Genomic DNA, 226907 nt, shown 5'->3' with positions numbered 1-226907 from the left:
ATCCAGGCGCCGAAGCGGGCCCGGTCGGCGACGGCCCCGGAGATCAGAGCGACCGTGAGGATCGCGAACGCGGCCTGGAAGGCGACGAAGGCCATCGAGGGGATCGTGAAGACGAGGCTCGTGGCCGCGAAGCCGCCCTCGAGGCCCTCGGTGCCCATCAGGCCGCGCAGCCCGAAGAACTCGAACGGGTCGCCCAGCAGCCCGGCGCCGACGTCGTTCCCGAACGCCGTCGAGTAGCCGTACAGGACCCACAGGACCCCGACCACGGCCATCGCGCCGAAGCTCATCATCATCATGTTGAGGACGCTCTTCGCGCGGACCATGCCGCCGTAGAAGAGCGCGAGGCCGGGGGTCATCAGCAGCACCAGGGCGGCGCTGGCGAGGACCCAGGCGGTGTCGCCGGTGTCCATCGGCTTCCTCCTGCGGGACGCGGCCTGCGGCCGGTGGCCGCCCGGGAGGCGACCCGTCCCGACGGTGCCGACGACGTGTTACCGGACGCCGCGCGCCGTGTTACCGCGGGATGTCCGCGACCCCGCCGCGGTGAATCCTGCGTGTCGCGCCACCCCGCCCACCCGACCGCTCACCCGACGAGGGCGTCGACGAAGGCCTCGGGGTCGAAGGGCGCCAGGTCGTCCGGCCCCTCCCCCAGGCCGACGAGCTTGACCGGCACGCCCAGCTCCCGCTGCACCGCGACGACGATGCCGCCCTTGGCGGTGCCGTCGAGCTTGGTCAGCACGATGCCGGTCACCTGCACCACCTCGGCGAAGACGGCGGCCTGGCGCAGCCCGTTCTGGCCCGTGGTGGCGTCGAGGACGAGCAGCACCTCGTCGACGGGCCCGCTGCGCTCGAGCACGCGCTTGATCTTGCCGAGCTCGTCCATGAGGCCGGCCTTGTTCTGCAGGCGCCCGGCGGTGTCGACGAGGACGACGTCGGCCTCCAGCTCGGTGCCGGCGCGCACGGCGTCGAAGGCGACCGAGGCGGGGTCGGCGCCGTCGCGGTCGGAGCGCACCGTGGGCACGCCGACGCGCTCGCCCCAGGTGGCCAGCTGGTCGGCGGCGGCGGCGCGGAAGGTGTCCGCGGCGGCGAGGACGACGTCGCGCTGCTCGGCGACGAGCACCCGGGCCAGCTTGCCGACGGTGGTGGTCTTGCCGGTGCCGTTGACGCCGACGACGAGCACGACGGCCGGGCGGGTCGCTGAGCGGGAGGTGCGCAGCGAGCGGTCCGTGCTCGGGTCGACGGCGGTGAGCAGCTCCTCGCGCAGCAGCTCGCGCACCCGCTCGGGGCTGCGCTCGCCGAGCACCGCCACGCGGGTGCGCAGGCGCTCGACGATCTCGGTGGCCGGCCCGACGCCCAGGTCGGCCATGATCAGGGTGTCCTCGACCTCCTCCCACGTGCCCTCGTCGACGGTGTCGCGCGAGAGCAGCTGGAACAGGTTGCGGCCGAGGGCGGTGTTGGAGCGCGAGAGCCGGTCGCGCAGCCGCACCAGCCGGCCGGTGGCGGGCGCCGGCACCTCCACGGTGCGGGCGGGCGCCACCTCCACGGGCGGCTCGGCCAGCGCGTCCGGCGCCGGCAGGGTCGCCACCGTGCGGGTGGGGGTGTCGCGCGGGTCCTCGGCGTCGTCCCCCACGCCCGGCAGGTGGCCGGGGGCGCGCGTCGTCGGCGGCGCCGGCGGCGGGGTGCGCGGGGCGGACCGGCCCAGGCGCCCGCGGCTGAGCAGGCCCGTGACCGTGCCGATCGCGCCGATGGCGAGCAGGGCGACGTAACCGACGACCGGGTCGAGGAGCTCCACGGCCCCGATCCTCGCAGAAGCGGCGGGACCCCTCCCGCCGCGGCGTCAGAGCAGCTGCGCCACCGGGACGCCGTCGCGCAGCTCCACGGCCACCTCGTGGCGCACGCCGTCGACGGTCAGCGCGCACGTGCCCCCTCCGGCGACGAGGGCCGTGGCGGGGCAGGAGGCGCTGAGCCCGGCGGCCCGCCCGGACGCCCCCGTGCCGGTGCAGTCGACGACGACGCTCGCGCCCTGCGGCGACGGCGTGGCGCAGTCCACGGAGGACGGGTCGACCCCGACCTGCTCCAGCACGTGCGCGGCCTCGGTCAGGCCGGCCTCGACGTGGGCGCGGTCGGCGGCGGGCAGCTGCCCGGAGCGGGCGGCGCGCACCGCCTGCGCGGTGGACCACAGGGGCGCCAGCTGGCTGACGGCGAGCACGAGCACGGCGACCGAGGCGAGGCCGAGGAGCAGGCCGGTGGCGGCGCGCCCGCCCCCCGTGCCGCGCGAGCGCGAGCGCACCAGGCCGACCAGGCCCGCGAGGACGGCGGGGACGCCGGCGAGCACCGACAGCGGCACGGCCAGCAGGCCGAGCACCAGGGCCGCGGTCGCCGCGCCGTTGCGCGGGCGCCCTCGGCGGGCGGGGTCGGCGGACGTCTCCAGCAGCGCGCGGTCGGCCATGGCGCCAGTCGACCAGACGCGGCGCCCCCGCGAGGGCGGAACCGGACAGGTCGCGTCAGGCGGTGGGCTCGCGCAGGCGCTGGCTGACCACGGCCGTGACGCCGTCCCCGCGCATGGTCACGCCGTAGAGGGCGTCGGCGATCTCCATCGTGCGCTCCTGGTGCGTGATGACGATCAGCTGGCTGCTCCCGCGCAGCTCCTCCAGGACGCCGAGCAGGCGGCGCAGGTTCGTGTCGTCGAGGGCCGCCTCGACCTCGTCGAGGACGTAGAAGGGGCTCGGGCGGGCCTTGAACAGGGCGATCAGGAGCGCGACGGCGGTCAGGGAGCGCTCGCCGCCGGAGAGCAGGCTCAGCCGCTTCACGCGCTTGCCGGCCGGTCGGGCCTCGACCTCCACGCCCGTGCCCAGCAGGTCCTGCGGGTCGGTGAGCACCAGGCGCCCCTGCCCGCCGGGGAACAGGCGGGCGAAGACCTGCTCGAAGGCCGCGGCGGTGTCCGCGAACGCCTCGGCGAAGACCTGCTCCACGCGCTCGTCGACCTGGCGCACGATGTCGAGCAGGTCGGCGCGGGTGGTGCGCAGGTCCTCCAGCTGCCGGGTGAGGAACGCCGAGCGCTCCTCGAGGGCGGCGTACTCCTCCAGCGCCAGGGGGTTGACCCGCCCGAGCCGGGCCAGGTCGCGCTCGGCGCGGCGCAGGCGCTGCTCCTGCTCGGCGCGCACGTACGGGACGGCGGCCGCCTCGCCGTCCGCACCGCCGTCCGCGCCGCCGTCCGCGCCGCCTCCCACGGGCACGTCCCGGGTGGGCCCGAAGTCCTCGACGAGGACGCGCGGGTCGAGGGCCAGCTCGTCGAGCGCGCGGGCGCGCAGCGCCTCCACACGCAGCCGCTGCTCGGCGCGGGCGACCTCGTCGCGGTGCACGGAGTCGGTCAGCTCCGCGAGCGCCGCGGCGAGCCGGTCGACCTCGGCGCGCCCGGCGGCGACCTCGTGAGCGCGCAGCGCCCGCTCGCGCTCGGCGGCGTCCCGGCGGGCCGCCGCGGCGGCCAGGGAGCGCTCGAGGACGACGAGGGCGGCCTCCGCGCCCACCCGCACGGCGGTGGCCACGGCCAGCTGCTCGCGGCGGCGGGCGGCCTGCGCGGCGGCGCGCTCGCGGGCCTCCCGCTCGGCGCGCGCGGTGCGCTCCAGGGCCTCGGCGCGCCCGGCCATCGCCCGCAGCCGCTCCTCGCCGGTGCGCAGCGCCAGGCGCGCCTCGACCTCGGCGGCGCGCGCGGCGGAGGCGGCGGCGGCCGGCTCGGGCGCGGGGACCTCCGGCTCGTCCCCGCCCGCGGCGCCGGGGTCGGGCTGCGCCTGCGCCTCGGCCAGGCGCGCGGCGGCCTCGTCCAGGCGCGACCGCTCCTCGGCGAGGGCGCGGCCGGCCCGCTCGCAGGCGGCCGCCAGGCGCAGCGCCTCCTCGCGCGCCGAGCGCAGCGCGCCGCTGCTCTCCCCGAGGCGGCGGGCGCGGGCGGCGGCCTCGGCGTCGGCGGCCTGCAGGCGGGCGAGGGCGGCGTCGCGGCGCTCGCGCGCGGCCTCGCGGGCGGCGGTGGCGCCGGCCAGGCCCGCGCGCGCGTCCCGGCTGCGCTCGAGGGCCTCGGCGAGCGCCGCGCCCGCCTCGTCGACCGCCGCCTGCACGTGCAGCAGGCTGGGAGCCCCGCCGCCCGCGCCGCCGCGGGCGGCGTCGGAGCGCAGGACGTCGCCCGCCTCGGTGACCGCGACGAGGTCGGGCCGCCGCGCGAGCAGGGCGCGGGCCTCGGCCAGGCCCGGCACGGCCACGTGCGCGCCGAGCAGGCGCCGCACCACCGGGGCCAGGTGCGGCGGCGCGGCGAGCAGCGCGGCCACGGCCCGGGCGCCGGGCGGCAGGTCCGGCGGCTCCGGCGACCCGCCGTCCGGCTCCCCGGCCGGGTCGCCGGACGGCGGGTCGCCGGCCGGCGCGCCGGGGACGCCGGCGACGAGCAGGTCGGCGCGCCCGGCGTCGGCGTCGCGCAGCAGCCGCAGGGCGTCGACCGCGGCGTTGAGGGACTCCACCACCACGGCGTCCGCGGCGTCGCCCAGCGCGGCGGCCACGACGTCCTCGGCGCCCGCCTCGACGTCGAGCAGCGCGGCGAGCGAGCCCAGCACCCCGGGCAGGCGCCCGCCGGAGGCGAGCAGCGCGCCGGCGCCGTCCCGGCGCTCGCGCAGGCCGAGCTCGAGCGCCTCCCTGCGGGCGGCGGCGCCGGCGCGGTCGCGCTCGGCGGCGCGCTCGTCGTCGCGCCAGCGCGCCAGCTGCGCCTCCGCGGTCGACAGCGCCTGCGCGGCGTCCTCGTGCTCGGCGGCGTCTCGCGCCCGCTCGGGCGCCGCCGCCTCCGCGGGGCCCAGCGCGTCGGCAGCGTCCTGGGCGGCCGCGACGCGCTCCTGCGCGGCCGCCAGGGAGTGCGCCAGGCGCTCCTGCTCGGCCTGCGTGGTCTCCACCCGGCTGCGCCGCGCGGCGACCTGGCCGGTGAGGCGGGCGAGCCGCTCGCGCCGGTCCGCGAGCGCGCGGTGGCGGTCGGCGGTGCGCCGCTCCTGGGCGGCGAGGGCGGCCTCCGCGCCCGCGCGTGCCGTCGCGGCGGCCTCCAGGGCCGAGCCGGCGCGGGCGACCTGCGCGGCCAGCGCCTTCTCCTGCTCGCGCAGCCGGGCGGCGGAGGCGAGCAGCTCGTCGGGGTCGCGGCCGTCGGGGCCGCGCACGGCGGCACCGGCGAGCGGGCCGAGGCCGCGCTCGCGCTCCCCGGCGAGCGCGGCCGTGCCCCGCAGCCGCTCGCGCAGCGCCTGCAGGACGTACGAGGCGTCGGAGGCGGCGGACAGGCGCGGCGCGGCGGCCTCGGCGGCCAGCTCGGCGGCGGCCAGCGCGGCGCGGGCGTCCCGCAGCGAGGACTCCACGGCCGCGCGCCGCGCGCGGTGCGCGGCCTCGTCGGCGAGGTCGGCCGCCAGCTCCGCCTCCGCCTGCACGAGGTCGTCGGCGAGCAGGCGCGCCCGGGCGTCGCGCACCTGCGCCTGCACCGTCTGGGCCCGCCGCGCGACGTCGGCCTGGCGGGCCAGGGGACCGAGCTGGCGGCGCACCTCGGCGGCGAGGTCGGTCAGGCGCAGGAGGTTGGCCTGCATCGCGTCGAGCTTGCGCAGCGCCTTCTCCTTGCGCCGGCGGTGCTTGAGGACGCCGGCGGCCTCCTCCACGAAGCCGCGGCGCTCCTCGGGGGTGGCGCGCAGGACGGCGTCCAGCTGGCCCTGGCCGACGATGACGTGCATCTCCCGGCCGATGCCGGAGTCCGAGAGCAGCTCCTGGACGTCGAGCAGGCGCGCCGGGGTGCCGTTGATGGCGTACTCGGAGCCGCCGGTGCGGAACATCGTGCGGCTGATCGTCACCTCGGCGTAGCCGATCGGCAGGGCACCGTCGCTGTTGTCGATGGTCAGGGCCACCTCGGCGCGGCCCAGCGGAGGGCGCCCGCCGGGGCCGGTGGTGCCGGCGAAGACGACGTCCTCCATCGTGCCGCCGCGCAGCGTCTTGGCGCCCTGCTCCCCCATCACCCACGCCAGGGCGTCCACGACGTTGGACTTGCCCGAGCCGTTGGGGCCCACCACGCACGTGATCCCCGGCTCCAGCTGCAGGGTCGTCGCCGAGGCGAACGACTTGAAGCCCCGCAGCGTCAGGGTCTTGAGGTGCACCGCGGGCAGACTAGCCGCAGGTGCGCTCAGCGGGTGGCGAAGCCGGCCTCGGCGTCCGGGTCGGGCGCGCCCCGGGCGACCTCGACGCCGTCGACGCGCCCGGGCCGACCGCCGGTGCCCTCGCGCAGCGCGGCGAGCAGCTCCTCGAGGCGCTCGCGCGGGCCCTGGGCGACGACCTCCACCCGCCCGTCGGGCAGGTTCGCCGCCCAGCCGGTCAGGCCCAGCTCCCGGGCCCGTCGCGCCGTCCAGAACCGGAACCCGACGCCCTGCACCCGCCCGGAGACCGTGGCGAGCAGCCGCTCGGGGCCTCCCCCGGTCATCCGGCGCCTCCCAGGACGGCGGGGGCCGGGCGCGGGCGCGAGGCCGGCTGGCACGCCGGGCACCAGTGCGAGGAGCGGTTCATGAAGGCCGCCCGGCGCACCGGCGTCCCGCACCGCGGGCAGGGGCGCCCCTCGCGCCCGTAGACGGCCAGGCCCCGCTCGAAGTACCCGCTGGAGCCGTTGACGTCGACGTAGAGGCTGTCGAAGCTCGTGCCGCCGGCACCCAGCGCGTCGGTCATCACCGCGCGCACGTCGTCCAGCAGTCGGCGCACCGCCGGGCGGGTCAGCCCCGACGCCGGCCGCTCGCCGTGCAGCCGCGAGCGCCACAGCGCCTCGTCGGCGTAGATGTTGCCGATCCCGGAGACGAGGGTCTGGTCGAGCAGCGCCCGCTTGACGCCGGTGCGCCGGGCGCGGAAGCGCTCCACCAGCGCCGGGACGCGCAGGTGCGGGTCGAGGGGGTCGCGGGCGATGTGGCCGACCCCGGCGGGCAGCAGCGGCGCGGACGGCCCCCCGGTGCCGGCCTCGTCGAGCGCGCCGCCGACGCCGCCCGGGCCGCCGTCGGGCGTCGGGTGCAGGGCCACCACGGCGAGGCCCCCGAACATGCGCTGGTCGACGAAGCGCAGCTCGCGCCCGCCTCGGGGCGCGTCGTCGAAGCGCACCCGCACCCGCAGGTGCCGCTCGTCGGGGGCGTCGGCGGGCTGCAGCAGCAGCTGGCCGCTCATGCCGAGGTGGGCCAGCAGCGCCTCCCCGGAGTCCAGCTCGGCCCACAGGAACTTCCCGCGCCGCACGACGTCCGTCACGGTCGTGCCCGCGAGGCGGGCGGCGAGGTCCTCGGGGCCGGCCAGGTGGCGCCGCACGGGCCGCGGGTGGTGCACCGCGACGTCGGCCACGCGCCGTCCGGTCACCCAGCGGGCCAGGCCGCGGCGCACGACCTCCACCTCGGGCAGCTCAGGCACCGCTCACGCCCCGCCGGCGCCCGCCAGCGCACGCCAGGCGTCGGCGGCGGCGGCCTGCTCGGCCTCCTTCTTCGAGCGCCCGCCGCCGGTGCCGGTGGGCGCACCGGCGCCGGAGCCTGCGAAGCGCGCCACCGCCGTGAAGGTCTTGGCGTGGTCGGGCCCCTGCGCCGAGACGACGTACTCGACGGCGCCCAGGCCGCGCTCGGCGCCGAGCTCCTGCAGGCTCGTCTTCCAGTCCAGGCCGGCGCCGAGGTCGGCGGAGGCCTCCAGCTGGGGGCCGACGAGGCGCAGCACCAGCTCCCGGGCGGCCTCCACGCCGGCCGACAGGTACGCGGCGCCGATGAGGGCCTCGGTGGTGTCGGCGAGGATGGAGTCCTTCTCCCGCCCGGCGGTGGCCTCCTCTCCGCGGCCCAGCCGCACGCAGGAGCCCAGGTCGAGGCCGCGGGCGACGCCGGCGAGGGCGCGCATGTTCACCACGGCGGCGCGCAGCTTGGCCAGGCGGCCCTCGGGCAGGTCGGGGTGGCGCCGGAAGAGGGCCTCCGTGACGACGAGGCCCAGAACGGCGTCACCGAGGAACTCCAGGCGCTCGTTGGTGGGCGCGCCGCCGTTCTCGTACGCCCACGAGCGGTGCACGAGCGCCTGCTCGAGCAGCTCGGGGTCGACGTCGATGGCCAGGCGCGCGCGCAGCGCGGCGAGCGCCTCCTCGCGGGAGGGCGCGCCGCGCTGCGGCTGCGGCCGGTGCCGCGGAGGGCTCAGAGGTCCTTGACCTTGCGGCCCTTGTACTCGAGGTACAGCGGCGTGCCGTCGGAGCCGGTCACCACGCGCGCCTGGTGCGGCCGGGCGTAGGTGGTGGCGCCGTTCTCGACCGCGGTGGTCAGGGTCTGCTCCTGCGCCTTCCACTGCGAGCGGCGGTGCCGCGTGTTGGAGCGGGACATCTTCCGCTTGGGGACCGCCACGGGTCACTCCTCGTCGTCCGCGGGCCGGTCCTCCGGCCGCTGGGTCTGCTCGGTCGTCAGGGTCGTCAGCGCCGCCCACCGGGGGTCGACGCTCTCGTGCGCGTGGCCGGGGTCCTCCTCCAGCCGCGCTCCGCACTCGGAGCACAGGCCGGGGCAGTCCGCCCGGCACACGGGTTGGAACGGCAGTGCCGGCACCACGGCGTCCCGCAGCACGGGCTCCAGGTCGATGTGGTCGCCCTGCAGCTCGTGGGTGTCCTCGTCCTCCGTGGAGGACTTGCCGGGGTAGGCGAACAGCTCCTGCAGCCGCACGTCCAGCTCGCGCTGGACGTCGTCGAGGCACCGCACGCACTCCCCGGCCGTCCGCCCTCGCACCGCGCCGGAGACGAGGACCCCCTCGACCACCGACTCCAGCAGCAGGTCGAGCTGGAGGTCGGAGCCCTCGGGGACGCGGACCACCTCGGTGCCGAGGTCGGCCGGCGCCGGCACCGTGCGCGTGAGCCGCTGCGAGGCTCCCGCACGACGGCCCAGGTCGTGGGTGTCGAGGACGAGCGGGGAGCGCAGGTCGAGGTGCTTCATGGTTCCTCACGTCGCGGTGCGGGGCCGCGCGCGGCCCCGCCGGGGCCCTGCACGACCTCGGCCCCGGCGCGAGCGCGACGAGACCGACTTCCCAGTCTAGCCGGTCGCCGGTCGGGTCGAGGACGCGCTCGAGGACGCGCTCGAGGGCGCGGGGGGTGCCGCCCGCAGGGCCTGCAGGCGGGCGAGGACGGCGTCCGGCACGAGCCCGGAGACGTCCCCGCCGTGGCCGGCGACCTCCTTGACGAGGCTGGAGGACACGTGCGCCCACCGCGGGTCGGCGGTCAGCAGCACCGTCTCCAGGCCGGACAGGTGGCGGTTCATCAGCGCCATGGGCGTCTCGTGGTCGACGTCCGCGGCGGTGCGCACGCCCTTGACCACCGCGAGCGCCCCCGCCCGGCGGCAGAAGTCGACGAGCAGCCCGCCGGTCACGGCCTCCACGCGCACGCGCTGCGGCGCGGGGCGGGTCGGGGCGGGCAGCGCCGCGAGCGCCTCGGTGACCATCGCGACGCGCTCGGCGAGCTCGAACGCGGGCCGCTTGGCCGGGTTGGGCAGCACCGCCACCACGACCTCGTCGAACAGCACCGCGGCGCGGGCGACGACGTCGAGGTGCCCGAGGGTGACCGGATCGAAGGACCCGGGGCAGACGGCGCGGCGCACGGACGACGACCCTAGCCGCGGGCGGGCGCGCCGGCGCCCTCCCCGGCGCCCTCCCCGGCGCCCTCCCCGGCGTGCTCCCCGGCGTGCTCGGCCCACCACAGCACCGTCTCCCCGTAGCGGCGGTCCCCGGTGGGGCGCAGGCCCGCGGGCCAGGCCGGCTCGGGGCTGCGGGAGCTGCGCTCGACGACGACCACGGCCCCCGGCGCGAGCCAGCCGCCCTCGACGAGGCGGGCGAGCGCGCCGGCGAGCGCCGTCCCGGACAGGTCGTAGGGCGGGTCGGCGAGGACGACGTCGTAGGGCTCGCCGGGCTCGCCGGCCAGAGCGGCCGCGACGGAGGAGGCCCGCACGGACGCCGCGGACAGGCCCAGGGCGGCGGCGTTGCGCCGACAGGCGGCCGCGGCGGGCGCCGCCTGCTCGACGAGGAGGACGGAGGCCGCGCCGCGGCTGGCCGCCTCCAGGCCCAGGGCGCCGGAGCCCGCGTACAGGTCCAGCACGCGGGCGCCCCGCAGCCCCACCGCGTGCTCCAGGCGCGAGAACAGGGCCTCGCGCACCCGGTCGGAGGTGGGCCGGGTGGCCCCGCCGCGGGGCACCTGCAGGGTGCGCCCGCCCGCCGTGCCGGAGATGATCCGCGTCACGACGGCGAGCATGCCCCACGGGCCCGGGCCGCAGGGCCGGCCCTGCGCCGTCCCGGGCACGCCCGCCGCTCGGCTATCCTGGGGATCCCGCCCGGTGCGCACCGGGCCCTCCAGCGCCGCCCCCGCGCCCCGCGCGAGCCGGGCGGCGCACCCGAGACCGACCCGAGCACGACGAGACCCTGGAGATCACTGTGGCTGCCACCTGCGACGTCTGCGGCAAGGGGCCGGGCTTCGGCCACAACATCTCCCACTCCCACCGGCGCACCAAGCGCCGCTGGAACCCCAACATCCAGCGCGTGCGCACGATGGTCGGCGGCGTGACGCCGAAGCGCGTCAACGTGTGCACCTCCTGCCTGAAGGCCGGCAAGGTCGCCCGCTGACCCCGTACTGACCCTGCGCTGACACCGCCCTGCGCAGGTCAGCGCTGAGCGTCCCGACGCCCGCCCGGCCCCGGCCCGGCGGGCGTCGCGCTGTCAGGCGAAGTGGTCCCAGCCGCCCAGGACGGCGTCCGCGGCGCCGCCGACGGTGAGCGCGGGCCGGTCGGTGCGCGCGGGCACGACGCGGCCGAGGCGCCGGAACGGCGCGGGCGGGGACGCGGAGGCGGGGAAGGCGGCGACGAGCGCGTGGTCCTCCCCGCCGGCCAGCACCCACCGCCGCGCCAGGCCCGGGCCTCCCCGCTCCCCGGCCAGGCCCCCGGCGGCCGGGAGCAGGTCGGCGGCCAGCTGCCGCACGGCCGCGTCGTCGACGTCGACGTGCACCCCGGACGCCGCGGCGAGGCGGCCCAGGTCCTGGCCGAGGCCGTCGCTGACGTCGAGCATCGCGCTCGCGCCCGCCCGCGCGGCCGCCGGCCCGGCCTCCAGCGGCGGGGTGGGACGGCGGTGGGCGGCCACCAGGTCCGGCGCCAGGTCCTCCCGGCCGGCCAGCAGCAGGTCCAGCCCCGCCGCCGAGCGGCCGACCGGCCCCGCGAGCGCGAGCACGTCCCCCGCCCGCGCGCCGTCGCGGCGCACGGGAGGGCGCCCCTGCAGGTCCCCCAGGGCCGTCACGGCGACGACGACCTCCGACGCCGCCGACAGGTCCCCGCCCACCACGCCCGTGCCCGCCCGCGCGCAGCAGGCCGCCAGCCCGCGCGCGAGGTCCTCGGCCCACGCGGCCGGCAGGTCCTGCGGCACCGCCAGCGCGACGAGCAGGCCCGTGGGCACCGCGCCCATGGCCGCGACGTCGGCGAGGTTCTGCGCGGCGGCCTTCCAGCCGACGTCGGCGCCGCCGGACCAGTCGCGGCGGAAGTCGCGGCCCTCGACGAGCACGTCGGTGGTGGCGACCACGCGGGCGTCGGGCGCGGCGACGAGCGCGGCGTCGTCACCGGGCCCCAGCAGGGCCGCGGGGCCGGCCGGCAGCAGCGGCAGGAGGCGGGCCAGCAGCCCGGCCTCCCCCAGCCCCGCGACGCGCGGACCGTGCGCGTCGGGCGCGGGAGGGGGCACCTCGGCACGGTAGCGTGGCGCCTCCGCAGGCCGGCCGACGCCGTCGGGTGCCGGGGCTCCCGGTGCGGCGCAGCGACGAGGAGCGGTCGACGTGGTCGAGGCGTACGTGCTGGTGCAGACCGAGGTGGGGCGCGCCGCGGACGTCGCGGCGCAGGTCGTGCAGCTGCCCGGCGTCGTGCTCGCGGAGAGCGTGATGGGCCCCTACGACGTCGTCGTGCGCGTGCGGGCGGCGGGCGTCGACGAGCTCGGCCCGCTCGTCATGGGCACGCTCTCGCGGGTGCCCGGCATCACGAGGACGGTCACGTGCACCGTCGTCCACGAGTGACGGCCCGGTGAGGCGGCCCGCCGCGCTCGCCGGGGCCGCCGCAGCGGCGCTGGCGAGCGCGGCGCTGGGCGGGTGCGCGGCCGCCGTCACGGCGCGGGCGGCGCCGGACGCGACGGACCCGATCTGCTCGCAGGTGCTCGTCGCCCTGCCGGAGGAGGTCGGCGACGAGGCGCGCCGGGAGACCACCGCGCAGGCGACCGCCGCCTGGGGTGACCCGCCGGTCGTGCTGCGCTGCGGCGTGACCTCCCCCGGGCCGACGACGTGGGAGTGCGTCTTCGTCGAGGGGCCCGAGGGGGCCGGCGTGGACTGGGTCGTGGTGCCGCCGGAGGAGACCGGCGGGGACCGCGTGGTGTGGGTCAGCTTCGGGCGCGCGCCCGCGGTGGAGCTGTCGGCGCCGGCGGAGGCCGCCGGCGAGCTGGCGGCGGTGGCCTCGGCCGTCAGCGGCGCCGTCTCGGTCCTGCCCAGCGAGCGCAGCTGCACCTGAGCCCGCCGCCCCGAGCGCGGCACCGGTGCGGTGCCCCGCGCGGGCGCGGTGTCAGCGCAGGCCGGTCGGGCGCGCCAGGGCGTGGCGCAGCAGGCGGTCCACCAGCTCCGGGTAGCCGACCCCGGTGGCGGCCCACATGCGGGGGAACATCGACAGCTGCGTGAACCCCGGCATGGTGTTGATCTCGTTGACCAGCAGCTGCCCGTCGCCGGTGAGGAACAGGTCGACGCGGGCGAGCCCCTCGGCGCCCACCGCCTCGAACGCGCGCACCGCGATCTGGCGCACCCGGGCGGTGGTCTCCTCGTCCAGCGGCGCCGGGCACAGCAGCTGCACGGAGGCCTCGTCGAGGTACTTGGCCTCGAAGTCGTAGAACTCGTGCTCCCCGCCGACGACGACCTCCCCGGGCAGCGAGGTGCTCACCGCGCGCCGCCCGTCGGGCCCGACGTCCTGCAGCACGCCGCACTCGACCTCCCGCACGCCCGGCACGCCGGCCTCCACGACGACCTTGGGGTCGTGCCGCAGCGCCAGCTCCACGGCGGCGTCGAGGCCGTGCGGGCCGGTGACCCGGCTGATGCCGATGCTGGAGCCGGCGCGCGCGGGCTTGACGAACACCGGCCACCCCAGCTCCCCGACGCGGCGGCGGCAGTCCTCGGGGTCGTGCTCCCACTGCCCCGGCAGCAGCGCCGTCCAGGGGCCGACCGGCAGCCCCGCGCCGGCCAGCACGGTGCGGGCGACGTGCTTGTCCATGCTCAGGGCGGAGGCGAGCACCCCGGAGCCGGCGTAGCGCACGCTGCCCATCTCCAGCAGCCCCTGCAGCGTGCCGTCCTCGCCGTACGGGCCGTGCAGCAGCGGCAGGACGACGTCCACGGCGCCCAGCGCGCGCGGCACCCGGTCGGGCTCGAGGACGACGAGGTCGCGCTCGTCCGCGGCCGTGGGCACCAGCACCTGCGGCCCGTCACCCGCGGTGACCTCGGGCAGCGCGCCCCCGGCGGCGATGCGCCACCGGCCGGGGTCGTCCGCGGCCAGCACCCAGCGGCCCTCGCGGGTGACGCCGACCGGGACGACGTCCCAGGCGTCGCGGTCCAGCGCCCCCAGCACCCCGGCCGCCGTGGCGCAGCTGATGGCGTGCTCGCTCGAGCGGCCGCCGAAGACCACGGCGACGCGCGGGCGGGCGGGGGGTCGGCCGTGCTCGTCCATGGCCCGCGACCCTAGCCGGGCGCGCGAGCCCGGGCGGGCGCCTCGACGGCTCCTGGCCTCCCCTAGCCTTCCCGGGTGAGCTCCCGCGAGCACGGCGCCGCCTGGTCCCCCGCCACCCGGGCCGTGGCCGCCGGCCGCCCTGCGCGCACACCGGACGCGCCGGTCAACCCCGAGCTGGTGCTGACCTCGACGTACCACTCCTCGCAGGAGCCGACGGCGCGCATGTACGCGCGGTTCGCCAACCCCACCTGGGAGGCGCTGGAGGAGGTGCTCGAGGCGCTCGAGGGCGCTCCGGCGCGGGTGTTCGCCTCCGGCATGGCGGCCGTCTCGGCCGTCCTGGACCGCGTGCCGCCCGGCGGGCTCGTGCTCACCCCGCGCGGCGCCTACAACACCACCCTGGCCCTGCTCGACGAGCTGGCCGCCGCCGGACGGCTGCGGGTGCGGCGCCTGGACACCACGGACACCGCGGCCGTCGAGGCAGCCCTGGACGGCGCGGCGCTGCTGTGGCTGGAGTCCCCCACCAACCCGCTGCTGGAGGTCGCCGACCTGCGCGCCCTGTGCGCCGCGGCGCGCGCCGCCGGGGCCCTGGCCGTGGTGGACAACACCTTCGCCACACCGCTGGTGCAGCGCCCGCTCGACCTCGGCGCCGACGTCGTCGTGCACTCGGTGACCAAGTTCCTCGCCGGCCACTCCGACGTCGTCCTCGGCGCGGTGGTCACGGCGGACGCCGACCTGCTGGGGGCCCTGCACCGCTCCCGCACCCTGCACGGCGCCGTGCCGGGGCCCTTCGAGGTGTGGCTGGCGCTGCGCGGGGTGCGCACCCTGTCGGTGCGCCTCGAGCGCTCGCAGGCCTCGGCGGCCGAGCTGGCGCGGCGGCTGCGCGAGCACCCGGCGGTCTCCCGCGTGCGCCACCCCTCGCTGCCCGACGACCCCGGGCACGCGCTCGCGCTCGCGCAGATGCGCGGCTTCGGCGCCGTGGTCTCCCTGGAGGTGCGCGGCGGTGCCGCGGCCGCCGACGCCGTGTGCGCCGCCGTGCGGCTGTGGCTGCCCGCCACGAGCCTCGGCGGGGTGGAGTCGACGCTGGAGCGGCGCCGGCGCCACGCCAGCGAGCCCGACGTCGTCCCCGAGGCGCTGCTGCGGCTCTCGGTCGGCGTCGAGGACGTCGAGGACCTGTGGAGCGACCTGGCGCAGGCGCTCGACGCGGTGTGGAGCCCGGGCGGCCCCTGAGCGCCGTCAGCCGGCGGGCGCGCCGTCCGCCAGGAGCAGGACGACGTCGTCGTGCTCCTGGCCGCCGACGACGAACGTCCGGCTCCCGACCTGCTCGAAGCCGAGCCGGCGGTAGAACGCCTGCGCGCGTGCGTTCTGCCGGTTCGTCCCCAGCCACACCGGGCGCGCGCCGAAGCGCTCCCGGGCGGCACCGAGAGCGGCCACCACGAGCACCCGCGCCAGCCCCGACCCCTGCTCGTCGGCCGCCACGTACGCCTTGGACAGCAGCACGGCCGGGCCCGCCACGGGCGCTGGCGGTGCGGGGTCCGCGACCAGGAGGACGTACCCGGCGGGCCCGGCGGCGCCCTCCCGGCGGGCCAGCAGCAGGACGCGGTCGCGGTCTCGCGCCCAGGCGGCGAACCGCTCGGGGGCGAGCTCCTCGGCGACGTGCCGCGCCACGGCGGCGGGGTCCGTCCCGGGCGGGCAGGCGAGGGGGAAGGTGCGCGCCGCCAGCTCCGCGAGCGCCAGGGCGTCGTCGGGGGTCGCTGCCGCCACGTCCACCCGGCGCACCTCGGCGGTCCGCAGGCCGCTCGGCTCGGCGCCCAGCCCGAGGACGACCTCGTCGCCGTCGGCGGCGTCGGCCCCCACGGCTAGGCCGCCTCGGGGCCCACGGGCCGGGAGAGCAGCAGCGCGGCCGCCTCGCGCGGGTGGCGCCCGCGGTGCAGCACGGCCGTGACCTGCTCCACCACCGGCATCGCGACGCCGACGCCCGCGGCCAGCTCGGTGACCGACCGGGACGTCGCCACCGCCTCGGCCGTTCCGCCGAGGCCGGCGAGGACGTCCTCGAGGCGCTCGCCCCGGCTGAGGCCGACGCCCAGGCGGTGGTTGCGCGACAGGTTCGAGGCGCACGTGGCGAAGGCGTCCCCCGCGCCGGCCAGGCCGGCGACCGTGGCCGCCGAGCCGCCGAGCGCCATGACCAGCCGCGTGGTCTCGGCGAGGCCGCGGGCCATCACCGAGGCCTTGGCGTTGTCCCCCAGGCCCAGGCCCTCGGACAGGCCCACGGCCACGGCGAGCAGGTTCTTCACCGCTCCGGCGACCTCCACGCCCACGACGTCCTGCGACGTGAAGGGGCGGAAGTAGCTCGTGGAGCACGCCCGGGCGACGGCGGCGGCGACGGCGGCGTCCGCGGCGGCCACCACGGTCGCGGTCGGGCGCCGCTCGGCGATCTCCCGCGCGAGGTTGGGGCCGGAGACCACCGCGACGGGCGGCGGCCCGTGCGGCTGCGCGCGCAGCACCTCCTCGACGACCTGCGTGACCCGCAGGTGCGTCTGCGCCTCCAGGCCCTTGAGGAGGCTGACGACCACCGCGCCGGGCGGCACCGCGGCCGCGTGGCGCGCCAGGGTGGCGCGCAGCTGCTGGACGGGCACGGCGAGGACGACGAGGTCGGCGCCCTCCAGCGCCTCGCCTGCGTCCCGGGTCGCGGTCACGCCGGCCGGCAGCCGCACCCCGGGCAGGTACGCGGGGTTCTCGGAGCGCTCCGCGATGCCGGAGACGACCTCCGCGCGCCGCCCCCAGACGACGACGCGGGCGTGCGCGGAGGCGTCGGCGAGGACCTGGGCGAAGGTGGTGCCCCAGCTGCCCGCCCCGAGGACGGCGACGCGGCGCGCGGCGGCCGCCCTCACGCGGCGTCCAGCGGGCCCGCGTCCGAGCCCGCGGGGCGCCGGGCCCCCGTGCGCGGGTCCCACCGCGGCGGCGCGCTCTCCCCGCGCAGCTGCTCCAGCAGCGCGGTGACGGCCCCGACGACCACCTCGGTGGCCTCGCGCAGCACCTCGCTCGTCAGCGGCCGGCCGGCGAAGGCGGACAGGTCCACCGGCTCGCCGACGAGCACCCGCAGGCGCGGGCGCGGCCACAGCTGCGGGCGGCCGACGCGGGGCAGCAGCTGGTGCGGGCCCCACTGGGCGAGCGGCACCACGGGGCAGCCGGTGGCCAGCGCGATGCGGGCCGCGCCCGTCTTGCCGGCCATGGGCCACTGCTGCGGGTCCTTGGTCAGGGTGCCGTCGGGGTAGACGACGACGCACTCACCGGCCAGCACCGCCTCCTGCGCCGCGGACAGGGCGGTGGTGACGTCGCTGGTGCCGCGCAGCACGGGCACCTGGCGGGTCGCGCGCAGCACCGCGCCGACCACGGGGACCTCGAACAGGCTCTGCTTGGCGAGGAAGCGGGGCCGCACCCCGTGGGTGAGCAGGAAGTCGGCGAGGGTGACCGGATCGGACCACGAGACGTGGTTGGAGACGACGACGAAGCCGCGGTCGCGCGGCAGGTGCTGCGCGCCCTGCCACGAGCGGGTGGTCAGCAGCCGCAGGGGTGGCCGCAGCAGCAGGGCCGCCGCGTTGAAGGCCGGACCGATCCCGCGCTGGAGCACCGCCACGGACCAGGAGGCTAGCGGCTGCCCCGCGCCGGTCCGCCGCGGCGGCTGGCAGGATCGCCCGGTGCCCCCTCGAGCCCCGCACGCGCCCGCCGGGAGCTCCCCGGGCGCGCCGCGGCCGGGCGGGTGGCAGGTGGTGCTGCCGGTCAAGGGCGGGCCCGGCGCGAAGAGCCGCCTGGGCGGCCCCGCGGCCCCCCGCGCGGCGCTGGCCACGGCGGTGGCGCTCGACTGCCTCGACGCCGTCCTCGCCGCCTCCCGCACGGCGGCGGCCCACGTCGTGACGGCGGACCCGCAGGTGGCCGCCCGCGCCCGCGACGCCGGCGGCCGGGTGGTGGCGGAGTCCTGCCCCGGCGCGGGGCTGCTGGCCGCGGTCGGCGACGGCGTGCGCGCCGCCGCGCAGGCGGGCGGGCCGGTCGCCGTCCTGCTCGCCGACCTGCCGTGCCTGCGCCCGCGGGTGCTCGACGACGCCCTCGCCGCCGTCGAGGGCGCGCTGGCGCGCGGCGCCGCGTCGGTGCTGGTCCCCGACGCCGAGGGCACCGGCACGGTGCTGCTCGCGGCCGCCGACGCGGAGCGCCTGCACCCGCGCTTCGGGGCCGGCTCGGCCGCCGCGCACGCGGCGGCCGGCGCGCTGCGGCTGGACCTGGACGCCCCGCGCCTGCGCCGCGACGTCGACACGCCGGGGGAGCTGGCGCAGGCCCAGCGCCTCGGCGTCGGCCCGCGCACCGCCGCCGCGCTGGCCGGGAGCCCGCCGCTGGCCGGGAGCCCGGGGCCGGCCGGTGGCGCGGGCCTCAGGCCACGGCCGGGACCGGCGCGGTGTCCCGGCTGACCTGCGCCCCGAGACCGGCCAGCTTGTCGGCGAAGTGCTCGTAGCCGCGGTCGATGAGGTCGATGCCGTGCACCCGGGAGGTGCCCTCGGCGGCCAGGGCGGCGATCAGGTGGCTGAACCCGCCGCGCAGGTCGGGCACCTCGATGTCCGCGCCGTGCAGCGGGGTGGGCCCGCTGATGACGGCCGAGTGCTTGAAGTCCTGCGCCCCGAAGCGGCACGGGGTCGAGCCCAGGCACTCGCGGTAGGTCTGGATCGTCGCGCCCATGCGCACCAGGGCGTCGGTGAAGCCCATGCGGTTCTCGTAGACCGTCTCGTGGACGATCGAGAGGCCCTGCGCCTGGGTGAGGGCGACGACCAGGGGCTGCTGCCAGTCGGTCATGAAGCCCGGGTGGACGTCGGTCTCCAGCGGGATCGAGCGCAGCGGCCCGCCGGGGTGGAAGAAGCGGATGCCGTCGTCGTCGATGTCGAAGGCGCCGCCGATCTTCCGGAAGGTGTTGAGGAAGGTCGTCATGTCGGGCTGGCGGGCGCCGGCGACGTAGACGTCGCCCTGCGTCGCCAGCGCGGCGGAGGCCCACGAGGCCGCCTCGATCCGGTCGGGCAGCGCGCGGTGGTCGTAGCCGGTCAGGGAGTCGACGCCCTCGACGCGGATCACGCGGTCGGTGTCGACGCTGATGATCGCGCCCATCTTCTGCAGCACGGCGATCAGGTCGCCGATCTCCGGCTCGATGGCGGCGTTGCGCAGCTCGGTGACGCCCTCGGCGCGCACGGCGGTCAGGAGCACCTGCTCGGTCGTGCCGACGCTCGGGTACGGCAGCTCCAGGCGGGTGCCGCGCAGCCGGCGGGGCGCGGAGATCGCGATGCCGCTGGGCAGCTTCTCGACGACGGCGCCGAACTGGCGCAGCACGTCGAGGTGGTAGTTGATGGGGCGGTCCCCGATGCGGCAGCCGCCGAGGTCGGGGATGAACGCGGCCCCGAGGCGGTGCACCAGCGGGCCGCAGAGCAGCACGGGGATGCGGCTGGCGCCGGCGTGCGCGTCGATGTCGGCGACGTTGGCGCGCTCGACGTTGACCGGGTCCATCAGCAGCTCGCCGTCGGCGCCGTCCGGGCCGCCGCAGACCTGCACGCCGTGCAGCTCCAGCAGCCCCCGCACCACGCCGACGTCGCGGATGTCTGGGACGTTGCGCAGGCGGCTGGTGGTCTCTCCCAGCAGCGCCGCGACCATCGCCTTGGACACGAAGTTCTTGGCTCCGCGGACGGCCACGGTGCCCCGCAGGGGCACACCGCCCGAGACCGTGAGGACGCTGCTCATAGGGGACCCAGTCTGCACCAGGCCCGCGCGCGCCGGGCGCGGACGGCGCGGCCGCGTCCCGCGGGCGCCCGATCCGCCGGCGGGACGTGCGTGATCCGCGCGAGCGCGGGTATGCGGCCCCTCGTGCGGGTCCCGCGGTCGCGGGGCCCGGTCGTGCGGTCGAGGACGGGCCGGGAACGGGCCGGGGACGGAGGGCGCTGTGGACCTGGGAGTGCTGGTCATCCGAGGCGGGGTCGGGGCGCTGTTCGCCGGGCACGGCGCCGGCAAGCTGTTCGGCGCCTTCGGCGCCGGCTACGGCGTCGAGGGCACGGCCGGGTTCATGGAGAGCCTCGGCTTCCGCCCCGGCAGGCCCTACGCGGTGCTGTCGGGCGCCACCGAGCTGGTCGCCGGCCTCGGGCTCGCGGCGGGCCTGGCGACGCCGCTGTCCGCGGCCGGGGTGATCGGGCAGATGGTCGGCGCCGCGCGCACCGCCCACCGCGGCAAGGGGGTGTGGGTGACCGGCGGCGGCTGGGAGCTGCCGCTGATCAACGGCGTCGTCGCCGCCGGGATCGCCGCCACCGGGCCGGGGCGGTACTCCCTGGACCGGGTCCTGGGCGTCGAGCGCAGCGGCCCGGGCGCCCTGCTCACCGCGGTCGGGGTCGGCCTCGGCACGGCCGCCCTCGTGCTCAGCCGGCGCCAGGAGGCGCCCTCCGGCGACGACGCCCCGGGGGCCAACACCACCGCGGACCCGACGGCCGACCCCACCTGAGGGGTGCGGCGCCCTCCCCGCCCGCGAGGACGGCCTCAGCGGACGGGGAGGGTGGCCGGCTTCCAGCTCGGGCGGGCGGCCTCGTAGGCGTCGATCTCGGCCTCGCTGCGCAGGGTCAGGCCGATGTCGTCCAAGCCCTCCATCAGCCGCCAGCGGGTGTAGTCGTCGATCGAGAACGGCGCGACGAACGCGCCGCACGTCACCGTGCGCTGCGCGAGGTCGACCGTCACCTGCGCTCCGGGGTCGTTCTCGAGCAGCTTCCACAGCTGCTCGACGTCGTCCTGGCTCATCTGGCCCGCGAGCAGGCCCTGCTTGCCGGAGTTGCCGCGGAAGATGTCGGCGAACCGCGAGGAGAGCACGACCCGGAACCCGTAGTCCTTCAGCGCCCACACCGCGTGCTCGCGGGAGGAGCCGGTGCCGAAGTCCGGGCCGGCGACGAGCACACTTCCGGCGCGGAACGGCTCCTGGTTGAGGACGAAGGACGGGTCGCCGCGCCAGGCGGCGAACAGGCCGTCCTCGAAGCCGGTCTTGGAGACCCGCTTGAGGTAGACGGCCGGGATGATCTGGTCGGTGTCGACGTTGCTGCGGCGCAGCGGCACGCCGACGCCGGTGTGCGTGGTGAACGGCTCCATCGGGCTCTCCAGTCCTCGGGCGGGCTCGGGCGGGCTCGGGCGGGCTCAGACCAGGGCGGGGGCGTCGAGGTCGGCGGGCGAGCTGAGGGTGCCGCGCACCGCCGTGGCGGCGGCGACGGGGACGCTGACGAGGTGGGTGCGCCCGCCCTTGCCCTGGCGGCCCTCGAAGTTGCGGTTGGACGTCGAGGCGGCGCGCTCGCCCGGCGCGAGCTGGTCGGGGTTCATGCCCAGGCACATCGAGCAGCCGGCGCTGCGCCACTCGGCGCCGAAGTCGGTGAACACCCTGTCGAGGCCCTCGGCCTCGGCCTGCAGGCGCACGCGCGCGGAGCCGGGGACGACGAGCACGCGCACCCCCGGGGCGACCCTGCGCCCCTGGACGACCTCGGCGGCCGCCCGCAGGTCCTCGATGCGGCCGTTGGTGCACGAGCCGATGAAGACGGTGTCCACCGCGATGTCGCGCAGCCTCGTGCCGGGCTGCAGGTCCATGTACGCCAGGGCGCGCTCGGCGGCGGAGCGGGCGCCCTCGTCGGCCATCGTCGCCGGGTCGGGCACGGCCCCGGACAGCGGCAGGCCCTGCCCGGGGTTGGTGCCCCAGGTGACGAACGGCTCGAGGTCGGCGGCCTCGAGAACGACCTCGGCGTCGAAGACCGCGTCGTCGTCGGTGTGCAGCATCGACCACTCCCGCACGGCGGCGTCCCAGTCGGCGCCCGCGGGGGCGTGGGGGCGCCCGCGCAGGTACTCGAACGTCGTCTCGTCGGGGGCGATCATGCCCGCGCGGGCGCCGGCCTCGATCGACATGTTGCAGATCGTCATCCGGGCCTCCATGGACAGCGCCCGGATCGCCTCGCCGCGGTACTCGAGCACGTAGCCCTGGCCGCCGCCCGTGCCGATCTCGGCGATGACGGCGAGGATGACGTCCTTGGAGGTGGTGCCCTCGGGCAGCGCGCCGTCCACGGTGATCGCCATCGTCTTGAACGGCGCCAGCGGCAGGGTCTGCGTGGCGAGGACGTGCTCGACCTCGGAGGTGCCGATGCCGAAGGCCAGCGCGCCGAAGGCGCCGTGGGTGGAGGTGTGCGAGTCGCCGCACACGATCGTCATGCCGGGCTGGGTGAGGCCGGTCTGCGGCCCCACGACGTGGACGATGCCCTGCTCGGCGTCGCCGAGGCTGTGCAGCCGGACGCCGAACTCGGCGCAGTTGCGGCGCAGGGTCTCCACCTGCGTGCGGCTGACCGGGTCGGCGATCGGCCGGTCGATCGCCAGGGTGGGGACGTTGTGGTCCTCCGTGGCGATCGTCAGGTCGGGACGGCGCACGGGGCGCCCGGCCTCGCGCAGGCCGTCGAAGGCCTGCGGGCTGGTGACCTCGTGGAGCAGGTGGAGGTCGATGTAGAGCAGGTCCGGCTCCCCCGGGCCGCCCTTGCGGACGACGTGCGCGTCCCACACCTTCTCGGCCAGCGTCCGGCCCATGCTCGCCCCTCCACCCGTTCACGCGTCGGTCGGCGTCGCTTGCCTTCTCAACATGCGAGACGCCAATATCGGTCCATGGACAACTCTAGCGGAGTCGGCGTGCTGGACAAGGCCGTGCTCGTCCTCTCCGCCCTCGAGGCGGGCCCGGCGACCCTGGCGCAGCTCGTCAGCGCCACGTCGCTGTCCCGCCCCACGGCGCACCGGCTGGCCGTGGCGCTGGAGCACCACCGCCTCGTCGACCGCGACCTGCAGGGCCGCTTCGTGCTCGGCGCCCGCCTCGGCGAGCTGGCCGCGGCGGCCGGCGAGGACCGCCTGCTGGCGGCCGCCGGCACCGTGCTGGCGCAGGCGCGCGACACGAGCGGGGAGAGCGTGCAGCTGTACCGCCGCCAGGGCGAGGCGCGGGTGTGCGTCGCGGCCGTCGAGCGACCCGGCGTGGGGCTGCGCGACTCGGTGCCGGTCGGCGCGTCGCTGACGATGCTGGCCGGGTCGGCGGCGCAGGTGCTGCTGGCCTGGGAGGACCCGGAGCGCCTGCACCGCGGGCTGGCCAGCGCCTCCTTCACCGCCACGACGCTGGCGGGCGTGCGCCGGCGCGGGTGGGCGCAGAGCGTGGGAGAGCGCGAGGAGGGCGTGGGGTCGGTCTCGGCACCCGTGCGCGGGCCCTCGGGGCGCGTCGTCGCGGCCGTGTCGATCTCGGGGCCGCTGCAGCGCCTGGGCCGCCAGCCCGGGCGCCTGCACGCCGAGACGGTGGTGGCTGCCGGCGAGCGGCTGACCGAGGCGCTCGCGAGCGGCGGCTCGTGACCGCGCCGGGGCCGAGCCGGGGCCGGGCAGCCGGGTGGGACGGCTGAGGGCCCGGTGCACCTTGTGGTGCACCGGGCCCTCGACGTAGCCCCGACGGGATTCGAACCCGCGCTACCGCCTTGAGAGGGCGGCGTGCTAGGCCGCTACACAACGGGGCCGCTGGGGTACCAGGACTCGAACCTAGACTAACTGAACCAGAATCAGTCGTGCTGCCAATTACACCATACCCCATGGTGATCACGGCTGCCGGGGCAGTGCCCCGCGGCCGCGCCGACAGGAGACTCTACCCGAGCCCGCAGGGCCCGACGACCGCCGGGGAGGGGTGTGCCGGCTCCCCGCCCAGCACCGGGGCGGGCGGGACGAAGAGCCGCTCGACGCGGCGCCACCGGGCGAGCAGCAGGAGCAGCAGCCCGGTCCCAGCGAGCAGAGCGACGTCCCAGACCACGGCCGCCAGCGGCGCCTCCGTGACCTGCAGCGCCGCCTCCAGCTCGCCCGCGAGGATAGTGGGGACGAAGACGGCGACGTTGTTCACGGCGTGCAGCGCGATGGCGGCCTCGAGGCCGCCGGTGCGCCACACGAGGTAGGACGCGAGGACGCCGAAGGCGAAGCGGTCGAGGAACAGCCACGGGTTCTGGCCGCCGTGGGCGGCGGCGAAGAGCAGCGCGGAGACGGCGCCGGCCACCACGGCCCCCACGGCGGCGCGCGCGAACAGCGAGCCGACGGCCTGGGAGAGCCAGCCGCGGAAGAGGTACTCCTCCCCCGCCGCCTGGAACGGGGTGGTCAGCAGGACCACGAGCAGCAGCGGGACGAGGTCGTCGACCTGCGCGGGCCGCCAGCCCTCGGCGATCATGAACCCGCCCTGCACGAGCGCGAAGACCGCGGTCGTGGCGGCCGCCGCGAGGGCCAGCCAGCGCCACCGCAGCCCGCCCCGCACGGAGGAGACCCAGCGCGGGCGCCACAGGTGCCCGGCCTGCACGGCGAGGAACGACAGCGGGATGAGGGCGGCGAGCGAGAGGTTGGTCAGCAGCAGGGACGGCCAGGAGGCGAGGAACGCCGCGCTCGCGAACTCCGGGGACCCGGGGTCGATCCCCCGGGCCAGCGCCGCCGCGACCAGGGCGATCGCCGTCGCCACGAGGACGACGGCGATCCCCGCCACCACGACGGCGAGGCCCACCAGCGGGCGCCACCAGCGGTGGCGCGGCCCCCGCAGCAGCTGCGGGTGGGGTCGCGGCTGCCACGCCTCGCGCGGGGACGGGGGCGGCGCGGGCCAGGCCTGCGCGGGCCGGACCTGGGAGCTCCAGGCCTGCGCGGGCTCGGCCTGCGCGGGCCGTCCCGGCGCCGGGGGGTGCGGGTGCGTCACCCGTCCAGCGTCGCACGCAGGGCGGAGAGCCGGCGCAGGCTGGAGTCCCGGCCCAGCAGCTCCATCGACTCGAACAGCGGCGGCGAGACGCGCCGTCCGGTGACCGCCGCGCGCAGCGGGCCGAAGGCGAACTTCGGCTTGACGCCCAGCCCGTCCACCACGGCCGCGCGCAGCGCGGCCTCGATCCCGGCGGCCGACCAGTCCTGCAGGCCGGGCAGGACCGCGAGCGCGGCGTCCAGCACCTGCGCCGCCTCCGGGCGCAGGGAGGCGCGGGCGTCCTCCTCCACCACCAGGGCGTCGTCGGGCACGAGGAGGAAGCCGAGCATCCCGGGCGCCTCCCCGAGCAGGGTCATGCGCTCCTGCACGAGGGGGACCGCGGCGTCCAGCAGCGCCAGCTGCTCGGCGCCGGGGTGCTCGGGCAGCAGCCCGGCGGACCGCAGGTGCGGGAGGAGGCGGTCGCGCAGGTCCTCGGGCGCCAGCATCCGCACGTGCGCGCCGTTGATGGCCTCGGCCTTGCGCAGGTCGAAGCGGGAGGGGCTGGGGACGACGTCCGCGACGTCGAAGGCGGCCACGAGCTCGGCGGGGGTGAACACGTCGCGGTCGGGGCCGATCGACCACCCCAGCAGCGCCAGGTAGTTCAGCAGGCCCTCGGGCAGGAACCCGCGCTGGCGGTGCAGGAACAGGTTCGACTCGGGGTCGCGCTTGGACAGCTTGCGGTTGCCCTCCCCCATCACGTACGGCAGGTGGCCGAAGCGGGGCACCGTCGAGGTGACGCCGATCGCGACGAGCGCCTGGTAGAGGGCGACCTGGCGCGGCGTGGAGGCGAGCAGGTCCTCCCCGCGCAGCACGTGCGTGATGCCCATGAGGGCGTCGTCGACGGGGTTGGTCAGGGTGTACAGCGGCGCCCCGTCGGCGCGCGCGACGACGAAGTCGGGAACGCTGCCGGCCGGGAACGTGATGGTGCCCCGCACCAGGTCCTCGACGACGACGTCGGAGTCGGGCATCCGCACGCGCCAGACCGGCGAGCGGCCCTGCGCCCGCAGCGCCTCCGCCTGCTCGGGCGACGTGTCGCGGTCGGCGTTGTCGTAGCCGAGCTTGGGGTCCAGCCCGGCCCGCGTGCGGCGCGCCTCGACCTCCTCGTGGGTGGAGAAGGACTCGTAGACGCGCCCGGCCTGCGCGAGGCGGTGCAGGACGTCGGCGTAGACCGGGCCGCGCTGGGACTGCCGGTACGGCGCGTGCGGGCCGCCGACCTCCACGCCCTCGTCCCAGTCGAGGCCGAGCCAGCGCAGCGCGTCCAGCAGCTGCGCGTAGGACTCCTCGCTGTCGCGGGCGGCGTCGGTGTCCTCGATCCGGAAGACCAGCGTGCCCCCGGTGCGCCGGGCGTAGGCCCAGTTGAACAGCGCCGTGCGCACCAGCCCCACGTGCGGGACGCCGGTGGGGGACGGGCAGAAGCGCACCCGCACGGGCCGGTCCCCGGCGCTGGCGGGCAGCCCGGCCGGGGCCGTGCCCGTCGCGCCCGTGGTGCTGGCCGCGCTCACCGGCGCACCACCGGGTTCGCCAGGACGCCGACGCCCTCGACCTCGACCTCCACGCGCTGCCCCTCGGCCAGCGGCCCCACGCCGGCGGGGGTGCCGGTGAGGATCACGTCGCCGGGCAGCAGCGTGAAGGCGGCGCTGACGGCGGCCACGAGGTCCGGGACGTCGAAGACCATGTCGGCGGTGGTGCCGTCCTGCACCGTGCGCCCGTCGAGGCGGGTGGTGACGCGCAGGTCCGCCACGTCGAGGTCCGGCACGATCCACGGCCCCAGCGGGCAGGAGGTGTCGAAGCCCTTGGCCCGCGCCCACTGCCCGTCGCTGCGCTGCCAGTCGCGGGCGGTGACGTCGTTGGCGCACGTGTAGCCGAGGACGACCTCGCGGGCGCGCTCGCGCGGCACGTCCTTGCACACGCGGCCGATGACGACGGCCAGCTCGCCCTCGTAGTGCACCTCCTGCGAGCCCTCGGGCAGGACCACGGGGTCGCCCGGGCCGACGACCGCGGTGTTGGGGGTGAGGAAGACCAGCGGTCGCTGCGGCACGTCGTTGCCCAGCTCCTCGGCGTGCTCGGCGTAGTTGCGGCCGATCCCGACGACCTTGCTGCGGGGGATCACGGGGGCGAGCAGGCGGGCGTCGGCGAGCGGGACCCGCTCGCCCGTGGGCTGCAGCGGCGCGTAGAGGGGGTCCCCGACGACGACGTGCAGGACCTCCTCCCCCGCCTCGCCCTCGACCAGCCCGAAGCGGGGGTCCTCGCCCGTCGTGAACCTCGCGATGCGCACACTGCGAGCCTAGTGAGAGGTGCGGGCCAGGGACGACTAGCCTGCGCCGAGGACGCCGGAGGCGCGCACCAGGCCCGTGAGCACGGTGAGCAGCAGAGCCAGCAGGGCGATGGCCGGTCCCGCGAGACCGGCCACGATCGCGGGCGTCAGCCAGGACCACCTCATCACCTGCGCTGGCTCGACGAGGCGCGTGCCTCCGGCGAGCAGCGCGAAGAGCCAGTAGTACAGCGCGGCGTAGAGGATAGCAAGGACGACGGCCCGCAATGTGATCGCACTGAAGAATGGCGGCCCCGACGGATACGTGCGCCACTGCGTGAAGGACAGGCTGAAGCCGACGACCAAGACGATCACGAACAGGGGAGTGGTTCCCAAAAGGCGGTCCTTCGTGAAGGCCACCGCGGGCCGGCGCGCCACCAGGTACGTCGAACACGCGTTGAGGCCGACCCTGGCCCACCCACCGTGCTCGACGGTCAGGCGGCCGCGACGCCAGGGCCCCAGCACCCAAGCCGAAACTCCACGTCGTCGCTCCACGAGCGTGCCCGAGACTCGGCCCGGGAGCGTGCGGCCTCCTGCAGGAGGCGGGGAGTCTGCGGGTACGACTGATGCGAAGCTCCAACTCACGTCGATCCTGGTGACCTGCTCCGGATCTGCGAGAAGGGCGAGCTGACCGACCTCCACCGAACGGAGTTCACCGTGCTTCCAGGTGACCAACACATCCTCTGCTTGGTCACACTCGAGGTGGGTGGCCAACAGCCGCAGCGCTCGAGTGAGTTCTGCGCCGGTGAAGCTGTTGCGCGGAAGGAGTCTCGTCAGTCGGTCCGCAGAGCCAACCAAGGGCGGGGGGCGTGAAGGCGACGCGGCAGGCACCTGTTCAGGATGTCAGCCCGTGTTCGGAGAGACGCGTGAACGCCCGATCCGGGCAGGAAGGACCGCTCAGCGGCTGGACGGGAGCGGCGCGTCAACCGGCGTGGACGAGAGATACCTCGTACGCCGCGAAGCGCCGGTCAGCACTGACGATCGTCAGGTGCTCGGCCCGGGCTTGGGCGATGAGCAGTCGGTCGAACGGGTCACGGTGGTGCACGGGTAGGTCAGCCACACCGAGGCCGTGGCCGGACGTGAGGGCGAGGGTGCGCAGACCGCTGCGCGCCACGTGGTCTTGCAGGTCGTCCGGTACCGACAGCTTACCGATCGCGACTTTGACGCCGATCTGGGCGAACGACACGACGCTGAACAGCAGCTCGGTGGCCTGCTCGATCGCCTCCCGCGCCGCTCCGGACAACGCCCGGCTCCCCTCCAGCTGCCAGAGCACCACATGCGTGTCCAGGAGCACCCTCATGCGGGCCCGTCGAACATCTCGTCGAGCTCCGCGTCGTCGAACTCGAAGTCGTCGGGGATCGTGATCCTCCCGCTGAGCGCGCCCCGCATCGCGAGGAACCGCGCTCCAGGAGCACTCGATGGTTCGACGGGCACGAGCCTCACCACGGGGACGCCGCTGCGAGCGATCTCCACGTCCTCCCCTGCTTCGGCGCGTGCGATCAGCTTCGACAGGTCCGTCTTCGCCTGGCCGACGTCGACGATCACCATGCCAGTGTAGCGACCTTGGCCAACCATGGCCAACACCCATGCCGCTCCGGTACCCTGCAGGCGGCCTCACAAGGTCCTTTCGGCCCTGTCGAGCCTCAGCGCGGCTGGACGCCCGCGCGCAGCAGGCCGTAGCCCAGGCTGTCGACGAGCGCCTGCCAGGAGGCCTCGACGAGGTTGGGCGCCACCCCGACCGTCGTCCACGTGGACTGGCCGTCGGTGGTGTCGATGAGCACGCGCGTGGTCGCGTCGGTGCCCTGGTCGGCGTCGAGGATGCGCACCCGGAAGTCGGTCAGCTCCAGCTCCGCCAGCTCGGGGTAGATCGGCAGCAGCGCCTGGCGCAGCGCGGCGTCCAGGGCGTTGACGGGGCCGTTGCCCTCCCCGGTGCAGACCACCCGCGCCCCGCCGGCCACGAGCTTGACCGTCGCCTCCGAGGTGGGCCCGCTGCCGCGGCCGTGCTCGGTGAGGGCGCGCCAGCTCTCCACCTCGAACCAGGAGGGCCGGGCACCCTCCAGCTCCTCGCGCAGCAGCAGCTCGAAGGAGGCGTCGGCGGCCTCGAAGGTCCAGCCCTGCTGCTCCAGCTCCTTGACGCGGGCGGTGGTGCGGGCCAGCACGTCGTCGCGGCCGGCCAGGTCGACGCCCAGCTCGCGGCCCTTGAGCTCGATGCTGGCGCGCCCGGCCATGTCGGAGACGAGCATGCGCATGTCGTTGCCGACGGCCGTGGGGTCGGTGTGCTGGTACAGGTCGGGGTCGACGCGGATCGCGGAGGCGTGCAGGCCCGCCTTGTGCGCGAAGGCGCTGGCCCCGACGTAGGGCGCCCGGGCGTAGGGCGCGACGTTGGTGATCTCGCTGATCTGGTGCGCGACGCGCGTGGCCTCCCGCAGGTGCCGGCGGTCGAGCACGGGCTGGTCGAGCTTGAGCACCAGGTCGGCGACGACCGTGACGAGGTCGGCGTTGCCGGTGCGCTCGCCGTAGCCGTTGACGCACCCCTGCACGTGGCTGGCGCCCGCCTGCACCGCGGCGAGGCTGTTCGCGACGGCGCAGCCGCTGTCGTTGTGGGCGTGGATGCCGAGGCGGGCCCCGGTGGCGGCCAGGACGTCGGCGACGGCCGCGGAGACCTGGTGCGGGAGCATCCCGCCGTTGGTGTCGCACAGGACGACGACCTCGGCGCCGGCGCCGGCGGCCGCCAGGACGACCTCGCGGGCGTACGCCGGGTCGGCGCGGTGGCCGTCGAAGAAGTGCTCGGCGTCGACGAAGACCCGCCGGCCCTCGGCGACGAGGAGGGCGACCGTGTCGGTGACCATGGCGAGGTTCTCGGCGCACGTGGTGCGCAGGGCCAGCTCCACGTGCCGCGAGTGGCTCTTCGCCACGAGGGTGACCACGGGCGTGGCGGCGTCGAGCAGGGCGCGCACCTGCGGGTCGTCGGCGGCGCGGACACCGGGGCGCCGGGTGGCGCCGAAGGCGGCCAGCTGGGCGGAGCGCCAGGTCAGCTCCGCGGCGGCGCGCGCGAAGAACTCGGTGTCCTTCGGGTTCGCCCCGGGCCAGCCGCCCTCGACGAAGTGCACGCCGAGCTCGTCGAGGTGGCGGGCGATGGCCAGCTTGTCCGCGACCGACAGCGACAGGCCCTCCTGCTGGGCGCCGTCGCGCAGGGTGGTGTCGTAGACGTGGACCGCCGGGTCCCCGGGGGCGGGCGCGCTCATCTCGTCCTGCTCTCGCGCGGTGCTCGCCTCAGAGGAGGCGGTGCATCCAGCCGTGGCGGTCCTGCGCGCGGCCGTGCTGGACGTCGAGCAGGGCCGCGCGGATCCGCTCGGTGACCTCGCCGGCCTCGGCGCCGCCGCGCGGGACGACCTCCTCCTCGCCGTCCACGAGGCGCCCGATCGGGGTGACGACGGCCGCGGTGCCGCACGCGAAGACCTCGGTGATCTCCCCGGAGGCGGCGCCGTCCTTCCACTCCTGCACCGAGACGCGGCGCTCGACCGGGCGCAGGCCCACCTCGCCCGCCAGCTGCAGGATCGCGTCGCGCGTGACGCCCTCGAGGATGGTGCCGGTCAGCGCGGGCGTGACGAGGGTGCCGTCGGCGTGGACGAAGTAGACGTTCATGCCGCCCAGCTCCTCCACCCACGTGCGCTCGGCGGCGTCGAGGAAGCACACCTGCTCGCAGCCGTGCTCGGCGGCCTGCTGCTGGGGGAGCAGGCTGGCCGCGTAGTTGCCGCCGGTCTTGGCCGCGCCGAGGCCGCCCGGGGCCGCGCGCGCGTGGTCGCGCGAGAGCCAGATCGAGACCGGCTTCAGCCCGCCGGTGAAGTACGAGCCCGCCGGGGAGGCGATGACGAGGTAGTCCACGCGCGCGGCGGCCCGCACGCCGAGGAAGGCCTCGGAGGCGAACATGAAGGGGCGCAGGTACAGGCTCGTCTCCCCGCCGCTGGGCACCCACGCGGCGTCCGCCTCGACGAGGGCGTGCAGGGAGGCGAGGAAGTCGGCCTCGGACAGCTCGGGCAGGGCCAGGCGCCGCGCCGAGCGCGCGAGGCGGGCGGCGTTGGCCCGGGGGCGGAAGGACCAGACCGACCCGTCCTCCCAGCGGTAGGCCTTCAGGCCCTCGAAGACCTCCTGCGCGTAGTGCAGGACGGCGGCGCTCGGGTCCAGCTGCAGGGGGCCGTAGGCCTCCACCCGGGCGTCGTGCCAGCCGTCCTCCGCCGTCCAGGTGGCGCGCACCATGTGGTCGGTGAAGTGCCGGCCGAAGCCGGGCGCCGCGAGCACCCGCGCCCGCTCCTCGGCGGGCAGCGGGGCCGGGTTGGCCCGGTGCTCGAAGACCAGCGGGGCGCTCATGCGCGGAACCGTAGCCGACCGGGGCGTCAGGCCAGGCGCGAGGCGATGGCGTCCCCGACCTCGCCGGTGCGGCGGCGCGCGCCGCCGCGCTCGGCCAGGTCGGCGGCGACGGCGGCCTCCACGCGCCGGGCCGCGGCGCTCAGGCCCACGTGCTCCAGCAGCAGCGCCACGGAGAGCACGGTGGCGGTGGGGTCGGCGACGCCCTGCCCGGCGATGTCGGGGGCCGAGCCGTGCACCGGCTCGAACATGCTCGGCGCGGTGCGGTCGGGGTTGATGCTGCCGGAGGCCGCGAGCCCGATGCCCCCGCACACGGCGGCGGCCAGGTCGGTGACGATGTCGCCGAAGAGGTTGTCGGTGACGACCACGTCGAAGCGCGCCGGGTCCGTGACCAGGAAGATCGTCGCGGCGTCCACGTGCAGGTAGTCGACGGTCACGTCCGGGTGCTCGGCGCCCACCGCCTCCACGGTGCGCCGCCACAGGTGCCCGGCGTGGGTGAGGACGTTGTGCTTGTGCACCAGGGTGAGCTTCCTGCGCGGGCGCGCGGCGGCGCGGGCGAAGGCGTCGCGGACGACGCGCTCGACGCCGAAGGCGGTGTTGAGGCTGACCTCGGTGGCGATCTCGTGGGGCGTGCCGGTGCGGATCGACCCGCCGTTGCCGGTGTAGGGGCCCTCGGTGCCCTCGCGCACGACGACGAAGTCGACGTCGCCGGGGTCGGCCAGCGGCGAGCGCACGCCCGGGTAGAGGCGGCCGGGGCGCAGGTTGACGTAGTGGTCGAGCTCGAAGCGCAGCCGCAGCAGCAGGCCGCGCTCGAGGACGCCGCTCGGCACGCCCGGGTCCCCGATCGCGCCGAGCAGGATCGCGTCGCAGGCGCGCACCTCCTCCAGCACGCCGTCCGGCAGGGTCTCGCCGGTGGCGCGCCAGCGGCGCGCGCCGAGGTCGTAGTCGGTGGTCTCCACGCGGGTGCCCTCCGGCGCCGTCGCGGCCGCGAGCACCTTCAGGCCCTCCGCCACCACCTCCGGTCCGATCCCGTCCCCCGCCACGACGGCGAGGCGCAGGGCGTCGGGGGCACTGGCGGGGGTCGTCATGGGCGGCGAGCCTAGCCAGGGCGGGGCGGGCGGGGGCCGGCGGTGCGTGCCAGGCTGGCGCGATGGCCGTCGTGAAGATCAACGCCATCGACGTCCCGCCCGGCGGCGGCGAGGAGCTGGAGCGGCGCTTCGCCGCCCGGCTCGGCGCCGTCGAGGGGACGCCGGGGTTCCTGGGCTTCGAGCTGCTGCGCCCGGTGGCGGGCGAGTCCCGCTACTTCGTCTACACCCGGTGGGAGTCGGACGAGGCGTTCCGGGCGTGGTCGGGCGGCGGGGCCCGCGAGGCCCACGCCGGGGAGCGGGCGCGCCCGGTCGCCACCGGCGCGAGCCTGCTGGAGTTCGAGGTCGTCCACCAGGCCGGCCCGACCGCGTCGTAGCCCGGCGCGCGCGGCGCTCCGCCCGTGGGAGCGTGTGCGCCGTGACCAGCACCTCCGGCCCGGCCCGGGGCCACGTCGTCCTGCCGCAGGCCGACCCCAGCGCCTACGGCTCGCTGCGCGAGCGCCCCGTGCCCCGCGCGCAGCGGTACGCGCTCGGCAAGGCGCTGCGGGAGCGGGTGCCGCGCGCCTCCCTGGCGCGCTGGGAGCCGCCGGCCGACCGGCGCGACGTCGTGGCCCAGGTGCGCGCAGCGCACGAGGGCCGCCTGGAGCGGCTGGTGCCGGTGCGGGTGGGGCGCATGGCGGCCTCCCCGTACGGGTTCCTGCGCGGCGCCGCCGGCGTCATGGCCGAGGACTCCTCCTCCCTGTCCGCCACCGGCATCACGCCCGTCATCTGCGGCGACGCGCACGTGGGCAACATCGGCTTCTACGGCTCCCCCTCGCGCGACCTCGTGCTCGACCTCAACGACTTCGACGAGGCCCACCCGGGGCCCTGGGAGTGGGACCTGCGCCGGCTCGCGGCCAGCATCTGGGTCGCCGGCCGGGGCGCCTCGATGGGCGAGGACGCGTGCGAGGCGGCGACGGCGTCCGCGGTGGGGGCCTACCGCCGCCACCTGCGGGACCTGTCCGCCCGGCCGCTGCTGGAGCGCTCCTTCGAGGGCCTGGACCTGGACCGCCTGACCGCCACCGCCTCCGACCCGGGCCTGCGCCGGGAGATCGAGCGCTCGGCCGCCCGCGCCCAGCGGCGCACGAGCGACCGGGCGCTCCCCCGCTTCACCGAGCGGCGCGACGGCGCGCGCCGCATCGTCGAGGAACCCCCGCTGATCACCCGCCCCGAGCCGGACGACGCCGACCTGCTCGCCGACGCCCTCGACGACTACCTGCGCACCCTGTCGCCGCACTGGGCCCGCGTGCTCGGCGGGTACACGCTCGTGGACGTCGCCCACAAGGTCGTCGGCGTGGGCAGCGTGGGCCTGCGCGCCTACGTGGCGCTGCTGGAGGGCAGCAGCGAGGACGACGTCGTCTTCCTCCAGCTCAAGCAGGCGCGGCGCTCGGTGGTCGCGCCGTTCGTGCACGGCGACTCCGCCTGGCACGCCCACCAGGGCCAGCGGGTGGTGGAGTACCAGCAGGACCTGCAGACCGCCTCCGACCCGCTGCTGGGCTGGACGAGCGTCGGGGAGCGCCAGTACTACGTGCGCCAGTTCCGGAACATGAAGGGCAGCGTCGTCCTCGACGGCATCGACGCCGCGGCCCTGGCCGACTACGCCGGCATCTGCGGGCGCCTGCTCGCCAAGGGCCACGCGCGCACCTCCGGAGCGTCCATGATCGCCGGGTACCTCGGCCGCTCCGAGGCCGCCGACGCGGCCCTGTGCGCCTTCGCGCGCGCCTACGCCGACCAGACCGAGCGCGACCACGCCGCCCTCGTCGCGGCCGTCGCCCGCGGCGAGCTGCCCGTCGAGCACGGGGTCTGAGCCGGGTCCGAGGCGGGGTCCGAGGCCGGGTCCGGAGCCGGGCTCGTCCACACCTGTCACACCTCTGCAGCGGCGCGGGCGCCCCGAGAGGAGTAGGAAGGGGCCGTGGCCACTGCCGAGGACACCGGACGCGCCGACCCGCCCGAGCTCAAGCGGTCGATCACCGGCCGCCTGCTGTTCTTCTACGTGCTGGGCGACGTGCTCGGCTCGGGCATCTACGTGCTCATCGGCCTCGTCGCCGGGGCCGTGGGCGGGGCCTTCTGGATCGCGTTCGCCGTGGGGGTGGCGGTCGCGGCGATCACCGGGCTCGCGTACGCGGAGCTGGTGACGAAGTACCCGCAGGCCGCCGGGGCCTCCCTCTACGTCAACAAGGCGTTCCGCAACCCCGTGCTGACGTTCTTCATCACCATCTGCACGCTGTCGGCCCTCTTCGCCGCCTCCGGCTCCCTGGCCAGCGGCTTCGCCCGCTACTTCGGGTCCGTCTTCGAGCTGCCGCCCCCGCTGCTGGTCACGCTGGTCTTCGTCACGCTCCTGACGATCGTCAACTACATCGGCATCACCGAGTCGGTCATCGCCAACATGGTCATGACGTTCGTCGAGGTCACCGGCCTGGCGATCGTCCTGCTCATCGGCATCGTCCACGTGGCCCGCGGCGACGCGGACTTCGGCGTCCTGACGCAGTTCAACACCGGCGACCAGAACACGATCTTCGCGATCATCGCCGGCGTCGCCCTCTCCTTCTTCGCCATGACGGGCTTCGAGAACGCCGCCAACGTCGCCGAGGAGACCGTCGACCCGGCGCGGACGTTCCCGCGGGCGCTGGTCGGGGGCATGCTCGCGGCGGGCGCCATCTACGTCCTCGTCGCCATGACCGCCGCCCTGGTCGTGCCGGTGGACGTCCTCGCGGGCGCGGACGCGGCCCTGCTGGAGGTCGTGCGCGCCGGCGTCCTCCCGGTGCCGGTCGGCATCATGATCATCGTCTTCTCGCTCATCGCCATGGTCGCGATCACCAACACCACCCTGGTCTCGCTCGTGGCGCAGTCGCGCATCCTCTACGGCATGGGGCGCGTGGACGTCGTCCCGCGCGTCTTCGCCCGCGTGCACCCCACGCGCCGCAGCCCGACCGCCGCGCTGGCGTTCGGCCTCCTCGTCGTGGCCGGGCTGCTGGTCATCGGCTCGGTCATCAACGCCGCCAGCGGTGAGGACGTCGTCGGCCGCCTGGCCACCGTGACCGTGGTCTTCCTCGTGTTCATCTATGCGCTGGTGATCGTCTCCGCGCTGAAGCTGCGCGGGCAGGACGAGGGCCCGGACACGTTCCGCGCCAGCACGCCCCTGCTCTACCTCGGGATCCTCGGCAACGCGGTGCTGCTCGTCTACATCGTCGTCGACGACCCCGCGGCGCTGCTGTGGGTGGCCGGGCTGCTCGCCGTGGGCCTGGTGCTCTTCCTGGTCCAGTACTTCAGCCGCGGGCGGCGCCCCGGGCGCATCGACCGCGACCCGACCACCGCGGCCGAGGAGCTGTGAGCGTGCACGTCGTCATCGCCACCGACGGCTCGCACGCCTCGCTGGAGGCCGCCCGCCAGCTGAAGTCCTTCGCCGGACCCGAGAAGATCGACGACGTCACCGTCGTCGCGGTGGTCAGCCCGCTGGCCGCCGTGCCCTTCATCAACGAGCTGAGGCCGCCGGACCAGGCGGTGCAGGACCCCACGAGCCTGAGCTTCCGCGAGGAGGCCGAGGTCGCCACCCGGGTCGTCGGTGGCGAGTTCGAGGAGTGGGGCGCGAGCGTGCACCGGCAGGTGCGCAGCGGCTCCGCGGCCGCCGAGATCGTGCGGGCGGCCGAGGAGCTGTCGGCCGACCTCATCGTCGTGGCCAGCGGCAGCGCCGGGCTGACCCAGACCGTGCTGCTCGGGTCCACCGCCCAGCGCGTGCAGCACTCCGCCCCCTGCCCCGTGCTCGTCTGGCGCCCGAAGGCGCAGTAGCGCCCCCTCCGTCCCCACCGCCACGGGGACCGGTGCGCGGTCCTGGGCCCGGGCGCGGGAACCCGCTGGCGTGGCGCCCCCTCGGAGGGGAGCGCCATGGACACCGTCCTGTGGGTGCCGATCGGTCTGGTCCTGCTGCTCGCGGTCGTCGGGGTGTGGGCCGCGCTCCACTACGGCGAGGTCAGGCGGAAGCGGTAGGCGCTCGGCCGCCGGTGGTGCGGCGGCGGGTCAGGCGCGGGCGCTCCACCCCGCAGGCCGGCGCACCCGCACCGGCCCGCGGGCGGTGCTCGGGTCCACCACCGCGCCGCGCTGGGTGATCTCGGCGCGCCCGGCGGCGACCATCCGCCGTGCCGCGGCCCGCGCCGGCTCCATCAGCTCGCGCCAGCCCTCGCCGCCCACGGCGCGCGCGGCCTCGCTCGGGCACGCCGACGACGTGACCGCGCGCGCGTCGAGCAGCGCCTCCAGCGCGGACTCCAGCTCGGCGTCCACCGACCGCGCCCGCGCGCTGCCGGCCCGGCGGCGGCAGGCGGCGGAGCAGTACCGGACGGCGTCCCAGTCGCGCTCCCACCTCTTGCGCCACGTGATCGTGCGGCCGCAGACGGCGCAGTCCTTGGTCGGCAGGCTCACGGCACCGATCATCCAGCACCGATGATTCCGCGTCGCCGCGGCGGTCTGCACCCTCACACCCACTGGAGGAGGAACCGCCGTGTCCGTCGCTCTCAACCCCTACCTCAGCTTCCGCGACGACGCCCGGCAGGCGATGGAGTTCTACCGGTCCGTCTTCGGCGGGGAGCTGGTGGTGTCGACGTTCGGCGACTTCCACGCCAGCGAGGACCCGACCGAGCAGGACAAGATCATGCACAGCCAGCTCGACGCCGGCGACGGCCTGGTCTTCATGGGCGCCGACACCCCGAACAGCACGGAGCACACCGGCCAGAAGGGGGTCTCGATCTCGCTGTCGGGCGACAGCGCGGACGACGCGCCCCGGCTGCGCGGCTACTGGGACGGGCTGTCCGAGGGCGGCGCGGTGCACGTGCCGCTGGAGGCGGCGCCCTGGGGGGACGTCTTCGGTCTGCTCACCGACCGCTTCGGCACCACCTGGATGGTCAACATCCCCGCCGAGGTCCCCGCCGATGTCCCGCCGAGCGGTCCTAGGCGCTCACCGGCCTGCTGCACCCGCGCCCGCACGCGCGTGCGGGCGCGGGTGCAGCAGCTCGAAGCGCTCGAGGACCACGTCGAGGTCGTCCACGGAGGCCAGCCCCGCGGCGCTCACCGCGTCGGCCCAGAACGCCGCGTGGTCGGCGCGCCAGGAGGCCGGCGTCGCCGGCCCCTCCCCCTCGGCCGCCGCGTGCGCGGCGTCCACGTCGGCGAAGCGGACGACGCGCACGTCGGTGGTGCGGACGAGGGCCCGGGGCTCGCCCGCGCCGTCCAGCACGATCGACAGGTCACCCGTCCGCGGGAGCGGCTCGTCCTCGGCGGCGTGCTCGACCAGCGCCGACGCCGTGGCGGTCTTGCGCCCGGCGAGGACGAGCGCGAGCAGCTCGTCCGCCTGCTCGGCGTCCCGCCCGAACGCCCACGCCGGCGGCGGCACCGCCGAGGACGGCGTCTCGCCCGCCACCGCGGCGAGCCGGCCGAGGCCGGCGCGCGCACGGGCGAGCTGCCAGAACTCGGGAACGTCCACGGGGTGCCTCCTGCTCCTGTCCGGCGACCACGGCTGGGGGCGGTGCGGCGCAGGACGACCACGGCCCCGCCGTCCGCGCGCGGCGGACGACGGGGCCGCGGCGACGTCGGGGGTCAGCGGGCGGCGGAGCCCTCGACGTAGTCGGTGTCGGAGCGCTCCACCCAGCTCATGAGCTTGCGCAGCTCGCGGCCGGTGGCCTCGATCGGGTGGCCCTCCTGCTCCTGGCGCAGGCGCGAGAACTCCGGGGCGCCGGCGTCCTGGTCCTCGATGAACCGGCGGGCGAAGGTGCCGTCCTGGATGTCGGAGAGCACGTCCTTCATCCGCGCCTTGACGGAGGCGTCGATGACGCGCGGGCCGGAGACGTAGTCGCCGTACTCCGCGGTGTCCGAGACGCTCCACCGCATCTTCGACAGGCCGCCCTCGTACATGAGGTCGACGATGAGCTTCAGCTCGTGCAGGCACTCGAAGTAGGCGACCTCCGGCTGGTAGCCGGCCTCGGTCAGGGTCTCGAACCCGGCCTGCACCAGCGCCGAGGCGCCGCCGCACAGCACCGCCTGCTCCCCGAAGAGGTCGGTCTCGGTCTCCTCGGTGAACGTGGTGCGGATCCCGCCGGCGCGCAGGCCGCCGATCGCCTTCGCGTAGGAGAGGGTCAGCGGCCACGCGTCCCCGCTCGCGTCCTGCTCGACCGCGACGATGACCGGCACGCCGCGGCCCTCGGAGTACTCGCGGCGCACGAGGTGGCCGGGGCCCTTGGGGGCGACCATGGCGACGTCCACGCCCGCCGGGGGCTTCACGTAGCCGAAGCGGATGTTGAAGCCGTGCCCGAAGAGCAGGGCCTTGCCGTCGCTGAGGTTCGGCTCGACCGCCTCCGCGTACACGTGCCGGGCCACGTGGTCCGGCACGAGCACCATGATCACGTCCGCCTCGGCCGAGGCCTCCGCGGGGGTCACCACGCGCAGGCCCTCGGACTCGGCCTTCTGCCGGCTGCGGCTGCCCTCGGCCAGGCCGACGCGGACGTCGACGCCGGAGTCGCGCAGGCTCAGCGCGTGCGCGTGCCCCTGGCTGCCGTAGCCGAGGACGGCGACCTTGCGCCCCTGGATGATCGACAGGTCGGCGTCGTCGTCGTAGTACATCTGGGCCACGGTCGGGCTCTCCTTCACCTGGTCGGGACGTGCATGATCACGAGGTCGCGCGGGTGGGGCGGGTCAGGCGCTGCGCAGCGCCCGGTCGGCGATCGAGCGGCTCCCCCGGCCCAGCGCGACCACGCCGGACTGGACGATCTCACGGATGCCGAAGGGCTCCAGCACCCGCAGCAGCGCCTCGTTCTTCTCGGGCACCCCGATCGCCTCGATCGTGAGGGCCTCCGGCGCGACGTCGACGACGTGCGCCCGGAAGAGGGAGACCACGTCGACCACCTGCCCGCGCGCGGCCGCGTCGGCGCGCACCTTGACCAGCAGCAGCTCGCGCTGGACCGAGGAGGCCTCCTCCAGCTCGACGACCTTGAGCACGTTGACGAGCTTGTTCAGCTGCTTCGTCACCTGCTCCAGCGGCAGCGCCTCGACGTCGACGACGACCGTGATGCGCGAGAGGTCCGCGTGCTCGGTCGGGCCCACCGCCAGGGAGTGGATGTTGAAGCCGCGGCGGGCGAACAGGGCCGCCACGCGCGTGAGGACCGCGGGCTTGTTCTCGACGAGGACCGACAGCGTGTGCCGGCTCACCAGCTCTGCCCCGTCGGGACGCTCGGGTCGGCGTCGCGCTCGCGCTCGACGTCGTTCTCCAGGCTGGTGGACTCGTCGCGGTCCCACACCGGGGTCAGCCCGCGCGCGTACTGGATCGCGTCGTTGCTCACCCCGGCGGCGACCATCGGCCACACCATCGCGTCGCGGTGGACGACGAAGTCGACGACCACGGGGCGGTCGTCCACCGACATCGCCTTGTCGATGACGGCGTCGAGGTCCGCCGGGTCCTCGCAGCGCAGCCCGACGCAGCCGTAGGCGTCGGCGAGCTTGACGAAGTCCGGGATCCGCCGGCCCAGCTCGACCGCGGCGCCGGTGTGCAGGTCGGTGTTGGAGTAGCGGCCCTCGTAGAAGAGGGTCTGCCACTGGCGGACCATCCCGAGGCTGGAGTTGTTGATCACCGCGACCTTGATCGGGATGTCGTTCAGGGCGCAGGTGGCCAGCTCCTGGTTCGTCATCTGGAAGCAGCCGTCGCCGTCGATCGCCCACACGGTCGCGTCGGGCACGCCCACCTTGGCGCCCATGGCCGCCGGGACGGCGTAGCCCATGGTGCCCAGGCCGCCGGAGTTCAGCCACGTGCCGGGCTTCTCGTACCTGACGAACTGCGCCGCCCACATCTGGTGCTGGCCGACGCCGGAGGCGTAGATGGCGTCCGGCCCGGCGATCTCGCCCAGGCGCTGGATCACCCGCTGCGGGGCCAGCGTGCCGTCGTCCGGCTCGTCGAAGCCGAGCGGGTAGGTGCGCCGCAGGGCGTCGAGCTGGCGCCACCACTCCGTCAGGTCGGCCTGGACGCCGGCGGCGTGCTCGGCCCGCAGCGCGACGACGAGGTCGGCGATCACCTCGCGGGCGTCCCCGACGATCGGAACGTCCGCCCGCCGGTTCTTGCCGATCTCCGCGGGGTCGATGTCCGCGTGCACGATCGCCGCGTTCGGGGCGAAGGTGGACAGCTGACCGGTGACGCGGTCGTCGAAGCGGGCGCCGAGGCTGACGATGAGGTCGGCCTTCTGCAGCGCCGTCACCGCCGCGACCGTGCCGTGCATGCCGGGCATGCCGAGGTTGGCCGGGTGGGAGTCGGGCAGGGCCCCGCGGGCCATGAGCGTCGTCACGGCCGGGGCGCCGGAGAGGTCGACGAGCTGGCGCAGCTGCGGGCTGGCGCCGGCCCGGACCACGCCGCCGCCGACGTAGAGCACGGGGCGGCGCGCGCCGGCGAGCAGCTTGGCGGCCTCGCGCACCTGCTTGCCGTGCGGGCGGGTCACGGGCCGGTAGCCCGGCAGGTCGAGCGCGGGCGGCCACGAGAACGTCGTCATCGCCTGCTGGGCGTCCTTGGTGACGTCGACCAGCACCGGGCCCGGCCGGCCCGTGGAGGCGATGTGGAACGCCTCGGCGACCACGCGCGGGATGTCCGCCGGGTCCGTCACGAGGTAGTTGTGCTTCGTGATCGGCATGGTGACGCCGAGGATGTCCGCCTCCTGGAAGGCGTCCGTGCCGATCGCGCTGCTGGAGACCTGGCCCGTGACGGCCACCATCGGCACCGAGTCCATGTGCGCGTCGGCGATGGCCGTGACCAGGTTCGTCGCGCCCGGCCCCGAGGTGGCCATGCACACCCCCACGCGCCCGGTGGCGGCGGCGTAGCCCTGCGCGGCGTGCCCGGCGCCCTGCTCGTGGCGCACCAGCACGTGGCGCAGGGACGGGCTGTCGAGCAGCGGGTCGTAGGTGGGCAGGATCGCCCCGCCCGGGAGGCCGAACACGACCTCGGCGCCGGCGTGCTCGAGGGAGCGGACGAGGCTGCTCGCCCCGGTCATCCGCTCGCCCTCGGCTCCGGACGGCTTCTCAGCTCCTGCGCTGCTCATCGGCTCCTCCTGAGGGGCCACGGGGTGCGGTGGGGTGTGGTGCGTGCTGCGGTGGGGGCGTCCGGCTCCGGACATGCGAAGACCCTCCGGCCGGGAGGCGCTGGAGGGTCGGGCGCGGGGCGGGCTCGTCGGACGACGGCGTCAGCCTGCGCGCCGCGCCGCTACTACCTGGAGGGTGCCCACGCCTGCAGGGTAGACCCGGCCCGCGCCGGTGTCAGCCCCGCGGACGCCGCGTCTCACGGCGTGAGACGGCGTCCGCGGGGCCGGGCACCGGCGCGGCGCCGTCAGTCGCAGACCGCGCCGCCGGAGGCGGGGCCGACGAGCTTGGCGTACTTGGCGAGCACCCCGCGGGTGTAGCGCGGCGGCAGCGGCGCGAAGTCCGCCGCGCGCAGGGCCAGCTCGGCCTCGTCGACGAGCACGTCGAGGCGCTTGGTCGCCACGTCGAGGCGGATCCGGTCCCCGTCGCGCACGAGCGCGATCGGGCCGCCGTCCACCGCCTCGGGGGCCACGTGCCCCACGCACAGGCCCGTGGTCCCGCCCGAGAAGCGTCCGTCGGTGAGCAGCAGGACGTCCCTGCCCAGGCCCGCGCCCTTGATGGCGCCGGTGATGGCGAGCATCTCGCGCATGCCGGGGCCGCCCTTGGGGCCCTCGTAGCGGATGACGACGACGTCCCCGGGGGCGATCGTGCCGTCCTCGAGGGCGTCCATCGCGGCGCGCTCGCGCTCGAAGACGCGCGCGGTGCCCTCGAAGACGTCCGTCTCGAAGCCGGCGCTCTTGACCACCGCGCCGCCGGGGGCGAGCGAGCCGTGCAGGATCGTGATGCCGCCGGTGCGGTGGATGGGGTCGGCCAGGGCCCGCAGCACGGCGCCGTCCGGGTCCGGCGGCGCGATCCGCTCCAGGTTCTCGGCCACCGTGCGGCCGGTGACGGTCAGGCAGTCCCCGTGCAGGAGCCCGGCGTCGAGGAGGGCCTTCATCACCACGGGGATGCCGCCGACGCGGTGCACGTCGGCCATCACGTGGCGCCCGAACGGCTTGACGTCGGCCAGGTGCGGCACCCGGCTGCCGATGCGGTCGAAGTCGGCGAGGGCGAGGTCGACCTCCGCCTCGTGGGCGATGGCGAGCAGGTGCAGGACGGCGTTGGTGGAGCCGCCGAGGGCCATGACCACGGACACGGCGTTCTCGAACGCCTCCTTGGTCATGATGTCGCGCGCGGTGGTGCCCTTGGCGAGCAGGTCGACCACGGCCTGCCCGGACCGACGCGCGTAGCCGTCGCGCACGCGGTCGGTGGCCGGCGGCGCGGCCGAGCCGGGCAGCGACATGCCCAGCGCCTCCGCGGCGCTGGCCATGGTGTTGGCCGTGTACATGCCGCCGCAGGCGCCCTCGCTCGGGCACACGGCGCGCTCGATGGCGTCGACGTCCTCGCGGCTCATCAGCCCGCGCGCGCAGGCGCCGACGGCCTCGAAGGCGTCGATGAGGGTGACCTCGCGCTCGGTGCCGTCGGACATCGTCGCGACCCCCGGCAGGATCGACCCGGCGTAGAGGAAGACGCTCGCGAGGTCCAGGCGGGCGGCCGCCATGAGCATGCCGGGCAGGGACTTGTCGCACCCGGCCAGCAGCACCGACCCGTCCAGGCGCTCGGCCTGCATCACGGTCTCGACGCTGTCGGCGATGACCTCGCGCGAGACGAGGGAGAAGTGCATGCCCTCGTGGCCCATGGAGATGCCGTCGGAGACGGAGATGGTCCCGAACTCCATCGGGAAGCCCCTCGCCGCGTGCACGCCCTCCTTGACCGCCTTGGCGAGGCGGTCCAGCGGCAGGTTGCAGGGGGTGATCTCGTTCCAGGACGACGCCACGCCGATCTGGGGCTTCTCCCAGTCCTCGTCGCCCATGCCGACGGCGCGCAGCATGCCGCGGGCCGCGGTGCTCTCCAGGCCGTCGGTGACGGCGCGGCTGCGGGGCTTCAGGTCGGGGGTGGTTCCTCCGGCGCCGGCGCCGGCAGCGGTGCCGGCCCCGGGACCGGGCAGGACGGTCGTCATGGCCCCGATCCTACGGTCGGGCGGCCAGCGCCCCCGCGGCGCGCCCCTTCCCCGGAGGGCCCCGGCTCACCCGACGAGGTTGACCGGCTCCTCCCCCGCGCCGAGGCGCTGCAGCTGGCGGCGCAGCAGCGCCACGGCCCGCGGGCGCATGGCGCTGGTCGTGCCACCCAGGTGCGGGGTGAGGACCAGGCCGGGCGCGCCCCACAGCGGGTGGTCGCCCGGCAGGGGCTCGGGGTCGACGACGTCCAGGGCCGCCCGCAGCCGGTGCCGGCGCAGCTCCGCGAGCAGGGCCGCGGTGTCCACGAGGGGGCCGCGGCCGACGTTGACCAGCAGCGCGCCGTCCGGCATCGCGGCGAGGAAGGCGGCGTCGACGAGACCGCGCGTGCTCGGCGTCAGCGGCAGGACGACCACGACGACCTCCGCGCCGGGCAGCAGCTGCGGCAGCTCCTCGACGCCGTGGACGACGCCGCGCTCGTCGGTGCGCGCGCGGCTGGCCACGCGCACGAGGTCGACCTCGAACGGGGCCAGGCGGTCCGCGACGGCCGTGCCGATGCGCCCGGCGCCGAGCACCAGCACCCGCCGGTCCGCCAGCGACCGGTGCCACCCGGGCCGCCAGCTCGCCTGCTCCGCGTCGCGCACGGCGTCGTCGATGCCGCGCAGGGAGGCGAGGGCCAGGCCGACGGCGAGCTCCGCCGTCGAGGCGTCGTGCACGCCCGCCGCGTTGGCGAGCGCGACGCCGCCGGGCAGCCGCTCGGCGAGGTCGTCGACCCCCGCGCTCAGCGACTGCACGAGCGAGAGCGCGGGCAGGTCCGCCAGGCTCCCCAGGGCGCCGGCGGGCCGCGAGTAGGGCAGGACGACGGCGCGCACCCGCCCCGCGTCCTCCCCCAGCGCCTCGCGCGGCGGGGAGTCGACGTCCCACACGCGGGCGCTCACGCCCGGCGGCAGGGGGTGGACGGCCTCCAGCCAGTCCTGGTCGGGCAGCGTCACGAGGACGGTCACCCGCTCATCGTGCCCGCCGCGGCGCTCGCGTGCGCCCTCGCGGTGCTCGCCGGCTGCGGCTGGCCGCTCGTGGAGGGCCTCCTCGGCTCGGCGGAGGACCGCGCGCGCTCGACCGACCCGGTGCTGGTGCGGTCGTCGCGCGAGGCGTCCCCGAGCGGGCTGGCCGAAACCGGGGACGCCGTCTGCGTCGCCGCGCTGCGCGGGCCGGTCGGCTGAGCGGCCTGGTCAGCGCAGGGCGGGTCCGCCGACGCGGCCGCCGGCGCGGCCGTCGAGCAGCCGCCCGGCCTCCCCGGCCGGCACGCCGGGCGACCACAGCCACCCCTGCCCCAGGCCGACGCCGAGGTCGAGCAGCGCCTCGGCCTGCCAGCGCTCCTCCACGCCCTCGGCGACGACGACGAGGTCGAGGGCCCGGCTGAGGCGCACGAGCGCCTCGACCACGGCGCGGGTGCGGGTCTGCGCGAGCTGCTCCGTCAGGGAGCGGTCGACCTTGACCAGGTGCACCGGCAGGCGCCCGAGGTAGGACAGCGAGGAGTACCCGGTGCCGAAGTCGTCCACCGCGATCCGCACGCCCTCGGCGGCCAGCGCCTCCAGCGTCGCGACGGCCGGGTCCTCGCGCGTGACGTAGACGGCCTCGGTGACCTCGACGACGAGCAGGTGGCAGGGCACGCCGGCCTCGTGCAGGGCGCCGAGGACGGCCGCGACGTAGCCGGGGTTGCGCAGCTCCAGGGGCGAGGCGTTGACGGACAGCCGCAGCCCCCGCTCGACCCCGCCGGCGCCGCACAGGCCGGCCAGGCCGCGGCGCAGCACGGCGCCGCCCAGCTGCACGACGAGGCCGTTCTGCTCGGCGACCGGGACGAACTCGTCCGGGGGGACGACGCCCAGCTCGGCGTCGGTCCACCGCGAGAGCACCTCGAAGCCGACGACGCCGCCGGTGCGGATGTCCACCACCGGCTGCAGGAGGGCGTCCAGGGAGTCCTCGGCCAGCGCCTCGCGCAGCCGGCGGCCCACCAGGGCGCGCCGGCGGGCGGTGGCGGCGACCTCGTCGGAGTGCACCACCACGCGGTCGCGCCCGCCGCGCTTGGCCTCCTGCAGGGCGGTGCTCGCCTCCGACAGCGCGGCCAGGGGCTCCCCGGCGCCCTCGGCGGGCAGCGCGGCGACGCCCGCGCTGGCGGAGACGACGACCTGCGCGACGCCGTCCACGGCGACGGCGGCGCTGCGCAGGGCGGTGAGCAGGCCCGCGGCGACGTCGGCCGCGGCGACGACGCAGCCGGGCCCGGTGGCGGCGAACTCGTCACCGCCGAGCCGGTAGCAGCGCCAGCCGGCCGGCAGGTGGTCGCGCATCGCCGCGGCGGCCTCGACGAGGAGCTGGTCCCCCGCCGCGTGGCCGACGCGGTCGTTGACGTCCTTGAAGCCGTCGAGGTCGATCACCACGACGCTGGAGCGCTCGGGACGGCGCGCCAGGGCCTCCATCCGCGCGCTCAGCGCCCGCCGGTTGCCCAGCCCGGTGAGGAAGTCGCGCTCGGCCTGGTCGGTCAGCGAGCGCACCAGCGCCAGGCGCTGGCGCTGCAGCAGCGCCTCGCGGACGCCGAAGAGGACGATGAGCACGACGACGAGGGCGGCTCCCGTCCTGTCGAGGCCGTCCTCGTCGGCGCTCGCGGACACCCACAGGGCCGCGCCCAGGCCCAGCACCACGACGGTGGCGGGGATGCCGGTGCGCGCCTCGGGCGAGATCCGGCGCAGCGCCGCGGGGCCCGCGGGCCCCGCCCCCGCCAGGAGCAGTCCCGCCGCGACGAGGGGCCAGGCGAGGCAGGCGGCGGCAGCGGCCTGCCACGGCCACGTGCCGCCGGGCTGGACGACGGCCCGCGTGGCGTCCAGGTCGCCGACGGCGAAGAGGCTGAGGCCCACCGCGGCCAGCAGGACCCCCCTGTCCAGCCCCGCGAGGGAGACCTGCAGGCCGAGGGCCAGGATGGACAGGTCCGCCAGCAGCACGGCGACCACCAGCCACGGCGAGGCGGTCATCTCGATCTGCCGGTACACGGTCTGCCAGAGCAGGGCCGCACCGGCGGCGGCGATCACGAGGGCGTCCAGCGCCAGCCGCCAGCGCCGGCCGGCGGGTCCGGCGGGCCGGGGGAAGGACAGGAGGCTGGCCAGGGCCAGCGGGCCCGCGGCGGTGCACACGACCTCCCCGAGCCCGGCCACGACCGGTGCGCCGGGCGCCGCCAGGGCCCTCAGGCCCACGAGCGCCTGGCCCGCGCCCCACACGAGCCCCGCGGCCCCCATGGCGGCGCGCACCGCGGAGCGCTGCCCCCCGTAGCCGGAGCGCCGGACCAGGACGAGCCCGCCGCCGACCGCCAGCACCGCCGAGAGCAGGGCCCCGACCCAGAACGCGTGGACGGACCCGTTCACGCCGAGCACCACGGTCACGGACGCGCCGGAGATCCCGGACAGCGTCGTGGCGACGGACATGGCGCGCAGCGAGCGCACGGCGACGACGGGAGGCACCTCGGGACCATCGGTCCCCGAGCTGCCCGCCTTGACGTCCGGCGCGGCACGCGGCTCCCCCATCAGCGCAGGGCGGGGGCCCGCTCGTCGGGGAGCACCGCGACGCGACGCTCCCTCGCCGCCCGCACGCCGTCCGCGACCGCTGCCACGGCCCGCTCGACGAGCCGCTCGTCGTGGGTGGCCATCACGGACAGCCGCAGCAGCCCCTCGCCCCGGGGCACGGCGGGGTGGATGACCGCGTTGACGTACACGCCGCGCGCGAAGACGGCGCGCCAGGCCGCCAGCGTGTCCTGCGTCGAGCCTCCGGGGACGGCCACGACGGCGGCCTCCCCGGGCAGGGTCGGCACGCCCGCGAGCTCCAGCTCGCGCCGCAGCAGGCCCGCCAGCGCCCGGACGCGCCGCGGGCGCTCCGGGTCGGCGCGCAGCACGCGCAGCGCGGCGAGCGAGGCGCCCAGGGAGGCCGGCACGTTCGAGGTGGCGAACACGTACGGCCTGGCCGCCCCCCGCAGGCCCTCGGCCACGGCGGCACCGGTCAGCACCGCGCCCCCGCACGAGCCGAGCGCCTTGCTCAGCGTCACCGTCACGGCGTCCACGGAGTCCAGCACGCCCGCGGCCTCCGCGGCGCCCCGGCCGCGCTCCCCCAGCACGCCGATGCCGTGCGCCTCGTCGACGACCAGCCGCGCGCCGGCGTCCCGGCACAGCGCGGCGATCCGCGGCAGCGGCGCGGTCCCGCCGTGCATGGAGTAGACGCCGTCCACGACGACGACCACCCCCGCCGCGGGGTCGACGGCCTCGAGCTCGGCGCGCAGGGCGTCCAGGTCGTTGTGGCGCCAGCGCACGAGCGCCGCCCGGGACGCCCCGGCACCCATCTGCAGGGACGCGTGGGCCTGGGAGTCCACCAGGAGGGCGTCCCCCGGACGGCCCACCGAGGAGAGCAGCGCGAGGTTGGCCGTGAAGCCGCTGGTGGTCACCACCGCCGCCTCGACGCCGTAGAAGTCCGCGAGCTCGGCCTCGAGGGCCAGGTGCAGGTCCGTCGTGCCGTTGAGCATCCGCGAGCCGCAGGCGCCCGTGCCGTAGCGGTCCAGGGCGGCCTGCGCGCCCGCCACCACCTGCGGGTCGGTGGTCAGGCCGAGGTAGTTGTTCGACCCCAGGTTGACGCGCTCGACCCCGTCGGAGAACCGGGTCACCGGCGCCGAGGCGGAGGAGACCGGCACGGCCGCGGGGGACGGCCCCGGGTCGGCCATGGCGCGCAGCTGCCGCGCGAAGCGGTCGTTCACGACGGGGGCGAAGGGGTCGCGACGGGCCACGACGGGGTCGTCCTTCCAAGCCGGCGCAGCGGCGCGCTGCGAGATCACGCGGTGGACGAAGGGTGCCACGGCCGCGCAGCGGCGCAGCCCGGTGCGGCACCGCGGACGCGACCCCTCACGGAGCGGGACCGGCCGGGAGGCCGGTGCGCGTCACGAGCGGCTCACGCGCCGGCGCCCACGCGCTCCAGCACGATCTCGCGCACCCGGGCGGCGTCCGCCTGCCCGCGCGTGGCCCTCATCACGGCCCCGACGACGGCGCCGGCCGCGGCGACCTTGCCGCCGCGGATCTTCTCCGCGACGTCCGGGGACGCCGCGAGCGCCTCGTCGACGGCCGCCACGAGCGCTCCCTCGTCGCTGACGACGCCGAGGCCGCGCGCCTCGACGACGGCGGCCGGGTCGCCCTGCCCGGCGAGCACGTGCTCGAGGACCTGGCGCGCGAGCTTGTCGGACAGGCGCCCGCCGTCGACGAGGGCCTGCAGCTCGGCGACCTGGTGCGGGGTGACGGGCAGGTCGGCGAGGCCGGTGCCGCGGGCCTTGGCGTGCCGGGCCAGCTCCCCGGTCCACCACTTGCGGGCGCTCGCCGCGGAGGCGCCGGCGGCCGTGGTGGCCTCCACGAGGTCCAGCGCGCCGGCGTTGAGCACGTCGCGCAGGTCCAGGTCGCTCAGGCCCCACGCCTCCTGCAGCCGGCGCCGGCGCGCCGCGGGCGGCTCGGGCAGCGCGGCGCGCAGCCGCTCCACCCACGCCGGGTCGGGCGCGACCAGCACGAGGTCCGGCTCGGGGAAGTAGCGGTAGTCCTCCGCGTCGGACTTCTCCCGCCCGGAGGTGGTCAGGCCGGTGTCCTCGTGCCAGTGGCGCGTCTCCTGCACCACCCGCGCGCCGGCGTCCAGCAGCGCCGCCTGGCGGGAGACCTCGTGGCGCACCGCGCGCTCCACCGAGCGCAGGGAGTTGACGTTCTTCGTCTCGGTGCGGGTGCCCAGCGGGGCGTGCGGGGAGGGGCGCAGGGAGAGGTTGACGTCGCAGCGCAGCGACCCCTGCTCCATCTTCACGTCGGAGACGTCCAGGGCCCGCAGCAGGTCGCGCAGCGTCGCCACGTACGCGCGCGCCACCTCCGGGGCGCGGTCCCCGGCGCCGGTGATCGGGCGGGTGACGATCTCGACGAGCGGGATGCCGGCGCGGTTGTAGTCCACGAGGGAGTGCTCGGCGCCGTGGATGCGCCCGGTGGAGCCGCCGACGTGCAGCGACTTGCCGGTGTCCTCCTCCATGTGCGCCCGCTCGACCTCCACGCGGTGGACGAACGCGGGCCGGCTGCCGTCCTCGCAGGCCGGCACCTCGACGTCCAGCCAGCCGTCGAAGGCGATCGGCTCGTCGTACTGGCTGGTCTGGAAGTTCTTCGGCATGTCCGGGTAGAAGTAGTTCTTGCGCGCGAACCGGCACCGCGCGGCGATCGTGCAGTTCAGCGCCAGCCCGATCCGGACGGCGGACTCCAGCGCCTTCTCGTTGAGCACCGGCAGCGCGCCGGGCAGGCCGAGGCTGACCGGGTCCACCTGGGTGTTCGGCGCGGCGCCGAAGGCGGTGGGGGCGCCGCTGAACATCTTGGTCACCGTGGACAGCTCCACGTGCACCTCGAGGCCGACGACGGGGTCGTAGCGGGCCACGGCATCCTTGTAAGGGACTAAGCCATGCCGGCGAGCATCAGTCGTGGCGCCCTCATGCATAGCTAGTCCACCCCAGCTCAGTCAGTGCGTGCACGAGCGACTCCTCGAAGGCTTGGAAAGAGGGTAGGCGCCGCAAGGAACTCAGCGGCAAGTTCTCTGCGATGTACGGCAAATAGTCCGCTGCTCGAGGAGCGCGTCTGCGGGGTCGGACGGCTTGGGCCACCAACTCTGCAAGAGTGCGCTTCGGCTCGCTCAGTTGTTCAGCCGAGCCGAGAAGGTGACCCTCGAAGACCGTCGAGGTATCGAGTCGCACACCGACTACCCCCCGCAAAGTATCGAGGTCGGCAAGCGCCCACGCCTCCATCTCCCGGCGGGGAGCGAGCGGCACGAGGACCGGTGTACCAGGGCCTGCCGGCCACTCTGCCTCGACCGGGTCGAAGACCTGGCGACGCTGCCGATTCGGGTTAGCAGTGGCGTCAAAATGCAAGGCGACGATGACAGCATCGGGGTGGTCCTTCTGCACAGCGGCGGCAATGCGCGCTCCCCGCGGCTCTTGCCCGTTAGGCACCAGATTGACTCGTAGGTCCATCGATGACGACGCTTGAACATGATCGAACAGGAGCGCCTCGAGGCTTCGGCTCAGGACTGGAGGGAAGAAGTCCGGGTCGGACGGGCCCTCGCCGTAGACGACCATCACACCTGTCCTCATCCGGCGTCGACGATCCGCTCGCCATCCTCCGGTGTAATACCCGAGAGCCTCTCTCGCTGGTGCGGAGGCAGCGGGGACCAGTCTGCGCCGTCGCCCAACTCCATCTGCTCCCTGTTACGGACGATGCGGCGAGCACGGGTGATCCTGCTCGCACCAACCCCGTCCTCCACGAGGCTCACTGTGTCAACCACGAGCAGCTCGTCCGGTTCCATCCTCAACGGCAGCAGCGGTGAGTGGCTCGAGACGATGAGCTGGACTAGTCCTCCCGAGCCACCTTCTGCCTCGTGGGGGTCGGTGACCAACTGCCGCAGTACCGCCAGCATCGCGGTGAGGCGGCGCGGGTTGATGCCGTTCTCCGGCTCTTCTAAACAGAGGACACCTGGACGGTCCGGCTCATACAGCGCCGTGAGTAGCGCAAGTAGCCGCAGTGTCCCGTCTGAGGCGACCCGTGCGCTGAATGCACCTTCCTCGCGGCTGTGGAGCTCCAGCTCCCACTGACCGCGCGCTTCATTGGGCCTGACCGCGATGGAGCGAAAGCCGGTGATCACTCGGGCGAGGTCGGCGGCCAACGTGTCGAGACCGGCTCCACCGGCCGCCTCCTGCGCTTGACGGACCGTCTCCAGCACCCAGGCAAGGTTGCGCCCGCTGGTGTCGAGATGGTCGACGGGGGCACCCGCCACGGACGGCTGACGCAAGGCGGACGGCTCAAGCTGCAGGAAGCGCCAACTGAGAATCTCGCGTCTTACGGCATACAGAAAGGGAAACTCAATAGCGGTCGTCACACTGGTCAGTACAGAGGAGACGGCTTGCTGCGCGGGGATCTCGCGGTTTCGCCCCGGACCGCCGCCAGGCCGGGCTCCCTTGAGGCTGAAGACGCGCCTGCCGTCCTCCCTCGTCTCCGTCTCAAGAATCTTCCACTGACTGGCACGGTAGAGGAGGTGTTCGTCTGCGAATGAACGGGTAACGCCCTGCATAGCGACGTCCTCACCCTTGGGGATGGGCCGGATGCTCTCCTCAGCGATGAACGGGCGTTCCACGCCACGCTCATCTAATCTTTGCTCGATGTCGATTCGATACCGGAGCCGAGTGTGGGTGACTTCCGCCGAGGTGCCGAAGTCATCGTCCACGCGCTTTTCGACTAATAGGTCCACCGAGAAGCGCATCGCCCGGACACGCGAGCCATCGCCCCGAAGCCGGAACTGCTCCACCGGCTCCCCCCTGCCCCGTGCGAGCGCCTCGGCCACCGGAGAACTAACGACGCGCTCCAAAAAGGCCATGGCATCGAAGATGTTCGACTTGCCGCTGGCGTTCGGCCCGACAATAGCCACGAAGGGAGGGAGATCTACCGAGAAGTCCGCAAACGACTTGAAGCCGTCAATCTCGAGACGTGTAATCACCAGAGTCCCTCAGGCCATTGTCACGGCGAGGCGCCACTGGGGGACGCGGTCGAGCAGCGGACCGCCCCACTGCGCGACGAGGCGGGCCTCCAGCGCCGCGCCGACGCGGTAGAGCCGCTCGTCGGCCCCGGCGGGCGCGAGCACCTGCAGGCCGACGGGCAGGCCGTCCTCCGGGGCCAGGCCGACCGGCACGGACATGCCGGGGATGCCGGCGAGGTTCGCCGGGATGGTGGCGACGTCGTTGAGGTACATCGCCAGCGGGTCGTCCAGCTTCTCCCCCAGCGGGAACGCCGTGGTCGGCGCCGTCGGGGAGACCAGGACGTCGACCTGCTCGAAGGCGGCGGCGAAGTCGCGCTGGACGAGGGTGCGCACCTTCTGCGCGCTGCCGTAGTAGGCGTCGTAGTACCCGGCGGACAGCGCGTAGGTGCCGAGGATCACGCGCCGCTTGACCTCGTCGCCGAAGCCCGCGGCGCGGGTCGCGGACATCACCTGCTCGGCCGTGACGCCCTCGCCGTCGGGCACGACGCGCAGGCCGTAGCGCATGCCGTCGAAGCGGGCCAGGTTGCTGCTGGCCTCGCTGGGCAGGATCAGGTAGTACGCGGCCAGGGCGTGCTCGACGTCGGGGCAGGAGACCTCGACGACGTCGGCGCCGGCGGCCTGCAGGTGCGCGAGGGCCTCGGCGAAGCGCGTGCGCACCCCGGCCTGGTAGCCCTCGCCGTCCAGCTCGCGCACCACGCCGACGCGCACCCCGCGCAGGTCCCCGCGGGCGCCCTCGCGGGCGGCGGCGACCACGGGCGGCACGGGGGCGTCGATCGAGGTGGAGTCCAGCGGGTCGTGCCCGCCCATCACCTCGTGCAGCAGGGCGGTGTCGAGCACGGTGCGCGCGCACGGGCCGGCCTGGTCGAGGCTGCTCGCCAGCGCGATCAGGCCGTAGCGGGAGACCCCGCCGTAGGTGGGCTTGACGCCGACCGTGCCGGTGACGGCGGCCGGCTGGCGGATCGAGCCGCCGGTGTCGGTGCCGGTGGTCAGGGGCGCCTCGAAGGCGGCCAGCGCCGCGGAGGAGCCGCCGCCGGAGCCGCCGGGGATGCGCGTGGCGTCCCAGGGGTTGCGCGTGGGCCCGAACGCGGAGTGCTCGGTGGAGGAGCCCATGGCGAACTCGTCCATGTTCGTCTTGCCCAGGGTCACCAGCCCCGCCTCGCGCAGCCGGCGCACGACCGTGGCGTCGTAGGGGGGCACCCAGCCGGCCAGGATCCGCGAGCCCGCCGTGGTCGGCAGGCCCTTCGTGACCATGACATCCTTGACGCCGATCGGCACCCCGGCCAGCGGGCCGAGCGGCTCGCCGGCGGCGCGGGCGGCGTCGACGGCGCGCGCCTGCTCGACCGCCTGCTCGGCCGCCACGTGCAGGAAGGCGTGCACGCCGGTGTCGGCGGGCCCGTCGACCTCGGCGATGCGCTCCAGGTGGGCCCTGGTGACCTCCTCGGAGCTGACCTCGCCGCCGGCGACCGCCGCGGCCATCGCCGCGGCGTCCCAGCGCAGGAGCTCGTCCACTGCTGCTCCTCTCAGCTCTCGTCGTCGAGGATGCGCGGCACGCGGAAGCGGCCGTCCTCGGCCTCGGGCGCGCCGGCCAGCGCCTCCTCGGCGCTCAGCACGCCGGAGACGACGTCGGGCCGGGTCACGTTGCGCAGCGGGATCGGGTGGGAGGTGGCCGGGACGTCGTCGCCCACGGCGCCGGAGACCCTCGCGACCGCGTGCACGATCTGGTCCAGCTGGCCGGCGAGGCGGTCCAGCTCGTCCCCGGACAGGTCGATCCGCGCCAGCCGGGCGAGGCGGGCGACCTCGTCGCGGGTGATGTCGGGCATGGCCCGGCAGTCTAGGCGGCGCGCGCGGGGGGTAGGGGCGGGCATGGCGCGAACCGACGGGGCCGCCGGGCCCGCCTCCCTGCTGTGGATCGGCACCGCGACGACGCTCGTGCGCGCGTGCGGCTTCACGCTCCTGACCGACCCGAACTTCCTGCACGCCGGGCAGCGGGTGCACCTGGGCTGGGGCCTGCTGTCGAAGCGGCTGCACGACCCCGCGCTGCAGGTCGGCGACCTGCCGCCGCTGGACGCCGTGGTCCTGTCCCACTTCCACGGCGACCACTGGGACCGCGTGGCCACCCGCTCCCTGGACCGCGACGTGCCGGTGATCACCACCCGGCACGCGGCGCGGCGGCTGCGCCCGCGCGGCTTCCGCCGCGCCGTGGGGCTGCGCATCTGGGAGGCGGCCCACCTGAGCCGCGACGGGGTCGACCTGAGCGTCACGGCGCTGCCGGGCCGGCACGCCCCCGGCCCCGCGCAGGCCCTGCTGCCCCCCGTGATGGGCACCATGCTCGAGTTCTCCGAGGGCGGGCGGCTGCTGCTGCGCCTGTACCAGACCGGGGACACGCTGCTGTTCGAGGGGCTCGACGAGATCCCCCGCCGCTACCCCGACATCGACGTCGGCGTGCTGCACCTGGGCGGCACCACCCTGCCCGGCGGCCTGGTCGTCACGATGGACGGCGCGATGGGCGCCGAGCTGGTGCAGCGGGTGCGGCCCGGGATCGCCGTGCCGGTGCACCACGGCGACTACACCGTCTTCCGCTCCCCGCTGCAGGACTTCCTCACCGCGGCGCAGGAGCGCGGCCTCGCGGACCGCGTGCGCGCCGTCGAGCGCGGCGGAGCGGTGGAGCTGCCCCTGCGCGGGCCCGCCTGAGGAGGGCCCGTGGGGTTCTCGGTGAGGATCGCGCCGGGCGTGCGCGTGCGGGTGACCCCGAGCGGCGTGCGCGTGCGGGTGACGCCGAGCGGCGTGCGCGTCGGCGCCGCAGCGGCGAGCACCCGCGTGCGGGTCGGCGCGGGTGGGGCCGGCGCGGGTGGGGTCACCGCGTCCACCACGGTGCCCACCCTCTTCGGCCCGCTCACGGTCTCGTCCGGCCCCCTGGCTCCCGCGCCGACCACCCGTGCCGGGCGCCGGCGCGGCGGCGGGCGGCGCGCCCCGGCTCCCGCGGCGGGGCGGGCGGCCGCCGCGGAGGCGGAGAAGGCCCGAGAGGCCGAGCTCCTCGCGGCGGAGCTGGAGGCCCTCACCAGCGCCCACCGCAGCGAGGTCGTGCCGGTGCCGCCCTCGGCGGCGCCGCCCCTGTCCGACCCCGACGCCGTCGTGGCCGCCCTGGTCGAGGCCTACGCGCGGGCCGGCGAGGCCGCCGCGCCGGTCGGCGTGGACGGCGAGGAGGTCACCACCGTGCTGCTGGCGCCGCCGGAGTCGGTCGTGCCGGACCGGGTGCCCGGCCGCACCGCGGCGGGGAGGGCGTCCCTGCGCGCGGCCCCGGCGCGCTGGCGCGCCGGCGTGCACGCCACCGCCGTCACGGGGCAGGCCCTGCGCACGGCGCGGCGGGCGCTCGCCACCGTCCCCGCCCTGGCCGCCGTCCGGGTCGTCGTCGTGCGCGAGGCGGGCCCCGACGCGTACGGGCGGCCCCGCCTGGAGTGCCTGCTGGCCGGGCGCTGGACCCGCGCCGCCCTCGACGGCGTCCGCTGGGACCTGGCCGACGCCGGCGTCATCGCGGCGCAGACGGCCAGCGAGCTGCTGGTCCAGGTGCGCCGCGGAGGGCTGGCTCCGCTGGACCTGCGCGGCGAGCCGGCGCTGGCCGCGCTCCTCGACCACGTCGCCGGCCGGGACGCGGACGGCTGAGACCACCTCCGCTCCGCCGTCCTCGGCGGCGTTCGGCTGCGCTCCTGCCCGGGACGCGGGACGATCCACCGCGCTCGTGGGCGGTCCCGCCCACGAGCCGCGACCCGGAGGAGGAGCTGCCGTGCCCGGAGCGGACGGCGGCCGAGGCCGTCGCGCGGCCGGGCGCGGCGCGGTGCGGCGGTGGGCGCGGCGCGCGGCGGTGCGCGAGCCGCAGGCCGCCGCGCACCCGCCGCGGGTGCGCGGCGGCCTGCCGGAGGCCGAGGCCCTGCAGCTGCTGCAGGCGCTCGTGCGCCTGGCGGAGGCGCTGCTGTCCAGCGGCGCGTCGGCGGCCGACGTCACGTCCACCACCACCCGCGTCGCCCGCGGCGGCGGGCTCGTCAGCAGCCAGGTCGACGTCACCTACACGGCCGTGACGATCTCGACGCTGCGCGAGGACGGCACGCCGCTGACCGTGCTGCGCATGGTGACCAGCCGCGGCACCGACTACGGCAAGCTCGCGCACCTGTACGCGCTCTCGCGCGACGCGGGTCGCGGCCTGCCCGTCGACGAGCTCGAGGCGCGGCTGCGCCGGATCCTGTCGGCGGCGCCGCTGTACCGGCGCGGCACCGCGCACGCCGCGACGGTCGTGCTGGCCGCCGCGCTCGCCGTCCAGCTCGGCGGCAGCGCCGCCGTCGCGGCGGCGGCCGCCGTGAGCGCGGCGCTGATCCAGGTGGTGCTGCGCGCCAGCGAGGCCCGCGACCTGCCGCCGTTCTTCCAGCAGGTGGCCGGGGCGGCGGCCGCGGCGACGGTGGCGACCGCCCTGCACGTGGCGCAGCCGTGGCTGCCCGGTGCGCTGGGGGTCCTGCAGCCCTCCCTCGTCGTCGGCGCCGGCATCGTGGTGCTGCTGGCGGGCCTGTCGCTGGTCGGTTCGGTCTCCGACGCCATCGCCGGCTACTACGTGACCGCGGCAGCGCGGGCCCTGGAGACGCTGCTGATGTCGACCGGCCTCGTCGTCGGCATCGCCGGGGTCCTGGACGTCGCGCAGGGCTGGGGCGTCGTCCTGCCGCTGCTGCAGGACCCGCCCGAGGGCCACCCCCTGCCGGTGGCGCTCGCGGCCGCCGGCGCGGCCAGCGCCGCCTGGGCCGTCTCCGGCCACGCCGGACGCCGCGCCGTCGCGCTCAGCGGCCTCTGCGGGGCCCTGGGCCTCGGCGCGCTGGAGGTCCTGACCGCCGTGGGCGTCTCGGCGCCGGTGGCGAGCGCCGCGGCGGCCCTCGCGATCGGCATGCTCGCCGAGAACGCCGGCCCCCGGCTGACCGCCCCGCCCGTGGTGGTCGCGATCTGCGGGATCGTGCCGCTGCTGCCCGGGCTGCAGGTCTACCGGGCGATCCTCGCGCTGGTCACCGCCAGCCCCGCCGCCGGCGTGGGCGCGCTGCTGGGAGCCGCGGGCACGGCCCTGGCGCTGGCCGCCGGCGTCTCGCTCGGCGCCTGGGCGGCCGCCACGCCGCAGGCCCGCCAGCGCCGCTCGCGCGGCGGGCGGCCCCGCTCAGCCCGCCGCGCCTGAGCCGGCCCCGAGACCCGCCTCCGGGTCCGCTCCCGGACCCGCCTCCGGGTCCGCTCCCGGGTCGGCCTCGGGGTCGACTGCCGGGTCCGGCTCCGGGTCCGCCTGCGGGGGCGCGACGGCCTGCGGGCCCTCCTCGAGCAGGAGCCGGAAGGCGTCCTCGTCGAGCACCGGGACGCCGAGCTCCTCGGCCTTCGCCGCCTTGGAGCCGGGGCTGTCGCCGACGACGACGAAGGAGGTCTTCTTCGACACGCTGCCCGAGGCCCTGCCCCCGCGGAGCAGGATCGCCTCCTTGGCCTCGTCGCGGCTGAAGCCGCCCAGGCTGCCGGTGACGACGACGGTCAGCCCCTCCAGGGTGCGCGGCACCGACGCGTCGACCTCGTCGGCCGTGCGCACGCCCGCCGCGCGCCACCGGCGCACCACCTCGGCGTGCCAGTCGACGGCGAACCACTCGCGCACGGCCTCGGCGATGGTCGGGCCGACGCCCTCGGCGGCGGCGAGCTCCGCGGCGTCCGCGGCCTCGATCCGCTCCAGGGAGCGGAACTCGCGCGCCAGCACCCGGGCGGCGGTGGGGCCGACGTGCCGGATCGAGAGCGCGACGAGCACCCGCCACAGCGGCCGGTCCTTCGCGCCCTCCAGGTTCTCCAGCAGCCGCTGGCCGTTGGCGTTCAGCTCCACGCCGCCGTCCTTGCGCGCCCGCTGGAACAGCGGCAGGCGCAGCAGGTGCTCGGCCGCGAGGTCGAACAGGCCGCCCTCGTCGACGAGGACGGCGGTGCCCGTCGCCGGGTCCTTCGCGGTCAGCGCGGTGGCCGCCTCGTACCCGAGCGCCTCGACGTCGAAGGCCCCGCGCCCGGCGGCGTGGAAGACGCGCTCGCGCAGCTGCGCGGGGCAGGTGCGGGCGTTGGGGCAGCGCAGGTCGACGTCGCCCTCGCGCAGGTGGCGCAGCGCCGTGCCGCACTCGGGGCAGTGCGTGGGCATGACGAACTCGCGCTCGGTGCCGTCGCGCAGGTCGACGACGGGGCCGACGACCTCGGGGATGACGTCCCCGGCCTTGCGCACGACGACGGTGTCGCCGATGAGGACGCCCTTGCGCCGCAGCTCGTCCCCGTTGTGCAGCGTCGCCAGCTGCACCGTGGAGCCGGCGACCCGCACCGGCTCCATGTACGCGAACGGGGTGACCCGCCCGGTGCGCCCGACGTTGACGCGGATGTCGACCAGCTTCGTGGTGACCTCCTCCGGCGGGTACTTCCACGCCACCGCCCACCGGGGGGCCCGCGACGTCGCGCCGAGGCGGCGCTGCAGGGCGACCTGGTCGACCTTGACGACGACGCCGTCGATCTCGTGCTCGACGGTGGAGCGGTCGTGCCGGTGCGAGGCGTGGTGGTCGACGTAGGCCTGGACCTCCTCGAGGGTGGTCGCGACCCTCGAGTGCGCCGAGACGGGCAGGCCCCAGGAGGCGAGGAGCTCGTACGTCTGCGACTGGCTGACCGGCGCCAGGCCCCCGCGGGAGCCCAGGCCGTGCACGATCATCCGCAGCGGGCGGGTGGCGGTCACGCGCGGGTCCTTCTGGCGCAGCGAGCCGGCGGCGGCGTTGCGCGGGTTCGCGAAGGGCGCCCTGCCGGCCTCCACCAGGCTCGCGTTGAGGGCCTCGAAGCCCTCCACGGGCAGGTACACCTCCCCGCGCACCTCGAACAGCTCCGGGTGGCCCTCGCCGGCCAGCACGTGCGGGACGTCGGCGATGGTGCGCACGTTGAGCGTCACGTCCTCGCCCGTGCGCCCGTCCCCGCGGGTGGCGGCGAGCACGAGGCGGCCGCGCTCGTAGCGCAGGTTGATCGCCAGGCCGTCGATCTTCAGCTCGCACAGCCACCGCACGCCGCCCTGCTCGTCGGCCGCCTCGCCGACGTCGCGCAGCACGCGCCCCGCCCACGCCGCCAGCTCCTCGGCGTCGAAGACGTTGTCGAGGCTGAGCATGCGCTCGAGGTGGTCCACGGGCCGGAACTCCGTGGAGTACGTGCCGCCGACCTGCTGCGTCGGGGAGTCCGGCGTGCGCAGGCCCGGGTGCTCCTCCTCCAGGGCCTGCAGGCGCCGCAGCAGCGCGTCGTACTGGCCGTCGCTGACGGTCGGGGCGTCCTTGACGTAGTAGGCGAACTGGTGGGCGCGCACCTCCTCGGCCAGGCGCTCCCACTCGTGCCGCACGGGCGCTGGCACCTGCGGCTGCTCCGCGACGGCGGGCACCTGCGGCTGCTCCTCGGCCAGCGGCACCGCGGTCGCGTCGTCCACCACCTCGCTCACCGGTGCATCATCCCGGCCCGCGCCGACAGCGCGGGCGCGAACGGGGAGTCCTCACCCGGTCAGCCGCCCGCCGCGACCTCGGCCAGGGCGTCCGCGCCCTCGCGCAGCCGCGCCAGCACGGCGCGCGCCCGCGACGGCGCGGTGCCGGCCAGGCCCGCGGTGGGCGCCAGCACGACGCCGGCCAGCAGCTCGGGGTCGAGCCCGACCTCGCGCCAGGGCCGGCGCACCGCCTCGACCAGCGCGCCCACGGCGGGCAGCTCACCGGCCGGGTCGAGCGCCCCCAGCCAGGGGGCCAGGCCGGCCTCGGTGCTCGCGGCCAGGGACTCCCAGCCCGCGGCGCCCAGCGCCGCGACCTCGACGCCGATCGCGCTCGCCCCGGCCTCGCGGACCAGGCCCAGCGGCGCCCCGGCCGGGCAGCGCACCCCCCGGGCGGACGCCCCCGCGGCCCCGGCGGCGTCGAGCACCGCGCGCAGCCCCTCGCGCACCTCGAGGCTGTCGACCGCCGGGAGGCGACCCCACCCGCTCGCGGTGGGCAGGCGGCCGTCGAGGACGGCGGGCAGCGCCGGCTCGTCGACCTGCAGGACGAGGTCGGCGCCGGGCACCAGGCGGGCGACGTCGCGCAGGTGCGCGGCGACGCCCTCGCCGAGGGAGTGGACCAGGTCGCGGCGGGCGCCGGCGTCGACGACGGCGCGCTCCCCGCGCGGCAGCCACACCGAGGAGGCGAGCGACCACGGGCCGAGCACCTGCAGCTTCAGCGGCCCGGTCCAGCCGTCGGCGGCCTCGGCGAGGGCGTCGAGGTCCGCGCGCCGGTGCGAGCCGGCGCGCTCGGCGTCGCGGCCCGGGTGGTCGACCAGGCGCCAGCCCACCGGCTGCAGGTCCACCGGCAGGTCCACGAGCAGCGCCGCGGTGCGGCCGGCGGCGTCGGAGCCGGGCCCGCGGGCTGGCAGCTCGGGCAGGAAGGGCAGGCCGGCGTCGCCGCCGAGCTCCCCGAGCACCGTGCGCGCCGCCTCCAGCGGGTCCTCCCCCGGCCACGGGCCCGTGCCGGTCGCGCGCGGCCGCGCCGCGGGGGCCGCCGCGGCACCCCCGGACCGGCCCTGTGCGGTGCCCTCGCCAGCGGCGCCGGGCGGGCCCGCCGGCGGCTGCTCGCTCACGCCGGCACCCCGGCGCGGGCCGCGGCGGTCACCGTCGCGGAGCCCACGACGCGGTCGCCGTCGTAGAGGGCCAGCAGCTGTCCCGGGGCCACCGCGCGCGCCGGGGTGAGCAGGCGCACGACCAGCGCGCCGTCGGCGGCCTCGTCCGCGCGCTGCACCACGCACGGCAGCTCGGCGCCGTGGGCGCGCAGCTGCGCGCCCACGCGGGCGCCGGGCGCGGGCGCCGGCCCGCACCAGACCGGGTGCTCGGCCTCGACGACGTCCGCGAGCAGCTCCTGCTCCCCGCCGACCGTCACGGTGCCGCGCGCCACCGACACCGAGAGCACGTAGCGCGGCCTGCCGTCGGGGGCGGGCACGCCCAGGCGCAGCCCGCGCCGCTGGCCGACCGTGTGCCCGGCGGCCCCGGCGTGCGCGCCGACGACGCGCCCGGCGGTGTCGACCACCGCGCCCGGGCGGGCGGGGATGCGCTCGTCCAGCCACGCCTTCGTGCCGCCGTCCGGCACGAAGCAGATGTCGGTGCTGTCGGGCTTGTCGGCGACGGCGAGCCCGCGCCGGGCGGCCTCGGCCCGCACGTCGTCCTTGCTGGCCGCTTCCCCCAGCGGGAACAGGGCCGTGGCCAGGCGGTGCGGGGGCAGCACGGCGAGCACGTACGACTGGTCCTTGGCGGCGTCCGCGGCCCGGTGCAGGCGCGGCCCGTCGGGGGTGTCGACCCGGCGGGCGTAGTGGCCGGTGGTGACCGCGTCGAAGCCGAGGGCCAGCGCCCGGTCGGCCAGGGCCGCGAACTTCACGCGCTGGTTGCACCGCACGCACGGGTTGGGGGTGCGCCCGGCGGCGTACTCGGCGACGAAGTCGTCGACGACGTCCGCGCCGAAGCGCTCGGAGAGGTCCCAGACGTAGAACGGGACGCCGAGGACGTCGGCGGCCCGGCGGGCGTCGCGGGCGTCCTCGACCGTGCAGCAGCCGCGAACCCGGCCGCCGCCGGCCGGGGCGCTGCCACGCGCGAGCGCCAGGTGCACGCCCACGACGTCGTGCCCGGCGTCGAGCGCCCGCGCGGCGGCGACCGCGGAGTCCACGCCGCCGCTCAGGGCGGCCAGCACCCTCACCGCTGCACCCTCACCGCTGCACCCTCACCGCTGCACCGCCAGGCCGGCGCTGCGGGCGCGCTCGACGACGGGCCCGAGGGCGGCGGCGACCGCGTCGACGTCCGCGGCGGTGGAGGTGCGCCCGAGGCTGAAGCGCAGCGCGCCGCGGGCGGTGGCGTCCTCCAGGCCCATGGCGCGCAGCACGTGGCTGGGCTGGGGCACGCCGGCGGTGCACGCCGAGCCGGTGGAGCACTCCACGCCGCGGGCGTCGAGCAGGTACAGCAGGGAGTCGCCCTGGCAGCCGGGCACGGTCACGTGCAGCAGCCCGGGCAGGCGCAGCGCCGGGTCGGGGCTGCCGTGCACGACGGCGTCGGGGACGGCGGCCAGCACCGCCGCGGCGAGCCGCTCGCGCAGGTCGGCCAGCCGCGCGGCGTGCGCCGGCTGGTCGGCGGCGGCGAGCTCGGCGGCCAGGCCGAGCGCGCGGGCGGAGGCCGCGGCCACGCTGCCCGAGCGCACCCCGCCCTCCTGGCCGCCCCCGTGCAGCACCGGCACCAGCGCGGTGCCCCGCCGCACCACGAGCGCGCCGACGCCCACGGGCCCGCCGATCTTGTGCGCGGTCGTGCTCAGGGCCGCCACGCCGGAGGCGTCGAAGTCCACGGGCACCGCCCCGACCGCCTGCACGGCGTCGGAGTGCACGGGAACGCCGTGCTCGGCCGCCGCGGCGACCACCTCGGCCACCGGCTGCAGCGTGCCGACCTCGTTGTTCGCCCACATCACCGACACGAGCGCGACGGAGGCCGGGTCGGCCTCGAGCTCGGCCCGCAGCGCCGCGACGTCGAGGCGGCCGGTGGCGTCGACCGGCAGGTGCACCACCTCCGCGCCCTGCTCGTGCGCGAGCCACTCCGCCGGGTCGAGCACGCCGTGGTGCTCGACGGCGGAGACGAGCACGCGCCGCCGGCGCGGGTCGGCCGCCCGCCGGGCCCAGTACAGGCCCTTGACGGCGAGGTTGTCCGCCTCCGTGCCGCCGCCGGTGATCACCACCTCGCCCGGCCGGGCGCCGAGCGCCGCGGCGACCTGCTCGCGGGCCTCCTCGACCACGCGGCGCGCGGCGCGCCCCGCCGTGTGCAGCGACGAGGGGTTGCCGATGCGGCCCAGCTCCTCCGCCATGGCGGCGACCACCTCGGGCCGCGCGGGCGTGGTCGCCGCGTGGTCGAGGTAGGCGCTCACGGCGTCGAGTCTAGGTCGGGCGTGCGACGGTCCGGCCGCGGCTAGGGCGCTCCCGGCGTCCCTGCCCCGGCGCCGCCCGGCCCGTGGCCGCCGGCGGCGGCGTACCAGGCCCGCACCGCCGAGAGCACCCCGGCCGCCGCCCCGGTCAGCAGCGGGCGCAGCGGCGCGTCGTCCGCGGCGTCCACGACGACGAGGTCGACGAGCACGAGCAGGACGTCGTCGTGCAGGCTCGCCTTGACCAGGTCGTAGCGGGCGGTGATGTCGTTGGCCGCCCGCAGCCGCAGCAGCGGGTCCGCGGGCACCGAGTCACCGAGGTGCCACTGGCCGAACACGCGCGCCAGCGGCACCCGCCCGCGCAGCCGGTCCGGGCGCGCGGCGCCGCCGCCGGGGTCGAGGTCGGGGTCCGGGTCCACGCAGCGCACGAACAGCCGCTGGCCGCGCAGGGTGAACGCCACGTCGCCGTCCGCGTCGACGTCCGGGCGCAGGCCCTCGTCGAGCAGGGCGTCGAGCACCCGGCCGCGCAGGGGCCGGGAGGAGGCCGGGGGCGGGTAGGACGGCGGCCACTCCTCGCTCGACATGCCCCACCGTACCCGGGGGCCGGTCCCGGGGGCCGGTCCCGGGAGCCGCCTCGCGGCGTCCGCGGAGGAGGCAGACTGGGACGCCGTGCCCGCTGCTGCCGACGACCCGTGGACCTGGCCGCTGGGCGTCCACCTGACCCCCGGCGGCGCCCGCGCCGCGGTCCTCGCCCGGCACGCGGAGGCGGTGGAGGTGTGCCTGCTCGACGACGACGGCGCCGGCGGGCTGCTCGAGCGGCGCGTGCGCCTGCCCCAGCGCCGGCACGGGGTGTGGTCGGGCTCCCTGGACGGCGTGCGCGCGGGCCAGCGCTACGGCCTGCGGGTGCACGGGCCGTGGGACCCCGCCCGCGGGCACCGGCACAACCCGGCCAAGCTGCTGCTCGACCCCTACGCCCGCGCGATCACGGGCGAGGTGCGGTGGGGCCCGGAGGTCTTCGGGCACGCGGTGGACGACGCCTGGCGTCCCGTGCCCGGCCCGCACCGGCGCGACGAGCGCGACAGCGCCGCGTGCGTGCCGCACGGCGTCGTCGTCGAGGACGCCGTGGCCGACCCGGCGCTGCGCCCGCGCACCCCGTGGTCGCGCACCGTGGTCTACGAGGCGCACGTGCGCGGGCTGACGGCGCGCCACCCGGCCGTGCCGCCGCAGCTGCGCGGCACCTACGCCGGCCTCGCGCACCCCGCCGTGGTCGAGCACCTGCTCTCCCTCGGCGTCACGAGCCTGGAGCTGCTGCCCGTGCACGCCAGCGCCCCCGAGGTGCACCTGGTGCGGCGCGGCGCCGTCAACTACTGGGGCTACAGCACCCTGTCGTGGTTCGCGCCCGAGCCGCGCTACGCCACCGCCGCGGCGCGGGCCGCCGGGCCCGCCGCCGTGGGCGCGGAGCTGCGCGCGGCGATCGCGGCCCTGCACGGGGCCGGGCTGGAGGTGCTGCTCGACGTCGTGCACAACCACAGCTGCGAGGGCGGCGCCGACGGCCCGACGCTGAGCCTGCGCGGCCTGGACGCGGCGTCCTACTACCGCCTCGACGAGCACGGGCGGGACGTCGACACCACCGGCTGCGGCAACAGCCTCGACTCCGGCGACCCGCGCGTCGTCCAGCTGGCCCTGGACTCCCTGCGCTCCTGGGCGACGTCCTACGGCGTCGACGGCTTCCGCTTCGACCTCGCCCCGACGCTGGCGCGCGACCGCTCCGGCGGGTTCACCCCCGACCACCCCTTCCTCGTCGCGGCGCTGGCCGACCCGGTGCTCGCGGACGTCAAGCTCATCGCCGAGCCGTGGGACGTCGGGCACGACGGCTGGCGCACCGGGCAGTTCCCCGCGCCCTTCGCCGAGTGGAACGACCGCTTCCGCGACGGCGCGCGCGACTTCTGGCTCGCCGACGCCGGGCGGCTGTCCTCCGGGGAGCAGCCGGGCCACGGCCTGCGCGAGCTGGCCACGCGCCTGTCCGGGTCCGCGGACCTGTTCGCCGGGGACGACCGCACCCCGCTGGCGTCGGTCAACTTCGTCACCGCCCACGACGGCTTCACCCTCGCCGACACCACGGCCTTCCAGCGCAAGCGCAACGAGGCGAACGGCGAGGGCGGCCGGGACGGCTCGGACGACAACCGCACCTGGAACCACGGCGCCGAGGGGTGGACCGCCGGGCGCAGCGCCGACGAGCTGCTGCTGGAGGCGCTGCGCCGGCGCTCCATGCGCTCGCTGACGGCCACGCTGCTGCTCTCGGCCGGGGTGCCGATGCTCGTGGCCGGCGACGAGGTCGGGCGCACCCAGCACGGCAACAACAACCCCTACTGCCTGGACGACGAGACCTCCTGGGTCGACTGGGACCTCGCGCCGTGGCAGGAGGACCTGCTGGCCACCGCGCGGGTGCTCACGGCGCTGCGGCGCGAGCACCCCGCGCTGCGCCCGGTGCGCCACTGCACCGGGGAGGCCGTGCACGAGGACGGCACCACCGACCTCGCCTGGTTCGACGCCTCCGGGGCGCCCATGACGCAGGCGCGGTGGGAGGACCCCGCGGTGCGCATGGTGCAGGTCTTCCGCCACGGGGACCCGGTCGGCGGGCGATCCCTGCTGCTCGTGCTGCACGGGGGCCTGGACGACGGGCAGGTGCACCTGCCCCCGCGGCCGTGGGCCAGCGGGTACCGGCTGCTGTGGGACGGCGCCGTCGAGCGCTACCCGGCCGGCGCGGTCGGCGGGCGGGACCGCCCGGGCGCCGCCGTCCCGGTCAGCGCCCTGTCGGTGCGCCTGTACCTGGCCGAGCGCCCCTGACCCGGGCGGTGCCCCTCCTCACCTGCACCGGCGTCCGCGCCGTCCCGCGCGTCGTCCGAGCTCTGCCGGCCCTCACCACCAGCGGGGCAGGGGCGTCGGCGTGATGCGGCCGTGCACGCGTGCGGGGTCACCCCGCGCCAGGGCCCGGCCGACGCGGTCGAGGAGCTCCTCGATCCCTCCGTCGGCGTCGCGCGTGCCGTAGCGCACGACCTCCAGCCCCGCGTCCCGCAGGCGGTCCTCGCGCCCCTTCTCCTCCCGCAGGAGCCGGTCGGCGTCCTCGGGGGTGCGGATCCCGGCCCGCCGGTACTTCACCCGCCCGTCCGCCTCCCCGACGACTCCGTGCTGCGGCCACCACCAGTCCACCCGGGCGAGGAAGCGGCCGCGCCGGTCGTGCACCACGGCCTGGGGCTCCGGCAGCGGCACTCCGCGCTCGTGGAGCCTCACCACGGACCAGGACTCGAGCCAGGACTCCCGGCGGGGATCGACGAGCCGCACGCGTCCCCGCGCCCGCTCGGCGTAGGGCCATCCGGTCTGCCGCCTCGGCGCCTCGTCCAGGTCCGCCCGCGACAGGCCCGCCGCCACGGCGGCGTCAGCGACGGCCACGGCGTCCGGTGCGGGCAGGTGGCGCAGGCAGTCCGCGACCGTGCGGGCGCGCGAGGTCACCGACACGCGCGCTGCGACGGCCGGCACCACCTCCGGGGCCCCGAGGTCGGCGACCTCGACCCGCAGCCGCTCGAGCCGCACCGTCCTGGTCGCGGGCCCCGGCGCAGTGGTGAGCCAGGACGGCTGGTCACCACCCGGCGGGAGGGGCCAGCCCCACCGGGCGGCCGCGGACAGGTGGCTGAGGACCGCGCCGTCGCGGCACCTCGCCACCGCGACAGCTCCCAGGACATGACGGCCTGATGCGTCCGAGGCCCGCCACCGCTCTGCCAGGCAGAAGGCTCCGGAGCGCAGGCGCACCCAGTCCCCGCGGCGGACGCGGCCGGTGACCTCGTGGCGCGTCCACCCGGCCTCGAGCGCTTCGGCCGTGGTGAAGACCAGGGGCAGCTCCACGTCGTCCGGCCGGCCCGCTCGCAGACCGGCAGTCTCGATCGGGTGAGCGGCGCGTCGCTGCAGCCGTCCACAGGCGTGAGGCATCCGCTCCTAGACGTCGTTGCCTTCCACGTGCCGCGTTGCCGCTCAGATGCCGCGGCGGACGGCTCCGAGGGACCCTTCTGCTCGGCATCTGAGCGGCAACGCGGCCTCGCAGCAGCAACGCACGCGGCCCCAGTCCCCTCGAGGGGACCGGGGCCGCGCCGGACCGGGGGGGTCCTCAGGCGTTCGTGACCAGCGCCGTGTGCGCCGGGCCGGCGGCCCCGTCGTGGCGCGGCAGCACCCGCACCGTGTACCCGAACGGCCCGGTGCGCCGCAGCACGACCTCGCCGGCGAACTGGTAGCGCCCGTCCTCGTACGCCTCGGCGACGTCGAGCGACTGCTGCGCCGTGTCGACCAGCTCGTCGGCCTCCGTGACGCGCCCGTGCACGACCTGCACGTCGACGTCCTGCGGCGACAGGTCGCCGAGGGAGACGTACGCCGAGACGCACAGCACCTCGCCGACCTCGGCGACGTCCCCCAGGCCGCTGGAGTCCACGTGGTCGACCCGCACGCCCGGCCACGCGGCGCGCACGCGCTGCTTCCACTGCGCCAGGTCCCTCGCCCCGCTCCAGGACGACGCCGCCAGCTGCTCGCCGCTGCGCGCCGCCGGCTGGTACAGCTCCTGCACGTACTGGGAGACCATGCGCGTGGCCTGCACCTTCGGCGCCAGCGTGTGCAGCGTGTGCCCGACCATCTCCAGCCACCGCCCGGGCAGCCCGTCCTCGTCGCGGTCGTAGAAGCGCGGCGCGACCTGCGTCTCGACGAGGTCGTACAGCGCGGCGGCCTCGAGCTCGTCGCGGCGGTCGGGGTCGTCGACGCCGTCCGCGGTGGGGATCGCCCAGCCGTTCTCGCCGTCGAACCACTCGTCCCACCACCCGTCGAGGATCGACAGGTTCAGGCAGCCGTTCAGCGCCGCCTTCATCCCCGAGGTGCCGGACGCCTCCAGCGGGCGCAGCGGGTTGTTCAGCCACACGTCGCAGCCGGGGTAGAGGATCTGCGCCATGCCGATGTCGTAGTTCGGCAGCACCACGATCCGGTGGCGCACGTCGTGCTCGTCGGCGAACTGCACCATCTTCTGCAGCAGCCGCTTGCCCGAGTCGTCCGCCGGGTGCGACTTCCCGGCGATGACCAGCTGCACCGGGCGGGTCGGGTGCGTCAGCAGCGCCTTGAGCCGCTGCGGGTCGCGCAGCATCAGGGTCAGGCGCTTGTACGTCGGCACGCGCCGGGCGAAGCCGATGGTCAGCACGTCCGGGTCGAGCACGTCGTCGACCCAGCCCAGCTCCGCGGACGTCGCGCCGCGGCGCAGCCAGGACGCGCGCACGCGGCGGCGGGCGTCGAGCACGAGCTGCTCGCGCATCTGGCGCCGCGCGGCCCACAGGGCGGACGGCGCCACGCGCGGCGCCGCCGCGGCCTGGTCGGAGACGTCGTCCCCGCCGCCGGCCTCGCGCAGCAGGTCGCCGACGCGCCGGTCCACCCACGTCGGCGCGTGCACGCCGTTCGTGATGGAGGTGATGGGCGTCTCCTCCTCGTCGAAGCCCGGCCACAGGCCGGAGAACATGCCCCGGCTCACGTGCCCGTGCAGCTGCGAGACGCCGTTGGCGCGCTGGGCCAGGCGCAGGCCCATGACGGCCATGTTGAACACCGTGGCCTCGCCGCCGGGGTAGTCCTCGGCGCCCAGGGCGAGCACGCGCTCCATCGGCACCGCCCCGAGCACACCGGACTCGCCGAGGAAGCGCTGCACCTGGTCGCGCCCGAAGCGGTCGATGCCGGCCGGCACCGGGGTGTGCGTGGTGAACACGGTGCTGGCGCGCACGCCCTCGGCGGCTTCGTCGAAGGACAGGCCGGCGTCGATCAGCTCGCGGATGCGCTCGAGGCCCAGGAAGCCGGCGTGGCCCTCGTTCATGTGGTGCACGGCCGGGTCCGGGGCCCCGGACAGCCGCGACCACAGGCGCAGGGCCCGCACGCCGCCGATGCCGAGGAGCATCTCCTGCTGCAGGCGGTGCTCGCCGCCGCCGCCGTAGAGGCGGTCGGTCACGCCGGCGGCGGCCTCGTCGTTGCTCGGCACGTCGGAGTCGAGCAGCAGCAGCGGCACGCGCCCGACGTCGGCCCGCCACACGTGCGCGTCCAGGGTGCGCCCGCCGGGCAGCTGCACCGAGATCAGGGCGGGAGCGCCGTCGGCCTCGCGCAGCAGCGCCAGCGGCAGGTCGTCGGGGTCCTGGACGGGGTAGGTCTCGGTCTGCCAGCCGTCGCGGCTGAAGGACTGCTCGAAGTAGCCGGCCTTGTACAGCAGGCCGACGCCGACGATCGGGACGCCGAGGTCGGAGGCGGCCTTGAGGTGGTCCCCGGCGAGGATGCCGAGGCCGCCGGAGTACTGCGGCAGCACCGTGGTGATGCCGAACTCCGGGGAGAAGTACGCGATGGACGCCGGCGCGTCGTCCAGGCCCTGGTACCAGCGCGGCTCGGACAGGTAGCGGTGCAGGTCCGCGGCGGCGGCCTCGACGGCGGAGACGGTGCCCGCGTCGGCCGCGAGCTCCTCCAGCCGCTCCGGCGGCAGGGCGCCGAGCAGGGCGATCGGGTCGTGGCGGACGGCGTCCCAGCGGGCGGGGTCGAGGCCGGCGAACAGGTCGCGGGTCGGCGGGTGCCAGGACCAGCGGAGGTTGCTCGCGAGCTCGCCGAGGGCAGCGAGGGGGGTGGGCAGCACCGTGCGGACGGTGAAGCGGCGGATGGCTCTCACGAGGGACGAACCTAGAACAGTCGGGCGGGGCGCGGGGTAGGTTCTCCCCCCGTGAGCGAGGGACCCACGGGCACGACCACGCACGACGGAGCCGAGGGCGCAGCGGGCAGGGACGACGCGGCGGCGGCGGAGGTCCCCGCGCGACGCACCCGCAGGGCGAGGGCCGCGGACGGCGGGCAGGCGCCCGCCGCCGGGACCCGCACCCGCGCCTCGCGCGCCCGGGCGGTCGAGGGCGCGAGCGCCGGCACCGGCACCGCGGACGGGGCGGCGGACGGCGCGGCGGACGGGCGCTCCTTCCCCCCGGGCACGGCCATCGGGCGCATCCCCGTGCTGAGCACCACGCCGTCCGTGGACTGCGGCCGCTGGCCCGCCAAGGCCGTCGTCGGCGAGGCGGTGCCCGTGCGCGCGACGGTCTTCCGCGAGGGCCACGACGCCGTCGCCGCCACGGCCGTGCTCGTGCGCCCCGACGGCACCGAGCACGCGAGCGCGCGCATGCGCCTGCTCGCCCCGGGCACCGACCGCTACGAGGCGTGGGTGGTCCCCGACGCCCCCGGCGACTGGACCTTCCGCGTCGAGGGCTGGTCCGACCCGTACGGCACGTGGGAGCACGACGCGACGATCAAGGTCGCGGCCGACGTCGACACCGAGCTCATGCTCGTCGAGGGCGCGAACCTGCTCGAGCGCGCCGCCGCCGATCCCGGCCGCGACCCCGAGGACGCCGCCCGCCTGCGCGACGCCGTCACGGCCCTGCGCGACGCCGACCGGCCGCCCGCGGCGCGCCTGGCCGCCGGCACCTCCCCGCAGGTGCAGGGGGCGCTGCAGCGCCGTCCGGTGCGCGAGCTGGTCACCGCCGGCCCGGCGCAGCGCCTGCGCGTCGAGCGCGAGCGGGCCCTGGTGGGCGCCTGGTACGAGTTCTTCCCCCGCTCCGAGGGCGCCCGCCTCGACGAGGAGAGCGGCCGCTGGGTCTCCGGCACGCTGCGCACCGCCGCGCAGCGGCTGCCCGCGATCGCCGCGATGGGCTTCGACGTGGCGTACCTGACCCCGATCCACCCGATCGGCACCACGCACCGCAAGGGCCGCAACAACACCCTCGTCGCGCTCGAGGGCGACCCCGGCTCCCCGTACGCGATCGGCTCGGCCGACGGCGGCCACGACGCGATCCACCCCGAGCTGGGCACCTTCGAGGACTTCGACGCCTTCGTCGCCCGGGCCCGCGAGCTGGGCCTGGAGGTGGCCCTGGACCTGGCGCTGCAGTGCTCGCCGGACCACCCGTGGGTGCGGGAGCACCCGGAGTGGTTCGTCGTGCGCGCCGACGGCACGATCGCGTACGCGGAGAACCCGCCGAAGAAGTACCAGGACATCTACCCGCTGTCCTTCGACCGCGACCCGCAGGGCCTGTACGCGGAGGTGCTGCGCGTCGTCCTGCTGTGGGTCGAGCACGGGGTGACGCTCTTCCGCGTCGACAACCCGCACACCAAGCCGGTGGAGTTCTGGGAGTGGCTGATCGCGCGGGTGCGCGATCAGCACCCCGACGTGCTGTTCCTCTCCGAGGCGTTCACGAAGCCGGCGATGATGAGCGCGCTGGCGAAGGTCGGCTTCGCGCAGTCCTACACGTACTACACGTGGCGCGAGACCCGGCAGGAGCTGACCGAGTACCTCACGGAGCTCACGCACGGCGCCGACGAGATCGGCCCCGACGGACGCCCTGGGACGGCGGACCACCTGCGGCCGAGCTTCTGGCCGACCACGCACGACATCCTCACGCCCTCCATGCAGTACGGCGGGCCGGCGGCGTTCGCGCTGCGGGCGGTGATCGCCGCGACCGCCGTGCCGACGTACGGCATCTACAGCGGCTACGAGCTCGTCGAGAACGTCGCCCGCCCCGGCGCCCAGGAGCAGGTCGACAACGAGAAGTACGAGTTCAAGCCGCGCCCCTTCGAGGCCGCCGTCGCGCAGGGGCGCAGCCTCGCGCCGCTGCTGACGCTGCTCAACGAGGCCCGCCGGGCCCACCCGGCGCTGCAGCGGCTGCGCGGGCTGGTCTTCCACCGCGCCGACGACGACTCCTTCCTCGTCTACTCCCGGCGCGTGCCCGCCGAGCACTGCCCCACGGGCGTGCAGGACGTCGTCCTCGTCGCGGTCAACCTCGACCCGCACTCCTACCGGGGCACGACGGTGCACCTGGACATGCCGGCCCTCGGGCTGCAGTGGTCGGACGCGTTCTCCGCCCGCGACCTGCTCTCCGGCGAGACCTACACCTGGTCCGAGCACAGCTACGTCGAGCTGGGGCCGGGCCGCTCCGCCCACGTGATCCACGTCGTCCCGCCTGCCCGGCAGGCCGCCGCCCCGACCGCCCAGAGGAGCTGAACCGGTGCAGGGTCTGAACCTGAACACCCCCGGCCTGCGCCACGACCCGAACTGGTACCGCAAGGCGGTCTTCTACGAGGTCCTCGTGCGCGGGTTCGCCGACTCCAACGGCTCCGGCTCGGGCGACTTCACGGGGCTGCTCGGCAAGCTGGACTACCTGCAGTGGCTCGGCGTGGACTGCCTGTGGATCCCGCCGTTCTACGCCTCGCCGCTGCGCGACGGCGGGTACGACATCAGCGACTACAACCAGGTGCTGCCGGAGTTCGGGACGCTGCCGGACTTCACCGAGCTCGTCACGCAGGCCCACGCGCGCGGGATCCGCGTCATCACCGACCTGGTGATGAACCACACCAGCGACCAGCACCCGTGGTTCCAGTCCAGCCGCGCCGACCCCGAGGGCCCCTACGGGGACTTCTACGTCTGGAGCGACACCGACGACCGGTACCAGGACGCGCGGATCATCTTCGTCGACACCGAGACCTCGAACTGGACGTTCGACCCGGTGCGCCGCCAGTACTACTGGCACCGCTTCTTCAGCCACCAGCCCGACCTGAACTTCGAGAACCCGGACGTCGTCGGCGCCATGCTCGACGTCGTCCGCTTCTGGCTCGACCTCGGCATCGACGGGTTCCGCCTGGACGCCGTGCCCTACCTGTTCGAGGAGGAGGGCACCAACTGCGAGAACCTGCCCCGCACGCACGAGTTCCTCAAGCGGGTGCGCTCGGTGGTGGACTACGAGTACCCGGGGCGGATCCTGCTCGCCGAGGCGAACCAGTGGCCCAGCGACGTCGTGGAGTACTACGGCTCCGAGGAGGAGCCGGAGTGCCACATGTGCTTCCACTTCCCCGTGATGCCGCGCATCTACTACGCGATGCGCGAGGGCAGGGCGACGCCGATCCTCGACATCCTGGCCGACACCCCGAGGATCCCGCCGTCGGGCCAGTGGGGCACGTTCCTGCGCAACCACGACGAGCTGACGCTCGAGATGGTCACGACCGAGGAGCGCGCGGCCATGTACGGCTGGTACGCGCCGGACCCGCGCATGCGCGCCAACATCGGCATCCGCCGGCGGCTGTCGCCGCTGCTCGACGGCTCCCGCGCGGAGGTCGAGCTGATCCACGCGCTGCTGCTGTCGCTGCCCGGCAGCCCGTGCCTGTACTACGGCGACGAGATCGGCATGGGCGACAACATCTGGCTGCCCGACCGCGACGCGGTGCGCACGCCCATGCAGTGGACGCCGGACCGCAACGCCGGGTTCTCCTCCGCCGACCCGGGCAAGCTGTACCTGCCGGTGATCCAGTCCCTCGCGCACCACTACGCGACCGTCAACGTCGAGGCCCAGCTGTCGGTCTCCTCCTCGCTGCTGCACTGGATGCGCGGCATGCTCGCCCTGCGCAAGCAGCACCCCGTCTTCGGGCTCGGCGAGTTCGTGCCGCTGGACACCGACAACGAGGCCGTGCTGGCGTTCCTGCGGGTGATGGACGCCGGCACCCCGGGCGCGGGCTCCGAGGCGCCGGAGACGGTGCTGTGCGTGGCGAACCTCTCGGCCACGCCGCAGGCGACGACGATCGGCGTGGCGGAGCTGGCCGGTGCCGGGCTGAGGGACCTCTTCGGCGGCGCGCGGTTCCCGGCCGTGCCGGAGACCGGCCAGCTGACCATGACGATGGGCTCGCGCGACTTCTTCTGGCTCTCGGTGACCCCTGCCCGCTGACCCCGCGCGCCCTCGCACCGCTGATACCGCGCGCCCCGCTGATACCGCGCGCGCCCTCACCGCCCCTGGTGAGCACGGGGGCGCCCAGTGCTACTCCTACGGGCACTGGGCGCCCCCGTGCTCAGGCGGGACGGGCACGACGCCGCCCAGTCGGGACGCCGCGCGCGCCGGCGCGGCGCGGTCGCCCCGGCCGTCCACCGCGGGTCACCCCGGCTGATCAACGCGGTGCGACGCCGGACCCTGCGTGGAAGGGTGGCGGCATGGCGATGAGCACCGGCGCCGCGCGCACCGGTTCCCACCTCGACGACCTCCTCGGCCCCTGGATCCCGCACCAGCGCTGGTACCCGGCCAAGGGTCGCGAGGCGCGGATGCGCCAGGTCGGCCGCCTGGTGCTGCCCAGCACGGACGGCGCCGGCGCCGCGGACGCGCACGAGGACGGCGGCGTCGTCGTCCTCGTGCACGTGGTCGAGCTGACCGGGGCGCACACCGAGGTGGTGCAGGTGCCGCTGGTGCACCGGGCGGTCGCCCGCACGGACGAGGGCGCGGACGCCGCGCTGGTCGGGGTCCTCGCCGAGGCCGACGGGCGCACGTGGCACGTCTACGACGGCCCGCGCGACCCCGCCTTCGTCGACGCGCTCCTGGCGCTGCTGGCCGGGCGGGTGCGCGCGCTCGGCGTGCCCGCGGACTCCCCCGTCGCCACCGCGCTCGACGCCCGCGAGCGCGACGACAGCGACCGCGACGACGGCGGCGACCGCGACGACGGCGACGACCTCGGCGGCGCCCGGGGGGTGCGCAGCGGCGAGGGCGCCGTCCCACAGCCGGGGTCGCCGTCGCGCGTGCTGCGCGGGGAGCAGTCGAACACCAGCATCATCGTCGAGCCGGCGGGCGCGCCCCCGGTGATCGTCAAGGTCTTCCGCACCCTGCACGCCGGCGACAACCCGGACGTCGAGGTGCAGGCCGCCCTGGCCGCCGCCGGGTCCGACCGCGTGCCGCGCCCCGCCGGCTGGGTGGAGGGCCGCTGGCCGGACGGCAGCGGCGCCCTCGTGCGCGGGCACCTGGCCGTCGCCGCGGAGTTCCTCGCCGGCGCGCAGGACGCCTGGCGCGAGGCGACCGCCGCCGTGGCCGCCGGCCGGGACTTCACCGGGCAGGCCCGGGACCTGGGCGCGGCCACGGCGCAGGTGCACGAGGCGCTCGCGCGCGCGCTGCCCGCCCGTCCGGCCACCGCCCAGGACGCCGCCGACCTCGCCGCCGGGCTGCGGCGGCGCGCGGAGTGGGCCCTGGAGTCGGCGCCGGTGCTCGCCGACCGCGCCGACGCGCTGCGCGCCGCGGTCGCGGCGCTGGGTGAGCTGCCGTCCCTGCCCGACCTGCAGCGCGTGCACGGTGACTACCACCTGGGCCAGGTGCTGTCGGTGCCCGACCGCGGGTGGGTGCTGCTGGACTTCGAGGGCGAGCCCCTGCGCCCGCTCGCCGAGCGCACGCTGCCCGACCTCGCGCTGCGCGACGTCGCCGGCATGCTGCGCTCCTTCGACTACGCCGCCCGCCAGGCCACCGCCGGCACGGACGACCCCGAGCGCCTCGCCGCCGCGCAGGCGTGGGCGGCGGCGGCGCGGGACGCGTTCTGCGCCGGGTACGCCGGAGTCGCCGGGCGCGACCCGCGCGAGGACGGCGCCCTCCTCGACGCCCTGGAGCTGGACAAGGCCCTGTACGAGGTGGTCTACGAGACGCGCAACCGCCCCGACTGGGTGCCCGTGCCCCTGGCGGCCGTCGAGCGCCTGCTCACCGCGCGCGCCGGGGCGACCGGCGCGCGGGACGACGCCGCCGCGGATGGCGGGGCAGCGGGTGCCGCGCCGTGCCAGGGTGGCGCCATGCACAGCGCTGCGGACCGCCGATCCCCCGACCCCGACGCCCTGCGGGCCCTGGGTCGCGGCGAGCACGCGCTGCCGCACGACGTCCTGGGCCCGCACGTGGAGGGCGGGACCGTGGTGGTGCGCACCCTGCGCCCGCTCGCGCAGTCGGTGGTGCTGCTGACGCAGGACGGCGCGCGCCGTCCTGCCGAGCACGAGGCCGAGGGCGTGTGGGTGGCGGAGCTGCCGGGCACCGAGGTCCCGGACTACCGGCTCGAGGTCACCCCGCCCGGCGGCGGGCCGGTCGTCGTCGACGACCCGTACCGGTTCCTGCCGACCATCGGCGAGCTCGACCTGCACCTGATCGGCGAGGGCCGCCACGAGCAGCTGTGGACGGTGCTCGGCGCCCGGGTGCACCGCTACCCCAGCGCCATGGGCGAGGTCACGGGCACGGCGTTCGCGGTGTGGGCGCCGCGGGCGCGGGCCGTGCGCGTGATCGGGGACTTCAACGGCTGGGACGGCCGCTCGACGATGATGCGGGCCCTCGGCAGCTCGGGCGTGTGGGAGCTGTTCGTGCCCGGCGTGGGCGTCGGCACGCGGTACAAGTACGCGCTGCTGACCCAGGACGGCCAGTGGCTGGAGAAGGCCGACCCCCTCGCCCGCGCCTCGGAGGTGCCGCCGGCCACGGCGTCCGTCGTCACCGAGTCCTCCTACGCCTGGCAGGACGAGGCGTGGCTGGCCTCGCGCACGCGTTCGGACCCGCACGAGGCGCCCATGAGCATCTACGAGGTGCACCTGGGCTCGTGGCGGGCGGGGCTGGGCTACCGGGAGGCCGCCGACGCCCTCGCCGAGCACGTGACCGCCACGGGCTTCACGCACGTGGAGCTGCTGCCCGTCGCCGAGCACCCCTTCGGCGGCTCCTGGGGCTACCAGGTGACCGGCTTCTACGCGCCGACCGCGCGCTTCGGGACGCCGGACGACTTCCGCTACCTCGTCGACCGCCTCCACCGCGCCGGCGTCGGCGTGATCGTGGACTGGGTGCCGGCGCACTTCCCCAAGGACGCCTTCGCGCTCGCCCGCTTCGACGGCGAGCCGCTGTACGAGTACCCGGACCCGCGCAAGGGCGAGCACCCCGACTGGGGGACGCTGGTGTTCGACTACGGCCGCCCGCAGGTGCGCAACTTCCTCGTCGCCAACGCCCTGTACTGGCTCGAGGAGTTCCACGTCGACGGCCTGCGTGTGGACGCCGTGGCCTCGATGCTCTACCTGGACTACTCGCGCGCGGACGGGCAGTGGGTGCCCAACCGCTACGGCGGGCGCGAGCACCTGGAGGCGATCGAGTTCCTCCAGGAGGTCAACGCGACGGCGTACCGGCGGGTGCCGGGCATCGTGACGATCGCCGAGGAGTCCACGGCCTGGCCGGGCGTGACGCGCCCCACGGACGCCGGCGGCCTGGGCTTCGGCATGAAGTGGAACATGGGGTGGATGCACGACTCCCTGCGCTACCTGGCGGAGGAGCCGATCCACCGCCAGCACCACCACCACGAGATGACGTTCGCGATGGTGTACGCGTACAGCGAGAACTACGTGCTGCCCATCAGCCACGACGAGGTCGTGCACGGCAAGGGCTCGCTGCTGCGCAAGGTGCCGGGCGACCGCTGGCAGCAGCTGGCGACCCTGCGCGCCTTCCTCGCGTTCATGTGGGCGCACCCGGGCAAGCAGCTGCTGTTCATGGGCACGGAGTTCGGCCAGGAGGCCGAGTGGGCCGAGGCCCGCAGCCTCGACTGGTGGCTGCTCGACCAGCCGCTGCACGCCGGCATGCTGCGGGCCGTCTCCGACCTCAACCGGGTCTACCGCGGGACGCCCGCGCTGTGGGAGCTCGACACCGACCCGGCCGGCTTCTCGTGGATCACCGCGGACGACGCCGCCCACAACACCTTCGCCTTCGTCCGCCGCGACGCCTCCGGCCGGCCGCTGGTGTGCGTGGTCAACTTCGCGGGCGTCCCGCACGAGGGCTACCGCCTGGGCCTGCCCGGTGCCGGGCGGTGGCGGGAGGTCGTCAACACCGACTCCGACGGGTACGGCGGCTCGGGCGTCGGCAACGCGGGCGTCGTCGAGGCCCGCCCCGAGCCGTGGTCGGGCCAGCCGGCGTCCGCCGAGCTGCGCGTGCCGCCGCTGGGCGCGCTGTGGCTGGTGCCGGAGGAGTGGGCACCGCCCGGCTCCGAGGAGGCCGCCGCGCCGGTGGCAGCGGCACCCGAGGACGAGGCGGCCGCCGCGCAGGCGGAGGCGGAGGGCCGCGCGCTGGCCGCCGAGGGCCTGACGCCGTCCGGCGTCGGCCCGGCGCAGGCCACCGAGGCCCCCGGCACCGAGCCGGACACCGAGCCGGGCGCCACGTCGGGCGGCGTCGAGCACGACGTGCGGGACTGACGCGCCTCGTCGCGCCCGCCGGCGGCCCGCGGGCTCAGAACAGGGCGCCCGCCAGCGCGCGGCGGCCGGCGGCCACGCGCGGGTCGCCCGCGCCGACCACCTCGAACAGGCCGAGCAGGTGCTGGCGCACGCGCTCGCGCTCGTCGCCGGCCGTGACCCGCACGAGGTCCACGAGGCGGGAGATCGCGTCCTCGACGTGCCCGCCGAGGACGTCGAGGTCGGCGACGAGCAGCTGGGCGTCGACGTCGCCCGGTGCGGCGGCCGCCGCGGCGCGGGCGGCGTCCAGGTCGGCCCCGCGGGTGCGGCGCATCAGCTCCACCTGCGCCAGGCCGGCCCGCGCCAGGTCGTCGGCGGGGGACTCGGCCAGGGCGCGCCGGTAGGCGTCGGCGGCGCCGTCGAGGTCGTCGCGCTCGATGGCGTCGTACGCCTCCTGGTGCAGCGGCGGCAGCGGGGGCTCCTCGTCCTCGACGGCCGGCGCCTGCGCGCCGTCTGCCGGCACGCGGCCGGTGACGCCGTTGGCCTCGGCGACCCGCAGCAGCTCCTCGAGCACCTGGCGCACCTGCGGCTCGGGGTAGGCGCCCTGGAACAGCGGCACCGGCTGGCCGCGCAGGATCGCCACCACGCTCGGGATCGACTGCACCTGGAACGCCGCCGCGGTCTGCGGATTGGCGTCGACGTCGACCTTGGCGAGGAGGAACCGGCCCTCGAACTCCTCCGCGAGCCTCTCCAGCACGGGCGAGAGCTGCTTGCACGGGCCGCACCACGTCGCCCACAGGTCGACGACGACGGGCACCTGGGCCGACAGCTGCACGAGCGCCGGGAAGGAGGCGTCGGTGACGTCCATGACGACGCGGAGGCCGGCACCCGCGTCGGCGTCCGGCCCTGCGGGCGCCGCGGGCCCGGCGGGCGCGCCGCCCGGCGCCGCGGGGGGCGCGGCGGCGGGGGCGGGACGGCGGGCGAGCCCGGACAGGTCCACGGCGCCCCGCAGGTCGATCCGCGGACCGGGCGGGGAGGCAGGCGTGCTCATGCCTCCATCCTCGCGCACCCGCCCCGCGGCGCTCGGCGCAGGGCGGCGCCCTCAGGCGACCTGGATGCCGACGAGGCCGCGGCTGGCGGCGACGAGCCGCAGCTGCTGGTCCGAGCCGGCGGGCGGCACGTGCAGCGCGACCGCGGTGGCCGTCGTCACGGTCGAGCCCGACGGGGCGTCCGGGCGGCCGGCGAGCACCGCGAGGTCCTCGGGCAGCACCTGGCGGATGCCCGGAGCGTTGGGCGTGAAGGTGCGGGTGGCGTCGAGGACGCCGACGACCAGGGCGCCGCCGTCCTGCGTGCGCAGCGCCCACGCCGCCCCCTCGCGCGGGGTGTGCGCGACCGCGTACGCGAAGTACTGGGAGACGGCGGCGCGCTCGGCGTCCTGCTCGGAGGTCACCTGCTGGCGCAGCGCGTCGTCGGCGGTGCCGGCGGCCCACTGGCTGGCGCCGCCGCCGGTGAGCACGTCCGCGTAGTGCGCGAGCGCGTCCGCCGGGCTGGCGGACAGCCCGGCGGCGTCGCTCGCGGCCGCGGTCAGGGCGACGCCGTCCTGCAGCGCCAGCTCGGGCAGCGTGGTGCCCGGCAGCAGGGTCGCCGAGGAGGTCAGGCGGTAGGGGTCGCGCGGGCCCGCCTGCGTCAGCACGAGCAGCTGCGGCACGGCGCCGTCGGTGGGCTCGGTGACGGTGGTGAACCAGCGCGGCCACGGGCCGCTCGCGGGCACCGCCTCGAGCAGCTGCTCGCCCACCAGCGGCGCGGGCTGCGCCGCGGTGGCCTGCCCCGCGCGCACGGCGTACCCGGCCAGGCGCGTCTGCAGCGCGGCGCCGTCGACGCGCGCCTGCAGGGCTGCGGGGTCGAGCGCGGCGTCCCCGGCCGCCAGTGCGGCGCCCAGGTCCTCCAGCACGCGGTCGACCTGGCCCGCGGTCACCGCCGGCACCGGTCCGGCGTCCTCCTGCGGGCGGGGCGCCGGCACGTCCGCCGCGCACCCGGACGCACCCAGCGCGGCGGCGAGCGCGAGACCCGCCAGCACCCGGCGTCCGCGGCTCACGGCGCGTCCTCCCGCCCGCCGGCGGGGCGGCTGCCGACCGGCACCGGCTCCTGAGCCGCGGGCGCGGGCGCGGGCCGCCGCCGGGCGAGCAGGGACGCCGCGCCGAGGAGGGCGAGCAGCAGGCCCGCGACCAGCACGGGCAGCGCCCAGGTCGGCGCGGCCTCCTCCTGCCACGCCAGGCTCACCTCCTGCGGCGCCGGGCCCGTGCCGTCCCCGGCCACGAGCAGCAGCCACGCGCCGTCGGGCGCGTCGTGGGTCAGGGACGCGCTGCCCTGACCGCTGGCCTCCTGCACCCACAGGTCCGAGCCCTCGGGGTCGGGCGCCGTCGAGGCCCCCGGCGCCGTCTCGACGGCCAGCACCTCGGGCCCGGACAGCCGCGTGAGCGTGGTGCGCGCGGCGTCCCCCGCCCAGGCCAGCACGTCGTCCTCGCGCCCGACGGCGAGCAGGACGTCCCCCTCGCCGCGGGCGGTGACGGTGACGGGACCGGGGCGGCTCTCCAGCACCCCGGGGGCCGTCAGCACCAGCGGCGCCCGCCCGCCCGGAGCCGCCGTCGCCGTCAGGGTCTGCGTCGGGCGGGCGACCGTCGTCAGGGCGAGGGCGGCCAGCGCGGCCAGCAGGCCGAGGACGAGGACGGCGAGCGCGACGGGCCGGGGCAGCGCCAGGCGCCTCACTGGCCGCGCCCGGGCTCGCCCTCGGCGCGCTCCAGGGCGGCGTCGAGGCGGTCGAGCTTGGCCTGCATCTCCCCCGTGCGCCCGGGCCGGACGTCCGCCTTGAGCACCAGGGAGACCCGCTCGCCGTGCCGGCCGGCGGCCTCGCAGGCGCGGCGCACGACGTCCATGCACTCGTCCCACTCGCCCTCGAGCGTGGTGAACATCGCGTCGGTGCGGTGCGGCAGGCCCGAGTCGCGCACCACCCGGACGGCGTCGGCGACCGCCGCGCTGACCGAGTCGCCCGAGCCCATCGGTGCCACGGAGAAGGCGAGGAGCATGGGCCCCACTGTAGGTGCCGCTCCCGGCCGACCGGCCCTGCGCGCGCCGCGCTCGCGCTACCGTCCGGCCGTGGACTCTGCGGGGCGCCGGCGCTCGCGGGTGCCGGTGCGGCGCGCCGCGGCGGCGCTGCGGGCGGGCGCGGCCGCGTGGCGCGGCCGGCCGGAGGCCGGGGCGCGCGCGCACCGCTGGCCGCCCACCGTGCACCTGCCCGCCCCGCCGCGCGCGGACCACCCCACCCTCGACCAGCTGCTGCGCGGGGAGCTGGCGAGCGCGCCGCCGGACGGCGGGAGCGGCACCGCCGGGACCGAGGGCGGCGGGCCGGGCGCCGGCACGGGCGTCGGCACGGGCGTCGGCACGGGCGGGGAGTCGCCGTTCGTCGAGCGGCGCCGCGCGGGGCGCTACGGGGAGCCCGGCAGGCCCCTGAACCGCTCCCACCCGTTCTACCTCGGCTTCACCGGCGCCCTCGGCGTGCTGCTCGCCTACGCCATCGTGCAGCTGCTCGGGCAGCTGTCCGCGGTCCTGACCCTCGTGGCCGTCTCCATGTTCCTGGCGCTGGGGCTGGACCCGGTGGTGCGGTGGCTGCAGCGCCACGACCTGCCCCGCCCGCTGGCGATCGGCGTCGTCTTCGTCGCGCTGGTCGGCCTGTGCGCCGCGTTCTTCTCGGCGGTCGTGCCGCCCGTGGTCGCCCAGCTGACCGAGCTGACCGCGCAGGCGCCCACCTACGTGCAGGACCTCACCGAGAGCATCCAGCGCAACGAGCGCCTGGCCGCGCTGGACCGCGAGTACCGGTTCACCGAGCGCCTGCAGTCGGAGCTGCAGGCGCGCCTGGCCAGCGGGCAGACCCTGTCCACCGTCTTCGGCGGCATCTACGGCGCCGGGCGGGCCGTGGCGTCCGGGGTCGCCAGCGTCCTGACGGTGCTCGTGCTGACCCTGTACTTCCTCGCCTCGCTGCGCGGCATCACCGGCACCGTCTACCGGCTCGTGCCGGCCTCGCGCCGCCGCCGCGTGCAGCTGCTGGGCGACGAGGTGATCCGCCGCATCGGCGGCTACGTCATCGGCCAGGTGAGCATCGCCGCCATCAACGGCGTCCTGACCTTCGTGCTCCTGACCGTGCTGGGCGTGCCGTACTCCGCGGCGCTGGCCCTCGTCGTCACGGTGGTGGGCCTGATCCCGCTGGTGGGGGCGACGCTGGGCGCCGTGGTCGCCGTCGCGGTCGCGCTCTTCACGTCGGTCACGGCCGCGGTGGTGCTGGCCGTGTGGTTCATCGCCTACCAGCAGTTCGAGAACTACGTCATCGCGCCGCGGGTGATGCAGCGCACGGTCTCGGTGCCCGGCACGCTCGCGCTCGTGGCCGCCCTCGCCGGCGGCAGCCTGCTCGGGCTGCTCGGCGCGCTGATCGCGATCCCGGTGGCGGCGGGCGTGCTGCTCGTCGTCCAGGAGGTGGTCATGCCGCGCCAGGACCGGCACTGAGCCCGCACGGCAGGACGGCCCTCGACCTCCCGCGACGGGCACGGGAGGAACGGCCGGCGGGCGAGCGCGGGCGGCTGCGGAGTTCCGCGGCGCCGGGCCGCGGAGGAGGTCTACCGTGCCGCTCGTGACGCGCTCGCCCGCCCGTCGGCAGTGGCCGCCCCGGTAGGGCGGGCCCGTCCGCTGCGATCCGCAGACCGAGACCCAGCCCGGTGGCTGCGGCCTCGGGGGTGCGTCCTCCTCCCGCCGCGCCGGGTCGACGAGGAGGACCGGTGTCCCCGTTCGAGATCCACGGCACCACCCCGGCCCGGGCCGGGAGCATCGGGCCGGTGCTGGTCAGCGCCCGCTCCTTCGCCGAGTACTCGGCGATGTTCGCCCTGACCGAGCAGGACCTGACCGACCTGGCCGCTTCCCGCAGGCGGGTCCTGGACTGCCCCGGCGGGGCGGCGGGCTTCACCGCCGGCGCCGCGGCCCGCGGCGTCGACGCCACCGCGGTCGACCCCGCCTACCCCGGTGCCGAGCCGGACGCCGCGAGCCGGGCCGCCGCGCTGGCGGCGCTGGGGGCCCACGCCGTGCAGGAGGCGATGCGCGGCAACGCCTTCGTGCGCGCCCACGCCCACCGCTACGTGTGGACGTGGTTCCCCGACCCCGCCGACCACCTGCGCCAGCGGGTCGCCGCGGCGCGCGCCTTCACCGCCGACGCCCGGGCCCACCCGGAGCGGTACCTGCCCGGTGCGCTGCCCTCCCTGCCCTTCCCCGACTCCTCCTTCGACCTCGTCCTCTCCTCCCACCTGCTCTTCACCTACGCCGACCGCCTCGACGAGGCCTTCCACCTGGCCGCTCTGCGCGAGCTGGTGCGGGTCGCCGCCGGGCAGGTGCGCGTCTTCCCCCTCCTGCAGCACGCCGACGGCATGCGCTACCCGCACCTGGACCGCCTGCTGAGCGCGCTGGCCGGCAGCGGGATCGACGCGCAGGTGCGGTCGACCGGCGGGTACGAGCTCCAGCGCGGCGGCGGGGAGCTGCTCGTCCTCGCTCGGGGCGGCGCCTGACGGCGCCGGCCCGGGCGGGAGCGCGCGCCCGACCACCAGCGGGTCGCCGACCTCACAGCGGGTCGAGGACGCGGCGCAGGAACCGGCGGGTGCGCTCCTCGCGCGGGGCGCCGATGACCTGGGCGGGCGGCCCGGACTCCACGACCACCCCGCCGTCCACGAACAGCACCCGGTCGGCGACGGAGGAGGCGAAGCGCATCTCGTGGGTGACGACGACCATCGTCCAGCCCTCGGTGGCGAGGTCCTTCATGACGGTGAGGACCTCGCCGACGAGCTCGGGGTCGAGCGCGGACGTCGGCTCGTCGAAGAGCACCACCCGGGGCCGGATCGCCAGCGCCCGGGCGATGCCGACGCGCTGCTGCTGCCCGCCGGACAGCTGCGAGGGGTGCTGGTCGGCCTTGCCGGCCAGCCCCACCTGCTCCAGGAGGGCCAGCGCGTCGGCGCGCGCCTGCTCCACCGGGCGCCTCTGCACGACGACCGGGCCCTCGAGGACGTTCTGCAGCACGGTCATGTGCGGGAAGAGGTTGTGGGACTGGAAGACCATCCCGCTCTGGGCGCGCAGGCGCGCGGCCCGCCGCCGCGCCGTGCGCCGGTCGGCGGGGACGGAGAAGTCGACCTCGACGTCGCCGACGCGCACCACGCCGGCGTCGGGGGTCTCCAGCGCGTTCAGGCAGCGCAGCACCGTCGTCTTGCCCGACCCCGACGGGCCGATGACGCACGTGACCGACCCGGCCGGCACGTCCAGGTCGATGCCGCACAGCACGTGGTTGTCCCCGAAGGACTTCTCCAGCCCCCGGGCGGAGACCAGCGGCTCGGAGGCGCGCGCGGCGGGGCGCGGGTCGGCACCGGACGGAGTGCTCATGCGGCCACGGACCGGTCGAGGCGGGTCTCCAGCCGCGACTGCAGCACCGACAGCGCCAGGCACACGACCCAGTAGTAGACGGCCGCGATCGAGTACAGGGTGAAGAACTCGAAGGTCGGCGCGGCGATCTCCTGGGCCCGCCGCAGCAGCTCGGTGACGAGGATCGTCGAGGCCAGCGAGGTGTCCTTCACGAGGGAGATCAGGGTGTTGGACAGCGGCGGCACCGCGACCCGCGCGGCCTGCGGCAGGACGACGCGGCGCAGGGCCGTGGAGTAGCCCATCCCGACGGTCGCGGCGGCCTCCCACTGGCCGCGGGGGACGGCGAGGATCGAGGCGCGCACCACCTCCGAGGCGTACCCGCCGACGTTGAGGGTGAGCGCGATGACCGCGCTGGGGAACGGGTCGAGCGTCACCCCGAACGACGGCAGGCCGTAGAAGATGAGGAACAGCTGCACGAGCAGCGGCGTGCCGCGGATCACCGACACGTACGCCCGCGCCAGGCCCGCGACCGGCCCCGCGGGCGAGAGCCGCATCAGGGCCACGACCAGCGCGAGCGCCAGGCCGAGGACGAAGCTGACCACCGTCAGCGGGATGGTGCCCCGCACCAGCCCCTCCAGCAGCGGCAGCCACGACTCCTGCACCAGCAGCCACGTCGCCTCCGCCTCCGAGGCGGCGGGGGCGGAGGCGACCCCGTCCAGCGCGGTCACCGGGCTCAGCTCGAGACGTCCTCGCCGAACCACTCGGTGGAGATCTGCGCCAGGGTGCCGTCGGCGCGCATCTCCTCCAGGACGGCGTCGACGTCGTCGGCCAGCCCGGAGCCCTTGCGGAAGGCGAACGCCTGCTCGGTCTGGTCGTCGGTGCGGGCGGCGATCTTCACGCTGGTGTCCCCGCTGGTCTCCAGGTAGTTGAGCACCGCGAGGTCGTCGTTGATGGTCAGGTCGACGCGGTCCTGCTGCAGCAGGGCGACGGTCTGGGTGAAGCCCTCGACGGTCTCCACGCTCGCCCCGGCCTCCCGGGCGATCTCGGCCCAGTTGCTCGTGGCGGTCTGGGCAGCGGTCCTGCCCGCGACGTCCGCGAGGCTCGTGACCGAGGTGTCGTCGGCGCGGGTGACGATCGCGCCGGTGGAGACGGTGTAGGGGGCGGAGAAGTCGTAGAGGCCCTGGCGCTCCTCGGTGATCGAGACCTGGTTGGCGACGACGTCGTAGCGCTCGGCCTCCAGGCCCGCGAAGATCGCGTCCCAGGGCACCTCGGAGAACTCCACCTCGACCCCGAGCCGCTCGGCGACCTCGGTGACGACCTCGACGTCGTACCCGGTCAGCTCGTTGGTCGCCGGGTCGTGGAAGCTGAACGGGGAGTAGGTGCCCTCGGTGCCGACCCGCAGCACGCCCTCCTCCTGCACCTGCGCCGCCAGGTCCTCCTCCGCGCCGGAGGACGCCGAGCCCGACCCGGAGCCCTCGCCGCCACCGCAGGCGGCCAGGGCCAGGACGAGCGCGGGGACGGCGACGGCGGTGGCTCTGCGGAACATCGGGCGGTCTCCTCGGGCGGTGGCCTGCACGTGGCCGACGGGTGCGACGCGGACAGGGGCCTGCAACACCGGAGGCGCCGGTTCCCATCCTCGACCGTCGCGTCGCGCTCGGCCACGCGGGCAGCGCGCCGCCGTGCCCGTCACCGTCCCCGCCGGCGTGCTCGTCACCGCGGCCGGCGACGGCCCCGGGCCGACCAGCAGGAGCGGTGCCAGTGGCGCCGGGAGCCGATCGCGGCGTCCGGGCCGAGCAGGTCGTCGCCGGGCCAGGTGACCACGTGCGGGGTGCCCGGCGGGATCACCTGGTCGCAGCCCGGGCAGCGGTAGGCCTTGGCCGCCGCCGCGCCCGGCACGGTGCGCACGTGCCACTCGCCGTCACCGGCCCGCTCGTAGCCCCAGCCGCTGACGCCGGCCAGGCCCTCGTCCTCCTGCGCCCGCGCCGGCCGCGTCGGCCCGGCACCGCGGCGCGGGCGGGGGCGGTTCGAGCGCGGCACGCGCCCATGCTCGCAGGTGGCAGCGGCGTAGGCTCGGCCCTCGTGCGCCTCGTCATCGCCCGGTGCTCGGTCGACTACGAGGGCCGGCTCACGGCCCACCTGCCGCTCGCGACCCGCCTGCTGCTCGTCAAGGCCGACGGCAGCGTGCTCGTGCACTCCGACGGCGGCTCGTACAAGCCGCTGAACTGGATGAGCCCGCCCGCCACCCTGGCCGTCGAGCCCGCCGAGGGCGAGCGCGCCGCGGCCGGCGCCGAGCAGGTGTGGACGGTGCGCTCGGGCAGGACCGACGACTGCCTCGTCGTCGCGGTCCACGAGGTGCTGCACGACTCCAGCCACGACCTCGGCGTCGACCCCGGCCTCGTCAAGGACGGCGTCGAGGCCCACCTGCAGCGCCTGCTGGCCGAGCAGGTCGGGCTCCTCGGCGAGGGGCACGTGCTCGTGCGCCGCGAGTACCCCACCGCCATCGGCCCGGTCGACCTGCTCGTCCGGGCACCGGGCGGGGGCACGGTCGCGGTGGAGGTCAAGCGTCGCGGTGAGATCGACGGCGTGGAGCAGCTGACGCGCTACCTGGAGCTGCTCAACCGCGACCCCCTCATCGCGCCCGTCACGGGCGTCTTCGCCGCGCAGGAGATCAAGCCGCAGGCGCGCGTGCTGGCGGGCGACCGCGGCATCCGGTGCGTGCTGCTCGACTACGACGCGCTGCGCGGGGTCGACGACCCCTCCGCCCGCCTGTTCTGAGGCCCGCGGCTGCCGCGCGGCACGCGCGTCAGCCGAGCTCGGAGTGCACGTAGCACCAGCGCCAGGCCTCGCCCGGCTCGGCGCTGCGCATCACCGGGTGGCCGGTGGCCTCGAAGTGGCGCGTGGCGTGACGGCGCGGCGAGGAGTCGCAGCAGCCCACGTACCCGCAGGTCAGGCACCGGCGCAGCGCGGTCCAGCCGGCGCTGGTGCCCTCCTCGCGGCACCCGGCGCAGTCCAGGGGCCGCGAGCGCTCGGCCGCCTCCAGCGGGAGCCCGTCCGCGCCCCCGGGAGCCGCCCGCAGCTCCGGGCACGCGCTGCCGGGAGCGCCGGGAGGACGCGTCCCCACCACCGCGCGCGCCGGCGCGCCGGTGCGCGCGTCCGCGTCGAGGTCCAGCAGGGCGCGCAGGACCCCGCTGGAGGCCTGCTCGGTGACGGAGCGGTCCAGCAGCGACTCCTCGACGTCGAGGACCTCCTGCACCCGGCGCAGCACCTCGTGCGGCACCACGCGCTCGTCGCGCAGGCGCACCAGCGACGCGCGCTCGGCCTCGAGCATCGCCCGGCGCAGCCGCGCGTACTGCACGGTCGGCGGCTCGCGCCCGTCCAGGGAGCCCAGCCGCTCCCACAGGGCGTCCGCCCGGCCGCCGGAGCGCTCCCTCAGCTGCTCCAGCACCTGGGGCGGCACGTCGGGGGTCAGCAGCTCCTCCAGCCGGGCCAGGCCGGCGCGGTGGGCCTGCTGGAGGGCGGCGGCCTCCAGCAGGGCGTCCTGCGCCGGGTCCGGGCCGGGCAGCCCGAGGCGGCGCACCAGCCACGGCAGCGTGGCGCCCTGGCCCAGCAGGGTGGCCGCGGCCACCACGAACGCCGCGAGGACGAGCACCTCCCGGTAGGGCGTGCCCTGCGGGAGGGCGAAGACCGCCGCCAGGGTGACCACGCCGCGCATCCCGGCCCACGAGATGACGGCGAGCGAGCGCGCGTCCGGCACCGGCTCGCGGTGGCCCGGCGGCGTCAGCCGGCGGATCACCGCGGCCGCGGCGTACACCCACGCCGGGCGCACGAGCACCGTGGTCGCCAGCACCGCCGCGCACACCAGCGCCGTGCGCGCCAGGGGGACGTCGCTGGCGGCGACGGCGACGACGACGTCGTCCGCCTGCAGGCCGATGAGGAGGAAGACGGCGTTCTCCAGCAGGAACTGGATCGTGCGCCAGTTGGTCTGCTCCGACAGCCGGGCCGCGCCGCTGAGCTGGGTCAGCGAGGAGTGGCTGAGCAGCAGGCCCGTGACGACCACGGCCAGCACGCCCGAGGCGCCGAGGTGCTCGGCCGGCAGGTACGCGACGAACGGCGCGAGCAGGGAGACGGCGGTGGAGAGCACCGCGTCGGAGGTGCGCGCGCGCACGCGGCCGAGCACCCACGCGGTCGCGGCGCCGACGAGGAAGCCGCCGCCGGCGCTGACGGCGAAGTCGCCCAGCGTGCCGGCCCAGCTGACGCTGCCGGCGGCGCCCGCGGCCAGCGCCGTGCGCAGGCACACCAGGGCGGTGGCGTCGTTGACGAGGCTCTCGCCCTCCAGGACCGTGACCACGCGGCGGGGCATGCCGATGCCGCGCGCCACGGCGGTGGCGGCCACGGCGTCCGGCGGGGCGACCACGGCGCCCAGCGCGAAGGCGGCCCACAGGGGCACCGGCAGCAGCGCCGCCACCACCGCCCCCACCACGAGGGTGGTGACGACCACCAGGCCCACCGAGAGCAGGGTGATGCCCCGCCGGTTGCTCGTGAAGTCCGTCAGGGAGGAGCGGATCGCCGCGGCGTACAGCAGCGGCGGGAGCACGCCCTCGAGCACGACGTGCGGCTCCAGGGGGACCGTGGGCACCCACGGGACCACCGCGGCGACGGCGCCGACGACCAGGAGGACGAGGGGGGCGGGGTAGCGGAACCGCTCGGCGAGCCCCGCGACGAGCGTGGTCGCGGCGGCGACGCCGACCAGCAGGCCGATGCCGCCGCTCTCCTCCACCGGGAGGATCCTCTCCCACCGGCGGGGAGCTCGCGCGACGACGATCGCGCTGCGGCGTCACCGCGGCGGCGTCACCGGGGCAGCGTCACCGGGGCAGCGGCGCGCCTCGCGGGACGGACTGCAGGTGCAGGACGCGGTGCAGCCGGCTGCGCAGCAGCGCGCGGGCCACGGCCGAGCCCACGCCGGCCAGCTCGAGGCGGCGCCCGCGGCGCTCGGCGATCCGGTGCGCCGTCAGCAGCATCGCCAGGCCGGCCGTGTCGCACGCCGGCACGCAGGAGAGGTCGAGGACGAGCACCCCGGTGCCGGCGCCGATGGCCTCGTGCACCGCCTCGCGGGCGGAGGCCACGGCGCGCAGGGACAGCCGCCCGCGCAGGCGCAGGAGCTGCCCGGGCACGAGCGGCAGGACGTCCACGGCGGCTCCTCGCGACGGCGCCACGACGACCCGTGGTGCGGCTGTGACTGATGGTACTGGTGGGACAGCTGTGTCGAGGGACGGCGCGCCCGCACGGCTCGACGGTGCGCGGCGGCGGAGGGAGGATGGGTCGTGCTCGCGTCCGGTGCTCCCAGCTCGTTGCTGGAGTACTGGTTCGCCCCCCTGCTCGCCTTCGCGATGGTCGGGGTGCTCGCCCTGCTGCTGCGCTGGACGTTCAGCCGCGGCGCCTCCCTGGTCACCCGCCGTCCCGTGCGCGGGCGCGCCGACGAGTACGGGCTCCTGGTCGTGGTCAGCGAGCCGGCGACCTTCGTGGAGGCGGAGCTGCAGCGCCGGCAGCTGGTGGACGCGGGCGTGCGGGCCACCCTCGCGCCGACCACGGACGGCCCGCGCGTGCTCGTCTTCCCCGAGGACGAGGGCGTCGCCCGCGCCCTGCTGCGCTGAGCCGGCCGTCCCGGGCCCTCAGTCGGGCCCTCTCGACGGGGCCCTCGACCGGGCCCTCAGCCGGGCCCTCAGCCGGGCCCGGGCAGCGGCAGGCTGCCGGGGCTGCGCTGCACCCGCTCCACGCGCGCCCCGAGGGCGGCGAGCTGCGGCACGAACGCGTCGTAGCCGCGGTCGAGGTGCTGGACGCCGCTGACCTCGGTCACGCCGTCCGCCACCAACCCCGCCACCACCAGCGCCGCGCCGGCGCGGATGTCGCTGGCCTCCACCGGTGCCCCCGACAGCGCCGGGCGCCCCCGCACGAGCACGTGGTGGCCCTCCACCCGCACGTCGGCGCCGAGGCGGGCGATCTCGGGCACGAAGCGGAACCGGGCCTCGAACAGGTTCTCCGTCACCACCGCCGAGCCCTCCGAGACCGCGCCGAGCACCAGCGCGAACGGCTGCAGGTCGGTGGGGAAGCCCGGGTAGGGCAGCGTGGCGACGTCGACCGCGCGCGGGCGCCGCGGCGGGCGCGGGCCGAGCACCCGCAGCCCGTCCCCGGTCGGCACCACCTCGACACCGGCCAGGGTGAGCTTGTCGAGGACGAGGCCGAGGTGCTCGGCCCGGGCGCCGCGCACGTGCACGTCGCCGCCCGCGGCCGCCGCCGCGTAGGCCCACGTGCCGGCCACGATCCGGTCCGGCACCACCCGGTGCTGCACCGGGCGCAGCCTCGCGACGCCCTCGACGCGCAGCTGGGAGGTGCCGACGCCCTCGATGCGCGCCCCCATCGCCGACAGCATCCGCGCGAGGTCGACGACCTCCGGCTCGCGGGCGGCGTTGTCGAGCACGGTGGTGCCCTCGGCGAGGACCGCGGCCGTGAGGAGGTTCTCGGTGGCGCCCACGGAGGGGAAGGCCAGCGGCACGAGCGCCCCGCGCAGCCCCCGCGGCGCGCGCGCGACGAGGTAGCCGTGCGCGACGTCCACCTCCGCGCCGAGCTGGCGCAGCCCGTCCACGTGCAGGTCGAGGCCCCGGGAGCCGATGGCGTCGCCGCCGGGCAGCGCGACGTCGACCTCCCCCACCCGCGCCAGCAGCGGCCCGAGCACGCTGATGGAGGCCCGCATGGCGCGCACCAGCTCGTAGTCCGCGCGGTGCCCGACCTGCTCGGGCACGTCGACCGCGACCCGCCGGGCGGGCGCGTCCTGCTCGACGCGGCAGCCCAGGCGGCGCAGCAGCTCCGCCATGATCGTGACGTCGAGGATGTCGGGGACGTCGTGCAGCACCGTCCCCCCCGGCGCCAGCAGCGCCGCCGCCATGAGCTTCAGGGCGCTGTTCTTCGCGCCCGGGACGGTGACCTCGCCCTCCAGGCGCGCGCCGCCCTCGACGCGGACGACCTCCACTCAGGTCACCCGCGACCGCGGTCCGGGCGGCGCGGCCTCCAGCCACGACGCGAAGCCCGTGTAGGCCTCCTGGGTCATCGCCAGCTCCAGCGGCCGCCCCCGCAGGCAGCAGCGCACGACCACGGCGTCGGGCAGGACGGCGTCGACCTCGCCGTGACCGGGCGGGCGGCGCTCCACGACCGACAGGTCGTCGCGCGCCCAGGTGCCGCCCGGGCGCGGCGAGAGGGAGAACACCTTCCACCAGTCGACCCGGTCGCTGCCGAAGCGGGCCACGCCCTGGGACCACCCGCGCCCCTGCCGGCCCCGGCCCGCCCGGGCGCCGGGACGGCCCTGCAGCCGCACCGAGCAGTCGAACGCGCCCCTGGTGCGGGTCAGCAACCAGCGGCGCAGCGCGAAGAGGACGAGGACCAGGACGACGAGCGCTGCTGCGACGGCGACCGCCAGCACCAGCTGCTCCACGCCCGGTCCTGCGCCCTCAGCGCGACGCCGCGCTTCGGGACGACCCGCCGTCCACGGTGACGCGCTCGGCGACCACGAGCACCGTGTCGTGCTCGATGGAGAGGAAGCCGCCGTCCACGGTGGCGACCACCGCCGAGCCGCTCTCCGGCTCGATCCGCACCTCACCGGGCACCAGGACGGCGAGCGTCGGCTGGTGCCCGGTGAGGACGCCGAGCTCGCCGTCCGTGGTGCGGGCGACGACCAGGCTGGCCCGCCCCTCCCACACCTGGCGCTCGGCGGAGACGACCTGGACGGCCAGGCTCACTGGCCGGTCTCCTTCTGGATCTGCGCCCACTTGCGCTCGACGTCCTCGATGCCGCCGACGTTGAAGAACGCCTGCTCGGCCACGTGGTCGTAGTCGCCGTCCGCGATGGCCTTGAAGGAGGTGATGGTCTCCTGCAGCGGCACCGTGGAGCCCTCGACGCCGGTGAACTTCTCGGCCATGTACGTGTTCTGCGAGAGGAACTGCTGCAGGCGCCGCGCGCGGTTGACGACGATCTTGTCCTCCTCGGACAGCTCGTCGACGCCGAGGATCGCGATGATGTCCTGCAGCTCCTTGTTGCGCTGCAGGATCTGCTTCACGCGCGTGGCCGTCTCGTAGTGCGCCTGGCCCAGGTAGCGCGGGTCGAGGATGCGGGACGTGGAGGCCAGCGGGTCCACCGCGGGGTACAGGCCGCGCGAGGCGATCTCGCGCGAGAGCTCCGTGGTGGCGTCCAGGTGCGCGAACGTCGTCGCCGGCGCCGGGTCGGTGTAGTCGTCCGCCGGCACGTAGATCGCCTGCAGCGAGGTGATGGAGTGGCCGCGGGTGGAGGTGATCCGCTCCTGCAGCACGCCCATCTCGTCGGCGAGGTTCGGCTGGTAGCCCACGGCCGAGGGCATGCGCCCGAGCAGCGTGGAGACCTCCGAGCCGGCCTGCGTGAACCGGAAGATGTTGTCGATGAACAGCAGCACGTCGCGCTGCTGGACGTCGCGGAAGTACTCGGCCATCGTCAGCGCCGACAGCGCCACGCGCAGGCGGGTGCCCGGCGGCTCGTCCATCTGCCCGAAGACCAGCGCCGTCTTGTCGAAGACGCCGGCCTCCGTCATCTCCGCGATCAGGTCGTTGCCCTCGCGGGTGCGCTCCCCGACGCCGGCGAACACCGACACGCCGCCGTGGTTCTGCGCGACGCGCTGGATCATCTCCTGGATCAGCACGGTCTTGCCCACGCCCGCGCCGCCGAACAGGCCGATCTTGCCGCCCTGCACGTACGGGGTGAGCAGGTCGATGACCTTGATGCCGGTCTCGAACATCGTGGTCTTCGACTCGAGCTGGTCGAACGCGGGCGCCTTGCGGTGGATCGGCCACCGCTCGGTGATCTCCAGCCGCTCGCCCTCCTCGAGGTCCAGCGGCTGGCCGATCGTGTTGAACACGTGGCCGAGGGTGACGTCGCCGACGGGCACGCTGATCGGCGCGCCGGTGTCGGTGACCTCCATGCCGCGCACGAGGCCGTCGGTCGGCCGCAGCGCGATGGTGCGCACGACGTTGTCACCGACGTGCTGGGCGACCTCGAGGGTCAGCGTGGTCCGGCTGCCGAGGAGGTCGAACTCGACCTCGAGGGCGTTGTAGATGTCCGGGACGGCGTCCTGCGGGAACTCGACGTCGACGACCGGGCCGGTGACGCGGACGATGCGCCCGGCCCCGCGCCCCTCGGTGCGCGTGTCGAGCTCGGTGGCGGTGGCGGTGGCGGTCATGGCTGGTCCTCCTGGTGGTCCGGACCCGTGCTCAACGGGCGGCGGTCAGCGCGTCGGCGCCGCTGACGATCTCGGTGATCTCCTGGGTGATCTCCGCCTGGCGCGCCTGGTTGGCCAACCGGGTGAACTGGCGGATGAGGTCCTCGGCGTTGTCACCGGCGGACTTCATGGCGCGCTGGCGTGCGGCGTGCTCGCTGGCCGCCGCCTGCAGCAGCGCGTTGTAGATGCGGGCGCTGACGTACCGCGGCAGCAGCGCGTCGAGCACCTGCTCCACGTCGGGCTCGAACTCGTAGAGCGGCAGCAGCTCGTCCGGCGAGGGCGCCTCCACGCCCTCGACGACCTCCAGCGGCAGCAGCCGGATGACGTGCGGGGTCTGCGTGACCATGTTGACGAAGCGGGTGTAGACGACGTGGAGCTCGTCCACCCCGCCCGCCTCGCCGCCGCGCAGGAACTGGTCGACCAGCAGCTCGCCGACCTCGCCGGCGATCTCGTAGGTCGGGGACTCCGAGGAGCCCGTCCAGCTCTTCGCCAGCGCCCGGCGCCGGAACCGGTAGTACGCCTCGCCCTTGCGGCCGGCGACGTACAGCTCCGGCTCCACGCCCCGCTCGCGCAGGCCCGCCTGCAGGCGCTCGGCCTCGCGGATGGCGTTGGAGGAGTACGCCCCCGCCATGCCGCGGTCGCTGGTGACGACCAGGACCGCGGCGCGGCGGGGGTCCTCCCGCTCTGTGACCAGCGGGTGCTCGGCGTCGGTGTAGGTCGCCACCGCCGACACCGCGCGGGTCAGCGCCCGCGCGTACGGGGAGGAGGCCGCCACCGCCGAGCGGGCGCGGGTGATCCGGGACGTCGCGATGAGCTCCATCGCGCGGAAGATCTTCTGCATGGACCGCGTGGAGCGGATCCTCCCGCGGTACTCCCGCAGCTGACCTGACATCTCGTCCGTCCCGTCCTTCGCCGGTGACCCGTGCTGCTCGTGACCGTCCGCGCCCGCCTCAGCGGGCCTGGCGGACGATCCGCTCCTGCTGGACGTCGGCGTCCTGGCCGTCGCCCTGCTCCTGCGCCGGTGCGCCGCCGCCGTCCGCGGAGGCCCGGAAGCCCTGCGTGAACCGGGCCACCTCGGTCTCCAGCGCCTGGATCGTGTCGTCGGAGAACTGGCCCGTCTCGCGGATGACCGGCAGCGCGACGTCGTGGCGGCGCAGGTGGTCGAGGAACTCGCGCTCGAAGCGGCGCACGTCCTCCACCGGCACCGGGTCCAGCTTGCCGGTGGTGCCCATCCAGATGGACACCACCTGCTCCTCGACCGGGAACGGGCTGTACTGGGGCTGCTTGAGCAGCTCCATCAGCCGCTGGCCGCGGGAGAGCTGGTTGCGCGAGGCCGCGTCGAGGTCGGAGGCGAACATCGCGAACGCCTCCAGCGAGCGGTACTGCGCGAGGTCGATCTTCAGCGTGCCGGAGACCTTCTTCATCGCCTTGATCTGCGCGTCGCCGCCGACGCGGGAGACCGAGACGCCGACGTTGACCGCCGGGCGCTGGTTGGCGTTGAACAGGTCGGACTCGAGGAAGATCTGCCCGTCGGTGATGGAGATGACGTTCGTCGGGATGTACGCCGAGACGTCGTTCGCCTTCGTCTCGATCAGCGGCAGGCCGGTCATCGACCCGGCCCCCAGCTCGTCGGACAGCTTCGCGCAGCGCTCCAGCAGGCGGGAGTGCAGGTAGAAGACGTCCCCGGGGTACGCCTCGCGGCCCGGCGGGCGGCGCAGCAGCAGCGAGACCGCGCGGTAGGCCTCGGCCTGCTTCGACAGGTCGTCGAAGACGATGAGGACGTGCTTGCCGCCGTACATCCAGTGCTGGCCGATGGCCGAGCCGGTGTAGGGGGCCAGGTACTTGAACCCGGCGGGGTCGGAGGCCGGGGCCGCCACGATGGTCGTGTACTCCATCGCGCCGGCGTCCTCGAGGGCCCCGCGCACGCTGGCGATCGTCGAGCCCTTCTGGCCGACGGCGACGTAGATGCAGCGGACCTGCTTCGTGGGGTCGCCCGACTCCCAGTCGGCCTTCTGGTTGATGATCGTGTCGATGCACACGGCGGTCTTGCCGACCTGGCGGTCGCCGATGACCAGCTGGCGCTGGCCGCGGCCGATCGGGGTCATGGCGTCGATCGCCTTGATGCCGGTCTGCAGCGGCTCGTGCACCGACTTGCGCTGCACCACCGACGGCGCCTGCAGCTCCAGGGCGCGCCGGGCCTCGGCGACGATCTCGCCGCGGCCGTCGAGCGGGTTGCCCAGGGGGTCCACGACGCGGCCGAGGAAGGCGTCGCCGACCGGCACGGAGAGGATCTCCCCGGTGCGGTGCACGGTCTGGCCGGCGTCGATGCCGCGGAACTCGCCGAGCACGACGACGCCGATCTCGCGGTCCTCGAGGTTCTGCGCGAGGCCGAGCGTGCCGTCCTCGAAGCGCAGCAGCTCGTTGGCCATGACGCTGGGCAGGCCCTCGACGCGGGCGATGCCGTCGCCGGCCTCGGTGACGACCCCGACCTCCTCGCGCGAGGCCGCGTCGGGGGTGTAGGAGGAGACGAACTCCTCGAGGGCGTCCCGGATCTCCTCCGGCCGGATGGTCAGCTCCGCCATCGTCTGTCCCTGCTCTCTGCTCTGGTGCGGTGCTCGGGTGGTGCTGGCGCTGCTCGGGTGGTGCTGGTGGTGCTGTGCCCGTGGTGCTGTGCCGGTGGTGCTGTGCCGGTGGTGCTGTGCCGCCGGTGGCCGGTGGCCGGTGGTTCAGCCGGCGAGCCGCCGGCGGGCCTCCGCGAGCCGGCTGACGACCGTGGCGTCGAGGACCTCGTCGCCGACCTGCACGCGCACGCCGCCGAGGACCTCGGGATCGACGTCCACCTCTACCAGCACCCCGCGGCCGTAGACCCTTCCCAGCGCGGCGGCCAGGCGCTGCTGCTGTGACGGGGTCAACGGCGAGGCGGCCGTGACGACCGCCACGAGCCGCTGGCGGCGCCGCGCGGCCAGCTCCAGGACGTCCTGCAGCGCGGCCTCGAGGCGGCGCCCGCGCGGGGCCACCACGGCCTGGCGCACCAGCGCGCGCGTCTGCTCCAGCGCCCGCCCGGCCAGCAGCCGGTCGACGAGGGCGCCGCGCCGCTCGGGCGCCGCCGTGCGGTCGCCCAGGGCGCGGGCGAGCGCGTCGTCCGCCGCCACCAGGCGGGAGAAGCGGAAGACCTCCTCCTCCAGCGTCTCGAGGGCGCCCTGCTGCTCCGCCGACGCCAGCAGCGCGACGGTGCCCAGGCGCTCGAGCGCGTCGACGAGGTCGCGCGGCTCGGACCAGCGCTGGCGCACGACGCCCGCGACGACGTCCGCGGTGCTCTCCTGGACCTGGCCCCGCAGCAGCCGGGTGACCAGCGCCGCGCGGTCGGCCTCCTCCCGCGCCGGGTCCGTCACCGCTCGCCGCAGGCCGGCCGAGGAGTCCAGCAGCCGGACGACGGCGAACAGCTCCTCCCCCAGCCGGCCGGCGTCGACCGACGGCAGGAGCGCCTCGAGCCGGTCGTCCGCCGCGGCCAGGGAGTCGCGGGACTGCCCGCGCATCAGGTGCCCCGGACCTTGCGGGTGATCGCCGAGAGGAGGCCGCCGCTCGGCTCCTCGCCGGCGCGCGAGGGCCGCGAGCCCACGCGGGGCTCCGAGGTCGAGCCGTCGGACGGCGCGGCGGAGGAGGTGTCGACCTCCTCGAGCTCCGCGATGAACCGGTCGACCACCCGGGAGCGACGGGCGTCGTCGGCCAGCGACTCCCCGACGATGCGGGAGGCCAGGTCGGTGGCGAGCACGCCCATCTCGGCGCGCAGCTGCGCCACGGCCTGCTGGCGCTCGGCCTCGACCTGGCGCTGCGCGGACTCCGTGATCCGGGCGGCCTCCGCCGAGGCGCGCTCGCGCATCTCGGCGACGATCACCGCGCCCTCGGTGCGGGCCTCCTCGCGGATGCGCGCCGCCTCGGCGCGGGCCTCGGCCAGCTGCGCGCGGTACTCCTCGAGGGTGCGCTCGGCCTCGGCCTGCGTGGCCTGGGCCTCCTCCATGCCGCCCTCGATGGCCTGGCGGCGCTGGGCGTACACCGCCTCCAGGCGCGGGACGGCGTAGCGCCAGGCGAGGAAGAGGATGATCGCGAAGCAGATGCCGCCGACGACCAGCTCGCCGAGGTGCGGCAGGATCGGCAGCTCTGCCGTCGGCTCGGTGTGGCTCTCGGCCTCGGCTGCGGCGAGGACGACGGACGCTGCGCTCACGGTGCGCTCCTGACTCGGGCTGTCAGCGGAAGACGAACGCGAGGGCGATGCCGAAGATCGCGAGCGCCTCGGCGAGGGCGAAGCCCAGGATGGCGATGCCCTGCAGCACGCCGCGGGCCTCGGGCTGGCGAGCGACGCCGTTGATGTACGCGGCGAAGATCAGGCCGATGCCGATGCCCGGGCCGATGGCCGACAGGCCGTAGCCCAGGATCGCGATGTTGCCTTCCATGTCCCTCTGTTTCCTCTCGGTCGTGGCGCCGTCCGGCGCCGCGGCTGGGGGTGGTGCTGCCCCGGGTGGTGCTGTCCGGGGTCGTGCTGGTCTGCGGGCGCCCCGGGCGCTCAGTGCTCCTCGGCGTACGAGTCGGCGATGTAGAAGGCGGCGAGCAGCGTGAAGATGTAGGCCTGCAGGAACTCGATCAGCAGCTCGAAGACCGTCAGGACGAAGGCCATCAGGAAGGTCGGGATCGAGACGAGCTTCAGGCCGAGGCCGCCGTGCGTGAGCATGTACTCCCCGCCGAGCGCGAAGAGCAGCAGCAGGATGTGGCCGGCGAACATGTTGCCGAACAGTCGCAGGGCGAGGGTCACGGGCCGGGTGACGAAGTACGTGATCAGCTCGAGGAGGAAGATCAGCGGCACGACCGCCGCGGGCAGCCCGTGCGGCACGAGGCCCCGCAGGTAGCCGCCGACGCCCTTGCGGCGAATGCCGATCCCCAGGTAGACGACGTAGACGAAGAGGGTCAGCGCGATCGGGAAGCCGATGCGCGACATCGTCGGGTACTGCAGCGGCGGGATGATCCCGAACAGGTTGTTGACGAGGATCAGCGTGAAGAGGCTGAACAGCAGCGGCAGGTGCGGCCGGAAGTGCGCCGCACCGATCATGTCCCGCGCGATGGAGTTGCGGACGATCCCGTAGACGCCCTCCAGGGCCGCCTGACCCTTGCCCGGCACCACGGCCAGGCGGCGGGTGCCGAGCACCATGACCGCACCGACGATGAGCGTCGCCAGCGCCATGAGGACCATCGGGCGGGTCAGCGCGAAGGCGCCCTCCCCGACCAGGGGCTGCCAGAACTCCTCCGCGGTGGGAGCTTCGAAGCCCTCGCTCGCGGCGGTCGGAACCCTCAGGCTCACAGCAGGTCCTCCGATGGACGGCGGTCGGTCGGTCGGTGGTGCTCTCGGCGGCGACCCCGACGCGGCGGCGGTGGCACCGGGCCGGCCACCGCGCCGGCGACGACGCCGACCTCGGTGCCGGTCACGCGCTGCTCACTGCCGCCGCGAGCGGTCGACACCGTAGCGGAACCACACGCTGGTCATCGCAGCGGCCGTCCCCAGCACCAGCCCGACCGGGGTCGGCCACGGCTGCTCCAGCCACCGCCCCAGCAGCCACCCGCCGCCGCCGAAGAGCAGCACGCCGGTCAGCAGGAGGGACATCACGTGCCAGGCACCCGCCTCGGGCAGCCCGCCCGCGCTCCACAGCCGCTCGCGCTCGGCGCGCACGGCCGCCTCGCGGGCCCGTCGGCCGAGGGGTGGTGGAGGGTCGGTCATCGGGCGGTCATGCTAGCCGCGCCGGGGTTCGCGCCCCGCGCGGGCCCGCTCTCGTCGAAGACGAGCGTGCGCACGCGCGTGAAGGCCCGAAGCTCCCCCGCGAGCCAGACGAGGGCCGTGGCGACCGCCGTCAGCCCGAAGGCGTCGCCCGACAGCCAGCTCGCACCCCCGACGAGGAGGAGCAGCAGCCCGAGCAGCCCGACCTTGGTGGTGTACGTGAGCAGCGCCACGGCCATCACGGTGATCGGCGGGGCCGTGCGGGCGACCCGGGAGAGCACGAGGAGGCCCGAGGAGAAGCTGGCGACGACGACCGCGCTGGCGAGGAGGCTGCCGGCGGCGCCGCGCGCGCCGCCCGTAGCGACCGCCACGGCCAGCGCCAGGACGGCGACCACGAGGGTCGGCACGAGGCCGCCGCGGAGCATCGCGCGGTAGGGGTCCTGCGGCTGCGCAGGTCGCACCAGGGGCCTCCGACCGGTGGGGAGCTTCGACGCGGGCATCGTATCGGCCGCGGCGGACCCCCTCCGCGGCCGCGACGTCGTCCAGCGGCGCTCGTCCAGCGGCGCTCGTCAGCGGCGCTCGTCAGCGGCGCTCGTCAGCGGCGCTGGTCAGCGGCGCGGCACGTGCAGCGCGCCGGAGCGGCGGGCGGCGCTCAGGCGCCCGGGGCCGGTCGTCAGCAGCGCCGTCACCGCGAGCGCGGAGCCCCACACCGGCAGCGCGACCGCCAGCGGCACGAACGCCAGCGACACCGCCCCGAACGCGACCACCGCCGTCCACAGGTAGAGGATCCACACCGCCCGCCGGTGCGTGTGGCCGAGGTCGAGCAGCCGGTGGTGCAGGTGCAGGCGGTCGGCGGAGAACGGCGACTGGCCGGCGAGCATGCGGCGCACCACCGCCAGCAGCAGGTCGGTCAGGGGCAGCATCAGCACCGCCACCGGCAGCAGCACCGGCAGGAACGCCGGCACGAGGTCGGCGCGCGAGACCACCGCCGGGTCCACCTGCCCGGTCACCGCGATGGCCGAGGAGGCCAGCAGCAGGCCGATGAGCATCGACCCGGAGTCGCCCATGAAGATGCGCGCCGGGTGGGCGTTGTGCGGCAGGAAGCCCAGGCACACCCCGACCAGCACCGCGACGGTCAGGGACGCGAGGTTGGAGTAGTCGTCGGGGCTGGCGTCGCGCGTGAGCAGGTAGGTGTAGACGAAGAACGCCGCCCCGCCGATGCCGGTCACGCCCGCGGCGAGGCCGTCGAGGCCGTCGACGAAGTTCACCGCGTTGACGGCGACCACCACGGCGAGCACCGTGAGCACGAGGAAGAAGGTGCTCGACCCGACGGTGACCCCACCCACGGGCAGGCTGACCAGCTGCACGCCCTGCCAGGCGAGCAGGCCGGCGGCGAGCACCTGGCCCGCGAGCTTGGTGAGGGCGTCCAGGCCCCACACGTCGTCCGCGACGCCGAGGAGGCTGACGATGGCCGCCGCGCCGAGCACCGCCCACGGCCCGTTGTCGGAGGTGAACAGGTCGCGCAGGAACGGCATGCGGCTGGCGACGACGAAGGCGACGGCGACGCCCGCGAGCATCGCGAGCCCGCCCAGGCGCGGGGTCGGCACGCTGTGCACGTCGCGGTCGCGCACGGGCGTCATCGCCCGGCTGCGCTCGGCGAAGCGGCGGGCCAGCGGCGTCGCCAGGTAGGTGGTGCCGGCCGCGAGCAGCATGAGGAACAGATAGGCCCTCACCCGGGCTGGTCCTCCCGCCCGGCCGCCTCGGAGGAGGGGCCGTCGTGGGCCAGGTCGGGGGCGAGGTCGGGCGCCACCCGCGCCAGCTCCGCGACGTCCAGGGCCCCGACGCGCAGCACCGCCAGCCGGGGGCCGGTGGCGTCGACGATGGTGGACGGCGGGGCGTCCGGGCGCGGCGGCGCGCCGTCGTCGAGGTAGACGGCCACGGACTCCCCCAGCTGCTCCTGCGCCGCCGCCGCCGTCGCCGCCGGAGGGCGGCCCGTGCGGTTGGCGCTGCTGACGGCGAGCGGGCCGGTCTGCGCGAGCAGCTCGCGGGCGAGGTCGTGGTCGGGCACCCGCACGGCCACGGTGCCGCCGGTGTCCCCGAGGTCCCACGCCAGCGACGGCTGAGCGCGGCAGACCAGCGTCAGGGCGCCGGGCCAGAACCGCTCCGCCAGGGCCCGCGCCTGGGCCGGGACGTCGAGCGCCAGGCCGTCGAGGGTGCGCCCGTCGGGGACGAGCACGGGCGGCGGCATGGAGCGGCCGCGCCCCTTGGCGGCGAGCAGGCCCGCCACCGCGCCGGCGGAGAACGCGTCGGCGGCCACGCCGGGGACGGTGTCCGTGGGCAGCACGACGAGCTCCCCGCGCGCCAGGGCGTCGCGGGCGTGGCGCAGGCCCGCCGCGCGCTGCGCCGGGTCGCTGCAGTCGTAGCGGCTGCTCACACGGGCCAGTGTGTCACCGCGGTGCCGGGCTGCCGGTGCGCTGCGCGACGACGCACCGGGGGCGCCCCGCGAGGTCGGCGTGCCCGACCGCCCCCACCCACGACGGCGCGCCCAGCAGGGCCAGCAGCGCCTCCTGCTGCACCTCCGCGTGCTCGACCGCGACCACGCCGCCCGGGCGCAGCAGGCGCGCGGCGGTGGCCACGACCGCGCGGGGGACGTCGAGGCCGTCCGGCCCGCCCCCGTACAGCGCGCGGGCGGGGTCGTGCTCGCGCACCTCGACCTCGCGGGGCACCGCGCCGGGGGGCACGTAGGGCGGGTTGCTGACGACGACGTCGACGGCGCCGTCGAGCTCGGGCAGGGCGCTCGCGGCGTCCGCGAGGTGCAGCCGCACGCCGCTGCCGGCGAGGTTGCGCAGCGCCCAGGCGTGCGCCGCGGGGTCGAGCTCGACGGCGTGCACGCGCGCCCCGGACACCTCGGTGGCGACGGCGAGGGCGATGGCGCCGGAGCCGGTGCACAGGTCGACGACGAGCGGGGACGCGCCCGACGCCGCCACCCGCTGCGCCGCCTGGACGGCCAGCCCGGCGGTGACCTCGGTCTCCGGGCGCGGGACGAAGACGCCGGGGCCGACGGCGAGCTCGACCGTGCGGAACGCGGCGCGGCCGGTCAGGTGCTGCAGGGGCGTGCGCGCCGCCCGGCGCGCGACGAGCTCCTCGTAGCCGTGAGGGGCGGGCGCCCCGCGCAGCGCGAGCGCGAGCACCTGCCCGCGGGAGGTGGCGAGCAGGTGCGCGGCGAGGGCCTCGGCGTCCGCGCGGGGCGAGGGGACGCCGGCCGCCGCCAGGCGCGCGGTCGCCGTCCGCAGTGCCGTCGCGAGGTCGTCAGCCACCGGCGGCGGCCAGGCGGGCCGCGGCGTCGGCGTCCAGGCACGAGCGCACGACCGGGTCGAGGTCGCCGGCGAGCACCTGGTCGAGGTTGTGCGCCTTGTAGCCGGTGCGGTGGTCGCTGATCCGGTTCTCCGGGTAGTTGTAGGTGCGGATGCGCTCGGAGCGGTCGACCGTGCGCACCTGCGAGCGGCGCGCGGCGGACGCCGAGGCGTCGGCGGCCTCCTGGGCCTGCGCGTGCAGGCGGGCGCGCAGGATCCGCATCGCCTGCTCGCGGTTCTGCAGCTGGGACTTCTCGTTCTGGCAGGAGACGACCGTGCCGGTGGGCAGGTGCGTGATCCGCACCGCGGAGTCGGTGGTGTTCACCGACTGCCCGCCCGGCCCCGAGGAGCGGTAGACGTCGACGCGCAGGTCGTTCGGGTCGATCGCGACCTCGACCTCCTCGGCCTCGGGCAGGACCAGCACGCCGACGGCCGAGGTGTGGATGCGGCCTGCGGACTCCGTCACCGGCACCCGCTGCACGCGGTGGACGCCGCCCTCGAACTTCAGCCGCGCCCACGGGCCCTCGGCCTCGCCGCCGACCCCGCGGGCCTTGACCGCGACGGCGACGTCCTTGTAGCCGCCGAGGTCGGAGTCGGTGGCCGAGAGGACCTCGGTGCGCCAGCCGAGGCGCTCGGCGTAGCGCAGGTACATGCGCAGCAGGTCCCCGGCGAACAGGGCGGACTCCTCGCCGCCCTCCCCCGCCTTGACCTCGAGGATGACGTCGCGCTCGTCGTCCGGGTCGCGCGGCACGAGCACGCGGCGCAGCTGCTCCTCGGCCTCGGCGGCGGCCCGCTCCAGCGCGGGCAGCTCGGCGGCGAAGGCGGCGTCCTCCGCGGCCAGCTGCCGCCCGGCCTCGGCGTCGCCGGCGGCCTGGCGCCACGCGGCGTGCGCGGCGGCGACGCGGCCCAGCTCCGCGTAGCGGCGGGCGAGGGTGCGGGCGCGGGCGGGGTCGACGTGCACGCCGGGGTCGGCCAGCTGCCCCTCCAGCTCGGCGTGTTCGGCCAGCAGCGCCGCGACGGGCGCCGGCACCTCGCTCATCTCCTCCACGTCCCTCCGGTGATCATGCACTTCGGACCCGCTCCCTGGCGTGATCATGCAGTTCCAGCCCGCTCCTCCCGCGTGATCATGCAGTTCCGGTCATGGCGCGGTCCTGGGATGCATGATCACGACGAGGGACGGGCAGCGACGGGGGGACGGAGCAGCGACGAGGTCGGTGCTGCAGGGCCCGGACGCACGGACGCCGGCCCGCCCCGGGTGGGGCGGGCCGGCGTCCGGAGCGTTCTCAGCCCTTGGCGCGGTTGCCGTACCGCTGCTGGAAGCGGGCCACGCGGCCGCCGGTGTCCAGGATCTTCTGCTTGCCCGTGTAGAACGGGTGGCAGGCGCTGCACACGTCGGCGCGGATCTCGCTCTTCGGCGAGGCGCTGCGGGTGGTGAAGGTGTTCCCGCAGGTGCACACCACGGTGGTCTCGTGGTAGTCGGGGTGGATGTCGCTCTTCATGGGTGGCTCCTCCGTCGGCGGCCGCCGGGTCGTGCGCGGGCGCGCACGTGAGCCGGGACCTGGGGATCAGTCTGCCAGAGGCGCTGCTCGCGCCGCCGTCCGGTCAACGCGCGGCGGGCGCCGCGGATTCCTGCCGGATCCCGCAGCGCCCGCCGCCGTCGTGCCGGTGCTGGTGCCGGTGCTGCTCAGTCCTCGTGGCCGAGACCGGGGGACGTCTTCTGCACCTGCATGAGGAACTCGGTGTTGCTGCGGGTCTCGCGCAGCTTGGACAGCAGCAGCTCGAGCGCCTGCTGGGAGTCGAGCGCGGTGAGCACCCGGCGCAGCTTCCACATCACCTGCAGCTCCTCGCGGCCGAGGAGGATCTCCTCGCGGCGGGTGCCGGACGGGTTCACGTCGACGGCGGGGAAGACCCGCTTGTCGGCGAGCTTGCGGTCCAGCCGCAGCTCCATGTTCCCGGTGCCCTTGAACTCCTCGAAGATGACCTCGTCCATCTTCGAGCCGGTCTCCACCAGCGCGGAGGCCAGGATCGTCAGCGAGCCGCCGTGCTCGATGTTGCGGGCGGCGCCGAAGAAGCGCTTCGGCGGGTACAGCGCCGCGGCGTCCACGCCGCCGGAGAGGATCCGGCCGCTCGCGGGGGCCGCGAGGTTGTAGGCGCGGCCCAGGCGGGTGATCGAGTCGAGGAGCACGACGACGTCGTGGCCCAGCTCGACCAGGCGCTTGGCCCGCTCGATGGCGAGCTCGGCGACCGCGGTGTGGTCCGAGGCGGGACGGTCGAAGGTCGAGGCGATGACCTCGCCCCGCACCGACCGCTGCATGTCGGTGACCTCCTCCGGCCGCTCGTCCACGAGCACGACCATGAGGTGGACCTCGGGGTTGTTCACGCTGATCGCGTTGGCGATCGCCTGCATCATCAGCGTCTTGCCCGCCTTGGGCGGGGAGACGATCAGGCCGCGCTGACCCTTGCCGATGGGCGCGACCAGGTCGACGATCCGCGTGGAGAGGATGTTCGGCTGCGTCTCCAGGCGCAGGCGCTCCTGCGGGTACAGCGGCGTGAGCTTGCTGAACTCCGGGCGCTTGCGGGCCTCGTCCGGCGACGCCCCGTTGACGGTGTCGAGGCGCACGAGCGCGTTGAACTTCTGCCGCTGCCCCTGCTGCTCGCCCTCGCGCGGCTGGCGGACGGCGCCCGTGACGGCGTCACCCGCCCGCAGGCCGGCCTTCTTGACCTGGCCGAGCGGCACGTACACGTCGTTCGGGCCGGACAGGTAGCCGGAGGTGCGGATGAACGCGTAGCTGTCGAGGACGTCCAGGATGCCGGCGACCGGCAGCAGCACGTCGTCGTCGCTGAGCTCGACGGCCTCCTCGACCACGGGCCCGCCCTCGCGCCCGCGGCGCTTGGTGCGGTCGCGGTCGCGGTAGCGCCCGCGGCGGCCGCGCCGGCCGCGGCCGTCCTCGTCGTCGTCGAAGCCGTCGCCGCCGTCGGTGCGGGCCTCGGGACGGGTGTCGGCGCGCGCGTCGGGACGGGTGTCGGGACGGGCCTCGGTGCGCTCGCGGCGCGAGAGGCGGTCCTCGCGGGCGGGCCGGCCGTCGGCGCTGGTCTCGGTGCGCGCCTCGGGGCGCGCCTCGGTGCCGTCACCGGCCTCGACGCGGGAACGGGCACCCCGCTCGGCGCGCTCGGCGCGGTCGGTGCGGCTGCGCTCGGCGCGGGAGGTGCGCTCCCCGCGGTCGGCGGCGCGCTCGCGCTCGGCGAGCACGCGGTCGAGCTCCGCGCGCACCTCGTCGGCGCGCTCGCGGGCGTCGCGCTCGCCCTCGCGGGCGGCACGGCGCTCGTCGCGCCCGTCGTCACGGCGCTCCTCGCGGGCCGCGGGCTCGGCGGCGGGGCGCCGCTCCTGCGCGGCGCCGTCCGCACCGTTGGCGCCGTTGGCACCGTTCATGCCGGTGGTGGCGTCCGGAGCGGTCGGGGCGGTCTGGGCAGCCGGGGCGGTCTGGGCAGCCGGGGCGGTGGACGGCGCGGGGGCGGCGTCCGCGGGCGGGACGACCTGCTCGGCGGCGCTCGCGCGCCGCGGCCGGCGCACGGCGGGGGCGGCGGTGCCCTCACCGGCCGGCGCGCCGCTGCCCTGTGCGGCGCGGATGACGTCCAGGAGCTCGCTCTTGCGCATCCGCGCGGTGCCCGGGACGCCCAGCTCGACCGCGAGGGCCTGCAGCTGCGGCAGGCGCAGGGCGGTCAGACCGGCCCGGCGGGCGCCGGCCGGCTCGGTCGCGCGCTCGGCCTCGGCCGGGACGGCGATCTCGGTGGTGTCTGTCACGAAGGTCCTTCTCCCTCGTCAGCGCCCCGGTCCGAACGGGAGGGCGCGGGTGTCCAGCCGACCGGCTGGTGGTGTGTCGCGCGCTCGGGCTCAGAGGCCTCGGGCGGGTCGCGGCGGGGTGATCACCCTGGGCGGCGCGGCGGTGCGGGACCGGAGGCGCGCGACCTGTACGGGCACTGCAACAGTACCACTGGCCACGCTGTTCCCACCGGTGGTCACCCGTCCGCCGCGCCGGGCCCTCCAGCCAGCTCCTCGACGACGGCGCCCGTGCGCGCGATGCCGGGACGCAGCACCCGCCAGCCGCCGGTGGCCGCCGCCAGCCGCGCCGCGGCGCCCGCGCAGGCGTCGTCCGGGCACAGGACGAGCACCGAGGGGCCCGCGCCGGAGACGACGGCGGCGTGGCCGGCCGCGCGCAGCGCCATCAGCAGCGCCCAGCTGCCGGGCATGGCGGCGGCGCGCTGCTGCTGGTGCAGGCGGTCCTCGGTGGCGGGCAGCAGCAGGTCGGGGCGCCGCGTGACCGCCTCGACGAGCAGGGCGGCGCGCCCGGCGGTGTGCGCGGCGTCCGCGTGCGGCACCTGCAGCGGCAGCATCGCGCGCGCCCGCGCGGTGGACAGCTCGTCGCCGGGCACGCACAGCAGCACGCCGAGGTGCGGGGAGGGCTCGACGCGCACCGCCCGCCACCGGCCGCCGTGCGCCGTCGCCGAGGGCGGCGCCTCGTGCCAGCCCAGGGTCAGGCCGCCCAGCAGGGACGCCGCGGCGTTGTCCGGGTGGCCCTCGAGCGCCGAGGCGACGTCGAGCAGGACGTCGTCCGCGAGCGGCACCTCGAGCAGCGCACCGGCCGCGGCGACCCCGGCGACGACGGCCGCCGCCGAGGACCCGACGCCGCGCCCGTGCGGGACGCCGTTGCGGCACACCACCTCCAGCCCGGGCTGGTCGGCGCCGGCCGAGCGCAGGGCGGCACGCAGGGCGCGCACGACGAGGTGGTCCTCGCCGACGCCGACGCGCCCTGCGCCGCTGCCCTCGACGGCCACGCGCACGCCGCGCTCGGCGGGGACGGCGGTGACGGCCACCTCGTCGTGGACGCCGAGGGCGAGCCCGAGCGCGTCGTAGCCGGGCCCGAGGTTCGCGCTGGAGCCGGGCACCCGCACGCGCACGCGGCGCCCGAGGACGACGCGGCCCGCCCGCGCGGCCGGGGCGCTGCGCTCGCTCACCAGGGGCCGCTCACTCCAGGCCGAGGGCGGCGGCCGCGGAGACGGCGTCCACGCCGACGCGCACCGGCAGCACCTCCCCGCCGTCGGCGCCGCGCAGCGCCCACTGCGGGTCCTTCAGCCCGTGCCCGGTCACCGTGACGACGACCCGCTGGCCCGGCTCGAGCGCCCCGGCGGCGTGCCGCTGCAGCAGCCCGGCCGCGCCGGCCGCGGAGGCGGGCTCGACGAAGACGCCGTCGTGCGCCGAGAGCAGCCGGTGCGCGGCGAGGATCTCCTCGTCGGTGACGGCGGCGATCGTGCCGCCGGACTCCTCGCGCGCGGCGAGCGCCTGCTGCCACGAGGCGGGGTTGCCGATGCGGATGGCGGTGGCGACGGTGTCGGGCTGGTCGACCGGGTGGCCGAGCACGATCGGCGCGGCGCCGGCGGCCTGGAAGCCCCACATCCGCGGGCGCCGGGTCGCCGGACCGTCGGCCTCGTACTCGGTGTAGCCCTTCCAGTACGCCGTGATGTTTCCGGCGTTGCCCACGGGCAGGCAGTGGACGTCGGGGGCGTCGCCGAGCGCGTCGACGACCTCGAACGCCGCCGTCTTCTGCCCCTGGATGCGGGCGGGGTTGACGGAGTTGACGAGCTCGACGGGGTACGCCTCGGCGATCTTGCGGGCCGTGGTGAGGCACTCGTCGAAGTTCCCGTCGACCTGCAGCAGCGTCGCGCCGTGGGCGACGGCCTGGCTCAGCTTGCCCATGGCGATCTTGCCCTCGGGCACGAGGACGCCGCAGGCCATGCCCGCGGCCGTCGCGTACGCCGCGGCGGAGGCGGAGGTGTTGCCCGTCGACGCGCAGATGACCGCGCGGGCGCCCTGAGCCGCCGCCGCGGTGATCGCCATCGTCATGCCGCGGTCCTTGAAGGAGCCCGTGGGGTTGCAGCCCTCGACCTTCAGCCACACCTCGCAGCCGGTCAGGTCCGACAGGTGCGAGGCCCGCACGAGCGGGGTGCCGCCCTCCCCCAGGGTGACCACGGGCGTCGCCGCGCCGACCGGCAGCCGGTCCCGGTACTCCTCGACCACCCCGCGCCACAGGTGCGCCACGTCAGTCCCCCTCCACGCGCAGCACCGAGGCCACCGCGGCCACGGCGTCGACCTCCGCCACCGCCGCCACGGTCGCCGCGAGCGCGGCGTCCGTGGCCGTGTGCGTGACCACCACCAGGGACGCCGTCCGGCCCGCGCCCCCGCCTCCGTCGCCAGCTCCGCCCCCGGCCTGAGGGCCGGGAAGCGCGCTCTGGCGCACCGTCTCGATGGAGACCCCGTGCTCGGCGAAGACCTGGGCGATGGCGGCCAGCACCCCGGGGCGGTCGGCGACGTCCAGGCGCACCTGGTAGCGCGTGCGCGCCTGCCCCATGGGCCGCACCGGCAGGTCGGCGTGCTCGAGCACGCGGGGCCCGAGGCCGGAGTCGACCCGGTGGCGGGCGACCGTGACGACGTCCCCGAGGACGGCGCTGGCGGTCGGCACGCCGCCGGCGCCCTGGCCGTAGAACATCAGCCGGCCCGCGGCGGCGGCCTTGACGAAGACGGCGTTGAAGGCGCCGCGCACTCCGGCCAGCGGGTGGTCGCGCGAGAGCAGCGCCGGGTGCACCCGCACCTGGATCCCCTCGCCGTCCGGGCCCTGCACCCGCTCGCAGATCGCCAGCAGCTTGATCACGGAGCCGGCCTCGCGCGCGGCCGCGACGTCCGCGGCGGTGATGCCCGCGATGCCCTCGCGGTGCACGTCCGCGGCCGGGACCGGCGTGTGGAAGGCCAGGGTGGCGAGGATGGCCGCCTTCGCGGCCGCGTCGTAGCCCTCGACGTCCGCGGTGGGGTCGGCCTCGGCGTAGCCCAGCTCCTGCGCGGCGCGCAGGGCGTCGGCCAGCTCGGCGCCGCCGGTGTCCATCTGGTCGAGCACGTAGTTCGTCGTGCCGTTGACGATGCCGAGCACCGCCTCGACGCGGTCGCCGGCCAGCGACTCGCGCAGCGGCCGGATGATCGGGATCGCGCCGGCCACCGCGGCCTCGAAGTACAGGTCCACGCCGCGCTCGGCCGCCGCGGTGTGCAGCTCGCGCCCGTGCTCGGCCAGCAGCGCCTTGTTGGCGGTGACGACGCTCGCGCCGGCGCGCATCGCGTCCAGCAGCAGCGCGCGGGCGGGCTCGAGGCCCCCGACGAGCTCCACGACGACGTCCGCGCGGTGCACGAGCCCGGCGGCGTCGGTGGTCAGCAGCGACGGGTCGACGCCGTCGCGGGGCCGGGAGGCGTCGCGCACGGCGACCCCGACGAGCTTCAGCGGCGCGCCCGCGCGCGCGGCGAGCTCCTGCGCGTTCGCCGTCAGGGCGCGCGCCACCTCGCTGCCGACGACCCCGCAGCCCAGCAGCGCCACCCGTACCCCTGCCACTGGACCGTCCCCGCCCGTCTCTCGCTGGTCGTCTCGCGCTGGTCGTCCCGCGCTGGTCGTCTCGCGCTGGTCGCCGCCGCCCGGAGCGGGCCGCGGCGCGCCATCGTCTCAGGTGCCGCCGGTCGCCGGGGCCACCCCCGTCCCTCCCGCGGTGATCATGCACGTCGCGCCCACTGCTCGTCGTGATCGTGCACTTCGCGGCCGCTCCTCGTGGTGATCATGCACTTCCCGCCCGGCCGAGCCGACGGACGATCTCGGCGTCGTGGTCCGCGAGCAGCTCGGCGAGCGTGCGCCGCACCAGCACGGCGTCCGCGACGTGGCCGAGGAGCCCTGTCGGGCTGCGCCACGACAGCTCGTCGGTCATCCGCGTGCGCGGTCGTCCGTCCGTGTGGGGCGGCAGGGCCTCGAGGTCGTGCTCGTGCTCGAACTCGGCGAACACGCCGGCGACCACCGATGACGCCGTGCCCACTCCGCCACTCACGGGTGACGGCACGACCCGATCACGACTGCGGGTGGTCGCGAAGTGCATGATCACGACGAGCAGTGGTCGGAAAGTGCAAGATCACGACGGAGGCGGGACGCGCACGATCGCGGGGGTCGGAGCAGTCGGAGCAGTCAGAGCGGTCAGAGCAGTCAGAGCAGTCGGAGCAGTCGGAGCAGTCAGAGCAGTCAGAGCAGTCAGAGCAGTCAGAGCAGGGAGAGCAGGTGGTCGCGGCGGCGCTCGAGCAGCTCCTGCGACGCCGAGGCGGACGCCGGGCCCGGCACCGCCGTGCGCAGCGCCACGTGCACGCGCGCGTGCGGCTCCCCCGTGCGGGCGGCCAGCTGCGCGACGAGCCGGTTGACCTCCCGGCGCAGGTCGGCCGCGGCGCGCCAGGAGGCCCGCCCGCCGTCCTCGACCGCGGAGCCGCCGGAGCCGCCCGCGCCCGCGCTGCCCGCGCCCGCGGCGTCGCCGAGCCCGCCGAACAGGTCCTCCTGCACCGCGGACGACGCGCGGCGGCGCAGGTCCTCGTCGCGCCGCGAGAGCAGGGCCGCGGTCTGCTCCGGCGTCAGGAGCCCGGGCAGCCCGAGGAACTCCTCCTCCTCGGCGCTGGCCGCGGGCGCGCGGGCGTCGGAGGCCAGCACCGCCCGGCCGCCGTGCAGCACGTGCGCGAACTGCGCGTCGGCGTCCAGGGCCTCCCACTGCGCGGGGCCCTCCCCGCTGCGCTCGGTGCGCGGGAGCGGGTCCAGGTCCTCCCCCGCCTGCGCGGGCGGGGGGATGACGTGGTTGCGCTCCTGCTCCAGCTCCGCGGCCAGGGCCAGCAGCGGGCGCACGGCGGGCAGGAAGACGGTCGCGGCCTCGTGCGGCCCGCGCGAGCGCACCACGCGCCCGACGGCCTGCGCGAAGAACAGCGGCGTGCGGTAGCTCGTCATCCAGGCCAGCACGGCCGCGCGCGGGACGTCGACGCCCTCGGACACCATGCGCACGCACACGGCGATCCGCTTCGTCGACGCCGTGAACGCCTCGATCCTCGCGCTCGCGCGCGGGTCGTCGGAGAGGATCAGCTCCGGGGCCTCCCCGGTCACCTTCTTCACGATCCGCGCGTAGGCGCGCGCGTCCTCCTGGTCGCTGGCGAGCACCAGCCCGGCGGCGTCCGGCACGCCGTGGGAGCGCAGGTGCGTGATGCGCTCGTCCATCGCGGCGACCACGTGCGGCACCCACTGGCCCCTGGGGTCGAGCACGGTGCGCCAGGCGGTCGCCTCCTGGCCCCGCGTGCTCGGCTCCGACAGGGACGCGGCCACGACCTCCCCGGCGCTGTTGCGCCAGCGGGCGGTGCCCGTGTAGGCGGCGAAGACCACCGGGCGCACGACGCCGTCGCGCAGGGCCTCGCGGTAGCCGTAGGTGTAGTCCGCGGCCGAGACCAGCTCGCCGTCCGCGCCGCCCTCGGCGTAGCGGACGAACGGGATCCGCTCGCCCGGCGTGGTGCGGAACGGCGTCCCGGTCAGGCACAGGCGCCGCGCCGCGCGGGCGAAGGCCTCCTCCACCGCCTCGCCCCACGACAGGCCGTCGCCCGCGTGGTGCACCTCGTCCAGGACCACGAGGGTCCTCGCGGCGGTGGCCCGCGCCGCGTGCAGCATCGGCTTGCCCGCCACCTGCGCGTACGTCGTCACGTAGCCGCGGGTGCCGGGGCGCACCGGCCCCACGGCGTTGGTCAGCGTCGGGTCGAGCACGAGCCCGGCGGCGTCGGCGGCCTCGGCCCACTGCGTGCGCAGGTGGTCGGTCGGGGCCACCACGACGACCCGGTCGACGACGCGGCGCGCGAGCAGCCGCGAGGCGAGGGTGAGGGCGAACGTCGTCTTGCCCGCGCCCGGGGTCGCGGTGACGAGGAAGTCGTCGTGGCGGGCGGACTCGTACAGCTCCAGCGCCTGCGACTGCCACGCCCGCAGCGGGCGCTGGCCGTCGGACGTCGACGGGCCGAGCACGGTGTCGGCGGTCATCGGAGCGCCGGCGCCGACCGGTCCGGTCGGCGGGACGGCGGAGCGGACGGCCGGGCGAGCGGTGCGGCGCAGGGGCGAGGTCGGTGTCACGGCTCGGCCACGGTAGCCGAGGACGGCGCCGCAGGACGGGTGCTCGCGGCCCCCGGGGCCGGGGGCGCAGGGCTGGCGGCCCCCGGCGCGGGTCGGCTCGCGGGCGGGCGGGCGCGGGCCCCGACGACCGAGGCCGCGAGGCCGGCCAGGGCGAGGACGCCGAAGACCACCGCGAAGGTCAGCCCCCCGTCGTCCGGGACGCCGGCGCCCGGTGCGGCCCCCGGCGCGGCGCCCGGTGCGGCGGTGCCCGAGCGCGCGGCGAGCAGCGCCCCGCCCACCGCGATGCCGGCCACCGACCCGAGGGCGTCGGACAGCTGCAGGGCCGAGGAGCTGCGGCCCCGCTCGGCGGGCGGCGACATCGACAGCACGAGCACGCCCGTGCTCGCCATCCCCAGGCCCATGCCGAACCCGGCGACCGTCCACAGCACCGGCACCGCCAGCGCCGGCAGCAGGTGCAGCGACGGCAGCGCGAGCAGGCCCACGACGACCGCGACCACGCCGCCCGCGACCGCCATGAGCCGGGAGCGCGGCACGGTCATCCCCGGCCGGCCCTGCACGGAGGAGCCGGCGGCCCACCCGACCGCACCGCCGGTCAGGGCCAGCCCGGCCACCCCGACGTCCAGGTCGCGCTCGACGACGAGCATGAGCGGCACGTACGCCTCCGCGCCGGCGAAGCAGGCGGTGAACAGCCCCCGCACCGCGATGACGCTGGGCAGGCCGCGCGCGGCGCGCAGGGTGCCGGCGGGCACGAGGCGCGGCAGCGCGAGCGCGACGAGCACCGCCCCGGCCGCGACGGCGGCCACCGGCAGGGCGCGCAGCGGCACCAGGGCGGCGGCACCGGCCTGGGCCAGCGCGGCGCCGCCGGCGAGGACGACGCCGCTGACCAGGCGCGAGCGCCGCTGCGCGGGCGCGTCCTGCCCGCCGGGCGGGGGCCCCAGGGCCGCCAGCCGGCGTCGCAGCACCGCGACGGCCGCGAGCGCCAGCGGCGGCACGAGCAGGAAGACCAGCCGCCAGCTGACGCGGCCCGCGAGCCAGCCGGCCAGGGGCGGGCCGACGAGCGCGGGCAGGACCCAGGCCGAGCTCATCCACGCGAACACGCGCGGGCGCTGCTCGTCGGTGAAGAGCATGCCCACGACGACGTAGAGGGTGACGACGAGCACGCCGCCGCCGAGGCCGGCCACGACGCGACCGGCGAGCAGCACGGCGTAGGACGTCGCCGCGCCGCTGAGCAGCAGCCCGGCCGAGAACAGCCCCAGCCCCGCCAGGACCGGGCCGCGCGGGCCCCGGCGGTCGTTCCACCCGCCGGCCACGACCGTGCCGAGCAGGCTGGTGGTGAGGAACAGCGAGAAGGCGAGGCCGTAGCCGCGCAGCCCGCCGAGGTCGGTGGCGACCACGGGCATGGCCGTCGCGACGGCCAGCGCCTCGAAGGCGACCAGCGAGATGAGGGCGACGACGCCGGCGAGCGCCGCCCGCAGCTCGCCGGGGATCACTCCCCGGCGCCGGAGCCCGAGCCGCCGGAGCCCGAGCCGCCGGAGCCCGGGCCGTCCGCCCGGTCGCGCAGGCCGTCGTAGACCTCCTTGCACACCGGGCAGACCGGGAAGCGGTTCGGGTCGCGGCCGGGCACCCACACCTTGCCGCACAGCGCGACGACGGGCTCCCCCGACAGCGCCGACTCCAGGACCTTCTCCTTGCGCACGTAGTGGGCGAAGCGCTCGTGGTCCCCGGGCTCGACGGGCTGCTCGAGGCGCTGGCGGTCGAGGACCGCCGTCCCGGAGGTGCCGGGCCCCGAGGGCTGGGACGCCGGGCGGGCGGCGGGGTCGGACAGCGGCTCGCTCATGCACCCGAGTCTAGGTCGACCGCGGCGAGGCAGGCCCGCTCCGCGCGGGCCGGCTCAGTTCATCGCCGGGTCGTCGGGGAAGGTGGACACCCAGGCCAGCTCCCCGGGCTGGCGGCGCAAGACGTCGCTCCACAGCCCCTCGGGGTCGTCGGTGAAGGCGTCCCCGGCCTCGCCGTCGACGACGTACCAGGAGCCCTCCTCGATCTCCCCCTCCAGCTGGCCCGCGCTCCACCCGGCGTAGCCGGCGAAGATGCGCAGGCCCGCGAGCACGGGCGTGACGACCTCGGGCGGCGCGTCGAGGTCGACCACGCCCACCGAGCCGACGATGCGCCGCACCCCGAGCGGGTCGGACTCGTCCCCCGGGACGGTGACGAGGCCGAGGGCGGTGTCCAGGGCCACCGGGCCGCCCTGGAACAGGCGCCCGGGCACGGTGACGAAGGGCTGCCACCCGGGCAGGACCGCCTCGACGTCCATGGCCGTCGGCCGGTTGACGACGACGCCGAGCGCGCCGCCCTCGCGGGTGTGGTCGAGCAGCAGGACGACGGCGCGCCGGAAGGCGGGGTGGCGCAGCGCGGGCGTGGCGACGAGCAGCCGGCCGGTCATCGACCAGCCCTCCTCCCCTCCCGCGGCCACGGCTGCATCATCGCGCGCGCGGGCGGGCGCGGCACGGCGAGCAGCGCGCCGAGCGCGACCCCGGCCGCGTCGGCCAGCACGTCGAGCGAGTCGCCGCTGCGGGCCGGCAGCAGCCAGTGCTGCAGCGCCTCGGAGACCAGCGCGTGGCCGAGCAGCACGAGCACCAGGGGGCGCCGAGCCAGCCGCGCCCACCGGCCCGCCCACACCACGAGCGCGAAGACGGCGACGTGGACGACCTTGTCGACGCCGGGCGTCCCGCCCCCGGACGGCGCCCGCGGCGCGTAGAGGACCACCAGGTGCACGAGCACGGCGAGCGCGAGCACCGCCCGCGCCAGCAGGGAGCCCAGCGGAGGCAGGCGGCTCGTGCGGGAGGGGCTCATGCGGGCGAGATCGTGCGGGCGGACCGGGTCAGACCGGGTCAGACCGGTCGCGGCTGGTCGCGGCGGCGGCGCTTGTCCGCGTACATGGCGGCGTCGGCCTCGGCGAAGGCGTCGGCGACCCTCTGCCCCGGGCCGCAGCGGGCGACGCCGATGGACACGCGCAGCGGCAGGCCGGAGGGCAGCAGCGTGCCGTCCACGCCGGAGCGCAGCCGCGCGGCCAGGGCCTCGGTGTCGGTGGCGCGGGGCACGAGGACGGCGAACTCGTCGCCGCCGACGCGGGCGACGACGTCGCTGTCCCCGCGCAGGCAGCCGCGCACCGCGGCGGCGCACGCGCGCAGCAGCGCGTCGCCGGCCGGGTGGCCGTGGGTGTCGTTGACCCACTTGAGGTCGTCGAGGTCGAGCAGGGCCACGGACACGGTCGTGCCGCCGTCCACGAGCTGCTGGGCGCGGGCCAGCTCCTCGTCCCAGCGGTGGCGGCTGCCGACGTCCGTCAGGGCGTCGCGACCCAGCAGCAGGCGCGCGTCGTGCAGCTGCTGCTCGACGCGCTCGCGGGCCAGCGCCACCTGCAGCAGCACGCTCGCGGTGCTGGTCAGCTGGGCGGCGGTGCGCTGGCACAGCTCGGTGAAGCCGCGCGGCGCGGCGGTGGTGTGCACGGCGACCACCCCTCCGCCGCCCGGCACGTCCAGGCCGAGCAGGAGGTGGGAGACCACGCCCTGCGCCGGGGAGAGCGGCGGCGGCAGCGGGTGGGCGGCGCTGTCCTGGCGGACGACGGCGGGCGCGCCGGGCGGCGGGGCAACGCCCGCCGCCGCGGCTGCGACCTGCGGCGCGTCGGCGTGCGCGCGCCACCCGCGCTCGACCACCGCGCACCGGTCGCCGACCCACGCCGCCGCCAGGGCGCAGCCGAGGGCCTCGGCGAGCACGGCGGCGACCCGGTGCAGCGTCTGCGGCAGCGGCTGGTCCAGGCTGGCGGTCAGCTCCTGGACGGCGTGCAGCACGGCGAGCTCGTCGGACAGCCGCCGGGCCGCGGTGTCGTCCTCCGCCGCGTCCACGAGGTCAGCCGACGCGCGGGAGAGCTCCTCGTCGGTGGCGGCCAGGAGCCGCTCGCTGCGCCCGGGGTGGCCCCACACGGCCAGCAGGTCGCCGTCCACGCGCAGCACCGCCGCGGTGCCGGCGAAGTACGGGCCCACGACGCGCGCGGGCGTGGCCGAGAGCAGGCGGACCACGCCGGTCGCTCCGAGCGCGCGGCGCAGCACCGGCTCCGCGCCCTCCCCCGCGGCGCCGCCGCCGCCGAGCCCGCCTGCGCTGCCGACCCCACCCGCGCCGGCCGCGCCGTCCTCGGCGACGGCGACCGTGCCGGCCCAGCCGGCGCCGCGGCCGACGCCGCTGACGTGGGACCACACCCCGCGCCGCAGCCGGCGGAAGAACAGCACGTCGTGCGCGCCGAGGGAGTCCACGACGGCCGCGGCGCTGCTCATCCGGGCCCTCCATCGCTCGTCGGGTGCTCGTCGGGTGCTCCTCGGAGCGCTGGGACGGATTATCGCCCACGGACCGCCCGACGGGGCCCGGGCGCGCGACGAGCGGGCGCCGGCCGCACCGCGGCCGGCCCGGGGTGCGAGGCTGTGCCCCATGCCGCAGCAGTACGCACCCGGCACCGCGCTCGTCGTCGTCGACGTCCAGGTGGACTTCGCCGACCCCGCCGGGGGCCTGTACGTGGCCGGCGGCGAGGACGTCGTCCCGCTCGTCAACGCCGAGGTCGACGCCGCGGTCGCGGCGGGCTCGCCCGTCGTCTTCACGCAGGACTGGCACCCCGAGCACACCCCGCACTTCGCGCAGGACGGCGGGACCTGGCCGGTGCACTGCGTGGCCGGCACCCCGGGGGCGGAGCTGGCGCCGGGGCTGCGGGTGCCGGAGGGCGCCTCGCGGGTGCGCAAGGGCACCGGCACCGAGGACGGCTACTCCGGCTTCTCCGAGGTCGACCTCGCCAGCGGGCGCACGGACGCCACCCGCCTCGGCGCCCTGCTGCAGGAGGCCGGCGTGCGGCGCCTGGTCGTCGTGGGCCTCGCCGGGGACCACTGCGTGCGCGCCACGGCGCTGGACGGCGCGCGGCTGGGCTACGACGTCACCGTGCCGCTGGCGGTCACCCGGTTCGTGGCCCTGCGACCGGAGGACCCGCAGCGGGCGCGGGCGGACATGGCGGCCGCGGGCGTGCACCTGGTGTGAGCACCGCCCGCCGCGGCGGGCCCACCGCGCCGAGCCCGCCGCGGCGGGCGGACACGATCCGGCCACGGGGCCGGTGCGGAGTCGGCCCAGGACGGCGACGCGGCCGGTGGGTCGACGGCGGCGGACGCCGACCCGGCCGCGGCGGTGCTCGCCGCGGCCGAGGACCGGCAGGTCGTCACCACGGCGTCCGCGCGGATCGCCGTGGCCGAGCCCGCGCGGGCCGCCCAGCGGGTCGGCGAGCCCGTGGAGCCCGCCGGCGGCCGCGTCGAGGAGCGCACCGAGCGCGCGGCGTCCCCGGACGGCGGGGCCGGCTCGGCGCAGCTGGTCACCCGGGTGCCGGCGCAGGCCCTGACCGGGGTGCTCGCCCGGCTGGAGGACCTCGGCGACGTCGCGGAGGTCTCGGTCTCCAGCTCGGACGTCACCGCGGACGCCGTCGACCTCGACGCCCGCGTCAGCGCCCTGCAGACCTCGGTCGGGCGCCTGCAGGGGCTGCTCGACGGCGCCCCGACGACCGAGGCCCTGGTGCAGGCGGAGCAGGCGCTCGCGCAGCGCCAGGGCGAGCTGGAGTCGCTGCAGTCCCAGCGGGCGCTGCTCGCCTCCCGCGTCGAGCTGTTCGCGCTCACCGCGTCCCTGGAGCCGGCGGGGGTGGCGCCCGCCGGCGGCCCCGGCGGCTTCCTCGACGGCCTGGGCACCGGCTGGCGGGCGCTGGTGGCCGCCTCCGGCGCGGCGCTCGTGGTGCTCGGCGTCCTGCTGCCGTGGGCGGCCGCCGGGGCGCCCTCGGCACCGGCCTGAACCGGGCACCGCACGTTCCCGGAACTGTCACCGTGCGCGCACACAATGGGACGTAGGGTGCGGATCATCCGCACCCGGGCACCCGTTCGTGGAGGACCCATGAGGCACCGCTCCCTGGCCGCCGCCCTCGCGGCGTCGCTCTCGCTCGGCGCGCTCGCTCTCGACACCGCCCCCGCCGTCGCCGAGAGCGCCGCGACCGCCGGGCCCACCAAGGCCGCCAAGGCCGCCAAGGCCACCAAGGCCACCAAGGCCACCAAGGCCACCAAGCCCTCCGGCGCCCCGTCGGTGCAGGTGCAGCTGCTGGGCTTCAACGACTTCCACGGGGCGCTGGAGCCCCCGACCGGCTCGGGCGCTCGAGTGAGCGTCGACGGCGCGACCCTCGACGCCGGGGGCCTGGCCTTCTTCGCCACCCACCTGCGCCAGCAGGAGGCGGAGAACCACAACACCCTGACGATCAGCAACGGCGACCTCGTCGGCGGCAGCCCGTTCCTCGCCGCGCTCTTCCGCGACGAGCCGACGGTCGAGGCGATGGACGCGCTCGGCCTCGACCTCGCGACCGTGGGCAACCACGAGTTCGACGAGGGCGTCGACGAGCTGCGGCGCCTCGTGCGGGGCGGGCAGTGCCACCCGGTCGACGGGTGCCTCGACGGCGACGGCTACGACGGGTCGGACGCCACGTGGCTGGCGGCGAACGTCGTCGACCGCACCACGGGGAAGCCGATCTTCCGGCCCTACGCGGTGGAGAGGGTCGGCGGCGTGCGCGTGGGCGTCATCGGCGTCGTCCTGGAGGGGACGCCGAGCATCGTCTCCGCCGCCGGCATCGAGGACGTGCAGTTCCTCGACGAGGCCGAGACCGTCAACCGGTACGTCGAGCAGCTGCGCCGCCGGGGCGTGGAGACCGTCGTCGTCTCCCTGCACGAGGGCGGCGCCACCACCGGCTCCGTGCAGGCGTGCGACGCGCCCACCGGGCCCGCGTTCGACGTCGTGCGCGCGCTCGACGACGAGGTCGACGTCGTGATGACCGGGCACACCCACACCGGCTTCGTCTGCGAGGGCGGTCAGCTCGTCGACGGCAAGCTCGTCACCCAGGCCCTCTCCAACGGCCGGCTCATCACCGACGTCGACCTGACCGTCGACCGCCGCAGCGGCGACGTCGTCGCCAAGGAGGCCGAGAACGTCGTCGTCACCCGCGACGTGGCCCCGGACCCGGCGGCGCAGGCGCTGATCGCCCGCTACCAGGAGATCGCCGCGCCCATCGCGAACGAGCCGGTCGGGGCCGTGACCGCCGACGTCGTGCGCGCCCAGGAGGAGCTGCTGCCCGCCTCCGGCGCGAGCACGGCGCTGCTGGGGGAGTCCCCGCTGGGGAACCTCGTCGCCGACGCGCAGCTGGCGGCCACGGACGACGAGGCGGGTGCCGTCGCGGCGTTCATGAACCCCGGCGGCGTGCGCGCCGACCTGACCCACGCCCCCTCGCCCGCGGGCGAGGGGGCCGGCGTCGTCACCTACGGCGAGGCCTTCACCGTCCAGCCGTTCAACAACCTGCTCACCACGCTCGACCTGACCGGTGCCCAGCTGTACGCGCTGCTGGACCAGCAGTTCGCCGTCGGGCGGGTGCTGCAGCCCTCCAGCTCGGTGGCCTACACCGTCGACGCCTCCGAGCGCAGGGTGGTGCCGGGCTCGCTGACCATCGGCGGCACGGCCGTCGACCCGGCGGCGACGTACCGGATCACGGTGAACAGCTTCCTCGCCGGCGGCGGGGATGGCTTCACGGTGCTCACCCAGGGCACGAACCCGGTCAACCAGCCCGGCTTCGACGTCGACGCCCTCGTCTCCTCCCTGGCGGGCGAGCCGATCGCCCCGCCGGCGACGGACCGCATCACCGTCGTCCCCTGACGCCCGTCCGTCCCGGGGGGCGGGGGCCGGAGGAGCGGTTCCCGCCCCCCGGGACGGACGGCACGAGGGGCGTCGGCTCCGGCTCCGGCGCGGCGGTCCCGCGCCGGGAGTTCCGCCGCGGGTCCAGGTGAGCCCGGGCGCGGTCCGCAGGCACGGCACCCGCGCGCGGGCCGCGCACCCCGCCCGGGAGGATGGCGACCCCACCACCGACGGGGAGGCAGGCGCATGGACGCACCGCTGCGCTGGGGCGTGATCGGCACGGGCGGCATCGCGGGCGACTTCACCGCGGACCTCGCCCTCACGGGCTCCGGCACCGTCGTCGCCGTCGGCTCGCGCACGCGCGAGCGGGCGCACGCCTTCGCCGACCGCTTCGGGGTCCCGCGCCGCCACGGCAGCTACGCCGCGCTGGTGGAGGACCCGGAGGTCGACGTCGTCTACGTCGCCACCCCGCACCCGATGCACCACGAGGACGCCCTGCTCGCCCTGCGGGCCGGCAAGCCCGTCCTGGTGGAGAAGGCGTTCACGATGGACGCCGCGCAGGCGCGCGACCTGGTGGGCGTCGCGCGCGCGCAGGGCCTGTTCCTCATGGAGGCCATGTGGACGCGGTTCCTGCCGCACACCGCCCGGCTGCGGCAGCTGCTGGCGGACGGCGCCCTGGGCGAGCTGGTGGTCGTCACCGCCGACCACGGCCAGTGGTTCCCGCGCGACCCGGCGCACCGCCTCTTCGACCCCGCGCTCGGCGGCGGGGCGCTGCTGGACCTGGGCGTCTACCCGGTCTCCTTCGCCTCGATGGTGCTGGGGGCCCCGAGCGGCGTCACGGCGCTCGTCACGCCCGCGTTCACGGGCGTGGACGGGCGCACGTCGATCCTGCTGGACCACCCCGGCGGGGCCCACGCGGTGCTGCACTGCACCTCCGCGGCGAGGACGCCGACGCGCGCGGCCGTGGTCGGCACCGACGCCCGCGTCGAGGTCGAGGGCGACTTCTACGCGCCCACGGTGATCACGCTCGTCCCCCGCGAGGGGGAGCCGGAGCGCTTCGACGGGCGGGTGGAGGGCCGCGGGCTGCGGTTCGAGGCCGACGAGGTGGCGCGCTGCCTGCGCGAGGGCCTGCTCGAGAGCCCGCTCATGCCGCTCGACGAGACGGTCTCGGTCATGGAGACGATGGACGCCGTCCTCGCGCAGGCGCGCGGCTGAGCACCGCGGCCCGCCGCCGCGCTGCGGCGTCCGGCGTGGCGCGGCGGTGCTCGCGGGCGCAGCGCCTACCGTCTGCCGGGTGATACCTGGGCAGCGTCGCCCGGACCGCGCTCCCGGCGACCTCTACCTCGACCCCACCGTGCCCGCCGACCAGCGGGTGACGGTCTCCTGCGGCGAGTGGCTCGCGCAGGCGACCCACGTCTGGACCGGGCAGGGCTGGACCCGCCTCGGGCCAGGCCCCGTGCGCTCCGTGCCGAGCGCGGCCGCGCCGCCGAGCATCTACGTGGTGGCGCCGTGCGCGGACCAGGTGGCTGGCGAGCACTGAGCGGCTGCCGTTGTCGTCGCGCTCCTGCCGGCGGTGAGGGCGCTGCTGGTCCCCGCGGGCGGGGGCGGTGCGGGTGGTGCTCCCGACGGGGCGGGGCTCCTCGGGATCAACCACCTGCAGCCGCCCGCAGAGCCACGCCCACGATGCACGTCAACCCCAGATCGATCTCGATGAGTGCTGTGCGTCCACGCCGACGAGCTTCGTCGGAGTCATTCGGCAGGCGACCACTTCGGTGCCGTCGAAGGACCATGGAGCCCCACACCGCGAGGAGGCCGCCGACGACGTCGAGAGCTGTCCACGGGACCAGGGTCGTCATGCCAGCTCCGCACGCGAGGAGGCCAGCTGCTCGGTCGTGTCGTGGGTGTCCTTGGTGACGTCGGTGCCGTTGCCCGGAGCGGCGGCGGCCGCGCGTCGTCCACCACGGAACCCTCCGTCTGCTGCCGTGTCACAGGGCGGTGGACCGCCTAGACCGCCAGTCCGAGCACCGCCAGGATCGCAGCCGCCACCATGAAGGACAGCCACCTGCCTGCTCGGTTCTCCTCGCGGTTCCTCATCAGGTGCAGCGCCACCGCGAAGAAGACGAGCACCAGGACGGTGAGCGCGAGTTCCACCAGCTCTCCGGGCCTCGATCAACCAAGTGGGTCGCGATGGCGATCGCTGCAGTGAGCGGCCGACGTCCGAGCGGACGATCACCACCGCCACTGGCGCAGTCCGACGACGTGCCCCCTGCGCCGAAGGACCAGCTTTCCGAACACGGGGAGGAGGGCAGCACCCAGGACCATCGGGACCCACGAGAGTCCCGTCTCGTCAATGAGGAGGAACCCTGCAGCGGAGACCGCTGTCCACACGACGACCAGCACGAGACCGATCCGCCGACGCTCTCGGGCCTGCGTGCTGCCGTCGTCCATCACATCTCTCAGCACAGCGTCAGTCGCCTCTTGCGACCTGATGATGAGGGTCATGGACGCTGGAGCACGACCGCCGACACGTCCATCCTCTGGGGAGTCGCTCGGTCGGCCCAACCAGGAAGGGTGCCTGGGGAGCCGCGTGAAGACGCCAGTCGATCCAGGAGCGGCCGGCGTTGTCGAACGCCGAGGACATGGGTGAGTGACCTACGACTCTCAGTGATCGTCAGAAACGCTTCATGATCGCTGATTCTTTCGCAGCAACATGAGCGCAGCCAGTGCCAGAAGGCAGAGAGCAGCACTCATCGCTGTCCAGCGCAGTGGGGGTTCGCTAGTGATGCTCAACAGGCCGAAGCATGTTGCACCTCCGAGTGGGACAACGGAAGTGAGCGCTCTGCGTGCCCGGCTATTGCGCATCGTTGTCCTATCGGCGTCGTCGTGGAGCAGGGCAGGAGTCATGAACCGATGCTATCCCGAACGCATATCCACCCTCTGCGACCGCAGCGCTCGCAGCGATCGCCCCTGCTCCCGCAGGTGGAAACAGGATCAGGAGTCCGATGGAAGCCGTAGCGAAAGCCGTACCACCGATACTGAGTCCGCAACTCCGACTCAACCTTCCCGTGGGATCAAGAAGATTGACGGGGTTGCAACCGGCGTAGGCGTAGCGGTTGGCGTTGGCCGGGTCCAGGGGTGCGTCGATGGTGTCGTGCTGGGTCCACCGACCTTCAGTCGGGCTGTAGTAGCGGGCGCCGTTCTTGACCCAGCCGGTGGTGCGGTCCTGGAGTCCGCCGGTGAACAGGAACGGGTTCTGGTGGATGGCCTGGCCGCCGGAGGTGTAGGTGTTGTCGGCCATGCCGTAGGGGTCGAAGGAGTAGGTGAAGGCGGTGTTGTTGCCGTCACCGATGAGGGCGACGGGAGAGCCTTGGGCGTCGTAGACGTACATCGCCTGCCCACCGGCGCTGGTGGTGAGCCCGATGGGGGTGCCGTCCTCGTCGTTGTACAGGTACGCCGAGCTGGTGAGCCGGGAGAGGGTGGCGGCCTCGATGATCGGCAGCCCCAGGGCGTTGGTGCGTCCGTAGCTGTAACCGTAGGTCCCCTCGGGGGTCTGGTGGCGGATCAGCTCGCTCTGGCCCAGGCCGGCGTAGTCGTAGGCGGTCCCGCCGGTGGTCACGGAGGTCATCTGTCCGGCGCTGTTGTACGCCATGGACCCGACCGACGGGTCGGCGGTGAGGTTGCCGGCGGCGTCGTAGCTGAAACCGGCGGTTGTGACCTGGTTGGCGGGGTTGTGGGTGCGGGTCTGGGTGGTGGTGCTGCCGCTGGTGGTCCTGGCGCTGGTGCGGTTGCCGCGAGCGTCGTAGGTGTAGGCGTACGTGACAGCGGGGATGCCGGCGCCGCTGCTGTCGGTGCCGGCGCTGACCGCCGCGCCGCTCAGGCGTCGGGCCTTGTCGTAGGTGTAGGTGGCGACCTGGCCGGTGAGGTTGTTCTTCATCCACTGGGTGAACGCCCGGTCGCTGCTGGTCGTGCTCGAGCAGGTCGGGGCGGTGGAACCGGCGGCGTAGCAGTAGGCCAGGTCGGTGACCCGGGTCGCCAGAGCAGGATCGGTGGTGGCGGGCTTGCGGTCCGCGGTCACCCGGGTGACGCGCCCGGAGGTGTCGTAGTCGGTGTGAGAGCGCACCGCCCAGTTCGTCGCGCTCGGCCCGTTGCCGCCCATGTAGGTGTCGGTGCGCCGGCCCTGGTCGTCGACGACGAAGTAGAACTTCCGCTGGCCGAGCATCGAGGTCAGGGCGTTCCCGGCGTCGTAGCCGTAGGTGGTGGTGCCGGCGCCGCCGACGGAGGTGGCCAGGTTGGAGGACTTGTCGTAGGTGTAGCTGGTCTTGACCGCGTCGATGCTGTTGACCACCGAGGTCAGTCGGCCCATCTGGTCGTAGCCGTAGGTGGCGCTGCCCGCGGGGTCGGTGCGCGTGGCGAGGCGACCGGCGGCGTCGTAGGTGTACTCGGTGACGTTGGTGCCGTTGCCCGGAGCGGCGGCGGTCGCCACCGTGCCGTCGGTGTTGTAGGTCAGCGAGGCCTGCGCGCCCGTCGCGTCCGTGGCGGTCAGCTGGTTGCCGGCGCCGTTGTAGGTGAACAGGGACTGGTTGCCCGCGTCATCGGTGGCCGAGGTCGCCAGGTACTTGGTCGACGCGGCGGTGTTGGCGTACCCGAAGCTGCTGGTGGCTCCACCGGGGGTCTTCACCGAGGTCAGCGACTCGCCGTTGTTGGCGCCGTAGGTGCTGGTGACCGTCGACCCGGTCGCCCCGGTGCCCTGGGCGGAGGTCAGGGCGTCGAAGTTGGCGTTGTACGTCGTCGCCCGGCTGCGCCCGGCCGCGTCGACCACCGAGGCGACCCGCTTGGAGCCGTCGGAGGTCAGGGTGTACGTGACCGCGGCACCGGTGGGGCCCTGGTCGGGCTCGTGGACCAGCGTGGAGTCGGCGTTGTACGTCAGCGACGTCACCGCGTTGCCCGAGGACCCGACCGTGGTGTTGACCTGGGTGATGCTCCTCACCCGGTGGCTGGTGTCGTAGGTGAACTTCGTGTCCACCCCACCGGGGGCGAGGATCCCCGTCAGCTCGTGGTTGGTGTAGCTGAAGGTCGTCACTCGACCCAGCGCGTCGATGACCGAGGTCAGGTCCCCGCTCGTGTAGGCGTACGACACCGACCGGCTGGAGGTTCCCGAGGTCTGGGTGAGCTTGGTGATCTGCCCGGCCGTGGAGGTCACCGTCGCGGTGCGCGCACCCGTGGCGCCCCGCGAGGACGTGATCGAGGTCGGCAACCCGTTCGAGGTGGCCACCGTGGTGGCGTTGCCGTTGCGGTCGGCGATCTTGGACAGCACTCCGGCGGTGGTGAAGGTCATCACCTGGTTCGAAGCGTGCTCGCTCACGGTGTAGCCCGAGGTGGTCTTGACCAGGTCGGCCTTGATGCCTCCGGGGGAGGTGAACGCCGTCGTGGACCCCGACACGGGGGTGAAGGTACCGGTCAGACCACCGGGTCCCTGGTAGATCACCGCGCCGCTGGCCTGGGGGAACAGCGCCACACCCCAGCCGACCACCTGGGTCCACCCGTACCCGGCAGCGCTGGTGGCGGCGTCCTGGGGCGCGCCGGTGCCGATCGAGAGGGAGTCGTACGCCATGCCCAGACCCACGTCACCGTTCACCCCGGGCCTCCAGGCTCGAGGACAGCCCCGCCCCAGCGGGCGGGTGCCGCGCAGCATGCTCTCCTTGGTGATCGCTTGACTACGGATCGTGTCCGACATGCCCCAGTACGGCACCGGATCACCCGCGCGGCGCAACGCCCGGGCGTGTCCTCGTGGTCGACCCGGCCCGGCAGGCCGCATGCGGGGCGCGAGTCCGCGCCCCGGGACGGCGAAGGGCCCCAGCGCCGTCCGCGCTGGGGCCCTTGACCGCGGGTGTGGAGGTGGCGGGAATCGAACCCGCGTCCGTCGTCGTACCCCCAGGGCTTCTCCGAGTGCAGCCTGCTACGGGATTTCTCAGCCCCAGCGGTCGCGCAGGCGCGCCGCTGCCGGGCTCAGTCACCTGGAAGTCCCGCCAACCCCGATGACGAGGGCTGACAGCAGTGGCTCCCTAGTCGACGCCGGCGACCGGGCCGGGAGCACTCCCGGGCCGACGGACCTCAAGCCTCGCTCAGGCGGCGAGGGTGAGGTCGCTGCGCGTGTTATCGGCAGCTATTGGTCTGCAAGGAACTTTGTACGAGATGACCCTGCGTTCTCGACTCGCTTCCCCTGGTTCGACGATGCAACGTCGAGACCTGGCACCCCCTGTGGAGTTGTGCGCCCCGGGACGTCGTGCTCTCCGCGCGGCGTGCCCAGGTTACCGGTGCAACGCCCAGCCCGCACGCGCCATTCCGCCGTCCGGGCCGCGCGCCTGCCGCGGCAGCGGGCGGGTGCGGGTGGCGGTGGGCGGCGCCGTGCTCGTCCCCGGTGGGCACCGGGCGGCCCTGTGCTCATCAGAGGGGCACCGGGCCGCCCCGTGCTCATCGGAGGAGGGGCAGGACCGCCAGGAGCGAGCCGCCCAGACCGCCGCTCAGACCGTGAGGACGAGCTTGCCGCGCACGTGGTTCTCCTGCAGGAGGCGGTGCGCGTCGGCGGCCTGCTCCAGCGGGAAGGTCTGCTGCACGTGCACGCGCAGGGCGCCCTCGTCGACCATCGCCACGAGCTGGGCCAGCTGCAGCGGGTCCGGCCGCACGAAGCAGTAGACGCCGCCGGCCTCGGCGATCGCCGTCGGGTCCACGTTGGACGCCGAGCGGGCCGGGTCGCGCACGAGCTGCGCCGACTGCGCGATCGCCTCGCCGCCGACGTAGTCCACGGCCGCGTCCACGCCCTCCGGCGCGAGCGCGCGGACGGCGTCCACGAGGCCCTCGCCGTAGGCGACGGGCTCGGCGCCCAGGGAGCGCAGGAAGTCGTGGTTGCGCTCGCTCGCCGTGCCGATCACGCGCGCGCCGCGCGCGACGGCGATCTGGACGGCGAGGTGGCCCACTCCCCCGGCGGCGGCGTGCACGAGCACGGTGTCGCCGGAGCCGACGCGCACCGCCTCCAGGGACTGCAGGGCGGTCAGGCCCGCCAGCGGCAGGCCACCGGCCTGCACGACGTCCACGCGCGGCGGCTTCAGCGCCAGGTGGCGGTCGCCGGCGGAGACCAGCTCGGCGTAGGCGCCCTCGGAGACGACGTCCTTGCGCACGTAGCCGAGGACCTCGTCCCCGACGGCCAGGTCGCGCACGGCCGGGCCCACGGCCTCCACCACGCCCGCGACGTCCCAGCCCGGGACGACGGGGAGGAGGTGCGGGAAGGCGCCCTGCAGGTACCCCTCGCGGATCTTCCAGTCGACCGGGTTCACCCCGGCCGCCTGCACGCGCACGAGGACGGTGTCGGGGCCCACCAGCGGGTCGGGGCGCTCCCCCACCTGCAGGACGTCGGGACCGCCGAAGGACTCCTGGTAGACAGCTCGCATGTCCGGTGCCAGCGCGGCGCCGGGCCGCGGTGTTCCCGCCGCGCCGCGCCGCCTCGGGCGCTACTCGCCGCGGCGGGTGCGCAGCGACATGGCGCGCTGGGCCTCGCGGGCGTCCTGCTTCTCGCGCAGCGCCTGGCGCTTGTCGTACGTGCGCTTGCCCCGCGCGACCGCGATCTCGACCTTCGCCCTGCCGTCCTTGAAGTACAGCGACAGCGGCACGAGGGTGTAGCCGGCCTCGGCGGAGGCGTTGGCCATCTTGGCGATCTCGGCGGCGTGCAGCAGCAGCTTGCGCTTGCGCCGCGGCTCGTGGTTGGTCCAGGTGCCCTCGGCGTACTCGGGGATGTGCACGCCCTCCAGCCACGCCTCGCCGCCCTCGACGCTGGCGAAGCCGTCGACGAGGGAGGCGCGGCCCTGGCGCAGCGACTTCACCTCGGTGCCCAGCAGCACCAGGCCGGCCTCGTAGACGTCCTCGACGGCGTAGTCGTGCCGGGCCTTGCGGTTGGTCGCGACGACCTTCCGCCCGTTCTCCCTGGGCACAGCGCCTCCTCGTCGTCCACCGGCCCTGCGCCGCGGCCCTCCGAGTCTACGGACGCCGTCCAGCGCACTCCGCGGGCGAAGTGCGGTCCCGGCGGGGACTCGGAGCGCACTCCGCCCGCGGAGTGCGGTGCGCGGCGTCAGAGCCAGTCGAGGGCGTCGACCGGGCTGCCGGAGACGCGCACCTCGAAGTGCAGGTGGCAGCCGGTGCCGACGCCGGTGTCGCCCGAGTAGGCCACCAGCTGCCCGCGCTGGACCCGCGCGCCGGTCGGGACGGCGAAGCCGCGCAGGTGCGCGTACGCCGTCGCGACCGGCCGGCCCGCCACGACGCCGTGGTCGATGACGAGGATGTTGCCGTAGCCGGAGGCGCCGCCCGCCCGCACCACCTCGCCGTCGGCGGCCGCGTACACCGGGGTGCCGCAGCCGACGCCGTAGTCGGTGCCCGCGTGCAGCTTGCGCGTGCCGTACACGGGGTGGGTGCGCCAGCCGAAGCCGGAGGTCACCCGCGTGCTGGTCACGGGCCGCTGCAGGACGCCGCCGCTGGGCGTCACGGCCGGAGGCGCGCCGCCCGAGCTGGCGCGGGCCGCCGCCGCGGCCGCCTCCCGCGCCTGCAGCTCGCGGGCGATCTCGTCGCTGGTGGTCTGCTCGGCGGCGATCCGCGCCTCGAAGGCGGCCTTGTCCTGCTCCAGGGTCGCCAGGGCCTGCGCCTTGGCGGCGGCCAGCGCGTCGACCTCGGCCTTGCGCTCGGCGGCGGCCCGCTCGGCCCGCTGGGTGAGGACGAGGTTGTCCGCGGCCTGCTGGCGCAGCACCGCGACCTGCGCGCGCACGGCCTCCAGGCGGGAGCGCTGGTGGCTGTCCACGGCGCGCTGCTCCTGCAGCCGCGACAGCGCACCGGCCTGGGCCCGCAGCGCGGCGTCGAGCATGACGGTGCGCTCGGTGAAGTCGTCGGGGCTCTCGGCGTCCAGGGCCACGGCCAGGCCGGCGTCCACCCCGCCGGAGCGGTACGCGGCGGAGGCGATGCGGGCCAGAGAGCGCTCGGTCTGCGCGATCTCCGCCACGCCCTCCTCCAGCGCCGCGACGGCGACCTGCTCGGCCTGCTCGGCCGCGGCCAGCTGGCGGGCGAGCTCGGCGTCGCGCTCGCGGGCGGCCACCACCTGCGCCTGCGCGGCGTCCAGCTCCGCCTGCGCCTGCGGCTGGCGCGCCTGGACGTCGGCGAGCTCGGCGGACGCCCGCACGGCGGCCTCGCTGACCTCGTCCAGCTGCTCGCGCGCCTCGCGCAGGCTCTGGGCCAGCGCCTGCTGCTTGCGGCGCAGCTCCCGGCTGCTCTGCGCGTCCGCGGCCCCCGCGGGCACGGCCAGGGAGGCGGCCAGCAGGACGGCGACGCCCGCGCTCCCCCGCCAGGCCGCCCCGGTGCGGCGGCCCGCCGGCGCCGCGTGCCGAGGGCCCGGCGCCCGCGAGCCGCGCCCGGCGCGGGAGCCGGCCGGGCGGACGCGGGCCGGGCCCTCCAGGCGGTGGCGCGGCGAGCCCACGCTCACACCCTGAGGTAGCGCGAGAGCGTCACCACGGACGCCGCGCCGGAGAGCAGCACGCCCACCGCGAACAGCAGCGGCGCCACGAGCCAGACCTGCGCGGTGCCGATGTAGCTGAACAGCGGCAGCACCTCCACCAGCCAGCCCTGCACGCCGAAGCGCACGCCGGCCCACAGCGCGGCCGTCGCCAGGGCGGCGCCGACGACGGCGGCGAGCACGCCCTCGAGGAGGAACGGCAGCTGGATCAGCGCCTTGCTCGCGCCGACCAGGCGCATGATCCCGGTCTCGCGGCGGCGGCTGTAGGCCGCCAGCCGGATCGTCGTGGCGATGAGCAGCGCCGCCGCGGCGATCATCACGACGGCGAAGCCGCCGGAGACCGCGGTGAGCACGTTGAGCACCGCGAAGAAGCGATCGAGCACGCGCCGCTGGTCCTGGACCTCCTCCACGCCCTGCACGCCGGCGAAGTACTGGCTGACGACGTCGTACTGGGTGGGGTCGACGAGCTTGACGCGGTAGGACTCCGGCATCTGGTCGGCCGTCGCTGAGTCGGCGATGGCCGTGCCGGCGAACTGCTCCTGGAAGCGCCCGAAGGCCTCCTCCTTGGACTCGAACCAGTGCTCCTCGACGTAGGGCGCGAGCGTCGGGGAGTCCAGCGCCGCGACCACCTCCTCGCGCTGCGCCTGGGTGACCTCCCCGGCCGTGCAGGTGGGCGCCTCGCTGTCGGCCACGCACAGGTAGATCGACACCTGCACGCGGTCGTACCAGTAGCCCTTCATCTGGGCGATCTGCATCTGCAGCAGGGCGCCGGCGCCGACGAAGACGAGGGAGACGAAGGTGACCAGCACCACCGAGACGGTCATCGCGGTGTTGCGGCGCAGGCCGACGAGGATCTCGCCGAGGATGTACTGCAGGCGCACGGGGGCTCCTCCTCCGCCTGGGGGAACGGGTCGTCGGGGTGGGGGCTCGGTCGCGTCAGCGCAGCGCGCCGTACACGCCGCGCGCCTGGTCGCGGACGACGCGGCCGCCGTCCAGCTCGACGACCCGCTTGCGCATCTGGTCGACGGTCTCGGTGTCGTGGGTGGCCATGACGATCGTCGTGCCGGTGCGGTTGATGCGGTCCAGCAGCCGCATGATCCCCACGCTGGTGCCGGGGTCGAGGTTGCCCGTGGGCTCGTCGGCCAGCAGGATCGAGGGCCGGTTGACGAAGGCGCGGGCGATCGCGACGCGCTGCTGCTCGCCACCGGACAGCTCGTGCGGGCGACGGCCCTCCTTGCCGGCTAGGCCGACGAGCTCGAGCGTCTCGGGCACCACCTGGGCGATGTGGTGGCGGCTGCGGCCGATCACCTGCAGCGCGAACGCGACGTTGGCGAAGACGGTCTTGTCGGGCAGGAGCCGGAAGTCCTGGAAGACCGCGCCGATCTGGCGGCGCAGCGCCGGCACCTTCCACGACGACAGGCGGGCGACGTCCTTGCCCGCCACGCGCACCACGCCGCTGCTGGGCACGTCCTCCTTGAGCACCAGGCGCAGGAAGGTCGACTTCCCCGAGCCGGACGCGCCGACGAGGAAGACGAACTCGCCCCGCTCGACGTCGAGGCTGATGCGCTCCAGCGCGGGCCTGGACGTGCGGTCGTACGTCTTGCTGACGTCCTCGAAGCGGATCATGTGCTCTCAGCAGCCCGGCCAGTCCTCGGGGTCCGGAACGGCGTCCAGGCCGCCGGTGCGCGTCGCCGCCGGCGGGCCCGCTGAACCGTCGCGCGGGGCGCCCGCGCAGCTCTCCTGGCCGCTGCTGACAGTACGCATCCGATCGCCAGGAGTGAGGTGATTCCGCCCGGCGTGTCGGCGGGCGCGCGCCGTCCCGCCGTCGCCGCCGGGGGCGCCCGCGCTCAGGCGCTGACGCGCTCGCGCTGGCGGCGCCAGCGGATGCCGGCCTCGAGGAAGTCGTCGATCTCGCCGTCGAAGACGGGCACCGGGTTGCCGACCTCGTGCTCGGTGCGCAGGTCCTTGACCATCTGGTACGGGTTCAGCACGTAGGAGCGCATCTGGTTGCCCCAGCTGCCGGAGTCCGCGCCCTTGAGCGCGTCGAGCTCGGCCTGCCGCTCCTCCTTGGCCCTCACGAGCAGGCGGGCCTGCAGCACCCGCAGCGCCGCGGCCTTGTTCTGCAGCTGGGACTTCTCGTTCTGGCAGGAGACGACGATGCCGGTGGGCAGGTGCGTGATCCGCACCGCGGAGTCGGTGGTGTTCACCGACTGCCCGCCCGGCCCCGAGGAGCGGAAGACGTCGACCCGGATGTCGGACTCCGGGATGTCGATGTGATCGGTCTCCTCGGTCACCGGCAGCACCTCCACCCCCGCGAAGGAGGTCTGGCGCCGCCCCTGGTTGTCGAACGGGGAGATCCGCACCAGCCGGTGCGTGCCCTGCTCGACGGAGAGGGTGCCGTAGGCGTAGGGGGCGTGCACCGCCACGGTGGCCGACTTGATGCCGGCCTCCTCGGCGTAGGAGGTGTCCATCACCTCGGTCTTGTAGCCGTGCCGCTCGGCCCAGCGCAGGTACATGCGCAGCAGCATCTCCGCGAAGTCGGCGGCGTCGACGCCGCCGGCCTCCGCGCGCACGGTCACCAGGGCCTCGCGCTCGTCGTACTCGCCGGAGAGCAGGGTACGCACCTCCAGCTCGCCCAGGGCGGCGCGCAGGCCGGCGAGCTCGCGCTCGGCCTCGGCGCGCGTCTCGGCGGCCGTGGCGGCGTCGCCCTCGGTGTCGGCCTCGTCGGCCATCTCGACGAGGGTCTCCAGGTCGTCGACGCGCGCGCCCATGCGCTCGAGGCGCTCCAGCTGGGCCTGCGTGTGCGAGAGCCGGCTCGTGACCTGCTGGGCCTTCTCGACGTCGTTCCACAGGTCAGGAGCGGCGGCCTGCTCGGACAGCTCCGCGACCGTCGCCCGCAGGGCGTCGACGTCGCTGACCTGCCGGATCGCCTCGTAGGTGCTGCGCAGGGAGGAGATCTCGGCGGGGAGGTCGACGGCTGCCACGACGCCCCAGGGTACGGCAGGGCACCGAGGACCCGGGGGCGGCGCCTGCAGCGGGTCCTCGCCGCCGAGGCGCTCGGCCCGCGGCAGGACGGCGTCCCGCGTGCGGCGCCCGGGGAGGGGTCAGGTGAGCAGGTTGCCCAGCAGGCCGCCCTGGTTGCCGCCCCCGCCGAGGACCACGGGCTGCCCCTCGCTGGGCTGGACGACGACGAACCCGGGCCCGGAGAAGGCGTACTGGACCGCCTCGCCGGTGCCGCCGCGCAGCATCGAGCGCATGTTGACGCTGGAGACCACCTGCGGCTGCAGGTTCGAGGACCACGCGACGGCGGCCTGGACGTCGACGTAGGTCGGCTGCGCCGAGCAGTCGAGCAGCACCGGCGGCCCGTCGCTGGTGACGGCCACGACGCCGTGACCGGTCAGCTCCAGGTTGAACAGGCCGCCGGAGGCCATGCCCGCGCCCTGCAGGCGGCGGATGTCCCAGGAGACCGAGGCGTCGAAGGCGAGCAGGTTCTTGCCGTCGACGCTGAGCCCGTCGCCCTCGAGCTGGACGAGGAAGACGTGCTCCGCGGTGCGGGCGAAGAAGACCTCCCCGCGCCCGCTGGCCCGCATCAGCGGGGTGTCCTCGGAGGTGACCACCTTCTTCAGCAGGCGGCCCAGGCTGCCCGCGCTCTCGTGGTCGAAGCGCACCTGGCCCTGGTAGGCGACCATGCTGCCCTTGGCGGCGAGGACGTCGTCCCCGAGGCCGACCCGGAGCATCTGGGGGTTCTGCAGGGCCCACCGGTCACCGGTGCTGACCTCCGCGTGGCTGACGTCGAAGAGCTGGCTGCGCACCGCGCCACCCTGCCACGCGCTGGTGCCCCGGGACCAGGGTCCGCGGGGCCCCAGCACGCACGGTGATCATGGTGCGTCGCACGGTGATCACCGTGCTCGCGCGGGCTGCGGCACGTGCTCGCGCAGGCGGGCCGCGCGGGCCGCCAGGACGGCCGAGCGCTCGGCCAGCACGGCCGAGCGCAGCGCCAGGCGGTCGGCCCGGCGCCGGGCGCGGGCGACGGCGACCAGCCGGTGCCGCTCGGCCTGCTGGCGCAGCTCGCTGGCGCGGGCGAGCGCCAGGGCGTTCAGGACGTGGTCCATCTCGGTCCTCCGGTCGGCGTCCGCCGCGCTCAGGCGACGGCGGCGGGCAGCGGGTGCTTGCGGGGGCGGCCGCGGGGCCGCTTGCGCGGCACGACGACGCCCGCGAGGACGAGCTCGCCGCCCCAGACGCCCCAGGGCTCGCCGCGCTCGAGGGCCCCCTGGAGGCAGCCCGCGCGCAGCGGGCAGCCCGCGCACAGGGCCTTGGCCGTCTCGACGTCCTGCGGGAGCTCGGCGAACCACAGCTCGGGGTCGTGCACCCGGCAGGGCAGGGGGGACATCGAGGACTCCTTCGTGGCAGCTGCCCGGTGCGGTGCGGGAGCCCGGCCATGAAGGAGGCCGCGGATCCCGGGAGCGGGGTCCGCGGCCTGAGCGCCGACGAGGTCGCTGGCCTAGGTGGCCACGACCTGCGCGGGACAGGCGGGGTGCGGACCCGTGGAGGAGAAGGGCGCGAGGACGGCGGTCGGCGCGACGCCGCCGAACGAGGCGGTCGGCTCGACGCCGCCGAACGGCGCGACGAGCGCGGACGACGGCGTGCGCCCGCGCGCCGAACGCGCGAGATCGGAGGCGTCGCGACGCGCGCAGCTGCTGGGCTTCGTCATCGGGACCACCTCCTGCCGTGCGCGGACCACCCTCGGTCGGGGGCGGTCGGGACCCGTCGAGCAAGGAGGCTAGGACAGCCCCGGATCGGGGCACAACTCATTTACGACCTGCGGGTTCGCGCTCCCCCGCCCGGGCGCAGCGGGCCCTCAGCCGCGGCCGTGCAGGACCTCGAGGACGGCCTCGCCGTACCGCTCCAGCTTGGCCGGGCCGACGCCGGCGATGCCCGCGAGGGAGGCGGTGTCCGCGGGCCGGGACTCCGCGATCGCCACGAGCGTGGCGTCGGTGAAGACGACGTACGCGGGCACCTTGGCCTCGCTCGCCGTCGCGGAGCGCCACTGGCGCAGGGAGTCGAAGACGGCCTCGTCGTAGCCGGGCGGGCAGTCGGCGCAGCGGCCCACCTTGCGCTCGGCGGCGGTGGCGAGCGCGGCGCCGCACCCGCGGCAGGTGCGCGCGAGGGCCTCCTTGCGGGCCGAGCGCCCGCCGGCGGCGCGGGCGGCGCGGGCGGCGGGGCGGTCCTCGGCGGAGGCCGGCCGCAGCCCGTCGAGGAAGCGGGAGGGGGTGCGGGTGGCGCGCCCGCCGGGGGTGCGGGCCCTGGTCCAGGACAGCGCGAGGTGCTGGCGGGCGCGGGTGACGCCCACGTAGAGCAGCCGCCGCTCCTCCTCCACCGCCTCCGGGTCGTCGGCCGCGAAGGAGATCGGCACCAGGCCCTCGGCGAGGCCGACGAGGAAGACGGCGTCCCACTCCAGGCCCTTGGCCGCGTGCAGCGACGCCAGCGTCACGCCCTCCACCACCGGGGCGTGCTGGGCGGCGGCGCGCTCATCGAGCTCGGCGACGAGGTCCGGCACCCGGGCGCCGGGCCGGGCGGCGGCGAGGTCGTCGGCCAGGTGGGCCAGGGCCTGCAGCGACGCCCAGCGCTCGCGCACGGCCCCGGTGGCCGCCGGCGGCTCCTCCGACCACCCCGCGCTGGCGAGCACGTCGCGCACGAGCTGGCCCAGCGGCGTCGAGCCGTCGTCGCCGCGGGCGGCGCCGCGCAGCAGGACCACGGCCTGGCGCACCTCCTGGCGGGCGAAGAAGCGCTCGCCGCCGCGCAGCAGGTACCCGATGCCGGCCTGGGTCAGCGCCTGCTCGAGGGGCTCGGACTGGCCGTTGGTGCGGTACAGCACCGCGACCTCACCCGCGGGCACGCCGGCGTCGAGCAGGCGCCGCACGCCCGCCGCGACCCCGGCCGCCTCGGCGACGTCGTCGTCGTAGGCGGTGAAGGACGGCGGCGGGCCGGGGGGCCGCTGCGCGACGAGCTCCACCCGCGCGCGCGTCGCCGCCTTCGGCGCGCGGTCGAGCAGGCCGTTGGCGAGGGCGACCACCTGCGGGGTGGAGCGGTAGTCGCGCACCAGGCGCACCACGCGGGCGCCGGGGAAGCGGCGCGGGAAGTCCAGCAGGTGGCGCGGGCTGGCCCCCGCGAAGGAGTAGATCGTCTGGCTGGCGTCGCCGACGACGCACAGGTCCGTGCGCTCCCCCAGCCACAGGTCGAGCAGGCGCTGCTGCAGCGCGGAGACGTCCTGGTACTCGTCGACGACGAAGTGGCGGTACTGGCGGCGCACGGAGTCCGCGACGTCCGGGCGCTCGTCGAGGATGCCCGCCGTCAGCAGCAGGACGTCCTCGAAGTCGATGGCGCCGCGCTCGGTCTTGACGTCCTCGTAGGCCTGCAGCAGCCGCGCGACCACAGCGGCGTCCAGGCCGCCGGGGGTGCCGCGACCGGCGGCGCGCGCCGCGGCGGCGTAGGACTCGGGGACGAGCATGCCGACCTTGGCCCACTCGACCTCGGCGGCGAGGTCGCGCACCGCCGCGCGGTCGACGGACAGCCGCAGGCGCCCGGCCGCCTCGGCGACCAGGCGCGCCTTGTGCTCGACGATCGAGGGCAGCGCGCCGCCCACGGCCTGCGGCCAGAAGTACTGCAGCTGGCGCAGCGCGGCGGCGTGGAAGGTGCGCGCCTGCACGCCCGGGACCCCGAGGTCGCGCAGCCGCGAGCGCATCTCCCCCGCCGCGCGGGCCGTGAAGGTCACCGCGAGCACCTGCTGGGGCTGGTAGACGCCGGCGTGCACCCCGTGCGCGATGCGGTGGGTCAGCGCCCGGGTCTTGCCGGTGCCGGCCCCGGCGAGCACGCACACGGGCCCGGTCAGCGCGGTGGCGACCTCCCGCTGCTCGGGGTCGAGGGAGGCCAGGACGGCGTCGGACAGGCTCATCAGGAGCGCCATCCTGCCCCCTGGCGCCGACAGCTGGGACCCGCGTGCACAGGCCGGCGCGGCGGGGTGCGCGGTGCGGTGCGGTGCGGTGCGCGGGCGGGATGGAAGCGCGCCGCGCCGTCGTTGTCGCCCCTGCTCGCCCGATCCCGAGGAGGACCCCCATGTCGACGCCCGCGCTGCCCGAGGCCGGCACCATCACCATGTTCAGCACCACCTGGTGCGGCTACTGCCGGGTCCTGAAGAAGGGCCTGGACCGCGAGGGCATCGCCTACTCCGAGGTCAACATCGAGGAGGTCCCGGAGGCGGCCGAGTACGTCATGAGCGTCAACGGCGGCAACCAGACGGTGCCGACCGTGGTCTTCCCCGACGGCAGCGCGGCGACGAACCCGTCGGTGGCCGAGGTCCGGGCCCGCCTGTCCTGAGCCCGTCCGCCGAGCCCGCCCCGAGCCGCTCGCCGGGCGCGCCCCGGGTCCTCCCGCTCGACGCCGCGGGCATCGCCGCGCGCGTCGCGCGGGAGGCGGTGGACGCGGGCGCCCGGCGCGTCGGCGTCGACGGCGCCGTGCCGGGCGACCGCGCGCGGATCGCCGACGCGCTCGAGGAGGCGCTGCGCCGGGAGGGCCGGCGGGTGCTGCGCGTGAGCGCCGAGGACTTCCTGCGCCCGCGCTCCGTGCGCCTGGAGCACGGCGCCGACGACCCGGACGCCGGGTACGAGCGCTGGTACGACACCTCCGCGCTGCTGCGCGAGGTGCTCGACCCCCTCGCCCCCGGGGGCTCCGGCCGCTGGCTGCCGAGCCTGTGGGACCCGGTTCCCGACCGCGCCACGCGCGCGCCGCGGCAGCACGCGCCGCCCGGGGCCGTGCTCGTCCTCGACGGGCCGTTCCTGCTGAGGTGGGAGATGGCCGGCGCGCTGGACCTCGTCGTGCACCTGCAGACCTCCCCCGCCGCGCAGCGCCGGCGCCTGCCGCCGCGGGACGTCGAGCGCGCCACCGGCGCCTGGGCGCGCTACCTCGCCGAGACCGACCCGGCGGCGCGCGCCGACGTCCTCGTGCGCTGCGAGGACCCGGCGCACCCCGCCCTGGTCCTCCCGTCGTGACCGGGCGGGTCCACGTGCCCCTCCCGTCGTGATCTTGCGCATCCGGTCGATGCGGACGACCGGAGGTGCACGATCACGAGGGGAGGATCGACCGGAGGTGCATGATCACGAGGGTGAGATCGACCGGAGGTGCATGATCACGACGTGGGGGCTCGACGCCGCCGGTCAGGGCCGCGGGGGTCAGCGCCAGGCGCCGTCGCCCGCCAGCGGCCCGCCGTACCAGTGCTCGATCATCCGGCGGGCGATCGAGACGCCCGGCGGCAGCAGCACGCTGCCGTCCTCGACGGCGCCGGCGAGCTCCTCGCGCGCGAACCAGCGCGCGTCGGTGATCTCGACCTCGTCGGTGCGCACCCGCGCGTCCAGCGCGCGCCCGGAGAAGGCGAGCATGAGGGAGGCCGGGAAGGGCCACGGCTGGTTGCCGAGGTAGGTGACCTCGCCGACCGCGACGCCGACCTCCTCGAGCACCTCGCGGCGCACGGCGGCCTCCAGCGACTCCCCCGGCTCGACGAAGCCGGCGAGCGTGGAGTAGCGGCGCGGCGGCCAGGCGGGGTTGTGGCCCAGCAGCAGGCGGTCCTCGTCGTCGACGACCGCCATGATCACGGCCGGGTCGGTGCGGGGGAAGTGCTGGCTGGCGTCCTGGGGGCAGCGGCGCACCCACCCGGCGGACTCCACGTCCGTCGCCGCCCCGCACCGGGGGCAGCGCGGGTGCACCGCGTGCCAGTTCATGAGCGCCACGGCCGCGGTGAGCAGGCCGGTCTCGGTGTCGTCGAGGAGCGCGCCGAGGACCCGCAGGTCCTGCCACTCGTCGCCCGCGCCCGGGTCGGGCGCGGGCAGGTCGACCTCGGCGGCGAGGTACGTCGTGCCGTCCGGCCCGGTGCCGAGCAGGGCCCGCACCAGCGCCGGCCCGACCGCGGCCGGGGGCACCAGGTCCAGGCGCGGGGAGGGGCCGGGCAGCACGGGCGTGCGCCCTGCGCTGGTGCGCAGCACCCGGGTGCCCGGGTCGTCCCACAGCCGGTCCAGCAGGCCCTGGTCGGCGCGGTCGTTGCCCCGCCGATCGACCGCCGTGCGCGAGAGGGACAGGCCCGGCAGCGTCATGCGACCACCGTAGGCGGGCCCTGCGGGGCGCCCCTACGGTGGTCGGCGTGCCCCGCAGCCCCTACGTGCTCGCCGCGCTGCTCAGCGCGGCGCTGCCCGCGGCCCGACCGGTCCGGGCGCGCCTGCTGGAGTCCGACGGCGACCTCGACGAGGCCGTCGTCGAGGACGCCGGCGGGCGCTCCTGGGTGGTGCGGGCGCCGCGGCGCGCGGCGGGCGGGGCCTCCCTCGAGCGCGAGGTCGAGCTGCTGACGGCGCTGAGGGCCACCCCGCACGCGGCGCTGCCCTTCCGCGTGCCGGACGTCGCGGGCTCCGCCCCCCTGCCCGAGGGCGGGCGGGCGCTGGTGCAGCCGTGGCCGCCGGGCGCGCCGCTGGACCCGGCGGCGCTGATCCCGGGCCCGGGCGCCGCCGCCTCGCTGGGCCGGGCGCTGGCCGCCGTCCACGAGCTGCCCGCGAGCATCGTCGAGGACGCCGGGCTGCCGGTGTACGAGGCCGCCGACTACCGCGACCGCCGCCTGAGCGAGCTCGACCGCGCCGCCGCCACGGGCGAGGTGCCCTCGCGCCTGCTGGGCCGCTGGGAGCGGGCCCTCGAGGACGTCGGGCGCTGGCGCTTCCCGCCGGCCGTCGTGCACGGCGACCTCGTGGAGGACCACGTGCTCGTCGACGTCGACGGCGAGGTCACCGCCGTCCTCGCCTGGGGGGAGGCCAAGGTGGCCGACCCCGCCGACGACTTCGCGTGGCTGGCGGCCGGGGCCTCGGAGGAGGCCTTCGAGTCGGTGCTGGAGTCCTACGCCCTCGCGCGCGCGGACATCCCCGACCGCCACCTGGCCCAGCGCGCCCGCCTGGCGGGTGAGCTGGCGCTGACCCGGTGGCTGCTGCACGGCGTGCACACCGGGGACGCCGAGGTGGTCGCCGACGCCGCGCGGATGCTCTCCGACCTCGACCTCGCCACGGGCGAGGACCGGCTCTGAGCCCCCTGCGGGTCGCGGCGCTGAACCTCGCGTCCGGCCGCGGGGCGGACGGCGCCCTCCTGGCGGCCGGGGCGCTCGCGCGGGGGCTGGCGGCGCTGGCCGCGCTGGAGGCCGACGTGGTGGCCCTGCAGGAGGTGGACGTCGCGCAGCCGCGCTCGGGCGGGCTGCACCAGGCGGCGCTCGCGGCGCAGGCCCTCGGGGCCGCGGACTGGCGCTTCGCGCCGGCGCTGGTGGGCACCCCGGACCTGCGGCGCACCTGGCGCGGGGCCGGGGGCCGGCTGCTGGGGCCCGGCGACGTCCCGGACGAGCCGGTGTTCGGCGTCGCGCTGCTCTCGCGCCGCCCGGTGCGCTCCTGGCACGCGCTGCCGCTGCGCGCCGGCCCGTGGCGCCTGCCCGTGCGCGCGCCGGACCCGCGCACGGACCGGCTGCGGTGGCGGGCGCTGCCCGACGAGCCGCGCGTGGCGCTGGCCGCGGTGCTCGACGGCGCGGCGCCCGACGTCGCAGCGGGCGCGGTCGTGGCGAGCACCCACCTCTCCTTCGGCCCGCCGACCGCCGCGCGGCAGCTGCGGCAGGTGCGCCGGTGGCTGCTCTCGCTGCCCGCGGGCGCGGGCCCGCGGGTGCTGGCCGGGGACCTGAACCTGCCTGGACCCGTGCCGGCTTGGGTCACCGGCGGGACGGCCCTGGTGCCGGGCACAACCTTCCCGGGCGCCGACCCGCGCCTACAGCTGGACCACGTCCTGCTACTGGGCGGCGACGGACGGAGTGTCGGGCGAGGCGCTGGAGCGCCGTCCGGCACCGTGGTGGGCCTGCCGCTAGGTGACCACCGCGCCGTCGTGGCCGACGTCCTCCGAACTTGGTGATCCCAGTCGGACGGGGTCGGGTGATAACGGCTCAGCTTTCCTGACCACGGCCGGGTTCCGCTGGCGCAACCCGCGGATGAGGTTCCGCCCGTCACCGAAACAAGGCAGGAGGAAGACACCATGGGCGAGGTACCACCAGACCAGGGATGGTCCGACGCCTGAGATCCACAGGATGACACCGACGGCGAGGCAGGCGGACGGTCCTGCGACAGCTACGCCTACGACCTGCCGGGGGCTCAACATCCCGTGGCACTCGATGGAGGTGCGCCACGTGGTGCGCTCGACGGCCAGGTGGGTGACGGTGCCGATCCGCCGCAGGACGAGCACGTGAGCGGACTCGTGCACGGCGAAGGAGCCGACCAGGCCGACGACGGCCACCTGGAGGAAGGACCACGCCAACGCAGCAGGGACGCTGTCACCGGACTCGATGGCCCACATGAGCGCCACAACTTGCAGGAGGCCTAAGAAGGCCAGCAGCGGCCACACCTGGCCGGCCACGGCGATGACGACCTTGACGATCGCCCAGATCGTGCGATCAGACAGCCTGGTGCCGGCCACCAGCCTGCTCCTCGATGAGGCGCGCGCGGTGGACCTTCAGCCCCCGGTAGGCGACCTGCGTCAGCACGAGGAACAGGAAGAGCACGACGAACACGACGACGAGCCCCGTCAGGTTGTCCACCCCCATCGACGCCCCTGTGACGCCCTCGCGCACCTCCGTCGTCTCGAAGAAGACCGATCCGAAGAGCCCTTCACGCCGCACGGACTCTTCACCGGTGGAGAACATGAGGACGAGCAACGTCAGCACCGCTGTGACTAGCGTCAGCAGAGCGGCTCCGACGGCGGCGTTCACGATTAACAGCGCCTTCTTCATTGCGCCTCCTCGACTCATCTGCGCGGATGCCTTGCACGGCGTACCAGACGAACACTGCTGCTGCACCGACGAGGCAGGCGGACAGCGCCGCCTCCGGCAGTCGGAGCAGACCCATCGCGATGGCGACCAGGCCGACGACGACCGCCGTCAGGCCAGGCCGATGAAGACGGAGAACGGGTTGTCCTTCTCTGCAGGGAAGACGACTCCGACGCAGATCGCCAGGAGCGCACCGCCGATGCAGCCGGCGAGAGGCAATGCGCTCAGCGCGAAGACCTGCGGCTGGATGGCGAGGAGGACCACGAGCGCCGGCACTGCGAGGACGGTCAGCACGATGAGCTGTGCCCTCAGCAACTGCCAGTAGATGCGCCACGGGGAGTGGTCCGCGCCGACCAGTACGCGCAGCGGCCGGGTAGCTGCGAACTGGTACACGCCGCTCAAGGACAGGATGCTCAGGCTCCAGACCGGGTGCAGCGACGAGGCCACGCACAGGTAGACGAACGACGCGAGGGACACCGCGGCGCACAGGGTGGTCTGCGAACTGCGCACGAAGCACCAGTCGTAAGGAGTCAGCAGGCGTCGTGCCCGACCGAGGACCGGGACATCCACGTACCGGGAATGGCGGACATGCTGGTCCGGGGTCAACCACAGCGACAGGAGCACCAGTACGAGCGCGAGCAGTGCGGTGGCGGCAGACGCCACGGCCGATCCGTGATGGCGCGACACCCAGGCCACGGACGTGACCCACACGTACTGGTCCCGTCCGTCCAGATACGCGCCGCTCACATCCGTGATCAGGGCGGGCAAGCGCACGGAGTACACCACCAGTGGGGCGAACATGGCGAGCACGAGCAGCACGTTGCTGACCGCCCGCAGCCCCAGGCGGGCGAACAGTCGCGCTAGGGCCAGGTGGAGGACGTGCAGGGCCAAGTAGGTCAGGACGACGGGGAAGAGGATCGACTCCAGCAGCAGGGGCAGCACAGCGGGTCCTAGCAGCAGCAGGGCGCTGATGGAGAGGGAGAAGGACCCTGCACCCACGACGACCGCCGTCATGACTGCTTCGTAGATGAGGAAGGCGCTCGCGCGCTCTCGGTTCGTCAGCGGCAGTTGGAAGCTGAGTTCGAGGAGCCCATCTGCGTTCGCGAAAAGGATCTTGACGAACAGGAAGGCGATCTGCACCCACAGGACCACGGACACCGTCGCCGTGTCGAACAGCAGGCGCCAGGTGGCGGCCTCCGCTGCCCTGGGTTCAAGGAAGTGGTACGCCGCGACGGAGCACACGACCGCGAGTGCGCTGATGCCCGTCACCGCGAGCACCCTGACCGGCACGGATCGAAGCACGCCCAGTCTCAGGATCCTGCGACTGAAGAACAGCAGCAGCATCCGCGCCAGCGTGAGTGCGTGCGGGAGCCTCACGGTCATCGGACGTCGGACTCGAGGTGGTCGAACACCGCCGTCGCCAATGAACCGTGTCCGGCGGTGAAACCATCGATCGACCCGTCATACACCAGGTGACCGAGGTCGAGGAAAAGGATGCGGTCGGCGAGCCGCTCGAGGAGCGAGAAGTCGTGCGTGCAGAGCAGGATGGACGCGCCGTCCTCACGAAGGCGCCGAAGCTCTTTCTCGACCAGGTGCAGCGCCTCGAGGTCGATCCCGTTGAGGGTTTCGTCGATGACGGTGAGCCCTCGGCGCAGGAGCAGCGCGGAGACCAACTGGGTCTTCTTGCGCATGCCGTGGGAGTAGTCCCCGATGAGGTCGTCGTAGCGACCTTCCATGGAGAACTTCTTGAAGAGGTCCCGCGCCTGAGGATGGTCAACCCCGACGCCGTACAGCTTTCCCAGGAGCGCCACGTACTCGTGAGCGCTGAGGAATTCCGGCAGGTAGTCGTTGCTCGCCAAGTACATGCCTCGCGACTTCGCTGCAGGCGAAGCATGTTCGTGCCCGTCAACGGTGATGTAGCCCGACTGCAGGCGGAGGAGGTCGAAAATGTTCTTGATCAGAGTCGATTTGCCGGAGCCGTTGGGACCGATGAGACCGACGACCGTTCCTTCACCGATCGAGAAGGAGACGTCCTTGATGACGTCGAGACAACCGTCGTACGAGTACGTAACAGCTTCGAGATCTAGTCGAGACACGGTCGCTCCTGCCTTATCTCGTACCGCCAGAAGGACATCCAGCTGATCCGGAGGTTGCGCACCCCCCGGATCAGCTGGGCGCCCTACTGGTTCTTGACCATCACCTCACGGCTGAACCTATGCGCACTCAAAATACACCGACAGGCCGCCGTTGCGGTAGGACCACCGCCCCGTGAAGGTCTTGCGCTGCTTGACCACGCACCAGACCGCCATCCCCGCGAGCAGGGTGGCCCCCAGTCCGATGATGACTGCGATGAAGACCAGGAACCACGCGTCGTACCGGACGAGCGCGTCATCGAGCTTCGCCTTCATGGTGTCCACCGCGCGTTCACGCCTTTCGATGGCGTGCGCCGAGAGGGCAACAGGCAGGGTCAAGACGGACATGTTTCCTCCTCGTGTTCAACCGCAGCAGATATCCCAGTGCGCCGGTGCACCGGGATTGTGCGGCGATATGAACACCAGGACTGCAGGAGCCGGAGCGTCAATGGCCGATTACGGAAAGATTGATCGTGCTCATCGGCACTCCAAGACAGGACGAAAGGCTCTTGTCATGTCATGGCTCGGCGCCGAGGCCTGCGCGACCAGGGCCTCCAGCCCGGCCTCGTCGAGCAGGTCCACCGGGCGCACCGTGCGCCCGGTGGAGGCGGAGAAGAACGCGGCCCCGACCCGCTCCAGCGGCAGGCCGGACAGCCGGGACCACGCCAGGCGGTAGACCGCCAGCTGCACCGCCGCTGCCCGCGCCCGCTGCCCCGTCGGCGGCGGGCCGGTCTTCCAGTCCACGACGTCCACCCGGCAGCGCACGACGAGCCCCGCCAGGGGCGTCTCGAGGGCGACCTCCACCGCCACGGGCGTGCGCTCGGCCCACTCCGAGGCGAGGAACGCCTCCTGCAGCCGCGGCAGGTCGGCGTCGTCGGCCGGCTCGTCCTCGTCCGCGCCCGGCACGTCGGGCAGGTCCACGAGCGCCTCCGCGCGGAACCGCTGCTCCAGCCAGGCGTGGAAGCGCGTGCCGCGGCGGGTGGCCGCGCGCGGCTCGACGGGCAGCGGGCGCCGCACGGCCAGGGCGAAGGCCTCCGGGTCGTGCGCGAGCTGCACCAGCCGGGACGCCGACAGGTGCGCGGGCAGCGGCACCGCCGCGGGGCCCCCGGCGCGCACGGCGGCGCGCTCGGCCAGCAGCTGGTCGACCTCCAGGGACCACGGCGACGCGGGAGCCGACGCGACAGGGCCGGCGCCGCCCGGGGCCGCGCCGCCCGGGGCCGCGCCGTCGAGGGCCGCGGCGGCGGCGCGCACCGCCGTCGCGGCCGCCTCCAGGACCGGCCGGCGGTCCGCGACGGGGTCGGCGGGCCAGCTCGCGGTGCGCCGGGTGCGCAGCGCCGGGTTGTCGGCCTCGGCGGGTGCGTCCGGCAGCTCCCCCCGCGGCTCTCCCTCCGTCGTCCCGGGCGCGGCGCCGAGCGCCTCGCGCAGGAACCGCGACGGCTCCCGCCGCGTGCTGCCCGCGCCCCACCAGGCGCCGGTCAGCAGCAGCCGGCTGCGCGCCCGCGTCGCCGCCACGTACGCCAGGCGGCGCTCCTCGGCGAGCTCGTGCTCGCCGCACGCGGCCAGGAAGGCGGCGTGGCGGCGCCCGGCCTCGCCCTGGTCGGCGGCGTCCTCCCAGCCCAGCACCGGCAGCGAGGCGGCGTCCCCGCGCAGCGCGTGCGGGAGGGAGCCCGGGTCGCCGAGCCAGCTCGAGGACGTCGTCCCGCAGGCCGGGAAGCCCTTCTCGACCAGCCCGGGCACGGCCACGACGTCCCACTCCAGGCCCTTGGCGGCGTGCACGGTCAGCAGCTGCACCGCGGTGCGGCTGGGGGTGGCGCCCGCCTCGGCCGAGCGGTCCGCCTCGCCGTCCTCGGCGAGCGCGAGACCGCGCTCGCGGGTCTCCGCGGCGGCCAGCCAGGCGAGGAAGGCCCCCAGGGAGGGCCGGTCGACGGCCTGCGCGAAGGACGCGGCGACGTCGCAGAACGCCTCCAGGTGGGCGCGCGCCGCGGCCGCGGGCACCCCCGGGCGCGCGGCGAGCTCGACGTCGAGCAGCAGGGCGCGCTCGGCCTCGGCGACGAGGTCCGGCAGGGGCAGCCCCGAGGCGGCGCGCAGCCGGCGCAGCACCCCGGCGACCTCGAGCAGGCGCGGGCGGGCGGCGTCCGAGAGCCCGTGCCCGCCGGGGCCGGTCCAGCCGGGGTCGGGCAGCGCGTCGAGGGCCTCGACGAGGCTCGCCGCCTCGGCGAGCTCCGCCACGCCACCGGCGACGGCATCGGCGACGCCACCGGCCACGCCGGCCACGCCGGCCACGCCGGCCCCGCCGCTCGTGGCGCCCGTGGCGCGGCGCTCGCGCGCCCACGCCGCGAGCGCCGCGAGGTCGCGCGGCCCCAGGCGCCAGCGGGCCCCGGTCAGCAGGCGCAGCAGCGCGTCCCCGCGCCCCGGGTCGTGCGCGGCGCGCAGCGCGGCGACGACGTCCACGACCTCGGGCCGGGAGAGCAGGCCCCCGAGCCCGACGACCTCGACCGGCAGCCCCCGCGCGCGCAGGGCCTCCTCGAGCAGGTCGAACTGGGACCGGCGCCGGCACAGCACGGCCGTGCTGCGGTGCTCCCGGCCGGCGGCGGCGTCCTCGGACCAGACCCGGGCGACGGCGTCGGCGACCAGCTCCGCCTCCTCGGCGGCGGTCTCGGCGACGCGCACGGCCACCCGCCCGGGGCCGGCACCCGGGCGTGCCGCCAGGAGCGGCACGTCCAGGCTCGAGCCGGCGCGCAGCGGCGCCGCGAGGCGGTTGGCGGCGTCCAGCACGGCGACGTCGTTGCGCCAGCTCGTCGACAGCGCCAGCACCCGCGCCGGCGAGCCGTCCGGCGCGGGGAAGTGCGCCGGGAAGGCCTCCAGGCCGCCGGCGCTCGCGCCGCGCCACCCGTAGACCGCCTGGTGCGGGTCGCCCACCGCCGTGACGGGGTGCCCGCCGCCGAAGAGCGCGCGCAGGAGGACGAGCTGGGCGTGGGAGGTGTCCTGGTGCTCGTCGAGGAGCACCACGCCGAAGCGCGCCCGCTCGTGCGCCCCCGCCTCCGGTGCGCGCACGGCGGCGCGCGCCGCGAGGGCGACCTGGTCGCCGTGGTCGAGCACCTCCAGCTCGCGCTTGCGCTCGGCGTAGCGCTCCACCAGCGGCACGAGCAGGCGGCGCTCCTCCAGCGCGGCGAGCGCCCTGCGCACGGCGGCGACCGGCTTCCCCGGCAGGTCGCGCACGCGCTCGGCGAGGTCGCGCAGGTGCGCGTCGAGGTCGCGCGGGTCGACCAGGTGCTCCGCGCACTGCGCGGCCAGGGACAGGACGGCGTCGACCACCGAGGCCGGGGACCGGGTGACCCCGCCCAGGTCGTCCCAGCCCGCGACGACCTCGGTGGCCAGCTGGTGGGCGGCGGCCTCCCCCAGCAGGCGCGCGCCCGGCTCGAGGCCGACGCGCAGCCCGTGGTCGGCGAGCACGGACGCCGCGTAGGCGTGGTACGTGGCGACGGTCGGCTCCCCGGCCCCGCCGCCGCCCGCGCCGTCCCCGCCGTCCGCGCCGCCGGGGGGCGGCCCGAGCCCGGCCCGGTGCAGCGCGGTCAGCCGGGCGCGCACGCGCTCGGCCAGCTCGCCCGCGGCCCGGCGCGTGAAGGTCAGGCCGAGCACCCGGTCGGGGGCGACGAGACCGTTCGCGACGAGCCAGACCACCCGCGCGGCCATGGTCTCGGTCTTGCCCGAGCCCGCGCCCGCGACGACGAGCAGCGGGGCGAGCGGGGCCTCCACCACGGCCGCCTGCTCGGGGGTGGGGCGGTGCTGCCCCAGGGCGGCGGCGACGTCCGCGGCGCTGCAGAGCGCCGCCGGTGGTGCGCTCACGAGCCGACCTGCCGGCCCTCGGGGCGGCCGGGGCAGCAGGTGCTCACCGCGCACCGCGAGCACAGGTCGTTCTCCGTGGCGGCGAAGACCCGCCCGCCCATGCCCTCGGCCGTCTGCGCGACCAGCCGGTGCGCCCAGGCCGGGTCGGGCGCGCCCGCCAGCGCGGGCTGCAGCTGCTCCCCGTGCCCCTTCGTCTCGCCGCCCAGCTGCACCAGGGCCGCACCGGCGCCCGCGGCCGGCCCCGGGCGCCCGTCGGGCAGCGCGCCGGGCAGGCGGTCGAGCGCCCCGGCCCCGACCAGCACCTGGTACAGGCCCAGCTGCGGGTGCACGGGCACCTCCTCGCGGGAGGGCTTGCGGGCACCGGTCTTGAGGTCGACGACGCGCAGGGCCCCGCCGGGCTCGCGCTCGACGCGGTCGATGCGCCCGCGCACCAGGGCCCGCCCCACGCGCACCTCGACGTCGGCCTCGACGGCGAGCACCTCGCGTCCGGCCTCGCGCGCCTGCGCGACGTAGGCCGCCAGCTTGACCACCATGCGCCGGGCCCGGGCCAGCTCGCGGCGGCCCGCCCACGTGTCGGGCAGTCCCAGGCGCGGCCACAGGCGCTCCAGCTCGGCCGTCATCTCCTGCGCGCTGCCGGAGGGCAGCGCCTGCGCGACCTCGTGGACGAGGACGCCGACCCCCTGGCTGACGGAGTCGGCCGGGCGCCCGCCGCTGCCCTCGAGCAGCCAGCGCAGGGCGCAGCGGGCGAAGGACTCCACCGCCGACGGCGAGACGCGCACCGGCTCCTCCGGCCCGCGCAGGGGGCCGTCGTCGCTGAGGGGGGCCAGGCCGTACCACTGCACCGGGTCGGCGCCGGGGACGCCGGCGGCGGCCAGGCGGGCCAGCCCGGCCGCCGCGCCGGCGTGCCGGGCCGCGTCCACGCGCGCGCCCGTGGCGTCGACGCTCCCGAGGGGCGTGAGCAGCACCGAGCGCAGCTCCCCCACGAGGCCGGGCAGCGTCATCGGCCGCGGCACCGGGGTGACCAGGCGCTCCGGCACCCCGCCCGCGCCGCCCACGCCGTCCAGCCCCGAGTCCGCCGGCGGGAGCGGGGCGACGAGGTCGAGGAAGGCGGAGGGCCGCTCGTCCTCGGTGCGCACGGCGGTGGCCACCAGGCGGCGCCGGGCGCGGCTGACCGCGACGAGCAGCAGCCGGCGCTCGTCGTCCAGCTGCTGGTGCCGCGCGGCGGAGACGGCCTCGGGGGTGCCGCCCCCGGTGCCGCGGCCGGTGCCGCGGCCGGCGAGCAGGTCGGCCAGGTCACCGGCCCCCAGCAGCGCGCCCCGCAGCCGCGCGTCGGGCCAGGCGCCCTCCTGCAGGCCGGCCACGACCACGACGTCCCACTCGCGCCCGCTCGCGCCCTGCGGCGTCACCAGGGCCACGGCGTCGTCGTCCGGGGAGTGCTCGGCGAGGGTGTCGGAGGGCACGTCCTGCGCCTCCAGGTGCTCGAGGAAGCGCTGGGCGGGCGCTGCGGGCGAGCGCTCCTCGAAGCGCGCGGCGGCGTCGAAGAGCGCGACCACGGCGTCGAGGTCGCGGTCGGCGCGCGCCCCGGCCGGCCCGCCGGACAGCGCCTGCTCTCGCCACGGGTGGGCCAGGCCGGTGGCCTCCCACAGCGCCCACAGCACCGCCTCGACGCCGGCGCCGGGGTCGGCGGCCGCCCGCCGTCCGGCCGCGAGCACGCGCGCCACCGCTCGGGCCGGGCGGGCCGCGCGCTCGGGCAGGGCCGCGCAGCGGTCGGGGTCGAGCACCGCCTCGACCAGCAGCTCGTCGCTGCCGCGCGCGCCGCCGCCCGCGCGCTCGACCGCCAGCAGACCCTGCCGCAGCCGCCGCAGCGCGAGCGCGTCGGCCGCGCCGACCGGTGCCGCGAGCAGCTCGAGCACCTCCTCCAGCGCCGGCGCCCCCCGCGAGGCCTGCCGCAGCACCGCGCGCAGGGCGGTGACCAGCGGGCGCACCGCCGGCTCCTCCCGCAGCGGCACCGAGGCGGGCGGCAGGGCGACGGGCACGCCGGCCGCGGTGAGCGCGCGCCGCAGCGCGGCCGTCGCGCGCCCGGAGCGCACCACCACGGCCATGGCCCCCCACGGCGTGCCGCCGACCAGGTGCTCGCGGCGCAGCAGGCCGGCCACGAACGCGGCCTGCTGGGCGCTCGAGCGCAGCACGTGCCCCTCGACGGCGCCGTCCGGCGCGCTCGGCGCCGGACCCGCCGCGCGGTGCGCGACGGCGCCCCGGCTGCCGATGCGCTCCTCCACCCGCCGCACCGCTGCCGCCAGGTCCCGGCCGTGGCGCCAGCGCGTGCGCAGCACCACCACGGGCGCCGGGCGCCCGTCGGCGCGGCGGTGCCGCTGCGCGGCCTCCACCAGCAGGGCCGGGTCGCCGCCGCGGAAGCCCGACGTCGTCGCGTCCGGATCGCCCGCGAGCAGCAGGTCGGGGCCGCCGGCCAGCAGGTCCAGCAGGCTCGAGACCGCCGCGGTGGACTCGTGGTGGTCCTCGACCGCCACGAGGGTGAGGCGGGCCCGCTCGGCGGCCAGCAGCGGCGGGTCGGCGCGCAGGAGCGCCACGGCGTCCTGCACGATCGCCGCGGGGTCGTGGGCGCCGGGGTCGGCCAGCGCGCTCACCTGCCGGTGCTCCGCGAGCACCTGCGCCGCCGCTCCCCACTCCGGGCGGCCGTGCTCGATGCCCAGGCGGGCCAGCTGCGCGGGGGGCAGCGCGTGCTCCTGGGCGCGCATGACGAGGTCGCGCAGCTCGGCGCGGAACCCCCGCAGGCGCCGCACGGCGGCGTCGACGCCGGCGGGCCAGTCGGGCGCCGGGGCGTCGCCCGCCTCGTGGCCGCGCAGCAGCTCGGCGAGGGCCTGGTCCTGCTCCGGGCCCGAGAGCAGGCGCACGGGCTCGTCGCCGGCCCGCACCGCGGCCCGGCGCAGCAGCGCCCAGGCGTAGGCGTGCGGCGTGCGCACCAGCGGCTCCGTCGCCGTGCGCGCCAGCCGCGCCGAGACCCGGTCGCGCAGGGAGGCCGCGGCGCGGCGGCCGGGAGCGAGCACGAGCAGGGAGGAGACGGGGTCGCCGTCGCGCTCCACCCTCGCGACGAGCGCCTCCACCAGGGCGGTCGTGCGCCCCGTGCCCGGCGCTCCCAGCACCACCAGCGGCCCGGCGCCCCGGCGGTGGTCGACCACCCGCTGCTGCTCGGCGTCCAGCTCGGGCGCGTGCGCGCCCGGGCCCGGTCGGCGCACCAGCACGGGCGCCGGCGCGCCGCGGGCGGCGGTCGGCGAGGAGGCGGGGGTGATCACGGGCGCACGCTGCCACAGCACCCCGACGGGCGCGGGGGCTTCCGCCCTCCCTGCGCTTCCCCCGCGTCCGCGCCGGGGTGCGCGCCGGGGTGCGCGCCCGGCTCGGCGCCGGGGCCGGGGTCCCAGCGGGCGCGGGCGAGGTCGACGGCGTCCCCGCCGCGCAGCACCGGCGTGCCCTCCTCGGCCCAGTGCAGCCGCGCGCGCGGCAGCAGCCCCGCCGGCAGCGAGCCGTCGGCCCGCACCACGCGCCACCACGGCAGCTCGTGGCCGTGCTGGGCCATCACCGCGCCGACGGCGCGCGCGGCGCCCCAGCCGGTCAGCTCCGCGACGTCGCCGTAGGTCAGCGCCCTCCCCGGCGGGATGGCGTCGACCAGCGGCCCGACGTCGTCGAGGTAGCGGCGCCCGCGGGGCCGCTCGCGCGGCCGCCCGGTCACCGCGCGGCGTCGAGCAGCGGCAGCTGCAGCACCGACCAGGGGCTGAGCGCCCACGGGGCGCGCCGGGCGACGTCCACGGCGTCGCGCCAGTCGACCCACCGCCACTCGGCGACCTCGTCGGGGTCGGGGTCGGGGTCGGCGTCGGCGACCGCGGTGTAGACGGGGCACACCTCGTTCTCCACGACCCCGGACGCGTCCGTGGCGCGGTAGGCGAAGTCCGGCAGCACCGGGACGACGTCGCGCAGGCGCAGGCCGAGCTCCTGGCGGGCGCGGCGCACGACGGCCTCCTCGGAGCCCTCCCCCGGCGCCGGGTGCCCGCACACCGTGTTGGTCCACACCCCCGGCCACGTGCGCTTGGCCATCGCCCGGCGGGTCAGCAGCAGCCGCCCCGCGCCGTCCGTGGCGTAGCACGAGAACGCCAGGTGCAGCGGGGTGTCGGCGCCGTGCACGGTCGCCTTGTCCGCGGTGCCCACCGGGGAGCCGTCGGCCCCCAGCAGGACGACCCGCTCCACGGGCCGCTCGACGTGCTGCTCGGTCGCGGGAGCGCTCACCCGGGCAGCCTACGGGCGCCCCGGCGCGCGGCGCTGCGGCCGGCGCCGCGCGCACCGCTCAAGGTCGCGCCCGACCTGCCGATGGATCCCCGAGCGGTCCGCAGGGACCAGCCCGGTGCGAGCACCGGGCACGAGGCGCCGACGGGGCGCGAACGGGAGGACGGGTCGATGAGAGCTCTGACCGCAGGGGTCGGCACCGGCAAGGTGCTCGCGTCCCTGGCCGCGGTGACCATGGTGAGCGTGGCCGGCGTCGCCGGCACCACCGCGGCGCTGAGCGACACCACGGCGAACGAGGGCAACCGCATCAGCGCGGCCACGATCGCCCTGACGGACAACGACGCGGGCACCTTCATGTACCAGGTCGACAAGGCGCAGGTCAGCGACCCGGCCGTCGAGCGGTGCATCCGGGTCTCCTACTCCGGCTCCCTCGACAGCACCGTGAAGCTGTTCATGGCCAGCACGCTGGACTCCGGCGCCCCCTACGTCGACCTGAAGGTCGAGGCCGGCACGCAGGCGTCCTCCAGCTTCCCCTCCTGCACCGGGTTCACCCCGGCGGCGGTGCTGTACAACGGCACGCTGGCCGGCTTCCGGACCAGCCACGGCAGCGCCGCCACCGGCGTCGCCTACACCCCCAACGGGGCGAACCCGTGGACGAGCGGCAACTCGGTCGTCTACCGCGTGACGGTGCGCGTGAACAACGACGCGCGCCCCGCCGGCGCCGACAGCTCCGGCCTGCACACCTACACCTGGCAGGCCGACACGGTCGTCTGACGGTCACCCCCGTCCGAGCCACGTCGAACCCATGAGCACGCGCAGCAGCTCCCGACCGGGCCCGCGGCACGCCGCCGCGCGCCCGGCGGGCGGTCGCGCCCCGGCACCGGCCCGCGGGTCGGTGCGCCGGGCAGCGGGGCTGCGCGCCTCCGGGCTGCTCGCCGGCCTCGCGGCGGCCGCGGTGCTGCTGCCGGCGCTGCGCCCGCCCGCCGGGCCGGCGCCGCTGCCCCTGGTGGTCGACGCGGTGGTCACCCGCAGCGGCGAGGTCGGGCTCGCGGACGGCGGCCAGCTGCTGGTCGAGGCCCCCGTGCGCCCCGGTCGCGCCGGCGCGGCGTCCGGGCGGGTGGTCCTGGTCTCGGAGACCGCCGCGCCGGTGCAGCTGGCGGTCCGCGACGGCGGTGCCGCCTCGGGCCTGGAGGACCGGCTGCGCGTGAGGGTCAGCCTCGGGGACGACGTCGTCTACGACGGTCCCCGCGGGCAGCTGCGCGCCGCGCCGTCCCGCACCGTGCACGTCCTGCCCGGCGAGCGGCCGCCGCTGACCGTCGCGGTCGCGCTGCCCAAGGGCAGCTCCGCCGCCGCGGCAGGCCGCCGCGTCGTCCTCGACCTGCAGCTGACCTCGTCCCCCGTGGAGGCCTGAGTGGCGCGGCCCACCGCACGCCCCGCGCGCAGCCCCGGCACCCCGGCCAAGCTGGCCCTGACCGCCGCGGTCCTGCTCGGCGCGTCCTCCGCGATCGGCGGCGGCACGCACGCCGCGCTCTCGAGCACCACGGCCAACCCCGGCAACGCGTTCACGGCCGGCACCGTGCGGATCTCGGACAACGACGTCGACGGGGCGATGCTCACCCTGTCCAACGCCCGCCCCGGCGTTCCGGACACCGGCTGCATCCGGGTGACGTACACCGGCTCGATCCCCGCGCCCGTGCGCCTGCACGGCGCCGCCACCGGCGCGCTGGCCCCCTACCTGAAGGTCACCGTCGTGCGGGGCACCGACGCGACGCCGTCCTTCGACTCGTGCGCCGGCTTCACGGCGGACACCACCGACCACCGCGGGCTCGGGCCGGGCGTGCTGTACTCCGGCACCCTCGCCGCCTACCCCACGAGCTTCGACACCGGCGTGGCCGACCCGCTGGCGACGTGGCCGACCGGCCGCAGCACCTCCTACCGGATCTCCGTGGAGGTCCTGCCCGACAACGCCGCCCAGGGCCTGAGCGCCGGCGCCGCCTTCCGCTGGGAGGCCCGCGCGTGAGCGCTGGCCGGGTGCGCCCGGGCCTCGTGCGCCGGGGCCGGGTGCGCCGGGGCCTGGCCGCGGGCCGCCTGCTGGCGGCCTGGGTCGTGCTGGGCCTCGTGGCCGGCAGCGCCCTGCTGGCGGGCGAGGGGCAGCCCGGGCGCGTGCGGGTGATGACCGTGCTGTCCGGGAGCATGCAGCCCGCCCTCGGCGTCGGCGACCTCGTGCTGACGCAGGTGGTGCGCACCGAGCAGCTGCGCGCCGGGGACGTCGTCACCTTCCGCGACCCGACGGCCGACCGGTACGTCACCCACCGGGTGCAGAGCGTGCTGCACGACGGGGCCGTGGCGCAGGTCGTCACCCGCGGCGACGCCAACGCCGTCGGCGAGAGCTGGTCCGTGCCCGCCGGCGGCTCCGTGGGCAGGGTCGTCGCGCACGTGCCCCGCGCCGGCTACGTCGTGGGCGCCCTGGCCACCCCCACCGGCCGGCTCGCGCTCACCGGCACCGCCGGGGCGCTGGGGCTGGCGGCCGTCGTGATGATCTGGCTCCCCCGCCGTCCCGACGAGGCCGTCGAGAGGGCCGGCGAGGACGCCGGCTCCTCCGCCCGGCCGGTGGTCCGCACCCCGCGGCCCTGGGCCCGCCACGCCCGCGGGGTGCTCGGTGGCCGGTGAGCGCCGGCGCCGACGGCTGCTCGGCACCGCCGCGGTGGTGGGCGCCCTGGCCGCCGCGCCCGTGCTCGGCACGCACGCCACCTTCACCGCGACGACGTCCACCACCGGCAGCACCTTCAGCGCCGCACCGGACTGGAGGCCGCCGACCGCCTCGGTGCCCGTGGTGCTGCGCACGGGCGGGAGCATCCCCGGGTACGTGCGCCAGGGCGGCACCTACCGGTTCCACGTCAGCGCGGCGGAGAACCCCGGCTCCAACCCGCCGTCGGGCCTGGGCACCGTCACCGGCGACGTCAGCGCCCTGACCGCGGGCCAGACCGCGGCCGCCATGACCGCGAGCGCCGCGACCATCGCCGGCACGGCCTACACCCACGCCACCGCGCAGCAGACCGCCGCCGCCACCAAGGCCGCTGCGACGTACGCCACCAGCGCCACCGCGCGCGACCTCGCCACCCCCACGGCGAACGCCGTCACGGTGGCCGGCAGCGTCGTCGTGGACAACACCGCGCCGGCGCCGGCCGACGTCCAGACGACCAACGCGGGCACCGCCGGCAGCCCCGGCGCGGGCGACACCCTGGTGCTCACCTACAGCGACGTCGTCGACCCCGTCTCGGTGCTGGCGGGCTGGACCGGGGCGTCGACGAACGTGACGGTGCGGATCAACAACACCGGCGGGTCGACCGGTGACACCTTCCTCGTCTACAACGACGCCAACACCGCCCTCCTGCCGCTCGGGACCGTGGCCCTGGGGGCCACGGGCTACGTGACGGCGAACGCGACCTTCGGCGCCCCGGGCACCGCGGTGCGCTCGACGATGACGTGGGGCAGCACCGGCACCACCTCCACCGTCGTCGTGCGCCTCGGGACCGCCTCCGCCGGCGCGGGCACCTCCACCAGCACGGGCACCATGGTCTGGACGCCGACCGCCACCGTGCTCGACCGGGCCGGCAACCCCGGCACGACCACCGCGTTCAGCGAGCCGGCGCCCCTGGACCGCGAGTTCTGACCCGGCGCCCGCACCGGCGCCGCGCCGCGAGGGCGGCCTCAGGCCACGGGCAGGGACGGGTCCACCTGCGCGGCCCAGGCCAGCAGGCCGCCGTCCAGGTGGGCCGCGTCCGCGCGCCCGCGCGCCCGCAGGGCCCGCACCGCCAGCTCCGAGCGCGCTCCGGAGCGGCAGTGCAGCACCACGGGGCGGTCGCGGGGCAGGTCGGCCGTGCCGTCGAGCACCTGCGCCAGCGGCACGGGCACCGCCCCGGGCAGGGCGGCGAGCTCCCGCTCGGCCGGGGTGCGCACGTCCACCAGCAGCACCTCCCCCGCCGCGAGCAGGCGCGCCAGCTCGCGCGGGGCCACGACGGCGTCCGCGGGCAGCGGCTCCTCGGGCTCCGGGGCGGGCGCGGGTGCCGGTGCCGGTGCGGCGCCCTCCTGCGCCGCGCGCACCCGCACCGCGCGCCACGACATCGTCAGGGCGTCGAGCACGAGCAGGCGGTCCACGAGCGGGCGGCCCGTGCCGGTGAGCACCTTGACGGCCTCGACGGCCATCACGGACCCGACCACCCCGCACAGCGCCCCCAGCACGCCGGCCTCGGCGCAGGAGGCCACCGAGCCGGCCGGCGGCGGCGCCGGGAAGACGTCGCGGTAGGTCGCGCCGCGGCCGGGCCAGAAGACGCCCACCTGGGCGTCGAAGCGCAGCACCGAGCCGAAGACCTCCGGCAGCCCGAGCCGGGCGCAGGCGTCGGCGACGGCGTAGCGGGTGGCGAAGTTGTCGGCGCCGTCCACCACGAGGTCGCAGCCGGCCAGGAGGCGGTCCGCGTTCGCGTCGGTCAGGCGCTCGCGCACCGGCTCGACGACGACCCCGGGGTCGAGGCGGTGCACCGCCCGCGCGGCGCTGTCGGCCTTGGCCCGCCCGAGGTCCTCCACGCCGTGCAGCACCTGCCGCTGCAGGTTCGAGGCCTCCACGACGTCGTCGTCGACGACGACGAGCGCCCCGACCCCGGCGGCCGCGAGGTAGGAGATCACGGGCGAGCCCAGCCCGCCGGCACCCACGACCGCGACGCGGGCGGCACGCAGGCGCCGCTGCGCGGTCTCGCCGAACCCGGGCAGCGCCAGCTGGCGCGCGTAGCGGGCGCGCTCCGGGCCGGTCAGCGCCGGTCCCGGCTCGACCGGCGCGCTCACGGGTGCGGCCACGGGTTGGGGCGGCACGGCAGCACGCCCTTGGTCTGCTGCTGCATCACGGGCGCCAGCTCGCCCTCGCCGGGGCAGGTCTCGTGGCCGTGCCCCAGGGCGTGCCCGATCTCGTGGTTGATCACGTACTGGCGGTACCCGGTCAGGTCGCCCCCGTAGTCCTCGTGGCCGTTGACCCAGCGGTACCAGGTGAGGACGGCGCGCTCGCCGTTGCGGCAGGACAGGGTGCCGCCGGTGTCGAGGGGGTGGCACAGCTCCGCGGACGTGCGCGGGCTCGCCAGCACCAGCACGACGTCCGCGGGCCCGTCGGTGCGCGCGAACGCCCAGCCGTCGCCCGGCCAGCCGCGGGGGTCGTTCAGGGTCGCCAGGGCGAACTGCGCGAACGCCGCGCCGTCGGCGGGCAGGCCGTCCTCGACCTCCACCCGCACGGTGCGCACCCGGCCCTGCCCCGCCGGCTGCGAGCCGGGCACGACCGCGAACGTGCCGGCGCCGACGTCGGGGACCTCGCGCGCCAGGACGCCGGCGGCGGCGTCCGCGGCCACCGCCGGGTCGACCGGCGCCGCGCTGGCGGCAGCCGTGCCGGACGGGCTGGTGGACGGGCTGGTGGACGGGCTGGTGGACGGGGTGGCGGACGACGGCGCCGACGGGCTCGACGGCGCGGCCGCCGGGGCGGCCGAGGCGCAGCCGGCGAGGAGCGCGAGGCCCGCCGCGAGCGGGAGGAGGCGGTGCGCTGCCGTCACGGCACCAGCGTCGCACGACCGCGGCGCCCCGCAGGACGGGCGCCCGGCGCCTCAGGGACGGGCGCCCGGTGCGTCCCCGAGGTCGAAGCCGAAGCGGCGGTTGCACGCGGACAGGACCGCCTTGACGACGGCCCGGTGCGGGTCGGCGCCCGCGAGCGCGGCGCCCACCAGGCGCTCGGAGCCGCGCCCGGACAGCACGCTCAGGGCCACCAGGGCGGCCGTCTCGCCGAGCTGCTCCGCGAGGGTCACCGCGTCGACCTCCATGCGCAGGCGGCCGCCCGCGGCGGACTCCAGGGCGCGCACCGCGGCGGTCGCCAGGGCGCGGTGGGCGCCGGTCGGCGTCGCCGCGGCGTCGGCGACGCCGGTGTGCAGGCCCCCGCCCTGGCGCAGCACCACGGTCGAGGTGGTGGTCAGGCCCTCGGTGACGACCTCGACGCGCTGCAGCAGCAGCCGCTCGGCCGCCCGCTCGGCCGCCGGCTCGAACGCCCGCTCGACCGTCCGCTCGAGCGGCTCCGCCAGCGCCGCGGGACCGGTCTGCGGCGCCTCGCCGAGCCAGCGCGGAGCCGGCGTGGCCGCCACGGTCGGCGAGGACACGGCGGGCACGGGCACCCGGCCGCTGCGCGCCGGGCGCGACGGGCCCGGCACGGCGCCGCGACCGTCGACCGCACCGTCGACCGCGCCGTCCGTCGGGCCCTCGACCGCGCCGTCGGCGTCCTCGGCCGCGGGCGCGACGAGCGGCGCGGGCTGCGCGACCGGCGCCGCGTCGGCGGCGGGAGCGGGCGCGGGGATGGCGGCGGCGCGGGCGGCGCGCACGCGGGCGTCGACGGCGCGGGCCACGTCGTCCTCGTCCGCGTCGTCCTCCAGCTCCAGGCGCAGCAGCGCGGCGCCGCGCCCGTCCGCCTCCACCCGCACGGCCCGCACGCCGGGAACGGCGAGCGCCGCGCGCACGGCGGAGGCCACCTCGGCGCCCTCGGGAGCGCCGGGCGCGGGAGCGCGCCCGCTGTCGGGGAGAGCGGGCTGCTGGGTCCCGGTGGTCTCGATCACGGCGTCTCCGAGGGCGCTCAGGTGGCAGGACGGCGGCTCGGGCGTCCGGGCCGTCGGCTCCAGCGCCGGTGCCGGACTGGAGTCGTCCGAGTACGCAGTGTGACACCACGGGGCGTCTCGGGCGGGGGGAACGCCGCAACGGGTCGCGCGGTTAGATGGACTGCACCGCGGTGCAGCAGCACCGGCAGCGACGAGCGTCCGGGCCGCCGTGCCCGCGCGATGAGGAGGCCCGCAGTGGAGATCAGGATCGGCGTGCAGAACGTCCCGCGCGAGGTCGTCCTTGAGTCCTCGGAGACCGCCGCCGACGTGGGCGCGGCCGTCGCCGCCGCCCTCCGGGGCGGTTCCCCGCTCACCCTCAAGGACGAGCGCGGGCGCACCGTGATCGTCCCCGCCGAGGCCATCGCGTTCGTCGAGCTCGGCGCCGAGGAGGCTCGCCGGGTGGGCTTCGGCGCCCTCTGATGGCGTTCAGCGGCGTCGTCTCCGCGATCGTCGTCGGCGCCGTCATCGGCGCCCTGGGGCGCCTGGTGGTGCCCGGGCGGCAGGCCGTGGGCCTGCTCCTGACGCTCCTCGTCGGCATCGTCGCGGCCCTCGCGGGCGCCTGGCTCGCCGTCGCCGTGCTCGGGGCGACGAGCTGGGTCATCGTCCTCGTGGTGCAGGTCGCGCTCGCCGCCCTCGCCGTGGCCGTGCTCGCGGGCGGCTCCCGGGGCCGCCGCGCCTGACGCGGCGCGGCCGCCCGGGGCCCACGCCACGTAGCCGCGCTGGTACAGCGCGTGGCGGTCCTGCGCCGAAGATCGGTCCCACGTGCAGAAGGGCCCCGCGCGTGGGAACGTCTGGACCGCCGGACGCACGATCTGCGACGCCCGGTCCATCCGGAAGGGAAACACCATGGAGATCATCGGACTGATCATCTTCGGCGCCGTCATCGGCGCCCTCGCGCGGCTGGTGCTACCGGGCAAGCAGAACATCAGCCTGCTGGTCACGATCGTCCTCGGCGTGCTCGGGGCGCTGGCCGGCTACTACATCTGGGGCGCCCTCGGCGGCGGGGACACCCGCGGCTTCGACGTGATCCGGTGGATCATCAGCATCGTCGTGGCGGCCCTGCTCGTCTCGCTGTACGCCGGCCTGACCGGCCGCGGCCGCCGCGTCTGAGACCGCAGCACCCGAGACCGCAGCACCACCCGCCGGGGCGGGCCCGCACGCCGGGCCCGCCCCGGCTCGCGTCCGGGCACCGCTCGAGCGCGCGGGCCGGCCCGCGCGTCAGGCCGTCAGGCCCAGCCGCTGCATCCGGCGCACGTGGGCCTCGGTGATCCGGTTGAACATCCGCCCCAGCTCCACGAGGTCCGCGCCGGGCGCGCCCTCGCCGCCCTCGACGAGCACCGCCGAGAGCGCCTCCCGGTCGGCCGCCACGCGCTGGGCCTGGCTCAGGGCCTCCCCGACGAGGCGCCGGGCCCACAGGGCCAGGCGCCCGGCGACGCGGGGCTCGTCCCGGATCGCCTGGCGCACGGCGTCGACGATCGGGTCCGCGTCCCCGGCGTCGGCCAGCACCCGGTGCACGAGCTCGCGCGTGGGCGCCCCGACCAGCGCGGCGACCTCGCGGTAGAAGTCGGTGGCGATGCCCTGACCGACGTAGGCCTTCACCAGACCCTCGAGCCAGTCGCTCGGCGCGGTGCGCTCGTGGTAGGAGTCGACGGCCGGCGCGAACGGCTCCATGGCCGCGGTGGGGTCGGCGCCCAGCGCCTGCAGCCCGTCGCGCAGCAGCCGGTAGTGCTCGAACTCCGCCACGGCCAGGGCGCCGAGCGCCGCGCGGTCCGGCACCGTCGGCGCTCCCGCGGCGTCCTGCGCGAGGTGCAGGAACCCCGTCAGCTCGCCGTAGGCGAGCGCCGCCAGCAGGTCGACCTCGGCCGCCAGCGCCCTCCCGGGGGCCGGCGGGGTCGCGGCGCCGGCGGCGCCGCCGGCAGCGTCGTGGGCGCTCATGCCCGCCACCCTAGGGCCCGCGCCGGGGCCCGCCGGGCGGTCGGCCGACCGGGTGAGCGGCGCCGTCCGGCGGGTAGGATGGTCGCGTTCACCTCGGTCGACCGGTCGCAGCCACGATCGGCTGCCGACCCGCCGCGGCGGAGCCCGCCGGCGAACGCCCGCCCCTGCGGCGCGGCGCCCGACGAGAGGCCCCCGCACTACGGACGTGAGGCGTCTGCGTGCCCGAGACCACCCCTGCCCCCACCACCGACACCGCCCGAGACACCACCCCCGCCGGCACCACCACCGGCACCACCCCGGAGCCCGCCCCGCTCGAGGACGAGCCGGCGCGCGACGCCGACGACCTGAGCGTGCCGGACCCGGCGCCGGGCGAGGCGGTGGAGCCCATCGCCGAGCGCACCTTCGCCGACTACGGCGTCCAGCCCGCGATCGTCGAGGCGCTGGCCGAGGCCGGCATCGTCCACCCCTTCCCCATCCAGGCGATGACGCTGCCGGTGGCGCTGACGGGGCACGACATCATCGGCCAGGCCAAGACCGGCACCGGCAAGACGCTGGGCTTCGGCATCCCCGTGCTCCAGCGCGCGGTCGGCCCCGGCGAGCCCGGGGAGGACCAGCTGCAGGCGCCGGGACGGCCGCAGGCGCTCGTCGTCGCGCCGACGCGCGAGCTCGCCGTGCAGGTGGCGCGCGACCTGGAGCGGGCCGCGGGCCGCCGCTCCGCGCGCGTGCTCACCGTCTACGGGGGCCGCGCGTACGAGCCCCAGGTCGAGGCGCTGCAGCGCGGCGTCGAGGTCGTCGTCGGCACCCCCGGGCGGCTGCTCGACCTCGCCCAGCAGGGCCACCTCAGCCTCGCGCACGCCCGGACCGTCGTCCTGGACGAGGCGGACGAGATGCTCGACCTCGGCTTCCTGCCGGACGTGGAGAAGCTGCTGTCGCTGACGCCCGCCGGCCGGCAGACCATGCTCTTCTCCGCGACCATGCCCGGCCCCGTCGTGGCCATGGCGCGCCGCTACATGACGCAGCCGACCCACATCCGCGCCGCCGACCCGGACGACGAGGGCGCGACCGTCAAGGCGATCACGCAGGTCGTCTACCGCGCCCACGCCCTCGACAAGGTGGAGGTGCTGGCGCGGATCATGCAGGCGCAGGGCCGCGGGCTGAGCATCGTGTTCGCCCGCACCAAGCGCACGGCCGCCAAGGTCGCGGACGAGCTCGTCGAGCGCGGCTTCGCCGCCGCCCCACTGCACGGGGACCTCGGCCAGGGAGCCCGCGAGCAGGCGCTGCGGGCCTTCCGCAACGGCAAGGTCGACATCCTCGTCGCCACGGACGTGGCAGCGCGCGGCATCGACGTCACCGACGTGACCCACGTGGTCAACTACCAGTGCCCCGAGGACGAGAAGACCTACCTGCACCGCATCGGGCGCACCGGGCGCGCGGGCGCGACGGGCACCGCGGTCACCTTCGTCGACTGGGACGACCTGCACCGCTGGGCGATGATCGACCGGGCCCTGGACCTCGGCATCCCGGAGCCGCAGGAGACCTACTCGACCTCCCCGCACCTGTACGACGAGCTGGGCATCCCGGCCGGCACCAAGGGCGTGCTGCCGCGGGGCGCGCGCACCCGCGCGGGCCTGGCGGCCGAGGCGGTCGAGGACCTCGGCGAGACCGGGCGCCGCGGCGCCGGGGCCTCGGGGGCCGCCGAGGGCCGCGGCCGCGGGCACCAGCGCCCCGGCGGGCGGGGGCACGGCGGCGAGCGCGCCGCGGACGCCGACAGCGAGCGGCCGCGCGAGCGCCGCCGCACCCGCGGCGGGCGCACGGCGGAGGAGCACGCCGCAGCGGCCGCCGTCCCGGGCGAGGACCGCGCTGCCGCCGCTGCCGCCGCCGTCGCCGCTGTCGCCGCGGACCGGCCGGGGGCTCCTGAGGGCCCGGGCGAGGGCGGGGCCGCGCGCCGGCGCAGGCGCCGCGGGGGCCGGGGCCGCTCCGGAGGTGCGGCGGGCGCCGGCAGCGGCCCCGCCGCCGCGGGCGGGGACGCCCCGAGCGCGGCGGCGCCGGCACCCGCGGGCGGGCCGGCGTCGGGCTGAGGTCCCGGGTCGCGCGGCCCGCGCGCGCGGGTCACGATCGGGAGGCCGCGCCGCCGGGCGCGGGATGGAGGAGGACCCGTGGACGCGACCGACCAGCCCACCGCGACCGCGGGGCGCCCGCTGCTGCAGCGGCTGTGGGACCTGCCCGTGCACGCCGCGTGGCTGGACCCCGTGGCGGTGCGGGCGGCCGACGTCGTGCACGCCGTGGAGCCCCGGTGGCTGGCCGACCTCCTGCACGGCTCCTGGCTGGGCCACCCGCTGCACCCGCTGCTCGCCCAGGGCACCGTCGGCCTGTGGTCCAGCGCCGCCGTGCTCGACGCGCTGCGCAGCGCCGGCCTCGTCCCCTCGGGCAGGCAGGACGGCGTGGACGCCGCCAGCACGGTGCTCGTGGCCGCCGGCACCGCGGCGGCGCTGCCGACCATCGCCGCGGGCTGGACCGACTACAGCGATCTGCACCGCGAGCAGCAGCGGATCGGCCTGGTCCACTCCAGCGCCAACTACACCGCGGGGGCGCTGTTCGCCGCGTCCCTGGTGGCCCGCCTGCGGGGCCGGCACGGGCGGGGACGGGTGCTCGGGCTCCTCGGCTTCGGCGTCTCGGGTCTCGGCGCCGCGCTCGGCACCCACCTGTCCTACCGCTGGGCCGCGGGCGCCAACCACGCCGAGGGCGTTCCGCACCGGGTGCCCTCCGGGTGGTACCGGGTCGCGCTCGTCGACGACCTCGTGGAGAGCACCCCGCGCCGCAGCGAGATCGGTGACGTGCCGGTCGTCGTGGTCCGGCGCGGGGACGACGTCCGCGTGCTGGCCGACACGTGCAGCCACCTCGCGGGGCCCCTGAGCCAGGGCAGCGTCTCCGTCGAGCGCGGCGAGGCGTGCATCACCTGCCCCTGGCACGGCAGCACCTTCCGCCTCTCGGACGGCGGCGTCGTGCACGGGCCGGCCACGGCGTCCCAGCCGACGTTCCAGGTGCGCGTGGACGGTCGGCGCCAGGTGCTGGCGCGGCTGCGCCCCGTCCGGGGCGTGCCCGTCCCGCCGCCGGCCGCCACCGTCGTCGCCGACTGAGGCGCCGGCGCGGCCGGGCCGGTCAGGGCTCCAGCGCCGCCCAGGGCTTCGCCGCGGGCCCGGTCGCCCGGCCCGCCGGGCAGGAGGCGCGCAGGTCGCACCACGCGCACAGCCGCGAGGGGGTGGCCGGGAACGCGGCGTCGGGGTCGGCGCCGGCCGCGACGGCGTCCTGCGCGCGCACGGCGTCGCGGGCGAGGGACTCCGCCTCGGTGACCTTGCGCGCCACGGACGCCTCGTCGTGCTCGGCCACCGCGCGGGTGCCGCTGGGCAGGTGGTGCAGCTCCACGCGCCGGCACCGCGTGCGCAGGGTGCGCCCGGCGGCCAGGGCGTACAGGGCCAGGGCGAGGGAGGAGCGCGCATCGGCGTCCTCGGGGGCGCGGCGACCGAGCTTGTAGTCGACGACGACCAGCTCGTCCCCGCGCCGGTCCAGGCGGTCCACGCGGCCGGAGACGGCCAGCACCGCGGTGCGGGTGGCGACGGTGCGCTCCACCCCCACCGGCTCCTGGTGCGGGTCCAGCGCGGCGGTGTAGGCGGCCACGGACCGCTCGGCGCGTCCGCGGTGCTCGGCGGACTGCTCCTCGTCGCGGAAGCCCGCGCTCGACCACACGCCGCGCACGAGGCGGACGGCGGCGGCCGGCGTCCGGCCCGCCGGCGGCTCGGACCACCAGCGCGCCAGCGCCAGGTGGACGGCAGCGCCCATGCTGGTGTGGGCGAACGCGGGGCCCCTGGGCGGGGAGGGGCGGTCCAGGTACGTCATCCGGTACCGGCGCGGGCAGGCCAGGTACGCGGTCAGCTTGCTGGGCGTGCAGGAGAACAGGCGGGCGGGCATGCCGGGCAGCTGCTCCTGCGCGGCCGGCGCCCCGGCGCGCGCGGCGCCGCTCACGGGAGGACCAGCTCCGCCCCCGCGACCGGGGCGCCCGTGCCCTCGGCCAGCACGCGCTCGAACGCCTCGCGGCTCGTGGTGTGCTCGCCGAGGCGGTTCGCCTTGCCCGTGCCGTGGTAGTCGCTCGAGCCCGTCGTGAGCAGGCCGGAGGCGGCGGCGAAGTCCCTCAGCCGGGCGCGCGCGGCCTCGTCGTGGTCGCGGTGGTCCACCTCCACGCCCGCCATCCCGGCCGCCGCCATCTCCTCGAGCAGCTCCTCGGAGAGCACGCGGCCGCGCGCGCTGGCGAGGGCGTGGGCGATGACCGGCACGCCGCCGGCGGCGCGCACCAGCCGCACCGCGTCGACCGGGTGCGGGGCGCCGAGCCGCAGCACGTACGGCGAGCCGTCGGCCAGCAGGCTGGCGAACGCCTCGTCGCGGGAGCGGACGACGCCCGCGGCCACCAGCGCGTCGGCGACGTGGGGGCGACCGACCACGGCCCCGGACGCCGCCCGCGCCAGCACGTCGTCCCAGGTGATCGGGAAGTCCTCGGAGAGCAGCTCCGTCATGCGCCGCGCCCGGTCGAGCCGCCCCTCGCGGGAGGCGGCGAGCGCCGCGGCCAGCGGCTCGTGCGCGGGGTCGTGCAGCAGGCTCAGCAGGTGCACCGTCACCCCGCCGCGGGCGCCGGCGCGGCAGGTGACCTCGGCGCCGGGGACGAGCAGGACGCCGGAGCGCTCGGCCTGCGCGGCGGCGGCGGCCCAGCCCGCGGTGGTGTCGTGGTCGGTGATCGCCAGGACCCGCACCCCGGCCTCCGCCGCGGCGGCGACGAGCCCGGCCGGGGTGTCCGTGCCGTCGGAGGCGGTGGAGTGGGTGTGCAGGTCGATGAGCACGCCGTCAGGGTAGGGGCAGCGGGGGCCGGCGTCCGGGCGTCGTCCACCGCCGCGCCGGGCCGCGCGCGGCTACGCGCCGGCGGGCAGCGCGGACGGGCTCGGGCCCGGCAGCAGGCCCTCCGTGGCGCCGCAGGCGGCCAGCTCGCCCTGCGCGAGGGCCGCCTCGACCGCGGCGGCGACGCGGGCGGCCAGCTCCTCGTCCGTCTCCTCGGCTGCGGCGGGCTCCGGCAGCTGCTCGGGGTCGACGAAGACCGCCCCGGCGGCGTCCTCGCAGACCGACGGCGCCGGCGACGGCTCCACGGCTCCCGTCGCCGTCTCGCTCGGCGTCTCCGTGGGCGTCGCCGTCTCCGTGGGCGTCTCGGTCGGCGTCTCGGTCGGCGCCGCCGTCTCGGTCGGCGCCGCCGTCGGCGTCTCGGTGGGCGTCGCCGTCTCCGTGGGCGTCGCCGTCGGCGTCTCGGTGGGCGTCGCCGTCTCGGTGGGCGTCCCCGTCGGCGTCTGCGAGGGCGTCTCCGTCGGCGTGACGGAGGCGGACGGGTCCGCGGTCTGGTCGCTCGGGGTGCCGGTGGGGGTGCCGGTCGGCTCGGCCGCGGTCTCCTCGGGCAGCGGCACCGGCGCGACCGGGCCGGCGGTGGTGGGGGTCTCCGCGGTCGACGGGCCCGCGGTCGACGGAGCCGGATCGGTCGAGGGGCCCGGGCCGGCCGGGGGCTCGGCGCCGGTCGGTGACGCCTCCGCCGGGGCGGGAGGCGTCGACACGGGCCCGGTCCCCGTCGGCAGGGGCGGCAGAGGTGGCAGGGGCGGCAGAGGTGGCAGGGGCGGCAGAGGTGGCACGGATGGCGCGGATGGCGCGGGCGCGGCGGAGGTGGCCGCGAGCACCGGGGACGACGCGCGCGGGGACGACGCGCGCGGGGAGGGCGCCACGGACCCGGCCGCGCCCGGCACGACCTCGGCGCCGTCGCGGTAGGCCGCTCCCCGCGCCAGCACGGTCTGCCCGTACGGGACCGAGCGGTTGTAGCGCATCAGCGCCGCGGCCTGCCCGGCCGCCGTGCTCAGGTCCGCTGCCCCGGCGCACAGGTACCGACCCGCGGACAGCGCCGCGTCGTCGACGTCGTGCGGGTCGGCGCTGCCGTCCCCGTCGGCGTCGGCCCCCCAGCCCGCCCAGGTGCCGGGGAGGAACTGCATCGGGCCGACCGCGCGGTCGAAGAGGGCGTCGCCGTCCAGGCGGCCGGAGTCGCTGTCGGAGATGCGCGCCGTGCCCGCCAGGGAGCCGTCGAGGCGCGGACCGAGGATCTGCCCGCGGGTGCGCCCCTGCTCGTCCACCCGCCCGCCGCTGGCGTGCCCGGACTCGACCTCGCCGACGCCGGCCAGGAGCCACCACGGCAGCCCGCAGCCCGGGTCGTCGGCCCGCAGGCGCTCCTCGGCCTCCCGGTACGCCGCGAGGACGCGACCGGGCACTCCGGCGCCGCCGGCCGCGACGGTCGAGGTCGCGGCCGCGGTCGCAGCGGAGGCCGCGGTGGGCGTGCCGGAGGTGGCGGAGAGCTCGGACGCCGCAGCGGCGGCCACGGCACCGGTGCTCAGGGGCGCCGGCTCCGGCCACCACCCCCGCGCCCGCTGGTCGTCCGCGGCCGCGGGGCGAGCGCCCGCAGCGGAGATCGCAGGCGAGGCCGCCGCGCCGCGCGCGTCCGGCGCGGCGCCCTCCTGCGCGCCCGCACCGCCGAGGGCGGGCCCGGCCGAGACGGCGACGAGGGCGACCGCCAGGGCCACGGGCGCCGCCTTCTCCAGGCGCACGGGCGCGCGCTCGCCGACGGCGCGGGTCGGCCAGGGACGACGGGGAGCGCGGCGCCGCCGTGCGCGGCGGGCCTTCGGGGAGTGAGCCATGTCCCGCTCACGATGACCCGAGGGTGACCGGGGCACAACACGGCTCTCGGAACACGGCGTGTCGCTCGGCGTGTCGGCCGACCCACCGGGATCAGAGGTGACGCTCGGTGGTCGCCCGCCGCGGCGGCACGCCCCCCGGTGGACCGGGGGGCGGGCTCCCCCCAGGGGAAGAGCCCCCTCCTCCTCCCCCCGGGGATTGACTCCCCTGCGCGCTGACCCGACCTTCGCTGGGTAACGCGCCGTCGCGCATCCCGCACCCCGCACCCCGCACGGCGAGACCGGCCCGGTCGCAGGAGACCGGCCGCACCCGCCCCACCGCCCGGTGGCGGCGGACCCGAAGACCCGCAGCTCGGGCGCACCGAGCCCGGAGAGGACCCCATGAGCCTGAAGCGACGCGACCTCCTCAAGCTCGGAGGGGTCGCGGGCCTCGGTGGCGCCGCCGTCCTCGCGGTGCCGCCGAGGGCCGTGTCGGCGACGTCGGTCAGCAGCCTGCCGCCGGCGAGCTTCCCCGAGCGCTACGCCGTCGACCTCGCGCTCCCTCCGGTGCGCTCGGGGTCGAGCGTGTCGCTGACCGCCCGCGCCGGCACCGCTCAGGTCCTGCCCGGCGGCCTCGGGACGCCCGTGCAGGGCTACGACGGCGGGTTCCCCGGCCCCACGCTCGAGGTCGAGCGCGGGAAGGCCTCCAGCGTCGAGCTGCGCAACCACCTGCCCCTGACCGGGCCGTTCGGCGGGCCGAACGAGCTGTCCCTGCACCTGCACGGCTCGGCGAGCCTGCCCGAGTTCGACGGGTACGCCTCGGACGTCGTCCGCGTGGGGCAGAAGAAGACGTACCAGTACCCGAACCACCAGCACGCGCGCACCCTGTGGTACCACGACCACGGCATGCACTGGACGGCCCAGAACGTCTACTCGGGCCTGCTCGGGCTGTACGTCGTCCACGACGACGAGGAGCGCGCGCTGCTGCCCCAGGGGGAGTTCGACGTCCCGCTGCTGGTCTCCGACGCCGTCTTCGCCGCCGACGGGTCCCTGGTGCTGGACGACAACGACCACTCGGGCCTGTGGGGCGACGTCATCCTCGTCAACGGCCGGCCGTGGCCGAGGATGACGGTGAAGCGGCGCACCTACCGCTTCCGGATCCTCGACTGCTCCATCGCCCGCTCCTACACCTGGTGCCTGAGCCATGCGGCGCTGCAGCTGCAGGTCGTCGCCACCGACGGGGGCCTGGTGCCCACGGGCACGGGCGTGACCTCCCTGCGCCACGGCGGCGCCGAGCGGTACGAGGTGGTGGTCGACTTCTCCAAGCTGCCGGCGGACGTGACGTCGGTCGAGCTGCTCAACGGCAGCAACGCCAACAACGTCGACTACGACTTCACGGACAGGGTGATGCGCTTCGACGTCTCCGACGAGCCCGTCGACACCACCGACCCGACCTGGAACGCGGACTACGTGGGCTCGACGCTGGGCACCAGCCACCCGGTGATGGCCCTGCCCACCAGCGGCGGCTACCTGCGCCGCAGCTTCCGGGTCGAGCGCGAGGGGGGAGTCTGGACCTTCGGCGGGGACACCTGGCAGGACGTCGTGGACTCCGGGTACCGCAAGACGATCGCGGACGTGGAGAGCGGCGCCACCGAGGTCTGGAGCATCGAGAACAGGTCCGGGGGGTGGTTCCACCCCGTGCACCTGCACCTCGTCGACTTCCGCATCATCGGCCGCACCGGCGGCGCCGGGCGGGTCTTCGACCACGAGCAGGGACCCAAGGACGTCGTCTACGTCGGTGAGGGCGAGACGGTGGACCTGCTGATCAGGTTCGACCCCTCACCGGGCTCGGTCGGCGGCCACTACATGGCTCACTGCCACAACCTGCCCCACGAGGACCACGACATGATGGCCCAGTTCTCGGTGGGCGAGAGGGACGTGGACGCCAGCCCCCACCACCCGGTCAGGGCCGCGCCCGCCGTGGACGACGACGGCTACACCGGGCCCCGCCCGGCCGCGGCCGGCACGACGCCCGCGCCGGCGGCGGACCCCTCGACCGGCACGACCGGCACGAGCAGCACGGCGGCGGCCACGGAAGCCGCGGTCCACCACTGATGGGCGTCGTCCACGTCGGGCTCGCCGCCGTCCTCGCCGTGCTCGTGGTCCTCGGCCTGCGCGCCCAGGTCGCCGAGCCCGTGCGGGTGGTGGGCGACAGCATGAGCCCGACGCTGGACCCCGGCGACGTCGTCCTCGTGGACAAGCGGGGCGAGTGCTGCGAGCGCGGTGACCTCGTCGCGTTCACCTCCCCCCGGGACGGCGCGCTGACGGTCAAGCGCGTCGCCGGCACCTCCGGGGACGTCGTCGCCATCGAGGGCGGCGTCCTGGTCGTCGACGGCGAGCGGGTGCGGGAGCCCTACGTCGACCCCGAGTCCGTCGACGCCCTCTACTACGGCCCCGTCACCGTGCCCCCCGGCTCGCTGCTCGTGCTGGGCGACGCGCGCGGGGAGTCGATCGACTCCAGGGACCACGGCCCCGTGCCGGCGTCGTCCGTGACCGGACGCGTCGCCCTGGGCCTGTGGCCCCCGTCCTGGTCAGCCGGCTGAGCGCTGGACGACCGACGCGGACCGGCGCACCGCCCACCCGCGTCGGTCGCCGCCGGCCCCGGTGTCGGGGCCCGGTGTCGGGGCCCGGTGGCAGGATCGGTGCATGAGCGAGACCACCAGCGCGCCGGAGACCGTGGACCGCCCGCTGTCGCAGGACGGCGCGCAGCCAGCGGCGGACCGGGGGTCGAACCGCAGCCAGCGGCCCACGTCGGAGGCCTTCCGCGCCTTCATCGCCGGGGGCTGGGGCCCGCGCCCGCCGGCGCCCGCCCCCTCCCCCGCCGCCCCGTGGGCGGCGGCGCGGCGCGCCCGGGTCAGCGCGCTCTTCCCCGGCGACCGGCTGGTGCTGCCCGCCGGGCCGCTGAAGGTGCGCAGCAACGACACGGACTACCGCTTCCGGCCGCACTCCGCCTTCGCGCACCTGACGGGCCTCGGGGAGGATCGCGAGCCGGACGCCGTCCTCGTCCTCGAGCCGCGACCGGACGCGGACGGCGGCGGGCACGAGGCGGTGCTGTGGTTCCGCCCGCGCGCCGAGCGCGACACCGAGGAGTTCTGGGCCGACGCCCGCTACGGGGAGTTCTGGGTCGGGGTGCGCCCGAGCCTGCAGGACGTCGAGACCGAGCTCGGCCTGGGCTGCCGCTCCGTCGAGCAGCTGCCCGACGCGCTGGCGCAGGGGCTGGCGCGCTCGGGCGAGGACGGCCTGCGGCTGCGCGTCGTCCACGGCGCCGACCCGGCGGTCGACGCGCTCGCCGCGCAGGCGCGCGAGGCCGCGGGCCTCGACGGGGCGTCGGCCACCGCGCACGACGACGCGCTGACCGAGGCACTCAGCGAGCTGCGCCTCGTCAAGGACGACTTCGAGGTCGAGCAGATGCGCGCCGCGGTGGCCGCCACGGCGGCGGGGTTCGACGCCGTGGTGCGCGCCCTGCCGGCGGCGCTGGGGCACCCGCGCGGCGAGCGCGTCGTGGAGACGGCCTTCGAGGGCCTCGCGCGCCGGGAGGGCAACGGCGTGGGGTACGAGACCATCGCCGCCGCCGGGGCGCACGCGTGCACCCTGCACTGGATCCGCAACGACGGGCCGGTGCGCGAGGGCGAGCTCGTGCTCGTCGACGCCGGGGTGGAGGTGCCCTCGCTCTACACCGCGGACATCACGCGCACGCTGCCGGTATCCGGCCGCTTCACCGACGTCCAGCGGCACGTCTACCAGGCGGTGCTGGACGCCGCCGACGCCGCGTTCGCGGTGGCACGCCCGGGCTCGCGGTTCCGCGACCTGCACGTGGCGGCCATGGAGGTCATCGCCGCGCGCCTGGAGCAGTGGGACCTGCTGCCCGTTCGCGCCGAGGAGTCCCTGGACCCGCAGACCGGCGGGCAGCACCGCCGGTGGATGGTGCACGGCACGTCGCACCACCTGGGCATCGACGTGCACGACTGCGCGCAGGCGCGCCGCGAGATGTACCTGGACGCCGAGCTCGTGCCCGGCATGGTCTTCACCATCGAGCCCGGCCTGTACTTCAAGGCCGACGACCTGCTGGTGCCGGCCGAGCTGCGCGGCATCGGCGTGCGCATCGAGGACGACGTGCTCGTCACGCAGGACGGCTGCGAGAACCTCAGCGCGGCGCTGCCCCGGCGCCCCGAGGACGTCGAGGCGTGGATGGCGTCGCTGGCCTGACCGGCGCGACGCCGGCCCTGAAGCTCAGCCCTGCGGGGGCTGGCCGTAGGGCGGCTGGCCGTAGGGCGGCTGCCCGTACGGGGGCTGCTGGCCGTAGCCCGGCTGCTGTCCGTACGGCGGCTGCGGCGGGGCGGGCGGCTGGTGCGCCTGCGGCAGGGGCCGCACGCCCTCGAGGCCGGAGAGCAGCTGGCGGGCCCGACCGGCCTCCGCGTCGGCGACCATCACCGAGTAGCGGCTCGCCAGGACGGCGCTGACGGAGCTGAAGTCGCGGCGTCCGCGCGTGAGGGCGTAGGAGATGACGCCGAAGAGGATGCCGAAGCCGGCGCCGAAGAGCACCGCCGAGAAGACGATCTGCCCCGTGCCCACGGGGCCGCCGAAGAGCGAGAGCAGCAGCCCCACGAACAGGCCGAACCACGCGCCGGACGCGGCACCGGCCAGCGCCACCCGGGGGTAGCTGAGCCGGCCGGTGACGCGCTCGACGCTGCGCAGGTCCGAGCCGATGATGCTCACCTGCTGCACGGGGAAGCCCTGGTCCGACAGGTGGTCGACCGCCCGCTGCGCCTCCAGGTAGGTGGCGTACGCCGCCACCTCGGTGCCGGAGGGCAGCGAGCGGATGCCGGCGCGGGCGGCGGCCAGCGGGTTGGTGCCCGCCACGGTCAGACCGACTCGCCGGCGCCGGCCTCGGCCTGCGTGGCGGCCTCGCGCTCGGAGGTCGCGCCGGCGGTGGACAGCTCGCCGCCCGCGTTCTCCAGGTGCGCGCGCGCGAACCAGTGGAACAGCTCCAGCTGGCCGCTCTGGCTGGTCAGGAGGTCCTCGGTGACCGGGTCGAGATCCCCGACCTCCCCGGCGACGGTGCGGTGGTCGCTGATGACGCCGCTGTAGACGAGGTCCAGCGCGCCCAGGTGCTCGATGGCGCCGGCGCGGCCGAGGGAGTAGTCGTCCCAGCTGCGGCCCTTCACCAGGGCGCCCGGCACGCCGACCGGCGAGCCACCGAGGGTGGCGATGCGCTCGGCGACCTGGTCGGCGAACTCGCGGACGGCGTCCACCTGCGGGTCGAGCATCTCGTGCACCGCGATGAAGTGCGGGCCGACGACGTTCCAGTGCACGTGCTTGAGGGTCAGGTGCAGGTCGGTCAGCGCGTACAGCCTGCCCTGGAGGATCTCGGCGACCCTGGCGCCGTCGTCCGCCGCCATGCCCGGCACGGAGTAGGAGGCGCTGGCGGCGCGCGGCAGGGTCGGGGTGCTCTCAGACATGGCGTCCACCGTAGGGCGCCGCAGGCGCCGCCGCGCGGCGAGGCGGCCCGGCCGCGCCCCTGGTCAGCGGCCCTGGTCAGCGCCTCTGGTCAGCGCCCGTGCGAGGCGGGCGGGACGGCGATCCGGCCGGAGCTGACCGGGACGACCGCGCCCTGCACGGAGACCTCCGCGGCCCGGCCTCCCGCGGCGCGCACCCGCACCTCCAGGCGGGAGGGACGCCCCATCTCGACCCCCTGGGTGACGACCAGCTCGCTCGTGCCCTCCCCCGGCAGCAGGCCGGCGGCGACGGCGGAGACGCCGAGGCCCAGCGCCGCGGAGCCGGTCGCGGGGTCCTCGGCCACGCCGATCCCGGTGCCGAGCATGCGCACGCGCGCGGACCACCGGCCAGACCCGTCCGGTCCGCCCCACGCGACGGCGAGGAGGCCCGCGAGCGGGGCGGTGCCGGTGAGCGGCACGCGGTGCGGCAGCCGCTCGAGCGCGCCGGCGTCCGGGCGCAGGGCCGCGAGCGCGCCGGGCCGCACGAACAGGTGCGCCTGGTCCACGCCCGTGCCGGCGACGGCGGCGGCGCGGCCGGGCAGCTGCGGGTCCAGGTCCGCGGGCTCCAGCCCGAGCGCCGCCAGCAGCGGCGCGGGGTCGACGTCCCCGCGCTGCGCCGGCGCACCGCCGGTCAGCCGCACCGGGCCGCCGTCCGCGGAGACCTCCAGCGGCAGGTCGCCGGCGCCGCAGGCCTGCACCGCGCGCCCGGGCGCGAGGGCACCGCGGCGGGCCAGCAGCCAGGCCGTGCCCACCGAGGGGTGGCCGGCGAAGGGCAGCTCGGTGCCGGGCGTGAAGATGCGCAGCCGGTAGTGCGCGCCGCGAGCCCGCTCGGCGGCCGTCGGCGCCATCGGGAAGGCGGTCTCGGAGAGGTTGAACTCCGCGGCGAGGGCCTGCAGCTGGCCCGTCGCGAGGTCGTCGGCGCCGAGCACCACCGCCAGCGGGTTGCCCGCGAAGGGCCGGTCGGTGAAGACGTCGACGACCTCGAACTCCAGCGACGGCGGCTGCTCGGGCACGCCGGCACGCTACCGGCGCCGCGAGGGCCACTGGGGCGCCCCCGTGCCCGTCCTCGATGCGCACAGGGCGCCCCCGTGCCCGTCCTCGATGCGCACAGGGCGCCCCCGTGCCCGTCCTCGATGCGCACAGGGCGCCCCCGTGCCCACAGCGGACGGGCACGGATCCGCCCAGCGGAGCGCTCGGACGGCCCGCCGGTCGGTCCGCTGGGCGGCCCGCCGGTCGGTCCGCTGGGCGGTCGCCTCGAGCCTCCTCGCCGGCGGCGCGCGCCGACTACCCTCCCAGCGTGAGCGGCGCACCGTCTCGGGTCTTCGTCGCGCGCCTGGCCGGGCTCCCGGTCTTCGACCCGATCGGCGACCCGGTCGGCAGGTTGCGCGACGTCGTCGTCATCCCCCGCGACCGCCGCCGCCCGCGGGCCGTGGGCCTCGTGGTCGAGGTCCCCGGCCGCCGCCGCATCTTCATTCCCATGACCCGCGTGACCAGCATGGACGCCGGCCAGGTGATCACCACGGGCCTGCTCAACATGCGCCGCTTCGAGCAGCGGCCGGCCGAGGTGCTCGTGCTCACCGAGCTGCTCGACCGCACCGTGCGCCTCGTGGGCCCTGCGGCGCCCGAGGACGGCGACCCCACCGCGGTCGTCGAGGACGTCGCCCTCGAGCAGCAGCGCAACCGCGACTGGGAGCTCACCCGCGTCTTCGTGCGCCGCGGCGTGCGGCGCAGCGGCCTGGGCCGGCGCCGCGGGGCGACGGCGCTCGTGGACTACCACGACGTGGCGGGCCTGTTCGGGGACCAGCCGGAGCAGAGCGCCGTGCTGCTCGCGGCGTCCCTGGAGGAGATGAAGGCCGCCGACATCGCCGACGTGCTGCGCGAGATGTCCGGCAAGCGGCGGGTGGAGCTGTCGACCGAGCTGGACGACGAGCGCCTGGCCGACGTCCTGCAGGAGCTGACCGCCGACGACCAGGTGCAGATCCTCTCCGCGCTCGGGCGCGAGCGCGCCGCCGACGTCCTGGAGGCCATGGAGCCGGACGATGCCGCGGACCTGCTCGGCGCGCTGTCCGAGGACCAGCAGGAGCAGTTCCTGCGCCTGATGGAGCCGGAGGAGGCGCGCGACGTGCGCCGCCTGCTGGCCTACGAGGACGACACCGCCGGCGGCCTGATGACCACCGAGCCGGTCGTGCTGCCCCCGGAGGCCACGGTCGCGCAGGCGCTGGCCACCGTGCGCAAGGCCGAGCTGTCGCCCACGGTCGCCTCCACCGTCTACGTGTGCCGGCCCCCGACCGAGACCCCGACGGGGCGCCTGCTGGGAGCCGTCCACATCCAGCGGCTGCTGCGCGAGGCGCCGCACGAGGCCATCGGTGGCCTGCTCGACACCGACCTCGAGCCGCTCGCCGTCGACGCCCCGCTGGACGCCGTCACGCGCCGCCTGGCGACGTACGACCTCGTCTCCCTGCCCGTCACGGACCCGGACGGCCGCCTGCTCGGCGCCGTGACGGTGGACGACGTCCTGGACCACATCCTCCCGGAGGACTGGCGGGAGCAGCACGACTCCCCGGGGGTGAGCGGTGGCTGAGGACCGGTACGGCGCCGGCGAGGCGCAGCGGCGCCGCGACGCCCTCGACACGCCCCTGGAGGCGCGGGGCTCCCTGGTGCGCCGCCCCCGCGTGGACCCGGAGGCCTTCGGCCGCCTCTCCGAGGGCTTCGCGCGGTTCATGGGCACGCCGCGCTTCCTGCTGTACATGACGGCGTTCGTCCTCGTGTGGCTGGCGTGGAACACCTTCGCGCCGGAGGACCGGCAGTTCGACCCCGAGGCGCTGAACTACACGCTGCTGACGCTGCTGCTGTCGCTGCAGGCCTCCTACGCGGCGCCGCTGATCCTGCTGGCGCAGAACCGGCAGGACGACCGCGACCGCGTGGCCCTCGAGCAGGACCGCCAGCGCGCCGAGCGCAACCTGGTCGACACCGAGTACCTCGCCCGCGAGGTCGCCGCCCTGCGCATCGCCCTCGGCGAGGTCGCCACCCGCGACTTCGTGCGCTCGGAGCTGCGGGCGCTCCTGGAGGAGCTCGAGGACGCCCGCGGCGGCCACGACGCCCGCGACGGCCGGGAGGGGCGCGACGCCCGCGACGGCCGGGAGGGGCGCGACGCCCGCGACGGCCGGGAGGGGCGCGACGCCCGCGAGGGCGGCTCCCGCGAGCGCCGCGACGCGCGCGAGGCCCGCGAGGGCGGGCGCCACCGGGACGCGTCCCCGCTGCGGGAGGGGCCGCGTCGGGGCGGGCGCGTGGCAGCTCGCCCGTCCTCGGCGCTTCACCCGGACGGCTGACGTGCCGATGCGGGTCGGGTGATGCCTTCCCAGCCCGCGGCGCCGTGGGGCGGTTCCCCACCGGCGGCCCCGCTCGGCGCGCTGCCCGCCCAGGCCGGGCCGACCTCGCTGCAGCACCTGCAGCGCCGCCGCCTGGGCGACCTCCTCGTCGACGCGGGCGTGCTCAGCGCCGAGCAGCTGGACCGCGTCCTGACCGCGCAGCAGACCGCGCCCGGCCCCCGCAGGCGCCTGGGCGAGCTCGTGGTGCAGATGGGGCTGACCGACGAGCGCGGCATCGCCGTCGCGCTCGCGGACCAGCTCGGGCTCGGCGTCCTCGACCTGCACCGCACCGCCCCGGCACCGGACGTCGTGCGGCTGCTGCCGCAGTCCGTCGCCGACCGCAGCCGCGTCCTCGTCGTCGACCGCACCCCCACGGGCCTGGTCGTCGCGGTCGCGGACCCGACCAACGTGCTCGCCCTCGACGACGTGAAGCTGCACACCGGCGCCCAGGAGCTCACGGTCCTCGTCGCCCCGGAGAGCCAGATCCGCGAGCACCTGGTGCGCGCGTGGTCCCTGGGCCAGGACGGCGGCGCGACCGCCGTGCTCGCGGCGGCCGACGACGGCGAGGACGGCCCCGGCGCGCGCGGCGGCGGCCTCGCCGGGGACGGCGCCGACGAGAGCGACCCCGTCGTCCAGCTCGTGAACCGGGTGCTCGCGGACGCCGTGCGCCTCGGCGCCTCCGACATCCACGTCGAGACCCAGCGCGAGGCCCTGCGGGTGCGCTACCGCGTCGACGGGCTCCTGCGCGACGTCCTGACGACCTCGCCGCGGGCCGCGGGCACCGTCGTGAGCCGCCTGAAGATCATCTCCGGGCTGGACATCGCCGAGCGCCGCGTGCCGCAGGACGGCCGCGCCCGCATCACCGTGGACGGCGCCCCGGTCGACTGCCGCGTCTCGACCCTGCCCGCCCTGCACGGGGAGAAGGTCGTCGTGCGCCTGCTCACCCGCGGGGACGACGTGCCGCCGCTGAAGCGCCTCGGCTTCGAGCCCGCGCAGCTGGCGGCGTTCCGGCGGGCGCTGGCCCTGCCGCAGGGCCTGGTCCTCATCACCGGCCCCACCGGGTCGGGCAAGACCGCGACGCTGTACTCGGCGCTGGCGGAGGTGCTCAGCCCCGAGCGCAACATCGTCACCCTGGAGGACCCGGTCGAGGTGCAGCTGCCCGGCATCACGCAGGTGCAGGTGAACCCGCGCACCGGCATGACGTTCCAGGCGGGGCTGCGCTCGGTGCTGCGCCAGGACCCCGACATCGTCCTCGTCGGCGAGGTGCGCGACGCCGAGACGGCCGAGCTGGCCCTGAAGGCCTCCCTCACCGGCCACCTGGTGCTGACCACCCTGCACACCAACTCGGCCGTCGCGGCGCTGACCCGCCTGGTCGACATGGGCACCCAGCCGTTCCTCGTCGCCTCCTCCCTGACCGCCTCGGTCGCCCAGCGCCTCGTGCGCCGACCGTGCTCCGCCTGCGCGGAGCCGTACGCGCCGGACGAGTCCGTGCTCGGCGTCCTCGGCCTGAGCGCGCGCGACCTCCTCGGCGCCACCCCGCGCCGCGGCACCGGCTGCCCCGACTGCGGCGGCACCGGCTACCGGGGCCGCACGGCGGTCTACGAGGTGCTCGAGGTCGACACCGCGGTGCGCTCGGTGCTGCTGAAGGACCCCAGCGAGGCCGCGGTGGGGGCCACCGCGCGCACGCGCGGCATGACGACCCTGCGCGCGTCCGCGGTGGAGAAGGCGCGCCGGGGCGAGACGACGTTCGAGGAGGCCGTGCGCGTGACGGCCCAGGACGCCTCCGCGGGCGCCGGGCACGGCTCCGGCCGCGCGTGCCCCTCGTGCGAGCGGCCCGTCACCCCCGGCATGCTCGCGTGCCCGTGGTGCGCGGTGGACCTCGCGTCCGGCGCCTGCCGCAGCTGCTCGCGGCCCCTGGAGGAGGACTGGCGCGTCTGCCCCTGGTGCCGCACCCCCGCGTGACCGGTGCACGCGCCAGCACCCGCACGCGCCCGAGGTCGCGGAGGTGCTGACGCACGGAGGTGGTCCGGAGCGGCTTACCCTCGTCGGGTGAGCCCGTTCCTGCGCGGTCGCGGCGCCGCGGCCCCCGCGCCCGCCGTTCCCGCACCCGCTGCTCCCGCGTCCCCGGCTCCGGCACCCGCCGGCGCGCCGTCCGAGGCCGCCGTGCGCGCCGCGCTGGCGACGGTGCTGGACCCGGAGATCCGCCGTCCCATCACCGAGCTCGGCATGGTCGAGTCCGTGCAGGTCTCCGCCACCGGCGCCGTGCTGGTCACCGTGCTGCTCACCACCGCCGGCTGCCCGCTGCGCGACACCATCGACCGCGACGTCACCGCCGCGGTGCGCGCCGTGCCCGGGGTGGTCGCGGTCCGCGTCGACCTGGGCGTCATGGACGCCGAGCAGCGCGCGAGCCTGCGCTCGACCCTGCGCGGCGGCACCCCGGAGCGGGAGGTGCCCTTCGCCCGGCCGGGCAGCCTCACCCGCGTGATCGCCGTCGCCTCCGGCAAGGGCGGCGTCGGCAAGTCCACCCTCACGGTCAACCTCGCGGTCGCGATGGCCGCCGAGGGCCTGCGGGTGGGGCTGGTGGACGCCGACGTCCACGGCTTCTCCGTGCCCGGGCTCCTCGGCACCCGGGCGAAGCCGACGAAGCTGGACGACATGGTCCTGCCGCCGGTCGCGCACGACGTCAAGGCCATCTCCATGGGCATGGTCGTCCCCGACGGCCAGCCGGTGATGCACCGCGGCCCGCTGCTGCACCGCGCGCTGCAGCAGTTCCTCACCGAGGTGCACTTCGGCGACCTCGACGTGCTGCTGCTCGACATGCCCCCCGGCACCGGGGACATCCCGATCAGCGTGTCCCAGCTGCTGCCGGGCTCGGAGGTGCTCGTCGTGACGACCCCGCAGCCGGCGGCCGCGGAGGTCGCGCACCGCTCGGGCGGGCTCGCCACGCGCACGAGCCAGCGCATCGCCGGCGTCGTGGAGAACATGTCGTGGATGCCGATGCCCGACGGCTCGCGCGTGGAGCTGTTCGGCTCCGGCGGCGGCGAGCAGGTCGCCCGGCGCCTGTCGGCCGAGACCGGCACGGAGGTGCCGCTGCTGGCCCAGGTGCCCATCGACGTCGCGCTGCGCGAGGGCGGGGACGCCGGCACGCCGGTGGTGCTCTCCGCGCCGGACTCCCCCGCGGCCGTCGTGATCCGCGACCTGGCCCACCGCCTCGGGCACCGCCCGCGCAGCCTCGCCGGCCGCCGCCTCGGGATCACCCCCGTCGGCTGAGGGCCCCGCGCTCAGGTGGCGTCGGCGTCGAACGGGGGCGGGCCGGCGTCCTGGGAGCGCTGGACCGGGCGGCCCGGGGTCGCGCGCCGGCTCGGGGTCGCCCCGGAGGCCCGGGAGCGCGAGGGCGGGTGGTCCTCCCACGCCTCGGACAGGGCGTCGCGGACGATGCGGCGCGGGTCGTACTGGCGCGGGTCCAGCTTGCGCCAGTCGACCTCGTCGAACTCCGGGCCCAGCTCGTCGCGCACCTGCTCGCGCACGCCGAGGGCCATCCGCCGCCCCTCGCGCACCACGCGCCCGAGCTGGGCGGCGTACTGCGGCAGCCGCTCCGGCCCGATCACCAGGAGCGCGACGAGGGCGATGATCGACAGCTCGCCGAGGTTGACGCCGAACACCCGCTCGCTCCTCAGTCGCTCTCGGCCTGGTCGAGGACGAGGTCGACGTCGCGGGCCTGGCCGTCGCGGACGACGGTCAGCGTCACGGTGTCCCCGGGCCGCTGAGCGCGGATGGCGACGATGAGCTCGTCGTTCGCCGTCACCGGCCGGCCCTCGAACGCGGTGATGAGGTCCCCGGGCTGGATCCCCGCCTGCTCGGCGGGGCCGCCCGGCGTCACCGGCGGCCCGGTCGGGCTCGACCCGGTGGCCACCTGCACGCCCTGCCCGGTGTAGCGCTCGTCGAGCGCGACGCCGATGACGGGGTAGGTCGCGCGCCCGGTGTCGATGATCTCCTGGGAGGTGCGCACCGCCTGCGCGCTCGGGATCGCGAAGCCGAGGCCGATGTTGCCGCCGCTGCCGCCGAGGGCCCCGGGCGCCTGGGCGATGGCGGAGGTGACGCCGACGACGCGGCCCTGCATGTCCACCAGGGGCCCGCCGGAGTTGCCCGGGTTGATCGCGGCGTCGGTCTGGATGGCGTTGATGAAGGCGCTGTCCTGCCCCTGCCCCGCTGCCACGGGGCGGTTGAGCGCGCTGACGATGCCCGTGGTCACGGTGCCCTCCAGGCCCAGCGGCGCGCCGATCGCCACGACCGGAGCGCCGACGGCCAGGGCCGCGGAGTCCGCGAACTCCAGCGGCACGAGCCCCTCGCGCTCCACCCGCAGCACGGCCAGGTCGTACGGCGTGGTGCGCCCGACGAGCTCGGCCGCCACCTCCGTGCCGTCGCCGAAGACCGCCGTGACCTCGCCGCCGCCGTCGGCGGCCGCCGCGACGACGTGGTTGTTCGTCAGCAGCAGGCCGTCGCCGACGACGAACCCGGAGCCCGAGCCCGCCGCGGTCGGCGTGCTCACCTGCAGCGCCACCACGCTCGGCAGCACCGCGGCCGCGACCTCGCTGACCGCCCCCTGCTCCGGCAGCGCCGGGGACGTGCCGCCGTCGCCGTCGCCGCCGTCCGCGCTCCCGCCGGCGGAGCCGCCCGGCACCACGCGCAGCGGCGCGGACGCCGTGCCCGCGCCGCCGCTCAGGCGGTCCTGCAGCGCCCCGCCGGCGAAGCCGCCCGCGGTGCCGAGCAGCAGGGCGCCCGCGGCGCCGAGCACCGCGAGCGCGCCGCGCCGGCGCCGGGCCGGACGGCGCGCGGGCACCGCCCCGCCGTCCTCGGGCACGTGCGGGGCGTGCGGGAAGCCGGGACCGTCGTGCCCGGACAGCGGCCCGGCGGGCACGGCCGTCGCGCTCCGGACGGCGTCCGCGTCCGCCGCCGGTGCTGCGGGTCGCTCGCTCATGCCACCTCCCTGGTCGGGCCCATCCTCCCCCGCCGCCTCCCGTGCGCGCTGCACGGGTGGTCCGGCCGGGGGGGAGCGGGTCAGCCGGCCACGGGCAGCGCGGCCCCCGGCAGGCCCCCGACCGGTCGCGCCACGGCCCGCACGGGCCGGCGCTGCGGCGGCCGCCCGCCCGGCACGGGACGCAGGGCGGTGGGCGGGGCCAGGTGCACCAGCTCGCGCCGCAGCTGGGCCCGGGCGCGGTGCAGGCGCGAGCGCACCGTGCCCATCTTCACGTCCAGGACGCGGGCCGCCTCCTCGTAGGAGAGCTCCTCGACGTCGACGAGGACGACGACGTCGCGGAAGGCGGGGGGCAGGCGGTCCAGGGCCGCCTGCACGTCCAGGTCCAGGTGCGCGCGCTCGAAGGCCCGCTCCGGCCCCGGCTCGCCGTCGGGCAGCCGGGCGGCGGCCTCCTCGGTCAGCGCGTCGACGCGCACGCGGCGACGGCGGCGCACCTGGTCCAGGAAGAGGTTCGTCGTGATCCGGTGCAGCCAGCCCTCGAACGTGCCCGGCACGTAGTCGGCCAGCGAGCGGAAGACGCGCACGAAGACCTCCTGCGTGAGGTCCTCCGCCTCGTGCGGGTCGCCGGTCAGGCGGTGGGCGAGCCGGTAGACGCGCTCCGAGTGCAGGCGGACGACGTCCTCCCACGAGGGCACGTCGTCCACCGGCTGCACGACCTGCTCGAGCTCTCGTCCGTCCACGACCGCCTCCGCGCCCCGGCTGCACCTGCGCCGACGCTCCAGCCTGGCGCCGATGCCTGGAAACGGCCTGGGAAGGCCGTGTGACCCTTGTCACTCACCCACAGGTGTTGTGTGAACACGATGCGTCACCACCGGGGGGTGCCGCAACCCCTTCGGGCGTCTCAGCGGCGCCGGACGGCGAGGAGCAGCCCGTCGCTGCTGGGCACCAGCGACGGCAGGAGGTCCTCCTGCGCGCGCAGCTCCTTGGCGATCTCGCGCACGGCCGTGGTGGCGGGGTCGCGCTGCGCCGGGTCCCCGGCGCGGTCGTGCGAGAGGGCGCCGGCGACGGCCAGCACCCCGCCGCGGCGCAGCAGCCGCACCGCGCGGTCGAGGTAGCCCAGCGCGCCGCGCGGGTCGGCGTCCAGGAGCACGAGGTCGTAGCCGCCCTCGGTCAGGCGCGGCAGGACGTCGCTGGCGCGCCCCGTGATGCCCCGGATCCGGCCGCTGCGCACGCCGACCTCGGCGAAGGCCTGCCGGGCGGCGCGCAGGTGCTCGACCTCGACGTCGATGGTGGTCAGCACCCCGTCGGCGGGCATGCCGCCGAGCAGCCACAGGCCGGAGACCCCGGCGCCGGTGCCCACCTCCACCACCGAGCGGGCGTCGGCGGCGGCGCACAGGGCCCGCAGCAGGGAGCCTGCCCCCGGGCCCGTCGCGCCGATGCCGAGCTCGGAGGCGCGCGCCCGCGCCCGCTCCATGGCCTCGCTCTCGGGGACGAAGTGCTCGGCGTAGGACCAGCTCGTCGACTTGGCGACGCTGGCCCTGGCGGTGCTGGCGTTGGCGGTGATGGCGCGGTCCTCCTGGCGTCCCCGTGGCCGGTCCAGCCTAGTGCCGGAGGGTCCTCGCGCGGCGGAGGCGGGCGAGGCGGTGATCAGGCCAGCCCCTCGAGCCACCGCAGCAGCAGCCGGGCGCCGAAGCCGGTGGCGCCCTTGGTCACCTCGTGCTCGTCGCGGTCGGCGCGCGCCGGGCCGGCGACGTCCAGGTGCGCCCAGGTGCGCGAGCCGGTGAACTCGCGCAGGAACAGCGCGGCCGTCACGGCCCCGGCGCCCGGGGACTCGGCGGGCACGTGCCGCAGGTCGGCGACCTCGCTGTCGAGGGCGGGGCGGTAGTCCTCCACCAGGGGCATGCGCCACACGCGCTCCCCGGAGTCGTCGGCGGCCGCCTCCAGGCCCGCGGCGAGGGCGTCGTCGGCGGTGAACAGGGCCGCGTGGCGCTTGCCCAGGCCGAGGCTGGCGGCGCCGGTGAGGGTGGCGACGTCCACGAGCAGGTCGGGGCCCAGCTCGGCGTCGGCGTAGGAGAGCGCGTCGGCGAGCACCATCCGTCCCTCCGCGTCGGTGTTGGCCACCTCCACCGTCGTGCCGGCGAAGGTGGTCACCACGTCGCCGGGGCGGTAGGAGGAGGCGCCGAAGGCGTTCTCGGCCAGCGGCAGCAGGGCGGTGACGCGGTGCGGCAGGTCCAGCTCGGCGGCCCCGAGCAGCGCGGCGAGGACGACGGCGGCACCGGTCATGTCCGTCTTCATCGGCACCATGGCCTCGCGCGGCTTGATCGACAGGCCGCCGGTGTCGAACGTGATGCCCTTGCCCACGAGGACGACGTGGCGCGGCAGCGCCGAGGGCGGGCGCCGCGGCGTGAAGGTCGCGCGCACCAGGCGCGGAGGGGTGGCCGAGCCGGCGCCCACGGCGAGCAGCCCGCCGAAGCCGAGCGCGGTCAGCTCGCGCTCGTCGAGCACCTCGACCCCGACGCCGTCGACCTGCCCGGCCAGCAGGCGCGCCTGCTCGGCCACCCACTGCGGGCTCTTCGTGGACGACGGCGTGGCGGCCAGGTCGCGCACCCGCCACGTGGCCCGGGCCCCGGTGCTCGCCCGCTCCAGGGGCGCCTCGGCGGTGCAGCCGAGCAGGGCGAGCGCCCCCACCGCGGGCTCGGGGCCCTCGGAGAGCCCGGAGCGCGGCGGGTGGTAGGAGCCGAGCAGCGCGCCCTCGGCGAAGGCCTGCACGCCCGCGGCCGGCGCGTCGGCGACGACCGGGGTGGCGACGAGCGAGCGGCCGCGCACGGCGCGGGCGAGCGCGGCGCCGGCGCGGCGCAGGTCCTGCGGGGTGCCCGCGCCGGTGCCCACGAGCAGCAGCGACGGCGGCAGCGCGGCGCCGTCCCCCGCAGGAGCCGGGCGCGCCCCGGGCACGGGCAGCACGCCGCCCGCGGCGCCCGTGAACCGCGCCCGCTCGCACACCGCGGCGAGGTCGATGCCGTAGGCGACCGCGGCGTCGGCCGTGCCGGCCCGCGGCTGGGGGCCCTCCTCGCCCACCCCCCGGGCGACCGGGACGGCGAGGACGTCGGCGTCGGGGACGGCGGACAGCTCGCGCGCGGCGACCGCGCGCAGCGAGGGCATCGGCCGCGACGGGCCGGGGCCCACCGCGCCGCCCGGCGCGGTGGCGCCGCTCGCGCCGGCGCGCGCCACGTCAGCCGGCGGCGGTCTTGAGGGCGTCCCCGAGGGCGTTCGCCTCGTCGGGCGACATCTCCACGACCAGACGGCCGCCGCCCTCCAGCGGCATCCGCATGACGATGCCCCGGCCCTCCTTGGTGACCTCCAGCGGTCCGTCACCGGTCCTGGGCTTCATGGCGGCCATGCGGCGACCCCTTCGTGGTCGAGTCCCTGGTCGAGACGCGGAGCGGCGCCCTGTCGGGCGCCTGGTGAGGGCGCCATCATCCCATCGCGGGAGCCCGGGGAGGAAACGGGCGCCGGCGGGGGTGCGCGCCCCTCCTCCGCGGCGTCAGGGCGGCAGGTCCGTGGGCGGGGAGAAGCGCCACAGCCACGCCGTCCACACCACCTGCAGGGCCACCGACGCCGCCAGCCACGTCACCAGGTGCCCTCGCGAGCGCAGTCCCGCGGCGAGCAGCAGCGCCAGCGGGAAGGCGAGCAGCCAGAACCGCGGGGCCGACGTCCACAGGTCGACCACGAGCAGGAGGTGGGCGGCGTAGGCCAGCACCCACGCGGGCAGCTCCGGGCCGAGCGCGCGGGCCCGCCGCCCCGTGCACCACACCACCAGCGAGGCGACGGCGAGGGCGAGCAGCACGGGCCCGAGCACGGGCCCGACCACGTGCCGGGAACCGGAGACCCAGGGCAGCACCCAGGTCGCGTCCTGCCCGCGCCAGGCGGACTGCAGCTGCGCGTACCCGTCGACCCGGCCCGTCGCGAGCGCCACGACGGCCGGCCACGCCGCCGCGGCGAGCGCGCTCGCCGCGGCGAGCAGGGCGACGGCGAGCCGCTCGCGGACCGGGAACGGGTCGTGGCCCCGCGCGCGCCAGCGGGCCAGCGCGTGCACGGCGACCACCGCGGCGAAGGGCGGCGCGACCGCCCGGGAGGCCCCGAGCAGCAGCACCGCCACGGCGCACCAGCCGTAGCGGCGGTGCACGAGCGCCAGCAGGGCGCCGGCCAGCGCCAGCAGCGCCAGGGACTCGCTGTAGGCGTACTGCAGCAGGGGCGAGGAGGGGAAGACGAGCACGAGGGCCAGCCCGGCCAGCGCGGTCCGGGGCGCCGCGCTCGGGTCCGCCCCCGGCTCCTGCGCGCGCCGGGCGGCGGCGCGGAAGAGGTGCAGGACGACGACCGCGGCCACCGCCCCCACCAGCAGGCTCGTGGTGGGGGCCGCCACGGGCCAGGACGCGCCGGTCGCGGCCGCTGCCGCGCGCACGAGGAGGGGGTAGGCGGGGAAGAAGGCCCACTCGCTCTGCAGGGGCGCGCCGTCGTCCCCGCGCGGCAGCGGCAGCGGGTAGCCGGTCTCGGCGATGCGCTGGTACCAGGTGGCGTCCCACAGCTGCGCGGTGAAGCCGCCGTAGCCCGGGGAGGCGGGCGTCCAGGAGGAGGCGGGCTGCTCCCGGGCCACGCGCAGGGTGATGGCGGTCGTCACCGCCCGCGTCGCGGCGTAGACCGCCAGCGCCTGCAGCCACACGGGCAGGGCCAGCAGCCGCTCCCCGGCGCGGCGCGCCGCGGCGGCGCCGGCGTCCACGGCTCGGTCGCGCAGCTGCAGGGCGCGGTTCACGCCGCGCCGCGGGCGCCGCGGCGGAAGGCGCACGCGGCCAGGTGGTCGTCGACGAAGCCGCAGGCCTGGAGCAGCGCGTGCACCGTGCGGGGGCCGACGAAGGAGAAGCCCGCCGCGGCCAGGCGGCGGGCCAGCGCCCGCGACGCCGGGGTCTGCGCGGGCACGTCCGCCGGCGTGCGCGGCGCCGGGCCGGGTGGCGGGGCGCCCTCGGCGATCAGCGCCTCGAGCCCGCCGGGAGCGCGCTCGCGCAGGGCGAGGACGGCGCGGGCGTTGCGCACGGCCGCCTCCACCTTGGCGCGGTTGCGCACTACGCCCGGGTCCGCGAGCACCCGCGCGACGTCGTCCGGGCCGAAGCCGGCGACCACCTCGGGGTCGAAGCCGGCGAAGGCGGCGCGGAGGGCGGGGCGCTTGCGCAGCACGACCAGCCAGGACAGCCCGGCCTGGAAGCCCTCGAGGACCAGCCGCTCGTAGAGCGCGGCCTCGCCGCGCACGGGCCGACCCCACTCGGCGTCGTGGTAGGCGCGGTAGTCCGCCGGACCGGTGACTCCCCAGGGGCAGCGCAGCACGCCGTCCGGGCCGGGCAGCGCGCCGTCCGGGCCGGGCAGCGCGCCGTCCGGGCCGGGCAGCGCGCCGACGTCCCCAGCGCCGACGTCCCCGGCGCCGACGTCCCCAGCGCCGACGTCCTCAGGCACGTCGCGCGCTCTCGGCCTCCACCTCGCGCGCCATCCGGGCGAGCACGGCGCCGAAGACGAGGCGCCCGCCGAGCGCGAGCGGGCCCGTCACCGCGCGCGAGAGGCGGCGGGAGAGGACGGACACGTCCTCGGTCCACCGCACCCGGCACCGGCCGCCGGGCAGCGGCACCACCTGCACCTCGGCGACGCCGAGCACCACGCGCCCGCGGTGCTCGACGCCCGCCGTGCCGGCGCGCGAGGACGTCGGGGGGTCCCAGCGCACGACCTCCATGGGGTCGTCGAAGCCCAGCGGGCCGATGCCGCTGCGGCCGACGAACACCGTGCCGACGCCGCCGGTGTCGCGGGTGACCGTCATCGACGTCAGGGGCACCCACCGGCCGTGGGAGGCCCAGTCGGTCAGCCGCGCCCACACGAGCTCGACGGGCGCGGCCACCTCGCGGGTGGCGGTGAAGCGGGCCACCGGCTCAGCCCTGCCCGCGTGCCGCGGACGCGCCCTCGGCGGGAGCCGTCGCGGAGGCGGGTCCGGGTGCCGGCGCGGGAGCCGGCGCGGGAGCGGGTGCGGTGAGCGCGGCGAGGCGGGCGTCGCGCTCGGCGAGCTCGTCGCGCAGCCGGTCGAGGACGGCGTCCACCTCGTCCGCGCGGTAGCCGCGCAGCGCCACGGTGAAGCGCACGGCCTCGACGTCGTGGGCCCCGAGGGAGCCGGCGGCGCCGGGCGGCAGCTGCGCGCGCGGGCCCGTGCCGGCCGCGGGGGGCAGGCCGCCGCGCACGCGCCCGGAGGCCACGGCGACCACGACCGCGACCAGGGCCACGGCGAGCAGGAGGAGGGCGAGGCTCACGGCGCCGATGGTGCCACGGGGCGCTGGGGCCGGGAGGAGGTCAGGGCTGGGCCTCGAGGCCCTCCTGCAGCCGGTCGGCGGGCGGGACGCCGCCGGCGCCCTGCCCGGCACCCCGCCCGGCGGCCGCGCCGGCGAGCTCGGCCTCGAGCAGCGCCACCGCGGCGCGCGGGTCGTCGCTCCAGCGCACCTGCGCCGCCGCGGCGGGCGCCACGAACCGCGCGTCGACGAGGTGTTCGACGGCGAGCCGCAGCGGCGCCAGCACCCCGGTGGGATCGCACACGACCACGGGCTTGGCGTGCAGGCGCAGGGCGCGCGCGGACCACACCTCCAGCAGCTCCTCGAGCGTGCCCAGGCCGCCGGGCAGCACGAGGAAGGCGTCCGCGGCGGCGTCCATGAGGCCCTTGCGCTCGCGCATGCCGTCGGTGACGACGAGCTCGTCGGAGCCGGTGTCGCCGACCTCCAGGCGCAGCAGCTCGGCGGGGATCACGCCGTAGGTGCGGCCGCCGGCGGCGCGCACGGCGCGGGCGAGCGCGCCCATCATCGACAGCGACCCGCCCCCGGAGACGAGGGAGTGCCCGCGCTCGGCGAGCAGCGCGCCGACCCGCGCGGCCAGGGCCAGGTGCTCGGGGTCGATGCGCTCGGAGGCGGAGCAGAAGACGGCGACGGCGGCCACGGGCGGCAGCCTGCCAGGCGCCCGCCCCGGTGCCGCGCCCCACTTTCCCGGGAAGGCGCGCCCGACCGGACCCGTCTGCCCGCACTTTCCCGGGAGAGTGCGCATGACCGAGCGCGCCCTTCCGCACTTTCCCGGGGAAGTGCAGAAAGCGCGGGTCAGCAGACGGCGGGCAGGACGTCGGCCACGGCGGCGCCCGACAGCGCTGCCACGAGGAGCGGGACGTCGCCGGGGGCCACGCGCACGGTGCTCGTGCGGCGGGCGCCGTCCCCCGCGCTGAGGACGACGAGGCCGGCCTCGGGGCGGGCGGGGACGCGCAGGGCGCGCCCGGGCCGGTCGCGGTCGGCGACGACGGCGCCTCGCAGCGGCGCGGGCCTGGTGCGCACGGCCCCGGTGCGGAGCCGTGCCCCGCCGGCGTCGAGGCCCCGCGCCCCGGGCCGTTCCCGCTCCGCACCGGACCTGGCGCGCGGGCGGGTCACAGGCACGATCCCCGGTCCTCGCCGTCGCCGATGACCTCCACGAGCATGCGCCGGAAGACGTGCACCTGGTCCTGGCTGAAGCCGTCCAGGACCGCCGCCTCGGCGCTGGCGCAGGCGGCGGCCACGTCCGCGCGCACGGCGCTCCCGGCCTCGGTGATCTGCGGGATCCGTGCGCGGCGGTCGCGAGGGTCGCTGCGGCGCACGACGAGACCCCTGCGCTCGAGCCGGTCCAGCTGGCTCATCAGCGTGCTCTTGTCCAGCCCGAGGGCCCTGCCCAGCTCGCCCTGGGTGAGGTCCGGGGTCCTGTCGAGGGCGCTCAGCACGATGTGGTCGCGCAGCTGGAGCCCGTGCTCCTCCGCTCGTCGGCCCGTCACCCCGCGCATCCGCTGGGCCGCCCGGTGCAGGAGCCAGGTGATCTCCGACTCCACCGAGGGACCCGGCCTCGTGCCGCCGGGTGCCGTCCGGTCCGCGTCAGGTCGAGCCGGTGGTGGTGGACCCTGCATCCGGGAACCTCGCGCTCCTCGCGCGCCGCTGGTGGACGGCTCGACGGGCCCGCTCCGCTCGGCAGGCTCGGCGCTCACGCAGGTGCCGTCCGGTCGGGCAGGTGCGGGATGCCGTCGTAGGCGTCGCGGTCGTGGGCCGGGACGACCTGCACCAGGCCGGCCAGGGCGATCACCCTGAGCAGGCCCTGTCGCACCTGTGCGGGATCGCTGTCGGCGAGCCGGCGCAGCAACCACGGCCGCTCGACGCGTCGGCGGACGCCGTCGAGCTGCCAGGTCAGGTCGCCGACGAAGGCGTACCGCTGACCGGACGGCACGGCGACGAAGACGACCACGGAGCCGGGCGTGTGACCTCCGGCGGGGACGACGACCACGGAGCCGTCGCCGTGCACGTCCAGGCTCGACGGGAAGCCGAGGTGCGCCGGGCCGTCGACGGCGTACTCGCGGATCTCGTGGCCCGCGGACACGGCGCGGAACACCGCCCCGTCCGCCGCCTCGGCCGCGTGGTGCAGCTCGGCCGCGTTCATCCAGATCGGCAGCTGCAGGTCGTCGAGACCGCTCACGTGGTCCCAGTGGGAGTGGGTCACCAGCACGCCGAGCAGCCGGCTGCGGTCCCAGCCGCTGGCGTCGAGCTGCTCGCTCACCGTCCTGGTCACCGAGTGCGGAGCGCGCTGGATCCGCGGGAGGGTCGCGACGTGCGCGGCGACGCCGGAGCCGAAGCCCGCGTCGATGAGGAGGTCGCCCCTCGGGTGGTGCACCAGGACGGCCGTCGCGGCGAACTGGCGCTTGTCGCGCAACGACCCGCCGCGGACGGCGAAGGCCGCTCGGGTCTCGTACGTGCCGGTGGGCAGCTGGTAGACGGCCACCTCCGGTGGCGGGGTGGCCTCGGGAAGGGGCTGCTCCCAGGCAGGAGGCGCAGGAAGGGGCGACACACCCGGATCGTACGACGCCAGAACGTCTGGGCCAAGACGATCCAGGGCGTCGTGCCCGTGGCACCGGCCCGGACCGGCTTGGCCTAGACCTCGCTGAGCCACGCCGCCAGCGCGCGCTCGCACTCGCGGATCTGCGCCACCGGGCACTGCTCCCCGTCCGTGTGCGCCTGCACCGGGTCACCGGGCCCGAAGTTGACCGCCGGCACGCCGATCGCGGCGAAGCGGGCGACGTCCGTCCACCCCAGCTTCGGCGCCGGCGGGCGGCCGATGGCCGCGACGAACGCCGCCGCCGCCGGGTGCTGCAGCCCCGGCCGCGCGCCCGGCGCGTTGTCGGTGACCCGCACGTCGAACCCCTCGAGCACCGACCGCACGTGCGCCTCGGCCTCGGCCGGCGACCGGTCCGGGGCGTACCGGAAGTTGACCTCCACCCGGCACCGGTCCGGGATGACGTTGCCGGCGATCCCGCCCTCGATCCGCACCGCGTTCAGGCCCTCGCGGTAGGTCAGCCCGTCGACGTCGACGACGCGCGCCTCGTGCGCCGCCAGCCGCGCCAGCACCTTCCCCGCGCCGTGGATCGCGTTCACCCCGGTCCACGACCGCGCCGCGTGCGCCGCCCGCCCCCGCACCACCACCTCGGCGCGCAGGGTGCCCTGGCACCCGCCCTCCACGGTCGCGCCCGACGGCTCGCACAGCACCGCGAAGTCCCCCGCCAGCCACTCGGGGTGCTCGCGCGAGATCCGGCCGAGCCCGTTCAGCGCCGACTCGACCTCCTCGTGGTCGTAGAAGACCCACGTCACGTCCCGCACCGGCTCGACCACGGCGGCGGCCACGGCGAGCTGGACGGCGACCCCGGACTTCATGTCCACGCTGCCGCGCCCGACGAGCACGGCGTCCTCGCCGCTGCCCGAGAGCCGCGACGGCACGTTGCCCGCGATCGGCACCGTGTCCAGGTGGCCCGCGACGACGACCCGCTCGGCCCGGCCGAGCGACGTGCGGGCGAGCACCGCGTCCCCGTCGCGCAGCACCTCCAGGTGGCCCAGGTCGCGCAGCGCGGCCTCGACGAGGTCGGCGAGCGCCGCCTCCTCGCCGCTGACGGACGGCACGTCGCACAGCGCCCTGGCCAGGTCGACGACGTCCCCGCGCAGGTCCAGGACGGGAAGGGCCGCGGTCTCGCTCATCTTCCCGACACTACGGGCGCACCGACCTACTCTGGGCGCCATGAGCCGCAGCGCGTGGGGGTTCGGCCTGGTCACGACCGCCGAGGACGGGACGGTGCTCGACACCTGGTACCCCTCCCCCGCCCTCGGCGAGCCGCCGGAGGGCTCCAGCGGCCCCTACGCCGTCCCCGCCGACCTCGCCGCGCTCGAGGGGAAGGACCCCGCCCGGGGCGTGTCCCTGGCGGTGGCGCGCACGGTGGTCGACCTGGACGCCGCCCCCGCCGACGCCCCCGACGCCTACCTGCGCCTGCACCTGCTCTCCGCGCGCCTGGTCGCCCCCCACGGCGTCTCCCTCGAGGGGATCTTCGGGGTGCTCGCGAACGTGGTGTGGACCAACCACGGCCCGTGCGCCGTCGCGGGCTTCGAGGCCGCGCGGCTGCGGCTGCGCGCCTCCGCCGGGCCGGTGCAGGTGCTCGGCGTCGACAAGTTCCCGCGCATGACCGACTACGTCGTCCCCGCCGGCGTGCGCGTCGCGGACGCCGACCGCGTGCGCCTGGGCGCCCACCTGGCCGAGGGCACCACCGTCATGCACGAGGGCTTCGTCAACTTCAACGCCGGCACCCTCGGCCCGTCCATGGTCGAGGGCCGGATCTCCGCCGGCGTCGTGGTGGGCGCGGGCTCGGACGTCGGGGGCGGGGCGTCGATCATGGGCACCCTCTCCGGCGGCGGACGGCAGGTGGTCTCCATCGGCGAGCGCTCCCTGGTGGGGGCGAACGCCGGCGTGGGGATCAGCCTCGGGGACGACTGCGTCGTGGAGGCCGGCCTGTACGTCACGGCGGGCACGCGCGTGCTGCTGCACCCGGAGCCCGGGCGGGGCGGGGAGCCCCGCACGGTCAAGGCGCTGGACCTGTCGGGCTCCTCGGGCCTGCTCTTCCGCCGCAACTCGGGCACCGGGGCGGTCGAGGCGCTGCCGCGGGCCGGGACGGCCGTGGCCCTCGACCCCGCCCTGCACGCCAATTGAGCGCGACCGCCGCCCGCCCCGCCGCGCCGCGGCGGCGCCCGGCCCCGCCGCCGCCGCGGCGCGGCGAGGGCGGGCGGGAGGGGGTGCGCCGCTCCCTGCTGCGCGCCCTGGGGATCACGGCCGTCCTCGGCGTCCTCGGCGGCGGGGTCTGGGCGGGCGTGCAGCAGGTGCTGCCCGACGGCTCCACCGTGCTCGTCGAGCGGTGCACGGCCCTCGCCGACGGCGTCGAGCACGACCTGGCGCCGGACCAGGCCGGCAACGCCGCGCTGATCACGGCGGTCGCGCAGCAGCGGGGCCTGCCCGCGCGGGCGGCGACGATCGCGCTGGCCACCGCGGTGCAGGAGTCGAAGCTGCGCAACATCGCCTACGGCGACCGCGACTCCCTGGGGCTGTTCCAGCAGCGGCCCTCGCAGGGCTGGGGCACGCCGGAGCAGGTCCAGGACCCGCTGCACTCCACCGGCGCGTTCTACGACGTGCTCGTGCAGGTCGACGGCTACGAGGACCTGCCCATCACCGACGTCGCCCAGCGCGTGCAGCGCTCGGGCTTCCCGCTGGCGTACGCCGACCACGAGCCGGAGGGGCGCGCCTACGCGTCGGCGCTGACCGGGTACTCGCCCGCCGCGCTGACCTGCCGCCTGCGCCCGGTCGAGGGGGCGCAGGCCCAGCGCCCGGGCGAGGACGGGTACTGGCCGCGCACCGCCGCCGTGGTCCAGCGCCTGCACGCCGAGCGCGGCGACGGCGTGCCGACCACCCCCGTCGACGACGGCGCGGACGTCGTCCTCGGCGCGGGCGGCACGGGCCCGGACGCCGTCCGGGAGGGGTGGTCGCTCGCGCACTGGGCCGTGGCCCACGCCGCGGACCTGCAGGTCGTCTCCGTCGCGACCGAGGGGCGGGTGTGGCGGCGCGAGGACCCCGAGGCCGGCTGGCAGCCGGTCGAGGGCGAGGACGCCGCCCTGGCCGCCCCGCCCGGGGCCGCGCTGGTGCAGGTCGCCGCCGGCGACGGCTGACCCGCCGGCGGCGCCCGTCCCGCTAGCGCTGCGCCAGCGGGACGTACGCGCGCTCGGTCGCCCCGGTGTAGACCTGGCGCGGGCGCCCGATCTTGGTCTGGGGGTCCTCCACCATCTCGCGCCACTGCGCGATCCAGCCCGGCAGGCGGCCGAGGGCGAAGAGCACCGTGAACATCTTCGTCGGGAAGCCCATCGCCTGGTAGATCAGGCCGGTGTAGAAGTCCACGTTCGGGTACAGCTTGCGCTCGACGAAGTACTCGTCGTGCAGGGCGATCTCCTCCAGGCGCTTGGCGATGTCGAGCAGCTCGCTCGGCCCCGTGCGCTCGAGGATGTCGTCGGCCGTCTTCTTCACGATCGCCGCCCGCGGGTCGTAGTTCTTGTACACGCGGTGGCCGAAGCCCATCAGCCGCACGCCCTTCTCCTTGGCCTTGACCCTGGCCATGAAGGAGTCGGCGTCGTCGTCCCCGCGCCGGATCGACTCGAGCATCTCCAGCACCGCCTGGTTCGCCCCGCCGTGCGCGGGCCCGGACAGGGCGTGGATGCCGGCCGAGACCGACGCGAACAGGTTCGCGCCCGAGGAGCCGACCATGCGCACCGTGGACGTCGAGCAGTTCTGCTCGTGGTCGGCGTGCAGCACCAGCAGCAGGTCGAGCGCCCTGACCACGGCCGGGTCGGCCTCGTACGGCTCCGCGGGGAAGCCGAACGTCATGCGCAGGAAGTTCTCGACCAGGCCCTTGGAGTTGTCCGGGTAGAGGAACGGCTGCCCGGAGCTCTTCTTGTACGCGTACGCGGCGATCGTCGGCAGCTTGGCCAGCAGCCGGAACGTCGACAGCTCCACCTGCTCGGCGTCGCGGGGGTTCAGGGAGTCCTGGTAGAAGGTCGACAGGGCCGAGACCGCCGAGGAGAGCACCGGCATCGGGTGCGCGTCGCGCGGGAAGCCCCCGAAGAAGCCCTTGAGGTCCTCGTGCAGCAGGGTGTGGCGGCGGATCCGCCCCTCGAACGCCTCCAGCTGCGCCGCCGTGGGCAGCTCCCCGTAGATGAGCAGGTAGCTGACCTCGGCGAAGGAGGACTGCTCGGCCAGCTGGGCGATGGGGTAGCCGCGGTAGCGCAGGATCCCGGCGTCGCCGTCGATGTAGGTGATCGCCGACTGCGTGGAGGCGGTGTTGACGAAGCCGGGGTCGAGGGTGACGTACCCGGTGCGGCTGAGCAGGGCGGAGATGTCGACGCCGTCGTCGCCCTCGGTCGCCGGCACGACCTGCAGGGGCAGCCTGCCGCCGGGGTGCTCGACCACGACCGGCGAGCTGTCGGGGACGGCGGTCAGCTGACCGGTCTCGAGCTGGGACATCGGACGGGCTCCTCCGGGTGCGGTGGCACGGGGGCGCGGGGCCGGGTCGGCTGCGTCGCCCGCGGCGGACGGTACCCGCCTCCGCGGCGCGACCGTCAACAACCCCACGAGCTCGGCGGCGCGTCGCCCGCGCCCGCCTCAGGGCGGGGTGAGCCGCGTCACACCCGCCCGCACCCGCTCGTCGCTGGCGGTCAGGGCGACGCGCACCCAGCGGGCGCCGAGGGGTCCGTAGAAGGAGCCGGGCGCGACGAGGACGCCGCGCTCGGCGAGGTCGGCCACGGTGGCCCACGCGTCCTCCCCGCGCGTGGCCCACAGGTACAGGCCCGCCGGGGAGCCGGGCACGGACAGGCCCGCGGCGTCCAGGGCCGGCAGCAGGGCCTCGCGCCGGCGCCGGTAGCGCTCGCGCTGCTCGGCCACGTGGGCGTCGTCCCCCAGCGCCGCCGCCACCGCCGCCTGCACGGGCGCGGGCACGATCATCCCCGCGTGCTTGCGGACGGCGACCAGCGCGGCGACCAGCGCCGGGTCGCCCGCCACGAACCCGCCGCGGTAGCCCGCGAGGTTGGAGCGCTTGGACAGGGACGAGACGAGCAGCAGGCCCTCGTGGCCGCCCTCGCACACGCGCGGGTCCAGCACGCTCGGCACGTCGTCGACGTCCCAGGCCAGCTCGGCGTAGCACTCGTCGCTGGCGACGACGGCGCCCACCGAGCGGGCCCAGCGCACCACCTCGCGCAGCCGCCCGGCGTCGAGGACCTCCCCGGTGGGGTTGGAGGGCGAGTTGACCCACACCAGGCGCACCCGCCCGGTCCCGGCGCGCAGGTCCGGCAGCTCCCCGGCCGGCACCGGCAGCGGCGTCGCCCCGGCGAGGCGGGCCCCGACGTCGTACGTGGGGTAGGCCACCGCCGGGTGGACGACGACGTCCCCGGGCCCGAGGCCGAGCAGCGTCGGCAGCCACGCCACGAGCTCCTTGGAGCCGACGGTGGGCAGGACGGCGGCCGGGTCCAGGTCCGGGACGCCGCGGCTGCGGGCCGCCCAGGCGGCCACGGCCTCGCGCAGCGCGGGGGTGCCCACCACCGCGGGGTAGCCGGGGGCGTCCGCGGCGCGGCGCAGCGCCTCCTGCACCACGGCGGGTGTGGGGTCCACCGGCGTGCCCACCGACAGGTCGACGATGCCGCCGGGGTGGGCCCGGGCGCGCTCTCCGGCGGGGACGAGCGCGTCCCAGGGGAAGTCCGGCAGCGCGGACCAGCGGCCGCCGCTGGGCTGGTCGTCCGGGGTGCCGCTCAGCGCGGCGGCCACCGGCGCGCTGGCGGCGTCCAGGGCGCTCAGTGCTCCTGCGGCGGCAGGGAGGCCACGAGCGGGCCGTCCTTGGAGATCACGCCCATCTTCGCGGCGCCGCCCGGGGAGCCGAGGTCCTCGAAGAAGGCCGCGTTGTCCGTGGTGTAGTCGGCCCACTGCTCGGGGACGTCGTCCTCGTAGTAGATGGCCTCCACCGGGCACACCGGCTCGCAGGCGCCGCAGTCCACGCACTCGTCGGGGTGGATGTACAGGGCCCGGTCGCCCTCGTAGATGCAGTCGACCGGGCACTCCTCGACGCAGGCCCGGTCCTTGAGGTCCACGCAGGGCTGGGCGATCACGTACGTCACAGGAGGGCCTTCCTGGCGGAGCGGGAGCGGGACGGGGCTGCCCCTAGTATCGCCGACCTGCCCGCGCCGTCACCCCGAGGGTCACGTGGAGGGTCCCCTGAGCGACCACGGCGGCAGCGCCCGCGCGCGCCTGCTGCGGCTGGGCCCCGGCGACGTCGGGCGCCGCGTCGTCGTGCGCTCCCGGCTGCCCGACGGGCGCGCCACGGACGTGCTCGGCGAGCTCGTCGCGCTCGACGCCGCCGGCCTGGCGGTGCGCCGCCCCGACGGCGCCGTGGTGCGCGTGGCGGGCGGGGACGTCGTCGCGGCCCGTCCCGTGCCGCCACCCCCGGCCGCCCGCCCCGGCGCGCCCGCCTCCGCCCTCCCCTCCGCCCTCCCCTCCGGTGATCATGCACTTCCGGTCCCCGTCGTGGAGCTGGAGGCGGCGCTGGCCGCCAGCTGGCCGGCCGTGGAGGTGCGGCCGCTCGGCGGCTGGGCGCTGCGGGCCGCCGGCGGGTTCACGCACCGGGCCAACTCGGCGCTGCCGCTGGGCGACCCGGGGGTGCCGCAGGGCGAGGCCGTGAGCGCCGTGGAGGACTTCTCCGCCCGCCGGGGCATCGCTCCGGCCGTGGCGGTGCCCGCCGCGCTCGACGCGCCGCACGGCGGGGAGCTGGACCACCTGCTGCAGCAGCGCGGCTACCGCGTCGTCTTGCCCGCGCTGGTGATGACGGCGCCGGTGGCCGTCGCGGCCGGCGCTGGCGCCGGGCCAGGGTCAGGGCCGGGCTCGGGCGCCGGGCCGGGGTCAGGGGCAGGGGCGGGGCCCGCGCTGCCCGACGGCCTGGCGCTGACCCTGGCCGAGGACCCGGACGCCGGCTGGCTGTCGCTGGAGCCCCGCGCCGGCGACCCGCCGTCCCCGGCGGCCCTCGCCGTGCTCACGGGCCCTCCCGTGCGCGCGTTCGCGACGGTGCGCGAGGGCGCCCGCACCGCGGCGGCCGCGCGCGCCGCCGTGGTCGGCACCGAGGGCGCGCTGGCCGCGGTGCACGTCGCGCCGGAGCACCGGCGCCGCGGCCTGGGCCGCGCCCTGCTGACGGCGCTGGCCGGCTGGGCGGCCTCCGCCGGGGCGCAGCGGCTGGCGCTGCAGGTGGAGAGGGACAACGCCGCGGCGCGGGCGCTGTACCGCGGCGCCGGCTTCACCGACCACCACCGCTACCACTACCGCGTGCTGCGCTGAGCCGGGCGGCGCCGAGCCGCGCGGCCCCGTCGGGCTCGGCGCCGCCCGGCTCAGCCGGCCGGCTCGGTCTGCGGGCTCGGCGCCGCCGTGGCGTCCTCGGGGTCGGACGCCGGGTCGGACCCGGCGTCCGGGCCGGGGTCCGGGGCCGCCCCGGACCCCGCTCCGGAGGACGCGTCGGGTGCGGCGCCGTCGGCCGGCGCGGGCTCGGCCTGCTCCTGCGGGTCGACGCACCGGACGGAGTCCTCGGGGACGTACCGGGTGCTGAAGTCCTCCGTGCGCGCCACCTGCCCGTCCCGCAGGAAGGTGCGCGTGACCGTGACGTCGAAGCCGACGTGCGGGGACTGCGGCACGCATCCCTCGGAGTCGTCGACGATCGTCTTCGGCTGCACGACGTTGCGCCGCGCGCTCTTGGAGGCCTCGACGTCCCACGTCTTCGTGCTCCAGAAGCGCGCGTGCAGCTGCCCGCCGCCGACCCAGGTCTGCATCAGCACCGCGTGCTCGGAGTCGTTGCGGAAGCGCATGTCGATCGTGCCGTAGTTGACCGTCGCCTCGCGGCCCTCGGGGTAGCGGGAGATGTAGAAGGAGTGGGGCTTGTGCTCCACGTCCTCCAGGCCGGCGAAGAAGACGGCGTTGAACAGGGTGGTCGCCATCTGCGAGACGCCGCCGCCGAAGTCCATCGCCAGGCGGCCGCCGGAGATCACCGGCGCCTGGTGGTAGCCGTTCTCCGCGGTGCGCCGCCCGAGCGCGTCGTTGAGGCTGAACACCTCCCCCGGCATGAGCAGGGTGCCGTCGACCCTCGCGGACGCCGTCTGCAGGTTCTCCGTGCGCAGCGGGTCGGGCGTCAGCTGGGTGGAGAACTCCGAGACGACCTCGACGACGCCGAGGGCACCGGCCTCCTCCGTCGTCAGCTCCGCCTCGGCCGGGGCGACGGTCGCGGTGACGGTGCGCTCCGCCTGCTCCTCGCTGGCCAGGGCGCTCAGGGCCGCCTCGGCGAGCGGGCCGGGGTCGAGGCGCTCGCCGTCCACCGCGGGCACCACGACCGGCTTCCCGTCGCGGATCTCGACGCTCGCGTCCTTCGCCGCGACGAACGCGTCCGGGTCGGCCTCCTGCACGGCGGCGCCGAGCAGCTCGCCGTCCACCTGCGGGCGCAGGCGCCCGTCCTCGGCGGCGAAGGACAGGGCCGGCGCGACCGCCGCGGGCGACAGCTCCACGCGCGAGCCGGCGACGACCACGGTCAGCGGCCCGGACGTCGCGGGCTGGCCGAAGGAGGCCATGGCCTCGTCGACGGCCTCCTGCCCCACGGCGGGCTGCTGCTCGGTGGCCGGCAGCCGCAGCGGCTGGGCCGCGGTCAGCCAGCCGTCGGCGAGGACGCCGGCGGCCTGCTCCACCTGCAGCGCGAGGCCGGCCGCGGGCGCGGTGGGGGTCGCGACGCCGCCGTCGAAGGTGACGGCGCCCTCGACGGGCGCGACGTCGACCTGCGCGGCCAGGGCCTGCAGCTCGGTGGCCAGCGCGCCCTCGTCGACGTCCGTGACGGGTGCGACGTCCCCGCCGCCGACCAGGTGGCGCCACAGGGTGCGCGGGTCGGCGGGGGCGCCGGCGGCGGCGTCCACGCTCGCGGCGGCGTCGAGCGCCAGGCCCGCCCGGGCCGGGTCGAGCTGGCCCTCGGCGTGCCCGACGCGCACGTCGAGGAACTCGGTGCCCGCGCGCTGCAGGCCGTCGGCCAGGGCCCGCGCGGCGGCCTCGCGCTGCAGGCCGCCGACGTCGACGCCGGCCACGGTGGTCGAGCGCGGCACCTGGTCGCCCAGCGCCCACGCCGCGCCGCCGTAGCCGAGGACCACGGCGCCGGCCACGGTGGGCAGGAGGACGGCACGGCGCCGCCAGCGCGGCGCGGAGCCGTCGCGCGACCGCTCGGCCCTCGTCTCACGCCTCGTCGTCGCGGTGCTCACCCGTCCCCCTGCCGTCCGGCCGGGCGCTCCAGGTGGCGCACGGACTCCAGCGATGCTAGATCGCGCTCACGCCAACCGCCGGTATTCGCTGAGGTAGCGCACGAGCGGGCCCGGTGGGGTCGGGCCAGGCGGGGCCGCGCCGGCCGGGACGCCGCCCGGCGCGTCGGCCGGGACGGCGGGGCGGGTGATCCCGACCACCTCGCCGACCACGACGACGTGGTCCCCGCCGGGGTGGGTGGCCGTGGTGCGGCACTCGAAGGCCAGCAGGGCGCCGTCCACGAGCGGCGCGCCGGTCGCGGGGCCGCGCGAGTGCGGCACGCGGGCCAGCTGGTCGACCACGGGCCGGCCCGGGGTGGCCAGCCACTCCGCCGCCCGGCGCCCGCCCTCGCCGAGGACGCTGAGCCCCCAGGTGCCGGTCTCCAGGACGGCGTCGAGGAAGCGGGCGTCCTCGTGCACGCACACCAGCAGCAGGGGCGGGTCGAGCGAGACCCAGGTGTAGGAGGTCACGGTGATGGCGTGGTCCATCCGCCGCAGCGTGGTGGAGGCGACGGCCACGTGGCCCGCGACGCCCGAGACCGCCGTCCGGAAGTCCTGGGGGTCGACCGGGGGGCCGACCGCCTCGGGGGCCGTGCGGCGGCTCAGCTCGCTCACCCGCGCAGCGTAGGGGCCTGCCCGTCGGCCGGGTCGGCGGCGGTCGGGGCGGTCGGGGCGGTCGGGGCGGTCGGGGCGGTCGGTGCCGCGGCGCGCACGCCGAGCAGGACGTCGGTGATCTCGTGCCCGACGAGCTCGTGGCGCTCCAGCAGCGCGTCGCGCAGGGCCTCGACGAGCACGAGGTTCTCGCGCAGCAGCACGCGCACGTGCTCGCGCTGGGCCTGCAGCAGCTCCTCGACCGCGGCGCGCCCCTGCGCGTCCCCGAGGACCCGGGCCACCAGGCCGTCGCCCGCGAGCGGGCTCGCCTCGATGGCCGCGAAGGAGATCAGGGTCTCCCCCATGCCGGCGGCCCCGACCATCTGCGCGGCCACGCCGGTGGCGTGGTGCAGGTCCCCGCTCGGGCCGGTGGAGACCTCGCCGAAGAACAGCTCCTCGGCGACCTGGCCGCCCATCGCGATCCGGATCAGGCCGGTCAGCTCGCTCTTCGAGCGCGTGTAGACGTCCTCGGCGTCCCCGTGCGCGAGCAGGCCGAGGGCGCCGGCGCGCTTGACGATGGTGAGGACCTCCAGGCGCCGGTGCGGGGCGACGAGGAAGGCGACGACGGCGTGCCCGGCCTCGTGGGTGGCGATCAGCCGCGCCTCGTGCTCGGTGTAGCCGACCGGCGCGCCGAGACCGACCTCCGTGACCAGGCGCGCGTGCTCGACGTCCTTCCAGTCCATCGCGCCCGCGCCGCGGCGCACCGCGTTGACGAGCGCCTCGTCGAGCAGGTGCTCGACCATCACCGGGCTGTAGCCGGAGGTGATGCCCGCCAGGGCGTCGCGGCGCTCGGGGTCGTCCAGCTCGGCCTCGTGGGCCTTGCGGGCCAGGTAGTGGTCGACGATCTCGCGCCGCCCGGCCCGGTCGGGCAGGTCGAAGGCGAGCCGGCGGTCGAAGCGGCCCGGGCGCAGCAGCGCCGGGTCGAGGGCGTCCGCGCGGTTGGTGGCGGCGATGAGCAGGACGTCGACGGGCTCGGTGCGCGGGCGCGGCAGCTGCCGGTGCGCGGGCAGCAGCAGGTTCACGGCGTCGGTGACGGCGCCGCGGGCCTTCTGCCACCCGGTCGGCTCGTCGAAGGACTGCATCTGCACGAGCAGCTCGTTGACCACTCCCCCGACGCCCTCGGTGACGGCGGCGTTCGTGACGGTCGCCGCCGGTGCCGCGCGGCTGACGAGGACGGGCAGGCCCTCCAGGCCGCCGCAGGCGGTGAGGCCGGAGGCGCCGGCCGCGGTGGCCCGGGCCGGCACGGGCGCGGCGGTCATCGGCATGCCCGAGCGCACCGTCGCGATCGCGTCGATCTCCTCGATGAACCCGATGGCCCCGCCCTCGGCGCGCGCGGCCCTGCGCAGGGCCTTGAAGTAGGCGCGGATCTTCCGGGCCGTCGCGCCGTAGTACATCGACTGGAAGCTCGTGCCCGAGACGTAGAGGAACGGCACGCCCGCCTCGGCGGCCATGGCCTTGGCCATGTGCGTCTTGCCGGTGCCCGGGGCGCCCTCGAAGAGCAGACCGCGCCGCGGCGTCCCGCCCATCTCGCGGCGGAAGGTGCGGGCGGCGAGGAAGAGGTCCAGGGAGCGCTGGACGTCCTCCTTCACCGGCGCCAGGCCCTTGACGTCGTCCATGCGCACGTCGATCTGCTCGGGCCGGTAGACCACGTGCGGCGAGCGCCCGGACACCAGGACCTGCGCCAGCAGCAGCACGACGAGGACGGCGAAGAACAGCCCGGCCATGACGTGCAGCGGGTCGAGGACCGGCAGGGTCGGCAGCCCCACCGGGTCCCCGCCCAGCAGCCGCACCCACAGCCACACCGCGACGGGCGCGAGGACGAGCGCGAGGCGGGCCAGGCGGCGCTGGCGGCGGCGCTCGCGCGCCCGGCCGACGTCCGCGGCGTCCCGGCGCTGGTGCGTCGGTGCGGTGGTGGCAGCGGTGGCGGTCGCGGTGGTGGTCGCGCTCATGGGGCCCCTCTCGTCACGGTTCGTGACCAGAGCACCGCACCTCAGCACGCAGCGCAACGACCGCGCGTCCCCACGGGCGGTTCCTGCTACTCAGCGTCACAGTCGGTCGCGCTCGTCCGAGATCGGCCTGTCAGGGTCCTCGTCCCGTGCCTCGCAGTGCGGTGATCATGGGCGATGCGCACGCCGGCGGCACTGCGGGCTGCACCTCGCCCATGATCGCCGTCCGCTCGCCCGTGATCACGGCGCGCCCGCGGGTGGCCGCGCCCCCACCTGACCGCTGTTGTGCGCCCAACAGCGGGAACGGGGCCCTCGGGACCGCATGTGTGCGCCCGACAGCGGGAGAGAGGCAGGGGCGAGCGCTGTCGGGCGCACACATGCGGTTGAGGAGGCAGGGGCTCGGGAGGCGGACGGCGACCGGGGGCCGCGGGGGCCGCGCGTCAGGGGATCGGGTGGTGGCTCGCGCCCGGGGTGTCGAGGCCGGCGAACAGGTCGCCCTCGCGGCCGTCCTCGCGCTCGCCCGCCGGCGCGGGCACGCCGCGCACGAGGCGGTACGCCTCCGTCGTCCACACCGGCTGCCACAGGTCGTGGGCGACGAGGAACTCCGCGCCGCGCACGCGCACCTGCGAGCGGTGCGCGCGCAGGGCGGCGACCTTGGCCTCCAGCTGCTCGGGCGCCTCGACGACAGCGGTCACCTCGTCGTCGTCGACGACCATGCTGGGCAGCTGGTCCCCCTCGCCAAGGGGGAAGGTCTCGGGCAGCTGCGAGCGCGGCACGACGTTCTCGTAGACCTTGGCCACCGACCACGGCTCGGTGCCGGCCACGGACGCCGCGCCCGGGTCCTCGGCCAGCTCGACGGCGCGCACGGCGACGTCGTGGGCGCGCACGTGGTCGGGGTGGCCGTAGCCGCCGCCGGGCTCGTACGTGACGAGCACCTGCGGGCGCACCGCGCGCAGCACCCCGGCGAGCCGGGCGGCGGCCTCGTCGAGGTCGGCCCGGGCGAAGGCGGACTCGCCCGTGTCGGGCGCCGCCACGGCCACGCGCCCGGGGCCCCAGGCCATGCCGGAGTCCTCGTAGCGCACGCGCGCGGTGTCGGCCGGCTGCTCCCCGTGCAGCGGGGCGTCGTCGAGGAAGCGGTGGTCCTCGACGCCGAGCGCCTCCATGGCCGTGGCCAGCTCCTGCGTGCGGTGCTCCGCCAGCGCCGGGCCGTCGCCCTCCAGGTGCACCAGGGACGGCTCGACGACCTCCCCGCGCTCCCCGCGCGTGCACGTCACGAGCGCGACGTGGGCGCCGGAGGAGGCGTAGCGCGCCATGGTGGCGCCGCTGCCGATCGTCTCGTCGTCCGGGTGGGCGTGCACGAGCAGCAGCCGGCGCGGGGCGTCGAGCGCCTCCATCGCCGCGAGGTCCTCGGGGTCCAGCACCCGCTCGGCGACGTCGTCCACGACGCTCGCGGCGTCGGACAGGACGTCGTCGGCCAGCGCCTCGGCGGTCTCGACGGCGTCCGGGGCGGGGCCGGGCTCGCTGCCGGGCGCGGTGGTCATCGCGCCACCGTAGCCCGGGCCCCGCCGCGCCGAGCGGCGGCGGGGCTCAGGCCCGGCGGGCGCGCGCGGCGGCCCTGGCCCGCTCGTTGGCGTCGAGGACGACCTTGCGGATGCGGACGGCGTCGTGCGTGACCTCGCAGCACTCGTCCTCGCGGCAGAACTCCAGGCTCTGCTCCAGGGAGAGCTTGCGCGCCGGCACCAGCCGCTCCAGCTCGTCCGCGTTGGAGCGGACGTTGGTCATCTTCTTCTCCTTGGTGATGTTGACGTCCATGTCGTCGGCGCGGGAGTTCTCCCCGACGACCATGCCCTCGTACACCTCGGTGCCCGGCTCGACGAAGAGCGTGCCGCGCTCCTGCAGGGAGGTCATGGCGTAGGACGTCGCCTGCCCGGCGCGGTCGGCGACCATCGAGCCGGACGCGCGGGTGCGCAGCTCCCCGAACCACGGCTCGTACCGCTCGAAGGTGGCGTGCGCGATGCCGGTGCCGCGGGTCTCGGTGAGGAACTCGGTGCGGAACCCGATCAGCCCGCGGGAGGGCACGAGGAACTCCATGCGCACCCAGCCGGTGCCGTGGTTGGTCATCTGCTCCATGCGCCCCTTGCGGACGGCGAGCAGCTGGGTGATCGCGCCGAGGTGCTCCTGCGGCGCGTCGATGGTCAGGCGCTCGACGGGCTCGTGGACCTTGCCGTCGACCTCCTTGGTGACCACCTGCGGCTTGCCGACGGTCAGCTCGAAGTTCTCCCGGCGCATCTGCTCGACGAGGATCGCCAGCGCCAGCTCACCGCGCCCCTGCACCTCCCAGGCGTCGGGGCGCTCGGTGGGCAGCACGCGCATCGAGACGTTGCCGACGAGCTCGCGGTCGAGGCGGTCCTTGACCAGGCGCGCGGTCACCTTCGCGCCCTTGACCTTGCCCGCGGTCGGGGCGGTGTTCGTGCCGATCGTCATGGAGATCGCCGGCTCGTCGACCGTGATCAGCGGCAGCGGGCGCGGGTCGTCGACGTCGGCGAGGGTCTCCCCGATGGTGATCTCGGGGATGCCGGCCACGGCGATGATGTCGCCGGGACCGGCCTGCTCGGCGGGCTTGCGCTCCAGGGCCTCGGTCATCAGGAGCTCGGTGATCTTCACGCGCTGCTGGGTGCCGTCCGCGCGGCACCACACCACCTGCTGGCCCTTGGCGATCGTGCCCTCGTGGATGCGGCACAGCGCGATGCGGCCCAGGAACGGGGAGGCGTCGAGGTTCGTCACGTGCGCCTGCAGCGGCGCGCCGGGGGTGTAGGACGGCGCGGGCACGGTCTCCAGGACGGTGCGGAACAGCGGCTCGAGGTCCTCGCTGTCGGGCATCCCGCCGTCCGCGGGGCGCTCCAGGGAGGCCCGGCCGGCGCGCGCGGAGGCGTAGACGATGGGGAAGTCGAGCAGCTCCTCGGCGTCCGCGATGTCGGAGGCGAGGTCGAGGAAGAGCTCGTAGGTCTCGTCGACGACCTCCTCGATGCGCGCGTCGGGGCGGTCGACCTTGTTCACGACGAGGATCACCGGCATCCGCGCCGCCAGCGCCTTGCGCAGCACGAAGCGGGTCTGGGGCAGCGGGCCCTCGGAGGCGTCGACGAGCAGCGCGATGGCGTCGACCATCGACAGGCCGCGCTCGACCTCGCCGCCGAAGTCGGCGTGGCCGGGGGTGTCGATGATGTTGATCGTCACGCCCTCGGGGCTGCCCGCCGCCGCGGCCGCCGGCCCGGTGTACCGGACGGCGGTGTTCTTGGCGAGGATCGTGATGCCCTTCTCGCGCTCCAGGTCGCCGGAGTCCATCACCCGGTCGACCAGGCCCTCCTCGGTCTGGTGCTTCCCGAAGGCCCCGGACTGGCGCAGCATCGCGTCGACGAGGGTGGTCTTGCCGTGGTCGACGTGGGCGACGATGGCGATGTTGCGGAGGTCGGACCTCGCGGCGAGGGTGCGGGCGGTCTCGCCGGTGGCGACAGCGGGCATGGGAGGGCGCTCGTTCCAGACGGGGGTGAGGAGGTCCCAGTCTACGGTCGCGCGGCGCCGTCCCGGTCATCGTCGCGGTCGGCCAGCGCCTCGAGGGCGGCCACGACCGGCAGGTCGGCGTCCAGCCACGCCACCGAGCGCCACTGGTCGCGCGAGAGCCAGCGCAGCTCGTCGTGGTCCTCCAGCGGGGCCGGGACGCCGTCGGTGACGACGGCCAGCCACACGCGCAGCCGCGCTGAGGGCGGCAGGTCCCACGCGCCGGCGAGCGGCCCGGGCAGCTCCGCGCCGAGGCGGACGGCGACGCCCAGCTCCTCGGCGAGCTCGCGGTGCAGCGCCTGCTCCGCGCCCTCGCCGTCCTCGACCTTGCCGCCGGGCAGCTCCCAGCCGCCGGCCAGGCGCGGCGGCTCGGTGCGGCGCGCGGCCAGCACCCGCGTCGGGTGCGCGAGGTCGTCGACCAGGGCGGCTCCCACGACGAGGACCGTCACCGGGCCGCCACCGACCACGTCTCGGCGTTCCAGGTCACTCCGGCCGGGCCGGGCTGCAGCGCCACGCCCTCGACGCCGGGCGCCGCGGCCACCACGCCGGGTTCCGTCCACAGCGGCAGGCCCGGCAGGTCGCGCTCCAGCTCCTGCTCGATCCGCACCAGGAGGTCCAGCTGCTCGCTCGGGTCCAGGGCGCGGCGCAGCTGCGCCGCCAGGTCGTCCACCACGGGGCTGGAGTACCCACCCGCGGCCGCGCCTCCTCCGCTCGCCCACCGCTGCGCGGCCAGCACCGGGTCCGGAGGGGACGGCGCGGTGACGAGGACGGCGTCCGCGCCGTCCCCCAGCCGCGCGGCACCGGCGTCCCCGCCGACGTCCCCGCCGGCGTCCCCGCCGACGTCCCCGCCGGCGTCCTGGACGTCGAAGCCGGCCTCCCCGCACGACGCGCGCACCAGCGCGACCGCCTCGGCCCGCCGGGGGTCGGTGCCGTCGTGGCCGACGCGGACGACGGTGCCCAGCGCCCCGCGCGCCTCGAGCACCGCCCGCGCGGCCGCGACGTCCTCGGCCTGCGAGCCGCCGCCGGAGGCGGCCGCGACATCGGCGTGGCCGGCCTGGTGCGGCAGCAGCGTGCGGGCCCGCAGCACCGACGCCCCCGGGTCGACGGGCGCGACGACGGCGTCGATGATCCGCGAGCGCGGCACGCACAGGGCCAGGGCGCGCCGCAGCTGCGGGTCGGCGAAGGTCCCGGCGACGTCCAGGAGCAGGTGCTCGGACGCCGCGAGCGGGCCGCGCTGGACCGCGGCGCCGTCGCCGAGGCGCTCGAGCTGCCGCACGACGTCCGCGCTCGCGGGAGGGGCGGCCACCTGCACCTGCCCGTCCGCCAGGGCGGTGGCCTGCTGCGCCGCCTCGACGAAGCGCAGCACGAGCACGGGCGTGCGCGGCGGCGCGCCCGCCCAGCGGGGGTTGGCGGTCAGGGTCAGCGACTGGCCGTCCTGCCAGTCCGCCAGCCGGTACGGGCCGGACGCCGGCAGCCGCCTCAGGTCCAGGGCGCCCGGGTCCAGCGCCCACCCGGTGCGCCACCAGCGGGCGGCGTCCTGCAGGCCGTGCCCGGGCCCGCCGCGCACGGCGGCGAGGACGTCCGCGACGCCGGCCTCCCGCTCGAGCACGTGCGCGGGCAGGATGCTGCCCGGCCCGAAGGCGGTGTCCCACAGCGCGGACGGCTCGGGATGCGCGACCGTGAACGCCGTGTCGCCGTCCTCGCACGCGGGGGCCCCCGTCCCCGCGTACCCGGCGCCCGCGACCGGGTCGACGGCACCGCCCAGGAGACCGGACCCGGCCGCCCAGGCCAGGACGGCGTCGTCGCAGTCGAGCGGCTCGCCGTCCGACCACACCGCGCCCTCGGCGAACGCGTACTCCACCACGAGCGGGTCGTCGGAGGTCTTCGTCACGGTGCCGAACGCCGGGTCGGGCGCGACCTCGCCGCGCGCCCCGTAGCGCCAGAAGCCCCGCAGCACCTGGCCCAGCACCAGCAGGTTGCGCTCGACGTGCTCCCCGGCCCGGTTCGCGTCGTAGGACGTCGGCTCGCTCCCGGCGGCGACGGTCACCCGCGCGTCCTGCGCCTCCTGGCCGCCGGCCGGCTGCGCGCCGCACGCGCACAGCAGCAGCACGCCCGCCGCCAGGGCCGCCGCGAGGGCCGTGCGGGGGCGCGGTGCGCGCACGGGGTCCACGCGCTCGACGCAACACCGCCGCCCCGGCCCCGGCAAGGCGGGGGCCCGAGCGCGGCACGACGCTGACGCACGGCGCGGCACGACGCTGACGGGCGGCGCGGCACGACGCTGACGGGCGGCGCGGCACGACCGTGACGAGGTCACGCCCGCTCAGCCCTCCGCGGGCACGACCTGGCGCGCCTCGGCGAAGTGGCACGCCGCCGGGTGGCCCTGGCCGCGGTCGACGAGCGCGGGCGCGTCGGTGGCGCACACGTCCTGCGCCTTCCAGCACCGAGTGCGGAAGCGGCAGCCGGACGGCGGGTCCGCCGGGCTCGGCACGTCGCCCTGCAGGAGGATGCGGTCCTTCTGCCCGCGCAGCGCCGGCTCGTGCATGGGCACCGACGACAGCAGCGCCTGGGTGTAGGGGTGGGACGGCGAGCCGTAGACCTGCTCGTCGGTGCCCTCCTCCACCACGCTGCCCAGGTACATCACGGCGACCCGGTCGGAGATGTGCCGCACCACGGACAGGTCGTGGGCGATGAACAGGTACGACAGGCCGAACTCGTCCTGCAGGTCCTCGAGGAGGTTGACCACCTGCGCCTGCACCGAGACGTCGAGGGCCGAGACCGGCTCGTCGCAGACGATGACCTCCGGCTGCAGCGCCAGGGCGCGGGCGATGCCGATGCGCTGGCGCTGGCCGCCGGAGAACTGGTGCGGGTAGCGGTTGACGTAGTCCGGGTTCAGGCCGACGCGGTCGAGCAGCTCCTGGGTGCGCCTGAGGCGGTCCTTGCGCGGCGCGGCGTCGGCGTGCACGGCCCAGCCCTCGGCGACGATGTCACCGGCCGTCATGCGCGGGTTCAGGGACGCGTACGGGTCCTGGAAGACGATCTGGACCTCGCGCCGGTACTGCTTGAGGGCGCGCCCGCCGAGGCGGGCGACGTCCTGGCCCTTGTAGAGGATCTGCCCCTCGGTCGGCCTCTCCAGCGCCACGAGCAGCTTGGAGACGGTCGACTTCCCGCAGCCGGACTCCCCCACCAGGCCGAGCGTCTCCCCGCGGGCCAGGGTCAGGTCGACGCCGTCGACGGCGCGCACGTGCCCGACCGTCTTCTTGAACACGACGCCCTGCGTGAGCGGGAAGTGCTTCTTCAGGCCGCGCACCTGCAGCAGCGGCTCCGCCGCGGGCGTCGCGGGTGCGGACGTGGTGGGTGCGGACGTGGTGGGTGCGGGCTCAGACGCCGGATGCGACACCGAGCACCTCCTCGCTGTAGTGGCACGCCGCCTCGCGCCCGGCGGCGACCGGGCGCAGCGGCGGGACGTCGGCGCGGCAGTCGCGGCCGGGCGCGGCGTCCGCGCCGATCCGCCGCTTCGGGCACCGGGGGTGGAAGGGGCAGCCGGAGGGGATGGCCGCCAGGTTCGGCGGCTGGCCGGTGATCGGGCGCAGGCGCCCGCCCTTGGCCTCCACCTGCGGGATGGAGCTCATGAGGCCCACGGTGTACGGGTGGGTGGGGCGGCTGAAGACCTCGTCGACCGTGCCTCGCTCGACGACCTCGCCGGCGTACATCACGGCCACCTGGTCGGCGACCTCGTTGACGACACCGAGGTCGTGCGTGATGAGCACCAGGCCCGTGCCGGTGTCGCGCTGCAGGTCCTGCAGCAGGTCCATCACCTGCGCCTGCACCGTGACGTCGAGGGCGGTCGTCGGCTCGTCGGCGATGAGGATCCGCGGGTCCAGCGCCAGCGCCATGGCGATCATCACGCGCTGGCGCATGCCGCCGGAGAACTGGTGCGGGTAGTCGTCGACGCGCCGCGCGGCCGCGGGGATGCGCACGCGGTCCATCAGCTCCACCGCTCGCTGGCGCGCCTCCTTGCGGGAGGCGCCGCGGTGGGCGCGGAACATCTCGCCGATCTGGAAGCCCACGCTGTAGACGGGGTTCAGCGCCGACAGCGCGTCCTGGAAGATCATCGAGATGCCGGGGCCGCGCACCTGCCGCTGCTCCTCGGCGGACATCGTCAGCAGGTCGCGCCCCTCGAAGCGGATCCCGCCACCGGTGACCACGGCCGGGGGGCTGTCGAGGATGCCCATCACCGCCTGCGCGGAGACGGACTTGCCGGAGCCGGACTCGCCGAGGATCGCGAGGGTCTCCCCCTCCCGCACGCTCCAGCTGACGCCGTTGACGGCGTGGACGACGCCGGAGCGGGTGCGGAACTCCACGCGCAGGTCGTCGACCTCGAGCACGGGCGCGCCGGGCGTGCGCCCGAGAGCGGAGGTGGTCGGGGACGGGGTGGTCATGAGCGCTGCCTCGGGTCCAGGGCGTCGCGCAGGGCGTCGCCCAGCATGATGAAGGCCATCACGGTCAGGGTGAGCACCAGGCTCGGGAAGAGCACCAGGTGCGGTGCGGTGCGCAGCAGCGTCTGCCCGTCGGAGATCTGCAGCCCCCAGGAGATGGCGGGGCGCTGCAGGCCCACCCCGAGGTAGGTCAGGGTCGCCTCGGCGGCGATGAGGACGCCGACGGTGATCGTCGCGTAGACGAGGACGGGCGCCACCGCGTTGGGCAGGATGTGCCGGACGAGGATGCGCAGGTCCGAGGCGCCCATCGCGCGCGCGGCGGCGACGTAGTCGGAGCTCTTGACCGCGATCACCTGCGAGCGCACCAGGCGCATCGCCGTCATCCAGCCGAACGCTGCGAGGGCGACGGCGACCGCGCCGGGCCCGCGCTCGCTGATCACCGGCAGCCCCGTCGAGGGGCCGACGCGCAGCAGCACCAGCGCCCCGAGGATCAGCGGCAGCGCGTAGAAGATGTCGGTGATGCGGGCGAGCACGCTGTCGAGACCCCGGCCGTAGTAGCCGGCGAGCGCGCCCACGACGACGCCGAGCAGCAGCACGCCGAGGACGCCGAGGACGCCGATCAGGAGCGAGTTGCGCGCGCCGTAGACGACGTTGGCCAGGTAGTCGCAGCCCTGCTGGTCGAAGCCCATCCAGTGCTCCGCCGACGGGGGCAGGCGCGAGTCGCTCAGGCTGCACGAGCGCGGATCGGCGCCGCGCGCGAACAGCTGGGGCACGACCGCCATGGCGACGAACAGGACGCCGAGCGCGGAGCCGATCCAGAAGAGCGGGTTGCGCTTCAGCGCGTCCCAGGCGTCGCTCCACAGGCTGTTCTGGCGGGACTGCGTGACGTCGACGTCCGGCTCGGCGAGCCCCGTCGTCGTCCCGGCGAGCACCTCGTCGTGGCGCAGGTCGGCCTGCTGCTGGTCGCTACTCATAGCGGATCCTCGGGTCGAGGACGGCGTAGAGGACGTCCACGACCAGGTTGAAGAAGATGAAGACGAACACCATCAGGGTGATGATGCCGACGACGACGGCGCCCTCCTGGCCGCGCACGGCGTCGAAGACGGCGCGCCCGATGCCGGGGAGGTTGAACACCGTCTCGGTGACGATCGCCCCGCCCAGCAGGGTTCCGACGTCCGCACCGATGAACGTGATCACGGGGATCAGGCTGTTGCGCAGGGTGTGCCGCACGACCACCGTGCTCGGGGGCAGGCCCTTGGCGCGCGCCGTGCGCACGTAGTCGGCCCGCATGTTCTCCGCGATGCTCGTGCGCGTCAGCCGCGCCACGTACGCCAGGGAGCCGGCGGCCAGCACGAGGCCGGGCAGCAGGTAGCTGTACCAGCCCTCGTTGGTCCCGGAGGTCGGGAACCAGCCCAGCCGCAGGCCGAGGGCGAACTGCGCCACGAACGCCAGCACGAGGATCGGGATCGAGACCACGAGCGTCGTGGAGACCAGCACGAGGCTGTCGAAGAAGCTGCTGCGGCGGATGCCGGCCAGCACGCCGGCGACGACGCCGATGACGGCCTCGAAGACGATCGCCACGAGGGTCAGGCGCACCGTCACCGGCAGCCGCTGGAGGATGGTGTCGAGCACGGGACGGCCGCGGAAGTCCGTGCCGAGGTCCCCCTGCAGGAGCCCGCCGAGGTACTTGGCGTACTGCACCAGGAGCGGGTCGTCGAGGTTGAACTCCTCGCGCAGCTGGGCCACGACGGCCGGCGCGAGCGGGCGGTCCCCCGCCAGGGCGCGGATCGGATCGCCCGGCAGGGCGTAGACCATCGCGAAGATCAGGAACGAGGCCCCGAGCATGACGGGGATGGTGAGCAGAAGGCGGCGCGCGACGTAGCGGCCCATGGCCCTCCTCCTTGTGTGGTCGACGGTGACGCGCCGACGACGCGGTGTTCGTGGTGCGAGACGCCCCGCCACGAACGTCCGCCGGGGGCCGTCCAGTGCGGACGGCACCCCGGCGGCGTTACGTGCGGTGAAGCGGTCGCGTCAGTTCACCGTGACGCCCGCGGTGTCGATGTCGCCGAAGACGTCGATCACCACGTCGCTGACGTTCTCCGAGTGCATGGCCTGCTCGAGCTCGAAGAACATCGGGATGACCGGCATGTCCTCCAGCACCACGTCCTCCGCCTGCTGGTACAGCGCGATGGCCTCCTCGTTGCTGCTCGCGGAGTTGCCCTGCTGGACCAGCTGGTCGAACTGCGGGTTGGAGTAGAACGTGGAGTTCGAGCCCGCCGGCGGCAGCGCCGCCGTGGAGTACAGCGGCTCGAGGTAGTTCTGCGGGCTCGGGTAGTCCATGCTCCAGCCGAGGCGGAACGGGCCGGTGTAGCCCCTCTCGTCGCCCAGCGGCAGGTACTCGGCGAACTCGAGCTCACCGCGCAGGGTGTACTCCAGCCCGAGGTTCTCCCGCAGCTGGTTGCCCACCGCCTCGATGTAGGCGTCGTGGCCGGCGCCGGCGTTGAACCACAGCTCGACCGGCTGGCTGCGGTCGAAGCCGGCCTCGTCGAGCAGCTGGTCGGCCCGCTCGACGTCCAGCACGCAGTACTCGCAGGCGCCCTCGCGGTAGCCGTCGACGACGGGGGCGATGACCGAGTCGGCCGGCTCGCGCCCGCCGGCGAAGATCGCGTCCGCGATCGCCTGGCGGTCGACGGCCATGGACAGCGCCTGGCGCACCCGCTTGTCGGCGTAGCGCGGGTCGTAGGTCGGGAAGCCGAGGTAGGCGAACCCGGACGACGGCGCCTCGAGGTAGCGGTCCCCGAACTCGTCCTGGGCGGTCGCCAGGGCGTCCGGCGGCACGTCCGGGAGGACGTCGAGGTTGCCCCCCTGCACGTCGGTGTAGGCGGTGTTCAGGTCGGCGTAGACGCGGAACTCCACGGAGTCGGCCTGCGCGGCCCCTTCCCCGGCGTACTCGTCGTAACGGGTCACGGTGAACCCCTGCCCCGGGACGAACTCCTCGTCGGCCCGGAACGGGCCGTTGCCGACCGGCTGCCGACCGGCGGCCTCTGGGTCGGTGAAGAAGGACTCCGGCAGCGGGTAGAAGGCGCTGTAGCCGACGGTGACGGGGAACTGGGCGAACGGAGACGCCAGCGCGACGGTGAACGTGCGGTCGTCGACGACGGACAGACCGCTCATCTCGGTGGCCGCGGGCTCGCCCGTGACGGTGCCCGCCTCGTCGGTCGGCGCCTGCAGCTCGTCGTAACCGGCGATGTTGGAGAAGAAGTACGACGCGTTCTGGGCGTTCGGGCTGTACGCCGTGTAGTTCCACGAGTCGACGAAGGAGCTCGCCGTCACGGGCGTGCCGTCGTGGAAGGTCCAGCCGTCCTTCAGCGTCACGGTCCACGTGGTGTTGTCCTCGGACTCGATGGACTCGGCCACGCCGGTGTACTCCACCTCACCCTCGGCCGTGTACTCCACCAGTCCGGTCCACAGGGACGAGATGACCTGGTGACCCTCGGACTCGGTGGTGTTGCCGGGCACCAGCGGGTTCTCGGGATCTCCGATGTACATGCTGAAGGTGCCGCCGCCGCTGCCGCCCTCGCCACCGCCCTCGGTGCCGGTCTCGCCGCCACCACCGGAGCAGGCGGTGAGCAGCAGCGTCATCGAGGCCACGGCCATCACGGCGCGCGTCCTCCGGGTTCCAACCCGCATGTTGCCTCCATCACTGAGTGGGTGCTGCACCCGCGGGGTCCGACGGTCAGCCGTGGTCGCGCGTGCGCAGCCAGGGCCCGCCGCGCAGCGGGACACGGCACTGTAGGTACCGCCACGTTGCCGCGGTGTTGCGCACCGTCGTCGGCCGGGCACCGGCGCCCGGCCGCGGTGAGCCGCTGACCAGCACAGACGGTACAGACGCGCATCCCGAGCGCGGCAACCGCCCTCGGGAATCCGTTGCCCAATCGAGACCCGCGGCCCTCAGCGGCCGGTGCGCGGGCCCAGCTCGCCCGGGTCGGGCGTGCGGAACGGCGTGCTCTCCGGCAGCCCCCCGACCGCGCCCTCGACCGCGCCCTCGGCGCTGACGGCGGCGTCCTCGCCGTCCCGCGCGCCCGGCTCGACCTCGCCCAGGGCGTCCGGCCCCGTGCCCGGCGCCGTCTCGGGGGCGCCCGGGCCCGGGTCGGCGGCGGGGACGGTGACCTCGCCCTGGTCGGGGTGGGGGACGAACGGCTCCATCATCGACATGCGCCGCCCCTACCCCGCGCCCGGGCGGCGACGCGCTCGCGCCCCTCGCGCGGTGATCACGGACTCGTCCGGGGTGCTCGCGGCGAGCACCCCGGACGAGTCCATGATCACGCCAGGTGGCGGAGGGGGTGCCTGCGGCTGCCGGTCGGCGTGCCCGCTCTCGCGGACGGCGTCGCGGTGGCGGCCTCGGCAGGCGTCCGCGACGGCGTCGCGGTGGCCGGCTCAGGGGTCGGCTCGGGGGTCGGCTCCGCCGTGGTCGGCTCGGGGGCCGGCTCGGGGGTCGGCTCGGGAGGAGGCGCCGGGGTCGGTTCCGCGGTGGACGCCGCGGCCGTCTCGAGGGGCGCCTCAGGAGTCGCCTCAGCGGCTGGTTGGGCGGTCGGCTCGGAGGCCGGCTCGGTGGTCGACTCCGCCGCGGTCGCCTCCGCGGTCGCCTCGGGGGTCGGCTCGGGAGTCGTCTGGGCGGTCGGCTGAGCTGCCGGCTCAGGTGCGCCCTCGGACGGCGCCGCAGGTGCGGCTGACGGCGCCGGCGGCTCCGCCGAGGACGGCGACGGGGGCTCCTGCGCAGCAGCGGGCGGCAGCGAGGCGGGCGCCGAGGGGTCGGCCGCCGTGACGGAGCCGCTCTCGCTGGTCGCCGCCGCGCCGGACGGGTCGGACGACGAGGAGGGCGCCGGGAGGGCGGCCGCGGTCGTCGCGGCCTCCGGACGCGCCGTGGCCGTCGTGGCCGTCGCGGCCCGAGACGCCCTCGCGGCCCGGGGCGTCGCCGCGGGGACCGCCTCGGCCACCGCCTCCGTCGACAGCGCCGCGCTCCGCGGCACCGTGCTGTCAGCGCTGCTCGGCAGCTCCACGGCCCCGGACAGGACCAGCCCGGCACCCGCGGTGGCGACCAGGGCCACGACGAGCGCCCGGTGCGGGCCGGGGCGGCGCAGCTGGTCGGGCTGCTGGGAGGAGGGCGGGCCCGCCCGGTGCGTGCGGGTGCGGACGTGGCGGCCTCGCGCGTGGCGCCCCATGGATCCCCTTTCGGGACGAAACGGACGCACGCAGCGTAAGGGATCTGTCACAGGGAGCAGTGAGGGGCTGCGGTCGTGCGGCGTCCCCGCGGATCGGCGCGTTGCGGCCCGCGCAGGCACCCACCGGTGGCACGCTGGGGCTCCTCGGGTCGAGCCATCAGCCCGCACCCCGAGACCCCCTCGCGGCGCTCGCGCGGCTGCGTGCTGCCCGCACGCGGCCGGCGCGCCGATCCGCCACGCCCGCGCACGCCGTCACGTCCAGGAGGACCCCGTGGAGCAGCCCGCCGCCCAGACGCCTCCGCCCACCAGCAGCGAGGCGGTGCTGGCCTCCCTGCACGCCGAGCGCCGCGAGACCGACCGGGCCCGCCTGGCCGCCCTGCTCGCCGAGCACCCGGCGCCGGCCCTGCTGCTGCCGCGCCCGCGCCGGTCCGAGGACGCGACCGCCCCCACCGCCTGACCCGCCCCGACCGCCTGACCCGCCCCGACCGCCTGACCCGCCCCGACCGCCTGACCCGCCCCGACCGCGTGACCCGGGGTCCTGCAGCGCTCGCACCCGCGTGCTGCACTGGGTCCGTGCAGGACCTCGGCGCGGAGGTGGCGTGGTGAGCGCACGGAGCACGCCGGACGTGCCCGGGGGTGGCGAGGCGCTGCCGCGGCTGCTGGCCCCGGACCACCTGGCGCGGGCGGAAGCGGTCTACCAGGACCTGGTCACCGTCCGGTTCGGGTTCGAGGCCCGCCTGGGGCACGTCCTGGCCTACCTGCGCACCTACGCCTCCCCGTCGATCGCGGGGCTGCTCGCGCACACCGGGCACGTGCAGCACGCGCCCGAGAAGCGGGCGACCGACACGGGCCTGTTCGTGTACGAGCTGTTCGTCGCCGGCCTGGACTCCCCCACCGGCGATCAGGTGGTGCGCCGGCTGGCCGCGATGCACTCCCGCTGGCGGATCGCCGACGACGACTACACCTGGGTGCTGGGCACCTTCGCCGTCCTCGGCACCCGCGTGATCGAGCGCTGCGCCCGGCGCCGGCTCACCGACGACGAGCGGCAGGCCACGGTGGACTGGTGGCGGGAGTTCGGCACGAGGATGGGCGTGGTCGACGTCCCCGCGACCTACGCCGAGTTCGCCGACGCCTTCGACGACTACGAGCGCCGGCGGCTGCGGCGCACCGAGGAGGGCCAGGCCCTGCTGGCGGCCAGCTGGCCCGCGCTGGTGGCCGGGCTCCCGGCGCCGGCGCGGCCCCTGGCCCGCCAGCTCGTCGGCGTGCTCACCGACGAGCCCGCCCGCAGCGCCCTCGGCCTGCCGAGGCCGGACCCGGCGACGCGCGCGGCGGTGACGACCGCGCTCCGCGCCCGCGCTCTGCTGCAGCGCGGGCGCGGCACCGGGCTGGGCTTCACGCCCGGCGCCCCGATCGGGCCCTACCGCGACGGCTACACCCTCGACGACCTCGGGGTCGGCGACGACCACCGGCACCCCATGGCGCGCTGACCTCAGCGGCGTCCCGCGCCGGCGGGCCACGCCAGGAGCGCCACGACGACGCTGGCGGCGGCCACCGCCGCCAGCAGGACGACGCACCCGCCCCAGCCCGCGCTGGCGTACACGGGCGCCGGTGCGACGGCGCCGACGCCGCCGCCGGCGTAGTAGCACGTCAGGTACAGCCCGACCGCGCCGGAGCGGGAGGACCCCGCGGCCGCGGCGGCGTGCCCGGTGGCGCAGGCCTGGCTGGAGAACACGCCGGTCGACGACGCGGCCAGGCCGGCGACCACCGCCGGGGTGGCCGGGACCAGGGTGAGGCCGAGGCCGGCCACGGACACCAGGCTGGCCGCCGCGAACACCGCGAGCCGACCGGCGCGGCCGATCAGGCGCCCGGTGAGCGGGGTGACGACGACGGCGACGAGCGGGACGGCGAACACCGCCCCCACCTCGGCGGTGCCCAGGCCGAAGGGCGGGGCCTGCAGGTGCAGCGCCGCGTAGGTCAGGGACCCGACCTGGAGGAACAGGATCGTCGCCCCGACGAGGCAGGTGCCCAGCAGGGACGCGTTCCGCAGGTGCCGCCCGACGCCGCGCAGGCCCGCCAGCAGCGAGCGCGAGCGGGCGAAGCCGCGCTCGCGCGGGAGCCAGGCCGCGACCGCGGCCAGGGTGAGCGCCAGCACGAGGGCCAGCACGAGGAAGGAGGAGCGCCACCCGAGGTGCGCGGTGACCGCTCCTGACAGGAACCGCCCGCAGAACCCGCCGAACGCGGTGCCTGCGACGTAGAGGGCGTTGCCGGCCGCGGCGACGGGCCCGGTGTGCTCCTCGGCGACGTAGGCCACGGCGACGGCGAAGACGAACGGCACCAGCAGGCCCTGCACGAAGCGGAGCACCAGCAGGGACTCGAAGCTCCCCGCCGCCGCGCACGCCAGCGTGGCGAGGACCGCCGCGGCGATCGCGGCGAGCATCACGCGCTTGCGGCCCAGCCGGTCCGACACCGCCCCCGCGAACGGGGCCACCACCGCGACGCCCAGGGCCGTGGCGCTGATCGTCCAGGCGCTGCGGGTGGCCGGGACGCCGAGGTCGCGGGCCAGCTCCGGCAGCAGCGGCTGGGTGGAGTACAGGTTCAGCAGCGCGCCCAGACCGAGCAGGAAGACGGCGGTCCTGGTCCGCCACGCCATCGGCGCGGAGGGCGCGGGCTCGGGGACCTCGGACAGACCTGGCACCTCGATCCGGCGACTCGGGCACGAGCGGGCACGGGCAGGATGAGGAGCGTGCCGAGCGCTCCCCGTCCCGTTCCGATCATCGCCGGTGCCGCGCCCGGGCGGCGGTGCAGGTGACGCCCACCGCCCGGGGCCCGGTGCCGAGCGGCCCGGCGGTCCTGGTGCCGCACGACCCCCGGTGGGCGGGGTTCGCCGCCGAGCGCCTGGCCGCCCTGCGCGAGGCCCTGGCGCCGCTGGTCGACGACGTGGACGCCTGCGCCTTCGACCACATCGGCTCCACCGCCGTCCCGGGCCTGGCCGCCAAGGCGTCGGTGGACCTGCAGGTGCGGGTGCCGGTGCTGCCCGAGCCCGCCGTCCTGGACGCCGCGCTCGCCCCGCTGGGATGGGTGCCGGCACCGGGCAGCAGACCCGACTCCCCCGGCGTGACCCGCGACCTCCCCTTCCCCGGCGACGTCGAGCCGGAGGAGGTGTGGGCCAAGCGGCTGTTCACCTCGGCCGACCCGGCGCGGCCGGCGATCCTGCACGTGCGGCTGGCGGCGTCCCCGTTCGGACGGCGCACGCTGGCCTTCCGCGACCGGCTGCGCGCCGAGCCGGACCTGCGCGCCGCGTACGAGCGCCTCAAGCGCGACCTCGCCGCCGCGCACGCGGACGCCCCGGACTACGACGACTACACCCGCGGCAAGTCCGACTTCGTCCGCGCGGCGTCCCGCTGACGGAGCCCGTTCCGGTGCGCCTGCCCGCCGTCGCGGTCCCCGGTCAGCGGGTCGCCGGCAGCCGGGCGTCGGAGGGACGGCCGAAGGCGTCCCGGCAGTGCGCGAGCAGCGCTGCCACGGCGGGGTCCTCGCTGCTCGACCAGGCGAGGGCGAGGGCTGCCAGGTCGGTCAGGTCCGTGAGCGGGACGGGCCGGAGCCGGTCTGCACGGCCCGCGGTCATGGACTCGCTGAGGACGGCGACCCCGAGGCCGCGAGCCGCGAGGTCGGCGACGGCGTCGGGAGAGCTGGCCTGCAGGGCGATGGTCGGCTCGATCCCGGCGGCGGAGCAGGCCCGGTCGAAGACGGTGCGGATGCCGGTGCCCCGAGGCAGGCAGACGAGTGGGTGGGCGGCCAGGTCGGCGAGGGTCGCGCGCGCCGGCCGGGTCAGCGGGTGGCCGAGCGGGACGGCGGCCACGACGGGTTCGGCGAGGAGGGTCAGGGCGTGCAGGCCCGCCGGCGGGACGTCCGGGGTGCCGACCAGGGCGAGGTCGACCGCGCCGGCGCGCACCCGGTCGAGGAGCTGGTCGGAGTCGTCCTCGACCAGCGCGAGCTCGACGCCGGGATGGGCGCGGTGGAAGGAGGCCAGGGCCGCGAACAGCGGGGCGACGGTGCACCCGCGGACCATGCCGACCACCAGCCGGCCGCGGACGAGGCCGGTGACGGCGTCCACCGCACGGCGGACGGCGGCGGCGGAGGCCAGCGCGGCGCGGGCGTGCTCGAGCGCGGAAGCACCGGCCGGGGTCAGGGTCGCGGTGCGCCCGGAGCGGTCGATGAGCTGAGCGCCCAGGTGGCGCTCGAGCTGGCGGACCTGGGCGCTGATGCCGGACTGGCTCACGTGCACCCGGGCTGCGGCGCGGGTGAAGCTCGCCTCCTCGGCTACCGCCCCGAGGTACTCCAGCTGCCGCAGTTCCATGACCGAGGATTCTACTCCTCAGAACGATCATGTGTTGGACTTCTCGTCAGGGCGGCTCCACGCTCGAGCGATCACAGTCATCGCCCCGGAGGTCGAGATGTCGCAGCAGGAGACCGCCCGCGTTCCCGAAGACCTGACGCGCCTGGTCGTCGAGCGGGCCAACGCCGGTGACGCGGCCGGGATCGCCGCGCTGTACGAGGAGGGCGCGGTGATGGCCCACCCCCCGGGTCGGGTGACCGCGGGGCGCGAGGCGATCCGCGCCCTGTGGGAGCAGGTGCTGGCGCACGCGCCGCGGTTCGCGCTGGAGCCACCGCTGCCGACCCTCGTCAGCGGGGACGTCGCCCTGACCTCCACGCCGGCGGCCGACGGCACGGGCGTCCGCGTCCAGGTGGCGCGCCGACAGCCGGACGGCTCGTGGCTGCGCCTGCTGGACCAGCCGGAGCCCGTCCCGGCGCCCTTCCGCCCCGGCCCGCAGCCGTGACGAGCGCGTCGGGGGTCAGCACCGAGCAGCTGCGGGCGCTGGCGCTGGCACTGCCCGGCACCGTCGAGCGCCGGACCTGGGGGCACCCGACGTTCCGGCTGCACGAGCGCATCGTCGTCGGGATGGACGAGGACGCCGGCACCGCCACCATCAGGGCCACCCGGGAGGCGCAGGCGGCGCTGGTGGCCATCGCTCCCGAGACCTACGACGTGGCGCCCCGGGTCGGGCGGCACGGCTGGGTCCGCGTGCAGCTGGCCACCGCCGACCTCCGTGAGCTGCGCCAGCTGGTCCTCGAGGCCCGGCACCTGGCCGCGCGCTCGACCCGCGGCGGCCGCTGATCCTTCCCGATCAGGCGGGACCAGCGGGCGCCGACGTCGGCGTGGTGGGGCGGGGCGCCCCTGCTCCTGCGCCATGCTCGGGGGCATGAGTGGACGCCTCGTGGCACCGGCCGGGCGGAGGACGAGTGCGGTGACCGCACGGCGCGGCGGCGCAGGGCCGGTGGCCGCGCTCTGCGCGGCAGCGGCGGCGGGGCTGCTGCTGGGCGTGCTGACCGCCTTCGCGCAGGGGTGGCTGCCGCCCCAGGTGGCCTCGCTGGCCAACTCGTCCGGGTCGTGGGCGCTGGTCGCCTTCGGCGTGGCGGTGCTCGCCCCCTCGGCCCGCTGGGCCGCCTGCTGCGGGTTCGCCGTGCTGGCCCTGCTGCTCGTCGGGTACGTCGCGGCCAACGCCCTGCGGGGGCTGCCGTCCAGCTCCGGGCTGGTGCTCTTCTGGGGCGCCGCCGCGCTGACGGTGGGCCCGCTGCTCGGACTGGGGGGTCACTGGCTGCGCCGGCGCCGCGACCTGCTGGCCGCGCTCGGCGCCGGCGGGATGAGCGGGGTGCTCGTCGGGGAGGGCGCCTACGGCCTGCGCTACGTCGCGGCCACGACCTACCCGCCCTACTGGTGGGCGTCGATCGCCGCCGGCGTCGTCCTGCTCGCCGTCGCCCTCGCCGCGCGGCTGCGCCGTCCGCGGGTGCGCGCCGCCGCGGTCCTCGTCGCGGTGCTGGTGTCGGTCGCCTTCGTGCTGGCCTACGCGAACGCCGGCGCCGTCATCGGCGCCCTCTGAGGCGCGTCACACCCCGCGGGCCGCACCGTGCGGGCCGGGCTCACCCCAGCTCGGGGAAGTACTGCCCGTGGAAGCCGAGCGGGATCGCGTGCGGCACCTGCGCGCGGGCGCGCTCGGTGAAGGTCGCGGCGTCGAGGACCAGGAGGAAGGAGCGCCGCGCGCGGGCGTCCAGGACGAGGGAGAGGAGCACCGCGTCGGCGTCCGGGCCGCGGCTGCCGGGATCGGCCACGTGCACCGGCTCCCCGGGCCAGCAGCCCGGCTGCGACCACGAGCGGGCGGCGCCGGTCTCGACGTCGACCTCGACCAGCCGGTCGGCGAAGGAGGTGCTCAGGCTCTCGGCGCTGCTGACCCCGTAGACCCGGCGCACCACGGCGCCGACGCGCTCGTCGGCGGTGCGGGGGAACTCGATCGGCGTCGCGGACAGCAGCCGGTGGGTGACCGGGCCGCCGTCGAGCGGCACGCGGAAGCGGCGCAGCTCCCCCGCCGGTGCCCTCACGCCGTCCCCCTGCAGCTCGGAGAGCAGGAACTGGCGCATCGCCCGTCCGCCCTCCATGACGGGCAGGTCCAGGAGGAGGGCGTCCCCGTCCTCGGTGGCGCCGACCTGGTGCCAGCAGAAGGTCGCGTCGCTGACGGGGCGGGCGACCACGGCGCCGCTGGCGCGGTCGACCACGGTGAAGCGGGTGCCGCGCTCGGGCCGCCACCGGTAGGCGTCGACCGGGGCCCGGCCCAGCAGCAGGGCCAGCGGGTCGGCCACGTACGGGTACTCCGCGAGCACGACGTAGCGCTGGGTCACCGAGAAGGTGTGCATGTACGACGGCCGGTCCACCGGCACCGTGGCCACCAGGCGCCGGGTCGGCGCGCCGGCCGCCGGGTCGGGCAGCTCGTAGAGGTGGTAGGCGCTGGTGCGCCCGTACTCGACGGTGTAGTTGACCAGCACGCCGCGGTCGGCGTCGGCGTGGAAGTGGACGGGGGTCACCACGCCGGGCACGTCGTCCGCGTAGGACAGCGGCTCGCCGGTCGCCAGGGTGACGGGGTCGAAGGGCACCACGTCGGGGGACTCCGTCAGCGCCACGTACCGCTCCCCCAGGCGCATCACGTTGACGCTGGCGTTGTTGCCGAACACCGGCGGCGAGGTCAGCTCGCGCAGCCGCTGCAGCGGCGTGCGGCGCGGCACCGTGCCGAACTCGGTGTAGCCGATCCGCCCGTGCTCCACGGCGTGCTCGTAGGCGCGCGAGCGCAGGTAGCGGTTGCTGTAGCGCACGCCGCCGCCGCGGAAGGCGAAGCGGTGCAGCATCGCCAGGCCGTCGAACCAGTGGCGCAGCCGCTGGCCCTGGCCGCCGGGGCGGGCGGTCCAGCGGGCGGCGCCGTTGCGCACCAGCGTGCCGGTCAACCAGGTCGGCACCTCGCCGGTGACCTCCAGGTCGGCGTCGACCTCGGCGTCCAGCGGCTCCAGACCCACTCGGAAGTCGCTCTCGTTCGCGCTGCGGCTCACCGCTCCCACCCTGCCCCAGGACGGGCGGGGTCCGCCAGGGCGGGACGGCCCGCGGTGCGGTGGCGCGGCGGGCTCAGCGGCCCTCGTCGAGGCCCTCGTCGAGGCCCTCGTCGAGGCTGTCGTCGAGCAGGTGGCGCAGGTAGCGCCGGGGGTCGTCGAGGAAGGAGCGCCAGTGCTGGACGACGGGCAGGTCCTCCCACGCGCTCTCGGACACGCCGTCGTCGCCCAGGTGCAGGACGCGGGCGCCGGGCAGGGCCGCGACGAGCGGTGAGTGGGTGGCCACCACCACCTGGGACGTGCCGCTGGCGGCCAGGTCGTGCAGGACGCGCACCAGCGCCAGGCACCCGCCGAACGACAGGGCGCTCTCCGGCTCGTCGAGCAGGTACAGGCCCGGGCCGGCGAAGCGGGTCCGGAGCACGGACAGGAAGGACTGCCCGTGGGACATCTCGTGCAGGCTCGGCCCGGAGCCGACGGACTCCAGGTAGGTGGAGAAGCCGTGCACGGTCTCCGCGCGCAGGAAGAACCCGCGGCGGGAGGCCCCGGGCCCGCGGCTGAGCTGCAGCACGTCGGCCAGGGACGACTCGCTGGCCCGGGTGGTGTGCCGGTGGTCGCGGGTGCCGCCCTCGGCGTCGAGGCCGAAGAGCATCGCCAGGGCCTCGACCAGGGTGGACTTGCCGGCGCCGTTCTCCCCGACGAGCACCGTGGCCGGGCCGAGGTCCAGCCCGCGGTCGAGCACGTGCGCCACCGCCGGCACGCTCGCCGGCCACTGCGCGCGGTGGACGACGGCGCCGGGGCGCCGCTGCACCCGCCGCACCGGCAGAGCCCAGTCGCTCGTGTCCAGGTCGCCGGCGTCCTCCTCAGCCACGAGGACGCGACGGCGGCTCCGGCCGCCGCACCGCCTGCGCCGCCTGCACCACCCGCCGCACGAGGTCCTCGCCCGCGGCCGCAGCGCCGCGCTCGTGGTGCCAGGTGGCGGCCACGCCGACGGCCACGACCCGCCCGCTGGCGAGGACGCGCCGGACGGCGGCGAGCACGTCGTCCAGGGCGGGCCCGCCCGGAGCGGGGTAGAGCAGGTCCGGCACCTGGGCGGGGTCGGCGGGGTCGACGACGTCGAGGTCCAGGTGCAGGTACAGGTCGCCGTCGGGCAGCGCGGAGGCGTCGAGGTCGGCGACGCTCGACCGCACCACGGCCGAGCGCTCGAGCAGGTCGTGCTCGCCGGGGTCGGTGTCGCGGGCGTCGACGAGCACCGCGCGCTGCTCGGGGACCGGGCGCAGGCCGAGCATGGTGGGCAGGGTGGGCGTGCCGACGCCCACCGCCAGGGCCAGGGGCAGGCCGCCGAGGTAGCCGGAGGTCGTGCTCGCCTCGGTGTGGAAGTCGGCGTGGGCGTCGAACCAGACCACGCCGGGGTCGCGCCCGGCCCGCTGCAGGCCGGCCAGGACGCCGAGGCTGGTGGTGCAGTCCCCGGAGACCACCACGGGCAGGGGCGCCGCGCCGTCCCCGGCGCTCAGCTCGGCCGCCACCGCCTCGGCGACCCGCTCGTAGAGGACCGCCATCCGCTGCCACGGGCCGCCCTCGGGCAGCGGCGCGGTGACCTCGCGGTCGACCGGCACGCCCCCCACCTCCAGGGCGGGCAGGCGCTCGTCGAGGTGGTAGGGCACGGCGAGGGTGACCACCGCCGCACCGTAGCCGCGGCGCGCCGCGGACCGGCAGGGGACGGGTCACGTCGTCCGCTCGAGCGCGTCGACGCGAGGACGACCGGTCCGCAGCCGCCCGTCACTGCAAGCCGACGCGCAGCACCTGGCCGAGCCGCTCGCGCCGCCGCACCGAGGACTCCACGACGACCACCACGACGACGGCGAGCACGACCGCGGCCGCGGGCGCCGCGGTCCACCACGGCAGCACGAGGTCGGGGGCCTCCGGCTGGCCGGTCAGCAGGCGCAGCTGCAGCGGCCCGGTCACGGCGCGGGCCAGCAGCGCGCCCAGCCCGACCCCGACGGCGCTGGCCAGGAGCACCGGCGGCAGCAGCTCGCCGAGCGCGATCCGGCGGGCCTGGGCGCCGTCCACCCCGAGCGTCCTCAGCGCGGCCAGGGCCGTGGCCCGGCCGGGTGCGGTGGCCGCGGCGCCGACGACCACGACGAGGACGGCGAGGAGCACCAGGACTCCCGCGGACGCCGCGGCCAGGTGCCCGAGGCCGGCGGTCAGCGGCTGCGCGCGGCGCTCGGCGAGCCAGTCGGTGCGCTCCACCACGCTCGTGCCGCGCAGCGCGGGCTCCGCGGCGACGGCCTGCGCCGCGCCCGGGCCGGCGACCCACAGCACGTCCGGCAGGACCGGCGCGCCCAGCGCCCCGGAGAGGGCGACCGCGTCGACGACGACGGTGCTCTCGGCCGAGGAGCCCAGGGCCGGCACGGTTCCCACGGCCCGCAGGTCGACCGGGCCCTCGCCCCGCACCAGGGTGGTGCTCGCGCCGAGCTCGTCGAGCAGGTCGGAGCTGAACAGCGCCGGCACGGCACCGCCCGCACCGCCCGCACCGCCGGTGCCGCCGGCGAGCCGCGCCAGGTCGGGCGCGTCCGGCAGCGGCGTGGCGGCCAGCAGCCGACCGAAGGCCGCCGGGTCGGTGACCACGAGGCGCACGCGCCCACCGGCGGACCGCTCGGTGATCTGCGCGTCGTCGTCCACGCGGGCGGCGACCGCGGCCCGGACGCCGTCGCGGGCGGCGACCGCGCCCGCCGCCGCCGGCAGGTCGGCGCGGGGCTCGGTGGTCACGGTCACGTCGGCCCCGACGGCGGCCCACGAGCCCTCCACCTGCCCGGCTGAGGTCGTGGCCGCCAGCGCGGCGGCCAGCGCGGCGAGGCTGGTGGCGAGGACGACGGCGACCAGGGGCGGTCCGGCGCCGGCGGAGGCGTGCGCGCGGGCGGCGGCCAGCACCGGGACGACCCGGCGGGACCCGGTGGCCCGCGCCAGGACCCACCGCGCCAGGGGGCGCAGGAGGCGCAGCAGGAGGAGCGCCCCCACCAGCGCTCCCAGCGCCGGCGCCGCCGCGACGAGGACGTCGAGCCCACCGGCCCCGGCGTCCTGCGCGGCGCCCTCGTCGGCGCCGGCGGCGCCGCGGCTGCGCACGGCCACGAGGGCTCCGACGGCCGCGAGGACGACCGCTCCCTCGAGCGCGAGGCGCCGCAGCGCGGTGTCGCGGGCGGTGCGGTGCCGCTCCGAGCGGTCGGCGGGCGCGCGCCGTCCGCCGGTGGCGCGGGCGGCGGCCCGGACGCCGAGGATCGGGGCGGCGAGCGCGCCGACGGCGAGCACCGGCAGCAGCCACCCCTGCGACGTGGGCCCGGGCACGAGGAGACCGGCGAGCCCCAGGGCGATCGTCGCCCCGAGCGCGGTGACGACGGCGGCCTCCAGGACGAGCTCCGCGCCGGTGCCCGCCAGGGAGGCTCCCCTGGCCCAGGAGGTGGCCAGCTCCCGGGCCCGGCGGCGGGTGAGCAGGTCGGCGACGACGACGAGGGCGGCGACCGCGGCGGCCACGACGCCCGCGAGGAGCACCGAGGCCTGGGCGGCGGCCGAGCCCACCCGCCGCTCGGTGTCGAGGAGGACGTCGTCCAGCCGGCTGCGCGCCTCGGGGAGGCCCGAGGGGTCGGCCAGCTCGGTGGGGTCCGCCTCCAGCTGCGCGACGCGCCGGCCGACGCGGCCGGCGGCCCGCGCCTCGAGTGCGGAGGCCCGGGCCGCGAAGGCGTAGCTGGTGGTGGCGGTCGTCGAGGTGTCGAGCAGGCGGGCCACGGGCAGGGACTCGGCCGACAGCAGGGCGGCGACCTCGGTGCGCTCGGTCACGCCGGCACCGCTCACCCGGGGGGCCAGCAGCCCGGTAGCGCCGGACCA

The 226907-nt window shown here is 76.6% G+C and carries 214 protein-coding genes, 2 tRNA genes, 1 other RNA gene and 2 pseudogenes (2 of these 219 cut by a window edge); 59 read left to right on the top strand and 160 right to left on the bottom strand.

Going from position 1 to position 226907, the window contains the following annotated elements; genetic code table 11:
• From BLS82_RS13300 to rsmD, 11 genes and pseudogenes are all read right to left on the bottom strand, one after another.
• Window positions 1–410: the start of an ammonium transporter gene (locus tag BLS82_RS13300; RefSeq protein ID WP_092866687.1), read on the bottom strand. Its footprint begins 955 nt before the window's first position; the window shows 410 of its 1365 coding nt (coding positions 1–410); it begins with the start codon at window positions 408–410; its stop codon lies off the left edge, out of view.
• 170 nt (window positions 411–580) lie between these two features.
• Window positions 581–1789, bottom strand: coding sequence for a signal recognition particle-docking protein FtsY (ftsY, locus tag BLS82_RS13295; RefSeq protein ID WP_092866685.1), 1209 nt, complete (start codon window positions 1787–1789; stop codon window positions 581–583).
• 45 nt (window positions 1790–1834) lie between these two features.
• Window positions 1835–2446 carry a hypothetical protein gene (locus BLS82_RS13290; protein WP_092866683.1) on the bottom strand — a complete coding sequence of 204 codons (612 nt, stop codon included), beginning with the start codon at window positions 2444–2446 and terminating at the stop codon, window positions 1835–1837.
• Between the two features lie 55 nt (window positions 2447–2501).
• The gene (gene smc / locus BLS82_RS13285) at window positions 2502–6149 is read right to left on the bottom strand and encodes a chromosome segregation protein SMC (RefSeq protein WP_092866681.1); all 3648 of its coding nucleotides are present in this window, start codon (window positions 6147–6149) and stop codon (window positions 2502–2504) included.
• Window positions 6150–6175: 26 nt separating this feature from the next.
• A complete protein-coding gene (locus BLS82_RS13280) occupies window positions 6176–6469 on the bottom strand; it encodes an acylphosphatase (RefSeq protein WP_092866679.1) in 294 nt (97 codons plus the stop codon).
• The gene (gene mutM / locus BLS82_RS13275; protein ID WP_092866677.1) at window positions 6466–7425 is read right to left on the bottom strand and encodes a bifunctional DNA-formamidopyrimidine glycosylase/DNA-(apurinic or apyrimidinic site) lyase; all 960 of its coding nucleotides are present in this window, start codon (window positions 7423–7425) and stop codon (window positions 6466–6468) included. The genes BLS82_RS13280 and mutM overlap by 4 nt, the downstream gene beginning before the upstream one ends.
• Before the next feature lie 6 nt (window positions 7426–7431).
• Window positions 7432–8181: pseudogene (gene rnc / locus BLS82_RS13270) on the bottom strand (ribonuclease III); the annotation flags it as partial.
• Window positions 8178–8381: a 50S ribosomal protein L32 gene (rpmF, locus tag BLS82_RS16120; protein WP_092866673.1), complete on the bottom strand. Its 204-nt coding sequence runs from the start codon at window positions 8379–8381 to the stop codon at window positions 8178–8180. The pseudogene rnc and the gene rpmF, both read right to left, overlap by 4 nt.
• Window positions 8382–8384: 3 nt before the next feature.
• Entirely contained in the window at window positions 8385–8957 is a 573-nt protein-coding gene (locus tag BLS82_RS13260) for a YceD family protein (RefSeq protein WP_092866671.1), read from the bottom strand.
• 96 nt (window positions 8958–9053) lie between these two features.
• Window positions 9054–9614: a pantetheine-phosphate adenylyltransferase gene (gene coaD / locus BLS82_RS13255; RefSeq protein WP_092866669.1), complete on the bottom strand. Its 561-nt coding sequence runs from the start codon at window positions 9612–9614 to the stop codon at window positions 9054–9056.
• Window positions 9615–9625: 11 nt separating this feature from the next.
• Complete coding sequence (rsmD, locus tag BLS82_RS13250; protein WP_092867060.1) at window positions 9626–10249, bottom strand: 16S rRNA (guanine(966)-N(2))-methyltransferase RsmD; 624 nt, start codon at window positions 10247–10249, stop codon at window positions 9626–9628.
• Window positions 10250–10440: 191 nt separating this feature from the next.
• Here rsmD and rpmB point away from each other — a divergent pair, with 191 nt between their 5' ends.
• The gene (gene rpmB / locus BLS82_RS13245; RefSeq protein ID WP_092866667.1) at window positions 10441–10629 is read left to right on the top strand and encodes a 50S ribosomal protein L28; all 189 of its coding nucleotides are present in this window, start codon (window positions 10441–10443) and stop codon (window positions 10627–10629) included.
• Between the two features lie 93 nt (window positions 10630–10722).
• Here rpmB and BLS82_RS13240 read toward each other — a convergent pair whose 3' ends face one another.
• Complete coding sequence (locus tag BLS82_RS13240) at window positions 10723–11727, bottom strand: thiamine-phosphate kinase (RefSeq protein WP_092866665.1); 1005 nt, start codon at window positions 11725–11727, stop codon at window positions 10723–10725.
• Window positions 11728–11818: 91 nt separating this feature from the next.
• On the opposite strand from BLS82_RS13240, the gene BLS82_RS13235 reads away from it, so the two are divergent.
• Together BLS82_RS13235 and BLS82_RS13230 are read left to right on the top strand one after the other, a co-directional pair.
• Complete coding sequence (locus BLS82_RS13235; protein ID WP_092866663.1) at window positions 11819–12052, top strand: Lrp/AsnC ligand binding domain-containing protein; 234 nt, start codon at window positions 11819–11821, stop codon at window positions 12050–12052.
• Between the two features lie 7 nt (window positions 12053–12059).
• Entirely contained in the window at window positions 12060–12536 is a 477-nt protein-coding gene (locus BLS82_RS13230; protein ID WP_092866661.1) for a DUF3515 domain-containing protein, read from the top strand.
• Between the two features lie 51 nt (window positions 12537–12587).
• Here BLS82_RS13230 and BLS82_RS13225 read toward each other — a convergent pair whose 3' ends face one another.
• Window positions 12588–13733: a D-alanine--D-alanine ligase family protein gene (locus BLS82_RS13225; RefSeq protein WP_092866658.1), complete on the bottom strand. Its 1146-nt coding sequence runs from the start codon at window positions 13731–13733 to the stop codon at window positions 12588–12590.
• A gap of 75 nt (window positions 13734–13808) precedes the next feature.
• Between BLS82_RS13225 and BLS82_RS13220 the strand changes: the two genes are divergently transcribed.
• The gene (locus BLS82_RS13220; RefSeq protein WP_092866655.1) at window positions 13809–14960 is read left to right on the top strand and encodes a trans-sulfuration enzyme family protein; all 1152 of its coding nucleotides are present in this window, start codon (window positions 13809–13811) and stop codon (window positions 14958–14960) included.
• A gap of 6 nt (window positions 14961–14966) precedes the next feature.
• Here BLS82_RS13220 and BLS82_RS13215 read toward each other — a convergent pair whose 3' ends face one another.
• From BLS82_RS13215 to BLS82_RS13205, 3 genes are read right to left on the bottom strand one after another with little or no spacing between them, the layout of a single operon-like run.
• Entirely contained in the window at window positions 14967–15587 is a 621-nt protein-coding gene (locus tag BLS82_RS13215; RefSeq protein ID WP_218123896.1) for a GNAT family N-acetyltransferase, read from the bottom strand.
• A 2-nt stretch (window positions 15588–15589) separates the two neighbouring features.
• Complete coding sequence (locus BLS82_RS13210; protein WP_092867056.1) at window positions 15590–16621, bottom strand: NAD(P)H-dependent glycerol-3-phosphate dehydrogenase; 1032 nt, start codon at window positions 16619–16621, stop codon at window positions 15590–15592.
• Complete coding sequence (locus BLS82_RS13205) at window positions 16618–17367, bottom strand: lysophospholipid acyltransferase family protein (protein WP_218123895.1); 750 nt, start codon at window positions 17365–17367, stop codon at window positions 16618–16620. Before BLS82_RS13205 ends, BLS82_RS13210 begins: the two co-directional genes overlap by 4 nt.
• 130 nt (window positions 17368–17497) lie before the next feature.
• Between BLS82_RS13205 and cofC the strand changes: the two genes are divergently transcribed.
• On the top strand, window positions 17498–18190 hold the full coding sequence (gene cofC / locus BLS82_RS13200) for a 2-phospho-L-lactate guanylyltransferase (protein WP_369811094.1): 693 nt from the start codon (window positions 17498–17500) through the stop codon (window positions 18188–18190).
• On the opposite strand, the gene murA (BLS82_RS13195) is transcribed toward cofC, so the two are convergent.
• Window positions 18153–19499 carry a UDP-N-acetylglucosamine 1-carboxyvinyltransferase gene (murA, locus tag BLS82_RS13195; protein ID WP_092866649.1) on the bottom strand — a complete coding sequence of 449 codons (1347 nt, stop codon included), beginning with the start codon at window positions 19497–19499 and terminating at the stop codon, window positions 18153–18155. The genes cofC and murA (BLS82_RS13195) overlap by 38 nt on opposite strands.
• Before the next feature lie 211 nt (window positions 19500–19710).
• Here murA (BLS82_RS13195) and BLS82_RS13190 point away from each other — a divergent pair, with 211 nt between their 5' ends.
• Window positions 19711–20247, top strand: coding sequence for a DoxX family protein (locus BLS82_RS13190; RefSeq protein ID WP_218123894.1), 537 nt, complete (start codon window positions 19711–19713; stop codon window positions 20245–20247).
• 35 nt (window positions 20248–20282) lie between these two features.
• Here BLS82_RS13190 and leuD read toward each other — a convergent pair whose 3' ends face one another.
• Window positions 20283–20879, bottom strand: coding sequence for a 3-isopropylmalate dehydratase small subunit (gene leuD, locus BLS82_RS13185; RefSeq protein WP_092866643.1), 597 nt, complete (start codon window positions 20877–20879; stop codon window positions 20283–20285).
• Window positions 20880–20924: 45 nt separating this feature from the next.
• Window positions 20925–22343: a 3-isopropylmalate dehydratase large subunit gene (gene leuC, locus BLS82_RS13180; RefSeq protein WP_092866640.1), complete on the bottom strand. Its 1419-nt coding sequence runs from the start codon at window positions 22341–22343 to the stop codon at window positions 20925–20927.
• Between the two features lie 75 nt (window positions 22344–22418).
• On the opposite strand from leuC, the gene BLS82_RS13175 reads away from it, so the two are divergent.
• On the top strand, window positions 22419–23141 hold the full coding sequence (locus BLS82_RS13175) for an IclR family transcriptional regulator (RefSeq protein ID WP_092866638.1): 723 nt from the start codon (window positions 22419–22421) through the stop codon (window positions 23139–23141).
• 85 nt (window positions 23142–23226) lie between these two features.
• Here the strand turns inward: BLS82_RS13175 and BLS82_RS13170 are convergent.
• The 11 genes from BLS82_RS13170 to BLS82_RS13120 all read right to left on the bottom strand — a co-directional run bounded on the left by BLS82_RS13170 (window position 23227) and on the right by BLS82_RS13120 (window position 32301).
• Window positions 23227–23299, bottom strand: a tRNA-Glu gene (locus tag BLS82_RS13170).
• A 1-nt stretch (window position 23300) separates the two neighbouring features.
• Window positions 23301–23372: transfer RNA gene (locus tag BLS82_RS13165), tRNA-Gln, on the bottom strand.
• A gap of 52 nt (window positions 23373–23424) precedes the next feature.
• Entirely contained in the window at window positions 23425–24501 is a 1077-nt protein-coding gene (locus tag BLS82_RS13160; RefSeq protein WP_092866635.1) for a CPBP family intramembrane glutamic endopeptidase, read from the bottom strand.
• Complete coding sequence (gene gltX / locus BLS82_RS13155) at window positions 24498–25991, bottom strand: glutamate--tRNA ligase (RefSeq protein WP_092867052.1); 1494 nt, start codon at window positions 25989–25991, stop codon at window positions 24498–24500. Before gltX ends, BLS82_RS13160 begins: the two co-directional genes overlap by 4 nt.
• Before the next feature lie 44 nt (window positions 25992–26035).
• Complete coding sequence (locus BLS82_RS13150) at window positions 26036–26812, bottom strand: fumarylacetoacetate hydrolase family protein (RefSeq protein WP_092866632.1); 777 nt, start codon at window positions 26810–26812, stop codon at window positions 26036–26038.
• A 36-nt stretch (window positions 26813–26848) separates the two neighbouring features.
• Window positions 26849–27163 (bottom strand): hypothetical protein, encoded by a 315-nt coding sequence (locus tag BLS82_RS13145; RefSeq protein WP_143028863.1) that lies wholly within the window; start codon window positions 27161–27163, stop codon window positions 26849–26851.
• Between the two features lie 607 nt (window positions 27164–27770).
• Window positions 27771–28148 carry a type II toxin-antitoxin system VapC family toxin gene (locus BLS82_RS13140; protein WP_092866626.1) on the bottom strand — a complete coding sequence of 126 codons (378 nt, stop codon included), beginning with the start codon at window positions 28146–28148 and terminating at the stop codon, window positions 27771–27773.
• Window positions 28145–28396, bottom strand: coding sequence for a type II toxin-antitoxin system Phd/YefM family antitoxin (locus BLS82_RS13135; RefSeq protein WP_369811083.1), 252 nt, complete (start codon window positions 28394–28396; stop codon window positions 28145–28147). Before BLS82_RS13135 ends, BLS82_RS13140 begins: the two co-directional genes overlap by 4 nt.
• Window positions 28397–28491: 95 nt before the next feature.
• The gene (gene cimA, locus BLS82_RS13130) at window positions 28492–30093 is read right to left on the bottom strand and encodes a citramalate synthase (protein ID WP_092866623.1); all 1602 of its coding nucleotides are present in this window, start codon (window positions 30091–30093) and stop codon (window positions 28492–28494) included.
• A gap of 28 nt (window positions 30094–30121) precedes the next feature.
• Window positions 30122–31216, bottom strand: a complete 1095-nt coding sequence (locus BLS82_RS13125) for a branched-chain amino acid aminotransferase (RefSeq protein ID WP_092866620.1) — start codon at window positions 31214–31216, stop codon at window positions 30122–30124.
• Between the two features lie 26 nt (window positions 31217–31242).
• Complete coding sequence (locus BLS82_RS13120; protein WP_092866617.1) at window positions 31243–32301, bottom strand: 3-isopropylmalate dehydrogenase; 1059 nt, start codon at window positions 32299–32301, stop codon at window positions 31243–31245.
• Window positions 32302–32363: 62 nt separating this feature from the next.
• Here BLS82_RS13120 and BLS82_RS13115 point away from each other — a divergent pair, with 62 nt between their 5' ends.
• The 4 genes from BLS82_RS13115 (at window position 32364) to BLS82_RS13100 (ending at window position 36123) form a co-directional block, all read left to right on the top strand.
• Window positions 32364–32675 carry an antibiotic biosynthesis monooxygenase family protein gene (locus BLS82_RS13115; RefSeq protein WP_092866614.1) on the top strand — a complete coding sequence of 104 codons (312 nt, stop codon included), beginning with the start codon at window positions 32364–32366 and terminating at the stop codon, window positions 32673–32675.
• A gap of 41 nt (window positions 32676–32716) precedes the next feature.
• Window positions 32717–34144, top strand: a complete 1428-nt coding sequence (locus tag BLS82_RS13110) for a DUF2252 domain-containing protein (protein ID WP_092866611.1) — start codon at window positions 32717–32719, stop codon at window positions 34142–34144.
• A 105-nt stretch (window positions 34145–34249) separates the two neighbouring features.
• Window positions 34250–35668: an APC family permease gene (locus BLS82_RS13105; RefSeq protein WP_092866608.1), complete on the top strand. Its 1419-nt coding sequence runs from the start codon at window positions 34250–34252 to the stop codon at window positions 35666–35668.
• A gap of 2 nt (window positions 35669–35670) precedes the next feature.
• On the top strand, window positions 35671–36123 hold the full coding sequence (locus BLS82_RS13100; RefSeq protein WP_092866605.1) for a universal stress protein: 453 nt from the start codon (window positions 35671–35673) through the stop codon (window positions 36121–36123).
• A 228-nt stretch (window positions 36124–36351) separates the two neighbouring features.
• Here the strand turns inward: BLS82_RS13100 and BLS82_RS13095 are convergent, their stop codons facing one another.
• Entirely contained in the window at window positions 36352–36762 is a 411-nt protein-coding gene (locus tag BLS82_RS13095) for a DUF2256 and DUF3253 domain-containing protein (RefSeq protein ID WP_092866603.1), read from the bottom strand.
• 67 nt (window positions 36763–36829) lie between these two features.
• Here BLS82_RS13095 and BLS82_RS16820 point away from each other — a divergent pair.
• Window positions 36830–37246, top strand: a pseudogene (locus BLS82_RS16820) (VOC family protein); the annotation flags it as partial.
• Window positions 37247–37282: 36 nt separating this feature from the next.
• On the opposite strand, the gene BLS82_RS15815 reads toward BLS82_RS16820, so the two are convergent.
• The 6 genes from BLS82_RS15815 to BLS82_RS13060 form a co-directional block, all read right to left on the bottom strand.
• The gene (locus tag BLS82_RS15815; protein WP_092866600.1) at window positions 37283–37804 is read right to left on the bottom strand and encodes an ASCH domain-containing protein; all 522 of its coding nucleotides are present in this window, start codon (window positions 37802–37804) and stop codon (window positions 37283–37285) included.
• A 113-nt stretch (window positions 37805–37917) separates the two neighbouring features.
• Window positions 37918–38946 carry a ketol-acid reductoisomerase gene (ilvC, locus tag BLS82_RS13080; protein ID WP_092867048.1) on the bottom strand — a complete coding sequence of 343 codons (1029 nt, stop codon included), beginning with the start codon at window positions 38944–38946 and terminating at the stop codon, window positions 37918–37920.
• Between the two features lie 63 nt (window positions 38947–39009).
• Window positions 39010–39522, bottom strand: a complete 513-nt coding sequence (gene ilvN / locus BLS82_RS13075) for an acetolactate synthase small subunit (RefSeq protein WP_092866597.1) — start codon at window positions 39520–39522, stop codon at window positions 39010–39012.
• Window positions 39519–41390 carry an acetolactate synthase large subunit gene (locus BLS82_RS13070; RefSeq protein ID WP_218123893.1) on the bottom strand — a complete coding sequence of 624 codons (1872 nt, stop codon included), beginning with the start codon at window positions 41388–41390 and terminating at the stop codon, window positions 39519–39521. The genes ilvN and BLS82_RS13070 overlap by 4 nt, the downstream gene beginning before the upstream one ends.
• Before the next feature lie 284 nt (window positions 41391–41674).
• Window positions 41675–43426 (bottom strand): dihydroxy-acid dehydratase, encoded by a 1752-nt coding sequence (ilvD, locus tag BLS82_RS13065; protein WP_092866591.1) that lies wholly within the window; start codon window positions 43424–43426, stop codon window positions 41675–41677.
• 66 nt (window positions 43427–43492) lie between these two features.
• Window positions 43493–44425 (bottom strand): 2-hydroxyacid dehydrogenase, encoded by a 933-nt coding sequence (locus BLS82_RS13060; protein ID WP_218123892.1) that lies wholly within the window; start codon window positions 44423–44425, stop codon window positions 43493–43495.
• Between the two features lie 9 nt (window positions 44426–44434).
• On the opposite strand from BLS82_RS13060, the gene BLS82_RS13055 reads away from it, so the two are divergent.
• The gene (locus tag BLS82_RS13055) at window positions 44435–44641 is read left to right on the top strand and encodes a hypothetical protein (RefSeq protein ID WP_092866588.1); all 207 of its coding nucleotides are present in this window, start codon (window positions 44435–44437) and stop codon (window positions 44639–44641) included.
• Between the two features lie 9 nt (window positions 44642–44650).
• On the opposite strand, the gene BLS82_RS13050 is transcribed toward BLS82_RS13055, so the two are convergent.
• The 7 genes from BLS82_RS13050 to gatC all read right to left on the bottom strand — a co-directional run bounded on the left by BLS82_RS13050 (window position 44651) and on the right by gatC (window position 53854).
• Window positions 44651–46927, bottom strand: a complete 2277-nt coding sequence (locus BLS82_RS13050; RefSeq protein ID WP_143028861.1) for a putative bifunctional diguanylate cyclase/phosphodiesterase — start codon at window positions 46925–46927, stop codon at window positions 44651–44653.
• A 62-nt stretch (window positions 46928–46989) separates the two neighbouring features.
• Window positions 46990–48303: an aminotransferase class I/II-fold pyridoxal phosphate-dependent enzyme gene (locus BLS82_RS13045; RefSeq protein WP_176819095.1), complete on the bottom strand. Its 1314-nt coding sequence runs from the start codon at window positions 48301–48303 to the stop codon at window positions 46990–46992.
• 92 nt (window positions 48304–48395) lie between these two features.
• The gene (gene gatB, locus BLS82_RS13040) at window positions 48396–49949 is read right to left on the bottom strand and encodes an Asp-tRNA(Asn)/Glu-tRNA(Gln) amidotransferase subunit GatB (protein ID WP_092866579.1); all 1554 of its coding nucleotides are present in this window, start codon (window positions 49947–49949) and stop codon (window positions 48396–48398) included.
• Window positions 49942–50586 carry a DUF4276 family protein gene (locus BLS82_RS13035; RefSeq protein ID WP_176819094.1) on the bottom strand — a complete coding sequence of 215 codons (645 nt, stop codon included), beginning with the start codon at window positions 50584–50586 and terminating at the stop codon, window positions 49942–49944. The genes gatB and BLS82_RS13035 overlap by 8 nt, the downstream gene beginning before the upstream one ends.
• A gap of 8 nt (window positions 50587–50594) precedes the next feature.
• Window positions 50595–51995 (bottom strand): AAA family ATPase, encoded by a 1401-nt coding sequence (locus BLS82_RS13030; RefSeq protein WP_176819093.1) that lies wholly within the window; start codon window positions 51993–51995, stop codon window positions 50595–50597.
• A 9-nt stretch (window positions 51996–52004) separates the two neighbouring features.
• Entirely contained in the window at window positions 52005–53510 is a 1506-nt protein-coding gene (gene gatA, locus BLS82_RS13025; RefSeq protein WP_369811093.1) for an Asp-tRNA(Asn)/Glu-tRNA(Gln) amidotransferase subunit GatA, read from the bottom strand.
• A gap of 44 nt (window positions 53511–53554) precedes the next feature.
• Window positions 53555–53854 (bottom strand): Asp-tRNA(Asn)/Glu-tRNA(Gln) amidotransferase subunit GatC, encoded by a 300-nt coding sequence (gene gatC, locus BLS82_RS13020; protein WP_092866568.1) that lies wholly within the window; start codon window positions 53852–53854, stop codon window positions 53555–53557.
• Between the two features lie 43 nt (window positions 53855–53897).
• Here gatC and BLS82_RS13015 point away from each other — a divergent pair, with 43 nt between their 5' ends.
• From BLS82_RS13015 to BLS82_RS13005, 3 genes are all read left to right on the top strand, one after another.
• Window positions 53898–54725, top strand: coding sequence for an MBL fold metallo-hydrolase (locus BLS82_RS13015; RefSeq protein WP_092866566.1), 828 nt, complete (start codon window positions 53898–53900; stop codon window positions 54723–54725).
• A 9-nt stretch (window positions 54726–54734) separates the two neighbouring features.
• Window positions 54735–55694: a hypothetical protein gene (locus BLS82_RS13010; RefSeq protein WP_092866563.1), complete on the top strand. Its 960-nt coding sequence runs from the start codon at window positions 54735–54737 to the stop codon at window positions 55692–55694.
• Between the two features lie 121 nt (window positions 55695–55815).
• A complete protein-coding gene (locus BLS82_RS13005; RefSeq protein WP_176819092.1) occupies window positions 55816–57234 on the top strand; it encodes a threonine/serine exporter family protein in 1419 nt (472 codons plus the stop codon).
• On the opposite strand, the gene ligA is transcribed toward BLS82_RS13005, so the two are convergent.
• From ligA to BLS82_RS12980, 5 genes are all read right to left on the bottom strand, one after another.
• Window positions 57217–59514: an NAD-dependent DNA ligase LigA gene (gene ligA / locus BLS82_RS13000; RefSeq protein ID WP_369811092.1), complete on the bottom strand. Its 2298-nt coding sequence runs from the start codon at window positions 59512–59514 to the stop codon at window positions 57217–57219. The two genes, BLS82_RS13005 and ligA, sit on opposite strands and share 18 nt — an antisense overlap.
• A 68-nt stretch (window positions 59515–59582) precedes the next feature.
• Window positions 59583–60674 carry a uroporphyrinogen decarboxylase/cobalamine-independent methonine synthase family protein gene (locus tag BLS82_RS16635; RefSeq protein ID WP_218123891.1) on the bottom strand — a complete coding sequence of 364 codons (1092 nt, stop codon included), beginning with the start codon at window positions 60672–60674 and terminating at the stop codon, window positions 59583–59585.
• On the bottom strand, window positions 60671–61777 hold the full coding sequence (gene mnmA, locus BLS82_RS12990; RefSeq protein WP_092866554.1) for a tRNA 2-thiouridine(34) synthase MnmA: 1107 nt from the start codon (window positions 61775–61777) through the stop codon (window positions 60671–60673). The genes BLS82_RS16635 and mnmA overlap by 4 nt, the downstream gene beginning before the upstream one ends.
• 24 nt (window positions 61778–61801) lie before the next feature.
• Window positions 61802–62983 (bottom strand): cysteine desulfurase family protein, encoded by a 1182-nt coding sequence (locus tag BLS82_RS12985; RefSeq protein ID WP_092866551.1) that lies wholly within the window; start codon window positions 62981–62983, stop codon window positions 61802–61804.
• 41 nt (window positions 62984–63024) lie between these two features.
• Window positions 63025–63561, bottom strand: coding sequence for a hypothetical protein (locus tag BLS82_RS12980; RefSeq protein ID WP_092866548.1), 537 nt, complete (start codon window positions 63559–63561; stop codon window positions 63025–63027).
• Between the two features lie 85 nt (window positions 63562–63646).
• Here BLS82_RS12980 and glgX point away from each other — a divergent pair, with 85 nt between their 5' ends.
• Complete coding sequence (gene glgX / locus BLS82_RS12975; protein WP_255378322.1) at window positions 63647–65824, top strand: glycogen debranching protein GlgX; 2178 nt, start codon at window positions 63647–63649, stop codon at window positions 65822–65824.
• Window positions 65825–65896: 72 nt separating this feature from the next.
• On the opposite strand, the gene BLS82_RS12970 is transcribed toward glgX, so the two are convergent.
• Both BLS82_RS12970 and glgP read right to left on the bottom strand, forming a co-directional pair.
• The gene (locus BLS82_RS12970) at window positions 65897–66877 is read right to left on the bottom strand and encodes a type IV toxin-antitoxin system AbiEi family antitoxin domain-containing protein (RefSeq protein WP_143028859.1); all 981 of its coding nucleotides are present in this window, start codon (window positions 66875–66877) and stop codon (window positions 65897–65899) included.
• Between the two features lie 259 nt (window positions 66878–67136).
• Window positions 67137–69692 carry an alpha-glucan family phosphorylase gene (glgP, locus tag BLS82_RS12965; protein ID WP_092866539.1) on the bottom strand — a complete coding sequence of 852 codons (2556 nt, stop codon included), beginning with the start codon at window positions 69690–69692 and terminating at the stop codon, window positions 67137–67139.
• Window positions 69693–70004: 312 nt separating this feature from the next.
• Here glgP and BLS82_RS12960 point away from each other — a divergent pair, with 312 nt between their 5' ends.
• From BLS82_RS12960 to glgB, 3 genes are all read left to right on the top strand, one after another.
• A complete protein-coding gene (locus BLS82_RS12960; protein ID WP_218123946.1) occupies window positions 70005–72056 on the top strand; it encodes an alpha-1,4-glucan--maltose-1-phosphate maltosyltransferase in 2052 nt (683 codons plus the stop codon).
• Between the two features lie 4 nt (window positions 72057–72060).
• Window positions 72061–73767 carry a maltose alpha-D-glucosyltransferase gene (gene treS / locus BLS82_RS12955; RefSeq protein WP_092866535.1) on the top strand — a complete coding sequence of 569 codons (1707 nt, stop codon included), beginning with the start codon at window positions 72061–72063 and terminating at the stop codon, window positions 73765–73767.
• A 260-nt stretch (window positions 73768–74027) separates the two neighbouring features.
• A complete protein-coding gene (glgB, locus tag BLS82_RS12950; RefSeq protein WP_218123890.1) occupies window positions 74028–78038 on the top strand; it encodes a 1,4-alpha-glucan branching protein GlgB in 4011 nt (1336 codons plus the stop codon).
• A gap of 34 nt (window positions 78039–78072) precedes the next feature.
• Here the strand turns inward: glgB and BLS82_RS12945 are convergent, their stop codons facing one another.
• From BLS82_RS12945 to BLS82_RS12930, 4 genes are read right to left on the bottom strand one after another with little or no spacing between them, the layout of a single operon-like run.
• Window positions 78073–79065, bottom strand: coding sequence for a tetratricopeptide repeat protein (locus tag BLS82_RS12945; protein ID WP_092866533.1), 993 nt, complete (start codon window positions 79063–79065; stop codon window positions 78073–78075).
• Between the two features lie 51 nt (window positions 79066–79116).
• Window positions 79117–80109 carry a DUF8094 domain-containing protein gene (locus BLS82_RS12940; RefSeq protein ID WP_092866531.1) on the bottom strand — a complete coding sequence of 331 codons (993 nt, stop codon included), beginning with the start codon at window positions 80107–80109 and terminating at the stop codon, window positions 79117–79119.
• The gene (locus BLS82_RS12935) at window positions 80106–80780 is read right to left on the bottom strand and encodes a hypothetical protein (RefSeq protein WP_092866529.1); all 675 of its coding nucleotides are present in this window, start codon (window positions 80778–80780) and stop codon (window positions 80106–80108) included. Before BLS82_RS12935 ends, BLS82_RS12940 begins: the two co-directional genes overlap by 4 nt.
• Complete coding sequence (locus BLS82_RS12930) at window positions 80777–81097, bottom strand: thiamine-binding protein (RefSeq protein WP_092867039.1); 321 nt, start codon at window positions 81095–81097, stop codon at window positions 80777–80779. Before BLS82_RS12930 ends, BLS82_RS12935 begins: the two co-directional genes overlap by 4 nt.
• A 70-nt stretch (window positions 81098–81167) precedes the next feature.
• Here BLS82_RS12930 and BLS82_RS12925 point away from each other — a divergent pair, with 70 nt between their 5' ends.
• Window positions 81168–82568: an AI-2E family transporter gene (locus tag BLS82_RS12925; RefSeq protein WP_143028858.1), complete on the top strand. Its 1401-nt coding sequence runs from the start codon at window positions 81168–81170 to the stop codon at window positions 82566–82568.
• A gap of 269 nt (window positions 82569–82837) precedes the next feature.
• A complete protein-coding gene (locus tag BLS82_RS12920; protein ID WP_218123889.1) occupies window positions 82838–83614 on the top strand; it encodes a methyltransferase domain-containing protein in 777 nt (258 codons plus the stop codon).
• Between the two features lie 52 nt (window positions 83615–83666).
• Here the strand turns inward: BLS82_RS12920 and BLS82_RS12915 are convergent, their stop codons facing one another.
• The 4 genes from BLS82_RS12915 to BLS82_RS12905 form a co-directional block, all read right to left on the bottom strand.
• Window positions 83667–84476, bottom strand: coding sequence for an amino acid ABC transporter ATP-binding protein (locus BLS82_RS12915; RefSeq protein WP_092866525.1), 810 nt, complete (start codon window positions 84474–84476; stop codon window positions 83667–83669).
• Entirely contained in the window at window positions 84473–85183 is a 711-nt protein-coding gene (locus tag BLS82_RS16115) for an amino acid ABC transporter permease (RefSeq protein WP_304442017.1), read from the bottom strand. Before BLS82_RS16115 ends, BLS82_RS12915 begins: the two co-directional genes overlap by 4 nt.
• A 5-nt stretch (window positions 85184–85188) precedes the next feature.
• Window positions 85189–86001, bottom strand: coding sequence for an amino acid ABC transporter substrate-binding protein (locus tag BLS82_RS16110; protein ID WP_218123888.1), 813 nt, complete (start codon window positions 85999–86001; stop codon window positions 85189–85191).
• Window positions 86002–86165: 164 nt separating this feature from the next.
• The gene (locus BLS82_RS12905; RefSeq protein ID WP_176819091.1) at window positions 86166–86492 is read right to left on the bottom strand and encodes a hypothetical protein; all 327 of its coding nucleotides are present in this window, start codon (window positions 86490–86492) and stop codon (window positions 86166–86168) included.
• A gap of 42 nt (window positions 86493–86534) precedes the next feature.
• On the opposite strand from BLS82_RS12905, the gene nucS reads away from it, so the two are divergent.
• Window positions 86535–87230, top strand: a complete 696-nt coding sequence (gene nucS / locus BLS82_RS12900) for an endonuclease NucS (RefSeq protein ID WP_092866522.1) — start codon at window positions 86535–86537, stop codon at window positions 87228–87230.
• A gap of 28 nt (window positions 87231–87258) precedes the next feature.
• On the opposite strand, the gene BLS82_RS12895 is transcribed toward nucS, so the two are convergent.
• Together BLS82_RS12895 and BLS82_RS12890 are read right to left on the bottom strand one after the other, a co-directional pair.
• Window positions 87259–89232 (bottom strand): Na+/H+ antiporter, encoded by a 1974-nt coding sequence (locus BLS82_RS12895; protein WP_255378321.1) that lies wholly within the window; start codon window positions 89230–89232, stop codon window positions 87259–87261.
• 85 nt (window positions 89233–89317) lie between these two features.
• Window positions 89318–89644: an STAS domain-containing protein gene (locus tag BLS82_RS12890; RefSeq protein ID WP_176819090.1), complete on the bottom strand. Its 327-nt coding sequence runs from the start codon at window positions 89642–89644 to the stop codon at window positions 89318–89320.
• A 132-nt stretch (window positions 89645–89776) separates the two neighbouring features.
• On the opposite strand from BLS82_RS12890, the gene BLS82_RS12885 reads away from it, so the two are divergent.
• Window positions 89777–90106 (top strand): hypothetical protein, encoded by a 330-nt coding sequence (locus tag BLS82_RS12885; protein ID WP_255378320.1) that lies wholly within the window; start codon window positions 89777–89779, stop codon window positions 90104–90106.
• A 68-nt stretch (window positions 90107–90174) separates the two neighbouring features.
• On the opposite strand, the gene murA (BLS82_RS12875) is transcribed toward BLS82_RS12885, so the two are convergent.
• The 28 genes from murA (BLS82_RS12875) to BLS82_RS12740 all read right to left on the bottom strand — a co-directional run bounded on the left by murA (BLS82_RS12875) (window position 90175) and on the right by BLS82_RS12740 (window position 117178).
• Window positions 90175–91479, bottom strand: a complete 1305-nt coding sequence (murA, locus tag BLS82_RS12875; protein WP_092866517.1) for a UDP-N-acetylglucosamine 1-carboxyvinyltransferase — start codon at window positions 91477–91479, stop codon at window positions 90175–90177.
• Window positions 91480–91929 carry a DUF2550 domain-containing protein gene (locus BLS82_RS12870; protein WP_092867028.1) on the bottom strand — a complete coding sequence of 150 codons (450 nt, stop codon included), beginning with the start codon at window positions 91927–91929 and terminating at the stop codon, window positions 91480–91482.
• Window positions 91930–91954: 25 nt separating this feature from the next.
• Window positions 91955–92242 (bottom strand): F0F1 ATP synthase subunit epsilon, encoded by a 288-nt coding sequence (locus BLS82_RS12865; protein WP_092866514.1) that lies wholly within the window; start codon window positions 92240–92242, stop codon window positions 91955–91957.
• On the bottom strand, window positions 92239–93708 hold the full coding sequence (gene atpD / locus BLS82_RS12860; protein WP_092866511.1) for a F0F1 ATP synthase subunit beta: 1470 nt from the start codon (window positions 93706–93708) through the stop codon (window positions 92239–92241). Before atpD ends, BLS82_RS12865 begins: the two co-directional genes overlap by 4 nt.
• A 31-nt stretch (window positions 93709–93739) precedes the next feature.
• Window positions 93740–94639, bottom strand: a complete 900-nt coding sequence (locus tag BLS82_RS12855) for a F0F1 ATP synthase subunit gamma (protein WP_092866508.1) — start codon at window positions 94637–94639, stop codon at window positions 93740–93742.
• A 58-nt stretch (window positions 94640–94697) separates the two neighbouring features.
• Complete coding sequence (gene atpA, locus BLS82_RS12850; protein WP_092866505.1) at window positions 94698–96329, bottom strand: F0F1 ATP synthase subunit alpha; 1632 nt, start codon at window positions 96327–96329, stop codon at window positions 94698–94700.
• A 144-nt stretch (window positions 96330–96473) separates the two neighbouring features.
• The gene (locus BLS82_RS12845; protein ID WP_092866502.1) at window positions 96474–97283 is read right to left on the bottom strand and encodes a F0F1 ATP synthase subunit delta; all 810 of its coding nucleotides are present in this window, start codon (window positions 97281–97283) and stop codon (window positions 96474–96476) included.
• A complete protein-coding gene (locus BLS82_RS12840; RefSeq protein WP_092866499.1) occupies window positions 97283–97969 on the bottom strand; it encodes a F0F1 ATP synthase subunit B in 687 nt (228 codons plus the stop codon). The genes BLS82_RS12845 and BLS82_RS12840 overlap by 1 nt, the downstream gene beginning before the upstream one ends.
• Before the next feature lie 22 nt (window positions 97970–97991).
• Window positions 97992–98198, bottom strand: coding sequence for an ATP synthase F0 subunit C (atpE, locus tag BLS82_RS12835; protein ID WP_092866496.1), 207 nt, complete (start codon window positions 98196–98198; stop codon window positions 97992–97994).
• 110 nt (window positions 98199–98308) lie between these two features.
• Window positions 98309–99097 carry a F0F1 ATP synthase subunit A gene (atpB, locus tag BLS82_RS12830; protein WP_218123886.1) on the bottom strand — a complete coding sequence of 263 codons (789 nt, stop codon included), beginning with the start codon at window positions 99095–99097 and terminating at the stop codon, window positions 98309–98311.
• A gap of 132 nt (window positions 99098–99229) precedes the next feature.
• On the bottom strand, window positions 99230–99511 hold the full coding sequence (locus BLS82_RS12825) for an AtpZ/AtpI family protein (RefSeq protein WP_143028857.1): 282 nt from the start codon (window positions 99509–99511) through the stop codon (window positions 99230–99232).
• On the bottom strand, window positions 99508–99969 hold the full coding sequence (locus BLS82_RS12820) for a hypothetical protein (protein ID WP_143028856.1): 462 nt from the start codon (window positions 99967–99969) through the stop codon (window positions 99508–99510). Before BLS82_RS12820 ends, BLS82_RS12825 begins: the two co-directional genes overlap by 4 nt.
• A 147-nt stretch (window positions 99970–100116) precedes the next feature.
• Window positions 100117–101241, bottom strand: coding sequence for a glycosyltransferase family 4 protein (locus BLS82_RS12815; protein ID WP_092866488.1), 1125 nt, complete (start codon window positions 101239–101241; stop codon window positions 100117–100119).
• A complete protein-coding gene (locus BLS82_RS12810) occupies window positions 101238–101942 on the bottom strand; it encodes an L-threonylcarbamoyladenylate synthase (protein ID WP_092866485.1) in 705 nt (234 codons plus the stop codon). The genes BLS82_RS12815 and BLS82_RS12810 overlap by 4 nt, the downstream gene beginning before the upstream one ends.
• Before the next feature lie 13 nt (window positions 101943–101955).
• Window positions 101956–102825: a peptide chain release factor N(5)-glutamine methyltransferase gene (gene prmC / locus BLS82_RS12805; protein ID WP_092866482.1), complete on the bottom strand. Its 870-nt coding sequence runs from the start codon at window positions 102823–102825 to the stop codon at window positions 101956–101958.
• Window positions 102818–103900, bottom strand: a complete 1083-nt coding sequence (gene prfA / locus BLS82_RS12800; protein ID WP_092867024.1) for a peptide chain release factor 1 — start codon at window positions 103898–103900, stop codon at window positions 102818–102820. Before prfA ends, prmC begins: the two co-directional genes overlap by 8 nt.
• 244 nt (window positions 103901–104144) lie before the next feature.
• Window positions 104145–104360, bottom strand: a complete 216-nt coding sequence (gene rpmE, locus BLS82_RS12795) for a 50S ribosomal protein L31 (RefSeq protein WP_092866479.1) — start codon at window positions 104358–104360, stop codon at window positions 104145–104147.
• 185 nt (window positions 104361–104545) lie between these two features.
• Window positions 104546–106663 (bottom strand): transcription termination factor Rho, encoded by a 2118-nt coding sequence (gene rho / locus BLS82_RS12790; protein WP_092866476.1) that lies wholly within the window; start codon window positions 106661–106663, stop codon window positions 104546–104548.
• Window positions 106664–106878: 215 nt separating this feature from the next.
• The gene (gene thrB, locus BLS82_RS12785) at window positions 106879–107874 is read right to left on the bottom strand and encodes a homoserine kinase (RefSeq protein ID WP_218123885.1); all 996 of its coding nucleotides are present in this window, start codon (window positions 107872–107874) and stop codon (window positions 106879–106881) included.
• A 10-nt stretch (window positions 107875–107884) separates the two neighbouring features.
• Entirely contained in the window at window positions 107885–108955 is a 1071-nt protein-coding gene (gene thrC, locus BLS82_RS12780; RefSeq protein WP_092866473.1) for a threonine synthase, read from the bottom strand.
• 1 nt (window position 108956) lies between these two features.
• Window positions 108957–110273, bottom strand: a complete 1317-nt coding sequence (locus tag BLS82_RS12775; RefSeq protein ID WP_255378319.1) for a homoserine dehydrogenase — start codon at window positions 110271–110273, stop codon at window positions 108957–108959.
• Window positions 110274–110505: 232 nt separating this feature from the next.
• Window positions 110506–110739, bottom strand: coding sequence for an SRPBCC family protein (locus tag BLS82_RS12770; protein ID WP_092866467.1), 234 nt, complete (start codon window positions 110737–110739; stop codon window positions 110506–110508).
• 236 nt (window positions 110740–110975) lie between these two features.
• The gene (locus tag BLS82_RS12765) at window positions 110976–112763 is read right to left on the bottom strand and encodes a DEAD/DEAH box helicase (protein ID WP_092867020.1); all 1788 of its coding nucleotides are present in this window, start codon (window positions 112761–112763) and stop codon (window positions 110976–110978) included.
• Window positions 112764–112849: 86 nt separating this feature from the next.
• Window positions 112850–114343 carry an MFS transporter gene (locus BLS82_RS12760; RefSeq protein WP_092866464.1) on the bottom strand — a complete coding sequence of 498 codons (1494 nt, stop codon included), beginning with the start codon at window positions 114341–114343 and terminating at the stop codon, window positions 112850–112852.
• The gene (locus tag BLS82_RS12755) at window positions 114340–114690 is read right to left on the bottom strand and encodes a DUF3039 domain-containing protein (protein WP_092866461.1); all 351 of its coding nucleotides are present in this window, start codon (window positions 114688–114690) and stop codon (window positions 114340–114342) included. Before BLS82_RS12755 ends, BLS82_RS12760 begins: the two co-directional genes overlap by 4 nt.
• 54 nt (window positions 114691–114744) lie before the next feature.
• Window positions 114745–115293 (bottom strand): YqgE/AlgH family protein, encoded by a 549-nt coding sequence (locus BLS82_RS12750; protein WP_092867018.1) that lies wholly within the window; start codon window positions 115291–115293, stop codon window positions 114745–114747.
• Window positions 115290–115703, bottom strand: a complete 414-nt coding sequence (locus BLS82_RS12745; RefSeq protein WP_092866458.1) for a VanZ family protein — start codon at window positions 115701–115703, stop codon at window positions 115290–115292. Before BLS82_RS12745 ends, BLS82_RS12750 begins: the two co-directional genes overlap by 4 nt.
• A gap of 38 nt (window positions 115704–115741) precedes the next feature.
• The gene (locus BLS82_RS12740; protein WP_092866456.1) at window positions 115742–117178 is read right to left on the bottom strand and encodes a GGDEF domain-containing protein; all 1437 of its coding nucleotides are present in this window, start codon (window positions 117176–117178) and stop codon (window positions 115742–115744) included.
• A 151-nt stretch (window positions 117179–117329) separates the two neighbouring features.
• Between BLS82_RS12740 and BLS82_RS12735 the strand changes: the two genes are divergently transcribed.
• The 5 genes from BLS82_RS12735 to BLS82_RS12715 all read left to right on the top strand — a co-directional run bounded on the left by BLS82_RS12735 (window position 117330) and on the right by BLS82_RS12715 (window position 122127).
• On the top strand, window positions 117330–117923 hold the full coding sequence (locus tag BLS82_RS12735; RefSeq protein ID WP_092866453.1) for an isochorismatase family protein: 594 nt from the start codon (window positions 117330–117332) through the stop codon (window positions 117921–117923).
• Window positions 117924–118067: 144 nt separating this feature from the next.
• A complete protein-coding gene (locus tag BLS82_RS12730) occupies window positions 118068–118715 on the top strand; it encodes a DUF4349 domain-containing protein (protein ID WP_092866450.1) in 648 nt (215 codons plus the stop codon).
• A gap of 99 nt (window positions 118716–118814) precedes the next feature.
• Window positions 118815–120608: a bifunctional metallophosphatase/5'-nucleotidase gene (locus tag BLS82_RS12725; RefSeq protein WP_255378316.1), complete on the top strand. Its 1794-nt coding sequence runs from the start codon at window positions 118815–118817 to the stop codon at window positions 120606–120608.
• Between the two features lie 225 nt (window positions 120609–120833).
• Window positions 120834–121802 carry a Gfo/Idh/MocA family protein gene (locus tag BLS82_RS12720; RefSeq protein ID WP_092866445.1) on the top strand — a complete coding sequence of 323 codons (969 nt, stop codon included), beginning with the start codon at window positions 120834–120836 and terminating at the stop codon, window positions 121800–121802.
• A 79-nt stretch (window positions 121803–121881) separates the two neighbouring features.
• Window positions 121882–122127, top strand: coding sequence for a hypothetical protein (locus BLS82_RS12715; RefSeq protein WP_143028855.1), 246 nt, complete (start codon window positions 121882–121884; stop codon window positions 122125–122127).
• Window positions 122128–122591: 464 nt separating this feature from the next.
• Here the strand turns inward: BLS82_RS12715 and BLS82_RS15810 are convergent, their stop codons facing one another.
• The 14 genes from BLS82_RS15810 to BLS82_RS12640 all read right to left on the bottom strand — a co-directional run bounded on the left by BLS82_RS15810 (window position 122592) and on the right by BLS82_RS12640 (window position 137083).
• A complete protein-coding gene (locus BLS82_RS15810) occupies window positions 122592–122738 on the bottom strand; it encodes a hypothetical protein (RefSeq protein ID WP_176819089.1) in 147 nt (48 codons plus the stop codon).
• Window positions 122739–123456: 718 nt separating this feature from the next.
• A complete protein-coding gene (locus BLS82_RS15415; protein ID WP_143028854.1) occupies window positions 123457–126222 on the bottom strand; it encodes an RHS repeat domain-containing protein in 2766 nt (921 codons plus the stop codon).
• A gap of 252 nt (window positions 126223–126474) precedes the next feature.
• Window positions 126475–126844: a transfer-messenger RNA gene (ssrA, locus tag BLS82_RS12695) on the bottom strand.
• Window positions 126845–127108: 264 nt separating this feature from the next.
• Window positions 127109–128032 carry an NADP-dependent oxidoreductase gene (locus BLS82_RS12690; protein WP_092866436.1) on the bottom strand — a complete coding sequence of 308 codons (924 nt, stop codon included), beginning with the start codon at window positions 128030–128032 and terminating at the stop codon, window positions 127109–127111.
• A gap of 60 nt (window positions 128033–128092) precedes the next feature.
• Window positions 128093–128569, bottom strand: a complete 477-nt coding sequence (gene smpB / locus BLS82_RS12685) for an SsrA-binding protein SmpB (protein WP_092866433.1) — start codon at window positions 128567–128569, stop codon at window positions 128093–128095.
• Between the two features lie 137 nt (window positions 128570–128706).
• The gene (locus tag BLS82_RS12680) at window positions 128707–130095 is read right to left on the bottom strand and encodes a M23 family metallopeptidase (protein ID WP_092866430.1); all 1389 of its coding nucleotides are present in this window, start codon (window positions 130093–130095) and stop codon (window positions 128707–128709) included.
• Window positions 130096–130097: 2 nt separating this feature from the next.
• A complete protein-coding gene (gene ftsX / locus BLS82_RS12675) occupies window positions 130098–131012 on the bottom strand; it encodes a permease-like cell division protein FtsX (RefSeq protein WP_092866427.1) in 915 nt (304 codons plus the stop codon).
• Window positions 131013–131067: 55 nt separating this feature from the next.
• The gene (gene ftsE / locus BLS82_RS12670) at window positions 131068–131757 is read right to left on the bottom strand and encodes a cell division ATP-binding protein FtsE (protein ID WP_092866424.1); all 690 of its coding nucleotides are present in this window, start codon (window positions 131755–131757) and stop codon (window positions 131068–131070) included.
• 221 nt (window positions 131758–131978) lie between these two features.
• Window positions 131979–133115, bottom strand: a complete 1137-nt coding sequence (gene prfB, locus BLS82_RS12665) for a peptide chain release factor 2 (protein ID WP_092866422.1) — start codon at window positions 133113–133115, stop codon at window positions 131979–131981.
• A gap of 120 nt (window positions 133116–133235) precedes the next feature.
• Entirely contained in the window at window positions 133236–133943 is a 708-nt protein-coding gene (locus BLS82_RS12660) for an AIM24 family protein (RefSeq protein ID WP_092866419.1), read from the bottom strand.
• Window positions 133944–134030: 87 nt separating this feature from the next.
• Window positions 134031–134243 carry a hypothetical protein gene (locus BLS82_RS12655; RefSeq protein WP_092866416.1) on the bottom strand — a complete coding sequence of 71 codons (213 nt, stop codon included), beginning with the start codon at window positions 134241–134243 and terminating at the stop codon, window positions 134031–134033.
• 29 nt (window positions 134244–134272) lie between these two features.
• Entirely contained in the window at window positions 134273–134521 is a 249-nt protein-coding gene (locus tag BLS82_RS12650; protein ID WP_092866413.1) for a WhiB family transcriptional regulator, read from the bottom strand.
• 111 nt (window positions 134522–134632) lie between these two features.
• Complete coding sequence (locus BLS82_RS12645) at window positions 134633–134842, bottom strand: hypothetical protein (protein WP_092866410.1); 210 nt, start codon at window positions 134840–134842, stop codon at window positions 134633–134635.
• 147 nt (window positions 134843–134989) lie between these two features.
• Window positions 134990–137083, bottom strand: coding sequence for an ATP-dependent DNA helicase UvrD2 (locus BLS82_RS12640; RefSeq protein WP_176819088.1), 2094 nt, complete (start codon window positions 137081–137083; stop codon window positions 134990–134992).
• Between the two features lie 161 nt (window positions 137084–137244).
• On the opposite strand from BLS82_RS12640, the gene BLS82_RS12635 reads away from it, so the two are divergent.
• Window positions 137245–137505, top strand: coding sequence for a mycoredoxin (locus BLS82_RS12635; RefSeq protein WP_092866404.1), 261 nt, complete (start codon window positions 137245–137247; stop codon window positions 137503–137505).
• A gap of 98 nt (window positions 137506–137603) precedes the next feature.
• A complete protein-coding gene (locus BLS82_RS12630; protein ID WP_092866401.1) occupies window positions 137604–138176 on the top strand; it encodes a nucleoside/nucleotide kinase family protein in 573 nt (190 codons plus the stop codon).
• Window positions 138177–138356: 180 nt separating this feature from the next.
• Here the strand turns inward: BLS82_RS12630 and nudC are convergent, their stop codons facing one another.
• Complete coding sequence (gene nudC / locus BLS82_RS12625; RefSeq protein WP_092866398.1) at window positions 138357–139271, bottom strand: NAD(+) diphosphatase; 915 nt, start codon at window positions 139269–139271, stop codon at window positions 138357–138359.
• A gap of 47 nt (window positions 139272–139318) precedes the next feature.
• Here nudC and BLS82_RS12620 point away from each other — a divergent pair, with 47 nt between their 5' ends.
• A complete protein-coding gene (locus BLS82_RS12620; RefSeq protein ID WP_092867014.1) occupies window positions 139319–140239 on the top strand; it encodes a phosphotransferase in 921 nt (306 codons plus the stop codon).
• Window positions 140236–141099, top strand: a complete 864-nt coding sequence (locus BLS82_RS12615) for an endonuclease/exonuclease/phosphatase family protein (RefSeq protein WP_369811091.1) — start codon at window positions 140236–140238, stop codon at window positions 141097–141099. The genes BLS82_RS12620 and BLS82_RS12615 overlap by 4 nt, the downstream gene beginning before the upstream one ends.
• Here the strand turns inward: BLS82_RS12615 and BLS82_RS12610 are convergent.
• The 9 genes from BLS82_RS12610 to idi form a co-directional block, all read right to left on the bottom strand.
• Entirely contained in the window at window positions 141052–141657 is a 606-nt protein-coding gene (locus tag BLS82_RS12610) for a zinc metalloprotease (RefSeq protein WP_092866395.1), read from the bottom strand. The two genes, BLS82_RS12615 and BLS82_RS12610, sit on opposite strands and share 48 nt — an antisense overlap.
• The gene (locus BLS82_RS12605) at window positions 141635–141970 is read right to left on the bottom strand and encodes a hypothetical protein (RefSeq protein WP_092866392.1); all 336 of its coding nucleotides are present in this window, start codon (window positions 141968–141970) and stop codon (window positions 141635–141637) included. The genes BLS82_RS12610 and BLS82_RS12605 overlap by 23 nt, the downstream gene beginning before the upstream one ends.
• Window positions 141971–142117: 147 nt before the next feature.
• Complete coding sequence (locus tag BLS82_RS12600; RefSeq protein WP_143028853.1) at window positions 142118–143350, bottom strand: hypothetical protein; 1233 nt, start codon at window positions 143348–143350, stop codon at window positions 142118–142120.
• 35 nt (window positions 143351–143385) lie between these two features.
• The gene (locus tag BLS82_RS12595; RefSeq protein ID WP_176819087.1) at window positions 143386–144102 is read right to left on the bottom strand and encodes an ABC transporter ATP-binding protein; all 717 of its coding nucleotides are present in this window, start codon (window positions 144100–144102) and stop codon (window positions 143386–143388) included.
• Window positions 144103–144219: 117 nt separating this feature from the next.
• Window positions 144220–144414, bottom strand: a complete 195-nt coding sequence (locus BLS82_RS12590; protein ID WP_092867010.1) for a hypothetical protein — start codon at window positions 144412–144414, stop codon at window positions 144220–144222.
• Window positions 144415–144615: 201 nt separating this feature from the next.
• Window positions 144616–147984, bottom strand: coding sequence for a UvrD-helicase domain-containing protein (locus tag BLS82_RS12585; protein WP_092866383.1), 3369 nt, complete (start codon window positions 147982–147984; stop codon window positions 144616–144618).
• The gene (locus BLS82_RS12580) at window positions 147981–151295 is read right to left on the bottom strand and encodes an ATP-dependent helicase (protein ID WP_218123882.1); all 3315 of its coding nucleotides are present in this window, start codon (window positions 151293–151295) and stop codon (window positions 147981–147983) included. Before BLS82_RS12580 ends, BLS82_RS12585 begins: the two co-directional genes overlap by 4 nt.
• Window positions 151292–151729, bottom strand: coding sequence for an MGMT family protein (locus BLS82_RS12575; RefSeq protein ID WP_092866380.1), 438 nt, complete (start codon window positions 151727–151729; stop codon window positions 151292–151294). Before BLS82_RS12575 ends, BLS82_RS12580 begins: the two co-directional genes overlap by 4 nt.
• A complete protein-coding gene (gene idi / locus BLS82_RS12570; protein WP_092866377.1) occupies window positions 151726–152280 on the bottom strand; it encodes an isopentenyl-diphosphate Delta-isomerase in 555 nt (184 codons plus the stop codon). The genes BLS82_RS12575 and idi overlap by 4 nt, the downstream gene beginning before the upstream one ends.
• Before the next feature lie 168 nt (window positions 152281–152448).
• Here idi and BLS82_RS12565 point away from each other — a divergent pair, with 168 nt between their 5' ends.
• From BLS82_RS12565 to BLS82_RS12550, 5 genes are read left to right on the top strand one after another with little or no spacing between them, the layout of a single operon-like run.
• The gene (locus BLS82_RS12565; protein ID WP_092866374.1) at window positions 152449–153051 is read left to right on the top strand and encodes a hypothetical protein; all 603 of its coding nucleotides are present in this window, start codon (window positions 152449–152451) and stop codon (window positions 153049–153051) included.
• 31 nt (window positions 153052–153082) lie between these two features.
• Entirely contained in the window at window positions 153083–153688 is a 606-nt protein-coding gene (locus tag BLS82_RS12560) for a hypothetical protein (protein ID WP_092866372.1), read from the top strand.
• The gene (locus BLS82_RS15805; RefSeq protein WP_176819086.1) at window positions 153689–154297 is read left to right on the top strand and encodes a hypothetical protein; all 609 of its coding nucleotides are present in this window, start codon (window positions 153689–153691) and stop codon (window positions 154295–154297) included.
• Window positions 154294–154947 carry a signal peptidase I gene (locus BLS82_RS15800; protein ID WP_176819085.1) on the top strand — a complete coding sequence of 218 codons (654 nt, stop codon included), beginning with the start codon at window positions 154294–154296 and terminating at the stop codon, window positions 154945–154947. The genes BLS82_RS15805 and BLS82_RS15800 overlap by 4 nt, the downstream gene beginning before the upstream one ends.
• Complete coding sequence (locus BLS82_RS12550) at window positions 154937–155950, top strand: hypothetical protein (protein WP_092866366.1); 1014 nt, start codon at window positions 154937–154939, stop codon at window positions 155948–155950. The genes BLS82_RS15800 and BLS82_RS12550 overlap by 11 nt, the downstream gene beginning before the upstream one ends.
• 38 nt (window positions 155951–155988) lie before the next feature.
• On the opposite strand, the gene BLS82_RS12545 is transcribed toward BLS82_RS12550, so the two are convergent.
• Genes BLS82_RS12545 through BLS82_RS12535 form a run of 3 tightly spaced genes read right to left on the bottom strand, consistent with a single transcriptional unit; the run spans window position 155989 to window position 158909 of the window.
• Window positions 155989–157143, bottom strand: coding sequence for a ThiF family adenylyltransferase (locus BLS82_RS12545; RefSeq protein WP_369811080.1), 1155 nt, complete (start codon window positions 157141–157143; stop codon window positions 155989–155991).
• Complete coding sequence (locus tag BLS82_RS12540; protein ID WP_092866360.1) at window positions 157113–157865, bottom strand: DUF3152 domain-containing protein; 753 nt, start codon at window positions 157863–157865, stop codon at window positions 157113–157115. The genes BLS82_RS12545 and BLS82_RS12540 overlap by 31 nt, the downstream gene beginning before the upstream one ends.
• Window positions 157866–157916: 51 nt before the next feature.
• Window positions 157917–158909 (bottom strand): hypothetical protein, encoded by a 993-nt coding sequence (locus tag BLS82_RS12535; RefSeq protein WP_092866357.1) that lies wholly within the window; start codon window positions 158907–158909, stop codon window positions 157917–157919.
• A 234-nt stretch (window positions 158910–159143) separates the two neighbouring features.
• On the opposite strand from BLS82_RS12535, the gene BLS82_RS12530 reads away from it, so the two are divergent.
• The 3 genes from BLS82_RS12530 to BLS82_RS12520 all read left to right on the top strand — a co-directional run bounded on the left by BLS82_RS12530 (window position 159144) and on the right by BLS82_RS12520 (window position 160058).
• Complete coding sequence (locus BLS82_RS12530) at window positions 159144–159368, top strand: DUF3107 domain-containing protein (RefSeq protein WP_092866354.1); 225 nt, start codon at window positions 159144–159146, stop codon at window positions 159366–159368.
• Entirely contained in the window at window positions 159368–159628 is a 261-nt protein-coding gene (locus BLS82_RS12525) for a hypothetical protein (RefSeq protein ID WP_092866352.1), read from the top strand. The genes BLS82_RS12530 and BLS82_RS12525 overlap by 1 nt, the downstream gene beginning before the upstream one ends.
• A 166-nt stretch (window positions 159629–159794) precedes the next feature.
• A complete protein-coding gene (locus BLS82_RS12520; protein WP_092866349.1) occupies window positions 159795–160058 on the top strand; it encodes a GlsB/YeaQ/YmgE family stress response membrane protein in 264 nt (87 codons plus the stop codon).
• A gap of 108 nt (window positions 160059–160166) precedes the next feature.
• Here the strand turns inward: BLS82_RS12520 and BLS82_RS12515 are convergent, their stop codons facing one another.
• Window positions 160167–160883, bottom strand: coding sequence for a ferritin-like fold-containing protein (locus BLS82_RS12515; protein WP_092866346.1), 717 nt, complete (start codon window positions 160881–160883; stop codon window positions 160167–160169).
• Window positions 160884–161101: 218 nt separating this feature from the next.
• On the opposite strand from BLS82_RS12515, the gene BLS82_RS12510 reads away from it, so the two are divergent.
• Window positions 161102–162961: a DEAD/DEAH box helicase gene (locus BLS82_RS12510; RefSeq protein ID WP_255378314.1), complete on the top strand. Its 1860-nt coding sequence runs from the start codon at window positions 161102–161104 to the stop codon at window positions 162959–162961.
• 78 nt (window positions 162962–163039) lie between these two features.
• On the top strand, window positions 163040–164020 hold the full coding sequence (locus BLS82_RS12505) for a Rieske (2Fe-2S) protein (protein ID WP_218123880.1): 981 nt from the start codon (window positions 163040–163042) through the stop codon (window positions 164018–164020).
• Between the two features lie 22 nt (window positions 164021–164042).
• On the opposite strand, the gene BLS82_RS12500 is transcribed toward BLS82_RS12505, so the two are convergent.
• The 3 genes from BLS82_RS12500 to BLS82_RS15795 all read right to left on the bottom strand — a co-directional run bounded on the left by BLS82_RS12500 (window position 164043) and on the right by BLS82_RS15795 (window position 167644).
• Entirely contained in the window at window positions 164043–164849 is an 807-nt protein-coding gene (locus BLS82_RS12500) for a RecB family exonuclease (RefSeq protein ID WP_092867002.1), read from the bottom strand.
• Window positions 164850–164899: 50 nt separating this feature from the next.
• On the bottom strand, window positions 164900–165769 hold the full coding sequence (locus tag BLS82_RS12495) for a PHP domain-containing protein (protein WP_092866343.1): 870 nt from the start codon (window positions 165767–165769) through the stop codon (window positions 164900–164902).
• A 69-nt stretch (window positions 165770–165838) separates the two neighbouring features.
• Window positions 165839–167644 carry a lytic murein transglycosylase gene (locus BLS82_RS15795; RefSeq protein ID WP_176819084.1) on the bottom strand — a complete coding sequence of 602 codons (1806 nt, stop codon included), beginning with the start codon at window positions 167642–167644 and terminating at the stop codon, window positions 165839–165841.
• Window positions 167645–168022: 378 nt separating this feature from the next.
• Here BLS82_RS15795 and BLS82_RS12485 point away from each other — a divergent pair, with 378 nt between their 5' ends.
• The 3 genes from BLS82_RS12485 to BLS82_RS12475 all read left to right on the top strand — a co-directional run bounded on the left by BLS82_RS12485 (window position 168023) and on the right by BLS82_RS12475 (window position 171886).
• On the top strand, window positions 168023–169735 hold the full coding sequence (locus BLS82_RS12485; RefSeq protein WP_092866340.1) for a multicopper oxidase family protein: 1713 nt from the start codon (window positions 168023–168025) through the stop codon (window positions 169733–169735).
• Window positions 169735–170223 carry a signal peptidase I gene (gene lepB / locus BLS82_RS12480; protein WP_092866337.1) on the top strand — a complete coding sequence of 163 codons (489 nt, stop codon included), beginning with the start codon at window positions 169735–169737 and terminating at the stop codon, window positions 170221–170223. The genes BLS82_RS12485 and lepB overlap by 1 nt, the downstream gene beginning before the upstream one ends.
• 103 nt (window positions 170224–170326) lie before the next feature.
• Window positions 170327–171886, top strand: a complete 1560-nt coding sequence (locus BLS82_RS12475) for an aminopeptidase P family protein (protein ID WP_092866334.1) — start codon at window positions 170327–170329, stop codon at window positions 171884–171886.
• 24 nt (window positions 171887–171910) lie between these two features.
• On the opposite strand, the gene BLS82_RS12470 is transcribed toward BLS82_RS12475, so the two are convergent.
• The 3 genes from BLS82_RS12470 to BLS82_RS12460 all read right to left on the bottom strand — a co-directional run bounded on the left by BLS82_RS12470 (window position 171911) and on the right by BLS82_RS12460 (window position 174188).
• Entirely contained in the window at window positions 171911–172540 is a 630-nt protein-coding gene (locus BLS82_RS12470; protein WP_218123878.1) for a YflT domain-containing protein, read from the bottom strand.
• 2 nt (window positions 172541–172542) lie between these two features.
• Window positions 172543–173139, bottom strand: coding sequence for a Dps family protein (locus tag BLS82_RS12465; RefSeq protein ID WP_092866331.1), 597 nt, complete (start codon window positions 173137–173139; stop codon window positions 172543–172545).
• Between the two features lie 89 nt (window positions 173140–173228).
• Window positions 173229–174188 carry a PhzF family phenazine biosynthesis protein gene (locus BLS82_RS12460; protein ID WP_218123877.1) on the bottom strand — a complete coding sequence of 320 codons (960 nt, stop codon included), beginning with the start codon at window positions 174186–174188 and terminating at the stop codon, window positions 173229–173231.
• 284 nt (window positions 174189–174472) lie between these two features.
• On the opposite strand from BLS82_RS12460, the gene BLS82_RS12455 reads away from it, so the two are divergent.
• From BLS82_RS12455 to BLS82_RS12440, 4 genes are all read left to right on the top strand, one after another.
• Complete coding sequence (locus tag BLS82_RS12455; RefSeq protein ID WP_255378313.1) at window positions 174473–175756, top strand: magnesium transporter MgtE N-terminal domain-containing protein; 1284 nt, start codon at window positions 174473–174475, stop codon at window positions 175754–175756.
• Complete coding sequence (locus BLS82_RS16105; protein ID WP_092866325.1) at window positions 175749–176504, top strand: DUF1003 domain-containing protein; 756 nt, start codon at window positions 175749–175751, stop codon at window positions 176502–176504. Before BLS82_RS12455 ends, BLS82_RS16105 begins: the two co-directional genes overlap by 8 nt.
• A 21-nt stretch (window positions 176505–176525) precedes the next feature.
• Window positions 176526–178505: an ATPase, T2SS/T4P/T4SS family gene (locus BLS82_RS12445; protein WP_092866996.1), complete on the top strand. Its 1980-nt coding sequence runs from the start codon at window positions 176526–176528 to the stop codon at window positions 178503–178505.
• A gap of 201 nt (window positions 178506–178706) precedes the next feature.
• Complete coding sequence (locus tag BLS82_RS12440; protein ID WP_369811090.1) at window positions 178707–179813, top strand: Mrp/NBP35 family ATP-binding protein; 1107 nt, start codon at window positions 178707–178709, stop codon at window positions 179811–179813.
• Between the two features lie 11 nt (window positions 179814–179824).
• On the opposite strand, the gene BLS82_RS12435 is transcribed toward BLS82_RS12440, so the two are convergent.
• From BLS82_RS12435 to dapE, 15 genes are all read right to left on the bottom strand, one after another.
• Entirely contained in the window at window positions 179825–180205 is a 381-nt protein-coding gene (locus BLS82_RS12435; protein ID WP_092866322.1) for a twin-arginine translocase TatA/TatE family subunit, read from the bottom strand.
• A gap of 11 nt (window positions 180206–180216) precedes the next feature.
• The gene (locus BLS82_RS12430; protein ID WP_092866319.1) at window positions 180217–181521 is read right to left on the bottom strand and encodes a S1C family serine protease; all 1305 of its coding nucleotides are present in this window, start codon (window positions 181519–181521) and stop codon (window positions 180217–180219) included.
• 80 nt (window positions 181522–181601) lie between these two features.
• Window positions 181602–182258, bottom strand: a complete 657-nt coding sequence (gene sigE / locus BLS82_RS12425; protein WP_092866317.1) for an RNA polymerase sigma factor SigE — start codon at window positions 182256–182258, stop codon at window positions 181602–181604.
• A 161-nt stretch (window positions 182259–182419) separates the two neighbouring features.
• Window positions 182420–183187, bottom strand: a complete 768-nt coding sequence (locus tag BLS82_RS12420) for an O-methyltransferase (protein ID WP_255378311.1) — start codon at window positions 183185–183187, stop codon at window positions 182420–182422.
• Window positions 183166–184677: a leucyl aminopeptidase family protein gene (locus BLS82_RS12415; protein ID WP_092866990.1), complete on the bottom strand. Its 1512-nt coding sequence runs from the start codon at window positions 184675–184677 to the stop codon at window positions 183166–183168. The genes BLS82_RS12420 and BLS82_RS12415 overlap by 22 nt, the downstream gene beginning before the upstream one ends.
• 70 nt (window positions 184678–184747) lie before the next feature.
• Window positions 184748–184915, bottom strand: a complete 168-nt coding sequence (locus BLS82_RS12410; RefSeq protein ID WP_092866314.1) for a DUF3117 domain-containing protein — start codon at window positions 184913–184915, stop codon at window positions 184748–184750.
• A gap of 144 nt (window positions 184916–185059) precedes the next feature.
• Window positions 185060–186325, bottom strand: a complete 1266-nt coding sequence (locus BLS82_RS12405) for a hypothetical protein (protein WP_143028850.1) — start codon at window positions 186323–186325, stop codon at window positions 185060–185062.
• A complete protein-coding gene (locus BLS82_RS12400; protein WP_092866988.1) occupies window positions 186322–186909 on the bottom strand; it encodes a DNA-3-methyladenine glycosylase I in 588 nt (195 codons plus the stop codon). The genes BLS82_RS12405 and BLS82_RS12400 overlap by 4 nt, the downstream gene beginning before the upstream one ends.
• A gap of 100 nt (window positions 186910–187009) precedes the next feature.
• Complete coding sequence (locus BLS82_RS12395; protein ID WP_092866309.1) at window positions 187010–187477, bottom strand: SRPBCC family protein; 468 nt, start codon at window positions 187475–187477, stop codon at window positions 187010–187012.
• Between the two features lie 4 nt (window positions 187478–187481).
• Window positions 187482–187853, bottom strand: a complete 372-nt coding sequence (locus tag BLS82_RS12390; RefSeq protein ID WP_176819083.1) for a DivIVA domain-containing protein — start codon at window positions 187851–187853, stop codon at window positions 187482–187484.
• Window positions 187854–187893: 40 nt separating this feature from the next.
• Window positions 187894–188526, bottom strand: a complete 633-nt coding sequence (locus BLS82_RS12385; RefSeq protein ID WP_255378309.1) for an LOG family protein — start codon at window positions 188524–188526, stop codon at window positions 187894–187896.
• A gap of 155 nt (window positions 188527–188681) precedes the next feature.
• The gene (locus BLS82_RS12380; RefSeq protein WP_143028849.1) at window positions 188682–188909 is read right to left on the bottom strand and encodes a hypothetical protein; all 228 of its coding nucleotides are present in this window, start codon (window positions 188907–188909) and stop codon (window positions 188682–188684) included.
• Window positions 188910–188998: 89 nt separating this feature from the next.
• The gene (locus BLS82_RS12375) at window positions 188999–189430 is read right to left on the bottom strand and encodes a MarR family winged helix-turn-helix transcriptional regulator (protein WP_218123876.1); all 432 of its coding nucleotides are present in this window, start codon (window positions 189428–189430) and stop codon (window positions 188999–189001) included.
• Between the two features lie 149 nt (window positions 189431–189579).
• Window positions 189580–190434, bottom strand: a complete 855-nt coding sequence (locus tag BLS82_RS12370; protein ID WP_092866297.1) for an MBL fold metallo-hydrolase — start codon at window positions 190432–190434, stop codon at window positions 189580–189582.
• Window positions 190435–190517: 83 nt separating this feature from the next.
• Window positions 190518–191612 carry a succinyl-diaminopimelate desuccinylase gene (gene dapE, locus BLS82_RS12365; RefSeq protein ID WP_092866295.1) on the bottom strand — a complete coding sequence of 365 codons (1095 nt, stop codon included), beginning with the start codon at window positions 191610–191612 and terminating at the stop codon, window positions 190518–190520.
• A 40-nt stretch (window positions 191613–191652) separates the two neighbouring features.
• Here dapE and dapD point away from each other — a divergent pair, with 40 nt between their 5' ends.
• Both dapD and BLS82_RS12355 read left to right on the top strand, forming a co-directional pair.
• A complete protein-coding gene (gene dapD, locus BLS82_RS12360) occupies window positions 191653–192612 on the top strand; it encodes a 2,3,4,5-tetrahydropyridine-2,6-dicarboxylate N-succinyltransferase (RefSeq protein ID WP_092866292.1) in 960 nt (319 codons plus the stop codon).
• Window positions 192609–193619: a hypothetical protein gene (locus BLS82_RS12355; protein WP_218123875.1), complete on the top strand. Its 1011-nt coding sequence runs from the start codon at window positions 192609–192611 to the stop codon at window positions 193617–193619. Before dapD ends, BLS82_RS12355 begins: the two co-directional genes overlap by 4 nt.
• A 22-nt stretch (window positions 193620–193641) precedes the next feature.
• Here the strand turns inward: BLS82_RS12355 and BLS82_RS12350 are convergent, their stop codons facing one another.
• From BLS82_RS12350 to fdxA, 3 genes are all read right to left on the bottom strand, one after another.
• Entirely contained in the window at window positions 193642–194964 is a 1323-nt protein-coding gene (locus BLS82_RS12350; protein ID WP_092866289.1) for a citrate synthase, read from the bottom strand.
• A gap of 138 nt (window positions 194965–195102) precedes the next feature.
• The gene (gene dapC / locus BLS82_RS12345) at window positions 195103–196257 is read right to left on the bottom strand and encodes a succinyldiaminopimelate transaminase (RefSeq protein WP_304442016.1); all 1155 of its coding nucleotides are present in this window, start codon (window positions 196255–196257) and stop codon (window positions 195103–195105) included.
• 26 nt (window positions 196258–196283) lie between these two features.
• Window positions 196284–196604 (bottom strand): ferredoxin, encoded by a 321-nt coding sequence (gene fdxA / locus BLS82_RS12340; protein ID WP_092866286.1) that lies wholly within the window; start codon window positions 196602–196604, stop codon window positions 196284–196286.
• A gap of 85 nt (window positions 196605–196689) precedes the next feature.
• Here fdxA and BLS82_RS12335 point away from each other — a divergent pair, with 85 nt between their 5' ends.
• On the top strand, window positions 196690–197811 hold the full coding sequence (locus tag BLS82_RS12335; protein ID WP_143028848.1) for a GNAT family N-acetyltransferase: 1122 nt from the start codon (window positions 196690–196692) through the stop codon (window positions 197809–197811).
• Window positions 197812–197861: 50 nt separating this feature from the next.
• Here BLS82_RS12335 and BLS82_RS12330 read toward each other — a convergent pair whose 3' ends face one another.
• From BLS82_RS12330 to BLS82_RS12270, 13 genes are all read right to left on the bottom strand, one after another.
• A complete protein-coding gene (locus BLS82_RS12330) occupies window positions 197862–199757 on the bottom strand; it encodes a VanW family protein (protein ID WP_092866280.1) in 1896 nt (631 codons plus the stop codon).
• Between the two features lie 66 nt (window positions 199758–199823).
• Window positions 199824–200408 (bottom strand): flavin reductase family protein, encoded by a 585-nt coding sequence (locus tag BLS82_RS12325; protein WP_218123874.1) that lies wholly within the window; start codon window positions 200406–200408, stop codon window positions 199824–199826.
• Window positions 200405–202393 carry an AAA family ATPase gene (locus BLS82_RS12320; protein WP_092866277.1) on the bottom strand — a complete coding sequence of 663 codons (1989 nt, stop codon included), beginning with the start codon at window positions 202391–202393 and terminating at the stop codon, window positions 200405–200407. Before BLS82_RS12320 ends, BLS82_RS12325 begins: the two co-directional genes overlap by 4 nt.
• A 437-nt stretch (window positions 202394–202830) precedes the next feature.
• Complete coding sequence (gene mshB, locus BLS82_RS12315; protein WP_092866978.1) at window positions 202831–203784, bottom strand: N-acetyl-1-D-myo-inositol-2-amino-2-deoxy-alpha-D-glucopyranoside deacetylase; 954 nt, start codon at window positions 203782–203784, stop codon at window positions 202831–202833.
• A 193-nt stretch (window positions 203785–203977) separates the two neighbouring features.
• Complete coding sequence (gene typA, locus BLS82_RS12310) at window positions 203978–205909, bottom strand: translational GTPase TypA (RefSeq protein WP_092866275.1); 1932 nt, start codon at window positions 205907–205909, stop codon at window positions 203978–203980.
• A 41-nt stretch (window positions 205910–205950) separates the two neighbouring features.
• The gene (locus BLS82_RS12305) at window positions 205951–206394 is read right to left on the bottom strand and encodes a (deoxy)nucleoside triphosphate pyrophosphohydrolase (RefSeq protein ID WP_092866976.1); all 444 of its coding nucleotides are present in this window, start codon (window positions 206392–206394) and stop codon (window positions 205951–205953) included.
• The gene (locus tag BLS82_RS12300) at window positions 206391–208115 is read right to left on the bottom strand and encodes an ABC transporter substrate-binding protein (RefSeq protein WP_176819082.1); all 1725 of its coding nucleotides are present in this window, start codon (window positions 208113–208115) and stop codon (window positions 206391–206393) included. Before BLS82_RS12300 ends, BLS82_RS12305 begins: the two co-directional genes overlap by 4 nt.
• A 150-nt stretch (window positions 208116–208265) precedes the next feature.
• Window positions 208266–209342 carry an ABC transporter ATP-binding protein gene (locus tag BLS82_RS12295; protein ID WP_218123872.1) on the bottom strand — a complete coding sequence of 359 codons (1077 nt, stop codon included), beginning with the start codon at window positions 209340–209342 and terminating at the stop codon, window positions 208266–208268.
• A complete protein-coding gene (locus BLS82_RS12290; RefSeq protein ID WP_092866269.1) occupies window positions 209323–210384 on the bottom strand; it encodes an ABC transporter ATP-binding protein in 1062 nt (353 codons plus the stop codon). The genes BLS82_RS12295 and BLS82_RS12290 overlap by 20 nt, the downstream gene beginning before the upstream one ends.
• Window positions 210381–211355, bottom strand: coding sequence for an ABC transporter permease (locus tag BLS82_RS12285; RefSeq protein WP_092866266.1), 975 nt, complete (start codon window positions 211353–211355; stop codon window positions 210381–210383). The genes BLS82_RS12290 and BLS82_RS12285 overlap by 4 nt, the downstream gene beginning before the upstream one ends.
• A complete protein-coding gene (locus BLS82_RS12280) occupies window positions 211348–212271 on the bottom strand; it encodes an ABC transporter permease (RefSeq protein WP_092866263.1) in 924 nt (307 codons plus the stop codon). Before BLS82_RS12280 ends, BLS82_RS12285 begins: the two co-directional genes overlap by 8 nt.
• Before the next feature lie 141 nt (window positions 212272–212412).
• Window positions 212413–214071: a peptide ABC transporter substrate-binding protein gene (locus tag BLS82_RS12275; RefSeq protein ID WP_369811079.1), complete on the bottom strand. Its 1659-nt coding sequence runs from the start codon at window positions 214069–214071 to the stop codon at window positions 212413–212415.
• 261 nt (window positions 214072–214332) lie between these two features.
• A complete protein-coding gene (locus BLS82_RS12270) occupies window positions 214333–214596 on the bottom strand; it encodes a hypothetical protein (protein ID WP_092866260.1) in 264 nt (87 codons plus the stop codon).
• Window positions 214597–215874: 1278 nt separating this feature from the next.
• On the opposite strand from BLS82_RS12270, the gene BLS82_RS15790 reads away from it, so the two are divergent.
• Window positions 215875–216060, top strand: coding sequence for a hypothetical protein (locus BLS82_RS15790; protein WP_092866254.1), 186 nt, complete (start codon window positions 215875–215877; stop codon window positions 216058–216060).
• 145 nt (window positions 216061–216205) lie between these two features.
• The gene (locus tag BLS82_RS12255; RefSeq protein ID WP_176819081.1) at window positions 216206–217090 is read left to right on the top strand and encodes an oxygenase MpaB family protein; all 885 of its coding nucleotides are present in this window, start codon (window positions 216206–216208) and stop codon (window positions 217088–217090) included.
• Between the two features lie 2 nt (window positions 217091–217092).
• Here BLS82_RS12255 and BLS82_RS12250 read toward each other — a convergent pair whose 3' ends face one another.
• Entirely contained in the window at window positions 217093–218298 is a 1206-nt protein-coding gene (locus BLS82_RS12250) for an MFS transporter (protein WP_218123870.1), read from the bottom strand.
• A gap of 110 nt (window positions 218299–218408) precedes the next feature.
• Here BLS82_RS12250 and BLS82_RS12245 point away from each other — a divergent pair, with 110 nt between their 5' ends.
• Window positions 218409–219008: a GrpB family protein gene (locus BLS82_RS12245; RefSeq protein ID WP_255378307.1), complete on the top strand. Its 600-nt coding sequence runs from the start codon at window positions 218409–218411 to the stop codon at window positions 219006–219008.
• A gap of 43 nt (window positions 219009–219051) precedes the next feature.
• Here the strand turns inward: BLS82_RS12245 and BLS82_RS12240 are convergent, their stop codons facing one another.
• Window positions 219052–219960: a LysR family transcriptional regulator gene (locus BLS82_RS12240; protein ID WP_092866245.1), complete on the bottom strand. Its 909-nt coding sequence runs from the start codon at window positions 219958–219960 to the stop codon at window positions 219052–219054.
• A gap of 97 nt (window positions 219961–220057) precedes the next feature.
• On the opposite strand from BLS82_RS12240, the gene BLS82_RS12235 reads away from it, so the two are divergent.
• From BLS82_RS12235 to BLS82_RS12225, 3 genes are all read left to right on the top strand, one after another.
• The gene (locus BLS82_RS12235) at window positions 220058–220441 is read left to right on the top strand and encodes a YybH family protein (RefSeq protein ID WP_092866242.1); all 384 of its coding nucleotides are present in this window, start codon (window positions 220058–220060) and stop codon (window positions 220439–220441) included.
• A complete protein-coding gene (locus BLS82_RS12230) occupies window positions 220438–220779 on the top strand; it encodes an MmcQ/YjbR family DNA-binding protein (RefSeq protein WP_176819080.1) in 342 nt (113 codons plus the stop codon). The genes BLS82_RS12235 and BLS82_RS12230 overlap by 4 nt, the downstream gene beginning before the upstream one ends.
• Window positions 220780–220909: 130 nt before the next feature.
• Complete coding sequence (locus BLS82_RS12225) at window positions 220910–221542, top strand: DUF6518 family protein (RefSeq protein ID WP_092866236.1); 633 nt, start codon at window positions 220910–220912, stop codon at window positions 221540–221542.
• Between the two features lie 40 nt (window positions 221543–221582).
• Here the strand turns inward: BLS82_RS12225 and BLS82_RS12220 are convergent, their stop codons facing one another.
• From BLS82_RS12220 to BLS82_RS15395, 4 genes are all read right to left on the bottom strand, one after another.
• On the bottom strand, window positions 221583–223034 hold the full coding sequence (locus BLS82_RS12220; protein WP_176819079.1) for a carotenoid oxygenase family protein: 1452 nt from the start codon (window positions 223032–223034) through the stop codon (window positions 221583–221585).
• A gap of 73 nt (window positions 223035–223107) precedes the next feature.
• On the bottom strand, window positions 223108–223899 hold the full coding sequence (locus BLS82_RS12215) for an AAA family ATPase (RefSeq protein WP_255378306.1): 792 nt from the start codon (window positions 223897–223899) through the stop codon (window positions 223108–223110).
• Window positions 223892–224707: an arginase family protein gene (locus tag BLS82_RS12210; protein WP_092866230.1), complete on the bottom strand. Its 816-nt coding sequence runs from the start codon at window positions 224705–224707 to the stop codon at window positions 223892–223894. Before BLS82_RS12210 ends, BLS82_RS12215 begins: the two co-directional genes overlap by 8 nt.
• 100 nt (window positions 224708–224807) lie before the next feature.
• Window positions 224808–226907, bottom strand: partial view of an FtsX-like permease family protein gene (locus BLS82_RS15395; protein WP_143028846.1) — the 3' portion only. It continues 720 nt past the right edge of the window; 2100 of the gene's 2820 nt are visible here — the last part of the coding sequence; its start codon lies beyond the right edge, outside the window — the gene reads right to left on this strand; it ends in the stop codon at window positions 224808–224810.

This window comes from Quadrisphaera sp. DSM 44207 (assembly GCF_900101335.1).
Classification (GTDB): domain Bacteria; phylum Actinomycetota; class Actinomycetes; order Actinomycetales; family Quadrisphaeraceae; genus DSM-44207.
The sequence above is the reverse complement of the archived record's forward strand: the minus strand, read 5'-3'. Positions and strand labels throughout refer to the sequence as shown.

Excerpts from the sequence above, each read along its gene's own strand:
- BLS82_RS12605 (WP_092866392.1), bottom strand. The coding sequence starts at position 141,970 with ATGAAGAAGGCGCTGTTAATCGTGAACGCCGCCGTCGGAGCCGCTCTG.
- BLS82_RS12725 (WP_255378316.1), top strand. The coding sequence starts at position 118,815 with ATGAGGCACCGCTCCCTGGCCGCCGCCCTCGCGGCGTCGCTCTCGCTC.
- BLS82_RS12520 (WP_092866349.1), top strand. The coding sequence starts at position 159,795 with ATGGAGATCATCGGACTGATCATCTTCGGCGCCGTCATCGGCGCCCTC.
- BLS82_RS12415 (WP_092866990.1), bottom strand. The coding sequence starts at position 184,677 with ATGCCCTCGCTGCGCGCGGTCGCCGCGCGCGAGCTGTCCGCCGTCCCC.
- BLS82_RS12825 (WP_143028857.1), bottom strand. The coding sequence starts at position 99,511 with ATGACCGACCCTCCACCACCCCTCGGCCGACGGGCCCGCGAGGCGGCC.
- BLS82_RS12525 (WP_092866352.1), top strand. The coding sequence starts at position 159,368 with ATGGCGTTCAGCGGCGTCGTCTCCGCGATCGTCGTCGGCGCCGTCATC.
- typA (WP_092866275.1), bottom strand. The coding sequence starts at position 205,909 with ATGCCCGCTGTCGCCACCGGCGAGACCGCCCGCACCCTCGCCGCGAGG.
- BLS82_RS13175 (WP_092866638.1), top strand. The coding sequence starts at position 22,419 with ATGGACAACTCTAGCGGAGTCGGCGTGCTGGACAAGGCCGTGCTCGTC.
- BLS82_RS13120 (WP_092866617.1), bottom strand. The coding sequence starts at position 32,301 with ATGACGACCCCCGCCAGTGCCCCCGACGCCCTGCGCCTCGCCGTCGTG.
- BLS82_RS12750 (WP_092867018.1), bottom strand. The coding sequence starts at position 115,293 with ATGACCGGCCGGCTGCTCGTCGCCACGCCCGCGCTGCGCCACCCCGCC.
- atpD (WP_092866511.1), bottom strand. The coding sequence starts at position 93,708 with ATGACCGCCACCGCCACCGCCACCGAGCTCGACACGCGCACCGAGGGG.
- BLS82_RS12655 (WP_092866416.1), bottom strand. The coding sequence starts at position 134,243 with ATGGACCACGTCCTGAACGCCCTGGCGCTCGCCCGCGCCAGCGAGCTG.
- glgB (WP_218123890.1), top strand. The coding sequence starts at position 74,028 with ATGGCGATGAGCACCGGCGCCGCGCGCACCGGTTCCCACCTCGACGAC.
- BLS82_RS12320 (WP_092866277.1), bottom strand. The coding sequence starts at position 202,393 with ATGAGCGCGACCACCACCGCGACCGCCACCGCTGCCACCACCGCACCG.
- BLS82_RS12980 (WP_092866548.1), bottom strand. The coding sequence starts at position 63,561 with ATGTCGAGCGAGGAGTGGCCGCCGTCCTACCCGCCCCCGGCCTCCTCC.
- BLS82_RS15795 (WP_176819084.1), bottom strand. The coding sequence starts at position 167,644 with ATGGCTCACTCCCCGAAGGCCCGCCGCGCACGGCGGCGCCGCGCTCCC.
- BLS82_RS12280 (WP_092866263.1), bottom strand. The coding sequence starts at position 212,271 with ATGGGCCGCTACGTCGCGCGCCGCCTTCTGCTCACCATCCCCGTCATG.
- BLS82_RS13135 (WP_369811083.1), bottom strand. The coding sequence starts at position 28,396 with ATGGTGATCGTCGACGTCGGCCAGGCGAAGACGGACCTGTCGAAGCTG.
- ilvD (WP_092866591.1), bottom strand. The coding sequence starts at position 43,426 with ATGACGACCGTCCTGCCCGGTCCCGGGGCCGGCACCGCTGCCGGCGCC.
- BLS82_RS12565 (WP_092866374.1), top strand. The coding sequence starts at position 152,449 with ATGAGAGCTCTGACCGCAGGGGTCGGCACCGGCAAGGTGCTCGCGTCC.
- gatB (WP_092866579.1), bottom strand. The coding sequence starts at position 49,949 with ATGCATGAGGGCGCCACGACTGATGCTCGCCGGCATGGCTTAGTCCCT.
- BLS82_RS12290 (WP_092866269.1), bottom strand. The coding sequence starts at position 210,384 with ATGACCACCCCGTCCCCGACCACCTCCGCTCTCGGGCGCACGCCCGGC.
- ftsE (WP_092866424.1), bottom strand. The coding sequence starts at position 131,757 with ATGATCCGCTTCGAGGACGTCAGCAAGACGTACGACCGCACGTCCAGG.
- BLS82_RS12755 (WP_092866461.1), bottom strand. The coding sequence starts at position 114,690 with ATGAGCGAGCCGCTGTCCGACCCCGCCGCCCGCCCGGCGTCCCAGCCC.
- BLS82_RS12945 (WP_092866533.1), bottom strand. The coding sequence starts at position 79,065 with ATGAGCACGCCTGCCTCCCCGCCCGGTCCGCGGATCGACCTGCGGGGC.
- BLS82_RS13225 (WP_092866658.1), bottom strand. The coding sequence starts at position 13,733 with ATGGACGAGCACGGCCGACCCCCCGCCCGCCCGCGCGTCGCCGTGGTC.
- BLS82_RS13280 (WP_092866679.1), bottom strand. The coding sequence starts at position 6,469 with ATGACCGGGGGAGGCCCCGAGCGGCTGCTCGCCACGGTCTCCGGGCGG.
- BLS82_RS12485 (WP_092866340.1), top strand. The coding sequence starts at position 168,023 with ATGAGCCTGAAGCGACGCGACCTCCTCAAGCTCGGAGGGGTCGCGGGC.
- BLS82_RS13140 (WP_092866626.1), bottom strand. The coding sequence starts at position 28,148 with ATGAGGGTGCTCCTGGACACGCATGTGGTGCTCTGGCAGCTGGAGGGG.
- BLS82_RS12350 (WP_092866289.1), bottom strand. The coding sequence starts at position 194,964 with ATGTCCCAGCTCGAGACCGGTCAGCTGACCGCCGTCCCCGACAGCTCG.
- leuD (WP_092866643.1), bottom strand. The coding sequence starts at position 20,879 with ATGGAGCCGTTCACCACGCACACCGGCGTCGGCGTGCCGCTGCGCCGC.
- BLS82_RS12515 (WP_092866346.1), bottom strand. The coding sequence starts at position 160,883 with ATGAGCGCCCACGACGCTGCCGGCGGCGCCGCCGGCGCCGCGACCCCG.
- lepB (WP_092866337.1), top strand. The coding sequence starts at position 169,735 with ATGGGCGTCGTCCACGTCGGGCTCGCCGCCGTCCTCGCCGTGCTCGTG.
- BLS82_RS13015 (WP_092866566.1), top strand. The coding sequence starts at position 53,898 with ATGGCGCGAACCGACGGGGCCGCCGGGCCCGCCTCCCTGCTGTGGATC.
- BLS82_RS13290 (WP_092866683.1), bottom strand. The coding sequence starts at position 2,446 with ATGGCCGACCGCGCGCTGCTGGAGACGTCCGCCGACCCCGCCCGCCGA.
- BLS82_RS12740 (WP_092866456.1), bottom strand. The coding sequence starts at position 117,178 with ATGAGCAGCGCCGCGGCCGTCGTGGACTCCCTCGGCGCGCACGACGTG.
- gatA (WP_369811093.1), bottom strand. The coding sequence starts at position 53,510 with ATGGCCGCGGCGGTCGCCGGCGGCGAGGTCAGCTCCGAGGAGGTCACC.
- BLS82_RS12285 (WP_092866266.1), bottom strand. The coding sequence starts at position 211,355 with ATGAGTAGCGACCAGCAGCAGGCCGACCTGCGCCACGACGAGGTGCTC.
- BLS82_RS12475 (WP_092866334.1), top strand. The coding sequence starts at position 170,327 with ATGAGCGAGACCACCAGCGCGCCGGAGACCGTGGACCGCCCGCTGTCG.
- BLS82_RS12590 (WP_092867010.1), bottom strand. The coding sequence starts at position 144,414 with ATGAAGGCGAAGCTCGATGACGCGCTCGTCCGGTACGACGCGTGGTTC.
- BLS82_RS12600 (WP_143028853.1), bottom strand. The coding sequence starts at position 143,350 with ATGCTGCTGCTGTTCTTCAGTCGCAGGATCCTGAGACTGGGCGTGCTT.
- BLS82_RS12915 (WP_092866525.1), bottom strand. The coding sequence starts at position 84,476 with ATGAGCACTCCGTCCGGTGCCGACCCGCGCCCCGCCGCGCGCGCCTCC.
- dapE (WP_092866295.1), bottom strand. The coding sequence starts at position 191,612 with ATGAGCGAGACCGCGGCCCTTCCCGTCCTGGACCTGCGCGGGGACGTC.
- atpA (WP_092866505.1), bottom strand. The coding sequence starts at position 96,329 with ATGGCGGAGCTGACCATCCGGCCGGAGGAGATCCGGGACGCCCTCGAG.
- BLS82_RS12640 (WP_176819088.1), bottom strand. The coding sequence starts at position 137,083 with ATGAGCCTGTCCGACGCCGTCCTGGCCTCCCTCGACCCCGAGCAGCGG.
- BLS82_RS12735 (WP_092866453.1), top strand. The coding sequence starts at position 117,330 with ATGCCGCAGCAGTACGCACCCGGCACCGCGCTCGTCGTCGTCGACGTC.
- BLS82_RS12445 (WP_092866996.1), top strand. The coding sequence starts at position 176,526 with ATGCCTTCCCAGCCCGCGGCGCCGTGGGGCGGTTCCCCACCGGCGGCC.
- BLS82_RS12430 (WP_092866319.1), bottom strand. The coding sequence starts at position 181,521 with ATGAGCGAGCGACCCGCAGCACCGGCGGCGGACGCGGACGCCGTCCGG.
- BLS82_RS12465 (WP_092866331.1), bottom strand. The coding sequence starts at position 173,139 with ATGTCTGAGAGCACCCCGACCCTGCCGCGCGCCGCCAGCGCCTCCTAC.
- BLS82_RS12560 (WP_092866372.1), top strand. The coding sequence starts at position 153,083 with ATGAGCACGCGCAGCAGCTCCCGACCGGGCCCGCGGCACGCCGCCGCG.
- BLS82_RS12235 (WP_092866242.1), top strand. The coding sequence starts at position 220,058 with ATGTCGCAGCAGGAGACCGCCCGCGTTCCCGAAGACCTGACGCGCCTG.
- BLS82_RS12270 (WP_092866260.1), bottom strand. The coding sequence starts at position 214,596 with ATGTCGATGATGGAGCCGTTCGTCCCCCACCCCGACCAGGGCGAGGTC.
- BLS82_RS12745 (WP_092866458.1), bottom strand. The coding sequence starts at position 115,703 with ATGAGCCCCTCCCGCACGAGCCGCCTGCCTCCGCTGGGCTCCCTGCTG.
- rpmE (WP_092866479.1), bottom strand. The coding sequence starts at position 104,360 with ATGAAGAGCGACATCCACCCCGACTACCACGAGACCACCGTGGTGTGC.
- prfA (WP_092867024.1), bottom strand. The coding sequence starts at position 103,900 with ATGAGCGAGGTGCCGGCGCCCGTCGCGGCGCTGCTGGCCGAACACGCC.
- BLS82_RS12690 (WP_092866436.1), bottom strand. The coding sequence starts at position 128,032 with ATGCGAGCTGTCTACCAGGAGTCCTTCGGCGGTCCCGACGTCCTGCAG.
- BLS82_RS12845 (WP_092866502.1), bottom strand. The coding sequence starts at position 97,283 with ATGCGCGGGCAGTCCCGCGACTCCCTGGCCGCGGCGGACGACCGGCTC.
- BLS82_RS13115 (WP_092866614.1), top strand. The coding sequence starts at position 32,364 with ATGGCCGTCGTGAAGATCAACGCCATCGACGTCCCGCCCGGCGGCGGC.
- mshB (WP_092866978.1), bottom strand. The coding sequence starts at position 203,784 with ATGGAGGCGCTCGACGCCCCGCGCCGGCTGCTGCTCGTGCACGCCCAC.
- BLS82_RS13125 (WP_092866620.1), bottom strand. The coding sequence starts at position 31,216 with ATGAGCGCCCCGCTGGTCTTCGAGCACCGGGCCAACCCGGCCCCGCTG.
- murA (WP_092866649.1), bottom strand. The coding sequence starts at position 19,499 with ATGAGCAGCGTCCTCACGGTCTCGGGCGGTGTGCCCCTGCGGGGCACC.
- BLS82_RS12855 (WP_092866508.1), bottom strand. The coding sequence starts at position 94,639 with ATGTCAGGTCAGCTGCGGGAGTACCGCGGGAGGATCCGCTCCACGCGG.
- atpE (WP_092866496.1), bottom strand. The coding sequence starts at position 98,198 with ATGGAAGGCAACATCGCGATCCTGGGCTACGGCCTGTCGGCCATCGGC.
- dapD (WP_092866292.1), top strand. The coding sequence starts at position 191,653 with ATGAGCCGCAGCGCGTGGGGGTTCGGCCTGGTCACGACCGCCGAGGAC.
- BLS82_RS12930 (WP_092867039.1), bottom strand. The coding sequence starts at position 81,097 with ATGCTCCTCGCCTTCTCCGTGGCACCGATGGGCTCGGGCGACTCGGTC.
- BLS82_RS12410 (WP_092866314.1), bottom strand. The coding sequence starts at position 184,915 with ATGGCCGCCATGAAGCCCAGGACCGGTGACGGACCGCTGGAGGTCACC.
- BLS82_RS12240 (WP_092866245.1), bottom strand. The coding sequence starts at position 219,960 with ATGGAACTGCGGCAGCTGGAGTACCTCGGGGCGGTAGCCGAGGAGGCG.
- BLS82_RS12765 (WP_092867020.1), bottom strand. The coding sequence starts at position 112,763 with ATGACCGCCGACACCGTGCTCGGCCCGTCGACGTCCGACGGCCAGCGC.
- BLS82_RS12635 (WP_092866404.1), top strand. The coding sequence starts at position 137,245 with ATGTCGACGCCCGCGCTGCCCGAGGCCGGCACCATCACCATGTTCAGC.
- BLS82_RS16110 (WP_218123888.1), bottom strand. The coding sequence starts at position 86,001 with ATGTTCCGCAGAGCCACCGCCGTCGCCGTCCCCGCGCTCGTCCTGGCC.
- cimA (WP_092866623.1), bottom strand. The coding sequence starts at position 30,093 with ATGAGCGCGCCCGCCCCCGGGGACCCGGCGGTCCACGTCTACGACACC.
- nudC (WP_092866398.1), bottom strand. The coding sequence starts at position 139,271 with ATGACGCTGCCGGGCCTGTCCCTCTCGCGCACGGCGGTCGATCGGCGG.
- leuC (WP_092866640.1), bottom strand. The coding sequence starts at position 22,343 with ATGGGCCGGACGCTGGCCGAGAAGGTGTGGGACGCGCACGTCGTCCGC.
- BLS82_RS13260 (WP_092866671.1), bottom strand. The coding sequence starts at position 8,957 with ATGAAGCACCTCGACCTGCGCTCCCCGCTCGTCCTCGACACCCACGAC.
- BLS82_RS12275 (WP_369811079.1), bottom strand. The coding sequence starts at position 214,071 with ATGCGGGTTGGAACCCGGAGGACGCGCGCCGTGATGGCCGTGGCCTCG.
- BLS82_RS13070 (WP_218123893.1), bottom strand. The coding sequence starts at position 41,390 with ATGAGCAGCGCAGGAGCTGAGAAGCCGTCCGGAGCCGAGGGCGAGCGG.
- BLS82_RS12720 (WP_092866445.1), top strand. The coding sequence starts at position 120,834 with ATGGACGCACCGCTGCGCTGGGGCGTGATCGGCACGGGCGGCATCGCG.
- gatC (WP_092866568.1), bottom strand. The coding sequence starts at position 53,854 with ATGCCCGACATCACCCGCGACGAGGTCGCCCGCCTCGCCCGGCTGGCG.
- BLS82_RS13095 (WP_092866603.1), bottom strand. The coding sequence starts at position 36,762 with ATGATCGGTGCCGTGAGCCTGCCGACCAAGGACTGCGCCGTCTGCGGC.
- BLS82_RS12645 (WP_092866410.1), bottom strand. The coding sequence starts at position 134,842 with ATGACGAAGCCCAGCAGCTGCGCGCGTCGCGACGCCTCCGATCTCGCG.
- BLS82_RS12500 (WP_092867002.1), bottom strand. The coding sequence starts at position 164,849 with ATGCCCGCCCGCCTGTTCTCCTGCACGCCCAGCAAGCTGACCGCGTAC.
- BLS82_RS12650 (WP_092866413.1), bottom strand. The coding sequence starts at position 134,521 with ATGTCCCCCCTGCCCTGCCGGGTGCACGACCCCGAGCTGTGGTTCGCC.